Origin of the sequence: Brevibacillus reuszeri (genome assembly GCF_001187725.1) — a bacterium.
In the GTDB taxonomy this organism is placed as follows: Bacteria; Bacillota; Bacilli; order Brevibacillales; family Brevibacillaceae; genus Brevibacillus; species Brevibacillus reuszeri.
This window is the reverse complement of record NZ_LGIQ01000007.1, coordinates 458,809-689,494: the sequence shown is the minus strand read 5'-3', so window position 1 is coordinate 689,494 and position 230,686 is coordinate 458,809. Positions and strand designations below refer to the sequence as shown.

238 protein-coding genes, 1 other RNA gene and 1 pseudogene (2 of these 240 running past the window's edge) are annotated in these 230,686 nt (G+C 47.3%); 40 read left to right on the top strand and 200 right to left on the bottom strand.

Annotation, left to right across the window (positions count from 1 at the left end; translation table 11 throughout):
• From pnp to ADS79_RS12690, 75 genes are all read right to left on the bottom strand, one after another.
• Positions 1 to 1,202, bottom strand: the 5' portion of a protein-coding gene (pnp, locus tag ADS79_RS13060; protein WP_049738822.1) for a polyribonucleotide nucleotidyltransferase. 946 nt of this gene lie to the left of the window's left edge; 1,202 of the gene's 2,148 nt are visible here — the first part of the coding sequence; its start codon is at positions 1,200 to 1,202; its stop codon lies beyond the left edge, outside the window.
• Between the two features lie 262 nt (positions 1,203 to 1,464).
• Positions 1,465 to 1,734: a 30S ribosomal protein S15 gene (gene rpsO / locus ADS79_RS13055; RefSeq protein ID WP_049738821.1), complete on the bottom strand. Its 270-nt coding sequence runs from the start codon at positions 1,732 to 1,734 to the stop codon at positions 1,465 to 1,467.
• A gap of 134 nt (positions 1,735 to 1,868) precedes the next feature.
• Entirely contained in the window at positions 1,869 to 2,810 is a 942-nt protein-coding gene (locus ADS79_RS13050) for a bifunctional riboflavin kinase/FAD synthetase (RefSeq protein ID WP_049738820.1), read from the bottom strand.
• A 2-nt stretch (positions 2,811 to 2,812) separates the two neighbouring features.
• Positions 2,813 to 3,739, bottom strand: a complete 927-nt coding sequence (gene truB / locus ADS79_RS13045) for a tRNA pseudouridine(55) synthase TruB (protein ID WP_049738819.1) — start codon at positions 3,737 to 3,739, stop codon at positions 2,813 to 2,815.
• Complete coding sequence (locus tag ADS79_RS13040) at positions 3,732 to 4,727, bottom strand: DHH family phosphoesterase (RefSeq protein ID WP_049738818.1); 996 nt, start codon at positions 4,725 to 4,727, stop codon at positions 3,732 to 3,734. The genes truB and ADS79_RS13040 overlap by 8 nt, the downstream gene beginning before the upstream one ends.
• The gene (gene rbfA / locus ADS79_RS13035) at positions 4,717 to 5,082 is read right to left on the bottom strand and encodes a 30S ribosome-binding factor RbfA (protein WP_049738817.1); all 366 of its coding nucleotides are present in this window, start codon (positions 5,080 to 5,082) and stop codon (positions 4,717 to 4,719) included. The genes ADS79_RS13040 and rbfA overlap by 11 nt, the downstream gene beginning before the upstream one ends.
• Before the next feature lie 24 nt (positions 5,083 to 5,106).
• Positions 5,107 to 5,388: a DUF503 domain-containing protein gene (locus ADS79_RS13030; RefSeq protein WP_049738816.1), complete on the bottom strand. Its 282-nt coding sequence runs from the start codon at positions 5,386 to 5,388 to the stop codon at positions 5,107 to 5,109.
• Positions 5,388 to 7,985, bottom strand: coding sequence for a translation initiation factor IF-2 (infB, locus tag ADS79_RS13025; RefSeq protein WP_049738815.1), 2,598 nt, complete (start codon positions 7,983 to 7,985; stop codon positions 5,388 to 5,390). The genes ADS79_RS13030 and infB overlap by 1 nt, the downstream gene beginning before the upstream one ends.
• 22 nt (positions 7,986 to 8,007) lie before the next feature.
• Positions 8,008 to 8,307 carry a YlxQ family RNA-binding protein gene (locus ADS79_RS13020; RefSeq protein WP_049738814.1) on the bottom strand — a complete coding sequence of 100 codons (300 nt, stop codon included), beginning with the start codon at positions 8,305 to 8,307 and terminating at the stop codon, positions 8,008 to 8,010.
• Positions 8,304 to 8,594: an RNase P modulator RnpM gene (gene rnpM / locus ADS79_RS13015; RefSeq protein ID WP_049738813.1), complete on the bottom strand. Its 291-nt coding sequence runs from the start codon at positions 8,592 to 8,594 to the stop codon at positions 8,304 to 8,306. Before rnpM ends, ADS79_RS13020 begins: the two co-directional genes overlap by 4 nt.
• A gap of 2 nt (positions 8,595 to 8,596) precedes the next feature.
• Complete coding sequence (gene nusA / locus ADS79_RS13010; RefSeq protein ID WP_049738812.1) at positions 8,597 to 9,688, bottom strand: transcription termination factor NusA; 1,092 nt, start codon at positions 9,686 to 9,688, stop codon at positions 8,597 to 8,599.
• A 151-nt stretch (positions 9,689 to 9,839) separates the two neighbouring features.
• Positions 9,840 to 10,298, bottom strand: coding sequence for a ribosome maturation factor RimP (gene rimP, locus ADS79_RS13005; protein ID WP_049738811.1), 459 nt, complete (start codon positions 10,296 to 10,298; stop codon positions 9,840 to 9,842).
• Between the two features lie 167 nt (positions 10,299 to 10,465).
• On the bottom strand, positions 10,466 to 14,773 hold the full coding sequence (locus tag ADS79_RS13000; RefSeq protein ID WP_049738810.1) for a PolC-type DNA polymerase III: 4,308 nt from the start codon (positions 14,771 to 14,773) through the stop codon (positions 10,466 to 10,468).
• A gap of 279 nt (positions 14,774 to 15,052) precedes the next feature.
• The gene (locus ADS79_RS12995) at positions 15,053 to 16,798 is read right to left on the bottom strand and encodes a proline--tRNA ligase (RefSeq protein ID WP_162839537.1); all 1,746 of its coding nucleotides are present in this window, start codon (positions 16,796 to 16,798) and stop codon (positions 15,053 to 15,055) included.
• A 42-nt stretch (positions 16,799 to 16,840) separates the two neighbouring features.
• Entirely contained in the window at positions 16,841 to 17,923 is a 1,083-nt protein-coding gene (ispG, locus tag ADS79_RS12990) for a flavodoxin-dependent (E)-4-hydroxy-3-methylbut-2-enyl-diphosphate synthase (protein ID WP_049738808.1), read from the bottom strand.
• A gap of 48 nt (positions 17,924 to 17,971) precedes the next feature.
• The gene (gene rseP, locus ADS79_RS12985; RefSeq protein ID WP_049738807.1) at positions 17,972 to 19,240 is read right to left on the bottom strand and encodes an RIP metalloprotease RseP; all 1,269 of its coding nucleotides are present in this window, start codon (positions 19,238 to 19,240) and stop codon (positions 17,972 to 17,974) included.
• A 44-nt stretch (positions 19,241 to 19,284) separates the two neighbouring features.
• Entirely contained in the window at positions 19,285 to 20,433 is a 1,149-nt protein-coding gene (locus ADS79_RS12980; protein ID WP_049738806.1) for a 1-deoxy-D-xylulose-5-phosphate reductoisomerase, read from the bottom strand.
• Between the two features lie 42 nt (positions 20,434 to 20,475).
• The gene (locus ADS79_RS12975; protein ID WP_049738805.1) at positions 20,476 to 21,261 is read right to left on the bottom strand and encodes a phosphatidate cytidylyltransferase; all 786 of its coding nucleotides are present in this window, start codon (positions 21,259 to 21,261) and stop codon (positions 20,476 to 20,478) included.
• Between the two features lie 17 nt (positions 21,262 to 21,278).
• Positions 21,279 to 22,049: an isoprenyl transferase gene (locus ADS79_RS12970; protein ID WP_049738804.1), complete on the bottom strand. Its 771-nt coding sequence runs from the start codon at positions 22,047 to 22,049 to the stop codon at positions 21,279 to 21,281.
• 66 nt (positions 22,050 to 22,115) lie between these two features.
• Complete coding sequence (gene frr / locus ADS79_RS12965) at positions 22,116 to 22,673, bottom strand: ribosome recycling factor (RefSeq protein WP_049738803.1); 558 nt, start codon at positions 22,671 to 22,673, stop codon at positions 22,116 to 22,118.
• A gap of 2 nt (positions 22,674 to 22,675) precedes the next feature.
• A complete protein-coding gene (gene pyrH, locus ADS79_RS12960) occupies positions 22,676 to 23,398 on the bottom strand; it encodes a UMP kinase (protein WP_049738802.1) in 723 nt (240 codons plus the stop codon).
• Positions 23,399 to 23,557: 159 nt separating this feature from the next.
• Positions 23,558 to 24,445: a translation elongation factor Ts gene (tsf, locus tag ADS79_RS12955; RefSeq protein WP_049738801.1), complete on the bottom strand. Its 888-nt coding sequence runs from the start codon at positions 24,443 to 24,445 to the stop codon at positions 23,558 to 23,560.
• Positions 24,446 to 24,785: 340 nt separating this feature from the next.
• Positions 24,786 to 25,502: a 30S ribosomal protein S2 gene (rpsB, locus tag ADS79_RS12950; RefSeq protein ID WP_049738800.1), complete on the bottom strand. Its 717-nt coding sequence runs from the start codon at positions 25,500 to 25,502 to the stop codon at positions 24,786 to 24,788.
• Between the two features lie 300 nt (positions 25,503 to 25,802).
• Positions 25,803 to 26,468 carry a DNA polymerase III subunit gamma/tau gene (locus tag ADS79_RS12945; RefSeq protein WP_236699967.1) on the bottom strand — a complete coding sequence of 222 codons (666 nt, stop codon included), beginning with the start codon at positions 26,466 to 26,468 and terminating at the stop codon, positions 25,803 to 25,805.
• On the bottom strand, positions 26,461 to 26,973 hold the full coding sequence (locus ADS79_RS12940) for a sigma factor-like helix-turn-helix DNA-binding protein (protein WP_049738798.1): 513 nt from the start codon (positions 26,971 to 26,973) through the stop codon (positions 26,461 to 26,463). The genes ADS79_RS12945 and ADS79_RS12940 overlap by 8 nt, the downstream gene beginning before the upstream one ends.
• 42 nt (positions 26,974 to 27,015) lie before the next feature.
• A complete protein-coding gene (locus tag ADS79_RS12935) occupies positions 27,016 to 27,360 on the bottom strand; it encodes a hypothetical protein (protein WP_049738797.1) in 345 nt (114 codons plus the stop codon).
• A 45-nt stretch (positions 27,361 to 27,405) separates the two neighbouring features.
• Positions 27,406 to 28,824 (bottom strand): DUF342 domain-containing protein, encoded by a 1,419-nt coding sequence (locus ADS79_RS12930; protein WP_236699966.1) that lies wholly within the window; start codon positions 28,822 to 28,824, stop codon positions 27,406 to 27,408.
• A 32-nt stretch (positions 28,825 to 28,856) separates the two neighbouring features.
• Positions 28,857 to 29,645, bottom strand: coding sequence for a FliA/WhiG family RNA polymerase sigma factor (locus ADS79_RS12925; RefSeq protein WP_049738796.1), 789 nt, complete (start codon positions 29,643 to 29,645; stop codon positions 28,857 to 28,859).
• Positions 29,646 to 29,661: 16 nt separating this feature from the next.
• The gene (locus ADS79_RS12920; protein ID WP_049738795.1) at positions 29,662 to 30,042 is read right to left on the bottom strand and encodes a hypothetical protein; all 381 of its coding nucleotides are present in this window, start codon (positions 30,040 to 30,042) and stop codon (positions 29,662 to 29,664) included.
• A 2-nt stretch (positions 30,043 to 30,044) separates the two neighbouring features.
• Entirely contained in the window at positions 30,045 to 30,530 is a 486-nt protein-coding gene (locus tag ADS79_RS12915) for a chemotaxis protein CheD (RefSeq protein WP_049738794.1), read from the bottom strand.
• On the bottom strand, positions 30,517 to 31,143 hold the full coding sequence (locus ADS79_RS12910; RefSeq protein WP_049738793.1) for a chemotaxis protein CheC: 627 nt from the start codon (positions 31,141 to 31,143) through the stop codon (positions 30,517 to 30,519). Before ADS79_RS12910 ends, ADS79_RS12915 begins: the two co-directional genes overlap by 14 nt.
• A gap of 4 nt (positions 31,144 to 31,147) precedes the next feature.
• Positions 31,148 to 31,624, bottom strand: coding sequence for a chemotaxis protein CheW (locus ADS79_RS12905; protein ID WP_049738792.1), 477 nt, complete (start codon positions 31,622 to 31,624; stop codon positions 31,148 to 31,150).
• A 15-nt stretch (positions 31,625 to 31,639) separates the two neighbouring features.
• A complete protein-coding gene (locus ADS79_RS12900) occupies positions 31,640 to 33,667 on the bottom strand; it encodes a chemotaxis protein CheA (RefSeq protein ID WP_049738791.1) in 2,028 nt (675 codons plus the stop codon).
• A gap of 20 nt (positions 33,668 to 33,687) precedes the next feature.
• On the bottom strand, positions 33,688 to 34,788 hold the full coding sequence (locus ADS79_RS12895) for a protein-glutamate methylesterase/protein-glutamine glutaminase (RefSeq protein WP_049738790.1): 1,101 nt from the start codon (positions 34,786 to 34,788) through the stop codon (positions 33,688 to 33,690).
• Between the two features lie 33 nt (positions 34,789 to 34,821).
• The gene (locus tag ADS79_RS12890) at positions 34,822 to 35,685 is read right to left on the bottom strand and encodes a MinD/ParA family protein (RefSeq protein ID WP_049738789.1); all 864 of its coding nucleotides are present in this window, start codon (positions 35,683 to 35,685) and stop codon (positions 34,822 to 34,824) included.
• Positions 35,686 to 35,687: 2 nt separating this feature from the next.
• The gene (gene flhF, locus ADS79_RS12885; protein WP_049738788.1) at positions 35,688 to 37,034 is read right to left on the bottom strand and encodes a flagellar biosynthesis GTPase FlhF; all 1,347 of its coding nucleotides are present in this window, start codon (positions 37,032 to 37,034) and stop codon (positions 35,688 to 35,690) included.
• Positions 37,031 to 39,073: a flagellar biosynthesis protein FlhA gene (gene flhA / locus ADS79_RS12880; protein ID WP_049738787.1), complete on the bottom strand. Its 2,043-nt coding sequence runs from the start codon at positions 39,071 to 39,073 to the stop codon at positions 37,031 to 37,033. The genes flhF and flhA overlap by 4 nt, the downstream gene beginning before the upstream one ends.
• An 18-nt stretch (positions 39,074 to 39,091) precedes the next feature.
• Positions 39,092 to 40,189 (bottom strand): flagellar biosynthesis protein FlhB, encoded by a 1,098-nt coding sequence (gene flhB, locus ADS79_RS12875; RefSeq protein WP_049738786.1) that lies wholly within the window; start codon positions 40,187 to 40,189, stop codon positions 39,092 to 39,094.
• A complete protein-coding gene (gene fliR / locus ADS79_RS12870) occupies positions 40,186 to 40,968 on the bottom strand; it encodes a flagellar biosynthetic protein FliR (RefSeq protein ID WP_049738785.1) in 783 nt (260 codons plus the stop codon). Before fliR ends, flhB begins: the two co-directional genes overlap by 4 nt.
• A 3-nt stretch (positions 40,969 to 40,971) precedes the next feature.
• A complete protein-coding gene (gene fliQ, locus ADS79_RS12865; protein WP_049738784.1) occupies positions 40,972 to 41,241 on the bottom strand; it encodes a flagellar biosynthesis protein FliQ in 270 nt (89 codons plus the stop codon).
• A gap of 33 nt (positions 41,242 to 41,274) precedes the next feature.
• Complete coding sequence (fliP, locus tag ADS79_RS12860; RefSeq protein ID WP_049738783.1) at positions 41,275 to 42,036, bottom strand: flagellar type III secretion system pore protein FliP; 762 nt, start codon at positions 42,034 to 42,036, stop codon at positions 41,275 to 41,277.
• Positions 42,033 to 42,707 carry a flagellar biosynthetic protein FliO gene (locus tag ADS79_RS12855; RefSeq protein ID WP_049738782.1) on the bottom strand — a complete coding sequence of 225 codons (675 nt, stop codon included), beginning with the start codon at positions 42,705 to 42,707 and terminating at the stop codon, positions 42,033 to 42,035. The genes fliP and ADS79_RS12855 overlap by 4 nt, the downstream gene beginning before the upstream one ends.
• A complete protein-coding gene (locus tag ADS79_RS12850) occupies positions 42,707 to 43,069 on the bottom strand; it encodes a response regulator (protein ID WP_005834238.1) in 363 nt (120 codons plus the stop codon). The genes ADS79_RS12855 and ADS79_RS12850 overlap by 1 nt, the downstream gene beginning before the upstream one ends.
• A 36-nt stretch (positions 43,070 to 43,105) precedes the next feature.
• Entirely contained in the window at positions 43,106 to 44,479 is a 1,374-nt protein-coding gene (fliY, locus tag ADS79_RS12845; protein ID WP_049738781.1) for a flagellar motor switch phosphatase FliY, read from the bottom strand.
• Positions 44,472 to 45,467, bottom strand: a complete 996-nt coding sequence (fliM, locus tag ADS79_RS12840) for a flagellar motor switch protein FliM (RefSeq protein ID WP_049738780.1) — start codon at positions 45,465 to 45,467, stop codon at positions 44,472 to 44,474. Before fliM ends, fliY begins: the two co-directional genes overlap by 8 nt.
• A 41-nt stretch (positions 45,468 to 45,508) precedes the next feature.
• Positions 45,509 to 45,964: a flagellar basal body-associated FliL family protein gene (locus ADS79_RS12835; protein WP_049738779.1), complete on the bottom strand. Its 456-nt coding sequence runs from the start codon at positions 45,962 to 45,964 to the stop codon at positions 45,509 to 45,511.
• Between the two features lie 14 nt (positions 45,965 to 45,978).
• Positions 45,979 to 46,200: a flagellar FlbD family protein gene (locus ADS79_RS12830; RefSeq protein ID WP_049738778.1), complete on the bottom strand. Its 222-nt coding sequence runs from the start codon at positions 46,198 to 46,200 to the stop codon at positions 45,979 to 45,981.
• 70 nt (positions 46,201 to 46,270) lie between these two features.
• A complete protein-coding gene (flgG, locus tag ADS79_RS12825; RefSeq protein WP_049738777.1) occupies positions 46,271 to 47,086 on the bottom strand; it encodes a flagellar basal body rod protein FlgG in 816 nt (271 codons plus the stop codon).
• 98 nt (positions 47,087 to 47,184) lie between these two features.
• Positions 47,185 to 47,580, bottom strand: a complete 396-nt coding sequence (locus tag ADS79_RS12820; protein WP_049738776.1) for a TIGR02530 family flagellar biosynthesis protein — start codon at positions 47,578 to 47,580, stop codon at positions 47,185 to 47,187.
• A gap of 24 nt (positions 47,581 to 47,604) precedes the next feature.
• Positions 47,605 to 48,813: a flagellar hook-length control protein FliK gene (locus ADS79_RS12815; protein WP_049738775.1), complete on the bottom strand. Its 1,209-nt coding sequence runs from the start codon at positions 48,811 to 48,813 to the stop codon at positions 47,605 to 47,607.
• 67 nt (positions 48,814 to 48,880) lie between these two features.
• Positions 48,881 to 49,798: a MotE family protein gene (locus ADS79_RS12810; RefSeq protein ID WP_049738774.1), complete on the bottom strand. Its 918-nt coding sequence runs from the start codon at positions 49,796 to 49,798 to the stop codon at positions 48,881 to 48,883.
• 12 nt (positions 49,799 to 49,810) lie between these two features.
• Complete coding sequence (gene fliJ / locus ADS79_RS12805; RefSeq protein WP_049738773.1) at positions 49,811 to 50,257, bottom strand: flagellar export protein FliJ; 447 nt, start codon at positions 50,255 to 50,257, stop codon at positions 49,811 to 49,813.
• 1 nt (position 50,258) lies between these two features.
• A complete protein-coding gene (gene fliI, locus ADS79_RS12800) occupies positions 50,259 to 51,578 on the bottom strand; it encodes a flagellar protein export ATPase FliI (RefSeq protein WP_049738772.1) in 1,320 nt (439 codons plus the stop codon).
• On the bottom strand, positions 51,575 to 52,393 hold the full coding sequence (gene fliH, locus ADS79_RS12795; RefSeq protein ID WP_049738771.1) for a flagellar assembly protein FliH: 819 nt from the start codon (positions 52,391 to 52,393) through the stop codon (positions 51,575 to 51,577). Before fliH ends, fliI begins: the two co-directional genes overlap by 4 nt.
• Complete coding sequence (fliG, locus tag ADS79_RS12790) at positions 52,377 to 53,390, bottom strand: flagellar motor switch protein FliG (RefSeq protein ID WP_049738770.1); 1,014 nt, start codon at positions 53,388 to 53,390, stop codon at positions 52,377 to 52,379. The genes fliH and fliG overlap by 17 nt, the downstream gene beginning before the upstream one ends.
• A gap of 12 nt (positions 53,391 to 53,402) precedes the next feature.
• Positions 53,403 to 54,992 (bottom strand): flagellar basal-body MS-ring/collar protein FliF, encoded by a 1,590-nt coding sequence (gene fliF, locus ADS79_RS12785; RefSeq protein WP_049738769.1) that lies wholly within the window; start codon positions 54,990 to 54,992, stop codon positions 53,403 to 53,405.
• A 31-nt stretch (positions 54,993 to 55,023) separates the two neighbouring features.
• Entirely contained in the window at positions 55,024 to 55,323 is a 300-nt protein-coding gene (fliE, locus tag ADS79_RS12780) for a flagellar hook-basal body complex protein FliE (protein ID WP_049738768.1), read from the bottom strand.
• 19 nt (positions 55,324 to 55,342) lie between these two features.
• Entirely contained in the window at positions 55,343 to 55,804 is a 462-nt protein-coding gene (gene flgC / locus ADS79_RS12775; RefSeq protein ID WP_049738767.1) for a flagellar basal body rod protein FlgC, read from the bottom strand.
• A gap of 2 nt (positions 55,805 to 55,806) precedes the next feature.
• Positions 55,807 to 56,220, bottom strand: a complete 414-nt coding sequence (flgB, locus tag ADS79_RS12770) for a flagellar basal body rod protein FlgB (RefSeq protein ID WP_049738766.1) — start codon at positions 56,218 to 56,220, stop codon at positions 55,807 to 55,809.
• Between the two features lie 374 nt (positions 56,221 to 56,594).
• Positions 56,595 to 57,374, bottom strand: a complete 780-nt coding sequence (gene codY, locus ADS79_RS12765) for a GTP-sensing pleiotropic transcriptional regulator CodY (RefSeq protein ID WP_049738765.1) — start codon at positions 57,372 to 57,374, stop codon at positions 56,595 to 56,597.
• Positions 57,375 to 57,418: 44 nt separating this feature from the next.
• A complete protein-coding gene (hslU, locus tag ADS79_RS12760; protein ID WP_141261008.1) occupies positions 57,419 to 58,816 on the bottom strand; it encodes an ATP-dependent protease ATPase subunit HslU in 1,398 nt (465 codons plus the stop codon).
• A gap of 19 nt (positions 58,817 to 58,835) precedes the next feature.
• Positions 58,836 to 59,378, bottom strand: coding sequence for an ATP-dependent protease subunit HslV (hslV, locus tag ADS79_RS12755; RefSeq protein ID WP_049738763.1), 543 nt, complete (start codon positions 59,376 to 59,378; stop codon positions 58,836 to 58,838).
• A 16-nt stretch (positions 59,379 to 59,394) separates the two neighbouring features.
• Positions 59,395 to 60,336: a tyrosine recombinase XerC gene (gene xerC / locus ADS79_RS12750; RefSeq protein WP_049738762.1), complete on the bottom strand. Its 942-nt coding sequence runs from the start codon at positions 60,334 to 60,336 to the stop codon at positions 59,395 to 59,397.
• A gap of 73 nt (positions 60,337 to 60,409) precedes the next feature.
• The gene (trmFO, locus tag ADS79_RS12745) at positions 60,410 to 61,711 is read right to left on the bottom strand and encodes an FADH(2)-oxidizing methylenetetrahydrofolate--tRNA-(uracil(54)-C(5))-methyltransferase TrmFO (protein WP_049738761.1); all 1,302 of its coding nucleotides are present in this window, start codon (positions 61,709 to 61,711) and stop codon (positions 60,410 to 60,412) included.
• Positions 61,712 to 61,752: 41 nt separating this feature from the next.
• Positions 61,753 to 63,831: a type I DNA topoisomerase gene (topA, locus tag ADS79_RS12740; RefSeq protein WP_049738760.1), complete on the bottom strand. Its 2,079-nt coding sequence runs from the start codon at positions 63,829 to 63,831 to the stop codon at positions 61,753 to 61,755.
• Positions 63,832 to 63,940: 109 nt separating this feature from the next.
• Positions 63,941 to 65,050: a DNA-processing protein DprA gene (dprA, locus tag ADS79_RS12735; protein ID WP_049738759.1), complete on the bottom strand. Its 1,110-nt coding sequence runs from the start codon at positions 65,048 to 65,050 to the stop codon at positions 63,941 to 63,943.
• Between the two features lie 136 nt (positions 65,051 to 65,186).
• Positions 65,187 to 66,089 carry a succinate--CoA ligase subunit alpha gene (gene sucD / locus ADS79_RS12730; protein WP_049738758.1) on the bottom strand — a complete coding sequence of 301 codons (903 nt, stop codon included), beginning with the start codon at positions 66,087 to 66,089 and terminating at the stop codon, positions 65,187 to 65,189.
• A gap of 44 nt (positions 66,090 to 66,133) precedes the next feature.
• A complete protein-coding gene (gene sucC / locus ADS79_RS12725) occupies positions 66,134 to 67,294 on the bottom strand; it encodes an ADP-forming succinate--CoA ligase subunit beta (RefSeq protein WP_049738757.1) in 1,161 nt (386 codons plus the stop codon).
• Positions 67,295 to 67,482: 188 nt separating this feature from the next.
• Complete coding sequence (locus ADS79_RS12720) at positions 67,483 to 68,541, bottom strand: hypothetical protein (protein WP_049738756.1); 1,059 nt, start codon at positions 68,539 to 68,541, stop codon at positions 67,483 to 67,485.
• A 41-nt stretch (positions 68,542 to 68,582) separates the two neighbouring features.
• Positions 68,583 to 69,476, bottom strand: coding sequence for an AlbA family DNA-binding domain-containing protein (locus tag ADS79_RS12715; RefSeq protein WP_049738755.1), 894 nt, complete (start codon positions 69,474 to 69,476; stop codon positions 68,583 to 68,585).
• Positions 69,477 to 69,648: 172 nt separating this feature from the next.
• A complete protein-coding gene (locus tag ADS79_RS12710; protein ID WP_236699965.1) occupies positions 69,649 to 69,984 on the bottom strand; it encodes an SCP2 sterol-binding domain-containing protein in 336 nt (111 codons plus the stop codon).
• A 157-nt stretch (positions 69,985 to 70,141) separates the two neighbouring features.
• Positions 70,142 to 70,456 (bottom strand): YbjQ family protein, encoded by a 315-nt coding sequence (locus tag ADS79_RS12705; protein ID WP_049738754.1) that lies wholly within the window; start codon positions 70,454 to 70,456, stop codon positions 70,142 to 70,144.
• 153 nt (positions 70,457 to 70,609) lie between these two features.
• Positions 70,610 to 71,422 carry a diguanylate cyclase domain-containing protein gene (locus ADS79_RS12700; RefSeq protein ID WP_049738753.1) on the bottom strand — a complete coding sequence of 271 codons (813 nt, stop codon included), beginning with the start codon at positions 71,420 to 71,422 and terminating at the stop codon, positions 70,610 to 70,612.
• Positions 71,419 to 71,775, bottom strand: coding sequence for a hypothetical protein (locus ADS79_RS12695; RefSeq protein WP_049738752.1), 357 nt, complete (start codon positions 71,773 to 71,775; stop codon positions 71,419 to 71,421). The genes ADS79_RS12700 and ADS79_RS12695 overlap by 4 nt, the downstream gene beginning before the upstream one ends.
• A 30-nt stretch (positions 71,776 to 71,805) precedes the next feature.
• Positions 71,806 to 72,528 carry an EAL domain-containing protein gene (locus ADS79_RS12690; protein ID WP_049739083.1) on the bottom strand — a complete coding sequence of 241 codons (723 nt, stop codon included), beginning with the start codon at positions 72,526 to 72,528 and terminating at the stop codon, positions 71,806 to 71,808.
• A 469-nt stretch (positions 72,529 to 72,997) separates the two neighbouring features.
• Here ADS79_RS12690 and ADS79_RS34345 point away from each other — a divergent pair, with 469 nt between their 5' ends.
• A complete protein-coding gene (locus ADS79_RS34345) occupies positions 72,998 to 73,303 on the top strand; it encodes a protease inhibitor I42 family protein (protein ID WP_084765832.1) in 306 nt (101 codons plus the stop codon).
• Between the two features lie 26 nt (positions 73,304 to 73,329).
• On the opposite strand, the gene ADS79_RS12685 is transcribed toward ADS79_RS34345, so the two are convergent.
• The 3 genes from ADS79_RS12685 to ADS79_RS12675 all read right to left on the bottom strand — a co-directional run bounded on the left by ADS79_RS12685 (position 73,330) and on the right by ADS79_RS12675 (position 76,266).
• On the bottom strand, positions 73,330 to 74,871 hold the full coding sequence (locus ADS79_RS12685; RefSeq protein WP_049738751.1) for a YifB family Mg chelatase-like AAA ATPase: 1,542 nt from the start codon (positions 74,869 to 74,871) through the stop codon (positions 73,330 to 73,332).
• Between the two features lie 79 nt (positions 74,872 to 74,950).
• Positions 74,951 to 75,739, bottom strand: coding sequence for a barstar family protein (locus ADS79_RS36095; protein ID WP_236699964.1), 789 nt, complete (start codon positions 75,737 to 75,739; stop codon positions 74,951 to 74,953).
• An 83-nt stretch (positions 75,740 to 75,822) separates the two neighbouring features.
• Positions 75,823 to 76,266 carry an SUKH-3 domain-containing protein gene (locus ADS79_RS12675; RefSeq protein WP_049738750.1) on the bottom strand — a complete coding sequence of 148 codons (444 nt, stop codon included), beginning with the start codon at positions 76,264 to 76,266 and terminating at the stop codon, positions 75,823 to 75,825.
• A gap of 94 nt (positions 76,267 to 76,360) precedes the next feature.
• On the opposite strand from ADS79_RS12675, the gene ADS79_RS12670 reads away from it, so the two are divergent.
• Both ADS79_RS12670 and ADS79_RS12665 read left to right on the top strand, forming a co-directional pair.
• Positions 76,361 to 76,669, top strand: coding sequence for a hypothetical protein (locus ADS79_RS12670; protein WP_049738749.1), 309 nt, complete (start codon positions 76,361 to 76,363; stop codon positions 76,667 to 76,669).
• Positions 76,670 to 76,678: 9 nt separating this feature from the next.
• Positions 76,679 to 77,083, top strand: a complete 405-nt coding sequence (locus ADS79_RS12665) for a hypothetical protein (RefSeq protein ID WP_049738748.1) — start codon at positions 76,679 to 76,681, stop codon at positions 77,081 to 77,083.
• 47 nt (positions 77,084 to 77,130) lie between these two features.
• Here the strand turns inward: ADS79_RS12665 and lspA are convergent, their stop codons facing one another.
• From lspA to ADS79_RS12495, 34 genes are all read right to left on the bottom strand, one after another.
• On the bottom strand, positions 77,131 to 77,580 hold the full coding sequence (lspA, locus tag ADS79_RS12660) for a signal peptidase II (protein ID WP_049738747.1): 450 nt from the start codon (positions 77,578 to 77,580) through the stop codon (positions 77,131 to 77,133).
• Between the two features lie 161 nt (positions 77,581 to 77,741).
• Positions 77,742 to 79,841, bottom strand: coding sequence for an Ig-like domain-containing protein (locus tag ADS79_RS12655; protein WP_141261010.1), 2,100 nt, complete (start codon positions 79,839 to 79,841; stop codon positions 77,742 to 77,744).
• A 319-nt stretch (positions 79,842 to 80,160) separates the two neighbouring features.
• Positions 80,161 to 80,532 carry a YraN family protein gene (locus ADS79_RS12650; protein ID WP_049738746.1) on the bottom strand — a complete coding sequence of 124 codons (372 nt, stop codon included), beginning with the start codon at positions 80,530 to 80,532 and terminating at the stop codon, positions 80,161 to 80,163.
• Complete coding sequence (locus ADS79_RS12645) at positions 80,529 to 80,819, bottom strand: EscU/YscU/HrcU family type III secretion system export apparatus switch protein (protein WP_049738745.1); 291 nt, start codon at positions 80,817 to 80,819, stop codon at positions 80,529 to 80,531. Before ADS79_RS12645 ends, ADS79_RS12650 begins: the two co-directional genes overlap by 4 nt.
• Positions 80,816 to 82,699 carry a hypothetical protein gene (locus tag ADS79_RS12640; RefSeq protein WP_049738744.1) on the bottom strand — a complete coding sequence of 628 codons (1,884 nt, stop codon included), beginning with the start codon at positions 82,697 to 82,699 and terminating at the stop codon, positions 80,816 to 80,818. The genes ADS79_RS12645 and ADS79_RS12640 overlap by 4 nt, the downstream gene beginning before the upstream one ends.
• A gap of 25 nt (positions 82,700 to 82,724) precedes the next feature.
• Entirely contained in the window at positions 82,725 to 83,501 is a 777-nt protein-coding gene (locus tag ADS79_RS12635; protein WP_049738743.1) for a ribonuclease HII, read from the bottom strand.
• A gap of 79 nt (positions 83,502 to 83,580) precedes the next feature.
• The gene (ylqF, locus tag ADS79_RS12630) at positions 83,581 to 84,474 is read right to left on the bottom strand and encodes a ribosome biogenesis GTPase YlqF (RefSeq protein WP_049738742.1); all 894 of its coding nucleotides are present in this window, start codon (positions 84,472 to 84,474) and stop codon (positions 83,581 to 83,583) included.
• Between the two features lie 35 nt (positions 84,475 to 84,509).
• Positions 84,510 to 85,073: a signal peptidase I gene (gene lepB / locus ADS79_RS12625; RefSeq protein WP_049738741.1), complete on the bottom strand. Its 564-nt coding sequence runs from the start codon at positions 85,071 to 85,073 to the stop codon at positions 84,510 to 84,512.
• Between the two features lie 162 nt (positions 85,074 to 85,235).
• Complete coding sequence (rplS, locus tag ADS79_RS12620) at positions 85,236 to 85,583, bottom strand: 50S ribosomal protein L19 (RefSeq protein WP_049738740.1); 348 nt, start codon at positions 85,581 to 85,583, stop codon at positions 85,236 to 85,238.
• Positions 85,584 to 85,737: 154 nt separating this feature from the next.
• Entirely contained in the window at positions 85,738 to 86,484 is a 747-nt protein-coding gene (gene trmD / locus ADS79_RS12615; protein WP_049738739.1) for a tRNA (guanosine(37)-N1)-methyltransferase TrmD, read from the bottom strand.
• Positions 86,485 to 86,499: 15 nt separating this feature from the next.
• A complete protein-coding gene (gene rimM, locus ADS79_RS12610; RefSeq protein ID WP_049738738.1) occupies positions 86,500 to 87,018 on the bottom strand; it encodes a ribosome maturation factor RimM in 519 nt (172 codons plus the stop codon).
• Between the two features lie 36 nt (positions 87,019 to 87,054).
• Positions 87,055 to 87,465, bottom strand: a complete 411-nt coding sequence (locus tag ADS79_RS12605) for a YlqD family protein (protein WP_049739081.1) — start codon at positions 87,463 to 87,465, stop codon at positions 87,055 to 87,057.
• A gap of 196 nt (positions 87,466 to 87,661) precedes the next feature.
• Positions 87,662 to 87,889, bottom strand: a complete 228-nt coding sequence (locus ADS79_RS12600; RefSeq protein WP_049738737.1) for a KH domain-containing protein — start codon at positions 87,887 to 87,889, stop codon at positions 87,662 to 87,664.
• A gap of 23 nt (positions 87,890 to 87,912) precedes the next feature.
• A complete protein-coding gene (gene rpsP, locus ADS79_RS12595) occupies positions 87,913 to 88,185 on the bottom strand; it encodes a 30S ribosomal protein S16 (protein ID WP_047067992.1) in 273 nt (90 codons plus the stop codon).
• Between the two features lie 110 nt (positions 88,186 to 88,295).
• A complete protein-coding gene (ffh, locus tag ADS79_RS12590) occupies positions 88,296 to 89,714 on the bottom strand; it encodes a signal recognition particle protein (RefSeq protein ID WP_049738736.1) in 1,419 nt (472 codons plus the stop codon).
• A 10-nt stretch (positions 89,715 to 89,724) separates the two neighbouring features.
• A complete protein-coding gene (locus ADS79_RS12585; RefSeq protein WP_049738735.1) occupies positions 89,725 to 90,063 on the bottom strand; it encodes a putative DNA-binding protein in 339 nt (112 codons plus the stop codon).
• A gap of 143 nt (positions 90,064 to 90,206) precedes the next feature.
• Entirely contained in the window at positions 90,207 to 91,214 is a 1,008-nt protein-coding gene (gene ftsY / locus ADS79_RS12580) for a signal recognition particle-docking protein FtsY (RefSeq protein ID WP_049738734.1), read from the bottom strand.
• A 48-nt stretch (positions 91,215 to 91,262) separates the two neighbouring features.
• Complete coding sequence (gene smc, locus ADS79_RS12575) at positions 91,263 to 94,835, bottom strand: chromosome segregation protein SMC (protein ID WP_049738733.1); 3,573 nt, start codon at positions 94,833 to 94,835, stop codon at positions 91,263 to 91,265.
• 365 nt (positions 94,836 to 95,200) lie between these two features.
• Positions 95,201 to 95,890, bottom strand: a complete 690-nt coding sequence (gene rnc / locus ADS79_RS12570) for a ribonuclease III (protein ID WP_236699963.1) — start codon at positions 95,888 to 95,890, stop codon at positions 95,201 to 95,203.
• A 54-nt stretch (positions 95,891 to 95,944) separates the two neighbouring features.
• Positions 95,945 to 97,186, bottom strand: coding sequence for a beta-ketoacyl-ACP synthase II (fabF, locus tag ADS79_RS12565; RefSeq protein ID WP_049738731.1), 1,242 nt, complete (start codon positions 97,184 to 97,186; stop codon positions 95,945 to 95,947).
• Positions 97,187 to 97,323: 137 nt separating this feature from the next.
• Complete coding sequence (gene acpP / locus ADS79_RS12560) at positions 97,324 to 97,557, bottom strand: acyl carrier protein (protein ID WP_049738730.1); 234 nt, start codon at positions 97,555 to 97,557, stop codon at positions 97,324 to 97,326.
• 81 nt (positions 97,558 to 97,638) lie between these two features.
• Positions 97,639 to 98,379 carry a 3-oxoacyl-[acyl-carrier-protein] reductase gene (fabG, locus tag ADS79_RS12555; RefSeq protein WP_049738729.1) on the bottom strand — a complete coding sequence of 247 codons (741 nt, stop codon included), beginning with the start codon at positions 98,377 to 98,379 and terminating at the stop codon, positions 97,639 to 97,641.
• Positions 98,373 to 99,323: an ACP S-malonyltransferase gene (gene fabD / locus ADS79_RS12550; protein WP_049738728.1), complete on the bottom strand. Its 951-nt coding sequence runs from the start codon at positions 99,321 to 99,323 to the stop codon at positions 98,373 to 98,375. Before fabD ends, fabG begins: the two co-directional genes overlap by 7 nt.
• The gene (locus tag ADS79_RS12545) at positions 99,323 to 100,342 is read right to left on the bottom strand and encodes a beta-ketoacyl-ACP synthase III (RefSeq protein ID WP_049739080.1); all 1,020 of its coding nucleotides are present in this window, start codon (positions 100,340 to 100,342) and stop codon (positions 99,323 to 99,325) included. The genes fabD and ADS79_RS12545 overlap by 1 nt, the downstream gene beginning before the upstream one ends.
• 5 nt (positions 100,343 to 100,347) lie before the next feature.
• Entirely contained in the window at positions 100,348 to 101,352 is a 1,005-nt protein-coding gene (gene plsX / locus ADS79_RS12540; RefSeq protein ID WP_049738727.1) for a phosphate acyltransferase PlsX, read from the bottom strand.
• Positions 101,353 to 101,364: 12 nt separating this feature from the next.
• Complete coding sequence (gene fapR, locus ADS79_RS12535; RefSeq protein WP_049738726.1) at positions 101,365 to 101,958, bottom strand: transcription factor FapR; 594 nt, start codon at positions 101,956 to 101,958, stop codon at positions 101,365 to 101,367.
• 167 nt (positions 101,959 to 102,125) lie between these two features.
• Positions 102,126 to 103,094 (bottom strand): ABC transporter ATP-binding protein, encoded by a 969-nt coding sequence (locus ADS79_RS12530; protein WP_049738725.1) that lies wholly within the window; start codon positions 103,092 to 103,094, stop codon positions 102,126 to 102,128.
• A 13-nt stretch (positions 103,095 to 103,107) separates the two neighbouring features.
• Positions 103,108 to 103,896, bottom strand: coding sequence for an ABC transporter permease (locus tag ADS79_RS12525; protein WP_141261012.1), 789 nt, complete (start codon positions 103,894 to 103,896; stop codon positions 103,108 to 103,110).
• Positions 103,897 to 103,901: 5 nt separating this feature from the next.
• The gene (locus ADS79_RS12520; RefSeq protein WP_049738724.1) at positions 103,902 to 104,681 is read right to left on the bottom strand and encodes an ABC transporter permease; all 780 of its coding nucleotides are present in this window, start codon (positions 104,679 to 104,681) and stop codon (positions 103,902 to 103,904) included.
• Between the two features lie 231 nt (positions 104,682 to 104,912).
• Entirely contained in the window at positions 104,913 to 105,701 is a 789-nt protein-coding gene (locus ADS79_RS12515; RefSeq protein ID WP_049738723.1) for a DeoR/GlpR family DNA-binding transcription regulator, read from the bottom strand.
• Between the two features lie 152 nt (positions 105,702 to 105,853).
• Positions 105,854 to 106,024, bottom strand: coding sequence for a 50S ribosomal protein L32 (gene rpmF, locus ADS79_RS12510; RefSeq protein WP_005834357.1), 171 nt, complete (start codon positions 106,022 to 106,024; stop codon positions 105,854 to 105,856).
• A gap of 140 nt (positions 106,025 to 106,164) precedes the next feature.
• On the bottom strand, positions 106,165 to 106,683 hold the full coding sequence (locus ADS79_RS12505) for a YceD family protein (protein ID WP_049738722.1): 519 nt from the start codon (positions 106,681 to 106,683) through the stop codon (positions 106,165 to 106,167).
• An 85-nt stretch (positions 106,684 to 106,768) separates the two neighbouring features.
• On the bottom strand, positions 106,769 to 107,836 hold the full coding sequence (locus ADS79_RS12500; RefSeq protein WP_049738721.1) for a SepM family pheromone-processing serine protease: 1,068 nt from the start codon (positions 107,834 to 107,836) through the stop codon (positions 106,769 to 106,771).
• Positions 107,829 to 108,626, bottom strand: a complete 798-nt coding sequence (locus ADS79_RS12495) for a patatin-like phospholipase family protein (protein WP_049738720.1) — start codon at positions 108,624 to 108,626, stop codon at positions 107,829 to 107,831. The genes ADS79_RS12500 and ADS79_RS12495 overlap by 8 nt, the downstream gene beginning before the upstream one ends.
• A 139-nt stretch (positions 108,627 to 108,765) precedes the next feature.
• On the opposite strand from ADS79_RS12495, the gene ylbJ reads away from it, so the two are divergent.
• On the top strand, positions 108,766 to 109,995 hold the full coding sequence (ylbJ, locus tag ADS79_RS12490) for a sporulation integral membrane protein YlbJ (RefSeq protein ID WP_049738719.1): 1,230 nt from the start codon (positions 108,766 to 108,768) through the stop codon (positions 109,993 to 109,995).
• Positions 109,996 to 109,999: 4 nt separating this feature from the next.
• On the opposite strand, the gene coaD is transcribed toward ylbJ, so the two are convergent.
• Together coaD and rsmD are read right to left on the bottom strand one after the other, a co-directional pair.
• Positions 110,000 to 110,479, bottom strand: a complete 480-nt coding sequence (gene coaD / locus ADS79_RS12485) for a pantetheine-phosphate adenylyltransferase (protein ID WP_049738718.1) — start codon at positions 110,477 to 110,479, stop codon at positions 110,000 to 110,002.
• A gap of 42 nt (positions 110,480 to 110,521) precedes the next feature.
• A complete protein-coding gene (gene rsmD / locus ADS79_RS12480; RefSeq protein ID WP_049738717.1) occupies positions 110,522 to 111,088 on the bottom strand; it encodes a 16S rRNA (guanine(966)-N(2))-methyltransferase RsmD in 567 nt (188 codons plus the stop codon).
• Between the two features lie 463 nt (positions 111,089 to 111,551).
• On the opposite strand from rsmD, the gene ADS79_RS35665 reads away from it, so the two are divergent.
• Entirely contained in the window at positions 111,552 to 111,695 is a 144-nt protein-coding gene (locus ADS79_RS35665; protein ID WP_162839531.1) for a hypothetical protein, read from the top strand.
• A 427-nt stretch (positions 111,696 to 112,122) separates the two neighbouring features.
• Positions 112,123 to 113,091, top strand: a complete 969-nt coding sequence (gene ku, locus ADS79_RS12470) for a non-homologous end joining protein Ku (protein WP_049738715.1) — start codon at positions 112,123 to 112,125, stop codon at positions 113,089 to 113,091.
• A gap of 77 nt (positions 113,092 to 113,168) precedes the next feature.
• Here ku and ADS79_RS12465 read toward each other — a convergent pair whose 3' ends face one another.
• The gene (locus ADS79_RS12465; RefSeq protein WP_049738714.1) at positions 113,169 to 114,050 is read right to left on the bottom strand and encodes a cation diffusion facilitator family transporter; all 882 of its coding nucleotides are present in this window, start codon (positions 114,048 to 114,050) and stop codon (positions 113,169 to 113,171) included.
• 594 nt (positions 114,051 to 114,644) lie between these two features.
• On the opposite strand from ADS79_RS12465, the gene thiC reads away from it, so the two are divergent.
• Both thiC and ADS79_RS35660 read left to right on the top strand, forming a co-directional pair.
• Complete coding sequence (gene thiC / locus ADS79_RS12455; protein ID WP_049738712.1) at positions 114,645 to 116,393, top strand: phosphomethylpyrimidine synthase ThiC; 1,749 nt, start codon at positions 114,645 to 114,647, stop codon at positions 116,391 to 116,393.
• A gap of 19 nt (positions 116,394 to 116,412) precedes the next feature.
• Positions 116,413 to 116,583, top strand: a complete 171-nt coding sequence (locus ADS79_RS35660; RefSeq protein WP_162839530.1) for a hypothetical protein — start codon at positions 116,413 to 116,415, stop codon at positions 116,581 to 116,583.
• 88 nt (positions 116,584 to 116,671) lie between these two features.
• Here the strand turns inward: ADS79_RS35660 and ADS79_RS12450 are convergent, their stop codons facing one another.
• From ADS79_RS12450 to ADS79_RS12425, 6 genes are all read right to left on the bottom strand, one after another.
• A complete protein-coding gene (locus ADS79_RS12450) occupies positions 116,672 to 117,010 on the bottom strand; it encodes a DUF1904 family protein (protein WP_049738711.1) in 339 nt (112 codons plus the stop codon).
• 463 nt (positions 117,011 to 117,473) lie between these two features.
• Positions 117,474 to 118,409, bottom strand: coding sequence for an ATP-dependent DNA ligase (locus ADS79_RS12445; RefSeq protein ID WP_049738710.1), 936 nt, complete (start codon positions 118,407 to 118,409; stop codon positions 117,474 to 117,476).
• 71 nt (positions 118,410 to 118,480) lie between these two features.
• A complete protein-coding gene (locus tag ADS79_RS12440) occupies positions 118,481 to 119,839 on the bottom strand; it encodes a GerAB/ArcD/ProY family transporter (protein ID WP_049738709.1) in 1,359 nt (452 codons plus the stop codon).
• 12 nt (positions 119,840 to 119,851) lie between these two features.
• Positions 119,852 to 120,085 (bottom strand): hypothetical protein, encoded by a 234-nt coding sequence (locus ADS79_RS12435; RefSeq protein WP_049738708.1) that lies wholly within the window; start codon positions 120,083 to 120,085, stop codon positions 119,852 to 119,854.
• Entirely contained in the window at positions 120,082 to 121,242 is a 1,161-nt protein-coding gene (locus ADS79_RS12430; protein ID WP_049738707.1) for a Ger(x)C family spore germination protein, read from the bottom strand. Before ADS79_RS12430 ends, ADS79_RS12435 begins: the two co-directional genes overlap by 4 nt.
• Positions 121,242 to 122,846: a spore germination protein gene (locus tag ADS79_RS12425; protein WP_049738706.1), complete on the bottom strand. Its 1,605-nt coding sequence runs from the start codon at positions 122,844 to 122,846 to the stop codon at positions 121,242 to 121,244. Before ADS79_RS12425 ends, ADS79_RS12430 begins: the two co-directional genes overlap by 1 nt.
• A 138-nt stretch (positions 122,847 to 122,984) precedes the next feature.
• Between ADS79_RS12425 and ligD the strand changes: the two genes are divergently transcribed.
• From ligD to ADS79_RS12410, 3 genes are all read left to right on the top strand, one after another.
• Positions 122,985 to 123,887 (top strand): non-homologous end-joining DNA ligase, encoded by a 903-nt coding sequence (gene ligD / locus ADS79_RS12420; protein ID WP_049739078.1) that lies wholly within the window; start codon positions 122,985 to 122,987, stop codon positions 123,885 to 123,887.
• A gap of 73 nt (positions 123,888 to 123,960) precedes the next feature.
• Positions 123,961 to 124,758 carry a prolipoprotein diacylglyceryl transferase gene (gene lgt, locus ADS79_RS12415; RefSeq protein WP_049738705.1) on the top strand — a complete coding sequence of 266 codons (798 nt, stop codon included), beginning with the start codon at positions 123,961 to 123,963 and terminating at the stop codon, positions 124,756 to 124,758.
• A gap of 128 nt (positions 124,759 to 124,886) precedes the next feature.
• Positions 124,887 to 125,126, top strand: a complete 240-nt coding sequence (locus ADS79_RS12410; RefSeq protein WP_049738704.1) for a hypothetical protein — start codon at positions 124,887 to 124,889, stop codon at positions 125,124 to 125,126.
• 58 nt (positions 125,127 to 125,184) lie between these two features.
• On the opposite strand, the gene ADS79_RS12405 is transcribed toward ADS79_RS12410, so the two are convergent.
• From ADS79_RS12405 to ADS79_RS12395, 3 genes are all read right to left on the bottom strand, one after another.
• A complete protein-coding gene (locus ADS79_RS12405) occupies positions 125,185 to 126,204 on the bottom strand; it encodes an inorganic phosphate transporter (RefSeq protein WP_049738703.1) in 1,020 nt (339 codons plus the stop codon).
• On the bottom strand, positions 126,197 to 126,814 hold the full coding sequence (locus tag ADS79_RS12400; protein ID WP_049738702.1) for a DUF47 domain-containing protein: 618 nt from the start codon (positions 126,812 to 126,814) through the stop codon (positions 126,197 to 126,199). Before ADS79_RS12400 ends, ADS79_RS12405 begins: the two co-directional genes overlap by 8 nt.
• Before the next feature lie 202 nt (positions 126,815 to 127,016).
• Entirely contained in the window at positions 127,017 to 127,682 is a 666-nt protein-coding gene (locus tag ADS79_RS12395) for a GGDEF domain-containing protein (protein ID WP_236699962.1), read from the bottom strand.
• 268 nt (positions 127,683 to 127,950) lie between these two features.
• Between ADS79_RS12395 and ADS79_RS12390 the strand changes: the two genes are divergently transcribed.
• The 4 genes from ADS79_RS12390 (at position 127,951) to ADS79_RS12375 (ending at position 131,331) form a co-directional block, all read left to right on the top strand.
• A complete protein-coding gene (locus tag ADS79_RS12390; protein WP_049738701.1) occupies positions 127,951 to 129,195 on the top strand; it encodes an MDR family MFS transporter in 1,245 nt (414 codons plus the stop codon).
• Positions 129,196 to 129,328: 133 nt separating this feature from the next.
• Entirely contained in the window at positions 129,329 to 130,399 is a 1,071-nt protein-coding gene (locus ADS79_RS12385; RefSeq protein WP_049738700.1) for a type III polyketide synthase, read from the top strand.
• 5 nt (positions 130,400 to 130,404) lie between these two features.
• Positions 130,405 to 130,926: an isoprenylcysteine carboxyl methyltransferase family protein gene (locus tag ADS79_RS12380; RefSeq protein ID WP_049738699.1), complete on the top strand. Its 522-nt coding sequence runs from the start codon at positions 130,405 to 130,407 to the stop codon at positions 130,924 to 130,926.
• Positions 130,927 to 131,010: 84 nt separating this feature from the next.
• Positions 131,011 to 131,331: a hypothetical protein gene (locus ADS79_RS12375; RefSeq protein ID WP_049738698.1), complete on the top strand. Its 321-nt coding sequence runs from the start codon at positions 131,011 to 131,013 to the stop codon at positions 131,329 to 131,331.
• 9 nt (positions 131,332 to 131,340) lie between these two features.
• Here the strand turns inward: ADS79_RS12375 and ADS79_RS12370 are convergent, their stop codons facing one another.
• The 3 genes from ADS79_RS12370 to ADS79_RS12360 all read right to left on the bottom strand — a co-directional run bounded on the left by ADS79_RS12370 (position 131,341) and on the right by ADS79_RS12360 (position 133,739).
• On the bottom strand, positions 131,341 to 132,456 hold the full coding sequence (locus ADS79_RS12370; RefSeq protein ID WP_049738697.1) for an aminopeptidase: 1,116 nt from the start codon (positions 132,454 to 132,456) through the stop codon (positions 131,341 to 131,343).
• Positions 132,457 to 132,638: 182 nt separating this feature from the next.
• The gene (locus ADS79_RS12365; RefSeq protein WP_049738696.1) at positions 132,639 to 133,235 is read right to left on the bottom strand and encodes a hypothetical protein; all 597 of its coding nucleotides are present in this window, start codon (positions 133,233 to 133,235) and stop codon (positions 132,639 to 132,641) included.
• A 75-nt stretch (positions 133,236 to 133,310) separates the two neighbouring features.
• A complete protein-coding gene (locus ADS79_RS12360) occupies positions 133,311 to 133,739 on the bottom strand; it encodes a MarR family winged helix-turn-helix transcriptional regulator (protein ID WP_049738695.1) in 429 nt (142 codons plus the stop codon).
• 386 nt (positions 133,740 to 134,125) lie between these two features.
• Between ADS79_RS12360 and lepB (ADS79_RS12355) the strand changes: the two genes are divergently transcribed.
• On the top strand, positions 134,126 to 134,686 hold the full coding sequence (gene lepB, locus ADS79_RS12355) for a signal peptidase I (protein ID WP_049738694.1): 561 nt from the start codon (positions 134,126 to 134,128) through the stop codon (positions 134,684 to 134,686).
• A gap of 67 nt (positions 134,687 to 134,753) precedes the next feature.
• Here lepB (ADS79_RS12355) and ADS79_RS12350 read toward each other — a convergent pair whose 3' ends face one another.
• From ADS79_RS12350 to ADS79_RS12330, 5 genes are all read right to left on the bottom strand, one after another.
• Positions 134,754 to 135,593 (bottom strand): M15 family metallopeptidase, encoded by an 840-nt coding sequence (locus ADS79_RS12350; protein ID WP_049738693.1) that lies wholly within the window; start codon positions 135,591 to 135,593, stop codon positions 134,754 to 134,756.
• Between the two features lie 96 nt (positions 135,594 to 135,689).
• Entirely contained in the window at positions 135,690 to 136,568 is an 879-nt protein-coding gene (locus tag ADS79_RS12345; protein ID WP_049738692.1) for an NAD-dependent epimerase/dehydratase family protein, read from the bottom strand.
• A gap of 139 nt (positions 136,569 to 136,707) precedes the next feature.
• On the bottom strand, positions 136,708 to 137,787 hold the full coding sequence (locus ADS79_RS12340; protein ID WP_084765828.1) for a phosphodiester glycosidase family protein: 1,080 nt from the start codon (positions 137,785 to 137,787) through the stop codon (positions 136,708 to 136,710).
• Positions 137,768 to 138,274 carry a hypothetical protein gene (locus ADS79_RS12335; RefSeq protein ID WP_049738690.1) on the bottom strand — a complete coding sequence of 169 codons (507 nt, stop codon included), beginning with the start codon at positions 138,272 to 138,274 and terminating at the stop codon, positions 137,768 to 137,770. The genes ADS79_RS12340 and ADS79_RS12335 overlap by 20 nt, the downstream gene beginning before the upstream one ends.
• Positions 138,275 to 138,416: 142 nt before the next feature.
• Complete coding sequence (locus ADS79_RS12330) at positions 138,417 to 139,310, bottom strand: RDD family protein (protein WP_236699961.1); 894 nt, start codon at positions 139,308 to 139,310, stop codon at positions 138,417 to 138,419.
• Between ADS79_RS12330 and ADS79_RS12325 the strand changes: the two genes are divergently transcribed.
• Positions 139,287 to 140,267: a stage II sporulation protein M gene (locus tag ADS79_RS12325; RefSeq protein ID WP_049738688.1), complete on the top strand. Its 981-nt coding sequence runs from the start codon at positions 139,287 to 139,289 to the stop codon at positions 140,265 to 140,267. The genes ADS79_RS12330 and ADS79_RS12325 overlap by 24 nt on opposite strands.
• Here the strand turns inward: ADS79_RS12325 and ADS79_RS12320 are convergent.
• Genes ADS79_RS12320 through ADS79_RS12300 form a run of 5 tightly spaced genes read right to left on the bottom strand, consistent with a single transcriptional unit; the run spans position 140,234 to position 145,239 of the window.
• Entirely contained in the window at positions 140,234 to 141,604 is a 1,371-nt protein-coding gene (locus ADS79_RS12320) for a DUF58 domain-containing protein (protein ID WP_049738687.1), read from the bottom strand. The genes ADS79_RS12325 and ADS79_RS12320 overlap by 34 nt on opposite strands.
• On the bottom strand, positions 141,555 to 142,475 hold the full coding sequence (locus ADS79_RS12315) for an AAA family ATPase (protein ID WP_049739076.1): 921 nt from the start codon (positions 142,473 to 142,475) through the stop codon (positions 141,555 to 141,557). Before ADS79_RS12315 ends, ADS79_RS12320 begins: the two co-directional genes overlap by 50 nt.
• A gap of 8 nt (positions 142,476 to 142,483) precedes the next feature.
• On the bottom strand, positions 142,484 to 143,611 hold the full coding sequence (locus tag ADS79_RS12310) for a DUF4350 domain-containing protein (protein WP_049738686.1): 1,128 nt from the start codon (positions 143,609 to 143,611) through the stop codon (positions 142,484 to 142,486).
• Complete coding sequence (locus tag ADS79_RS12305; RefSeq protein ID WP_236699960.1) at positions 143,604 to 144,248, bottom strand: DUF4129 domain-containing protein; 645 nt, start codon at positions 144,246 to 144,248, stop codon at positions 143,604 to 143,606. Before ADS79_RS12305 ends, ADS79_RS12310 begins: the two co-directional genes overlap by 8 nt.
• Positions 144,223 to 145,239 (bottom strand): hypothetical protein, encoded by a 1,017-nt coding sequence (locus ADS79_RS12300; RefSeq protein ID WP_049738685.1) that lies wholly within the window; start codon positions 145,237 to 145,239, stop codon positions 144,223 to 144,225. Before ADS79_RS12300 ends, ADS79_RS12305 begins: the two co-directional genes overlap by 26 nt.
• A gap of 185 nt (positions 145,240 to 145,424) precedes the next feature.
• Here ADS79_RS12300 and ADS79_RS12295 point away from each other — a divergent pair, with 185 nt between their 5' ends.
• Entirely contained in the window at positions 145,425 to 146,060 is a 636-nt protein-coding gene (locus tag ADS79_RS12295) for a hypothetical protein (protein WP_174769622.1), read from the top strand.
• Positions 146,061 to 146,278: 218 nt separating this feature from the next.
• Here the strand turns inward: ADS79_RS12295 and ADS79_RS12290 are convergent, their stop codons facing one another.
• The 4 genes from ADS79_RS12290 to ADS79_RS12275 form a co-directional block, all read right to left on the bottom strand.
• A complete protein-coding gene (locus ADS79_RS12290; RefSeq protein ID WP_049738684.1) occupies positions 146,279 to 147,430 on the bottom strand; it encodes a glycosyltransferase family 4 protein in 1,152 nt (383 codons plus the stop codon).
• Between the two features lie 28 nt (positions 147,431 to 147,458).
• Complete coding sequence (locus ADS79_RS12285) at positions 147,459 to 149,372, bottom strand: CotS family spore coat protein (RefSeq protein ID WP_049738683.1); 1,914 nt, start codon at positions 149,370 to 149,372, stop codon at positions 147,459 to 147,461.
• 256 nt (positions 149,373 to 149,628) lie between these two features.
• Positions 149,629 to 152,910: a DEAD/DEAH box helicase gene (locus tag ADS79_RS12280; protein WP_049738682.1), complete on the bottom strand. Its 3,282-nt coding sequence runs from the start codon at positions 152,908 to 152,910 to the stop codon at positions 149,629 to 149,631.
• 163 nt (positions 152,911 to 153,073) lie between these two features.
• Positions 153,074 to 153,289 (bottom strand): hypothetical protein, encoded by a 216-nt coding sequence (locus tag ADS79_RS12275; RefSeq protein ID WP_049738681.1) that lies wholly within the window; start codon positions 153,287 to 153,289, stop codon positions 153,074 to 153,076.
• A 248-nt stretch (positions 153,290 to 153,537) separates the two neighbouring features.
• Here ADS79_RS12275 and pdaA point away from each other — a divergent pair, with 248 nt between their 5' ends.
• Positions 153,538 to 154,332, top strand: coding sequence for a delta-lactam-biosynthetic de-N-acetylase (gene pdaA, locus ADS79_RS12270; RefSeq protein ID WP_049739074.1), 795 nt, complete (start codon positions 153,538 to 153,540; stop codon positions 154,330 to 154,332).
• Between the two features lie 49 nt (positions 154,333 to 154,381).
• Here the strand turns inward: pdaA and aspA are convergent, their stop codons facing one another.
• On the bottom strand, positions 154,382 to 155,806 hold the full coding sequence (aspA, locus tag ADS79_RS12265; protein WP_049738680.1) for an aspartate ammonia-lyase: 1,425 nt from the start codon (positions 155,804 to 155,806) through the stop codon (positions 154,382 to 154,384).
• Positions 155,807 to 155,961: 155 nt separating this feature from the next.
• Here aspA and ADS79_RS12260 point away from each other — a divergent pair, with 155 nt between their 5' ends.
• A complete protein-coding gene (locus tag ADS79_RS12260; protein ID WP_049738679.1) occupies positions 155,962 to 156,474 on the top strand; it encodes a Gmad2 immunoglobulin-like domain-containing protein in 513 nt (170 codons plus the stop codon).
• Between the two features lie 172 nt (positions 156,475 to 156,646).
• Here the strand turns inward: ADS79_RS12260 and ADS79_RS12255 are convergent, their stop codons facing one another.
• Complete coding sequence (locus ADS79_RS12255) at positions 156,647 to 158,041, bottom strand: amidohydrolase (protein ID WP_049738678.1); 1,395 nt, start codon at positions 158,039 to 158,041, stop codon at positions 156,647 to 156,649.
• Positions 158,042 to 158,295: 254 nt separating this feature from the next.
• Between ADS79_RS12255 and ADS79_RS12250 the strand changes: the two genes are divergently transcribed.
• Positions 158,296 to 160,395 carry a helix-turn-helix domain-containing protein gene (locus ADS79_RS12250; protein ID WP_049738677.1) on the top strand — a complete coding sequence of 700 codons (2,100 nt, stop codon included), beginning with the start codon at positions 158,296 to 158,298 and terminating at the stop codon, positions 160,393 to 160,395.
• A 71-nt stretch (positions 160,396 to 160,466) separates the two neighbouring features.
• Here the strand turns inward: ADS79_RS12250 and ADS79_RS12245 are convergent, their stop codons facing one another.
• On the bottom strand, positions 160,467 to 162,050 hold the full coding sequence (locus ADS79_RS12245) for a PTS sugar transporter (protein ID WP_049738676.1): 1,584 nt from the start codon (positions 162,048 to 162,050) through the stop codon (positions 160,467 to 160,469).
• Positions 162,051 to 162,260: 210 nt separating this feature from the next.
• Between ADS79_RS12245 and ADS79_RS35655 the strand changes: the two genes are divergently transcribed.
• Positions 162,261 to 162,428 carry a hypothetical protein gene (locus ADS79_RS35655; protein ID WP_162839529.1) on the top strand — a complete coding sequence of 56 codons (168 nt, stop codon included), beginning with the start codon at positions 162,261 to 162,263 and terminating at the stop codon, positions 162,426 to 162,428.
• Positions 162,429 to 162,773: 345 nt separating this feature from the next.
• On the top strand, positions 162,774 to 163,520 hold the full coding sequence (locus tag ADS79_RS12240; protein ID WP_049738675.1) for a YwaF family protein: 747 nt from the start codon (positions 162,774 to 162,776) through the stop codon (positions 163,518 to 163,520).
• Position 163,521: 1 nt separating this feature from the next.
• Here the strand turns inward: ADS79_RS12240 and ADS79_RS12235 are convergent, their stop codons facing one another.
• Complete coding sequence (locus tag ADS79_RS12235) at positions 163,522 to 164,397, bottom strand: LysR family transcriptional regulator (RefSeq protein ID WP_049738674.1); 876 nt, start codon at positions 164,395 to 164,397, stop codon at positions 163,522 to 163,524.
• 146 nt (positions 164,398 to 164,543) lie between these two features.
• Here ADS79_RS12235 and ADS79_RS12230 point away from each other — a divergent pair, with 146 nt between their 5' ends.
• From ADS79_RS12230 to ADS79_RS12220, 3 genes are all read left to right on the top strand, one after another.
• Entirely contained in the window at positions 164,544 to 165,434 is an 891-nt protein-coding gene (locus tag ADS79_RS12230; protein ID WP_049738673.1) for a DMT family transporter, read from the top strand.
• 210 nt (positions 165,435 to 165,644) lie between these two features.
• Positions 165,645 to 166,961 (top strand): MFS transporter, encoded by a 1,317-nt coding sequence (locus ADS79_RS12225; protein WP_049738672.1) that lies wholly within the window; start codon positions 165,645 to 165,647, stop codon positions 166,959 to 166,961.
• Positions 166,962 to 167,203: 242 nt separating this feature from the next.
• On the top strand, positions 167,204 to 167,572 hold the full coding sequence (locus ADS79_RS12220) for a NucA/NucB deoxyribonuclease domain-containing protein (RefSeq protein ID WP_236699982.1): 369 nt from the start codon (positions 167,204 to 167,206) through the stop codon (positions 167,570 to 167,572).
• 52 nt (positions 167,573 to 167,624) lie between these two features.
• Here ADS79_RS12220 and ADS79_RS12215 read toward each other — a convergent pair whose 3' ends face one another.
• Positions 167,625 to 168,218: a hypothetical protein gene (locus tag ADS79_RS12215; RefSeq protein ID WP_049738670.1), complete on the bottom strand. Its 594-nt coding sequence runs from the start codon at positions 168,216 to 168,218 to the stop codon at positions 167,625 to 167,627.
• Between the two features lie 105 nt (positions 168,219 to 168,323).
• Positions 168,324 to 168,893 (bottom strand): TetR/AcrR family transcriptional regulator, encoded by a 570-nt coding sequence (locus tag ADS79_RS12210; protein ID WP_049738669.1) that lies wholly within the window; start codon positions 168,891 to 168,893, stop codon positions 168,324 to 168,326.
• A 167-nt stretch (positions 168,894 to 169,060) separates the two neighbouring features.
• On the opposite strand from ADS79_RS12210, the gene ADS79_RS12205 reads away from it, so the two are divergent.
• Positions 169,061 to 169,897, top strand: a complete 837-nt coding sequence (locus tag ADS79_RS12205; protein WP_338059963.1) for an alpha/beta fold hydrolase — start codon at positions 169,061 to 169,063, stop codon at positions 169,895 to 169,897.
• Positions 169,898 to 169,927: 30 nt separating this feature from the next.
• Here ADS79_RS12205 and ADS79_RS34340 read toward each other — a convergent pair.
• From ADS79_RS34340 to ADS79_RS12185, 5 genes and pseudogenes are all read right to left on the bottom strand, one after another.
• Positions 169,928 to 170,342, bottom strand: a pseudogene (locus tag ADS79_RS34340) (phosphoribulokinase); the annotation flags it as partial.
• A 335-nt stretch (positions 170,343 to 170,677) separates the two neighbouring features.
• Positions 170,678 to 172,414: an ABC transporter ATP-binding protein gene (locus ADS79_RS12200; protein WP_049738668.1), complete on the bottom strand. Its 1,737-nt coding sequence runs from the start codon at positions 172,412 to 172,414 to the stop codon at positions 170,678 to 170,680.
• Positions 172,383 to 174,221 (bottom strand): ABC transporter ATP-binding protein, encoded by a 1,839-nt coding sequence (locus ADS79_RS12195; RefSeq protein ID WP_049738667.1) that lies wholly within the window; start codon positions 174,219 to 174,221, stop codon positions 172,383 to 172,385. The genes ADS79_RS12200 and ADS79_RS12195 overlap by 32 nt, the downstream gene beginning before the upstream one ends.
• A gap of 479 nt (positions 174,222 to 174,700) precedes the next feature.
• Complete coding sequence (locus tag ADS79_RS12190) at positions 174,701 to 174,982, bottom strand: hypothetical protein (protein WP_049738666.1); 282 nt, start codon at positions 174,980 to 174,982, stop codon at positions 174,701 to 174,703.
• A 289-nt stretch (positions 174,983 to 175,271) separates the two neighbouring features.
• Positions 175,272 to 175,616 carry a YolD-like family protein gene (locus tag ADS79_RS12185; protein WP_049738665.1) on the bottom strand — a complete coding sequence of 115 codons (345 nt, stop codon included), beginning with the start codon at positions 175,614 to 175,616 and terminating at the stop codon, positions 175,272 to 175,274.
• A 244-nt stretch (positions 175,617 to 175,860) separates the two neighbouring features.
• Here ADS79_RS12185 and pdxR point away from each other — a divergent pair, with 244 nt between their 5' ends.
• Positions 175,861 to 177,297: a MocR-like pyridoxine biosynthesis transcription factor PdxR gene (gene pdxR / locus ADS79_RS12175; protein ID WP_049738663.1), complete on the top strand. Its 1,437-nt coding sequence runs from the start codon at positions 175,861 to 175,863 to the stop codon at positions 177,295 to 177,297.
• A gap of 81 nt (positions 177,298 to 177,378) precedes the next feature.
• On the opposite strand, the gene ADS79_RS12170 is transcribed toward pdxR, so the two are convergent.
• The 12 genes from ADS79_RS12170 to ADS79_RS12115 form a co-directional block, all read right to left on the bottom strand.
• On the bottom strand, positions 177,379 to 177,957 hold the full coding sequence (locus ADS79_RS12170; RefSeq protein WP_049738662.1) for an SCO family protein: 579 nt from the start codon (positions 177,955 to 177,957) through the stop codon (positions 177,379 to 177,381).
• Between the two features lie 14 nt (positions 177,958 to 177,971).
• Positions 177,972 to 178,343 carry a c-type cytochrome gene (locus ADS79_RS12165; protein WP_236699959.1) on the bottom strand — a complete coding sequence of 124 codons (372 nt, stop codon included), beginning with the start codon at positions 178,341 to 178,343 and terminating at the stop codon, positions 177,972 to 177,974.
• Positions 178,343 to 179,206, bottom strand: coding sequence for a heme o synthase (gene cyoE / locus ADS79_RS12160; protein ID WP_049738661.1), 864 nt, complete (start codon positions 179,204 to 179,206; stop codon positions 178,343 to 178,345). The genes ADS79_RS12165 and cyoE overlap by 1 nt, the downstream gene beginning before the upstream one ends.
• Positions 179,207 to 179,240: 34 nt before the next feature.
• Positions 179,241 to 179,576 carry a cytochrome o ubiquinol oxidase subunit IV gene (gene cyoD, locus ADS79_RS12155; protein WP_049738660.1) on the bottom strand — a complete coding sequence of 112 codons (336 nt, stop codon included), beginning with the start codon at positions 179,574 to 179,576 and terminating at the stop codon, positions 179,241 to 179,243.
• On the bottom strand, positions 179,577 to 180,203 hold the full coding sequence (cyoC, locus tag ADS79_RS12150; protein ID WP_049738659.1) for a cytochrome o ubiquinol oxidase subunit III: 627 nt from the start codon (positions 180,201 to 180,203) through the stop codon (positions 179,577 to 179,579).
• Entirely contained in the window at positions 180,203 to 182,176 is a 1,974-nt protein-coding gene (locus ADS79_RS12145) for a cbb3-type cytochrome c oxidase subunit I (RefSeq protein WP_049738658.1), read from the bottom strand. Before ADS79_RS12145 ends, cyoC begins: the two co-directional genes overlap by 1 nt.
• Positions 182,177 to 182,214: 38 nt before the next feature.
• The gene (gene cyoA / locus ADS79_RS12140; protein ID WP_049738657.1) at positions 182,215 to 183,120 is read right to left on the bottom strand and encodes a ubiquinol oxidase subunit II; all 906 of its coding nucleotides are present in this window, start codon (positions 183,118 to 183,120) and stop codon (positions 182,215 to 182,217) included.
• 220 nt (positions 183,121 to 183,340) lie between these two features.
• Complete coding sequence (locus ADS79_RS12135; protein ID WP_049738656.1) at positions 183,341 to 184,258, bottom strand: pseudouridine-5'-phosphate glycosidase; 918 nt, start codon at positions 184,256 to 184,258, stop codon at positions 183,341 to 183,343.
• Between the two features lie 22 nt (positions 184,259 to 184,280).
• A complete protein-coding gene (locus tag ADS79_RS12130) occupies positions 184,281 to 185,750 on the bottom strand; it encodes an aminotransferase class I/II-fold pyridoxal phosphate-dependent enzyme (RefSeq protein ID WP_236699958.1) in 1,470 nt (489 codons plus the stop codon).
• Between the two features lie 258 nt (positions 185,751 to 186,008).
• Positions 186,009 to 186,404: a YhjD family protein gene (locus tag ADS79_RS12125; protein WP_049738654.1), complete on the bottom strand. Its 396-nt coding sequence runs from the start codon at positions 186,402 to 186,404 to the stop codon at positions 186,009 to 186,011.
• Complete coding sequence (locus ADS79_RS12120; protein WP_049738653.1) at positions 186,401 to 187,642, bottom strand: DNA polymerase IV; 1,242 nt, start codon at positions 187,640 to 187,642, stop codon at positions 186,401 to 186,403. The genes ADS79_RS12125 and ADS79_RS12120 overlap by 4 nt, the downstream gene beginning before the upstream one ends.
• Before the next feature lie 164 nt (positions 187,643 to 187,806).
• Complete coding sequence (locus tag ADS79_RS12115; protein ID WP_049738652.1) at positions 187,807 to 188,694, bottom strand: AraC family transcriptional regulator; 888 nt, start codon at positions 188,692 to 188,694, stop codon at positions 187,807 to 187,809.
• A 112-nt stretch (positions 188,695 to 188,806) separates the two neighbouring features.
• On the opposite strand from ADS79_RS12115, the gene ADS79_RS12110 reads away from it, so the two are divergent.
• Positions 188,807 to 189,166 (top strand): VOC family protein, encoded by a 360-nt coding sequence (locus ADS79_RS12110; protein WP_049738651.1) that lies wholly within the window; start codon positions 188,807 to 188,809, stop codon positions 189,164 to 189,166.
• Positions 189,167 to 189,212: 46 nt separating this feature from the next.
• On the opposite strand, the gene ADS79_RS12105 is transcribed toward ADS79_RS12110, so the two are convergent.
• The 8 genes from ADS79_RS12105 to ADS79_RS12070 all read right to left on the bottom strand — a co-directional run bounded on the left by ADS79_RS12105 (position 189,213) and on the right by ADS79_RS12070 (position 198,598).
• Positions 189,213 to 190,760: a hypothetical protein gene (locus ADS79_RS12105; protein WP_236699957.1), complete on the bottom strand. Its 1,548-nt coding sequence runs from the start codon at positions 190,758 to 190,760 to the stop codon at positions 189,213 to 189,215.
• Between the two features lie 171 nt (positions 190,761 to 190,931).
• Positions 190,932 to 192,986, bottom strand: coding sequence for an ATP-dependent DNA helicase RecG (recG, locus tag ADS79_RS12100; RefSeq protein WP_049738650.1), 2,055 nt, complete (start codon positions 192,984 to 192,986; stop codon positions 190,932 to 190,934).
• Positions 192,986 to 193,870, bottom strand: coding sequence for an L-serine ammonia-lyase, iron-sulfur-dependent, subunit alpha (gene sdaAA, locus ADS79_RS12095; RefSeq protein ID WP_049738649.1), 885 nt, complete (start codon positions 193,868 to 193,870; stop codon positions 192,986 to 192,988). Before sdaAA ends, recG begins: the two co-directional genes overlap by 1 nt.
• Before the next feature lie 47 nt (positions 193,871 to 193,917).
• The gene (gene sdaAB / locus ADS79_RS12090; protein WP_049738648.1) at positions 193,918 to 194,583 is read right to left on the bottom strand and encodes an L-serine ammonia-lyase, iron-sulfur-dependent subunit beta; all 666 of its coding nucleotides are present in this window, start codon (positions 194,581 to 194,583) and stop codon (positions 193,918 to 193,920) included.
• 277 nt (positions 194,584 to 194,860) lie between these two features.
• Entirely contained in the window at positions 194,861 to 195,529 is a 669-nt protein-coding gene (locus tag ADS79_RS12085; RefSeq protein ID WP_141261015.1) for a hypothetical protein, read from the bottom strand.
• 105 nt (positions 195,530 to 195,634) lie between these two features.
• Positions 195,635 to 196,492, bottom strand: a complete 858-nt coding sequence (locus ADS79_RS12080) for a DegV family protein (RefSeq protein WP_049738646.1) — start codon at positions 196,490 to 196,492, stop codon at positions 195,635 to 195,637.
• A gap of 20 nt (positions 196,493 to 196,512) precedes the next feature.
• Positions 196,513 to 198,219, bottom strand: coding sequence for a DAK2 domain-containing protein (locus ADS79_RS12075; RefSeq protein WP_049738645.1), 1,707 nt, complete (start codon positions 198,217 to 198,219; stop codon positions 196,513 to 196,515).
• A gap of 13 nt (positions 198,220 to 198,232) precedes the next feature.
• Complete coding sequence (locus ADS79_RS12070) at positions 198,233 to 198,598, bottom strand: Asp23/Gls24 family envelope stress response protein (RefSeq protein ID WP_049738644.1); 366 nt, start codon at positions 198,596 to 198,598, stop codon at positions 198,233 to 198,235.
• Positions 198,599 to 198,904: 306 nt separating this feature from the next.
• Between ADS79_RS12070 and rpmB the strand changes: the two genes are divergently transcribed.
• Complete coding sequence (gene rpmB / locus ADS79_RS12065) at positions 198,905 to 199,093, top strand: 50S ribosomal protein L28 (RefSeq protein ID WP_005831020.1); 189 nt, start codon at positions 198,905 to 198,907, stop codon at positions 199,091 to 199,093.
• A 96-nt stretch (positions 199,094 to 199,189) separates the two neighbouring features.
• On the opposite strand, the gene spoVM is transcribed toward rpmB, so the two are convergent.
• From spoVM to ADS79_RS12040, 6 genes are all read right to left on the bottom strand, one after another.
• Positions 199,190 to 199,273, bottom strand: coding sequence for a stage V sporulation protein SpoVM (gene spoVM, locus ADS79_RS12060; protein ID WP_005831022.1), 84 nt, complete (start codon positions 199,271 to 199,273; stop codon positions 199,190 to 199,192).
• 105 nt (positions 199,274 to 199,378) lie between these two features.
• Positions 199,379 to 199,549, bottom strand: coding sequence for a hypothetical protein (locus tag ADS79_RS35650; RefSeq protein WP_162839528.1), 171 nt, complete (start codon positions 199,547 to 199,549; stop codon positions 199,379 to 199,381).
• 179 nt (positions 199,550 to 199,728) lie between these two features.
• Entirely contained in the window at positions 199,729 to 200,289 is a 561-nt protein-coding gene (thiT, locus tag ADS79_RS12055) for an energy-coupled thiamine transporter ThiT (RefSeq protein WP_049738643.1), read from the bottom strand.
• Between the two features lie 129 nt (positions 200,290 to 200,418).
• Positions 200,419 to 201,141, bottom strand: a complete 723-nt coding sequence (locus ADS79_RS12050; protein WP_049738642.1) for an amino acid ABC transporter ATP-binding protein — start codon at positions 201,139 to 201,141, stop codon at positions 200,419 to 200,421.
• A complete protein-coding gene (locus ADS79_RS12045; RefSeq protein WP_049738641.1) occupies positions 201,134 to 201,793 on the bottom strand; it encodes an amino acid ABC transporter permease in 660 nt (219 codons plus the stop codon). Before ADS79_RS12045 ends, ADS79_RS12050 begins: the two co-directional genes overlap by 8 nt.
• Before the next feature lie 56 nt (positions 201,794 to 201,849).
• Positions 201,850 to 202,683: a transporter substrate-binding domain-containing protein gene (locus tag ADS79_RS12040; RefSeq protein ID WP_049738640.1), complete on the bottom strand. Its 834-nt coding sequence runs from the start codon at positions 202,681 to 202,683 to the stop codon at positions 201,850 to 201,852.
• 688 nt (positions 202,684 to 203,371) lie between these two features.
• On the opposite strand from ADS79_RS12040, the gene ADS79_RS12035 reads away from it, so the two are divergent.
• Positions 203,372 to 203,794: an RDD family protein gene (locus ADS79_RS12035; protein ID WP_049739070.1), complete on the top strand. Its 423-nt coding sequence runs from the start codon at positions 203,372 to 203,374 to the stop codon at positions 203,792 to 203,794.
• A gap of 142 nt (positions 203,795 to 203,936) precedes the next feature.
• Here the strand turns inward: ADS79_RS12035 and rpe are convergent, their stop codons facing one another.
• The 14 genes from rpe to ADS79_RS11965 form a co-directional block, all read right to left on the bottom strand.
• The gene (gene rpe, locus ADS79_RS12030) at positions 203,937 to 204,584 is read right to left on the bottom strand and encodes a ribulose-phosphate 3-epimerase (RefSeq protein WP_049738639.1); all 648 of its coding nucleotides are present in this window, start codon (positions 204,582 to 204,584) and stop codon (positions 203,937 to 203,939) included.
• Positions 204,578 to 205,468 carry a ribosome small subunit-dependent GTPase A gene (gene rsgA / locus ADS79_RS12025; protein ID WP_049738638.1) on the bottom strand — a complete coding sequence of 297 codons (891 nt, stop codon included), beginning with the start codon at positions 205,466 to 205,468 and terminating at the stop codon, positions 204,578 to 204,580. The genes rpe and rsgA overlap by 7 nt, the downstream gene beginning before the upstream one ends.
• Positions 205,469 to 205,487: 19 nt before the next feature.
• Complete coding sequence (pknB, locus tag ADS79_RS12020; RefSeq protein ID WP_049738637.1) at positions 205,488 to 207,476, bottom strand: Stk1 family PASTA domain-containing Ser/Thr kinase; 1,989 nt, start codon at positions 207,474 to 207,476, stop codon at positions 205,488 to 205,490.
• 5 nt (positions 207,477 to 207,481) lie between these two features.
• A complete protein-coding gene (locus ADS79_RS12015; RefSeq protein WP_049738636.1) occupies positions 207,482 to 208,237 on the bottom strand; it encodes a Stp1/IreP family PP2C-type Ser/Thr phosphatase in 756 nt (251 codons plus the stop codon).
• A gap of 4 nt (positions 208,238 to 208,241) precedes the next feature.
• Positions 208,242 to 209,312 carry a dual-specificity RNA methyltransferase RlmN gene (gene rlmN / locus ADS79_RS12010; RefSeq protein WP_049738635.1) on the bottom strand — a complete coding sequence of 357 codons (1,071 nt, stop codon included), beginning with the start codon at positions 209,310 to 209,312 and terminating at the stop codon, positions 208,242 to 208,244.
• 200 nt (positions 209,313 to 209,512) lie between these two features.
• Positions 209,513 to 210,856, bottom strand: coding sequence for a 16S rRNA (cytosine(967)-C(5))-methyltransferase RsmB (gene rsmB / locus ADS79_RS12005; RefSeq protein WP_049738634.1), 1,344 nt, complete (start codon positions 210,854 to 210,856; stop codon positions 209,513 to 209,515).
• Between the two features lie 3 nt (positions 210,857 to 210,859).
• Positions 210,860 to 211,810, bottom strand: a complete 951-nt coding sequence (fmt, locus tag ADS79_RS12000) for a methionyl-tRNA formyltransferase (RefSeq protein ID WP_049738633.1) — start codon at positions 211,808 to 211,810, stop codon at positions 210,860 to 210,862.
• 5 nt (positions 211,811 to 211,815) lie between these two features.
• Positions 211,816 to 212,292 (bottom strand): peptide deformylase, encoded by a 477-nt coding sequence (gene def, locus ADS79_RS11995; RefSeq protein ID WP_049738632.1) that lies wholly within the window; start codon positions 212,290 to 212,292, stop codon positions 211,816 to 211,818.
• A gap of 16 nt (positions 212,293 to 212,308) precedes the next feature.
• Positions 212,309 to 214,744, bottom strand: a complete 2,436-nt coding sequence (priA, locus tag ADS79_RS11990; RefSeq protein ID WP_049738631.1) for a primosomal protein N' — start codon at positions 214,742 to 214,744, stop codon at positions 212,309 to 212,311.
• Entirely contained in the window at positions 214,741 to 215,982 is a 1,242-nt protein-coding gene (coaBC, locus tag ADS79_RS11985) for a bifunctional phosphopantothenoylcysteine decarboxylase/phosphopantothenate--cysteine ligase CoaBC (protein ID WP_049738630.1), read from the bottom strand. Before coaBC ends, priA begins: the two co-directional genes overlap by 4 nt.
• Positions 215,983 to 216,052: 70 nt before the next feature.
• Complete coding sequence (gene rpoZ / locus ADS79_RS11980) at positions 216,053 to 216,259, bottom strand: DNA-directed RNA polymerase subunit omega (RefSeq protein WP_049738629.1); 207 nt, start codon at positions 216,257 to 216,259, stop codon at positions 216,053 to 216,055.
• Between the two features lie 3 nt (positions 216,260 to 216,262).
• The gene (gene gmk, locus ADS79_RS11975) at positions 216,263 to 216,883 is read right to left on the bottom strand and encodes a guanylate kinase (RefSeq protein ID WP_049738628.1); all 621 of its coding nucleotides are present in this window, start codon (positions 216,881 to 216,883) and stop codon (positions 216,263 to 216,265) included.
• Positions 216,884 to 216,899: 16 nt separating this feature from the next.
• Complete coding sequence (gene remA / locus ADS79_RS11970) at positions 216,900 to 217,160, bottom strand: extracellular matrix/biofilm regulator RemA (protein WP_015891999.1); 261 nt, start codon at positions 217,158 to 217,160, stop codon at positions 216,900 to 216,902.
• Positions 217,161 to 217,184: 24 nt separating this feature from the next.
• Positions 217,185 to 218,069 carry a YicC/YloC family endoribonuclease gene (locus ADS79_RS11965; RefSeq protein WP_049738627.1) on the bottom strand — a complete coding sequence of 295 codons (885 nt, stop codon included), beginning with the start codon at positions 218,067 to 218,069 and terminating at the stop codon, positions 217,185 to 217,187.
• A gap of 190 nt (positions 218,070 to 218,259) precedes the next feature.
• Between ADS79_RS11965 and ADS79_RS11960 the strand changes: the two genes are divergently transcribed.
• From ADS79_RS11960 to ADS79_RS11950, 3 genes are read left to right on the top strand one after another with little or no spacing between them, the layout of a single operon-like run.
• Positions 218,260 to 219,999, top strand: coding sequence for an Rqc2 family fibronectin-binding protein (locus ADS79_RS11960; protein ID WP_049738626.1), 1,740 nt, complete (start codon positions 218,260 to 218,262; stop codon positions 219,997 to 219,999).
• 36 nt (positions 220,000 to 220,035) lie between these two features.
• Positions 220,036 to 220,380 carry a DUF2512 family protein gene (locus ADS79_RS11955; RefSeq protein WP_049738625.1) on the top strand — a complete coding sequence of 115 codons (345 nt, stop codon included), beginning with the start codon at positions 220,036 to 220,038 and terminating at the stop codon, positions 220,378 to 220,380.
• A gap of 34 nt (positions 220,381 to 220,414) precedes the next feature.
• Positions 220,415 to 220,903, top strand: a complete 489-nt coding sequence (locus ADS79_RS11950; protein WP_049738624.1) for a hypothetical protein — start codon at positions 220,415 to 220,417, stop codon at positions 220,901 to 220,903.
• A gap of 124 nt (positions 220,904 to 221,027) precedes the next feature.
• On the opposite strand, the gene ssrS is transcribed toward ADS79_RS11950, so the two are convergent.
• The 3 genes from ssrS to ADS79_RS11940 form a co-directional block, all read right to left on the bottom strand.
• A non-coding RNA gene (ssrS, locus tag ADS79_RS34335) (6S RNA) lies at positions 221,028 to 221,218 on the bottom strand.
• 30 nt (positions 221,219 to 221,248) lie between these two features.
• Positions 221,249 to 222,448 (bottom strand): CaiB/BaiF CoA transferase family protein, encoded by a 1,200-nt coding sequence (locus ADS79_RS11945; protein WP_049738623.1) that lies wholly within the window; start codon positions 222,446 to 222,448, stop codon positions 221,249 to 221,251.
• Positions 222,449 to 222,584: 136 nt separating this feature from the next.
• The gene (locus ADS79_RS11940) at positions 222,585 to 222,935 is read right to left on the bottom strand and encodes a DUF4870 domain-containing protein (RefSeq protein WP_049739069.1); all 351 of its coding nucleotides are present in this window, start codon (positions 222,933 to 222,935) and stop codon (positions 222,585 to 222,587) included.
• Between the two features lie 533 nt (positions 222,936 to 223,468).
• Between ADS79_RS11940 and ADS79_RS34330 the strand changes: the two genes are divergently transcribed.
• Complete coding sequence (locus ADS79_RS34330) at positions 223,469 to 223,639, top strand: YjzC family protein (protein WP_084765826.1); 171 nt, start codon at positions 223,469 to 223,471, stop codon at positions 223,637 to 223,639.
• 58 nt (positions 223,640 to 223,697) lie between these two features.
• On the opposite strand, the gene ADS79_RS11935 is transcribed toward ADS79_RS34330, so the two are convergent.
• Entirely contained in the window at positions 223,698 to 223,946 is a 249-nt protein-coding gene (locus ADS79_RS11935; RefSeq protein WP_049739068.1) for a hypothetical protein, read from the bottom strand.
• Positions 223,947 to 224,025: 79 nt separating this feature from the next.
• Here ADS79_RS11935 and ADS79_RS11930 point away from each other — a divergent pair, with 79 nt between their 5' ends.
• Positions 224,026 to 224,559, top strand: a complete 534-nt coding sequence (locus ADS79_RS11930; protein ID WP_236699956.1) for a DUF309 domain-containing protein — start codon at positions 224,026 to 224,028, stop codon at positions 224,557 to 224,559.
• On the opposite strand, the gene ADS79_RS11925 is transcribed toward ADS79_RS11930, so the two are convergent.
• Positions 224,556 to 225,107, bottom strand: coding sequence for an RNA 2'-phosphotransferase (locus ADS79_RS11925; protein WP_049738621.1), 552 nt, complete (start codon positions 225,105 to 225,107; stop codon positions 224,556 to 224,558). The genes ADS79_RS11930 and ADS79_RS11925 overlap by 4 nt on opposite strands.
• A 28-nt stretch (positions 225,108 to 225,135) precedes the next feature.
• Positions 225,136 to 225,816 carry a CPBP family intramembrane glutamic endopeptidase gene (locus ADS79_RS11920; RefSeq protein ID WP_049739067.1) on the bottom strand — a complete coding sequence of 227 codons (681 nt, stop codon included), beginning with the start codon at positions 225,814 to 225,816 and terminating at the stop codon, positions 225,136 to 225,138.
• Positions 225,817 to 225,985: 169 nt separating this feature from the next.
• On the opposite strand from ADS79_RS11920, the gene ADS79_RS11915 reads away from it, so the two are divergent.
• Positions 225,986 to 227,185, top strand: a complete 1,200-nt coding sequence (locus ADS79_RS11915) for an MFS transporter (protein ID WP_049738620.1) — start codon at positions 225,986 to 225,988, stop codon at positions 227,183 to 227,185.
• Positions 227,186 to 227,293: 108 nt separating this feature from the next.
• Positions 227,294 to 227,773, top strand: a complete 480-nt coding sequence (locus ADS79_RS11910) for a CcdC family protein (RefSeq protein ID WP_049738619.1) — start codon at positions 227,294 to 227,296, stop codon at positions 227,771 to 227,773.
• A gap of 41 nt (positions 227,774 to 227,814) precedes the next feature.
• Here ADS79_RS11910 and ADS79_RS11905 read toward each other — a convergent pair whose 3' ends face one another.
• The gene (locus ADS79_RS11905; RefSeq protein ID WP_049738618.1) at positions 227,815 to 228,627 is read right to left on the bottom strand and encodes a VOC family protein; all 813 of its coding nucleotides are present in this window, start codon (positions 228,625 to 228,627) and stop codon (positions 227,815 to 227,817) included.
• A gap of 120 nt (positions 228,628 to 228,747) precedes the next feature.
• On the opposite strand from ADS79_RS11905, the gene ADS79_RS11900 reads away from it, so the two are divergent.
• Positions 228,748 to 229,908, top strand: a complete 1,161-nt coding sequence (locus tag ADS79_RS11900) for a CapA family protein (RefSeq protein ID WP_049738617.1) — start codon at positions 228,748 to 228,750, stop codon at positions 229,906 to 229,908.
• A gap of 170 nt (positions 229,909 to 230,078) precedes the next feature.
• Entirely contained in the window at positions 230,079 to 230,213 is a 135-nt protein-coding gene (locus tag ADS79_RS36405) for a hypothetical protein (RefSeq protein ID WP_255323486.1), read from the top strand.
• Between the two features lie 21 nt (positions 230,214 to 230,234).
• Here the strand turns inward: ADS79_RS36405 and glpK are convergent, their stop codons facing one another.
• Positions 230,235 to 230,686, bottom strand: the final stretch of a protein-coding gene (glpK, locus tag ADS79_RS11895) for a glycerol kinase GlpK (RefSeq protein WP_049738616.1). Its footprint extends 1,054 nt past the window's final position; the window shows 452 of its 1,506 coding nt (coding positions 1,055-1,506); its start codon lies off the right edge, out of view; its stop codon occupies positions 230,235 to 230,237.

Genomic DNA, 230,686 nt, shown 5'->3' with positions numbered 1-230,686 from the left:
CGTCCTGGTGGTCGCAAAGGACGTGCTTCCCCTACGCTGTAAGGCGGGAAGTTGTAATGATGCATGAAGCGTTTGGATTCTTCCAGACCCAATCCATCCAGAATCTGAACATCACCCAGTGCACCCAACGTACAAATGCTAAGTGCTTGTGTTTGTCCGCGTGTAAACATACCCGAGCCATGTGTACGGGAAAAGATGTTTACTTCACTGGAAAGTGGTCGAATTTCACCCAAAGCTCGTCCATCCGGGCGAACTTTTTCTTCCGTAATAAGTCGACGAACTTCGTCTTTTACAATATTTCCAAGAACTTCCGCAATCATTTTTTCCTGATCTGGATAAGCCTCTGGATTGAGCGTTGCGAAATGCTCTTTGGTTTCCGCTTTGATGTCGTCAATCGCATCGTAACGGGCTTGCTTTTCTTCGATACGGACAGCTTCTTTCATACGTGCTTCCGCATATCCACGTACTGCCTGGTCAATTTCAGGATCGACCTCATGCAGAATCACCTGCATTTTTTCTTTACCGATTTCCGCTACGATTTGGTTTTGGAAATCTACCAATTGCTTGATTACATCATGACCAGTCATAATCGCTTCCAGCATGACGGATTCAGGCACTTGGTTTGCAGCTGCTTCTACCATGTTGATCGCTTTATGCGTACCAGCTACGACCAAATGGATATCGCTTTTCTCTGCTTGCTCAACTGTAGGGTTGATGATGAACTGACCATCAATACGTCCTACAATGACACCTGCAATCGGACCTTCGAACGGAATTTCTGACACGCAAAGCGCAGCAGAAGTACCGATCATCGCAGCGATTTCAGGCGAGCAGTCTTGATCTACGGAAAGAACAGTATTTACAATTTGTACGTCGTTACGAAATCCTTCTGCGAAAAGAGGGCGGACAGGCCGGTCAATCAAACGGCTAGCCAGGATCGCCTTTTCACTTGGGCGTCCTTCTCTTTTAATAAAGCCGCCAGGAATTTTCCCAACCGCATAGAGACGTTCCTCATAGTTGACAGTCAACGGGAAGAAATCAAGAGCTTTTGGCTCTTTTGAGACTGTCACGGCAGACAGGATTGCTGTATCGCCGTACCGAACCAAGACCGAACCATGCGCCTGCTTGGCCATTTTGCCAAATTCCAGGGTCAGTTTACGGCCTGCCAGTTCGAAATCATATGTACGGTATTGTTGCTCCATGGTGCTAGCAGTCCTCCTTCACTACAATGTGCATGTTCTACACTTTGTTTTCTACCTGTATGTATTATTTCCTGCCATGATAAAAATTAAATGGCTAGCTTTGGCAGTCTTCCTAGATAACAAAAAAAGCTTCTCTTGAAGCCATTTCAATAAACAGGAATTCTAATCGTTTAAACGTTTCGGAAAGCTTAGCACCAATGCAGTGCTAAGCCCTCCTACACGCTAGAAAAAGCGGGTAAACCCGCTTTTTACAAGACGCTGATTAGCGACGCAGACCCAGACGGTCTACTACCGAACGGTAGCGTTGAACATCGGATTCACGCAGGTATGTCAACAGGTTACGACGTTGACCAACCATTTTCAACAGACCACGACGGCTGTGGTGATCTTTTTTGTGCGTGCGCAGATGTCCGTTCAGATTGTTAATGTTTTCGGTCAAGATAGCGATTTGCACTTCCGGCGAACCGGTGTCGTTCTCATGAGTACGGAACTCCTGAATCAGTTGAGTTTTACGTTCTTGAGTCAATGCCATCATGACTCACCTCCTTATTTTGTATACCGTTCGCCGAGTCTGCCGTCGGTGAGCATCGGACAGCCAAGCTACGGTTATCTGTACAACGTTATGAATTATAGCACAGGGAATTATGAAAAGCAAAGAGATTCCTTTTAAGAGATTCCCTCAGCAAATTTTTGCTTGGCAGCCTGCACATCGCGTCCGATTTGGGCAATGAGCACGTCCACACCGGCAAATTTTTGTTCCTCCCGAATATAGAAGAGAAACTCGACTTCTACTTCTTTATCGTAGATTTCTCCGGAGAACTCAAAAATGTGCACTTCTAGCGACTTTTCTTTCTTCTCAAGCTCAAAGGTAGGCTTGATTCCTACGTTCATGACCCCATAATAGCTTTTTTGGTCAACAGTAAAGCGAACCCCATATACACCGTTCTTGCCAATCAGGTACGGCTGGTTTACACGCACATTGGCAGTCGGGAAGCCGATTGTTCGTCCCCGTTTGTCTCCGTGCACTACTGTGCCGCGAACTTTATAAGGGCGTCCAAGCAAGTGACGAACCTGCTCCACATCCCCGTGATGCAAATATTCACGTATGATCGTACTGCTCACTTTTTCCCCCAGACGATTCACTGGACCGATAATATCCAGCCCATAGCGCCCCTGGCTCATCTCCTGCAAGGTATGAGCCGTCCCCATTCCGCGATGCCCGAACGTGTAATCAAATCCCACGACGACATGGCGGCATTCCAGAGGAAGCATGCACTCCGCGATAAAGTCTTCCGGGTATACAGCTGCAAAACCGATATCGAATTTCATCACATAGGTCGTATCTATGCCCATTTTTTCGAATTGCTCCAGTTTGTCTGCAAGGGGAGTCAAATAACGTGTGTATCCACTCTGTCCCAAAACTTCACGCGGATGCGGATCAAAGGTCAGCACTGTGCTTTGCCAGCCATTTGCCTTCGCAGTATCAATCGCCTTTTGAATGACTCGACGATGACCAATATGTACGCCATCAAAGTAACCCAATGCAATCGCGCAAGGTGCCACTTCTAAATCATTTGGTAATGGATAGGTAAGCCAGATCGTTTTCACGGTTACACCTCTGCTGGAAAGACTTTTTCTGCTTTGGCGAACAAGCCTTTATCCCCACGGCATACGCGATGAATACCGAGCAATTCGTCTCCCGAGAAGAGGCAGATCAAGCTCCCCTCTTCGGCAGTAACGCCTGTTAGCGCAGTAGCTAGTCCATTACGCACTGCTTTTGTACGCTCCGGCTTTACTTGATAAGACGGTAAAAACGAGATTGCTTGTGGGATCGAGACTAATTTTTGGGTTATGTCTTTCCCCTCAGCAGCCTGCTGTTCTAATTGTTCCAGGGGAATGGATTCCCCTTCTACGAACGGGCCGCTTTTAATTCGCCGCAACAGCCTCATATGGGCAGGATAACCCAGGGCGCGCCCGAGGTCAACACATAAGGTGCGCATATAGGTGCCTTTGGAGCAGGTGCAGGTAAATGACACATCTACGGTATCGCCTTCTACCCGGATGTCATGCAGAGTTAGCTCATAGAGAGTTACTTTTCGTGCTTGCCGCTCAATCACAGTGCCTTCTCTTGCAAGATCGTACAGTCGTTTTCCGTTGACTTTGATCGCTGAGAACATTGGTGGAACCTGTTCGATTTCTCCCAAAAACGAGAGAAACAATTGTTCGATGCGCTCTTTTGTAATTGTGCTCGGATCAACAGCTGCCTGTTCGAGGACCTCGCCTGAAGCGTCCTCTGTTGTCGTAGTCGAGCCTAGTCGCATGACGACATCATAGCGTTTAGGAAGCTCCTGCAGGTACTCCACAAGTCGTGTCGCATGTCCTACACAAATCGGAAGCACACCCGTCACGTCAGGATCAAGGGTGCCTGTATGACCTACCTTTTTGGTACCATACAAGCGCCGAATCCTCGCCACACAATCATGTGAGGTCATCCCTGCCGGCTTGTCGATAACCAGCACGCCATTCACGTTACTCATCGCTCTTCACTCCTACTGCTTCTTCCAGGACAAGGCTTACTTTTTGCTTTACCTCCGAAAGGCTGCCCCGGATTGTGCAGCCTGCCGCTTTGGCATGGCCGCCTCCGCCCATCTGCTTGGCGACAAGTGAAACGTCTACGCGATCACGTGCTCGCATGCTTACCTTTACTACTCCAGGCTCAGACTCTACAAAGGAAACACCTACTTCTACTCCCTCGATGTTGCGACAGTAATTGACCAAGCCTCCTGCATCCTCGCGCTCTGCTTGGGTTTCCAAAAAATCATCTACCGAAACCGTAATGGAAGCGATGAGGTTTTGATGGGAGAGCTCAAGTGTTTGCAGGGCGCGACGCAAGATTTTTACATGGGCAAAGGTGATCTCCTCCAGGCAGCGCTCTGCGACCTCTCCTGGCTTGACACCGTAGCTCAGTAAGCGCGCGGCGATCTCCATTACACGAGGTGATGTATTGGAATAGCGGAATCCACCTGTGTCAGTAAGCAGGCCCGTATAGATGCAAAGGGCAAGCTCCTCGGTGAACGAAACGCCTAATTCTTCGGCAACGTCAAACAAGATTTCGGCCGTGGCCGCAGCATCAGTCCGTATCAGATTAACATCGCCAAAGCCGTCGTTCGTCGGGTGATGGTCGATGTTAAGAAGGCGTACGCCAGAATCAAATAAAGACCGTACATCGCCCATCCGCGACTCATCGGCGCAGTCTACAGCGATTACGGCCCCGAACTTTTCCTCCAGCGGTTGTTTTCGGAGATTGCGAAGTTGGTCGAAACGCGGCAAGAATGCAAACTTCTCTGGCGTTTCCCCCTCATTGACTACTACATACTGTTTGCCTAATTGTTCCAGCATCAGTACAACACCCAAAGCAGAGCCTGTGGCATCGCCATCTGGGTTAATATGAGAAAGAACCAGGAAGCGGTCATGCTCCCGCATGAAAAGGGCCGCTTCCCGAACAAATTGTCGATTAGGATTCATTCTGCTTTTCCTCATCTGTAGAGATTTCCCGTAGGATTGACTCGATTTTACTGCCGTAGTCGATTGACTCGTCCAGTTTAAATACAAAATCAGGAATGTGGCGCAGCTTTACTCGCTTACCGATCTCTGTGCGAAGATATCCCTTCGCTTTTGTCAGTCCTGACAAAGAAGCTTTGCGCTGCTCTTCACTACCAAAAATGCTGACATATACCTTTGCCAGTTGCAGGTCGCTGCTCACTTCTACATCCGTTACGGTGACAAAGCCTACGCGAGGGTCCTTCAGTCCGCGTTGCAAAACGAGGCTGAGTTCTTTTTTGATCTCTTCACCTACGCGGCTAATCCGTGTTTTATTCATTTCTTTCCACCTCCACTGGCTGCATTAGTCGTAGTATTCCGTATCCACGTGAATCAACTCCACGCCGGGATGAATTTCCACTAATCGGATTACAGCCTCTAGCTCTTGTTGTAAAAAAGATATTTCATTAGCAACGGCAGCGATACCCAAAACGGTACGCTGCCATTGCTCATTGTAAGCCACCTCTGCCGCGGAGACATTAAAGCGGCTCCGCAGCTTACCGATCAGACTTTTGACGATGGCCCGTTTCTCTTTCAAGTTTTGGCAAGCGGGCAGAAGAAGTTCGATCTGCACCCCTGCTACCATTATTGCTTCACTTCAACCATGACGAATGCTTCGACTACGTCGCCTACCTTGAGGTCCTGGAAGCGTTCCAGGGTCAAGCCGCACTCGTAACCCGCAGCTACGTCTTTGGCATCATCTTTGAAGCGTTTCAACGTGTCGAGTTTGCCTTCGTGAATCACAATGCCTTCACGGATCAGACGAGCACCAGCATCGCGGCTCAATTTACCTTCCGTTACATAGCAGCCCGCGATGTTACCGATTTTGGATACTTTGAACACTTCACGAATTTCTGCTTGACCGATGATGTTCTCTTTGAAGACTGGATCCAGCATGCCTTTCAGTGCTTGCTCGATCTCTTCAATCACAGTGTAAATAACACGGTGCTGGCGAATGTCGATCTTCTCTTGTTCAGCCATACTACGTGCATTTGGCTCAGGACGTACGTTGAAACCGATGATAATCGCATTAGATGCGTTTGCGAGTGTCACATCGGACTCAGTAATCGCACCTGCACCTGTGTGAATGATTTTCACACGAGTACCATTCACATCGATTTTTTCCAAGGAACCACGCAGTGCTTCTACGGAGCCTTGTACGTCTGCTTTCACAATCAGGTTCAGCTCTTTAATATCACCTTCCTGAATGTGTTGGAACAGGTCATCCAGCGATACGCGAGTATTTTCACGACGCTCAGATTCACGCTGCTTGGATGCACGCGCTTCCCCGATTGCACGTGCCTTTTTCTCATCTTCGAAGACACGGAATTGATCGCCTGCTTGTGGTACATCGTTCAAGCCTGTAATTTCTACAGGTGTAGATGGACCTGCCTCTTTCAAACGACGACCCTTGTCATTTACCATCGCACGTACGCGACCGAAAGCGGAGCCTACTACGATTGGGTCTCCAACACGCAGTGTACCTTGTTGAACCAAAATGGTTGCAACAGGACCGCGACCTTTGTCAAGCTCTGCCTCAACTACTGTACCGCGGGCACGCTTGTCAGGATTTGCTTTGAGTTCCTGAACTTCGGAAACAAGAAGGATGTATTCCAGCAGTTCCTCAATACCTGTACGCTGTTTTGCAGACAAAGGAGAGAAGATGGTTTCGCCGCCCCATTCCTCTGCTACCAATTCGTACTCGGTCAATTCTTGTTTAATACGATCAATGTTTGCTTCCGGCTTATCTACCTTGTTCACTGCTACGATAATCGGAACATTGGCTGCCTTCGCATGGCTGATTGCTTCTACGGTTTGTGGCATTACGCCGTCATCCGCTGCAACAACAAGGATCGTCACGTCTGTAATTTGAGCACCACGCGCGCGCATAGTTGTGAACGCTGCATGACCCGGTGTATCCAGGAACGTAATTTTCTTTCCTTTAATCTCTACTTGATATGCACCAATATGCTGTGTGATTCCGCCTGCCTCGCCTGCAACTACGTTAGTAGAGCGAATTGCGTCAAGCAGGGTTGTTTTACCGTGATCAACGTGACCCATAATCGTTACAACTGGCGGACGCTCAACCAGCGTTTCTGGAGCATCTACTTCTTCCAGTGTTTCGAAGTTGGTCTCGTCAATAACGATTTTTTCTTCTACTTCGATGTTGTATTCTGTACACACCAGTTCGATGGCATCGCGATCCAAATATTGATTGATCGTAGCCATGATCCCCAAATTAAACAACTTTTTGATGACTTCAGCCGGTTCTTTGCGCAGTTTAAGTGCAAGTTCATTGACCGTCAAAGAATCGGTGAACGTAATCTTCGTTGGTGGCTCTAATAGAGGACGTGGCGCTTTTTGTTGTCCACGCGAATTGTTTCCACGGCGATTGTTTTGATTACGATTGTTTCCACCGCGGAATGGCTGGCTCTTTTTATTATCTTCAAACGTTTTTTGAGTCTGTGGACCTTTTTTGATTTTCTCGCGCTTTTCCATTCCAACGTTTGATGGAAGTTTTACTTTATCTTCAAAATCTTCGCCTGTACGTCCCTCTGTTTGGCTCGGAGCTGTGCTTTGTTGATTAGCAGGGCGCTGTTGATTTTGTGGACGTTGTTGTTGATTGTTTGGTCTTTGTTGATTGTTTGGTCTTTGTTGATTCTGTGGTCTTTGTTGGCTATTCGTCTGTGGCTTCCGGTCAGTCGGTTTTGCGGGTTGACTTCTCATATTGTTTGGTTTTCTCTCCTGATTCTTCCCCTGATTTTTTCCATGTTGAGGACTTTGTTGATCGGGTCGGTTGCCACTTGTGCTGTTTCCAGCAGGACGATTGTTGCTCGGGCTGTTTCCTCCACGATCACGATCTGCTGGTCGTTCAGCTTTCAGTTGTCCTGATGCCTGACCTTGACCCGATTGTTGCTGGGGCCGTATTTGTTGTCCTCTGGAGTCGTTGGGGCGTCGTTGATCGTCCGTTTGCTTGGGTCTTGTATCAGCTGGCGTACTACGCTGCTCCGGTTTCGCACCGGATCGCAATTTGGCCATATGATCCTCGATCCGCTTGATCGTCCCTTCTTCCATGATACTCATATGATTCGCTACTTCTATGTTCAAACGCTTTAGCAAATTGAGGATTTCCTTACTGCTCATGTTGTGCTGTTTGGCATATTCATACACACGTGTCTTCAATAGAACTTCACCCTTTCGAAAGTTAGGTGAGCAGACGCTGAATGCTTTCGGCCAATTTCCCATCGGTTACCGCCACAGTAACGCGCCCATCTTTTCCGATTGCGTGTCCCAGTGAATGTCGGTCGCCAGTGGTTACACACGAAACACCGTAATAGGAACATTTATCCTTTACTTTTTTAGCGGTATTCTCAGATGCATCGACAGCGAGCAAAACGATATGAGCCTGACCGTTCCGAACTGCGGTTATCACCTGTTCTTCTCCGGTAACGACTTTTCTTGCCCGCATAGCCAATCCAAGTAATTGTGCTGCTTTAGGGATCATTGTCCCATCATCTCCAGCCATTTTTCTCGGAAAGCATCGTATTTCTCTTGGGAGATGGACATATTGAGGGCACGTTCCAGCACTTTTTTCCATTTTCCCGATGCGAACGTATCCGGCTTCAGACAGCTTTCCTGCCGACACACATAGGTACCGCGTCCTGCCGCCTTTCCTGTTAGATCAATAACGATCTCTTCGTCTGGCGTCCGGACCACGCGGATTAATTCCTTTTTTGGGAACATTCCTTGGCAAACAATGCATTTACGCAAAGGGATTTTCTTTTGCTTCATGATTATTCGTTGTCCGCCCCTTCATCGCCCTCTACTGCCTTTGGATAGACGATGCCTTCTTGATCTGCCTGAGACTCGCTCTTGATATCAATCTTCCAGCCAGTCAGTTTGGCAGCCAGTCGAGCGTTTTGACCGCGTTTGCCAATCGCCAGGGACAATTGATAGTCTGGCACGATGACACGCGTCACTTTTTCACTCACATTTACTTCTACATGAAGAACCTTTGCAGGGCTAAGTGCATTCGCTACATACTCCGCTGGATCTTCTGACCAGCGAACGATATCGATCTTCTCACCTTTGAGCTCGGTGACGATCGTTTGTACACGCATTCCTTTTGGACCTACACATGCACCTACTGGATCGACATCAGGATTGATGGAATGAACCGCAATTTTCGAACGATCTCCGGCTTCACGAGCAACGGATTTGATTTCTACCACGCCATCGTAAATTTCTGGCACTTCTAGCTCAAAGAGGCGCTTCAAAAGTCCTGGATGGGTACGGGATACGACGATTTGCGGTCCCTTTGTGGTTTTTTCTACCTTGATGATATATGCCTTCACACGATCTTGTGACTTGAATTCTTCTGATGGCATTTTTTCAGTGATCGGCATGACTGCTTCCGCTTTGCCCAGATCAATGTAGTAGTTGCGAGCGTCCATACGTTGAACGACCCCGGTCACGATATCGTCTTCACGCTCGATGAATTCGCTGTAAATCAGCCCACGTTCAGCTTCGCGAATGCGTTGGGTAACAACCTGCTTCGCCGTTTGAGCGGCAATACGTCCAAAATCACGCGGTGTCACTTCGATTTCTACGATATCCTCTAAACGGAAGTTAGGATCGATCTCCTGTGCTGCGTCCTGAGAAATCTCGAGACGTGGATCAAGCACTTCCTCTACTACGCTTTTCCGAGCGTACACGCGTACCATACCCGAATGACGATTTACATCCACCCGCACATTTTGGGCCGAGTTGAAGTTACGTTTGTATCCTGAGATAAGAGCCGCTTCGATGGCCTCGATCAGTACGTCTTTGGTGATGCCTTTCTCTCTCTCAATGGCTTCTAAAGCCTCGATAAAATCGCCGTTCATGACTTTCGTTGCCTCCTCCTTTACTTACCACCGGCCTAGACTAAAAGAAAACCTCTGTTGAGGCCTGCTCATAAATGAGCGAACCCGCTTTTGCGGAAAGTGATTCTTGTGTATCAGAAAAAATCCAGATGTTCCTTTTGTTCCGATACGGTTAAAAAACGATTGCCATGCGGGCTGTGTCAATTTGCTCTTGAGAAATGACGTACGTTTTCTTTGGTTCTTTTACAGTCAATTTGCCGTCCTCGAAGGATATCAGTTCGCCCTCGAACACGCTAGCTCCTTCTATCGGCTCTTTGGTTGTAATGTGTACGTGCCTGCCGACAGCTTTGGTAAAATCCTTATCGCTGCGCAACGGACGCTCTGCACCCGGTGATGATACCTCCAAGAAGTATGCAGTTGGAATAGGATCTACTTCGTCTAGTTTTTGGCTCAGCTTCTCGCTGACAAGGCTGCAGTCATCAATATCGATGTTGCCAGTTTCATTGTCGATAAATACACGCAGAAACCAGTTGCTGCCTTCCTTTTTGTACTCGATGTCAACCAGTTCCAGACCCAATTCGTCAACAATGGGCGTGACTAGTTCGGTGACGATGTCCGTTACCTTGCTCAAGCAAGTACCTCCTTATCGTTTGAACCATGAGGTGAGGCCAGAAAGAAAGAGTGGGTTTCCCCACTCTCGATCAGCCATGCGTATAAAACCAGTATTTCCAAAAAAATTATAGCATAACAGCCCTTCCCTGACAACCTTTGGATGGGTATGACCTGCCAAATCCCGCATTAGAACAAGGACAGCTGGTTGGATTCTGGCAATCCCTTCAAAGCACCCTGCTCCTCTAGATACTCCAAGATTGTCTTCGAAATCCGGGAGCGAGACAATAAATCTTCTTTAGAAAGGAATTCTCCCTGCTCTCTTGCATTCACAATACTAATCGCTGCGTTAGTTCCAAGCCCAGGTAATGCATTAAATGGAGCGATCAGCGAATTGCCGTCAATCAGGAAACGAGAAGCGTCGGATGCGTACAGATCCACATTGGTAAACCGGAATCCACGCTCAACCATCTCCAAAGCCATCTCTAAAACAGTGAGCAAAGCTTTTTCTTTCGGTTGGGCATCATGCCCTTTTCCTTCGATCTCTTCGATCTTCTGTTTAATCGCTGCTGAACCTTTTACCATCAACGGAATGTCAAAGTCATCTGCACGTACGGTAAAATATGTTGCGTAAAATTCAAGCGGCCGATGGACCTTGAAATACGCGATCCGCACAGCCATCATCACATATGCTGTGGCATGCGCCTTTGGGAACATGTACTTGATGCGCTGACAAGACTGAATATACCAATCAGGCACTTTATTGTTGCGCATTTCTTCCTGATCCTCTTCCGGAACGCCTTTTCCTTTCCGGACGGACTCCATGATCTTAAATGCTCTCGAAGGGTCCAATCCTTTGTAAATCAGATACACCATAATATCGTCACGGCAACCAATTACTTCAGGCAACTTGCAAGTTCCATTGCGAATCAAGTCTTGTGCATTGTTCAACCAAACATCCGTACCGTGAGAAAGTCCAGAAATCTGCACCAGCTCAGCGAATGTAGTTGGCTTTGTATCTTCAAGCATTTGTCGTACGAATTTGGTACCGAATTCCGGTATTCCAAGTGTACCCATGTTGGTACCGATCTGTTCTGGAGTCACCCCAAGTGCTTCCGTCGTACTGAAAATAGACATCGTCTGTTTATCATCCAGCGGAATGGTTTTCGGGTCCATGCCAGTCAAGTCTTGTAACATCCGTATTACGGTCGGATCGTCGTGTCCCAGAATGTCCAGCTTCAGCAAATTATCATGAATGGAGTGAAAGTCGAAATGTGTCGTGCGCCACTCTGATTCATTGTCGTCTGCTGGAAATTGAATCGGACAAAAATCTTCAATTTCCATGTAGGAAGGAACAACAATAATACCGCCAGGATGTTGTCCAGTTGTCCTTTTCACTCCCGTACAACCATTAACGATCCGTGAAATTTCCGCATTTCGCAGTGTCATGCCACGCTCGTCCGCATACTTGCGTACATAGCCGTATGCCGTTTTTTCCGCGACAGTACCGATCGTCCCTGCACGATATACGTATTCCGGTCCAAACAGCTCTTGTGTATATTTGTGCGCTCGTGGCTGATAGTCACCAGAGAAGTTCAAGTCAATATCGGGTACCTTATCACCTTTAAATCCAAGGAACGTCTCGAACGGAATATCCTGACCATCTTTGGCGTAGCTCGTGCCACATGACGGGCATTCTTTATCGGGCAAGTCAAAGCCTGAAGCGATCGAACCGTCCGTGATGAATTCGTTGTGCTTGCAATTCGGGCACCGATAATGCGGTGGCAATGGATTAACCTCGGTAATCTCAGACATGGTCGCAACGAATGAAGAACCTACGGAACCCCGCGACCCTACGAGATAACCATCATTCAGGGATTTTGTTACGAGCCGCTGTGAAATCAAATAAATAACACCGAAACCATGCTTGATAATACTTGTCAGCTCTTTTTCCAAACGGCTCTCAACAATCTCAGGTAAAGGTTCACCGTAGAGATGTCGCGCCTTGTCGTAGCACATTTGTCTTAGCTCGTCGTCTGCACCCTCGATGATTGGCGTGTAGAGCTTGTCTGGAATCGGACTCACATCTTCTATCATGTCAGCGATGGCGTTTGAATTTTTTACAACGATTTCCTGCGCCAGCTCTTCTCCCAAGAATGAAAACGACTCCAGCATTTCATCTGTGGTATGCAGATAGAGGGGGGGTTGGTTCCCTGCAACTGGGTCCCCTTTTGAAAGCAGGAAGACGTCGCGGAAAATTTCGTCCTGCGGATTGAGAAAATGAACATCACCGGTCGCGACGACTAGCTTGTTCAGCTCTTTTCCCATATCCACAATCATTTTATGGTAGCCTTTCATCGTCTCAAGCGACGGAATCTCTTCATTGCGCAAAAGCGGCGAGTACTGCGCGACTGGCTGAATTTCCAGGTAGTCATAAAATGCAGCGACATCTTTCAGCTCATCGATCGATTTACCGCGCAAAATCGCTTGCATCAGCTCACCGTCTTTGCAGGCTGTTCCGATTAAGAGCCCTTCCCGATACTTGATCAGCTGACTGCGCTGAATGCGAGGCCAGCGATAAAAGGTTTCCACATGAGAACGACTTACCAGCTTATACAGATTTTTCAAGCCCTCTTTGTTTTGAACCAAAATCGTAGCATGGAATGGTCGTCCACTCTTGTAGTCTGCTTCTGCATTACTTCTCTCGTTTAGCTCTGCCATCGTTTGGATCTGCGCTTCCTTGATATCCTTCAACATCTGCTGAAAGACATGTGCCAGCGCGACCGTATCGTCCAAGGCACGGTGAGCATTAATCAGCTCTACGTTAAACTTCTTCGCAAGTGTCCCTAATCGGTAGTTGCGCATGCCTTTGTACATCATGCGGGCTAAAGGCAGTGTATCCAAAAAGGCGTTATTCCAAGGCTCCATTCCGATTCTTTTGGCACATGCATTGATAAATGCCTTATCGAATTCGGCATTATGCGCAACTAAAACGGCATCACCTGTAAACTCTTTAAACTTGCGCAGAACGACATCCAGCGTTTCTTGGCCCCGCAGCATTTCATTCGTAATACCTGTAATTTCTGTTGTCTTCGGGCCAATCTCTAATTGTGGATCGATCAGCTCTGTCCATTGGTCGACAATTTCTGCGCCTTTCATCTTGACCGCTGCTACCTCGATAATCGTATGCTCAGCGGCGTTCAGACCGGTCGTCTCCGTATCGAACACGACATATTCGGTATTTTCATCAATCGCATAATTGTTTTCCGCATTCAAATTGTAGACGACATCAATTCCATCCTCAATGACGTACGCTTCCATCCCAAGAATGCACTTGATGTTATTCTTCTTCGCTACCGAATACGCTTCCGGGAATGCCTGTACTACACCATGGTCAGTAACGGCAATTGCCTTATGTCCCCATTTGGCAGCAGTAGACACGAGCGATTTCACAGACGCAACCGCATCAAGTGCACTCATTGGGGTGTGGCAATGGAGCTCTACACGTTTTTCTTCGGCGGTATCCTTGCGTACGATTTGTTGCTCGATTTGGTTAAGATCGTTTGCGTTCATGACCAATTCGCGAATAAACGTATCGTGCTGAACACTGCCGCGAGCTTTCACCCACATCCCGTCTTTAAGGGCTTCCAGCATTTTGACATCTTCCTTGTCACGGGAAAACATTTTGACGGTAAGAGAGTCTGTGTAGTCCGTGATGTTAAAGGTAAGCAGATGACGACCACTGCGGAGTTCCTTCACTTCTACATTGAACACGGTACCTTGGATGACGATCCTGCGTTCCTCTTCTTGGATTTCAATAATCGGAATCGGAGCGTCCTTGATTTCGTAGCCCATCATGAGGGTTGTAATGGCTTCTGCTTTATCCGAGCCCTTGTTATCCTGCTGAGCGGTAGTCATTACAACTTCCACCAGTGCTCGCTCTTCCTCAGCCCGTTGCTCTACGAATGCTTTGTATGCCTCATCGCTTTCTTCGCCGTGGAAGGAAAACCTCATCGTGCAATCCGTCGCTTTTTGAAAGGCAGCGATCAATTCATTGTCAGCTCTTTTGCGCTTGGCGACCTCTACCGTCATTTCCGTTGGCAAATACACTTTTACTTCGTTTTGATCAACCTGCTTTCGAGCGGAACGAAGGGTAACTGCCAACGAGTTCAAGCTTGGTTCCAGCCCCGCGACCAACAGATCCCAATATTCATTGACAACCAGATCCAGCTGCGGCTTTTGAAGGTAACGATAATGAGCATCGACCTTGGCCAAATGTGAAAAGGTTTGTGTCAATCTCATGTTAAATGCTGCAAATACATCCGCTGGAACTAATCTTTGTAGTGTGAAGTGAAAAATCCACTCCTTGTTTTGTTTGTAAATCTCCAGCTTGTCAATTTGCCCATCAAGAAAAAAACGCTCCACCCACTCATCTGGCAAGTCCATTTGCTTGACCAGTAGGGAGAAACGATGTTTTTGCTCTTGTAAACGATCCACGGTTTTCCCACCCTCCCAAAGATAAAAAAACCTATATCGATGCCTCCACATGGAGGTACAACCGCGTTTTAGCGGAAAGTTTTTATGCGCTTCAGAATTCATAAGCCTCTCGCTTATAAATTCTTGCACGTAAAAAAACCTATATCGATGCCTCCACATGGAGGTACGACCGCGTTTTAGCGGAAAATCCCGATCTTTAAAAGAAAAAGAGGCACTCCCTTTAAATCAGGGGAGTACCCCGTACATTTCGACAAAATCCTGCTTTTTTCCTGCTATTAACTAGTTTCCGAAGAGTTCTACACCCGTATGATCCACACGAGCGAGCATCGCTTTTACTTCAGCTACCAAGTCATCCAGTTTGATATCCTGTGTTTCCCCTGTTTTACGAACGCGTACTTCGACAGTGCCTTCTTGCAGGGCCTTGTCAGAAACGGTAATGCGCAATGGCAATCCAATCAGATCAGCGTCCTTGAATTTGACACCAGCACGTTCTGGACGATCATCGAACAGCACCTCTACGCCAGCCCGACGAAGCACCTCGGTAACTTGTTCGCTCGTTTGACGTTGCTCTTCTACTTTAACATTGACCGGGATCACATGCACATGGAAAGGTGCTACTGCTACTGGCCAAATGATTCCATTCTCATCATTGTTCTGCTCAATCACAGCTGCAATGGTTCTTGAAACCCCAATCCCGTAGCATCCCATGATCATTGGTTGGCTGCGACCATTTTCATCCAGGAACGTCGCTCCGATTGCTTTGGAGTATTTCGTTCCGAGCTTGAACACGTGACCAACCTCAACACCACGAGCAAATTTGATTGGGCTGCCTGTACGCGGGCATTCGTCGCCCTCAGTGATGTTGCGCAGATCAGCATAACGTGAAACAGTAAAATCTCGACCTGGAACAACATGCGTCAAGTGATAATCTGCCTCGTTGGCACCTGCAACACCATCGTACACATCTTGTACAAAGTTATCTGCAATGATCTCCACTTTTTCCGAGTCGATTCCTACTGGTCCAACAAAACCAGCCGGTGCTCCCGTTACCGCAAGAATATCCGCTTCTGTAGCCAAGCCAACCTGTGCCGCATCATACAGGTTTTTCAGCTTCACATCATTGAGCTCATGATCTCCACGAATTAACACCATGACGAGCTTGTCATCGACACGATACAAGAGGCTCTTGATTATGTGCTTCGCTTCGATTTGCAGGGCTTGTACCAATTGCTCGATAGTTCGCACTCCCGGCGTATGTAGCTTTTCATGTGTGGGTGCTTCTGTAGCCGGCTTCTCGGAAGGATGATAGACTACCTCCGCCTTTTCCAGGTTGGCAGCATAATCGCCATCTTCGGAGTATGCAATGGTGTCCTCTCCGATTTCACACAGTGCCATGAACTCGTACGTACCTTTTCCACCAATTGCTCCAGCATCTGCTTCTACAGCACGGAAATTCAAGCCAACGCGAGTAAAAATATTGGTGTAAGCATCAGACATAGCCTGGAAATTGCGATCCAGACCTTCTTGTGTCGTATCAAAGGAATACGCATCTTTCATAATGAATTCACGGCAGCGAATCAAACCGAAACGCGGGCGTACTTCATCACGGAATTTGGTTTGAATTTGATACAAATTGATCGGAAGCTTTTTATAAGAATTGATTTCATCACGTACCAGACTGGTGATGACTTCCTCGTGAGTTGGTCCCAAGGCAAAAGGACGGTCATGGCGGTCACGCAAACGAACCAGTTCAGGACCATATACATCCCAGCGTCCGGTTTGGTGCCACAATTCAGCCGGCTGCATTGCAGGCATCAGAAGCTCCTGGGCTCCAGCATTGTTCATTTCCTCACGCACAATCGCTTGGATTTTATGCAGCGAGCGAATCGCCAATGGCAAATACGTATAAATACCAGATGCCAGTTGGCGAGCCATACCTGCGCGGAGCAGCAGCTTGTGGCTAGCTATCTCCGCGTCAGCAGGCACTTCTCGCAAGGTAGGAATCAACATTTGACTTTGCTTCAACACGTGCGTGTCCTCCTTATGCTCATCAGCAAGGGGCGTTCATCAACCTACCGTCGTAGGTTTTTTTTCGCCAACCATTTCATTAATTTCTTTCATCAACTCTTCGAACAGCTCTGTTTCCTTTACCTTCCGAACAATCTCACCATTGCGGAAAATCAAGCCTTCCCCGTTTCCACCGGCAACGCCGACGTCAGCTTCTCGTGCTTCTCCAGGGCCATTAACAGCGCAACCCATTACTGCGACCTTCAATGGTACTTTCAATGTAGAAATCGCATCCTCTACTCTCGTTGCGAGGCCGATCAAATCGATCGCGCAACGTCCGCAAGAAGGGCAAGCAATGACTACAGGATCGTTATTGACGATATCCAGGCTGCGAAGAATTTGCTTCGCAACCTTGATTTCCTCAACTGGATCAGCTGTCAAAGACACACGGATGGTATCACCGATCCCCATTGAAAGTACAGTCCCGATCCCAACTGCAGACTTGATGCTACCGGAAAATTGCGTACCCGCTTCCGTTACCCCTACATGCAATGGATAGTTACGCTTTTCTGCCATCAAAGAGTATGTCTGGATCATGGTTGGTACGTCAGAAGACTTCAACGAGATAACGATATTGTCATAATTAAGGTCTTCCAAAATTTGCACGTGGTCAATGGCACTCTCTACGATTGCCTCTGGCGATGGGTAGCCGTATTTTTCAAGCAGTCGTTTTTCAACCGAGCCGGAGTTTACGCCAATGCGGATAGGCACATTGCGCTCGCGGCAGGCCTCAACTACTCGCTGTGTTTTTTCCTTGGAGCCAATATTCCCTGGATTAATCCGGATTTTGTCAATCCCACTCTCCAAAGCAATCAGGGCCAACTTGTGGTCGAAATGGATGTCGGCAACAAGCGGCAATGGTGAACGCTCCTTGATCTTCTTGATGGCGCGTGCTGCGTCTTCATTGATGACGGCCAGGCGGACAATTTGGCAACCGACATCGTGCAGTCTTTGAATCTCGGCCAGTGTTTTCTCTACATCACGCGTATCTGCTGTCGTCATGGACTGAATTACTACGCTTTTTTGGCCCCCGATTTGCACGCCTCCTACAAAAACCGGTTTCGTCTCCTCGCGCTTGTACATTTTGCACCATCCTTTAAACTTTTTCTGTTTTTCTACCGAGTAAGTACGTTATTGAAAGAACAACCGTTGCACATCGTTCCAGGTTACTACCAAAATGAGCAGCATCAAAAACGCAAAGCCCAAGAAATGGACCATTCCTTCTTTATGCGGGTCAATCGGGCGTCCACGCAAAGCTTCTACAGCCAGGAACGCTAGACGTCCGCCATCCAGAGCCGGAAGCGGCAACAGGTTGAACAATCCTAGGTTAATACTGAGAACAGCAGCCCATTTCATCAAGATCGCCATGCCTTGCTGTGCGAACTCTCCAGTCATCTTGAAAATCCCCACAGGACCACTCAAATCATTCAATCCAACAGCGCCTGTAAAGAGCATGCCTAAGCTTTTCAAAATCATAACCGTAAATTCGTAGGTAGACGACACTCCGTATTTTAGCACTTCTCCAGGAGCATATGTGAGTGAATTCGTTACCATGATCTTGCCGATGTTATTTTCGTCTTTTCCTACTTTTACAGGGACCGTACTCACTTTTCCATTTCGCTCATATTCAAACGTCAATTCCTTGTCAGGAGCTTGACTAATGATTTGAACGACGTCTTTCCAAGTAGATACGGATTGCCCTTGAATAGCAACGACCTTGTCCCCTTCCATGAGTCCAGCTTGAGCAGCAGGTCCTCCTGCTCTCACCTCTCCAAGATACGTGCCATTCGGAACCCCGTACATAAGACCGATCATTACAAACAACAAGAAAGCCAGCAGGAAGTTGGCAAATGGTCCGGCAAAAATCGCCCAGAAGCGCTGAGATACTGTCTTCCCTTTGAACTGTCTATTCAATGGAGCAATCTGAACCTCTTGTCCATCACCCACTAATTGTGCTTGCGGATGAACGGAATACGTGCGCTGTTCTCCATCGATTTCAAGCGTCAAGCTAAGTGCCTGCTCCAAATCAAAACGCACGACAGTACCCGAAATTGCTCGTTCTGAACCTGCATTCGGCCCATCTAACAGGATATGTGTCACCTTTCCAACCGCATCACGCTCAATACTTACTTCCATGTGCGGCTTGAGCATATCCATTTCCGGATCTTCACCCGCCATACGGACTAACCCTCCAATGGGGAGAAGACGAAGGGTATATTCCGTTTCACCACGCTTCACGCGAAAAATCTTGGGACCCATTCCAAGCGCAAATTCCCGACAAAGTATTCCAGCCCTTTTGGCCAGAAGGAAGTGACCCAGTTCGTGCACGAATACGAGTGCCCCAAAAACAACTACTATCGCGAGAATTGATTCAACGGAATCCAGATTGGGAAAAGGCAAGTGAACAGCCACCTTTCTTTCAAGTATCTAAGCTCATATCCTTCTTAAACGAATACGAGCGCCTGCGAGCGTGCCCACTTATCTGCAGCAAAAATCTCCTCCAGCGAAGGGTCTTGAATGCCTTGATGGGCTTCACATGTTTTGCTCACGATTGTTTCGATGTCAAGAAATCCAATTGAGCCTTTCAAAAACAAATCGACAGCTACTTCATTGGCTGCATTCAGTACAGCCGTGTAAGTCCCGCCAGCATTGCCACACTCATAGGCCAATTTTAACAGAGGGTATCGGTCAAAATCCATGGCAGCGAAGTGAAGAGTGCCCACTTTGACTAAATCAAGTGGCTCTGTGGGCAAAGACATTCTGCCAGGATAACTCATCGCATACTGGATCGGAACCTTCATGTCCGGTGTGCCCAATTGAGCCATTACCGCTCTGTCTTTATATTCTACCATAGAGTGTATGATGCTTTCATAATGGAGCACGCATTCAATTTTCTCATAAGGAAGATCAAATAGCCAATGTGCCTCAATGACTTCGAAGCCTTTGTTCATCATCGTAGCAGAGTCAATCGTGATTTTTGCCCCCATACTCCAATTGGGATGGGCCAGTGCTTGTTCAACCGTTACATGCCCCAGTTCTTCACGGGATAAATGACGGAAGGAGCCTCCGGAAGCAGTCAGCAAGACACGTTCTACATCCTGCCTACGCTCTCCTTGCAAGCATTGAAACACGGCAGCGTGTTCACTATCTACCGGGATGAGCTGGACGCCTTTTTCTTTTGCCTTTTTCATGACAACCGGTCCGGCGCAAACCAAAGTTTCTTTGTTGGCAAGTCCAATTGTTTTCCCTGCTTCAATAGCTGCCAAAGTCGGGGCAACACCTACACTCCCGACTACAGCTGTCATCACAAAATTCGCTTCCTCATATCGGGCAACCTGCTCAAGCCCGTCCATACCATAAACAATCTCTGGTTTCACCTGACTACCTAGGCGTTCTTTCAGTGCAAATGCTGCTTGTTCACTCCCTACCGAAACAAGCTCTGGACGAAACTTGACAACTTGCTTTGCCAGCAAGTCCACGTTGGTTCCAGCAGCCATCGCCACCACAGAAAATTCCTGCGGATGCTCCTCGACTACTTCCAGTGTATTTGTTCCGATAGAACCTGTAGAACCTAAGAGTGCTATTCGTTTCACTGACTTCACCTTCTATATCTCTTTCTATATATGCAACAGGTTTCAGACGATACCTAGCAGATGCAAAACCGGAAAAACGAGTAAAAAACTATCGAAGCGATCCAGAACGCCCCCATGTCCGGGTATGAGCTGTCCTGAATCTTTTACGTGAAAATGACGCTTAAACGCTGATTCCACCAGATCTCCCAATTGACCAACTATCCCTGCAACAAAGGCGATTGTCAATGCCTCTGAAAGTGTCAGATTGCCGAAGATAGCATTTACTCCGAGTACAACGATGATCGAAGCCAGCAAACCACCGATGGAACCCTCAATCGTCTTGTTGGGACTGATTTCTGGCCAGAGCTTGCGTTTTCCGATCGCTTTTCCGACAAAATAGGCACCAGAATCGGTCGACCAGATTGCCAGAATGACGAGAACGGTCAGCATAAAGCCTTCTGGAAGATTGCGTGCAGCGGCCATATACGTAAATCCATAACCTATGTATAACGCCCCCACCAATGTAAGGGCGATGTGTTCAATGTGAAACTGATTTTTCCGTAAAACGGAGTAAATCAACAAGAGAAGGAGAACCGGCAACATCAGATCCGGCATACTGATGTTTAACCAGCTTGAAAATGCGAGTGACGGCCATAAAATGCTCGCCAACAGCACATATCCAAGTATCCCTGCTGCATGTAATGGCTGGAGGCCAGCCATCCTCATAAATTCGAACAGGCCAATGACAGCCAGTAAAAAAACCAATAGTGAGTACCAGGCTCCTCCAACATAAATTAAGAGAAGAAAGCCCGCCCCACCAATCAGGCCAGTAATTATTCGTTGCTTCAACTGATTCCACCTCTCGGCTATACCGCCCCGTAGCGACGAGCTCGGCCTTGGTACTCCACAATCGCTTGGTAAAAGTGTTCACGGGAAAAATCAGGCCAAAGAACATCCGTAAACCACAATTCCGTGTAGGCCAATTGCCATAGCATGAAGTTGCTTAAGCGAATCTCACCACTAGTGCGTATCAAGAGGTCAGGGTCGGGAATATCGCTTGTGTACAGGTAGCGGGAAATAACTTCTTCATCCAGCTTCTCAGGGTCGAGTTCGCCCGCTTTTACTTGGGACGCCATCATCGAAAATGCTTTTACAATTTCGTCTCGTCCTCCGTAATTCAAGGCAAAATTGAGTTGCAGACCAGTATTGTCCTGGGTTCGCTCTTCCGCTTCAATTAATGCTTTTAACGTGTGAGACGGCAATTCGTCCTTGCTTCCTAACATACGGATTCGCACGTTACGTTCAATTAATTCTTTTAATTCTGTCGACAGAAACTCCTGCGGAAGCTTCATGAGAAAATCGACTTCGTCTCTTGGGCGCTTCCAGTTTTCGGTAGAAAAAGCGTACATGGTTACATAGCGAACTCCTAAATCGTCTGCAACCTTGACTACTTCCTTTACCGTTTTCATTCCTGCCCGGTGCCCGGCGACCCGGGGTAAATTGCGCATATTGGCCCAACGACCATTCCCATCCATAATAATCGCAACGTGTTGCGGAATTTTGCCGCTACGATCCAATTCTTCTGGTATTGGTTGAGTCTCTTTGCGGGCCCATTTGCGCGCCAGATGTTCTAACATAAAGTGTTCCCCCGTAATGAGAGATATAGACGTACATCCCCCTCACTTGAGGGGGATAACCTTGTATTACACTTCCAAGATGTCTTTCTCTTTATCCTTAACGATCTTATCGACTTCTGCAATAAATTTATCGGTAGTCTTTTGGATGCTTTCTTGATGACGACGAGATTCGTCCTCGGAAATGGTCGCTGCCTTTTCCAATTTCTTAATGTCGTCGTTAGCATCACGGCGGATGTTGCGAATCGCAACCTTGCTGTCTTCTCCGCTTTTTCCTGCTAATTTAACTAAATCCTTACGGCGTTCTTCTGTCAGCGGCGGGATTACCATCCGGATGACCACGCCATCGTTGGAAGGAGAGATACCCAGATCAGATTGTTGAAGAGCACGATCAATTTCTTTCAGCGCTGCTTTATCCCATGGCTGAATAATCAACATCCGTGGCTCAGGAACGCTAATATTGGCTAACTGGCTAATTGGCGTTGGTGAACCATAGTAGTCAACCAGTACGCGATCCAGCATCGCTGGATTCGCACGACCAGCACGGAGGCTGGAAAGGTCTTTTTTCAATGTATTGATCGCTTTGTTCATGCGATCTTCCATGTCTTTCAGCACGGATTGTGGCATGATTATTCCCCCTTAACCAGAGTACCGATTTTGTCGCCCATGACTGCGCGGCGAATATTGCCTTCTTCGGAAATGTTAAAGACGATGAGTGGAATACTGTTGTCCATACACAAGCTAGATGCGGTGGAATCCATCACACCCAAACCTTTGTTCAGTACTTCCAGGAAAGTCAACTGGTCATACTTTTCAGCGGTCGGATCAAGACTCGGGTCTGCTGAATAAACCCCATCTACCTTGTTTTTTGCCATCAGGATGACTTCTGCTTCGATCTCAGCTGCTCGCAGAGCTGCTGTAGTATCGGTTGAGAAGTATGGATTACCTGTACCCGCTGCAAAGATGACGACACGCATCTTTTCCAAATGACGAATCGCTCTACGGCGTATGTATGGTTCCGCAACCTGTCTCATTTCAATCGAAGTTTGAACACGTGTTGGGACGTTCACCTTTTCCAACCCATCCTGCATGGCGAGTGAGTTCATAATCGTTGCCAGCATTCCCATGTAATCGGCTGTTGCCCGATCCATTCCTTTGGAGCTGCCGGAAAGTCCGCGCCAGATATTACCTCCTCCGACGACTACTGCGACTTGTACACCCAACTCTACGATTTCCTTGATCTGGTTCGCAACGGAAAAAATCACCTTCGGGTCAATACCGTACCCGAGTTCTCCCGCCAGTGCTTCCCCACTCAACTTTAACACAACCCGTTTATAGGCAGGAAGTGGCATGTGAAACGGCCTCCATTCATGAATCATTCTCTATACCTAGTGCGCAATCCTTCTCACGTTTGAAAGCACACTTGCTTTTTACATGCAGAGAGTTTCACATGGTGTGAAACTCTCGCTTTTGAAAATAGGGAACACGGAGGTGTTCCCTATAAATCAATATTATTGCTTATTTACTTGCGCCATAACTTCAGCTGCGAAGTCTTCTTGCTTCTTCTCGATACCTTCGCCTACTTGGAAGCGAGCGAATTCTTTCAAGGATGCACCTGCCTCTTTCAACAAAGCAGATACTTTCTTGTCTGGATCTTTAACGAATGGTTGTTCAACCAGTACGTACTCTTCGAAGAATTTGGAGAGACGGCCTTCCACCATTTTTTCAACGATGTTTGCAGGCTTGCCTTCTGCCAGTGCTTGGTTCTTCAGAACTTCACGTTCGCGCTCGATCTCATCAGCAGAAACCTCTTCACGGTTAGCGAAGCGTGGGTTAGACGCTGCTGCGTGCATTCCCAGGTCTCTTGCCAAAGTATCATCTTGCGTACCTTCGAGTGTTACCAGAACACCGATTCTTCCGCCCATGTGCAGGTAAGCACCGAAAGCGCCAGCATCTGTTTTTTCGGAAAGAGCGAAACGACGGAAAGAGATGTTTTCTCCGATCGTGGAGATTTTTTCATTGATGACATGAGCGAGAGTCTCGCCAGCACCTTTGAACGGTTGTTCCAGAGCTTCCTCTACATTTGCAGGACGCTGGGAAACTACATGCTCAGCGATGTCTTTAACAAGTGTTTGGAACTCAGGGTTTTTCGCAACGAAGTCTGTCTCGCAGTTTACTTCTACTACAGCTGCTACGTTACCAGCAACAGCAGTTGCTGTCAGACCTTCAGCCGCAATACGACCGGATTTTTTCGCTGCTTTTGCAATTCCGCGTTCACGGAGCAAGTCGATTGCTTTTTCCATGTCTCCGCCAGTTTCTTCCAACGCACGTTTGCAATCCATCATTCCTGCGCCTGTGCGCTCACGTAGTTCTTTAACCGATTGTGCACTAATTGCCATTTGGTTAAACCTCCTAAGGAAAGTTACGATCTCATTATAATGTAGATAGAAGCATTCTGTTAAGAAAACGTTTCAGCAACCTCTATTGTTTGCTGATTTCGGAGAAGGATTCTCCGCGTCCAAAACTGCAGCAGCACTTATACAGGATAAGAATGTTAGCCATGCCATCCTGTATAAGAAACCCTTTGTTGAGACTTCCTCCAAAGAGGAGCGACCGCGTTTTAGCGGAAGGTTATTCTTGCTAAATCAGGATGTAGATACGTGAAGTCTATACTTTCTGATTTAGTAAAAAAGGGTGGACAGGGGTTCTGACACCCTCAGTCCACCCTTTTACACTTGCTTACGCAGTTGTTGTTGTAGTAGCTTGTTGCTCTGTACCTTGGTTACCCTCTTGCAGAGCATCTGCCATTTTCGCAGTCAAGAGCTTAACTGCGCGGATAGCGTCATCGTTACCTGGGATCACGTAGTCGATCTCATCTGGATCGCAGTTCGTGTCTACAATTGCAACGATTGGGATACCCAATTTGCGAGCTTCTGCAACAGCGATGCGCTCTTTACGAGGATCGATAATGAACAGAGCATCTGGAAGTTTATCCATATGAGCGATACCGCCCAAGAATTTCTCCAAGCGATCCATTTCTTTGCGAAGAACGATTACTTCTTTCTTCGGCAATACTTCGAAAGTACCGTCTTGTTCCATACGTTTCAGATCAGCCAGGCGACCTGTACGTTTTTTGATTGTGCTGAAGTTAGTCAAAGTACCACCCAACCAACGTTGGTTGATGAAGTAGTGACCTGTACGTTCAGCTTCTTCTTTAACGGATTCTTGTGCTTGTTTCTTCGTACCTACGAAGAGCACTTTACCGCCGTCTTGAGCGAGTTCACGAACAAAGTTGTACGCTTCCTCTACTTTTTTAACGGTTTTTTGCAGGTCGATAATGTAGATTCCGTTACGTTCGGTGAAGATATAGCGAGCCATTTTCGGGTTCCAGCGACGAGTTTGGTGACCGAAGTGAACACCAGCTTCGAGCAACTGTTTCATCGAAATTACTGCCATATTTCACACCTCCTTCAAAAATGGTTTTTTTGATGCGTACCTCCGCCACACCGCATGTTCCAAGCAATTCTGCCATAGGCAGCACCATTACCGGAATTGGTGGACGTGCGATTTCAACACCGTTATTGAATATATCATATGGAACTTTCAATTGCAACAAACAACTACCATTTTTTTCGTAAAAAAACCTCTGCCGAGGCTTCCACAGGGAGGAGCGACCGCGTTTAGCGGAATGCTTTTATGCGCTCCAGAATTTATAAGCTTCGTGCTTACCAATTCTTACGCATTAAAAAATCCGCCTTATTTCTTAGGCGGAGTAGTTATCAGGGTCGCGATCTCCGCTTCTGTAGCAGAGTCACTCACTTCGTATGTACCTACACGGATTCGATTCAGCTTGTTTTGTGACCGCAGCTGATCGACGAATTTATTATCAGCAGGAAGAACCCCTTCGTCCACGAGAATACGCGCCACCTGTTCAGCAGTGGCTTTATATGGAACGGTAAAGGAATGCTTTTTTTCCACCACTTTTGGCGTCTCTACAATCGGTGCTGTAGGTGTCTGCGTCGTTGCAGGCGCAGTGGTACCTGTCGTCCCGGCAGGTGACTGTGCTTGCGTTTGTGTGACAGCCGCTCCAGCAGCTTTGGGAGGTGTTGTTTGATCAACCGTTGCCTTTTCTGGTGCTTCTGGAGAATTTGTCTGAGGCTTTGACGTTTGCTCCAGGGAAGGCGTCTTTGGGGCTTTCGGAGCGGTTGGTGTAGGCTGCACACTTACTTTCTTCTCCTGCTGCCATTGCTCATACTCATCTGGCGTGAGGATGACCATTTGCATTTCCTCAGCAGATTTCTTGATTTGCTCTTTCGTAATAACGGGAACCAACTCCGTTTCTCTTGACGAAAGCACACCTAAAACGGAAGTTGCGACAAGCAGACCAGCACCAAAACCGAACAACAGTTCTTTTTTACGCATCTGCTTGACCTCTTTCATTTTTTGCAGCTAATGAAAATATCAAATCGATTTCTCCACGACCTGCTCCAAGTCTTTTCGCAATTTCATCGTAGGACAGACCTTCTTTGCTGAGCTCAAACGCACGACGATAACGCTCCCGGAGTGCAAGCATGTCTACTTCCGCGACTGGCTCACTCGTTAAAACCGGCTCGCTCTTAAGAGGCGGATCAATCATTTGAGACCGTTCTGATCCTTGCTTTTCTAACTGGTCAATCCGTTTACGAAGCTGCTGCACTTCCTGTAACAAATCCGCACGGGTATCTTGAACGTCAGCAGACAACCGCTCATGTTCCTGCTTCAGTTGTCTGCTGATTTTTTGCATGTCTTTTTCCAGCTCTGCTTTGTCTATCGAGCGATGTGTTTGTGTCGCAGAATCGGAATCAATAGGTGACTTCCTTTGGATAAACAAGGCAAGTATCATGCTAATGATTCCTGCTCCGATCAGGATGGGGTACACTACTTCCATGTTGGTCACCTTTATTTCTGGCTTATCTTTTCCTATCCTTCATTATAACGATATATCAATAAAACGTCCGCGCATCGGGTCTCTCATCGAGATCGTTGAAGCAGAAGAGGTGCTATCACCTGATCCAGCTTCCTTCTCTTCCTCTGATGAAGAGGCGGATTGCTCAAAGCCACCCTTGCCCTTTCTTTGCTCCCGCTCGCGAATCTGATTTTTCTGTGTAGGATCCACGTCGTGTGGACGCTGACGCAAGTGCTCATCCAGTTCCCGTCGCTGATTGATCATGGATTGTTGTTCATGCATGGTGCGCTGCTGTTGTTGCTCTTGTATGCGCGTAACTTCTAGTGTGCGGGGCAAAGCAACCTGTAACTCAATCGTTTTTAAACTCATCAGGCTACACCTCTCTTACCCACCATTCTAGCACTCGATTGCTTTTTAAAGGAGGGTTGTGCTGCTGATTTCTCCGTCAATCACCATGAATCGGGTACGCGCATACTCATGCTTGATAAAATGGACAAGCTTGCCAAACGTCATTTTGATCCCGGGATACATGACGTGATAAGCGTCAACCGCTGCGGGACCTTCTCCTAACAGTTCGGCTTCTACATCCTTTTTTCGGGATTCTAGAGCCTTGCTCTCTTTTTCAAGCACTAAACGGGTATTCGTCAGTTTAATTTGCATGACTCGTTTTTCAGGTGGCAGCTCTCCCGTTACCTGCAAAATTTGATTGAGCACGCCAAGACCCTGATCCGTTTTACGCAAATTTTCATACACGTCTTGCAATTCTTTTTGCAGCGATGCGAGCTCTTGACGCAGCTCCGGCTTGACACCTACCTCAAGCACCGTAGGCGTCGCACTGTTATTGCCAAAAATACGTGCCCCAATTTTCTCGCCGGCTTGCAGTACACCACCGATAATAATGCCTTTTGCGCCTTTGCAAATAATTTGTTTCCCTGCGCGAACATTAGAGAACATGATGCTTTGAGTCACAATAATTTGATTGGCTGCTGTCACATTGGCATTTTGAATAAAGGAAGTCCGGATATCATGCCCAGCAACAATCGAACCCTTATCCTGAGCTACAATTCCACTTTTGATTTCAATGGAGCCTCCAGCGTCCAGCTCTGCGCCTTCCACACTGCCCAAGACACGTATGTCACCAGAAGCTTTTACACGAAATCCATTCAATACGTTCCCGCGAATGACCACCGTTCCCACGAAATCAATGTTGCCAACACCAAAATCGACATCCCCGTTTACTTCAAACACGGGAAACACATTCATCTTATCCTGATCCGTAAAAGAAACCTGTCCATCCATTGCTGCATAGATCATGGTTCGCTCTGGATTCTGCACTACATTTTTTCCAGGCTTCAAGATAACTTCCTTGCCGGCTTTGGGAGCGATGGGCTCTCCGGTAACGGTTTTTCCTGGTTGACCTTGTCCAGCCGGTATTTTTTTCGCCAACAACTGTCCTTTGACAACATTTGGTATGCTTGTCACGTTGTAAAAATCTACACGACCGTCTTCCAGCTCTTTCGGACCCGTGCCTGCCTCTATGGTTTTCAGATATGGATACTCAACGTATCCATCCTCTCCAACCACATGAGGCGAACCTGCTGCAATTGTTACAAATACATTGGCAAAGTTCGCTGGAGTCGTACATATCGCCTGAACAACTTCGTGTTTTATGCCGAAGCTCACCTTCTGTGCTTGAAGTGCTTTGAGCACATCACTTTCCATTACCACGATGTTATCAAGCTCAGTTTCATCTACTTTTAAAATAATTCCAGCTTCCAGCTTATCAGCAGACAGTTTGATCTCAAAACGATAATTACCGATCCCTTCCATCATTCTACCCCTCTCAAGATTGGGTATTGTCGTACCTACATCAATTGCGTCTTCCATCTGGATAACGCGGATCGGAGACGGAAAAGAGCCTTGGAATGCAGCTGTGATATACGCGATGGTGACAGACTCATGATTTCAGCAATTTCCGATAACGTCATCTCTTCAAAATAGAACAACGATACGACAAGGCGCTCTTTTTCAGGAAGTTTATCAATAACAGTAACCAAAACTTCCTTTAAACTTGTTACTTCTGCAACCGCTTCGGGACGTGGTGTAACTTCATCAACGATATAGGAATGCCTTGCTGTTTTTTGTTCATCCTCGTCACCGACTGCTTCATCTATAGAGACCATGGAGGCGAGGGACGTTTCCAAAAATACTTGTTGCAGGTCTTTTTCGCTTATCCCGAGATAATCCGAAACTTCTCGGTCGGTTGGCATGCGCAACATTTGCTGTTCCAAAGTGGTATACGCTTCTTCGATTTTTTTAGCCTTGTCCCGCACTGTCCGTGGAATCCAGTCATTCTCACGCAAACCGTCAATCATAGCTCCGCGAATACGCCACATCGCGTACGTTTCAAATTGCAGTCCACGGGTATGGTCAAACTTGGCTAGAGCATCTAAGAGACCAAAACGGCCGTAGCTAATCAAGTCATCCTTATCTACATTTGCAGGTAAATTAATCGCCAATCGATTCGCTACCTTGTCAACCAGCGGTAGAAAGCGCGTGATCAAATCAACTTCCGCCTCGCGACTGCCTTCTTGCTTCCACATAACCCATTTATCGAACTCTTTTGTTTTCTCTTGACTTGTTAGCCGTGCCACATTTAGTCACCAACCTTTACTCATCTGATAAGCGTCTAACGACCTCTGCAACGGTGGTGGGATCCTCAATTGGTTGAATCTTTTCCATCTTCGACAAGGAAAGTGGGGAAAACGATTCCTCTGGATCTTCCCGATTCGAATCCTGTTGAGGATTTTCCAGAGGAGCCACCGGCTCCCCTGACGCGGCTTCCCCTGCTTCACCAACGGGACTAGCGGTTGTATGCGTGATGATTGCAAGCACCCAGCGGATTGGAAATGCGGCGAGGAAAAAAACGGCGAATGCAATACCTGCTCGCACGAAGGAGACCAACCAAACATTACCCGCCCCAGCTGCTGCCAGCGTCACGATAAAAGCAAGCACTCCCAAGCCTAAATTAATCCAAATGGTTCCCAGCATACTTATACTTCCTTCACACCTTGATTTACCGTCCGGATTTGAAGTGTCCCATTCGTGGCATCCAGTTCTATAGTCCGACCGCAGTTTCCCCCTGTATCTTCAGCCACTATCTTTATATGGGCATCCTTCAAAGCCATCTTGCATGCTTCCACATTTCTTGGTCCGATACGCATTGTGTCGTTGTTTCCTAAAAAAGCGAACATCTGAGCGCCGCCAGCCAGCTTTGCCACGATATGGCGCGTCGATGCGCCAGCTTGCTCCATCAGTTGAATCAGGTGAGGAATAGCGGTATCCGCATATTTCCCTATAGATAGTTCCCCACTTTTTGCCAGAGATGATTCGGGCAGCATCACATGTGCCATGCCAGCAATTTTATGAGTGCTATCGTAGAGGACAACCCCTACGCATGAGCCTAAACCGGTGGTACGCAGCCGACTCGGAGGCTTTGCCACACCGAGATCGGCCATACCAATCTTAATAATCTCCATCAAACGGAACTCCTAGTGAATGAAATAGAATGGGTAGCGATTCTGGATCAGGAATCAGAAAAAAATTCCCCTTCACTTGCTCATTACCTTCGAAAAAGGCTGTGTCAATCGTGAGGGCAAAGTCACCCGCTTGACCCAACTCAATCAATCCATAGCTAAGAATGGCACCCGCCATATCTACAGCCAATGCAGGCACAGAAGGCTGTAGATTCAGCTTGGTTAAATCCGCCAACGATGAGAGGTAGGACCCGGTCAAAATGTTCCCGATTTCATGCAGAGCGGAGACCTCCAGATCTCCCCACTCATACACGTCCTTGTCAATCCCCGTGATCTGCAGAAGCAAATGCTTGGCAGAATCCAGGTCGAGGATAAAAAACATATTGCCCGGGCTGTCTCCTTCCACACGAAGGAAAACCGTTACCACTACCGTTTCCGCTCCACCTACACAATCAGCTACTTCATCGAACGGAATAATACTCACCTGTGGGACCTTCATATCGATTTCTTTTTGCATGAGCTTGGAGAGGGCTGTGGCGGCATGACCCGCACCGATATTCCCTATTTCGCGCAACACGTCAAATTGGAAATCCCCAAACTTGGTAAAATAGGCCATTTTCTTATCCCTCGATTGCGTCCAACTGCTTGATTTCCTCAGTGCTCAAAACTTTATCGAGATTCAACAGGATCAGTAACCTTCTATCCAGCTTTGCTACACCACGCAGGTAAGCGGCTTCGACTCCACCTACTACCTCTGGTGGCGGTTCGATTGCATTTACAGGAATGTCAATGACATCATTCGCTGCATCTACAATCAATCCAACCTCCAATTCGCCTACCGCAACGATGATGATGCGAGTTGCTTCGGAGTATTCGCTGTCTTCCAAGCCGAATCGATTGCGAAGGTCAATAATCGGAGTAACGACGCCACGCAGATTGATGACCCCTTTGACGAACTTCGGTGTACGTGGAACTCTTGTAATATGCTCCAGCTTCTCGATAGATTTTACTTGGTGCACCTCTACTCCGTACTCTTCATCCTTCAATCGGAACACGATCACTTTGACTTCGCTTACGATTTCTTTTTGATCGAGCATCTGGCTGCCCCTCCTCTACTTAATCAATGCATTGCAGTCAATAATGAGTGCGACTTGTCCATCACCCAGGATCGTAGCGCCTGAAATCGCAAATACATTGACCAGATATTTACCGAAAGATTTCAAGACGATTTCTTGCTGACCAATGAATGAGTCTACGACGAGACCAGCCATTTTTTCTCCCTTGCGCACGATGACCACAGCCACTTCGTCATCGTTTTGATTCCCGTTGCTCGGCACCTGAAAGATATCCTGAAGCGATACGAGAGGAACTACACGGCCTCGGAAATCGATTACTTTCTGACGGTGAGCCATCATGATCTGCTCTTTCTTGAAGACCGCCGTTTCGATAATTGAGCTCAGTGGAACCGCATATTTCTCATTTTGAACCTGTACTAGCATCGCGGAAATGATAGACAAGGTCAGTGGAAGCTGGATCAGGAAGGTTGTCCCTTGACCGCGTACAGAATCTACACCAACGCTACCACCAAGCGATTCGATCTTCGATTTGACGACATCCAGTCCTACGCCACGACCAGAAATGTCAGAGATCACATCTGCTGTACTAAAACCGGCAGCAAACAATAATTCATGAATTTGCTTGTCGCTCATGCTGTCTGCCATCGCTTGCGTCACGACGCCACGTTCGAGAGCCTTTTTCAGTACCTTTTCCTTGTTAATGCCAGCACCGTCGTCTTTTACTTCAATAAATACGTGGTTACCGCTATGGAACGCGCGAAGCTCAATCGTTCCTTCTTCTGGCTTGCCAGCCTTTTTGCGATCCGCTGGGGACTCGATGCCGTGGTCGAGTGAATTGCGCAGCAGGTGGTTGAGCGGATCGCCAATTTCGTCGATTACCGTACGATCAAGCTCGGTTTCTGCTCCGAAAATTTCCAAGTTCACTTTTTTGCTCAAGTCTTTCTGCAAATCACGAATCATACGAGGGAAGCGATTAAATACTTGCTCGACTGGAACCATGCGCATCGTCAGAATGATGTTTTGCAAATCGCCGCTGATTCGACTCATATGTTCAACCGTTTCCTGAAGCTCGCTCTTTCCAATCTCACGCGCCAACTGCTCAAGTCGGCCACGGTCAATGACCAGCTCACTAAACAGGTTCATGAGAATGTCTAGGCGATCGATATCCACGCGAATGGTCTTCCCACCTGCGCCCGTCTTTCTCGCTGCAGCGGGCCCTGCCTCTTGTGCTTTTTGTGGGGCAGGAGCAGCGGGCTCTTTTGCTACAGGAGCTTGCTGAACTTTTTCTTTGATCTGGATGGGTTCAACGATCGCATCCTGAATCTCGGAAATGTTTAGAATTACACTCTTGATTTTTTCGATTGGCTGCATCGTTACATAAGCGATTTCAAACGATTGTTCAAAACGCTCGTTTTCAATATCTTCAACAGATGGCTTCGTCTTAATTACTTCACCAAGCGACTCCAGCTGATCAAAAACCATGTACGAGCGAGCTGCTTTCAGCAAGCAGTTTTCGTTCAAAGTCACTTTAATCCACAAAGGCTGGTTGCCGAGTTCCTTGGATTGCTCCATAACCATAAGAGCATAATCATCCAGATCATACTCTTGGGCTTGCCCTGCATCTGCTGCTGGCGCTTCTGGCTCGGCAACCGCCGTCGCTGCGATTTCTTGTTCTACAGAAAAATCACCGGCTACAATCGCGCGGAGCTTTTTCACGGGAACAGATACATCCGCTGAACCGTCCCCACCCTCGGTAATGTCAATTACCATGCCTTCAATCAGATCGATACTTTGGAAAATGACATCCATAATGTCGCTGTTAATCGTCAATTTATCATTTCGGATGAGATCAAGAACATTCTCTGCTTCGTGGGTCAGACTAGCCATGTCCTCGAATCCCATCGTTGCGGACATTCCCTTTAGCGTATGGGCAGAACGAAAGATTTCTTTCACATGCGCAATATTGCTTGGATCGTTCTCGAGCAGCAACAAATTGGCGTTAATGGCTTGCAAGTGTTCTTTTGATTCTTCAATAAACATGTCCAAATACTGATTCATATCCATAGGTGATCCACCTCCCAAAATCAGTGCAAGAGCTTGCACAATACCTCTGGAATCTTGTCCAATGGAGCAATATGATCTGCGAGACCCGCTTGGATGGCTGCGCGAGGCATTCCATATACGACACAGCTCGACTCATCTTCGACAATACTCGCGACCGGCCCGATCTCTTTCATCAATTTCAGACCTTTTGTCCCATCATTTCCCATGCCTGTCATGATAATTGCCCATTTGTCTACATTTGTCAATCGACTGACGGACTCAAAAAGAATGTCTACTGAAGGTCTGTGTCCGCCTCGAGGCTCCTGTTGGTGTAAGTGGGCTTGCAAACGGCCATTTACTTGATGCACCTCGAAGTGATAGCCTCCTGGTGCAATATAAGCTGTTGATGGCTGCAAAACTTCGCCGTCGGTAACCTCCGTTACTCTAATCTGGCAGAGCGAGTCTAAGCGCTGCGCCAACGACTTTGTGAAACCGGCAGGCATATGTTGAACGATTGCAATCGGTGCTGGAAATTTCTCTGGGAGTTGGGTCAAAACCGTTTGCAATGCTTTTGGTCCACCTGTCGATGTGCCTAATACCACCAGTCTCGGTTTGCTCGTACCCGTTAGCCGTGTTATGAACGGAGCACTTGTCACAACTGGACGCGTTATCGGCTGAACCGGTGCTGGGCTAAGACTCGCAGGTTTGATCGCTTTTGCTTCCACTTTGCGAAATCTAGCTCTGGAAGTAGCAGCGGCCTTCACCCTTTCAATCAATCGATCGCCAACCTTATGGATGTCGAGCGAAATGGGACCAGATGGTTTTGTCACGAAGTCAAAAGCACCTAATTCCAATGCCTGGATGGTTGCCTCTGCCCCCTCACGCGTAAGACTGCTTAGCATGACAACAGGTATCGGATACTCGTGCATCAGCTTTTCCAAAGCATCGAGACCGTTCATGATCGGCATTTCAATATCCAGTGTAAGGACATCCGGGGCGAGCTCTTTGCACTTTTCAATGCATTCGAGACCGTTTTTGGCTCGATCAATCACTTCAATCTCAGAATCACTAGATAAAATATCAGAAATAACTTTACGCATGAATGCGGAATCGTCCGTGACCAGTACTCGAATTTTACTCAATCGAATGTCTCTCCTTTCCTACACCCTGTTGCCTTATCGAATGAAGTTTTTCAGCTTCGCAAGAAATCCTTTTAGTCCATTCGTCGAAAGATCAGTCATAGTCGAATTCTCCAGGTAGCAACCGACCAGATTCCGAATGCTCTTTGAGGCTTGCGCTTGCGGATATGTAAGTAGAAAAGGACGTTGCTGCTTCACTGCCTTGGATACTTGTGGATCGTCTGATACATACCCTAGCGTGTGAAGGTCCATATTCAAAAATCGTTTGGCTACCATTGCCAGTTTATCCGCAGTCATTTTTCCTTCGCGATCTGAGGTAACCCGATTGATGACCAATCTGATCGTGATTGCCGGATTGCGAGAGTGCAGCAATTTGATCACTGCATACGCATCAGTAATGGCTGGCGGCTCTGGAGTGGTGACCAGAATCACTTCATCAGAGGAGAGCATAAAGCGAATCGACTCGTTGGAAAAGCCAGCTCCTGTATCAAAAATGATGGTTTCTGCATAGCCTTGCAACGGATTCAGTTGTGTGAACAATCGATCCAGCTTTTCTTCATCCAACTGCATGATCTGTGTAAAGCCCGATCCGCCCGCTATAAATTCCAGTCCACCCGGCCCCTGTTCGATGATATCCCACACAGTGGTATTCGGTTCTAGCAGGTGGAACAGATGTTTTTTGGGGGTAATCCCCATCAAAACGTCCAGATTAGCCAGCCCGAGGTCAACATCGAAAAGCACTGTTTTATGCCCCTGCTCATTCAGACCGAGACCAAAGTTGAGACTGAAGTTTGACTTTCCTACTCCGCCTTTTCCACTCGTAACCGTAATCAGTTTGGTTTTTCGCTCATGGTTATTTTGCTGCATACGTTCTCGAAGTCTTTCTGCCTGATCGCGCATCCTCATTCTCCCATGATCATCGCTGCCACCATGTCTGGAGTGGCGAGAGCAATATCATCAGGCACATTTTGTCCTGTCGTAATGTAAGAGAGGTCAAGATTTGTATTCTGGCAAACATTCACGATGGAACCAAAGCTTTGCGTCTCATCCGCTTTGGTAAAAATAACGTGCTTCACTGGTACTTCTCCAAAGTTGTCGATGATTGCCTTCATATCGTTATATTTGGTTGAAAGGCTAAGTACCAGGTAATTCATGCTATTTGTACCCTGCTCGACGAGCTCGCGAATTCCTTGTACATACTCGTCATTACGGAAATTGCGCCCAGCTGTATCGACGAAAATCAGATCGCAATCACTTAACCTCTCCATCGCCTGCTGCATTTCCTTTGGAGAGAAGACAACCTCCATCGGAACGTTCAATATATTTGCGTACGTTTTCAATTGTTCGATAGCAGCCATCCGATACGTATCCGCAGTGATGAACCCGATTTTTCGTTTTTCCTTTAACATGCTGTTCGCCGCGAGCTTTGCGATCGTCGTCGTTTTGCCAACACCTGTCGGACCAAAAAAGAAGGCATATTGTACATTTCGATCTAATTTGGCTGATGCTTCTGTTCTCGGCTTCATCAGCTCAGAGATGATTCTGTGACATCCCACTTGCGCTTCTTCTTTCGTCCACTCATTGCCTGGCGCAGGCTTCGCCATCAGTTGACGAACGATTTCTGCAGTGAGCTCCTCCGTCACTTCTTGCTCTAGCAATCGCTTTCTTACATCTTGAATCGCTTGCGGAAGTTGTTGACTCAAATCGTTGACCAGCAGTTTTTGAAACATTTGCCGCATATCGCGTACTTCATTTGCAAGCACGTCATTTTGACCGATTGTGGAAGCCTCTCTTTTTATGGAGGCTTCCTCCACTGCCCTCTGCCTCGGTACATGCTGTTCCAGCGTAACGGCCGTCTCTTCGCGAAGCACCTGTTTTGCTTGTTCGGCGGTTACTGGTTGTTCCCATGTCGGCTGCTCCACAGCTGTGGACGTAGGTTTTTCAACCGCAGGTCGAGGAACGGTTGGTCTGCGATAGGCCTGCTGAGCGGTATACGTACCTGTTTGTGTCTGTGGTTTAGAGGAAACGTCCTTAGGTCGATCTGCTGCCGAGAAGCCCACGTCCTCACGCTGGGATGCTCTTTCATCCACTGCCGCGATTACTTCGATTTGCTGTTTGCTGAACATCCCGAAAAAGCCGCCGGATTTCACTGGTTTGGAATTTAAAATGACTGCATCCATCCCTAAATCCACTCTGATCTTTTCCATCGCTTCTGGCATTGTATCGACTAAGTAACGTTTTACTCTCACGAAATGTTCACCATCCCTACGCTTTGCACTTCAACATGTGGTTCCAACTCGCTGTAAGACAAGACAGGTACATCTGGCATCATCCGGTCAAGAAGCTGGCGCAAATACATCCGAATGGCAGGAGATGAAAGAATGATCGGCTGCTGACCAGAATTAATCATTTTTCCTACCTCTGTCGACATGATTTGGAAAATTCTCTGTGATGTTTCCGGGTCCATAGCGAGATAACTTCCTTGCTCAGATTGCTCGACGCGTTCTGAAATTACCTTTTCCAGACCTGCTCCTGCTGTCAATACTCGTAGCGGCTGTCCAGGCTCTGTAAATTGCAGCGTGATTTGTCTTGCCATCGCTTGTCTGACATACTCCGTTAACACATCCGGATCTTTTGTAAAGATAGCATGGTCTGCCAATGCTTCGAGAATGACTTGGAGATTGCGGACCGATACTTTTTCACGCAACAATTTTTGCAGCACTTTTTGTACATCGCCGATGGAAAGCATTCCAGGAATAAGCTCGTCTACCAATACTGGTGCCGTTTCCCTTACGTTGTCTACGAGAGAACGTGTCTCCTGACGTCCCAACAGCTCGTGTGCATGACGCTTGATGACTTCTGTCAGGTGCGTTGCAACGACGGACGGCGGATCAACTACTGTATACCCGGAGAGTTCAGCAATCTCCTTATTCTCTTCTGTTACCCATAAAGCAGGCAATCCAAACGCAGGTTCTACGGTTTCTATTCCAACAATCGAATCATCTTCGATTCCGGGGCTCATCGCCAAGTAGTGATCGAGCATAATCTCGCCCTTCGCTACCTGGTTGCCTTTGATTTTGATCATGTATTCATTCGGTCTAAGCTGGATATTATCGCGAATCCGGATGACCGGAACCACAATCCCCATCTCCAATGCAATTTGTCTACGGATCATGATCACGCGGTCAAGTAAATCCCCGCCTTGCTTCACATCAGCAAGCGGTATCAGCCCGTAGCCAAACTCGAATTCAATCGGATCAACCTGGAGAAGATTGACCACACTTTCAGGACTTCGAACTTCTTCAATTTGCTGTTCTTCCACATCGTCGGCTGATTTTTGAATCTCCAGGCGCTGTTTACGATCAAGCTTCCACGCCGCGAATGTCATAATGCCTGCTACAGGAGCAACCGGCAATAATCCAATCGGAGTAAACAGTCCCAAGAAGAACATGCATCCTGCAACGATATACAGCAGTCGCGGAAAGCTGAACATTTGACGAGCAATATCCTCACCCAGACCTTCTCCGGATGTCGAGCGGGTCACGATGATACCTGCTGCCGTCGAAATCAAAAGGGCAGGAATCTGGCTGACAAGCGCGTCACCTACAGACATCGTCGTAAAACGGGAAGCGGACTCAGCAAAGCTAAAACCATGAACGAGCATCCCGATGATGAAGCCACCAATGATATTGATAATAAAGATGATAATACCGGCAATAGCGTCCCCTTTTACGAACTTACTGGCACCATCCATCGCCCCGTAAAAGTCTGCTTCGTTCTCAATCTTTTTCCGCCTAGCCCTTGCATCAGCTTCTGTAATCATCCCTGCGTTCAAGTCAGCATCAATACTCATTTGTTTTCCGGGCATGGCATCCAATGTAAAGCGTGCTGCTACCTCTGCCACACGTTCGGAACCTTTCGTGATAACAATGAACTGGATGATGATCAAAATCAGGAATACAACAAAACCAACTACTTGATTTCCGCCTACAACAAAGCTTCCGAAGGTTTCAATTACCTTACCGCCTTCACCATGCGACAAAATGTTTCTTGTCGTCGATACATTCAGTGCCAGACGAAAGAGTGTTGTAAGGAGCAAGACCGTTGGAAAAATAGAGAATTCAAGGGTTTCCTTTGTGTACATGGACACCCGCAAAATGGTCAATGCAAGGGAGATGTTCAATATCAATAGTAAATCGAGCAGCTCCGAAGGGAGTGGGATTACCATCATGACCACAATGCTTATGACGAATAGGATCGTGCCTACTTCCTTGAATTTGAATCCCACTATTTATCCTCCTTCCTCTTATTTCGCTTTCCCCTGCAGCTTATATACGTACGCGAGAACTTCCGCGACCGCTTTAAACAACTCTTCGGGAATTTGTTGACCGATTTCAACCTGACTATAGAGAGCCCGGGCCAAGGGCTTGTTTTCCATCGTAATGATCCGGTGCTTTTTTGCCACCTCTCTTATTTTTAATGCAAGGTAGTCTTGTCCTTTGGCCACTACAGTGGGAGCACTCATCGCACTCGAATCATATCGGATCGCCACAGCAAAGTGCGTCGGGTTGGTAATAATGACATCCGCCTTGGGCAATTCTTGCATCATCCTGCGAATAGCCATACTTCTCTGCCTTTCGCGAATCTTCCCTTTGATGAGCGGGTCCCCCTCAGCCTGCTTGTGCTCGTCCTTTAGATCTTGCTTTGACATCCGCAAGTTCTTTTCATGTTCATAACGCTGGTACGCATAATCCAGGATTGCCAAGATAAATAACAGCAATCCGAGATATATTCCAAGCTTGGCAACCTCTGCTGCCGTAAAGGAAAGGACATTTCCTAGCGATTTTAACGATAGCTGTAAGATTTGTTCGATTTCGTTCCATAAAATGGTATACGCAACATAAATCCCAGCGCTGATTTTCAGAATCGACTTGAGCAATTCCACAATCGAACGCATGGAAAAGATTCTCTTTGCCCCTTTTATGGGATCTAGCTTTTCTAATTTCATTTGGAGTGCTTCTGTGCTGATATGCCAGCCTACTTGCATGTAATTGACTCCAAATGCGACCAAAAATGACAGGGCCAGTACAGGTCCTACGACTTTTACCGCTTCAAAAGCAACTTGAGTGACGATCATTTTCAGATTCTCTTCGTTTACCTGCCAAGTCGTATAGGTAGTCAATGACTCTCGCACCAGAGTTTGGAATGTACCCAGCATCGTAGATCCGAGCATCATCAGCAAAAAAAAGAATGCTGTCAAGGCAATACTCGCGGACAAATCCTGACTTTTCGCAACTTGTCCTTTTTTGCGAGCGTCTTGCTTTTTCTTCGGCGTCGCTTTCTCCGTCTTTTCCCCGTTGAAGAATTGAAGGTCAATCGGATAGGCAAACCTTATTTGCTTCATGGTGAGCCTCCGAGTGCTTTGATCATTTCGGCAAGTGCCCGGAACATATTTTCAAACAATCCGTTTAGTGTTAATAAAAATGCTGGCATTACGACGATAAGCAGCGAGAAGCTGGCAAGTAATTTTAGTGGCAATCCGACAACAAAGATATTAAACTGAGGGACGGATTTGGCGATAATACCTAGAGAGAGGTCTACTAGAAACAACGCCACCACAATCGGAGCAGCCATCATAAACGCGCTCAAGAACATGTTTTGAAAGACTTTTACTGCCATCATCATGACATTTTCACTGCCTATAGCAGCCCACATCTTATCAACAGGAATTACTTGATAGCTGCTCATAATCCCGCGGATCAGCATGTGATGTCCGTTAATACTGAAAAAATAAAGAACAGCCAGCATGTTTTTAAAGTTCCCGGTAATCGGAATGTAGGCACCCGTTTTCGGATCGATTACGTTTGCCATGGCAAGTCCCATTTGCATATCCATCATTCCACCGGCTACTTGAACGGCGATAAACATCATTTCACATATGTATCCCAGAATGAGCCCTACTAGTGCTTCCTTGATCACGTAAATGACAAAGGTCAAATCCATCGGAATCTGCGCTTGAACCGGCAGGTACTGAAAACTGATCAACGCCATTACAAAAGCGAGCGCAATTTTAAACTGATTTGGCACACCTCTAATGGAGAAAAAAGGTGCAGACACTACGAAAGCACTCATTCTCACAAACGTCAGCAAAAATATGGGCAGGTACATGAAAAAGAGATTCATACGCTACCCGACGAAGCGATGGAGATTCCCGAATATATCCATCGCAAAATCAAGCATGACTCGCAGCATCCAAGGACCCACTGCCAGAATCGTAACAAAAACGGCTACGATCTTCGGAATAAAGGCGAGTGTTTGCTCCTGAATTTGAGTTGTCGCTTGAAACACACTTACAAGTAATCCAACCAGTAAGGCGATGCCGAGAGCAGGTGCCGCAACGAGCAGGATCGTGTAAACAGCATTTTGGGCAATCTGCATCAGTAATTCTTGTGTCATGCTCTGTACCTCCTTGGCCCCTCCGGAATATCGCTAAAAACTGGTTAATAATGATTTCACTACGAGATACCAACCGTCCACCATGATGAACAACAAAATCTTAAAGGGCAATGAGATCATCACCGGTGGCAGCATCATCATCCCCATCCCCATCAAAATACTAGCGATGATCATGTCAATCACGAGGAATGGGATGAAAATCATGAAGCCGATTTGAAAGGCAGTTTTTAACTCACTAATCGCATAAGCAGGTACTAAGGCACTCAGCGGGATGTCCTGAATTGTTTTCGGTCTCTCCGCCTTGGTAAACTCCAGAAATAGCGCCAGATCCTTTTCCCGTGTCTGTTTTGCCATAAACTCCTTAAACGGGATGACCGCCGCATTAAAGGCCTGCTCTTGCGTCATCTGTCCCTGCATAAATGGCTGCACGGCTGTTTCATTCACTTTGCCTATCGTGGGTGCCATAATAAAAAATGTCATGAACAAAGCAAGAGCGATGATGACCTGGTTTGGAGGCATCTGCTGTGTAGCCAACGCATTGCGGACAAACGACAGCACGATGACAATTCTCGTAAAGCTGGTCATTAAGAGTAAAATAGCCGGAGCAACAGACAATACCGTTAGGATCAGCAGAATTTGAATCGCCGAGGATGTTTCCTGAGGTGTTCCATTCCCGCCGCCTATTTTCAAATCAATGCTCGGAACGAGTGGTGTTCCCACAGGAGCTGCCAGCACCATGTTTGGTACGGCTAACAGCACGATAGCAAGCACGAGCACCTGCAAAACATATTTCATTTTTGGTCCCCTCTGTCCTGAGCTTCCTCTTTGGTCCAAGCGTCCATTTTAATCGGGCGTTTATTCACATCATTCCATTCGCCCTTCAGCATCTCTTGAAAGCTTTTTCCATCCACATCAGATGAGAATAAAAGTTCTTCATCTGCCTGCTTCTTTTTGCCAAAAGGCAACCAGCTAATCGTGAATGGATTTTTCAACGGCTTTATTTCTGCTTCTGACAGAATCAGATCGACTTCATCTCCGGGTTCAATCCGCCTTAGCAACTGAACATTATCGCCAACACCTACGACGTACAGAGATTCTCCAATCATCACAACCTGCAGTGTTTTGCCGTTTCCAAGACCAGCTGCACTAATAATTTTGATAGGTCCGTGACTTTGTGCACCTTGGCGTTTCCCAAGAAATCTAAGCAATAAATAGATCAGTAGAACGATAAACCCTAATGAGAAAATAACCTGAACAAAATAGCCAATCATACTTCCTGTTCCGCCGCCCGGAATGGCCGCCGGCTGTTCGCCGCCGGCAGGCGCATTGCTTTGTGGTACCTTCCCCTGATTGTATGAATCTGCGACAGAGCCTTCTGCGAAAGTCGTACCAGGGAATACAAGCAGCAACAGGAGTAGACAAGAGATCCAGATGATCCCTGTCCCTGCATTCCGGATCTTCATCATTAGCTCAAGGTCTTCTTGATCGCTTCCAATACGCGATCCGCCTGGAATGGCTTCACGATGAAGTCTTTTGCGCCTGCCTGAATCGCATCAATTACCATTGCTTGTTGGCCCATCGCAGAGCACATGATAACGCGTGCATTCGGGTCCAATTTCTTGATTTCTTTCAATGCAGAGATGCCGTCCATTTCTGGCATGGTGATGTCCATGGTTACCAGATCCGGTCCCAATTCCTTGTATTTTTCAACAGCCTGGGCACCATCGCTCGCTTCCCCTACGACGCTGTATCCGTTTTTCGACAGAATCTCCTTAATCATCATACGCATGAATGCTGCATCATCTACGATTAAAACTTTGTTAGACATGAATAGCTCCTCCCCAATGCATGAGTGTTGATTGGTTTATTGTAATTTTTGAACACGATCGATCTGACTGATGATATCTGTGACACGTACACCGAAGTTCTCATCGATAACGACAACTTCACCCTTGGCAATCAGCTTGTTGTTTACCAAAATGTCTACATGCTCCCCAGCCAGCTTGTCCAACTGTATGATAGAGCCAGCAGACAAGTCAAGGATATCCCTTATTAATTTCTTGGTGCGTCCTAGTTCGACTGTCACTTGGAGTGGAATGTCGAGAAGTAGGTTAAGATTTTGCTCGTCTCCTGTATACATCGGAGCACCTCCAAGCGGAGAAAATTGTGCTGGCTTCACATTTGCTTGGTTAGCAACTGGAGTGCCGTAATGCTGAGGTGCCGGCGGTGCCATTGGGGGCTGCTGTTGATACGCCGGTGGATACGGTGCATAACCAGGCGGCATCGCATGCTGTGCATAATAATCCGGATACATCTGTTGTGGCGGATACCCCATCGGTGGCTGTGCATAGCCCATAGGCGGCTGTTGTTGATACATTTGTTGTGGCTGCTGTGCAGGCGCTTCTATAGGTGGTGCCACTGGCGGCATCTGTACCGGCTCTGGCTGAGCGCTTTGCACCGGTTGTGCCGACTGAGTGATGGCAGGGATTGCGGGCATCTCCACAGCTTCTATGGCTGCTGCTGCTTCGTCCTCTGAGCCTCCAACCAGTCTATCAATCATTTTCTTTGCAAAAGAGAGCGGGAGCAATTGCATGATGTTTGAATCGATAAGCTCGCCATGTTCTCCTACCTTCAAGCGGAAAGAAACTTTCACGAGCGGGCTGTCATCGTCAGAGAAGCTGTCTCCGCCTTTGCCTTGTGCAAGGTCCATTACGTCAATTCCAGGAGGAGTAATATTGATAAACTGATTGAAGATCGTTGACATGGATGTCGCAGCAGATCCCATCATTTGATTCATCGCTTCTTGTACAGCACTTATATGTAGCTCGGACATTTCTGTACTCTCTGGTCGACCATCGCCGCCCATCATTAAATCAGCAATTACCGCAGCATCTTCCATCCGGATTACAAGTAGGTTGATGCCTTTAAAACCATCTGTGTATTCCACATGAACAGCCACATGTGGAATCGGAAACTCGCTTTCAAGCTCGCTTACATTTACAACAGTTACAGTAGGGGTTGTAATGTCTACCTTTTGGCTCAATAAGGTTGATAACGCTGTAGCTGCACTGCCAAATGAAATATTCCCAATTTCACCGAGGGCATCTTGTTCAAACGGGGATAGATATTCGGCAACATCCTGTCCTTCAACCGAACCAGCTTCCTCTTCATCCTCAACCAAGTTGTTAGCGCGAAGCAGCGCGTCAATCTCGTCTTGAGAAAGCATGTCTCTACTCATTTTGTTCCTCCCCCTCCTCTATGACTTCATCAATCTGAACAGCGACGCGCCCTTTAAGCGTGCCCGGCTGACCCAGGAATTTCAAGTGGTTGCCCACTTTAACTTTCAATTTGTTATCAATGGCTTGATCAAGCTGAATCACATCACCTTTTTGCAGCTGCAAGAAGTCTCCTACGGAAATCGTTGCTGTTCCCATTTCAGCGATAATCGGCAGATTTGCCGTCTTCACGCGTTCTTCTACGCGCAGGCGCTCATCTTCATCACGCGTCTTTTTCTGCTTGGAGAACCAATACTGACCTGACAATTTGGTCATGATCGGTTCCATTACGACGTGGGGTAGACAAAGGTTAATCATACCGGTTGTATCACCAATCTTTGTGCTAAACGAAATGACGACCACAATTTCATTTGGAGAGACAATCTGCATAAATTGCGGATTCATCTCCAGACCTTCTTGATATGGATCTAACTCAATAATTTGCTTCCATGCCTCGTGGAATGTATCCAGCGCTTTGCCGAACACACGCTCCATCACCGTTGTTTCAATTTCCGTAAGTGCACCCATTTTTTCCGGGAGAGCACCCTGTCCACCAAGAAGCCGATCGAGCATGGTGTAGGCGATGTTTGGGTTCACTTCCAAGACCATACGTCCTTCTAATGGAGGGGCTTCAAAGATGTTTAGGATCGTCATCTTGGGAATGGAGCGAATAAACTCGTCATACGGTAATTGATCGACGGAGGCAACCGTAATTTGCACGAAGGTACGGAGCTGAGCAGAAAAATACGTCGTCAACAACCGTGCGTAGTTTTCATGAATACGCGTCAATCCACGGATCTGATCTTTAGAGAACCGAAGAGCACGCTTAAAATCGTACACTTTGACTTTACGCTCAGTCTCTTCCTTTTTCAGCTCGTTGGCATCCATCTCCCCAGAGGAGAGGGCAGCCAACAACGCATCAATCTCACTTTGTGAGAGAACCTCGGCCATATATCGTCACCTCCTTGCTATGTATCCCATTCATCGCTTCCTTAGGACAAGACGCGCTTGGTAGTTACCACCTGTACGATCTTTCCTTCTTGCATGAGGGAGCTGATTTCATTCATAATTTTCGCTTCCAGCTTATTTACACCTTCTGTCCCCTTAATGTCCTCGGGAGTCAATCCAGCAAGTGTTTTAATAATGACTTGGTTGACCTGCGGCAAACGCTGCTCCAGCTCTTCTTTTGCAGAAGAATTCTCAGCTGTAATGCTGAAACGAACAATCATGTAGTTATTCGTAAGCAGGTTGGTCGTGATCTCACCCGTATCAACCGAGTACTCTTTCATTTGCTTGGCAGTCAGTGGCTTCATTTGCTTTTCTTCTGTAGAAGCTGTCTGTGAGCCCGGAGCGAGATAAGTCTGCCAGAGCACAAACGAAATCACACCTAAAAGCGAAATTGCAATAATGATGATTAGAGCCATGTTAAACAAACGATTTTGAAACATCGCACTGCCTCCCGCTATTCATTTGAATCGTCCGGCATTTTGGGTGTTACTGTTGCCGGATGAGCGTTTTGATAAAAAGCCTGTACACGCTCAGCGATCGATTCTGCCGAATCTTTGACGATGTACTTTCTGTCGTTGAACAATGTTATTACGCAATCGGGAGTAGCCTCTACCGTCTCAATATGAGTGATATTCAGATAAAACGTGGCGCCGTTAAATCGGGTCAATTTGATCATCGGCTGCTCCTTTCTGGATGAACGGGGGGAAGGATTTCCACGCTTCCCCCGCGTTTACCCGTTACCTATTTTATCGCTTCAGGTTTACCAGTTCTTCCAGGACAGAGTCGGATGTGGTGATGATACGGGAGTTCGCTTGGAATCCACGTTGAGCCACGATCATTTCGGTAAACTCCTCGGAAAGGTCTACGTTAGACATTTCGAGCTGACCTGCGATGATGCTAACTTTCGCTGTCCCCGGTGTTACTGGTTGATTCGGGTCTTCATCCCTTGGTCCAGCATTCACAGTGTTCTCATACAAGGAATTTCCGATTTTTTTCAAACCGCCTGGATTGTTAAACGTCATGACACCCACAGTATTGTCTGAAGCCAGTGCTCCAGTTTCATCTACTGTTGTAATAACACCATCTTTACCAATCGAGTAAGAAACAGCAGTTGCCTGATCAATGGTAATGACGCCAGCATCAGCGTTCAGTAGCTTCAACCCTTGAGAGTTAACAAGGTTACCTACAGAATCACGCGTGAAATTTCCTGCGCGCGTGTAGTAAATGGTTTCTCCATCATCTGGTGTCACCATGAAGAAAGCATCACCTTCAATGGACAAGTCTGTTGGCAGATTGGTAGTCATCGGGCTACCTGCGTTAAATACAGTATCAACAGCCGCAACAGAAGAACCCAAACCAATTTGCAGCGGGTTTGTACCACCCTTGCCACCGTCTGTAGGAGCTCCTGCCCCTTGAACGTTTTGACTCAAAATATCTTGAAACATAACGCGACCTTTTTTGAAACCTACGGTGTTCACGTTTGCGATGTTGTTTCCAATTACATCCAGTTTCGTCAGGAAACCACGCATACCTGAAATACCCGAGTACATGGAACGAAGCATTTTTGTTTCCTCCTTTTCTATCTCACACACAATGGTTACCTCTGTCGGTCGGTAACCCTTGGGCTTCCTCCATGAGGTCCAGCCCGTTCCTTACGGTGCTACACGATTATAGCGCTATCGATATTGGTAAATACATTGTCCTTTAAGCTACCATCGTCTACAGCGGTAATGATTTTCCGATTCACGATGCTCACGACGTAAGCCACATTATCCATCAAAATAAGTGACTCTTGGGCACCTTTTGCTGCTGCTTTTTGTACAGCGGATTCTAACCGTTCCAGCTGAGGGGCCTCTAATGAGATGCCTCTTTCTTGCAGACGGTTGACTGCATGTTGGCTAAAGCTCAGAGGCGCTGTTTTCGCCGTTTGGCCAAGGGATTCAGTCAAAAATTGTTGAAACGGTTTACCGCTTACTTGAGTAGTCTGTGCCGTGGCTCTAGTAACGTGATTCGTCTTCGGAGGGAAATAGGGCTGCGCCACACGAAAATGGTTCATGGTGCTTCCTCCTTTATTCCATTCCTAAACGATATCGTTAATGCCGCGAGTCGTTTCTCGGAGACGATTCCATAAGTCTTCCGTAGATTCGGTATTGTCGACCAATGCATCAAGTGCGAAGTCCTGTTCATTTTGTTCCTGCTGTTCCTGCTCTTTTCCTTGCTGTCTCGCTTGCTCGCGTTGTTGCTGGAAGCTAAATGCTGTCTCTTGCTGCTGATTTACCTCCAAGCGGTCAACCTGCAATCCTTGCTGCGTCAATGCGGCTCTCAGCTGTGGTAGCTGGTTGTCCAGCATGTCCTTTGCTGCTTGCGTTTCAGCATGGAATTGGGCAGTAATCACACCGTTATGGGACTTGATCGTAACATCTACTTGTCCTAACGATTGTGGATTTAACACCAGCTTCGCTTCATGAACACCATTTATTTGCTTGATGTTCATTTTGCTAACAAAGATTTGAGTGACCTGTTCCGGCAGCTGATTTGCATGTACTTGATGCGTTTGTACCCCTGACTGCTGGAAGGATTGAGTTGGCTGGGATTGCGCCTGGGTTGTCACGACTGGCCCATTCGCAAATGTAAATCCTTCGTCACCAGTGCTGCTGTCCTGGTTAAGTAATCCTGCTTGTAAAGATGGCTGAACTGTTTGCGTTTGAATACCAGCCTCCTGTTTATAAGCAGCAAGTCCCGCATTCACACGCAGTGGTTGAATCGCTTTGAAAGCTTCCTGCTGCGCCGTGTTTGCGTTGGTCATTACTTCGGAACGAATGTTGATTGAGCCAGGCTTCGTCGACTCAGCGTTCCCCTTTTGGTTTTTCAACGCTTCGAGCAGTGCAGCCAGCTTTTCCAGCTTTGCAGAAGCAGGATCATCTTGTGGTAGCTTGGCGAGCATCTGCTTCCATTCTTCACTGAGCTGACCAACATCCACTTGTGCTTTGCCCAAATACTGCTCAATCGCGGCTGCTTTACCGTCAATTTGGGGCATTAGCTCTTCTGGTACACTTTGACCAGTTGAAAGCAATTGGGCAAGGAGCGCCATCATGTCTTGAAACGCCTGTAGTTCCTCATCACTCATTCCTTCAGGAACTGCAACCTCTCCCGAAGCCGACATGTTCTGAAACGCTTGAAGCATTTGCAGTGAAAAGAGCTCTCCCAAACCCGAGCTGTCTTTGGCTGTTGCTGCTCCTGGGGTCATGGCTGCACTCGTAGATGCACCAACGAGATTGTTTGCAATCATTTCGTTCACCTCCTCATTTTTTATTGTTGCTTATGAAAAACGATAGCAGATCAGTATGAACTGTCTTTTATCGAAGCAACTCTTCGGTGATGCGTGCCGCCAGGTTGTCGCTATTCTTCTTATCTGTTTTGGCAATCGCAGCGAGAGTTTGAGCCCGTTTATCCTCGGGCATTCCAGTCATGAGCTTAAGTGCCTTCGCCTTGTTTGTCTCCATCAGCGAACGGATAACCGCTGCTGAATCATCAGGTGACATCGCTGCAAAAGACTTTGCTAAAGAATCGTTGATATTGCCAGTAGGAAGCTGGTCCTGCCCTTTTCGTTGTTCGCCTAAAGCCTCCGTCAATACCTTCACACGATCTTGCAGGGCAGCGATATCATCATCTTTGGCTACAACAGAATCCTTAAGCAGGATAGAAATATCGGCAGCAGTTTTCGGATCCATTTTGGCCAGAATGTCTGCTCGCTGTGCAGGCTTCATCTTACTCATCACCGTGACGGATTCGGTCAATTTCAAATTCTCAATGATAGCCGCTGCGTTTTTGGCTGACATCGTTGTATACACCTTGGCCAAATCAGTGTATTGCTGCTGCCGTTCTGCTTCTGTTGCACGCTTTTCTTCCATCATCTTATTAAGATCCTCTACCTGCTTCTCAAGAGCTTGGATCGTAGAGTCTTTTTTCGACGCCTCTGCTTGAAGCGAGGCCATCGCCTGTTGATTTTTCGCTTGATCGTTTTGCAGGTTTGTTACCTGTTTCATGAGCTCAGGTTTTTCATTCTTATCGGGAGTCGCCACATAATCGTCCGGGATTAATTTTTCCACGTACGGTATGGAGTTAGCCCAGGTTAGAACATTGCCGAGCACATTGATCCCCAGTAAGCTCAAAAGCACGCCACCAAGGATACAAGCGAACAGCGCAGGAATGACAATCATGTAGAAAAACCATTCCCACCTGCCGTACTCTCGTTCTTCTTGGATTTCTTCCATCGTGTACCTCCCTCAGTTGCTTCGACGAAGATAGAGCTGAGTGCCAATCTCGTCCAACTCTTTTTGCTCTCTCAGTTTTTCTGCGTCTAGAAATTGATGGAGAGATCGTTCACGCAGTCGATTCCATAATTGAGACTCTTTCATGCGTTCCGTCAAATGAGATTGACAGCGCTCAACATCTTGTTCACATCCGTGCAGCGTTCTTCTCTGGTTTTTAATGGATCTGGCAACAGACTGTTGGTACTGGGTGATAGAAATGAGCTCGGCCGCACTGCATGTCTGCTCCTGTACTTCCTGGATCAAATGGGTCATTTGGTCATGCTGCTCATTTAGCTGATACAGCTTCCACTCTTCTTCATTCTTCCGTTGAATAGATTTCCCGAATGCCCATTCTGCCTGCTCTTTTTCTTTTTCCTTCAGATCCAAAACCTTTTGAAGATGAAACTGGAACACCTTCACTCTAGTTCACTCCTCCGAAATGGGTCGTCAACGCTTTTATAGCACTTTTCAAAGTGGAGGGCTCATGCGTCCCTTGTGCCGTAAATTCACGTATAACATCCCGATAACGAATTGCCGCATCAATTTCTCTGTTAGTACCTGGCTTATACGCGCCAATATTAATGAGATCTTCTGCTTCACGAAAAGTGGCTAAATGTCGTTTTAACTGTCTGGCTGCTTCACCATGCGCATCACTGACGATGTCGCTCATGACCCTGCTGACACTCGCCATCACATCAATGGCAGGGAAATGACCTTTTTGAGCGATTTTTCGGTCGAGTACAATATGCCCGTCCAAAATCCCGCGCGCCGCATCAGCGATCGGATCATTCATATCATCAGAGTCTACCAGCACGGTGTAAAAGGCTGTAATGCTGCCTCGGTCCGCCGTTCCCGCTCTTTCCATCAGCTTAGGAAGCAGGGCAAAGACAGAGGGCGTATAGCCGCGTGTAGCTGGTGGCTCACCAATCGCAAGACCAACTTCACGTTGGGCCATCGCAAAACGGGTGACCGAATCCATCATAAGCATGACATTCAATCCGCGATCACGGAAATATTCCGCAATGGACGTAGCGATCATCGCGCCTTTGATCCGGATCATGGCAGGCTGATCGGAAGTAGCAACGACAACAACCGATCTCTTTAGTCCTTCTTCCCCCAGATCCTTCTCAATAAACTCCATAACCTCACGACCGCGTTCACCGATCAGCCCGATGACATTGATATCTGCCGTTGTATTCCGGGCAATCATGCCCATCAACGTACTCTTTCCGACACCGGATCCGGCAAAAATACCGACGCGTTGTCCTTGTCCGATTGTAAGTAGCCCGTCGATGGCACGCACCCCTACACTTAATGCTTCTTTTATTCGAGGGCGAAGAATCGGATTTGGCGGTAGATTGTTCGTTGGATACGTAGAAAGTCCGAAAGGGAGAGAGCCCTGATACGGACGTCCTAATCCGTCTAAAACAGAACCAAGAATCTCCGGCCCCACTTTTACTTCTAGGGACCTGCCTGTTGCCACGACATCGCAGCCAGGGCCGATAGACGTCAATTCACCAAGTGGCATCAATAACACTTTGTTTTCACGAAATCCAACCACTTCCGCTATAATCGGTTCTTTGCTATTCGTCGGGTACAAATGACAAACCTCACCGAGCTTTACCTCTGGACCTTGCGATTCAATCGTAAGTCCCACTACCTGGGTTACTTTTCCATTTACTCGCATCGGGTCCAATCCTTGGAGTACTTGCTTGTACTTTGAAAGATCTAGGATGCTCATGTCATTTCACTTCCTCGCGCAATTTCCAGCAGCGCCTGCTTTATTTCGCTCAGTTGTGTGTCTACACGTGCATCTACACTCCCCAATTGAGTACGAATCACGCATCCTCCGTCCTGTACGGTGTGATCCGGATAAATGGAAAGCTCAGCTTGTCCATCCAGCAATTCAAGCAGCTGTGGGCGATGCTCCTGAATATAATCAAAATAATGGTGATTCACGCAAACTGTTATTTGTCCGTGAACGCGGGAGCGGCTGAGAACTTTTTTAGACATTTCCAGGACCTGCTCTGGTGATTGTTTTAATTCCCCTCCAATCACCTTTTTCGCGACCTCAATACTGAGATCTACTAAAAATGGTTCCGCCTCCGAAATAATCTGCTGCTTTTCGTCGTAGGCTTCTTCCAAGAGTGTCTTCGCCTTTGTAATGGTATCCACTTGCTCCTCATAAGCCTGTCGCTTGCCATCCTCATATCCGGCGTCGTAGCCATCCTGCTTCGCTTCTTCCTGCACCTGTTGAAAGAGAGCAGCTGCTTCCATGCGTTTTTGTTCCCACCACGAATTGATTTCTTCTTGAACCTGTTCCTTCATCTGTTCAGCCTGCTCTGAAGCCTGCTGCAAGATTTTTTGCGCGGTTTCTTCGGCATCGATAATGATCGTTTTTGCTTCTATTTCTGCTTGATTAATAATTTGTATATTTTCTTGCAACCTTTCGGAACTTTGCTCCGTCTTAAAAGGTACAGGCGTCACCGAGAGGAGAACTGAGTCCTCTGAAGGCCGATAATTGGCCATCTTGATGATCCTAGACAATGATATCATCTCCTCCACCGCGAGCGATGATGATCTCACCAGCCTCCTCTAGGCGACGGATAATGGCGACGATACGTGATTGTGCTTCTTCTACATCGCGTAAACGAACGGGTCCCATAAATTCCATTTCTTCTTTGAACGTATCGGCCATCCGTTTGGACATATTCCGGAAAATAACTTCCCGTACTTCCTCGCTGGATACTTTGAGCGAGAGCTGCAAATCGGCATTCTCCACATCGCGAATAACGCGTTGAATGGAGCGATTGTCCAAAGTAGCAATATCTTCGAAAACGAACATGCGCTTCTTGATTTCTTCTGCCAGCTCGGGGTCCTGAATCTCGAGTGAATCCAGAATCGTACGCTCGGTACCTCGATCGACACCATTGAGTACAGCCACGATCGCTTCGATGCCACCAGCCTGTGTGTAATCCTGCGTAACCGTTGCAGACAGCTTTTGCTCCAGTACTTGCTCAACCTGTGCGATTACTTCTGGAGAAGTACTATCCATCGTGGCAATGCGTTTTGCTACCTCAGCCTGGCTCTCCTGCGGAAGAGCGGACAAGATCATTGCCGCCTGCTGTGCTTCCAGATAAGACAAGACGAGAGCAATCGTTTGCGGATGTTCATTCTGGATAAAGTTCAGGATTTGACCAGGATCAGCTTTCCTAGCAAAATCAAATGGCCTTACCTGCAGGTTAGCTGTCAGTCGGTTAATAATATCCATGGCTTTGGTTTCGCCCAATGCCTTTTGCAAAATATCTTTTGCGTACGTTATACCACCTTGCGCGATGACTTCTTTTGCTACCGCGATCTGATGAAACTCTGCAAGAATTTTATCTTTTTCATCCGTATCGACTTTACGAACATTGGCAATTTCCAATGTCAGTTGCTCGATCTCATCTTCACGCAAGTGTTTGAACACCTGGGCAGAGATTTCCGGCCCGAGTGAGATAAGAAGAATTGCAGCTTTTTGACGTCCTGTCAACTCTTTAGCGCCGCGAGCCATACCTTTCACTCCTTAATCTTCTGCTAGCCATGTACGAAGCAGAACTACAAATTCATCTGGCTTGCTTCGCGCCAATTTTTCAAGCTGCTTTCTGACCATAACCTGGTCCCCATCTTCCTGATAAATCAAATCGGGAACGTCCAACGATTGAGATGGTGTCAGCAAGTCTTGAACATCTTCATTTTCCTGCTGCTGTTTGGCTTGGCTACGTCTGCGAACCAAAAGGAATGCAACTGCTGCGAGTGCCAATGCTGCAATGCCACCAACAGTCCAAAGTACAGTCGGGCTAAGAGAACTGCTATCTTCTAAAGCCACTTTTCCTGAGAACTCGCGCGGGAAGACAGAAATATGTTTATCCAGCTCGTCTTGGGTTAAGTCAATTGCTTGGTTACTTAATGTCACACGTACAACATTACGCAATACTTGTTTGATGCTATCAATCGTAGCTGGGTCTAGCTGAGCTCCAGCTGGTGGTTCAACACCTACGTTAATCGTCAAGTCTTCGATTTCGTATGGACTCTTTACGACGTTTCGCGTGATTCGATTTACTTCTCGGTTAATCGTGTCATTTAATTCTTCATATTGACTGTTGTTTCCGTTTGGAGTATTTGCCTGGTATTGAGGAGAAGCGTTATCACCCATACCGCCAATTCCACCCGGTGGTACACCTTGTCCAGAAAATGCTTTTGATAATTTTTGTGATGAAATGATAAGACCTTCGTTATTTTCCTTGTCTGGTGCCTCTACGAGATTTTCCACACGGTTTTCTTTATCAAAATTCATTTTGACAAAGGTATGAACAATCACTTTGTCCCTACCCATGATGGTTCCCAGAAGATTATACAGGTTCTGCTGTATTTTCTTTTCTACTTCCGCTTTGATATCTTCTTGTTGTTTAAAACTGCTTAAAGACCCTTCACTATCTTTCCCGTCCGTACGCTCCAACGTGTTGGAATACTGATCCGTAATGGCTATTGCTTCCATTGGCAGCTTCGGAACGCTTCGCGATACGAGCAGGTAGAGAGAATTAATTTGTTTTTGATCAAGGGCTGTGCCTGGTTCTACGTCAACGATGACAGAAGCCGTTGCTGTATCCGGAGTTTCCGTTACCCACAAGCTTTCTTGTGGCAAGGTAATCATGACTTGTGCACTCCGCACACCTTTCACTCGTTCCAGCATCTTGCGCAATTCCTGTTGCAGTGCTTCTTTTTTCATGACATCAAATTGACGATCTGTCACACCAAGTGTGTTGGAAAAAATTTCGGAGTTGATTCCTGCCTGACTTGGAATTCCCTGTGCAGCAAGATCAACAATGACATCTTGAGCTACTTTTTCAGGTACCTCAATCTCTGTTCCATTCCCAGTGATTCGATACGGGATTTTGGAACCGTCTAACTCTTTCTTGATTGCCCCAATCTCTTGCTCACTCAGTCGTTGATTATATAGTGGCTTGTATACCGGTTGAGAAGCTATGTATATGTATAAGCCAAGAGATATGAGGAGAAATAGGGTAATTCCAACAATCATCCACTTTTGTTTCTTTGAAAACTGGTTCCACTTGGACATAAGCTGTTCTCTGAATACTGCCAGACGCTCGTTCATGATTCACCTCTCACAGGATACCAACAACAAATCATATAGACATACGCATTATTTCTTGATAGGACTCGATCACCTTGTTGCGTACTTGCAAGGTCATCTGAAGCATGATTGAAGATTTTTGGCCTGCTGCTGTTACTTGGTGAATATCCTCAATCTCTTTTGCAGCAAATTTGTCGCTGAGAATGGCGGACTCGACTTGTGCTTGATTCACTTCGTTGATCGCATCGGATAAAAATGAGGAAAACCCTTTTGCTACCTCTGCTGGTGTTTGCAGTTTATTTACGCTTGGAGTCCGAATCGCATTTACCTGAGAAAGAGCATTAATATCCATCGGTTACTGACCACCTGCTTTATCTAATTTCCAAAGCTTTCATCATCATCGACTTTGATGCGTTAAATGCGGTAACATTCGCCTCATAGGCTCTTGAAGCTGCGATGAGGTCTACGAATTCTTTCATCGGGTCTACATTTGGCATTAACACGTATCCGTCTGCATCTGCATCTGGGTGGCTCGGATCGTACATTCGTTTAAACGGTGTATTATCCTCGCGAATGGCCGTTACCCGAACCCCAAGCTCTCCGCCGTTGCTGTTATAAACATTTCCGACGGCCATTTGAAGCATGTTGTCAAAAGAATTGCCTGATCTTGGTGTCAACTCAAGCATTTTTCGTTTGTAGGGCTGCCATGCTCCATTCACATAAGTTGATCGAGTAGACTCAGCGTTCGCCAGGTTCGCAGAAATCGTATCCATCATCAGTCGATTAGCGGTAAGTGCCGAAACGCTTGCGTTCATTCCTTGAAACAAACTCATTCTTATTTACCTCCGCCCTCAATCACGCTGCGTAATTTCTGAAAGGATCCTGCTGTCAGTTGTGTCAAGCCGTTGTACCAGATTTGATTCTTGGCGAGCTCGGCGCTTTCTGCATCCATGTCCACATTGTTGCCGTTGTTTTGCACGTAAGCACTCGGGTTCGACACGAGCTGCGGCATTGCGAAGCCCCCACTATTTTTGAAGGGAATGTGCCGCTCACTTGTTCGGTAAGCTTCCAAGTTTTGTTTGCCAATAACCCCATTCAGTTCATCTTGTAAGTACTCTTCAAAGATGACTTGTTGACTCTTGAAATAAGGGGTGTTTATGTTGGCCAGATTGTTTGTGATTGCTCTGTGCCGCATAGAGGCTGCGTCCATCGATCGTTCTAGGACCTGAAGATGATAGCTATCCAGCATGTTCCTTATCCCCCTATATTTGTCGTCAAAGCTTCCTCAAATCTACCTAAATTTCCTGTATTTTCGACATTTAAGATACGCTTCAATCATAGCAAAACTGTATTAGTGAAAAAAGCCCCTTTTCATGAAGATTTTCAAAATGATTCAATCGCACTAAATCCCATATTACTCCTGATTTTTTACTGCATTTTACAATTATACGATTGATTTTGCCATATTTTTGCATACAGAATTTGACGAATTTATGGATTAAATTTTGCGAACCCGTGTCAAGTTTTGTTGAATTTAGGCACATATACCCAAGAAAAAAGGCCTAGCAACATAAGTTGCTACGCCTTTTGTTTAACCTCGTATAACTTTTAGGCTAGGGTGAATTAAGAGGTTTTCAGCTTCTCCAGCTCAGGTAACAGCTTCTCGTTCAATACTTTAATAAATGTACCTTTCATTCCAAGAGAGCGTGATTCAATCACACCAGCACTCTCCAGCTTGCGCAGAGCGTTTACGATCACAGAACGTGTAATCCCTACACGGTCAGCAATTTTCGATGCTACAAGCAGGCCCTCTTTGCCTTCCAGCTCTTCGAAGATATGCTCAACAGCTTCCAATTCGCTATAAGAAAGGGAACCAATCGCCATTTGTACAACAGCTTTGCTGCGCGCCTCTTCTTCAATTGCCTCGGAACGCTCACGCAAGATTTCCATTCCTACTACAGTTGCCCCTACTTCAGCCAAAATCAAATCGTCATCTACGAATTGATCGTTGATACGCCCCAAAATCAGTGTTCCCAGTCGGTCTCCACCACCGATGATTGGAACCAATGTAGTCCAACCAGCACGGAAAACCTCTTTCATTTCCTCAGGGAAAATGGTGTAAGGGCTGTCTACGTCCAGGTTTGCGGATGTCTCATCCACTTTCAGGAGACCCAAGCTGTATTCTTCAGGGAAACGACGTTCTTCCAGCATTTTGCGGATACGAGCATTATCCATTTCTTGATGAATAGCAAAGCCAAGCAGCTTACCTTTGCGGCTTACAACAAAGGTATTTGCTTCAATTACATCACTTAGTACTTGCGCCATTTCATTGAAATTAACAGCATGACCTGCAGATTTTTGCAGCATGCGGTTAATTCTTCTTGTTTTAGACAGTAGATCCATCTTTATTTCCTCCCAATGTCTGTGTGATTCCTACCCAATAATCATTACAAAATATACTGACTCAAATCTTTGTTCCCTGCGATACTACCTAATTTTTGTGTCACGTAATCAGGGGTAATTTGCACAACCTCCAAGTGGATGTCTGGAGCTTCAAAGGACAGATCCTCCAATAGCTTTTCCAGTATGGTGTGCAAACGTCTGGCACCGATGTTGTCTGTGCTTTGATTTACCTCTGCAGCTAAGCGTGCTAGCTCATGGATGGCTTCTGGGGTGAACTCAACATGGACGCCTTCCGTTTCCAAAAGGGCAACATACTGCTTCAGAAGCGCGTTTTTCGGTTCTGTTAAAATCCGTACAAAATCCGGGGCGCTTAAGCTCGTCAGCTCTACTCTGATAGGAAAACGACCCTGCAGCTCTGGTATGAGATCGGACGGCTTTGCCATGTGGAATGCTCCAGCAGCAATGAACAACACGTAGTCCGTTTTGACTGGACCGTATTTGGTCATAATTGTAGAGCCCTCAACAATCGGCAAAATATCACGCTGGACCCCTTCACGGGATACATCGGGACCACGGCCATCTTTTCCGGCGATCTTATCGATCTCATCAATAAAGATAATTCCGTGATTCTCAGCCCGACGAATCGATTCCTGCGTTACTTCATCCATATCAACCAGTTTTTGCGCTTCTTGTTGAATTAATACCTTTCGCGCATCTTTAATTCGCAATTTTCGCTTCTTGGTTCGTTTGGGCATCAGGCTTCCGAGCATATCTTGCATTTGCATCCCCATTTGTTCTGTTCCCGGAACCTGGAACATGTCAAACATCGTTGGGGACTGATCTTCCACATCTATCTCAATGATTTGCTCTTCCAATTGACCATTAGCCAGCTGCCAAGCTACCTGTCTACGTCCTTGCTCTACAGAAGCCTCTTCTGGATCATTTGCTGGCTGTTGCGATTGCTGTTGCCCGCCGAAGAACATCTCCAGTGGATTCTTGAACGAGCTCTGCTGTTTACGTGATGGAACCAATACCTCTACGATCGCTTCATTCGCGAGCTTCTCGGCTTTTTCCTTGACTGATTCCATTTTTTCTTGCTTCACAGTTCGAATGGAGGCTTCCACCAGATCGCGAACCATGGACTCTACATCTCGTCCTACATAACCAACCTCTGTAAATTTGGTCGCTTCTACCTTAATAAAGGGTGCGCCTGTAAGCTTGGCAATCCGACGCGCAATCTCCGTCTTCCCAACGCCTGTAGGCCCAATCATCAAGATATTTTTCGGTACGACTTCATCGATTATTTGTTCAGGCAAACGGCTTCGACGGTAGCGATTACGAAGCGCCACAGCGATGGCTTTCTTGGCTTGTGCCTGCCCGACGATGTATTTATCCAAATGCTCTACGATCTTACGCGGGGTTAATTGCTCAAGATTCAGCACAGAAAGTCCTCCCTTTTGCTCAATTCAGTTCATCCACAACGAGATTGTTATTCGTGAACACGCAAATCTCGGCAGCAGTTCGCAGTGATGCTTCTGCAATTTCTCTTGCGCTAAGGTGGGGTGCATACGTCTTTAGTGCTCTTCCAGCAGCAAGTGCAAAGCTGCCTCCCGAACCGATCGCCAAGATCCCATCATCTGGTTCGATGATTTCACCATTTCCCGATATGAGCAGTAAGTGATCCTTGTTCAGTACAATCATCATTGCTTCCAAGCGACGCAAAATTTTGTCCATGCGCCACTCTTTGGCCAGCTCGACGGCAGCGCGCTGCAGATTTCCGTGGTATTCCTCCAGCTTGCCTTCGAACTTTTCAAATAGCGTAATCGCATCGGCTACTGATCCGGCGAAACCTGCCAATACCTCTCCACGATAGAGACGCCTTACTTTCTTGGCACCGTGTTTCATAACCATACTGTTGCCAAAGGTTACTTGACCATCTCCAGCCATCGCTACAGATCCATTATGCTGTATAGCAAAGATTGTTGTGGCGTGAAACTGTTCCATCACTGATTCCTCCCGTTTATGGCTGATTGGCGGAACCGGTATCGCGCGAATTTGCACGCGGATGTGCGGTATCATATACATGGCGTAATCGCTCTTTGGTCACATGCGTATACACTTGTGTTGTGGAAACATTCACATGTCCCAGCAGCTCCTGGACGACACGCAGGTCAGCTCCACCGTTTAACATATGTGTTGCAAATGTATGCCGAAACGTATGAGGCGATACACGCAAATGCAGAGCGTACGATTCAACGTATTTGTCTACAATTCGGCGAACACTGCGATCAGATAGTGGTTCTCCCCGGTAATTTACGAGTAGATTGCCGTGGTCTTCTTTTCCTGCCAGCAGTTTTTCTCTTCCATACTCTAGGTATTGCCGAAGAATGTCGCAAGCATAACTCCCAACTGGCACATACCTTTCTTTTGCTCCTTTTCCATATACCAAAGCGACACCCATGTCCGGGTTTACAGCGCTAACAGATAGTGTGACCAGCTCCATAACGCGCATGCCACTTGCGTACAGTAGTTCAAAAATCAGCCGATCGCGAATTCCTAATGGAGTGGATATATCTGGCAGATCAAAAAACGCCTGAACCTCTTGTGGATATAGAAAGGAAGGAAGTTTCTTCTCCATTTTTGGAGTGGAGACGAGTTGGAATGGATTTTGTTCCAGCTTACCTTCACGCAATAAAAAGCGATACAAGCTTCTCAAGCTGGAGAGCTTGCGCGCAATACTTCGCCGGGAAAGCCCCCTGCCTACTAATTGTGCAAGGAAGGAGCGACCATGCAAATAAGAAACAGCAGCAAATACGGTGATTTGGTGCTGTTCCATAAAGGAGACAAATTCGCTGATATCTGCCACATACTGCTTTACCGTATGAGGAGAGGCGTTTTTTTCGACTCGCAAATAACGGGTAAACATCTCTAGATCCGCAGAATTCTGTTGCGAAATGTCCATACGGGATGCACCCTCCTCGAAGCACCTATATAGTAACACAGTCGAAATTCGGATATCAACGTTTATTGTGTCGTTATTGTGTAAAATTCTGAATTGTATCTAGCGCCCGCTCAGCAAGCTTTTCATTTTTTTCACGCTTGTTTCGAATTCGTTCTGGCAACTCAGGAACCAAGCCGAAATTAGCGTTCATCGGTTGAAAATGTTTGGAGTCGGCAGTCGTGATATAGCGCGCCATACTGCCGATTACCGTTTCAGGAGGCAGTACGAGTAGCTCCTCTCCCTTTGCCAGTCGAGCTGCATTCATCCCTGCAAGCAAGCCGGAAGCGGCAGATTCCACATAACCTTCAACACCTGTCATTTGCCCTGCAAAGAATAGGGTTTCCCGCTCTTTGTACTGATAGGTAGGCTTCAAAAGCTTTGGCGAGTTAATAAAGGTGTTTCGATGCATCACGCCGTAACGAACGATCTCACAATTTTCCAGACCGGGAATCATGGAGAACACGCGCTTTTGCTCTGGCCATTTCAAATGGGTTTGAAAGCCTACAATGTTATACAAGGTTGCAGCACCATTGTCCTGTCTGAGCTGTACAACCGCATAAGGCTTTTTACCTGTTCGCGGATCCATCAGTCCTACTGGCTTCAATGGTCCAAACACCATCGTTTGTCTGCCGCGCTTTGCCATGACTTCAATCGGCATGCAGCCCTCAAAGAAAATTTCCTTTTCAAATTCCTTCAACGGAACAGCTTCAGCCGCAATCAGTTCATCGTAAAAGCGATTGAACTCTTCCTCCGTCATTGGACAATTCAAGTAGGCTGCTTCCCCTTTATCGTAACGGGAAGCGACGAAAACTTTGTTCATATCAATGGATTCTTTTTCGAGAATCGGTGCAGCAGCGTCGTAAAAGTATAGGTATTCTTCACCGGTTAATTCCTTGAGCTCCTTGGATAGTGCTGGAGACGTCAACGGGCCTGTCGCAATGACAACGATCCCTTGAGGAATTTCTGTCATTTCATCTGTGACGACCTCAACCAATGGATGGTTTCTCACTGCTTCCGTCACATAATCTGCAAACTCATGACGGTCTACCGCGAGCGCTCCGCCTGCCGGAACAGCACAGCGATCCGCGGCACTGATGATCACAGAACCTAATCGACGCATTTCTTCCTTTAATACGCCGACGGCATTCGTTAACGTGTTCGCACGCAACGAATTGCTACAAACCAATTCTGCGAATTTGTCTGTATGGTGTGCAGGTGTCTGTGTTTTTGGTCTCATCTCATACAATTTTACGGGAACACCGGCCTGTGCAATTTGCCATGCGGCTTCACTTCCAGCCAAACCGGCGCCCACCACTGTGATAGTTGGCAATGTCATGCTGTCAATCCTCCAAACCTACAAAAATCTCTAGTATCGCATCAGGAATCTGCTTCTTCCTGATAATCACATTTGGTACAAGCGATGCTTACGCCTTGTTTCTTCCGTTTTTTCTCAACTAACATACTTGAGCATTTTGGACATGGTCTTGCAATCGGTTTGTCCCAGGAAACAAAATCACACTCAGGATATTGATTGCAGCCATAAAAAATTCGGCTCTTCTTAGATTTACGTTCGATAATCTCTCCGGTTTCACATTGTGGGCATTTTACACCCGTTTCTTTTACGATTGGCTTGGTGTTCCGACAATCCGGGAAGCCAGAGCATGCGAGGAATTTCCCAAAGCGTCCCAGCTTGTAAACCATGACGCGTCCGCAAAGCTCGCAAATCTCATCAGATTCTTCATCTTTTAGCTCGACTTCCTTCATCTCTTCTTCCGCGAAGGAAACCCGTTTTGCAAAGCCCCCGTAAAACGCATCGAGTACATTTACCCAGTTGGCGATTCCATCTTCAATACCGTCCAGATCACTTTCCATATGTGCCGTAAACTCCACGTCGAGGATTTCAGGGAAGAACTCCTCCATCAGAGTGATTACGATTTCTCCTAATTCTGTGGGTACAAACCGTTTTTCCTCAAGGGCGACATAGCCGCGTTTTTGAACGGTTTCCAGCGTAGGGGCATAGGTAGAAGGACGACCGATGCCTTGTTCCTCCAACGTCTTTACTAAACGCGCTTCGGAGTATCTCGGCGGTGGCTGTGTAAAATGCTGCGCCGGTTCGATGCTTTTTTGTTCAAGTGTCTGCCCCTCTTCGATCGGTGGCAAAAAGCTCTCTTCTTCGTTTCCGTCATCATTTCCTTCGATATATACCTTCATAAAGCCAGGAAATTTGACCTTGGACCCTGTTGCCCGAAAGATGACGTCTCCAATGGCGATATCGACGCTCATCGTGTCCAACACCGCAGAAGACATTTGACTAGCGAGGAACCGTTCCCAGATCAAGCGATACAGGCGCAGCTGATCACGGGACAAAAACTCCTTGATCTCATCCGGTGTACGTATAACTGCCGTCGGACGGATTGCTTCGTGAGCATCCTGCGCATTCTCGTTTTTGGCAGCGGTACGTGGCTCTGACAAGATGTACTCTGCTCCAAACTTATCCAGTATGTATGCTTTTGCTTCTTCTTGTGCGGTAGTTGATATGCGGGTTGAGTCAGTACGCATGTAGGTGATCAAACCGACTGCCCCTTCTTTGCTACCGACATCAATACCTTCGTAAAGCTCTTGGGCAATCCGCATGGTTTTGGCTGTACGGAAATTCAGCTTTCGTGCCGCCTCTTGCTGCAAGGAGCTGGTGATGAACGGAGGCGCAGGATTCCGCTTGCGTTCCCGCTTCGTTACCTTCTGAACAACATACGGCTGGTCCGCCATCCTTTTGTAAACTTCCTGAACATCCGCCTCTGACTTCAGCTCAACTTTTTCGTCTCCATAGCCATAAAATTTGGCTTCAAAGTCTTTTCCCTTGCTGATGAGCTTGCTTGCGATCGTCCAGTATTCTTCAGGAATGAATTGCTGAATTTCCCGTTCCCGATCGAGAATCAGTTTTACGGTAACGGATTGCACACGACCGGCACTAAGACCTTTGCGCACTTTTTTCCACAAGATTGGGCTGATATTGTATCCAACCAATCTGTCAAGAATGCGGCGAGCCTGTTGCGCATTCACCAAATCCATATTGATGTGACGCGGTTGTTTGAAAGCTTCCTTGATGGCATCCTTCGTGATTTCATTGAATACGACTCGAAGCGGCTGGTTCAGATCCAACCCCAAGTATTGAGCCAAATGCCAAGCAATAGCTTCCCCTTCGCGATCCGGGTCGGCCGCGAGGTATACTTTCTTGACTTTTTTTGCGGCATCTTTCAGGGTCTTCAATACGTCCCCTTTACCGCGAATGGTTATGTATTTGGGTTCAAAGCCACGTGTCACGTCCACACCCGTTTGACTTTTCGGGAGGTCCCTCACGTGTCCCATAGATGCTTTGACAATATATTTGCTACCCAGATATTTTCCAATGGTTTTCGCTTTCGCAGGGGATTCTACGATTACGAGCGTGTCAGCCATTTTTTTCCTCCCCTTTTAGTAAGGAATCTTCCCTATTATTAAATATGCTTATCCGATTTGTCAAACACTTGCAAGACGTAAGGGGATTCCAAGTGCAGAAGAGCGTAGCTTAACGCTTGGCGAAATACCCCCCAGCAAGAGAAACAAGCACCCCTTTTGCTTCCAAACGAAACAGAATCTGGTGCAGACTTTTTCGTAAATCTGGTTCCAATTGACATACTAGGTCATCTACGTGAATTCCTTCATGAGTAACAACCTCTATGATCGTCAGCTCTTCTTTGTTCAAAAAGTTCTCATTCGCCGTTTGACTTGAGCCAAGTTCAGGTTTTGTATGAAAGAAATGTCCCAGCTCCTCTAAAATGTCAGCGCTTCTTGTTACTAGCTTTGCTCCTTGTTTGATCAAGTTATGCGGTCCCGCGCTCAACGATGAAAAAATTGGACCAGGAATGGCAAAAACATCCTTCCCTTGCTCCAATGCGCAATCTGCAGTAATAAGCGATCCGCTTTTTTCTGCTGCTTCAATCACTAATGTTCCGTGACTGAGCCCACTAATAATTCGGTTTCTTTCAGGAAACAGCCCTGGTACAGGCGGTGTTCCAGGTGGATATTCGGAAATAAGCAAGCCCAATGCTGCTATTTTTTCGTAAAGTGCGCGATGACGAAGTGGATAAACTTGATCGATTCCACACCCGAGAACCCCGACCGTTTTTCCATTGTTCTTTATTGTCGTTTCGTGTGCTTCCCCGTCGATTCCATATGCTACACCTGAAATGATCACGAGTCCTGCCTGCACGAGTTCTTTTACGAAATGGGCACAACTTGCTCTTCCATACGGGGTAGGTTTGCGTGAACCGACTACACCGATCGCAGGTTTGTGCAATAACTGCAAATCCCCTCGATAAAATAATAGAAGGGGAGGATCGGGAATATGGCGCAATTGTTCTGGAAAATCGTCATCCAAAAAGCATACATACTGTATACCTTTTGCTATACGCTCATGCAGTATTATGTACGCAGCTCCTTCTTTTTGCAAATCAAATATTGCTTTAGTAATCACTGCGGGCAGCCCTAGTTCACACGAGATGGTATCCCATTTTTTCACCGCTGCGGTAAACGAGCCGGTTCGCTCGTAAATCATTCTAAGCTTCACTCTTCCAAGTCCAGGGATGCTTGCCAATAAATACAGCCAGTCACGTTCGCTCACCAGATTCACTTGCACATCGTTTCCCCCTCTACTCCACGTCGCACTTCATCGTTCAACGGTTTCGAGTGCTATTTTATCGAAAGACAGTGGTCTGACTCAAAAATAAAAACGGACAGGCATATAACCCGTCCGCTTTTCGCTATTCACAAGCTTATTTGCTCATTACTTTGTCGAGCATGCCGCGCTCAGTCAGCAGTTGAACCAAAGTTTCACCGATGACAGCAGGCGTCTTCGCTACGCGAATGCCACATTCTTCGAGCTTCGCGATTTTCTCAGCAGCTGTACCTTTACCACCAGAGATGATCGCACCAGCGTGGCCCATACGTTTTCCTTCAGGAGCAGTTTGTCCCCCGATGAAGCCTACTACTGGTTTTTTCATGTTAGCAGCGATCCACTCAGCTGCTTCTTCTTCCGCAGTACCACCGATTTCACCCAGCATGATCACTGCTTCAGTGTCTGGATCCTCATTGAACATTTTCAGTACGTCAATGAACTCCATACCTTTTACTGGGTCTCCACCAATACCTACAGCCGTGGATTGACCAAGGCCGCGAGTAGAAGTTTGGTGAACCGCTTCATACGTCAAGGTACCAGAGCGAGATACGATGCCCACTTTACCTGGAACGTGGATGTAACCAGGCATGATACCGATTTTGCACTCACCTGGAGTGATAACACCAGGGCAGTTAGGACCTACGAGAAGGGTTTTCTTGCCTTCCATGTAGCGCTTAACTTTTACCATGTCCAGAACAGGAATACCTTCTGTGATGCAGATAACCAGATCCAGCTCAGCATCTACTGCTTCCATGATCGCATCAGCAGCGAATGGAGGAGCAACATAGATTACGGAAGCAGTTGCGCCCGTTTTGGCTACAGCTTCTGCTACTGTGTTGAAAATTGGAATACCGTCAACTTCAGTGCCACCTTTACCAGGTGTTACACCGCCCACCATTTGTGTACCGTATTCCACGGCTCCGCGAGTGTGGAACAGACCAGTTGCACCCGTAATCCCTTGCGTAATTACTTTTGTATTTTTATTAACGAGAATACTCATCGCGTAATTTTCCCACCTTTTTTGACGTATCTACTCGCTTTTTCTTACTTCACCAAGGATACGATTTTTTCAGCGCCATCTGCCATAGATTCAGCAGCTACGATATTCAAGCCGGACTCGTTGAGGATTTTCTTACCCAGATCAACGTTAGTACCTTCGAGACGAACTACGAGAGGTTTGTCCAGTTTGATTTGTTTTGCTGCATTCACTACGCCGTTTGCGATAACGTCGCACTTCATGATGCCGCCGAAAATGTTGACGAAAATACCTTTTACTTTTTCGTCACGGAGAATAATTTTGAACGCTTCTGTTACTTTTTCTTCAGTAGCTCCGCCACCAACGTCAAGGAAGTTAGCAGGATCTCCACCGTAGAATTTCACGATGTCCATAGTAGCCATCGCCAGACCAGCACCGTTTACCATGCAACCGATGTTTCCATCGAGAGCGATGTAGGACAGGTCGAATTTGGAAGCTTCGATTTCTTTTTCGTCTTCTTCATCCAGGTCGCGCAGAGCTACGATGTCAGGGTGACGGTAGAGTGCGTTGCTGTCGAAGTTCAATTTCGCATCGAGTGCCATTACTTCACCGTCGCCAGTTACAACCAATGGGTTGATCTCAGCGATAGAAGCATCTTTATCAACAAAAGCTTGGTACAAGCTCATCATGAACTTCGCAGCTTTGTTAATGAGTTCTTTCGGAATGTTGATCGCATAAGCCAAGCGACGAGCTTGGAAGCCGTTCAGACCAGTTACTGGATCAACTACTTCTTTGAAGATTTTTTCTGGAGAATTCGCTGCTACTTCCTCGATGTCCATACCGCCCTCTTCAGAAGCCATCATTACAACGCTTCCAGTTGCGCGGTCAACTACTACACCTACGTAGTATTCTTTTTTGATGTCGCAGCCTTGTTCGATCAGAAGGCGTTTTACTTCTTTACCTTCTGGTCCTGTTTGATGAGTAACGAGTACTTTGCCAAGAATTTCGCTGGCATATGTACGAACTTCATCAAGATTTTTTGCAACTTTTACACCGCCAGCCTTACCACGGCCACCAGCGTGAATTTGCGCTTTTACTACGTTTACTTGGGTGCCAAGTTCTTTTGCTGCTTCAACAGCTTCTTCCACTGTGAAAGCTACGCGTCCTTCAGGAACTTTTACACCGTACTGCTTAAGTATCTCTTTACCTTGATACTCATGAATGTTCATTCTCCATCCTCCTATGGCAGATAAAGATCGGCAGGCTTTTAGACCGGTATGAAGACTTCTCGTCTCCCCCAGTCTTAAAGCACCACTATCAGTGCAACGTTACTATTCTACGACAAAAAATGCAAAAGTGGTAGTGATATGTTGTCTTTATCCTGACCATTAAAGACAAAGTTCATCAATGAAAACACTTACTTTCGAAGGTTTTCAAACAATTTCCACACGTTTTGCGCTAGTTCATCGTGAGCATACCATGATTGATCCAGCTTAAAATAACGAGGATAGAAGACCACTGAGCGCTCTGTTCCATTCAACAAAAATTTTAACTGATACTGTTCTTTGCCCGGAGCTTGAGGTGCATTTTCTAATCGCGTTCCTTTTTGTAGCAAACGAACAATCTGATGGGCAATTCCTTGTTCAACCGTCGTTTGGGTAGCATCTAGCTCGCGATCTTCCCCAGTCATTTCTCCTGTTGCTACCAAGTGTATTCGCGAACTCTTAAATAATCGGTCTATGGAGTGCTCCTCTGTCTCACTCGGAGGAAGCAGTGCTGTCATCCGCGAAAATAATTGCCCTTCCACGTGAAAATAATGCTTCTCCCTGCCAAAAGGTACGGAAATCACCGTAGGAGTCAATACGGTTACCTCAAGCGGCTTTTGTGTCGAGCCAACACGAATTTTGTAAGTAGGGAAAAGAGGAAACTGCTTGGTAATTTTGTCTGTTTCGGGAACTGCTGTGCTTAAAACATTTCGGATGTACTCAAGCTCAGTCCCTGACAAAACGATCGTTTTGGACAGGTCTTCTGCAGACAAAAGTCCATTCTCAAACTTTTGGGCGAGTAGCCCTTTGCCTGTTTGCTTATGAATCCACTGATAAAAATAGATAGCACCATTTCCTCGATATGTACTTTCTCCAAACTGGCTCGCTTTTTCTCCTACAGTTACGACGAGTGGTGCTGATTGCTTGCGATATAAAACAAGTGTAAAACGTACATCCTCCTGCTTTAACGGCTCCGCTGAAAGCTGGAGGTCCTGCCCCTGTGTAGGCAGCTCTTTCAGAAATACTGGCAAGTCCAGCGCAACCTCTTGCCCGTCTGTAGACATAACGGTTACTTTTTCAACGCCACCCAGCTCGGTTTCCATACGATCTCTCATGTCAGTCTCACTAACCTTGCTTCCTTGCGCGCATCCAGTCATTACCATGCTTGCCACCAAAAGACTAAGCAGATAGGCACGTAAAGACGATTTCATGCAGCAACCTCCTTCGTGTATGCAATCCAAGCACGATTCTGCTACAGAAGCCCCAATCGACGGCTGATTTCACTGCCCAGTTTTCGTTTTACATAGATTTCTCCAATTTGATGAGGGTCCTTGACCACGACCGAGCGATTGTTCGTGCGAATAACCACGTACTTTTCCCCGTTCTTGTCCAATCCGCAAATCAATTCGGATGCAACCTCCACAAAAATAGCAACTACATATTTCCCCTGGACTTTTTGCAAGGTAATTTTGGGAAATGGCGTAAGCAATGGCACCGTTTTATCCTGTATGTATTGCGTGATTGCCAGGATATACTTATCGGGATCGCCGTAATGCTCTACTTCATGATCAACACCACTGATTGTTCCCTCATCCGTAATTCCGAGAAAAAGATTTCCGTTATTCGAATTGGCGAAGGCGACAATCGACTTGATAATCCCTGTTTTGGATAACAAAAAGTCACGCTTGAATTCAATCATGTCATTTTCACCTAGTTGTGTCGCTACGAGTGGATCGTCGACACGACCTAGGTACCGAAATCTGCTTATGGCTCCCAAGCGGTAAACATATTCTTCAAATAGATCAGCTGACAAGGAAATATCTTCCAAAACCGCATCGGTATTTTGCCAGAGCTTATACGTTTGCGGCGCAAAGCACATATCAAAAACGACGTTACTTCCCAAAGAGCGAATGTTCATCCCGATCGCAGCAGGTTGTGCAGCGACTGGTTGATAAGGTGGGTCACATTCTACTTCTAATACACCTGAATGAAATAAATAATCAAAATAATGGCGTGGTAAGGTTGCCCGCTGTTTTAATAGCTCTCGTACTGGTTTAGACCTTTGGCTCTCCTGGTAAAAGTCAAAACGCACAGATTGTTCTTCCAGTTGAATTACGGCAGCTACAAATGAACAAATATGGCGCATGATTCCCCTCGTTCTTTTGATTTAGTCACTTGTCATTCATTGGTCATATTTTAACGCAACCCTTTAGGAATTGACCAGTTATTTCTCAATAATGATGGGTCTAATGGTATATGTAACCATTCCTATTCGCCCTCTTTTTGGCCTACTACCAGCTCCTTTTTTGAAAAGAAGTCTATATTTGAAAGGTATGCAGGAGCGTCTGGAGTTTGATAGAAAATAACATATCTCCCTTTATTTTTACTTTTCCAGTGATCATAGAAGCAGCCGGATTTAAATGCCCATTCAACCATTTGAGCAGATCCACATCGGAGAGCTCGACAATGCATTTTGATTGACAGGTGAACCCTTTATTGTAAACGGCTTGATCGTTAGCAAAGATGATCTCGTACTCTCCCTCTTCTTCCCCATTCAGAAAAAAGTGATATACGGCTTCAAATCCAGCGACTGCAGTAGGCTTTGCATTTATGTTCGTAATAAATTTCGATAAAGCAGCTTCAACCTCAGACACCCAAACACCCTGCTTTCATACTTTTGCAAACATGCCTTTATATTTTGGAACCATATTTTTGGGTTCTCTGTACATGTGACGTCCTCAACCTATCTTATCACTTTTCTTTACCATCGTTTCAGCTTGTATAAAAAAAGAAAGCCGGTTTTATCCCGGCTTACTTCACACGTACGGCTGTACCTGTTGCAATGACCATCATCATTCCCTCACGCAAGGTTTCAAAATCCAAATCCACGCCAACAACGGCATTTGCACCAAGTGAACGAGCTTTTTCTTTCATTTCACGGATCGCCATTTCTCGTCCTTCTGCAAGCTTACTCTCGTAAGTACCGCTTCGTCCTCCGATAATGTCAGTAATTCCTGCAAGAAAGTCACGAACGACGTTTGCTCCCATAATGACTTCTCCGCTAACTATATCCAAATAAGCTTCAATCTCTTTTCCTTGCAATGTATTTGTCGTTGTTACGATCATCACGATTGCCTCCTGTACTTCAAATTGTGCTTGCTTCTATAAGTATTACGACTGAAGAAGAATCAGGTTGCAGGATACGATAAGGATCGTATTCTCAGCATTCAGTGTATGCATGAAGACAAGCGCCTATTCCTGTACGAGCAACAGGTGATTTTACGTAGGAAGTGAAGAATAATCATTGTGCAATTTTGCCGCTGATGATTCCAAACTCGCTTTTTCCATTAGATCTCGCAAGGAGTGCGAAAAAAAATCCGGCTCCTCGTAGCCATTCACATGGCCGACTGCAGCGGAAATCTTGACATTTCGTATATGAGTAGGTTGTGTCAGTAGAGAAATCCCTCTCTGAATCTGTTCCTCTTCTGCTGTCGAGATCATCACAAATTCATCCCCGGCATAACGACATAAATGATCGCCTTGCTCAGACGCCAACGAAGCGAGTACGGAGGAATATCTGCGGATCACATCATCACCGAACGGGTGTCCATGCAGCTTGTTAATTTGACCAAAATCATTCAAATCTATGAAAAGTAAATGAAAGGGAATGCTCTCTTTCAAAAACTGCTCACCTATATACTGAATGTATGGTGCTTCATATAGCCCTGTCAGCGGATCAACGTACTCAGCTATTTTCATTCGAACTGCTTCTTTTGTAAGCAGTCCGATTAATTGCTCTCCATTCATAATGAGAGCCACATCCCTGTTTTTCTCCTGAAGATAGGAATGTGCCTCCCATACTGTTAAATCGGCGGACAAACAACTCGGATGATCACTCATGGCGTCTGCTACGATTCGATTTGGATGAGCGGACAAAACATCGCGGGAGGTTACGACCCCCATAACGACTCCGTGATCTATGACAACTAGCCAGCGAGTGTTGCTTTCATTCATCTGCTCCGCCGCGTACGAAACACTCTTACCAGAGGTAATGGTGTTAATGGATGTTGTCATGATTTCGGAGATGTTCATAACAAATCCACCTCTCGTTGAATGGAAACGGCTATTTTCAATTCGGAACGAAGCACCATGGAATCACTAATCATGCGCTCCGATTCCTCAAGGACAATTTTCATCAGCAATTTCTCATCCAGCATTTGCAGAAGCGTATTCCGCAGAAGAACCGCCTCAATTTTGGGATGATCCATCTTAATAAGTGTAAACTGCTCCGGTGAAAGGGCTTCTGCCATTCTTCTCACTGCTTCCGGACCAATCGGTGCTTTTCTTCCAATAATGAGCATGTCTTGCATCGGTGGAACTTCAAATTCAGATATTTTAAGAGAAAGAGTAGCCTTTCTAGAATAAACATTCTTTTCACTGCTCATATGTATACCTCCACATTCTACACTTGCCCCTTAATCGTCCAATAAGCTACCTGGCTTCCCAAACAGGTATCCTTGACCGATTACGACACCAAGTAAAGAAGCACAAACAAAGTCCTCTTCTTCTTCTACACCTTCAAGAATTAGCTGTGAATCATTCTGGCAAAATTCCACAAATAGTTTTACGGTTTCCTGCTTGTCCGTAGAGGTAGACAGCTCATGGGAGAAAAATCGATCAATTTTTATGTAATCCGGTGAGATATCTACAATTTTACGAAACGTGTTCATTCCTTCCCCTACATCATCCAACGCAATCAAAAAGCCTCTTTCTTTTAGGTCAGCAATTCTCTCTTTGAATATTGGATCGTGCCATACTTCCCCTTCCATGATCGATTCATTAATTTCCAAAACGATCTGCTCCAGATAGGGCGAATACTCACGACTGACTTCTTCAATAAAGAGTGGAAAGGATAAGTCTGTAATTGTCGAAGGGAATATATTGACAAACAACAGATCTCTATCTTTTTTTGTTGACTGATGAAAAAAGGTAGAAAGGGCATAATGCAGCGATTGCGTATCGAGTTCTCGTAATTTCTTTCTTTCCTTTGCCAGTTGAAATAAGATCTCAGGGTTTACTCCTGCCTTACTCCTAAGTAATACCTCATACCCGATTCTCTTTCTTTCGGGGAGGTGGCAAATGGGTTGAAATGCATGGTAGTATTCTCTTTTTTCAAATAGCTCCGCAATGCTCTCCATCAGTTTTCCTTTCCCTTTCCTAGCAATTAATGACACAAAGAAAAAGCTTCTCCCAATTGAAGAGGAGCAAATTACCGCCGCTTGCCCCATGGAGAGTGCTGGAAAACGCCAACACGCGAATGCAAAAAAATTACCATACCGGGTAGTACTAATTGTTTTTCTCTCATTGGTTTTTTAGGTAAAATTGATTACTCATTAGTGGCTCTTAATCGACATTTTATGTCTTTATCCCTATTCATTCGCTAATTTTTTGCAAATTCCTTTCCATATCATACTATTTCATCATAAAAAATTGGAAGTTTGGCAAATGATTTTTGCTGTTAACCATTAGTAAAAAATTCTAAAGTATCACATAATTTTTATGCCGTACCCTTTATTGAATGAGGCACCCCTTTTCCTCGTTTTACATATCGTATCCTGGAGTTTCCATCATGAATGAATACATGTAACAGAAAGGAGTCGATAAAGCATGAATGTATCTACCTCCTCTCTCCATGTTTCGCCAGGACCTTCCTTTTCCATATCACTTGAGGCAAATGCGTCTACCGGATATCAGTGGCTATTATCAAATCCACTAGATTCGAGGTATCTCGAGCTTGTATCCACGCATTACGAGCCTGCTCCTCCACCGGCTCGAATTGGTCAAAGCGGAACGCAAGTCTTTACCTTCCAGCCTTTGCACTCTGGTATTACTTCTATCGCCCTAAAGTATTGTCGTCCATGGGATGAGAGTGATTGCGCCAGTTTACGGTTTTACGCCGTAACGCTTGCCTGAAAAAATACTGTCGAAGCGAGCAGGTGCTAAAAAGTGAGTGCTCTGTCCAACGCACGATAGCGAATAGCCTCTGCGACATGCTCAGTGGCAATCGCTTCTGCCCCCTCCAAATCGGCGATCGTCCTCGCTACCTTCACAATGCGGTCGTACGCACGGGCACTTAGTCCCAACGTCTCAAACGCAAGCTGCAGCATTTCCTGCCCTTCCCTATCCAGACGGGCAAATCGCCGAAGCTCCTCACCATTCATCACACTGTTGAAAGGACAGCTTGCGCGGTAACGATACCGCTCCCATTGAATACTCCTGGCTTGTTCTACCCGTCTCCGAATCATTTCGGAGGATTCTTCAGCTGTTCGCTTGTGAAGCAGATTTACGGGAACTCTCGGTACTTCGAGATGCAGATCGATCCGATCGAGTAGTGGGCCTGAGAGCTTGGAGCGGTATTTGTGGATTTGCTGCGGTGTGCAGGAGCAGACTTGCTGGTCACGGGTACCCAAAAATCCGCAAGGGCAGGGATTGCATGATCCAATGAGGAGAAAACGGGAGGGAAAGGTAAACACCTGCTTGGCTCGCCCAATCGTAACAACCCCCGCCTCAATCGGTTGACGCAATACTTCCAGCACATGACGTGAAAACTCGGGCATTTCGTCTAAAAAGAGAATGCCACCGTGGGACAAGCTGCACTCCCCTGGCCGTGGAATTTGGGGACCTCCCCCGATCAGTGCTGTTGCTGTAATCGTGTGGTGTGGAGAACGAAATGGCCTTTGCTCGATGAGTCCACCCGCTCGTGTGAGGTGACCCGCAATACTGTAGATTTTCGTCACTTCATAGGATTCATCTATCGTCATCTGCGGCATGATCCCAGGCAAGCAGGTAGCCAGCAACGTTTTCCCTGAGCCAGGTGGACCGACTAAGAGCACGTTATGGAAACCAGCAGCAGCAATTTCTAAACCCCGCTTTACAAAATGCTGTCCGTATACATCCGCAAAATCTGCGGTGCTATTTTGTTGGTAGGAAGGAAGTAGATTCGCCCGGCTGGCTTCTTCCTTTTCTTGAGGTATGAGCCCATTAGTCCAATAGTGCACGGCTTCTCTCATGGAAGCAGCTGGTAACACGATTACATCGACGAGACTCGCTTCGGCAGCGTTTTGGGTAGGAAGAATCACATGGGTGAAGCCTGCTGCTTTTGCTTCCAGCAGAATCGGCAGCACGCCTGTAACTGGTCGCAATGAGCCATCCAGTGCCAGTTCACCTAGAATGAGAACTCGTTCTGTTTTTATGGGTATTTGTTTCGATGCGAGGAGAATGCCAAAAGCAATTGCGAGGTCGAAGCCTGAGCCTTCCTTACGCTGGTCGGCAGGAGCCAGGTTTACGGTAATTCGCTGCATGGGGTAATCAAAGCCAGCGTTTCGCAAGGCGGCACGAACACGATCTCTGGCTTCTTTGACTGCAGAACCGCCAAGACCAACTAAATCGAACTGGGGCAAGCCGTTGGCGATATCTGTTTCTACGGTAACGACCATGCCGTCGATACCAAAGACGGTGCCGGAGTGACTGGATGCGTACATATCTCTTCCCCCTTTTAACTAAGGGTAGGAAAAGATAGTGGTGGTGGGCAAGTTTTGTTGGGGAATCATTACATTATTTCTATTCATACTTCACAAGAAAATTTTCGCTGCCATAACGAACAGAATAGTCAGTGAGGATTTTTCTTAATGTCTTTGCTTCTTCAGGAAAGCGTTCATCCAACACGCTCCATCCGGATATTGTTATTTTTCTTGGCAACTTGACCATACCTGTTATTGCATCCCAAAACGCATTCCAATTCATTCCATACATATCTGGAAGATCAAGCTGTCGCTTCAGGACCAAATGTAGATCCAATGGAGCAAATACCCTGGAAACATCTATTACAATTGATTCCTTCCTAGGTACAAACTCTGTCATTTTGGGTTCATTAGGACTTAGATTCAGATTGAAAAGGTAAACATACTCAAGATGTTTATTTAAAAAATGATCTAGTTCTATCTTTGAACGATCAACCTCGCCATAACCATCCACTGCACTCTCAAGGTTCGCTGCAATTTCATATAGATAACTTTTCCACTCATGATCCGAATCAACGTAATGCGATAGCCTGTAAAAATATTCACATACTTCATACAGTGTAATTTGTTTGATTCTATAACTTTGATTGAGAATTCCAACTACCGTTTTTAAGGCTATGTCTGTTTCCTGATATGTAATGAGCTCACGTAACAATCGAAGAATATCTGTTTCTTTTTTTGCTATCGATAGATCATAAATGATTTCTGGTATATCAGGTGCCTCTAAACGATCGATTATGGTGTCTGCCCATGCTTTGATCTGATCAATGGAATATAAACCTATGGTAAATGAAATGTAGCATACTGTTGCCTCAAAACTAATTTTCAATTCTATCACCACCAAATTCATAAAGATAATGTCTGACGGTACCCCTTGTCACATCTGTCTGTTAGCAGTCCACATCGCAAGCTTCACTCCACTTCCTCTGTTCGTTTGAAAAGACACAGCGTCTCTATCGCTTCGTAGAGGGTATCCCCGAATTTGACGAGACAATACCCCATCTCGCCATACACTTTCCCGGACTCGGACATAAACATATTCATATACCGGTACGCTTCACCAATCGCAATTAAAGGTTCCTGCACTCTTCTCTCAATATCCTCAAAATCTTCTTTGTCGTAGTAATCCCCGTATACCTCCATCGTGCGAAAATGAAACGACTCATCACTTCCGTCTGGACGTTTATACAAGCACTCAAGTCCCCCGTATTCTGCAAGTGCCTCGATTACACATGGAAATACCTGATAGCCTTTTGATTCTAAAAATGTAACGGTATCGCTAATATCGATCTCTCTTCCTTCGTACCATCCCGCTTTTGCTAAAATATTTATTGTTTGCTCAGAGAAAACGTGCAAGGACAAGACCTCCCATTTACAATATTTCTTCAAAAACTCAGATCGAATAGGTAGAATAAGGAAAGGAATCGAAATTATCGCAGGATGTGGTAGCATGCTTTTTTCTGTAGGAAAGGATCATTTGGTGATACGGCACGACAATGAAGCTGAGATTCTGATCGAATGGGAAGATATTTACGTTGTCTCTTACTATCAGATAGATTGTATCAACTCCGTTCTTGGTTATCTGGCATTTGATTTGACGTATGGAGAGACTATCGAGATTAATGATAACGTAGAGAACTGGGAACAGGTAGTAGAGGATTTAGAGAAGTATCTCCCCTCTCAAGTAAATGACTGGAGAGCTTCACTTCGCAACTGGTCCATTCATGACGACGAGCTACTTATTTACCAAAAAGAGTGAGGGATCTTCATGCGCATCTTTGAAAAAATCTCTTTTTACAGTGATCTTGATCTTATTGAACTATCTCAAAAACTAGAACGCTGCTTGGCACTATCCCCTTTTGAATATGACGCGGAAAATGAAAACAGATGGTCATGGACCTACGATCAAGATCACATTCAAGTAAATATATCGTGGCCCTATCTTTCGTACAAGCTTCAGGAATGGGATCAGTCAGTACCTGATAGATGCAACTACACTATGATTCTCATGAGTGACAGTCCACACGTAAATGACGACACGGATAAATATGGGGAAGCATTCGTGCTTTCATCCTTATTGCCTACCTACATGTCCACTCTGCACGAGCTCGCTTGCCATGTATATTATCATGCTGGGAATCATCATCAGGCATATTTGGCAAAGCACCGATAATTGCGAAAAGACTAGAAGGACAACCATCAGTGAATGAGGGCTGTCCTTTATTTTCTCTTAAAACGTCTTACGTACCCAACACCAGCGTCTAAAAACAGGAGCACGATCCCTATATTTATCGCATGATCTGCGAGGTTCAAAATACCATTGCCAGATGAAGACACTAAAAAATCCGTTACTCGTCCAAAAAGAATCCGATCAATTGCATTACCAACTGCCCCTCCTACTAAAAAGCCAAGACCGGCCTCCATCAAGAACCGCTTCTCTCCTGCTTTCTTCCGATAGTAGAAAACGCCCATTACAAATAACACAGCAGCTACTGCAAACAAGCGAGCATATCCCTGGAACAAACTAAAAGCCATGCCTGCATTTTCATAATGGGTGAGGAGAAAGCCCCATACATGCAAGGTCTCTCCAACAGGAAGGTAGAGTCGGATCAAGTACTTTGCAAGCTGATCCGCTATTACCACCAAAATCGAGATGAGGTAAAAAATCATAAGCTGCCCTTCTTCCGAGTAGGTTTCTCGTTTCTTCTCCCTACTTTATCGTGATGCACTCCATTTGACCATCTCATAACTCTCTGGGCAGTTACATGAAAAAGAAGCCCACAGAATCAGCTGGATGTGATCCCATGGGCTTCTCGCGCTTGAATATGGTGTTATTCTACCTCTACTTTGATTTTTACTTTTTCACCCTTGTACTCAGCAGTGATCGTCGCAGTACCTCTCGCTTTTGCAGTTACACGACCATTTTCGTTTACAGTAGCTACAGAGGTTTTGGAAGAGCTCCATTCAGCCTTGGAACCAGGGAGTGATTTGTTGTTGTAGAGGAGCTCGATTGTTTCTTTGTCTCCTTTACTGAGCGTCAAGCTGGTCACGTCAGCTTCCAAAGAATCAGAGCTAGAACCTTTGCCATCTACATTGACCTCAATTTCAACCTCTTCGCCTTTGTACTTGGCTGTGATAGTCGCTGTTCCTTTCGCTTTTGCTGTAACTACTCCGTCATCATTTACAGATGCAACCGAAGATTTCGATGTACTCCAGGAAGCTTTGCTACCAGTAAGAGAGCTGCCATCATATTTCAATTTGATCGTTTCTTTATCGCCCTTGCTCAAGTTCAATTTGCTCTTCGATGCCTCGAGCATGTCAGAGGAGCCCGCTCCATCAACGATTACCTCGATTTTTACAGACTCAGATTTATACGTAGCAGTGATGGTTGCTGTCCCTTTGGCTTTCGCTGTAACCACTCCGTCATCTACTGTTGCAACAGATGATTTCGAAGTTTTCCATGTTGCTTTTGATCCTGAGATTTTATCGCCATCATAGGTTAAACGGATCGTTTCTTTTTTTCCTTTTTTCAAGTTGAGTTTGGTCTCATCTGCTTCGAGTCCGTCAGAGGAATCACCTGTATCGACTTTTACCTCAATTTTTACAGATTCAGATTTATACGATGCAGTGATGGTTGCTGTTCCTTTGCCTTTTGCTGTAATTACTCCGTCATCTACTGTTGCAATAGATGAATTCGACGTTTTCCAAGTCGCTTTTGATCCGGAGATGCTGTCGCCATCATAGGTTAGACGGATCGTTTCTTTTTTTCCTTTTTTCAAGCTTATTTTGGTCTCATCTGCTTCAAGTCCGTCAGAGGAATCAGCTGTATCGACTTTTACCTCAATTTTTACGGATTCAGATTTATACGATGCGGTGATGGTTGCTGTTCCTTTGCCTTTCGCTGTAATTACTCCGTCATCTACTGTTGCAACAGATGAATTCGACGTTTTCCATGTCGCTTTTGATCCAGAGATGCCGTCGCCATTATACATTAACCGAATCGTTTCTTTCTTCCCTTTTTTCAAATTGACTTTCGTCTCATCTGCTTTAAGCTTGCTCTTGGTATCCTTGTCATCAACGGTTACTTCAATATCTACCTTGGAGCCTTTGTACTCGGCTCTGATCTTCGTTGTTCCTTTATTATTGGCAGTAATGACTCCATCGTTTACAGTAGCCACTGCCGTATTGAACGTTTTCCAGGTTGCTTTTGACCCCGCGATTTTATCTCCGTCATACGTTAAGGTGATGGTTTCTTTATCACCGGAGCTCATCGAGAGTTTTGTATCACTTGCCTTCAAATCCTCTGAAGAACTGGCATTCACTTTCACTGTAATCTTGACAGATTGACCATTGTATTTTGCGGTAATGGTTGCTGTTCCTGAAGAGTTGGCTGTAATGACACCATTTCTAACGGTTGCCACAGCTGTATTGGAAGTCGTCCATGTTGCATCGTAGCCAGAAATCGTTTTGTTGTTATACTTGAGCGTAATCGTTTTGTCATCGCCTTTTTTCATGGAGATGCTGTCGGTATCTGCCTTGAGGCTTCCCTCTTTTGAGACATTGACGATAATATAGACATAGTCATCGTCATAGGAGGCGATGATGTAAGCCGTTCCAGAGTCTTTTGCAGTGATAACACCGTTCTTTACAGATGCAATCGAAGAATCAGTGGTATCCCAATCAGCTCGTGAATTGTCAAGTGTACGACCATTGTACGTAAGTTTAATGGTTTCCGAATCACCAGACGAAAGCTTAATCTCTGAATACTCTGTTTGAAGTCCTTCAGCAAAAGCTTTTACAACCATGCTAGAAGCTCCAACCGTGATGGGATTCACAGTTTGTGCGGACGCAAAGCCTGTCGCAGAAAACTGTACAGTGAAGATAGTTGCAACCGCCAAAGTGACGTTTTTCATTAACGTGTTTTTCTTCATATTTACCTCCAAATGGATTCCTATATTTACTTTGACGAACGAAATGGAAAAATGTCACATGGAAATCCAAGTTTTTTTGAAAAACATTTGTTTTATTTATCGGCAAATGTTTGATTACTATTTAGTTTCCTTTACAAAAAAAAACCTCCCAGCCACAATGCTGGAAGGCAAATGTTGATGCTTGGAGGAGTTTCATCGCGTCGAGTACAGTACATCATACGCCGCTTGCAAGGCGGTTGCTGTAGACGTATCCCCAATAAACGGATACTCCTGCGCCCTTTTTTATTGATGATGCTTCTTCATGTAGAAATCATGCGGGTTAAAAGGCATGCTCGATATGCTGGATGCGAATCGTTTCCTCGTTTTTTCCCCGATTGTGGTATTCTACGGCAACGACATCGAAGCGAAAGGAAGGCACAAATCCTTCCACAGACTGTAGATACTCGGTGGCAAGCTCGCGCAGCTTTTGCCTTTTTCGCCATGTCACCGACTCCAAGGCGGTTCCAAACGAATGGCTTGTTCGAGTCCTGACCTCTACAAATACAAGTGTCGAGTCATCCATCGCAATCAAATCAATTTCACCACGCCGCGTACGAACGTTGCGACGGATGATTTGGTACCCTTTTTGCTCCAGGAATTCCCCCGCCATTTGCTCACCTGCTTGTCCGAGAACGCGCCGTTGATCGGTCATCCTTTGCTGCCTCCTTTGTCCAAACGGTAGACAAAAGCAAGAATCTCGGCAACGACCTGGTATAGCTCAGGCGGAATCTGCTGGTCCAAATCGAGCTTCCCGAGCACCTCCACGAGCGAAGGATCTTCTTGGATGGGAATCGCATGCTCTTTCGCTGTCTTGAGCATATTTTCAGCGACATAGCCTTTTCCTTTTGCAACTACTTTGGGGGCATCCATTGTACCAGCCTGATATTTGAGGGCAACAGCCTGCATTCGCTTCCCCTCAGGAGTGGGTGAGTGACTCATACGCGCAGGTCCACTCCTTTATAGTCGGTGAGGGTTGCGCGTTTCGCTCCAGATTGACTGGCGATTCGGCTGCGTTCATCAGGGACAGGTTGGACACGCATGGCAGAAAGATGATAGCCTACCTCATGGAGTTGTCCAGCAAAATTGTCCTTCATCCCCGAAATAAGAGGTTCTACCCAAGGAGCGTCGTTAAAAATCTGCAGATTGACAATGCGGTTTACGATGCTTACATCAATCATAGTTGTTCCCATCGATTGCAGCTCCAAGTGGAAAAACAAACGGCAATTCTCCGCGTCTACCTGGCCGCCATCTTTTTTCTTCGATTCGATTTGGACAAATGCCGTATCATCGCCTTGGTCCGTACGTATGGGAATTTGCAAGACCATTTGCGATAAAGTCTGGTTTGACGGTTGAAGCATCATAAGCTGCTGTCCGGTAATTTGCTGCAGTATCTGGTCTGCTGCTTCTCTCAGTGCATGCGGAACACTTTGCGGTGGTGCCTGAGTAATTTGCAGTAATAAAGATTTAACGGATTCCATCTGTTTATGAACACCTGCGTCAACTGAACCGCCAGATATTGCCTGCCCCATGATGCTTCGTTCATGTCCCAGCCCAAGCTGGCGAAACAGATCGGCAATCGGATTGGAAGGAGCGCTTGCTCCTGTTGTAGTCGGCTGACCATTCACATTCACCTGCACAGGCGCATTCGCTTTTACAGAATCGGCCGGGATAGCTTGTTTCATCGCTTCTGAATTTGCTACACCTACTGCTCGCGGTAGGTCTTGACCGGATTGTGTGCTGGTAACACCCGATGGTGGCGTTGCCAGCTCTGACGCTGTTGAGACCCTCCCAAGCTCAGCTTGACCAAGCACTTTCCCTGGGACGACATTGCCAGCTGCATTCCCAGTCTGATTGGCAGCATTTTGGACATTTGCGCTTTGCTGCAATGCGCCATCTGATTTCACTTGGACAACCTGATCGCCAGTGGCTAGCGGCTTGGCACTTGCTGCCGTCTGATTTCCTTGCAAAATGCCTCCAGAGGCTTGGTTACTTGCGGCCGTTTGGGTACTTGCCGTTCCCTGTGTTCCTGGATTTTGACCTGGCACAGTGGAGACATTTGGCCTGCTTGTCGTCTGAGCTTGATCTGCTTCCTTCGCCCCGCTCTCCCCTGCAACAAGAACAGGCAGACCAGCCAGCTTTTCCTTTACCTGACTAACCACCTGCCGCAGGTCAAGAGTTGTCGCGCCTGCCGTTTCATTTCTCGGACTACTCCCCGCTTGCTGGGAAGCTGGACTGTCTTTCGCTAGAAATAACGCGGCTTGCTGTTGAAAATTTTGGATTGCTTGATCGAGTGGCTTTGCGGACATAAAAGCCTTGAGTCCCGCCACTGTATCGGGTGTGAGAGGGAGATTTCGTTTCGCTGCCAGCATGAATGCCTCTATCGTCGCGTCGTCCACTCCCAGCCGTTGTGCTACCGCTGCAAATGCTTGTACCGTTTCTTTGTTTACTGGCAAATTGGCATTCAGAAGAGCAGAAACGATGACCCTGCTTTCCTTTGTCTCCGGCAATCCCAGAGAGCGCATCAAGCCCTCCATCGTCGCTTCTTTACCTGAACCTTCGGACGGGGTTTCCAAAACCTTTAACGTAACCACATCAGACGATGGTTGTACCTGCAGCCATGCTTTTTGTCCAGGCTCCAAATTCGCCTCCATTTTCGCCTGAACCTGCATGCCGCCAATTTGTACAAGTGCCATATTGTCCGGATACTGTTTAATCACTGTGCCTTTAAACACTTGACCTGGTGTAAGCTCCACAGGCTTTGGCGCTTGTACGGGGGAACGCTGCATGACTGATTGTATGAATTGCGAGGGGGAAAACATGGGAAGCCTCCTCCTTTACGACACATTATGCTTGTTCTTTTACACCTGTAAACGTCATGCGATGGATAGGCGTAGGGCCAAATCGGGCGATGGCTGACAAATGCTCTGCCGTACCATAGCCTGCATTCTTCTCGAAGCCATACGCAGGGTACTCATTGGCATATGCCGCCATCATGCGGTCGCGTGTGACCTTTGCCACGATAGACGCTGCTGCGATTGAAACACTTTTTGCATCACCGCCAATGATTGGAACTTGCTCACAGGGGAGATCAGAAAGCTGCACGGCATCAATCAGACAAGCATCCGGAAGTATCGCGGCATTATCAATTGCGTTTTTCATTGCCTCTTTTGTTGCTTGCAAAATATTAATTTCGTCTATTCGAGCTGCATCAACAATTCCGACGCCGATTGCCAAGGCATCCCTTACGATTACCTCATAAAATGCCTCTCTCGTCGCGACAGGTATTTTTTTGGAATCATTCAAGCCAGGCAGATAAAAATCCTCAGGAAGGCAAACAGCGCAAGCAACAACCGGCCCAGCCAGCGGTCCTCTACCTACTTCATCGATTCCAAACAGATGAACATGACCTTTTTCACGTAGAGCTCGCTCATAGGAAGTCATTTCCGTCCACATAGCAGCCAGCTTTTCCTGACGCGCAATAGCAGCCTCCTGCTGTCGAGCTAATGCTTGTACGCCAGCTCGTTGATCCTCTTTTAACAATTGTAGAAAATCTTTGGGTACTTCGTCCATTTTTTCGATTGCGAGCCGTATTTCTTTTATCGACATGTCAGCCACATTCATTGACATCTTTCTCCTTATCGTATGTATGAAAAAACCCGCCTACCGGATTGTCGATAGACAGGTTTTATACTGATTCGTCTCATTCAGGAAAGGAAACAGGTTTTCCGATTGGCTCTTCCATCTCCCAATCGATCGGTCGCTCCAGCGAAACCGTACCTAACTTTCCAGAGCGCAGCTCTCTCAGGAATATTTCCGCTGCCTTATCGTAATCGATATTTCCGCCTGATACGAGGCATCCGCGCTTCTTGCCAATCTCCTCGAGCATCTCGACACGATCCTCTGGCAATGATTTGAGCTTGAAGCGATCCACCAAGCGTTCTGGATAGTAATGCATCATATACGTAATCACAAATAAGGCAACCTCAGTGAAATCGAGCAGCTCGTCCTTGATCGCTCCACTCGCAGCAAGTCGGAGTCCTACCATTTGGTCCTCAAATTTGGGCCAAAGGATTCCCGGTGTGTCCAGAAGCTCGAGTGTGTCGCCCATCTTCACCCATTGCTGGGCTTTGGTCACCGCAGGTCGGTCACCTGTCTGTGCTACACTGCGTTTGGACAGTCGATTAATCAGTGAGGACTTCCCTACGTTTGGAATCCCCAGAATCATGATGCGGATTGCACGACCTTGCATACCTTTGTCACTGCGTTTTGCCAGCATTTCAGCTGCCTGCTCGCGACACAGCTCTGGAAGCTTGCCTACGCCCTTACCACTTAGCGCATCAATCGGCAATGTGCGTATTCCTTGCTTGCGGAAATACGCGATCCATTCCTCTGTCGCTTTGTCATCAGCCAAATCTGCTTTGTTTAATAAAATTAATCGGGGTTTATCACTGACAATCTCGTCAATCATCGGATTTCGGCTGGACAATGGAAGACGTGCATCCAAAAGCTCGATGACCACGTCAATCAGTTTCAGCTTTTCCGTTACTTGTCGGCGTGCCTTTGCCATATGGCCAGGAAACCATTGGATCGCCATGATGTCTCACCTACCTTGAAGCAATGCTATGCCTATTATTTCGTTATGCGAATACCACCAATGGGCCAAAAAGTAAACTCTGCCCTTCCCACTACAGTACTGACCGCCACCGGACCAATGGCACGGCTGTCATGACTATTGAGTCTGTTGTCCCCCATGACAAAGATATGTCCGGCTGGAATTTGTACGGGAGGAAAATCATTGGTGAAAAAGGGTTCCCCCTGTGCTTTCGCTTGTTCTTTATGTTGCGCAAGATATGGCTCTTCTACCATTTTTCCGTTTATGAAAAGCTCATCGTTCCTCACTTCGACTGTATCGCCAGCAACACCGATTACTCTTTTGATGTAATCGCGTGTTTGTTCCGCGTGGAAAACGATGATATCTCCCGGCTTCGGATCTTGCAAATAATAAATCGCTTTATTTACGACTAATTTTTCACTGTTATGTAGAGTCGTTTCCATAGATTCGCCCTCGACGATGAAAGGGGCGAACAGGAAGGTTCGGATGAGAAACGCTAGTACAATCGCTATTCCGAGCGCCTTTCCCCATTCCCAAAGCTCTTTCTTATTGGCGCGGCTGGAGGTTACTTCTTCGCTCATGTTTCCGATCCTCCTAATGAAAGCTCGTCCATCTTACGTAGCAAACCCGGCTAATCCTAACAGCCCAGGCAGAGAATTCATCATGAATATGAAACCAGAAAAAAATGGAAAAAAGAGGCCTGGCTAGCAGACCAGTCCCCTTTCTCATGCGTTATGAAACGCTTATCGACGAATTTCTTTGATGCGAGCAGCTTTACCTACGCGATCGCGCAGATAGTACAGTTTCGCACGACGTACTTTACCATGACGCACGATTTCGATCTTGTCGATCTTAGGCGTGTGTACTGGGAATGTACGCTCAACACCTACTCCGTAAGAAATCTTACGAGCAGTAAATGTTTCGCTAACACCTGTACCGCGACGGCGAATAACAACGCCTTCGAACAGCTGAATACGCTCACGCTGACCCTCGATAACTTTTACGTGTACACGTACAGTGTCACCAGGTCGGAACGCAGGAATGTCCTGTTTCAATTGCTCTTTTTCCAATTCACGGATTACTTGGTTCATTTGAATTCCCTCCTTCCGATCAGACGTTCTTACTCGTCTATCCAATAGGCTCAGTGAATATCACTGAGATACGAGTAGCGGACCGCCTTAGTCAGCGGGCAAAATTGCCACAAGAAGTATATTAACACAGTGGGCGAAAAACTACAAGGAGGTATTATGATTTGTCCTCCAGTTTTTTCTCCTCTTCTAATTCTGCCAGCAGCTTCTTCATCTCCGCCGTTAGCTCCAGCTTTTCCAAAAGATCCGGTCTGCGCATGCTCGTACGTCGGAGCGATTCTTTCAAGCGCCATTTTTCAATGTTGGCATGATGTCCCGAAAGCAAAATATCGGGTACCTTCCAGCCACGAAATTCAGCTGGCCTCGTGTAGTGCGGGTACTCAAGCAAACCGGTCGAGAAGGAATCCTCCACAGCGGATATCTGATTTCCAAGTGCTCCCGGTTGCAAGCGGACTACGCTGTCGATGACCACCATAGCGGCCAGCTCTCCGCCCGTCAGTACATAATCCCCAATCGAAATTTCATCGGTGACCAAATGCTCGCGAATTCGCTCATCGTAGCCCTCGTAGTGTCCGCAAATAAAGACCAGATGTTCTTCTTGTGCCAGCTCCTCCGCCAGCTTTTGATGATAGGGCACGCCCTGTGGACACATGAGAATGACACGAGGCTTTTTGTCTGTCGACATGGATTCAACCGCACGAAACAATGGATCCGGCTTAAGAACCATTCCTCCTCCGCCACCGTATGGCGTATCATCTACGGTTCCATGCTTGCTCTCAGAGAAATCCCGGAAATTGCTGATGTGAAATTCTACAATCTCCTTTTCACTCGCTTTTCCCAAAATACTGCTGGATAAGACGCCTGTAAACATCTCAGGGAATAGCGTGAGAATATCAATCCGCATCCGACACTATCCTCCCTACAACAAGCCTTCCATCAGATGGCAGACGATACGCTTGTTTTCAATATCCACTTCTTTAATACAGTCATCAATGAAAGGCAGCAAAATCTCTCCACGCTTCCCTTTGACGACCCATACATCGTTCGCACCTGGCTGCATGACATCCACGATTTTGCCCAGCTCTTCGCCCTCATCCGTCACAACCAGACATCCCACCAGCTGGTGAATGTAAAACTCATCGTCTTCGAGGTCCATCAGCGCTTCTTCCGGAATTTTCAGCTCGCCGCCCTTGTATTTTTCGATGTCGTTAATATTGTTGTATCCATGAAAGCTCAAAATCTCAAAGCCCTTGTGCGAGCGGCGTGTTGCGATTTTCAGCTTTAGTGGCTCTGCTAGCATCGGATGAAACAAGAGCAGCTCATTCCCTTTGCGAAAGCGTTGATCAGGGAAATCCGTCGTTGGTGTCACCCGAACTTCGCCCCGCAGTCCATGCGTGTTTACCAGCCTGCCTACGCCGTAATAATTTTTTTGTTCCACTAAAATCCTACCTCCTTTTTCTTACCAGCCCGAAAGCTATGTTTTTTGACGAATCTCATGTATCAGGCCATCTTTTATCATGATTTCCGTTCCTGCCATGATTTCATCCCAAACTTCCCCGACTTGTACGCTCACCGGGCTTTGTACAGTTTGATAGTCCAGCTCGCTGCCTACTGGTAGATTGGCTGCCTGTTCGAGCTGCCATGTAAGCTGGTCCATTTTTTCCTTGCGCAAGCGTTCTTCCCGCTCAATTTTTTCTTGCGCCAGGGCATATGTATCTGCGGACTTTTTCTTCGCATCCGCGAGTATTTTTTTGGCCTGAAACTGCCACTGCTGCCATTCCTCGTTACGCTTGTTGAGCTGAGTCCTGTACTGCTCGACGAGAACGGCACGTGACGCTTCGGTGATGATGATTTTTACCTGTACCGCACGAAAAATAGTGACCATTGTCAAAGCACTCCCTTCGACGCAAGAGCTATCCAAAACAGGCAAAAAAGCATGTCCTCCTTTATAGAATTAGAAAACTTGGCTTTGCCAAGCCTTTTGGCGCAGGCAGGGCCTTAGTTGCGCTTATACTATCTTCCTTAGAATGTTTATACATTCTGATAGTAGAAAAAAGACTGGGAAAGCTCCCAGCCTTTTCTCAAACAATCTCAACCGTGACACGCTTGTCCGTTTCTACGGAAGCAGCCATCACGACCGTGCGCAGTGCTTTGGCAATCCGTCCTTGCTTGCCGATAATCTTCCCCATATCATCAGGGTGAACCGACAATTCAAAGACGAGAATGCGCTCTTTATCCACTGCGTTAACACGAACCTCATTCGGATGATCGACGAGAGCTTTTGCGATCGTTTCGACCAGCGCTTTCATCATCAAACCTCCAGATGACCGACTTATTTGCCGTATTTGGTTTCGTGTACTTTTGCGAGTACGCCTTCTTTGGAGAGAAGGTTACGAACGGTATCAGTCGGAGCTGCACCATTCAGGATCCATTGTACCGCTTTGTCAGTATCAATTTTCACCACTGCCGGTTGAGCAACCGGATTGTAGTAACCGATTTCTTCAATGAAACGGCCATCGCGAGGGGAACGAGAGTCAGCTACTACTACACGGTAGAAAGGAGCTTTCTTAGAACCCATACGCTTCAGACGGATTTTAACTGCCATGTTGTGTCACCTCCTGTATGGATCAACGCAAGTTACACTCGCGTTGGTGCTACTATATCTGAACCATCGCGTCAGCTGACAAGTCAGCAGCGCGAAGAGATCATGCATGTTTACTTGAACGGTGGTTTGAAGTTAAAGGGAAAGTTCATACCGCCCTGGTTGTTGCCGCCGCCACCCTTACCCATGAAAGGGAGTCCAGCGAAGCCTTTTTTCTTTGACTTCTTGACCATCTTGTCCGCAGCGCCTGAGAATTGCTTCATCATCTTCTTCATTTCCTCGAATTGCTTGAGGAAACGATTCACTTCCTGGATGCTCGTTCCGCTACCGTTTGCAATACGCTTGCGACGATTTGCGTTTAATAGATCAGGATTGGCGCGCTCCGCCTTGGTCATGGATTTGGCAATCGCTTCGACACGAGCTATTTGCTTCTCATCCACGTTCATTTTGCCCTTCATCTTGTTCATTCCAGGCAGCATGCCGAGAATGTCTTCAAAGGGACCCAAATTACGAAGTTGCTGCATGGAATCCAGGAACATGTCGAAGGTAAACTCCCCTTGACGCATTTGGCGTTCCATGTCACGTGCCTTTTCTTCATCGACGGATGCCTGTGCTTTCTCAATCAGGCTGAGCACGTCACCCATACCAAGAATACGGGAGGCCATGCGATCCGGATGAAACGGTTCCAGCGCATCAAGCTTTTCACCCATTGCCGCGAATTTGATCGGCTTTCCTGTGACAGCTTTTACTGAGAGCGCGGCACCGCCCCTTGTATCACCGTCGAGCTTGGTGAGAACAACCCCAGTCAACTCGAGCTGACTGTTAAAGCTCTCTGCTACATTGACGGCGTCTTGACCTGTCATCGCATCGACAACCAGTAAAATCTCATCTGGCTTCGTCACTTCGCGAATCTGCTTCAACTCGTCCATCAGCGCTTCATCAATGTGCAGTCGACCTGCAGTATCGATCAAAACGACATCAAGATGGTTTGTTTTCGCATGTTCAATCGCTTGGCGTGCGATGTCAACAGGACTGACTTGATCTCCAAGGGAGAATACGGGAACACCTAACTGGTCCCCCAAAACCTGCAGCTGCTTGATCGCAGCAGGACGATAGATATCCCCCGCCACTAATAACGGCTTGCGGTTTTGCTTTTGCAAATACTTGGCTAGCTTACCGGTCGTGGTTGTTTTACCTGCCCCTTGTAAACCTGCCATCATAATGACAGTCGGAGGTCGGTTCGCCATCGTGAGTCCGACTGCGCTGCCGCCCATGAGAGCGACTAGCTCTTCGTTCACGATCTTGATTACCATTTGACCCGGCGTCAGGCTTTTCATAACTTCCTGACCAACTGCGCGCTCTTTGACACGAGCTACGAAGTCTTTTACTACTTTAAAGTTAACGTCTGCTTCGAGCAGAGCCAGACGAACCTCACGCATCGCTTCATTCACGATGGTCTCGTCTATCTTTCCTCTGCCGCGCAGTTTGTCAAACGCGTTTTGCAGCCGATTGGCCAAGCTCTCAAACGCCATACGAGCCCTCCTAATCCATCTCTGACAGTTGGTGGAGCAAAGTATTCAGCTCGTCTCTTGTCTCGCTATCCGCAAGCTCACTTACAAGCTCGCTCATTCGATTCAGCACATTCATCCGCTTTTCATGACGTTCTGCAAGATGAAGCTTTTGATCATATTCAAACAGCTGCTTCTCAGCCCTCTTAATGTGATCGTAAACAGCTTGACGGCTGACCTCGTGCATCTCAGCTATTTCACCTAATGATAAATCATCGAGATAGTATAGCTCCAGATATTCGCGTTGCTTGCCCTTGAGTAGAGGCGCATAAAAGTCAAACAAGAGATTGACTTGATTGGTCTTTTCTAACATGGAACCAATCCTTTGCTATGAGGTACTCGTTTCAAACTGTAAAGACTTTTTCTTTACAGCACGTAGATTATAGTACCTAATTCCACACCTAGTGTCAAGGTTTTTTATTGACATCATTTTTGTTTCGTAATTTCTACTAGATTTTATGCGTTTTCCTGGGCTTCTGCCTCTTCTTTTTGGATCAATCCAGCAAACAATGCATGCACAAATTGCTCTGGATCAAACTGCTGCAAATCATCCATTCCCTCGCCCAGTCCTACATATTTTACAGGGATATTCAGCTCATTGCGAATCGCGATAACGATTCCGCCCTTTGCGGTACCATCCAGCTTGGTCAAAACAAGACCACTGACGCCGGCTGATTGTCCAAACGTTTTCGCCTGAGACAGCGCGTTCTGTCCGGTCGTAGCATCAAGCACGAGCAACACTTCATGTGGTGCGCCCGGAAGTTCACGCTGTAGTACACGATGAACCTTTGCCAGCTCTTCCATGAGATTTACCTTGTTTTGCAGGCGGCCTGCCGTATCACACAGCAACACATCTACCTGTCTGGACTTGGCTGCCTGAATCGCATCGTAAATGACAGCTGCCGGATCGGAGCCTTGCTGCTGCTTGATGACCTCGACGCCTACACGTCCGCCCCAAACCTCGAGCTGCTCGATCGCAGCCGCACGGAATGTATCGCCTGCTGCCAAGAGCACTTTTTTTCCTTGCTGCTTGAACATATGCGCCATTTTTCCGATCGTGGTGGTCTTGCCTACTCCATTCACCCCAACGAACAAAATGACGTTTACACGACCATCCTGTACATTCAGCGCGGTATCTGCTACCTCATCATTTTTCAACAGGGCAACCAGCTTCTCAGAGAGAATCGGCTGCAAATCAATGGCATTCTCGATTTTTTGCTTGCGTACCTCTGTTCGCAAATCGTCAATCAATTCCATGACGGTATTGACTCCGACGTCAGAAGTAATCAGAATTTCTTCCAATTCATCGAAGAAATCATCATCAATTTTTTTATAGCGACGAACCAGGTCCTCTACTTTTTCAACCAAAAGGTCTCTTGTTTTGGACAATCCGTCCGTAAACTTCTGTGTGACTTCCTCCGATTTTTGTACAATGGCGTCACGAAGGCGCTTGAAAAAGCTCATATCCATCTTCCTTTGCGGGTATTGTCATCTCATGGTTTGGAGAGCTCGTTAGGATGCTGATTCAATAAACTTGTCACTATCCTCCAGCTTTACGGACACCAGCTTGGAGACACCGCCTTCTTGCATCGTAATCCCGTATAGTACATCGGCACTCTCCATCGTTCCTTTGCGATGGGTTACACAAATAAACTGTGTCTGATTGCTGAAATGGTGCATGTACTCAGCAAATCGATTGACATTGGCCTCGTCCAAAGCGGCTTCCACCTCGTCCAGTACGCAGAAAGGAACAGGTTTGACACGCAAAATGGCAAACAGCAAAGCCATAGCGGTAAGTGCCCTCTCGCCGCCTGAGAGCAGCGCCAGATTTTGCAGCTTTTTCCCTGGAGGCTGTGCCACGATATCAATCCCTGTTTCAAGCAAATTATCCGGATTGGAGAGAACCAAATCCGCACGTCCCCCACCGAACAACTGCACAAATACATCGCGGAATTGCAAGGAAATCGCATCAAATGTCTCTTTGAAGCGACGAGACATCTCCTGATCCATCTCTTGAATCACTTGATACAGCATCTCTTTCGCTTCGTTCAGGTCTGCTTCCTGCGAGCTGAGGAACTGCTGACGCTCAGACAGGCGTTCGAACTCCTCAATCGCCCCCAGATTCACGGTTCCGAGTGCACTGATTTGCTTTTTAAGACGATTAACGATTTGGATCTCATCCGTGATTTCTCCACGTGGCGGATACTTTTGCTTGGCGAGATCGTAGCTCATTTCGTATTCTTCCGAGAGTTTGTTCAACAGGTGGTCCAGCTCAACCTCACTACGGTTTACCTTCACTTCCTCCTGATGAAGCTTCTCTTCCAGATTTTTGGCCTCTCGACGAATTTCTTTTACTTGCTGCTCAAGCTGCTCCTGCTTGTAAAAGAGAGTCGCTCTTTCATTGCGACGCTCTGCGATCAGTCCAGCCACACGATCCTTATCCTGGCGCAATTCGGTAATGCGGTGATCCAGCTCAGTGCCCGACGATTCATTCGTACGTTCCAGCTCGTCATAGGATGCCAAATTCTCATTTTGTTCTTCCCATTCCCGCTGTAGCAAGCTTTTTTGCTCAACCAAGCGCTCTGCTTGCTCCAGGCGAGACTGGTACTCCTGCTTCACTTGAGCATTCAGTACCTTGAGGCTTGTAATTTTTTCATTCATCTCTTCCTTGGATTCAAGCTGTTCCTGACGCTTGGCTTCTGCCACGGCAACGAGAGAAGCCAGCTCCTTTTCTTCTGCTTCCATAGTAGCAAGGGACTCCTGCAGCTTTTCTTGCTTGCGAATCGCCTCATCCATTTCCCGGCGATAGCCCTCAATATCCTGCTCAACCAGCCTTGCACGTTCTCCCAGGGAGCGCCCTTCTGATTCTGTTTGCTGCAACAGGCCTTTGACTTCCTGTTCTTTGAGGCGCAGATTCTCGCCTTCTGTACGTAGCGCTTCCTGCTCGTGCTCAAGCTGGTGTATTTCCTTTTTCAGCTGCTCAATACGGGTAGTATGCCCAGAAATTGCCTGGTCGATATCGCCCATTTGCGCTTCCAGCTCTTCTGCCTGGCGGTTTCTGCCCAACAGGTTGGTGCTATTTTTCTTTAGCGCTCCCCCTGTCATCGACCCACCAGCGTTTACAATATCCCCTTCGAGCGTAACCACGCGATAGCGATAGCCAAGTGTTCGAGCAACTTTATTCGCTTGTTCAAGCGTTTCCGTGACGATCACATTTCCAAGCAGGGCTTCCAGAATCGGACGGTAGGATTCTTCATACGACACGAGCTCGCTGGCAATTCCAATCACGCCGGTCTCTTTTGCCAACTGCCTTTTATCATCCGCTGCCAAGCTGCGAGGCCTGATGACATCTAGCGGTAAAAATGTAGCGCGTCCGGCATTATGCTGCTTCAGGTGGGCAATCGCCGCGCGTCCTGCTGCTTCGTTTTCCACGACAACGTTTTGCAGAGCGCCACCAAGCGCTACCTCCAGGGCTGTCTCATATTGCTGTGGCACCACTACCAGCTCGGCTACGGCCCCGTGAATGCCTTTAAATCCACGCTCTCGCGCCTTGAGAATCTCTTTTACGCCTTGTTGAAAACCGGCAAACTCAGACTGCATCTCTTTGAGCAAGTCTAAGCGAGATTTGGCTGCTTCCCTTTTTTGCTCCCACTGACGCAGGTCTCGACGTTCTGACTCCAAACGAACTTGTCCGTCGCGCAAACCCTCCATCAGCTCTTTATAACGAGTAACGGTCTCCTGAATCTTTTGATCGATACTCTCCAGCTGCTCTTGCAAGCTGACAAGCTTAGCTTGACGCTGTGATTCTTCCAAATCGAGCTGTTCTTTTCCTGATTGCTGACGCGTAAGGCGTGCCTGGCTCGTCTGTACAAGCTGCTGCTGATGGCGTATTTCGTTACGCTGATTGGCCATCTCATTGAGTTTTTCGAAGTAATCGCTCTTCAAACGCTCTACATCATCAGTCAGCGATTGCACCATGGAGAAGAATTGACCTTCGGCTGCCTGCAAAGATTTATGTGCCTCTGTCATCCGTCGATTTGCTTCTTGTGCACGTTCTTGTTCGTCTGCAAGATCTGTCTCTAGCGTATGCTGTTTTTCGGTTATCCGATGCATTTGCTCCATCGTCTGCTGACGATTGGCAGTGAGATTCCGCATCCGCTCACGCAACACTTCGCGCTGGCCTTCTACCTTTTCGGTCTCCTCACTAACGGTGAGTAGAACGTGCTGGAGTTCTTCAATCGACTGATCGATTTGCGTCACATGAAACCGTGCCTGCTCAAGATCAGCTTCTTGCTTGGATGCCTCTGTCGATTGCTCAAGCAGCAATTCTTGTAGCTCTACCACACGCTTGGATGCTTCCTCCCATTTCATATGCGCTGCTTCGATTTGTTGAACATAGAGAGCAACCTCATGCTCTACCAGCTTGCGATGCAGCTCCTTATAGGTTCGAGCCGTTTCCGCTTGTTCTTGTAGCGGTCCAATTTGCTCCGTAATTTCACTTACAATATCGTGAATACGAACCAAATTCTGCTCCGTGTCATCCAGCTTCTTTTCCGCCTCGCGCTTCCGCGTCTTGTATTTCACAATGCCAGCTGCTTCTTCAAAAATGCCACGACGATCCTCTGATTTGGTACTGAGGATCTCTTCGATTTTTCCTTGGCCGATGATGGAATACGCTTCTTTTCCCAAGCCCGTATCCATAAACAGCTCCATAATATCTTTCAGACGGCATGACCGATTGTTTATGTAGTACTCACTATCCCCAGACCGATACACTCGGCGTGTCACGGATACCTCCGTATATTCCATGTCGAGAGATCGATCCGTATTGTCCAATGTGAGCGTAACCTCGGCAAAGTTCACCGGCTTGCGAGTATCGCTCCCTGCAAAAATGATATCTTCCATTTTCGCCCCACGGAGCGATTTGGCACTTTGTTCACCCAGTACCCAGCGGATAGAATCGGATACGTTGCTTTTTCCGCTTCCATTCGGACCAACAACCGCTGTCACTCCTGGTACAAACTCCAGCTCCGTCCGGTCGGCAAAGGATTTAAATCCTGCCAGTTCCAGGCGTTTTAAATACATACTGACGGTCCTCCTTCAGAACACATCCACATTATTCGCAGCGGATGTCACCCGAAAAGAAGCCCCTGCATCGAACAGGAGCTACTCCACTACGAGCTTACTTGATCTTATCCAAATAAGTGTAACATACAAGGCTTGGTCACGCAGTAATTTCCCTTTGTTTACCGTAAGAAAACCATTATCTCCGTAAGTTCATAGATGGCAACTACGAATTAAGGAAGGGGCATATTGGCAAGGCGCTAAGTGGGTAGATGAGCAAAAAACCTCTATCGTGCTTGCTCACTCGCGAGCCGCCACAGAATAGAGGTCGATTAGAGAAAGCTGCATCATCTATTTGCAGACGATGCAGCCTCCTTCTAGAATTGCTATACTTTATCCCCTAAAATCACCAATGCCCGTGCAGCAGCCTGCTGTTCCGCTTCCTTTTTGGAGCGTCCAGAGCCAACACCGAGGGAACGGTTATTCAAGAGAACTTCGGACACGAATTCTCGGTTATGAGCCGGTCCTTTTTCTTCTACAATTCGATACTGGATGTCTCCCAGATTGTCCTGTTGAACAAATTCCTGCAACTGGCTCTTGAAGTCGGTTACCTGGGCAAACTCTCCCTTATCTACACGAGGATAGACGTACTTTTCCATAAAGGAGAAAACAGCGTCCACCCCTTGATCTAAATAGAGCGCACCTACAAATGCTTCAAAAACGTCCGCTAGCAAGGCTGGTCGCTGTCGGCCACCCGTCAGCTCTTCCCCTTTTCCCAGCAAAACGAGATCGCCAAAATTCAGCAGTTCGGCAAACTTGACTAGAGACGGTTCACAGACGATCGCTGCACGCAGCTTTGTCATTTCCCCTTCACTCATCTTTGGAAAGGTTTTGTACAAAAACTGGGATACAGTCAGCTCCAATACAGCATCGCCCAAAAACTCCAACCGTTCGTTGTCGGAAATCCGTTTGCCTCGTTGCTCGTTCACGTAGGAAGAATGGGTGAATGCTTGCCGCAAAACGCTCTCATCGTGAAAGCGTACTCCAATCTTTTCTTGCAGCTGTGCAAAACTCATCACCCTCACCACCGTTCCAGGAGACTGCCTACTTTTTTTCGCAGTAGGACTCATTTATGCTTCGTAACGCTTGAGGACCACCGTTGCATTATGACCGCCGAATCCAAACGTATTGGAGACAGCTACATTAACGGTCGCCTTCCGCGCATGGTTAGGAACATAGTCAAGATCGCATTCTGGATCAGGGTTATCCAGGTTGATTGTCGGTGGTAAAATTTGATCGCGCAGTGCATAAGCAGAAGCAATGGCTTCGATACCACCAGTTGCCCCGAGCAGATGACCTGTCATCGATTTTGTCGAGCTGACAGACAGCTTATAAGCATGGTCGCCGAATACCGCTTTAATAGCCTGTGTTTCAGCGATGTCACCTTGATCCGTAGAGGTTCCGTGAGCATTGATGTAATCAACCTCACCCGGCTGGATTCCAGCGTCTTTCAGTGCGTTTGTCATGCAGCGTGCTGCACCTTCACCACCTGGAGATGGGGAAGTAATATGATGCGCATCTGCGCTCATACCGTAACCAATCACTTCTGCAATGATCGTTGCGCCACGCTTTTTCGCATGCTCCAGCTCTTCTAAAATGACTACCCCTGCGCCCTCACCCATAACAAATCCGTCGCGGTCTTTATCGAACGGGCGGCTGGCTTTTTGCGGCTCGTCATTACGTGTAGACATCGCCTTCGCGGAGCAAAATCCTGCAAATGCCATTGGACGAACGGTTGCTTCTGCACCACCTGCGATCATTACATCTGCATGGTCGAACTGAATCAAGCGAAGTGCGTCACCGATCGCGTTTGTACCCGTAGCACAAGCCGTAATCGCGCTGGAGGTAGGTCCTTTTGCACCATACTGAATTGAAACGGCACCAGATGCCATATTCGCAATCAGCATCGGAATAAAGAACGGACTCACACGACGTGGACCTTTTTCCAAAAGTACGGAATGCTGCTCTTCCCATGTTGACAGCCCGCCAATTCCGGACCCGATGTATACACCCACTCGTTCCGCATTTTCTGGCGTAATTTCCAGTTTCGCATCTTCAATCGCCATTTTGGCAGCTGCCAAACCAAACTGAACGAATCGGTCTGTACGTCGAATTTCTTTCTTGTCCATATACAGTTCGGGATTGAAGTCTTTTACTTCTCCCGCAATCTGTGTTGGATAATCAGTAGCGTCAAATGCAGTCAGACGATCAACGCCTGATTTGCCTTCCAATAAGCTGTTCCAGAAGGTCTGCGCGTCATTTCCCACTGGGGAAACCACACCAACGCCAGTAATCACCACTCTTCGTTTCATTACGATCACCTCTATATGAAAGTCAGCAGTAAGCTTCTTACTTCACAAGTAAAACAAATAAGTAAAAGTGGATGGTATGTACTAAGCGGTAATTGAAGGAGAAGTCCCGTAAGGTACGGGACTTCCAACTGATTTGTCTACTTCTGAGATTCTATGTATTTTACAACCTCACCAACAGAAGTGATCTTTTCAGCATCTTCGTCAGAAATCTCTAAATCAAACTCGTCTTCGAGTTCCATTACGAGTTCTACTACATCCAGGGAGTCAGCGCCCAGGTCTTCTTTGAAAGAAGCTTCCAAAGTAATCTTGGACTCATCTACACCCAGACGATCGACGATGATTTTCTTCACACGCTCCAATGTATCTGCCATCTTGCTTCACCCCCTCTCCCGTATTATAGTGGATGAGCTTTCAAAAAACCAGTTTGTATGAAACAAGACTTGAAGACGTTTTTACATATACATGCCGCCGTCTACATGCAAGGTTTGACCTGTCATGTAGTTAGCCGCATCAGAAGCGAGGAACAGCACTACGGAAGCGATATCTTCTGTCTGTCCCAAACGTGCCAATGGGATTTGACTCACCAAGCCTGCTTTTACATCCTCAGGCAAAACGGCAGTCATTTCTGTATCGATAAAACCAGGTGCTACCGCATTGACAGTAATTCCACGTGAAGCGAGCTCACGTGCTGCTGTTTTGGTGAGCCCAATTACGCCTGCCTTGGCAGCAACGTAGTTCGCCTGACCGGCATTGCCCAGCACTCCAACGACGGATGTGATATTAATGATTTTGCCGGAACGCTGCTTCATCATCGGACGGGTAGCTGCTTTTACACAGTTAAATACGCCCTTCAGATTTGTCGCGATCACATCGTCCCACTCTTCTTCTTTCATCCTCATCAGCAAATTATCGCGGGTAATCCCTGCATTGTTTACGAGAATGTCAAGCGCGCCGAAATGATCAAGCGCAGCTTTGAACATTTCATTCACATCTTCCGTAGAAGATACGTTGGCACGAACCATAATCGCATCGCGCCCCATCTCTTTGATGAGTGCTACGGTTTCACTGGCTGCCGCTTCACTACCTGCGTAGTTCACCACGACATTGGCGCCTGCTTCTGCCAGTTTAAGCGCAATCGCACGACCAATTCCACGCGAAGCACCTGTTACCAGAGCTGTTTTTCCTGCTAGCATCGTACCCCTCCATCCAAAAGCTCGCTAAGCGAATCAATATCTTGTACAGAAATAATTGTCGTTTCTGCAGGAGCGATCTTCTTGATCAGACCAGCCAGTACTTTTCCTGGTCCAATCTCAACGAAGGTTGTCACACCTTGCTCTACCATCCACTGTACAGAGTCCTCCCACAATACAGGAGCACTTACCTGTTGAATCAGACTCTCTACAATGGTCGCTGCTTCTGTTACTGGTCTTGCCGTTACATTGGCAACAACCTCAATCGCAGCGTCCTTCACTGATACCTCTGCAAGAACCGCTTGCAGCTTGTCAGCAGCCGGCTGCATCAGGCTGGAATGGAATGGACCGCTCACATTGAGAGGTAGCACTCGTTTTGCGCCTGCTGCTTTTGCCTGTTCGCCTGCCAGCTTTACACCTTCAGCGGATCCAGAAATGACGATTTGACCTGGTGAGTTGAGGTTCGCAAGCTGAACCGGATGACCAGATGCCGTCACTTCCTCACACACTGCGTGAAGTGCAGCACGATCCATATTCAGAACAGCTGCCATTGCACCCTGTCCTGCCGGAACTGCCTCCTCCATGAACTGACCACGGGAGCGCACGGTTTTCACAGCATCCGCAAAAGACAATGCTCCTGCTGCTACCAGTGCGGAGTATTCACCCAGACTGTGACCTGCCACATACGCTGGTGTAAAATTCGGTTGTTTTTCTTTCAAGGCTGCAAGTACAGCAACGCTCGCTGTGAGGATTGCCGGCTGTGTATTTGCAGTCAGCTTCAATTCCTCTTCAGGACCTTCAAAGCAAAGCTGGGAAAGCGAAAAGCCCAGGGCAGCGTCAGCTTCTTCAAATACTTGACGCGCTGCCGGTGATTGCTCAGAGAGAGCTTGCCCCATGCCGACGAACTGAGAGCCTTGGCCTGGGAACACAAATGCGATTTTACCCATTATTGCTCGCTCCCTTCAGCAGCTGCAGTCGACCATTTCAGGAGAGAAGCACCCCAAGTCAAGCCTCCACCGAATCCGACGAGAACGACATGATCCCCTTCTTTCACTCGGCCAGCTTGCACAGCCTCATCCAAAGCTACCGGGATAGATGCAGAGGACATATTTCCATAACGATCAAGGTTAATCGCTACTTTTTCTTCAGACAAGCCAAAACGTTGGACTGCTGCATCGATGATACGTTTGTTTGCTTGGTGTGGCACCAAAAGATCAATTTCTTCCTTCGTGATGCCAGCTTTGGTCAAAACGGCTTCTGTTGCTGAATTCATCACGCGAACTGCGAATTTAAAGACTTCGCCGCCAGCCATCGAAAGGTAATGCAGATTATTTTCAACAGACTCGCTGGATGCCGGAATTCTCGAACCACCTGCAGGCTGGCAAAGAAGTGGACCACCCGAACCATCTGCGCCCAATTCAAAGGATTGGAAGCCGAAGCCCTCTTTCACTTCACCAATCAGAGCTGCTCCTGCACCATCACCAAATAGTACACATGTATTACGATCTTTGTAGTTTGTGATTTTGGAGAGGGTTTCTACACCAACAACCAAAACGTGTTTGTAGAAGCCATTTGCGATAAACTGAGTCGCTGTCGTGATTCCATACAAGAAGCCGGTGCATGCTGCCGATACGTCCAAAGCGGCTGCGCGCTTCGCTCCTAGTTTTTCCTGCAAGATGCAGGCAGTCGAAGGAAACATCATGTCTGGTGTCACGGTTGCGACAATAATCATATCCAATTGTTCTGCACTAATATTTGCTTTTTCCAGCGCTCTTTTAGCTGCTTCGAAAGCAAGGTCAGAAGATGCTTGTTCGGTCGAGCTGATCCGTCTTTCCCGGATACCGGTACGGGAAACAATCCACTCATCCGAAGTATCCACCATTTTTTCCAGATCAAAGTTAGACAACACCCGTTCAGGTGTGTAGGAGCCTGTAGCCAAAATTCCTACTGAACGCTTTGCATTCATCTGTTTCACTCGCTTTCTGTACGATTTTTTTGTAGCTCTTCCTGAATTACGTCGTTCACGTCCTGCTTCACGAAAAGAGCCGCACTGGCAATCGCATTTTTGATTGCCTTTTCATCAGATGACCCGTGCGCTTTAATAACGGGACTACGCAAGCCAAGCAGTGGAGCTCCACCGTACTCTGCATAATCCATCCGTTTTTTAAACCGGGACAATCCAGGTTTTAAAATAGCCGCTCCTACCTTATTAATCAGGCTGGAAGTAAACTCCTGCTTGAGCAGGGAAAAGATTGTAGAGGCTGCTCCCTCGACAGATTTAAGCAAGACATTTCCAACGAACCCATCACAGACGAGTACATCACATGCCCCCTCCATCACATCGCGCGCTTCTATGTTACCAACAAAGTTCAAGTCTGCTTCTGCCAGAAGAGGGAAGACCGCTTTGGTTAATTCATTGCCTTTTCCTTCTTCTGTTCCTACGTTCAGCAAGCCTACTTTTGGATTTTCAAACCCGAGCACTTTTTCTGCATACAGGCTTCCCATTACTGCATATTGGAGAAGGTGATGCGGTTTGGCATCCATATTCGCACCAACATCCAATGTCAGTGTGACTCTTCCTTTTACATTCGGAATATAGGCAGCCAGTGCAGGGCGCTCGATCCCTTCCATGCGCCCGGCATATAACAAACCAGCCGTCATCAGTGCACCCGTATTCCCGGCAGAGATGGCTGCATCGACGATTTTCTCACGCGCCATCTCTACAGCTACTACCAGTGAAGAATTTTTCTTTCGACGCACCGCTCGCACAGGTTCATCATCTGGTTGAATGACCTCTGTCGTAGGGACAATTTCAATGCTTGACGGTATTTCCTGCGGCAAATGGCTCCGAATAGCTTGTTCATCCCCCACCAACACCACTGTAATTGACGGGTTTTCCTTGACGGCAGCCAACGCTCCCAGCACCGTACTACGTGGTGCATTGTCGCCGCCCATCGCATCTAGTGCAATTCGCAACCGTAATTCCTCCTAACTTCTCAGGCCATGCCGCGTCTGTGACTCCGACATTCCAACTACACGGAAAGTAGCAGTAAAGACTAGCTCTCCTTGTACTTTTGTTTCTACACGCACCTTGCATTCATCGCCGTTGCGGCTCCGGACCAGAGCTTTTGCAACCAGCTTTTCGCCCGCACGCACCGGTCGAACGAAGCGAATTCTTGCTGTGGCCGTCAAAGCCACATCCGCATTGATTACTGCAACGGCCAACGAATTGGCTTGAGCAAATATGTAATGTCCACGGGCAATTTGTGTCCGTGAAAAAACGTGTTCTTCCTTAATTTCCAAAACAGAAATCGCCTGCGAATCCAGCTGTAAATCGATGATTTCACCAATGACTTCATCAATCCCCAGCGACTTTACAGGGTCGAGGCTTTTTTCTGCGACCGATTTAATCCGTTCCCTAAGCTCCGGGATGCCTAGCTCCAAACGGTCTAATCGAATGGTTTGAATGCTGACTTGAAATAACTCTGAAAGATCTTCGTCCGTCGCAAATGGGTTATCCGCCAGCGACTGTATCAAACGGGACTGGCGATCTTTTTTCGGCAAGCGGGCGATGCTCGACACCCCCTGGCAATGTCATGGTAGGTAATAGAATCAAATGAAGTACCAGACCTTGATTATGCTTATGTAATCTATGTTTGCGATCAGTTTTTAATACCTGGTACCAAAAATCAGTATAAGGGAGAAGGCTCTGAATTACAAGTAAAGTTAGAGAAAATGGGTATGCATCCCTAGCGATACAAGCGTTTGATGATTTCCTCGATTCCAGGCTCTTTCATACGGATATCCAATGGCTCGCCCCATTGCGCTACCTCCGCCAATATCCGTGGCGATGGAATTTTCCCTTTGTCATAGTAAATCGTCGCAACGTTCTCTGCAAGCTCTATTTTCTCAACACCTTCGATGAGCTCAGGGAGATTTGGAGCAAGACGATAGTCAATTTGGATCATACTGGGTAGCCCAATCCGCTTACGCAATTCCTGGATGCTTGTGTCGACCATCTTTCGGCCATGATTGATCACGATAATTCGACTGCATAGCTGCTCGATGTCGTCCATATCGTGCGTAGTCAATAGAATTGTCTTCTTTTGCGTTCGATTCACTTCCTGCAAAAAAGCTCGAATCCGCGTTTTCGCAACCACGTCCAGTCCAATGGTCGGCTCATCCAAAAACAAAATGGGTGGATTATGCAGGAGCGCAGCAGCCAAATCCGCTCTCATTCTTTGTCCAAGCGAGAGCTTTCGCACTGGCGTCTCCAAAAAATCATGCAGATCGAGCAATTCCTTATAAGTATCCATTGCCTGCCGATACGCCTTGGGATCGATTTTGTACATCGCTTGCAGGATTTCAAACGAATCGCGAACGGGCAAGTCCCACCACAGCTGTGTTCTTTGCCCAAAAACGACACCGATCTGAGAAGCCACCTGAATGCGGTGTTTTTGCGGACTAAATCCACCCACGAGCACGCTGCCTTCCGTTGGATGAAGAATTCCGGAGAGCATTTTGATCGTCGTGGATTTTCCCGCTCCATTCGGTCCGATATAGCCAACGAACTCCCCTTCTTCTATCGAAAAGGAGATGTTGTCGACAGCCTTTACCTCCCGCTTTTCACGTGAAAAAAGCGTGCGCAGGGAAGAGAACTTTCCCTCTTTGGCTTTGGTCAGGAAAAAGCTTTTCCCTACTCCTTCAGCTTTTATCATCTCAATCCTCCCCCTAACTACCCGTACTGTGATAATGTCGTATTCCAAATGCCCAAAAACGCAAGGATAAAAGCAAAGCGAGAGCGGCTACCACCGGTGTAAGCAAAGGGAAATACCAGTAATGTGTTTTACCGAGCAGCGTAAGCATCGGCACATAATTCATAAAGGCAATCGGTAGTACCGTGTAAAACATCCATTTTAACCAGCTTGGGTACAAGCCTATCGGATAATTGGAAGCATTGGCTGGTGCGTAAATCGTAAATGTCTGTAGGTCTTTGATCTGATGGGTCCAAAAGGCTGTTGCTGCTGTAGAAAGTGCGATCGAGAAATAGATCACACTGCCTGACACTATCGCTACAGGCATAAACAAGAGCAGTAACCAAATCTCTTTTTCTTGTGCAGTGAGCCCGATCATGGAAAGACATAAAATCGAGATTCCTTGCACGATTCCGCCAAGACGTGACAGATCGAGGTTTCGTGTGAGCAAGAGCAGCAGCGGGGAAACAGGACGGATGAGCAACTGATCCATTTCCCCCTGAATGATGTACTTCTCAAAATCATTGATTTCAGGTGCAAACAGCCTATACGTCGAAACGGAAACAGAGGAAATCCCGTATAAAAGTCCAACCTCGTAAATATTCCAGCCGACAACGTCATTAAAGCGATAGAGAATAGCTGACAAAATTAAAAAATCCAGAACCATAATCATCCCTGTCGTCGCAGCACTTGTTAGAAAGTTCAGCTTGTATTGCATTTGGGCACGAATACTAGCTGCCACGAGCTTACGATAAAGTATGAGCACGTCGACTATCCCCCTTGAATCTCAAGCTTGCGTCTTGCTATCGCAGTTCCTGCGAGCGCGATTCCCGTCAATACGAACGCCCAGCTCCCTTGCACGACAAGAGCAAATGGACCTGCCAGCTCCAGGTAAGTCATGACCGGATAATAAATCATGCAGGAAAATGGTAAATACGGCGCGATTTCTCCCATCACACCCGGCAGTAAATCCAAAGGAATCATTTGTCCTCCAAGTCCGAATACAAGGGAAAGCAAAATGTAGTGTGCCCAGCGAATTTCCGTTGTCCAAAAGGAGGTTAAACCAACGAGGTAAAAAAGCAGAAGGCCAATATACGTCCCGAGCAGCAACGAGAGCGCAAACCAGAGATAACCGAAGGAATGGGTTGGAAAATAGAAGCCTACAGCAAAACCTAGCAACAACCCGATCGGTAAGCTGCGGTAGCATGCATTGTAGGCAATTCGACCAAACTCTTGGCTCAGTACGTACCAAAGAAAGTGGACTGGCTTGATGAAATCCAGACTCACCGCCCCACTCCTCACACCAACCGGAATGGCAAGACCAGGCGTCAAAAAGGTCGTCATCCACAGAACGCATTGGCAAACGGCAATGTACTGACCCATCGTTTTGATATCGTAAGGACCATACACTTGTTTGCCATGCAGCACTCCCGCCCAAATGGCAATAAAAACAAGCCCAAAAATCGAGCTTGCCAGATTGTTGATCAAATGTGACAGACGATACCGAAGATTACGACGATAGCTTTTGCGGATAATCCGCCAGTAAACCATATGATCCTCCTTCTCTGGAAAAAGTCAGGAATCATAGAATAGCAGATACAGAAGGGCAATGCAATTAGAAAATCTAGCTTTGGCACGCTCTTCGGTAAAAACGGGGATTGCTCTTTTACGAAACGGGAAGTGTTTCAAATAAAAAGAAAGCCCCTCTTTTTGTGAAGGACTTTCTCTGATAAATTCACCTGCTGTCACGCTGCTTTGGCGATCACGCCAGCCAGGTGAAATCTACCCCTTATTTACCATTTGCGTCGCTATTCCAGCCGCTACAATCACTTCGACCTCGTTGTCATAGAGGGCCTTAGCCATTTCTTCGCCTGGCTCCTGGTCGGTAACAATGATATCAATCCGATTGAGACTAGCAACGCGATACAACATGCTTTTTCCAAACTTGGAGTGATCAGCTAAAATAATGACCTGGTCCGCTTTCTTCATCATTTCTCTGATCAAGTGCCCATGCTCCTCAGACGGCGAAACAAGACCATCTACAGTCAATCCACACGCTCCTACCAGAACTTTGTCGACGTGGTAGTCAGCCAGATTTTCCAGCGCGCGCGTGCCATGTACACATTGATCCTCCCCATGTACATCTCCACCCAGGAGCTTTACAAGTACACCTGGTTTGCGAGCCATGCTGGAGGCCGTTCCGAGTGAGTTGGTAATAATTACGAGCTCAGAAGTATGCACGGATTCTACAGCCATTTGGACCGTTGTTGAAGCATCCAGCAGCAGATAATCCCCCTTTTTAATCAAACGGGCTGCCGCTTGAGCAATGCTGCGCTTGCCTGTTACGTCAAGCTGCATTCGCTCTTGATACGAGTAGCTCTTCTTGTTGAGTTTAGGAAGAATGGCTCCTCCTCTTGTTCGTAGAATTTCGCCCGACTCCTCCAGCTTAACGATATCACGCCTCGCCGTGTCCCTTGAAACCCCGAACTTTTCGACTACCTCTTGAACACTAATTCGTTGGTGCTTTTGCAAGTATTGCAGGATAGCGGCCAACCGCTCCTCTTGATACATAACGATTCAACCCCATCCTTCATCTTTCCCCTTCATTGTAAGTCATTTACGTCATCTCCGCAAGCGAAATTAAGCATTCATAAGTAATGGTAAGCCGTACGCAAACACAAAAAAAGTAAGGTGATTGCTCACCTTACTTTTAGCAGCGGATCTTACTTTGCTACTTTCACGCCTTTGTAGTGACCGCAGCTTGGGCAAACACGATGCGCAAGCTTGTATTCGCTGCAATTATCGCATTTGATCATGCCTGGAATCTCTAATTTGAAGTGCGTACGACGCATTCTTTTACGGGTTTTGGAAGTTCTCCGTTGAGGTACTGCCATCTTCCTTACACCTCCTTCAACTGACAAATGCTAAGATGCTCTATAGGGTGGATAGTATAGGCGAAACGCTTATGCCATCCTTCAAAAATGAGACGCAGCCATTTAAGGAAAGGCGCCTCATCTTGAAAACAGTTAGAAAACTATTTGCTGTCTTTGAAGAAATCTGCCAAACCTGCCAAGCGCGGGTCGATTCGTTCATTCGTACAGCTGCATGATACTTCATTCCGGTTTACACCGCAAGTTGGGCACAGGCCTTTGCAATCATCCTCGCAAAGCGGGAATGTCGGCATCGCCAGAAGGAAATCCTCCTGCAGCAGCGCGTCCAACTCGATTTCATCGCCTTCAAGCGGCAAAATGTCGCTGTCTTCGTCCTCACCTAGAATCGGATCATCTTCTGGGGCAAACGTCTCAGAAAAAGAAACGGACGCATGGTGTGTAAAAGGATTCAGGCATCTTGCACAAATGAAATTGACATCGGCTTTCATCTTGCCTGTTACGTAGTAAAGATTACCGAGCTGTACTGCCTCACCCTCAGCTTCTACAGGAGTCATCCCGCGAATCTCGTGATGACGGCTTTTCAGGTCCACTTCATCCAGCGTAGCCTTAAACGGCAACGGTTCACCATTTCTACGTTCTAAATCTGCTAACTTAATGTTCATCGTCATTTCACCTCATGCACAACAAAGATGATTATAGACCCTGCCCAAAGCTTTGTCAACCATTTTTCCTTGACAGCTTATTCGACTAGGAATTTTTTGGTTTTTGGCTATTCAGGTAAGAAACAGCGTCCCCTACGTTCTTTACAGGAACAACCTTCATGTTGGTTTTTATGCGTTTAGCCGTAGCAAGCGCCTCTTCATAATTGGAGGTTGCGTCAGGCGTATCCTGCGGAGCGAAAAATATTTCTGCACCAGCATTATCTGCTGCAATGACTTTGTGATTGATTCCGCCAATTCTGCCTACCGTTCCATCCAGTGAGATGGTACCAGTACCTGCAATTTTGTAACCCTTTGTCAAATCAACACTGGTGTCCAGCTGATCGTAAATCTCTAGTGTCATCATGAGTCCGGCAGAAGGCCCCCCAATGCCCTGCGACGCTATCGTTACCGCTTTGGGAATGGTAATGCTCTGCTTGTTATCAGGACGCACACCGATGCCAACGGACTTTGATTCTGGCAGTGGTACCAAGGTTAACATCGTTTTTGCTTCTTGTCCATCTCTGAGGTATGTAATTTCAACCTGATCGCCTGCGCTCTTTTTGGCAAGTGCCTGGAGTAGATCCTTTGCTTCTGTTGTGCGGGCTCCGTCGACGGATGTAATCACATCACCGATCTTTAAGACTTGCTTCGCTGGCAGCCCCTCCAAGGTCCCCATCACCCACACACCTTGCTTCTCTACCTTGACGTCATATCCCGCCAGACGAAAAGCGACGGCTTCGGCAATTTTCTGCGAATTATCCATGACTGCTTGTTCGCGTCGGACAAAATCTTCGCTATTCTCTCCTTTGCTTACAACCAGTTCTTTTGGCATTAGCTCTGCATCGGATGCGACATGTGCATAAACATACCACGCTAAATTCGCTTCCCCCATTCGAACAGTAGTCAGCATGAACGAGCCTGTCTCGTCCTTTTTTCCACCCTCTACATTTATCATCGGTCCAAGCTCAATCGCTGAGCCTGGTCGCGTTACATAATAATTTGTGGGTATAAAAAAAGAAAGTCCGAGCAAGATCGAAACCAGAGCAAGCGTCCAGCTAAAGCCTCTTCTACCCTTTGGCCTCCGTTTATGAGCATAAAGCTGATTCTCACTCATGTTCTACCTCCCATTTTGCAATCAATTCTTGGATGTGTTCCGCATGTGCTTCGCCTGCACGTTCTCCCTGCTCCATAATTTCTTCGACGCCGGAGTAAGCGATACTGCTATAGTGTCCAACATCCGGCCGAATTACGAGATCAGCCGCAATGATCCTGTGGCGCAATATCTCTCTTTCCATGACATCAATCGTTTGGGCAATGACATCGAATATAGAGCTTACCTTCATCGGCGTATCCACCTGTGCAACGTCTACTGCAATGACGATATCTGCACCCATTTCACGGATAACCGTAACCGGCACCCGATCAATCACGCCTCCATCCACAAGCAACCGGTTGCCGACTTTTTCCGGCACGAAAATACCTGGGATGGAGATGCTTGCCCTCACAGCCTGATCCACTGGTCCATCGCGAAACACGACTCGTTCTCCCGATTCAATATCGGTAGCTACAATCGCAAGCGGCTTGTTCAGCTCCTCAATTCGCTTGCCATGTGTGAGGAGACGAATGAGCTGCTTGATTTTTTCTCCCGCTACAAAACCGAGTGTGGGAACTGTAAGGTCGAGCCAATGCTTGCGCTTCAAATTCTGGGCAAGCTTCCCCATCATATGAGGGTCAATTCCATTTGCGTAAACCGCTGCAATCAGGCTGCCCATACTACTTCCTGCCAGCATGTCAATTTCGATTCCTTTGGCCTCTAAAGCTTTGAGAACACCAATATGCGCAAACCCACGGGCGCCACCCGAACCCAAAGCAAGCCCCACGATTGGTTTACGTTTCGTTACCATGGCAACATCCCCCCTGCTACCAGCGTATGTAAAGAAATCCGAATCCTTTCGCAAGAACAAGATACAAGCTCACGCATAGTTTTCTTGTCTCCCACGTAGACATGTACTATCTATCTCGTCGTTGATTCAGGAGGAGTCCATGTCACGCCATTCTCCGATTCTTACGCTGTTGTTTGCCATTGCTGCCCTTGCGCTCGTCTTCTCTCTGGTTTTCTTTTCTCAGCTGTCATTTGAAGCTGCAGTCCGAGGCTTAAAAATTTGGTGGGAGGTCGTATTTCCCTCTACCCTCCCATTTATCGTCCTCTCAGAGATTTTAATGGGCCTTGGCGTCGTTCATTTTATGGGAGTCTTGTTGGAGCCTTTTATGAGACCTCTGTTCAGCGTTCCCGGTACAGGCGGCTTCGTGCTCGCAATGGGTTTTTCCTCCGGGTATCCGGTCGCAGCCAAACTGACTACAAGGCTCAGGCAACAAGGAAACATTACGAAGGCAGAAGGCGAGCGTCTCGTATCTTTCACGACCACAGGCGATCCCCTGTTCGTAATCGGCGCAGTAGCCATCGGATTTTTTCACAGCGAGCAAATGGGCGTAGTGCTTGCTACCACCCACTATTTCTCTGCCGTTCTGATGGGAATCCTGTATCGCTTTCACGCACCATTTGCGACCGTAACCAAGCCCTTGGACAAAACGAATCTCCCTTTGCCGTTGCGAGCGCTTCAAGCCATGCACCGCGCGCGTTTGCGAGATGGTCGTGCTTTTGGCAAGCTCATGGGTGATGCCGTCCAATCCGCGCTGAACACGCTTTTTATGATCGGCGGCTTCATCATTATCTTCTCTGTGTTAATTCAACTCTTCGCTGCCATTCACCTGACGACCTTTATCAGTTCGATTTTAACCATTTTTCTTGGGCCCTTGGGCTTTCCACCCGCATTTTCCCAAGCGATCATATCCGGTTTGTTTGAAGTGACGCTGGGCGCTCAAGCAGCCAGTGTCGTTCCAGACAGCATATCCCTCGTCTGGAAAGCAGCCATAGCAAGCGCCATCCTCTCATGGGGTGGGCTCAGCGTACACGCGCAGGTTGCCAGCATTTTGAGCGAGACAGATATAAGGGTCGCTCCTTACTTGCTTGCCCGTTCGTTACACGCCTTTTTGGCAGCAATACTCACGTTTGTGTTCTGGAAACCTCTCTCTCAAGTCAGCAGTTGGTTTTCCGAAAGGAGTATACCCGTTTTTACTCCTGTCACCTCTGGAATACCACAAGCAAGCTGGTGGGAAACCTTCGCGTTTTCTGGCGCTGCCGCAGTAGGGATCGCAGCATTGCTACTCATCGCAAGCGTTTTGACACGTCAACTGATTAGCCGTCGCTCCTGAGGCTCTATTCGCTCAGTTTCTTTTTCAGCGCTTGCTCGACGACTGGCGGAACCAAATCCGCTACACTTGCATTGTATTTGGCTACTTCCTTTACAATACTCGAGCTCAAATATGAATATTGGTTATTCGTCATCATGAAAAAGGTCTCGATTTTTTCATCAAGCTTCTTGTTGATCGATGCTACCTGCATTTCATACTCAAAGTCCGAAACCGCGCGCAAGCCCCTGATGATTACATTGGCACCGCGCTCGTTCATGTAGTTAATCAAGAGCCCATTAAATGAGTCTATTTCTACATTGTCCATGTCAGCTGTAGCCTGGCGCAAAAGCTCCACGCGCTCCTCCACGCTGAACATGGAATTTTTTTTGGAATTAATGAGGACAGCTACAATCACCTTATCAAACACTTTTGAACTGCGGGCAATGATATCGAGATGCCCATAGGTTACCGGATCAAAACTTCCTGAGCAAACAGCAATTGTCACATTGCATCCTCCTCTCACTTCATCCCATACGTTTATGTAGTCTTACGTTTCGGGATCAGCCTCATAATAGTACAAGGTAACGGCAGTATCTCCATATGTCGAAGCTCGGTCCCTCACACATTTTCCGATGACTTCGGGAAACTGGTCACCGACATCATGTTCTGCCACAATCCAAGCACCATCAGCGAGCAGCCCCAGTTCTTGCAGCAGGTTGATCTCTTCTACAATCTTCTGATTGGCGTAGGGCGGGTCTAGGAAAACTAGTTCAAATGCTTGATCCCGCTTGCCTAATGTGCGAATGGCTCTATCCGCGTCCATCCGGTAAAGCTCTGCATGATCATCCAGTCGACATGCTGTCACATTTTGTTTTACTACTGCAAAAGCCTTAGTATCTCTTTCGACAAAAACGGCTCGCTCAGCGCCCCTGCTCAAGGCTTCAATGCCAAGACTGCCTGTTCCTGCATACAGGTCCAGCGCCCAGCCCCCGTCAAAATAAGGGCCGATCATATTAAAAATCGACTCTTTTACTTTATCTGTGGTAGGACGTGTACCCTTTCCTGGGACAGCCGCCAGCCGTCTTCCTCTGTGTTCTCCAGCGATGACTCGCATACAAATTCTCACCTGTCAATTTAGTTATGTATGATGCCTTTTTCTTCATGATAAAAGAATGATTTCATACTATCACAACTGCAAACTGCCGTAAAATTCTCGGATGGAAATTTTTTGCGCTTCTTTCGTATACATGACGTAAATATTGGAAAGGATGATGGATAGCGACGTAACGGTGTCGCTGACAACCGCGGAGAAGACTTACGTTTCCCCATAAGCTCTTCCTCCGGTTTCTCCTCTCCCATAATTGAAAAGCAGTTCACTTTTCGCGTGCGGCGTGTCTGATAGGAGCATTCCGTGCCATCGCTCCCACTACGGGAGGAGTTGAACTGCTGCCCCTTCGTCTTTTTGGCGATGGGGTATTTTTTTATTCGTTGCCAGCTTTCGCTCAAGATTCACCAGCGGTATTTCTGTAATTACGAAGCATACTACCTACATATTGCCTAAAGGGGGACGCAGCGTCATGGCGGAAAAACAACCATCAGAACAAAAGCTGAAGGCAGCGAAAGCCCAATCCATTGCAGATCGCACAGGTGTTGGCAGCGAGAGAGCACGAGAAATGCAGTCCGAGGCGGACCAATCTGACATCGTAAAGCACGGGCAATAGACACATGTAGAACAAAAGCCAGCCGAAACGTAGGTTACCGGCTGGCTACTTTCATTTGTTTCATGATGGATTGGACCTATTCGCCACAGCTTTTTTCAAAATCCGAATATCTACATCGTGTGCCTTTGCTAAATCCTGCAGTTCTTTGTAAACTACTTCTTTTTCCGTATAATGCTAATATCTGTTGATTCATGTGGAGCTTCAAATCCGTCGCTATCTGTCCCATCTGAACAGATAAATTCTCAACCAAACTCCTCATCTCTTCCATCCCGCTCCCCCTCTAAAACAACAAGAGTACTGGATCATAGAGCCTCTTGTCCAATTAGTTTTTGCAATCCTTTTGCCACTTGTAATCACCTTCATTTCCCTCGCCAATTCGCCCTGTGATGGCAAATACTAATATAAATGAACGGCCAGGAGGGATCTCATGCATACGGTTTGGAAAGGCTCCATCAGCTTTGGACTCGTAAATATTCCGGTGCGGATGTTTACTGCTACGGAGGAGAGAGATATCCGCTTCCGTCAACTGCATAAGGAATGTCATACTCCGATTAAATACGCCAAAATGTGTCCGCATTGCGAGCGTGAAGTCGACGCGAGTGAAATTGTTCGAGGGTACGAATACGAAAAAGGGCACTTCGTCATGATTGACGACTCTGACTTGGAGGCTATTACACCCGAAACCCGCCGAGCTATCGAGATTCTCGATTTCGTCGACTTGCAAGAAATTGACCCGATTTACTTTGACAAAAGCTATTTTCTCTCCCCACAAGAAACAGGCGAGAAAGCCTACGCTTTACTGCGAGCCGCTATGGAGCAGTCAGGAAAAATTGCCGTAGCACAAGTAACCATGCGTAATCGTCAAAGCCTGGCAGTCATCCGGCTGTACGAGCATTGCATCATGCTGGAAACGATTTACTATCCAGATGAGGTTCGTCCGGTTAGTCAAGTACCTGCCCTTCCAGAAGCAACTGTCACCTTGGCTGAGAATGAACTGAAAATGGCTACGGAGCTAATTGGGAACATGACCATTCCTTTTGAGCCGGCAAAGTATGCAGATGAATATCGCTCAGAGTTGCAAAGCTTGATTGAGAAAAAGCTGGAGGGGCAGGAAATTACGACCGCCCCAACTGTAGCTCGTGCTAACGTCATTGATTTGATGCAAGCACTCAGGGAGAGTCTGGAGACAACCGCTGGACAAGGAGCCAGTCCCGTAAAGCTCGAGCCAGAAGCAACCCCAGCTCCACCACCTGCCAAAGCAAAACCGAGTAAAAAACGGGCCACTTCCTCGAAAAAAGAAGCTTCCCCACCTACAAAAACGACTACAGGCACTGCCACATCTACATCCACTTCTACAACCAAAACCTTGCGGCGCAAAAAAGCTACACCTGTCTAGCTCGTCGCCTATCGCTGATGGATAAAAAATGGAGCCATGAACGAAAAAACCTGTCCACTTACGGACAGGTTTTGATGCTATCTCTCGGCGATGCTTTGATCTGGTTCAATGTGGATATGCACGGTGTTTATTTTATGCACTTTTCGCATGCGAGCTTCAATTTTTTCGGTGATGGTGTGGCTTTGCACGACATTGAGGTCTGGGTCAACATGGATGACGACATCTACCAGCACACTGCTGCCATGATAACGAGCCTTGATATCACTAATTTCCGAAACCCCAGCAATATCGCCAATCGTCGCGCGCAAATCCTCTAAATGAGTTTGGTCAAAGCCATCTGTTAACCGGTGGGTCGCTTCTCGAAAAATGTCCCAGGCTGTCTTTAAAATAATCAAACCAACTACAAATGCTGCCAATGGATCGAGCCAAAACATTTGAAATTGTGCTCCCGCAATTCCTACAAAAGTTCCGACGCTGACCAGAGCATCCGAGCGATTGTCTGCTGCGGCAGCTTTTACCGCCTGGCTATTCGTTTTCTTGGCTAGATCTCGGTTGTACCGATAAACAAAGACCATCAGGACTGACGTGGCAAGTGCTGTCCATCCTGCAAGCATGTCAGGTGCTGACTCACGTGTATGAAATAAGGATGATACCGCATCTGTAACAACCTGAATCCCTACAAAAAGCATAATAAAGGACGCAATTAGCGAAGAAATCGTCTCTGCACGGAAATGACCGTAGGGATGGTCTTGATCCGGCGGCTTTCTTGCAATCCGTAACCCAATTAATACAGCAACTGAAGCAACTACATCCGTCGAGTTGTTTAAACCATCTGCCATCAAAGCTTCAGAACTTGCATACAAGGCAATTCCTATTTTTAAAGCAGCACAGAAAATATAGGCAATAATGCTAACCCATGCTCCTTTTTCTCCCTCTTTCAGATTGGAATACACATCCACACTGCATCACCTCAAAAAAATCTCTATACCCATCGATAGGAGCGGAAACAAACCATTTTTCTTGGTTTTCGATTTCCGAACTTCATAGTATCAGACCCACTTCGTGTGGGTCTACAGAAACAGTTTTAGTCCGAGTCATGACTATGGATAGGGGGAAAATGTGTTGCGCGCCGGCAAATTTATTTTTAAAAAATTGCTTGAAATTGGAAAGACGAATCGGTATGCTATTCTTGCAAGACATAATCATAAAAAGCACGGGAGCTTGGGATTGACCAGGCTGAGAGGATGGCTACGTTGTCATCGACCGTTGAACCTGAACTGGGTAATGCCAGCGGAGGAATTGTCATATACGACATGAAAAGAGGCGTGTATTTTTTGGATACCCGTTTTCTTCTCTACTCTCGCGTCTGGCGTCGCATGCTCCCATGCGGCGTTTTTTCGTACAGATAGGAATTGCTTCCTTCCTATCCGGTATAGGTACAACCGCGGCTCCGCCATCTGGCATGGTGTAGCAGGTTTACGAACAGCGCGATGGATTCTTTCGCCTCCCCAAAAGGTTCTCGCTACGTGCAACCATAACAAGGAGGTTTTTTAATGTTTTCCATTCCAGCTTTTCCAGGTAGTCGTAAAGTTTATGAGACAGGAAGCCGTCCCGACATTCGTGTACCTATGCGGGAGATTACACTCCATCCCACTGATGGCCCCTTTGGCCAGACCCCTAACCCACCGCTTCGCGTATACGACACGAGCGGAGAATACACTTCACCGAGCTACTCGATTAACATCAACACCGGACTCCCTTTACTTCGACAGCAATGGATTTTAGAGAGAATGGATACAGAAGCATATTGCGGACGAGAACCTCAGCTGCGTGACGATGGTCTCCACGCTGAAGCCAGCCGGGCTGTACCGCGATTCGTGCGGGAAGGATACGAGCCCCTTCGTGCGAAATCAGGAAAAAACGTGACACAGCTCCACTATGCCAGACAAAATATCATTACCCCTGAAATGGAGTACATCGCGATTCGAGAAGGTGTTCCCGCTGAATTTGTCCGTTCAGAAGTGGCGAGTGGGCGTGCCATCATACCCGCAAACATCAATCACCCTGAAGCTGAGCCTATGATTATCGGTCGCCATTTTCACGTGAAAGTCAACGCCAATATTGGTACATCAGCTGTCAGCTCCTCGATGGAAGAAGAAGTAGAAAAAATGATGTGGTCTGTGCGTTGGGGCGCTGATACAATCATGGACCTTTCCACGGGAAAACACATCCATACTACCCGAGAGTGGATTATTCGAAATAGTCCTGTACCCGTTGGAACGGTTCCAATTTATCAGGCGTTGGAGAAAGTGAATGGCAAAGCAGTGGATTTGACATGGGAAATTTACCGTGACACGTTGATCGAGCAGGCAGAACAGGGTGTTGACTATTTTACGATCCATGCAGGTGTCCTGCTTCGCTATATCCCGATGACCGCCGAACGTGTAACGGGAATTGTTTCTAGGGGTGGTTCTATCTTAGCGGCGTGGTGCCTCGCTCATCACGAAGAAAACTTTCTGTATACCCATTTTGAAGAAATATGTGAAATTCTGAAAGCCTACGATATTTCTGTCTCACTTGGAGATGGACTGCGCCCTGGCTCTATCGCGGATGCCAATGACGAAGCCCAATTTGCAGAGCTGGAAACATTGGGTGAATTAACGCGAATTGCCTGGAAGCACGATGTTCAGGTAATGATTGAAGGACCTGGGCATGTACCGATGCACCTGATCCGCGAAAATATGGATAAACAGCTGGAAATATGCCAGGAAGCCCCCTTTTACACATTAGGACCCCTGACGACAGATATCGCACCCGGCTATGACCATATTACTTCGGCTATTGGAGCTGCGATGATCGGCTGGTTCGGCACGGCGATGCTCTGCTACGTAACGCCAAAGGAACACCTGGGGCTCCCGAATAAAGAAGATGTACGCAACGGGCTGATCGCCTATAAAATCGCCGCACATGCAGCTGATTTAGCCAAAGGGCATCCTCGGGCGAAGATACGAGACGACGCTTTATCCAAAGCCAGATTTGAATTTCGCTGGAAGGATCAATTTAACTTGTCCCTTGACCCTGAGCGAGCACAGGAATTCCATGATGAAACGTTGCCAGCGGAAGGCGCCAAAACCGCTCACTTCTGCTCGATGTGCGGACCCAAATTTTGCAGCATGAAAATCACGCAGGACATCCGTAACTACGCTCGCGAAAAACAGGAAGGCTCAGATGCCTTAATCAAGGCAGGGTTAAAGGGAAAGGCGCAGGAATTTCGGGAACAGGGCAGTAATCTATACACGTAACAAGACTGGGGGCATCAAAATGAGCGAGACGATCCGATTGCGCGAAGAAATCAGTCGTTTACAGTCTGAGCTGGAAAAACACCAGAAGCTGCTACATCAGCTACAGAAAAAGTGTGTACATGATTTTCAAGTGACTGTTCTAGCACGTACATGCACCAAATGCTTACGAACAGAAAGCCTCTATTATTAATAACTAGCCCTGGGTTATCTTCAAAATTAAAAATGGTCGATTTCCTCACAACGAGGATTCGACCATTTTATATAGAAACAAAAAAATTTTATCGAACCAGCTCAACCTGACCTCGTTTCAACGGAACGCCTTCCTTATAGTAGAGAGTAGGCGATAATATAACGAAGAAAATGTGAGCCTGACGAATGTCATGCTCTTCTAGAATGTCGTTCATCATAGCCGCGATTGCATCATGCTTCTCCTGCTCTCTTTCAAACATGAGAATTTCCACTGACGAGGGACTGTTCGTGATTTGCTCCACAACCAAAAGCTCAATTTTTACTTTTTCTTCAGCGACGTCCGCGATTCGAGCAAATTGCTCGATAATGACTGGAGACATGACTTTCACTTTATCCTTATCCATACCTTTAAACCGTAGAAAAGGCAAGTCGATCCCTACTTTCCTGTTCCAATGATCTGGAATGCTCGAAAAGCAAACCTTTACGATAATCGTTACCCTAGTAATTATAGAATATTTATAGATCAATTGAAATAATAAGTAATGATAGTGAACGAAATCAGAATTGTCTTCAAAAAAAGGGCCATATCCGAGAATTAAGCCCGACTTCTGAGGTGTGGTGGACGTACCACTCCAGACGGGAACTCATTCAACCAGATATAGCCCATGAGATATCAATAAGTATGCTTGCTTCCTCCTAATGAGTAACAGGTATAGGAGCTAACAAATTTAGTATATAACGAATATTGATACATTCGCAACAAAAAAGTTTCTAATAATCCCAAATCTTTTCTTCCCAGAAAGTGGCAGGGTAAACCGAAATCGTTTCAAAAATAAAACATCCCTTAATCATGAGGGATGTTTCGGATTCGCTCTGTTCCTCCATGCAAATCTACTCCAGTAAACAGTGATCAACAGGTATGTCTACAACCGCTTGAATACTTGGCTGGCGTAATGTATAGCCTTCTGTCCATTCAGCGAATTGGACCTTAACCGCTACCTTTGGTTTTAGCCACACAGCACCTTTGAGCCTCGCCGGTTTATTTTCAAAGGGCATTTCATGCTGTATCAGAGGCACAATCCTCTCTGTCAAAGCTCTCCAGTCATCTCGCGTTAGCTTGCCTGTTCCAGCATGGCCAATATAAAACAGGCGCCCTTTGGAGTCGTACAGACCTAACAACAGAGAGTTCACAATGTTATCACGCAGTGTAACTCCCCCAACTACAGCTATCGTGTCACGATAATATTTTTTCTTTTGCCACTGCTTCTCTTTCCCGCCAATAATATACTTGCTGTTAAGATCCTTCATAACGATGCCTTCCATTCCGTGCTGCTCAATGACCTCATACAAAGCCTGTCCACTATAATGATAGTCAACCAATTGGACATAGTCGTTAGGAGTAATCATTTCAGACAGTAAATTGGCGCGTTCCCGCAATGTCCGATCGATTGTCCACTCCTTATTAATGAATAAGACATCAAATATCATGTAAGTAATGGGGACAAGCTTTTGTGCCTGACTGACTTTCTCCAATCGCCTAATCCCATCGCGTCGCATCACTTCATGGAAGGACGGTTTTCCGTCCGATCCGAGTGCGATCACTTCCCCATCCAAGATCACGGAGTGCGCATTACAATATGTTTGTATGTCGGCCAACTCAGGATATTGGTGAGTCCGCTCATTTATTCTTCGATTGTATAAACGAGTCTCCTTGCCATCAAAGTAGGTTAAAATTCGAACGCCATCCCATTTCACTTGAGCGATCCAGTCCGGCCCCTTGGGGATTACTTCACAGCTAATTGGCTCCATCGGAATGATTGGGTTCATTGTTCACCTCAGAAAAAAGAAATGTAGGATTCATCTTATCCTTCTCTTTACGAGAGCCCCTTTTTCATTCTTCATTGGCGAAATGTTCCCATCTTCTTGGCCTGTCCCAGCTTTTGCTTACCGTGGTTCAGGGCTTGCATCTCCCCATAGCTGGCAATCAGAGCAATAAACAAGAAAAAAACATACACAATGGCCGTTAGAAAGCCCGCCACGGCGGATTTGTCTACAAACAAGTCGCCAATGACAATCGTGAGAGCACAGCCCCCCAAGGCAATGGCACCACTCCATACCATTACGCGGTAAAAGCGATAGAGCTTTGTGCCTTTTGGTATACTTTCTTGCGCAGTCATTTTTCGATTCATTCGGGCGTGAATGTACAAAAATAGCAGTAATGGAACCTGTACGACGAGTACGATAATCGGTAAAGTGTAGCTAATAAACGTATCAAAGTCTTGCACGCGAGGAAACGCTAGCAAGGAAGTAGCGACCAAAAACCACCCGCTTGGCACATTGAAGGCATTATAATGCTGCTGGCCACCAAAGGAACCGATGCATACAAGAAAGGCCAGATAGGCCACGATCACCTTGATCGTAAATGCCGGAAACCACAAGCTAAACAGGATAATCTCGATTCGATCCAAAAAGTCGGTAACGTGAATTTGCTGGACCAAAATAAAGATCGGGAAATTTAGCCTGCTGGCAATCGCAAATCCCATGACCCCTAACAAAATGAGCAGCAGCATGGTCACTGTGAATCCAACAATTAATACTCCGTGTTTCATGGCCGCAAAAAATAGGCGGGGATGTGTCGAGGCGTGAAGAAAAGCTCCGAATAACAGGATGTCACCATAAATCCCAAACGGCAACAGATTACTCGCAAATATCCGCTCCAAATCCGTGCTTAAAATAGGTTCGAGCCGTTCCACACTGTATTCGTTTCCGAGCAGAAAGTAGAGCATCATGGACAAAACAAAATAGGCAGGGAAGTAAATCTCGTTTACCCTCGCAGCAACCTCCAGACTCGTTCTTCCGTAATACATCATCAACAGAACAAAGACGATCAGAATAATTTCTACCGGCGTTCGTGGCAGCAAGGTTTCACGAAAGAACTCGGATGCGCCTTTGATATCTAAGATAAGGATGATCCAAATATAGCCAAGCAGGATGAGATTGATGGCTCCCCCCACCCATTTGCCGCATGCAATAAATAAAATTTCAAACAAATTTTTCCCAGGATAGGCTCTTGATAATTCCGCCAAAACAAAGGAAACAACAATCGCAAAGTAGACTGGGAGAATTTGGGAGAACCATGCGTCCATTTTGCTCACCGCTACGATTTTGTGCAAGGAAGAAATCATCATGGCTGTCACCAGAACACTTCCTACTAACCAGGCGGTCTGTCGATGATTGATGACCTGCTTGTGGATCATAAACTTCCTCCTCTACAACAACTGTTCGATCCATCTTTTTAAAGGAGACACATACAAAGACAGACGACCGAACGGTAAAATCTGATTGTACTGAAGCTGCAGACAAACCACGAATGCGATCGTACACCCATACAGAATAAAGATGATCACCTGCTGTTTCCGGGGCATCCTTTTTCGTTTTCGGAGAAACATGAGAACGGATACGATGAGCAAGCCACAAAAAATCAAGAGAAAGATTCGATTCATGAATGATCTTCTTCCTTCATTATGTTCTTTGTCGTTTGACCAATGTCTACGACTTGTACTTTGCTTTTGATTTGATACGTAATCTTCGGTATTTCCTTGTCCCACGTACTTCGATATTTTTCCTTCCACTCTTTCGGGAAATTGCGTGCCAATACAATCCCGAGACCGATTGTATCGGATTTCGTCTGTTTGATTTGCTCCATTACTTTTTTCACATCATTTTTTATTTGCTGGGACAGTTTGTCTTCCAGCAGCTTGCTGTTAACCTCTTGGCTAAGATCCAGACTGGAATGGTTTTCGGTAACATAAGCTGAGCCGTGCACCTCAATATTGAAATGGATATGCCCACCTGCAAAGCTTGGATTCACTTTAGCTCTTGCATTTTGAAAAGAAATGCTCAATATCTTTTTGGGACCTAGGTTTACATTCATCGTTAATGGCTCCGTGCGATGAAACCAACGAAGCCCTGCCATCTCATAGTTTGTATAAGTAGCAATTAGCTTGTCCTTTCGAAACGTTCCGATCCCGACAGACTCGAGCTCTTTTGATTTTCCCTTCGGATGTGTATCGACCGCAGCAAAAATGGGCAAAAATGCATCGACACCCGGCGTATTTAACATTTGCGAAATATCCTTGATCGTAACCGGAATCGACTCTGACTTAACGATTTCGCGAATCGCTTCCCCCGAAAAACGCTCAAACTGTGGCTCTGCGTTCAGCAAATCAATCGCTCTTCCTTTCGTCATCACGATGTATGCAGTCAAACGATTCTCCGGAAAGCGGGATACAATATCGAGCGCATCGCTAAAGCCTTCCTTTGCCAACTTCTCACCGATCACGACAACCCGGTGGTGAGCATAATAAAGATGCCTTGACATCCTAGACTGGATCGTGTTGTTCGCTTCGCGTATCGTCGTCCCTACCGCTGAATCAACGTAAAAACTTTTTCCCCCGCTTTTCCCTCCTCCTCCTCCTCCAGATGGCCCACCCAGATTACTTACCAGGGGAACTTGTACTGACAAGCGGTATGAGCCATTCGGTTCTTTATCCATCGCCATCGCGATAACAATCGCCATATCATTGACCTCTCTGCGATCCCAACACCCTCCTATGACAACCAAACTAAGTAACAATGCCATCATCCAGGGAATCCGCATCACGTTTTCCCCTCCTCATTTGAACTGCTCCTTCCCACCGTCCCTTTTCCGCCCCCCCTACTTTGAAGTTGATCCGCAAAGCCAGTATCCATGCGTCTTGCGTTTTGAACTCCCAAGAAGCTTGGCCTTTTTTCGTTATTCGACCAGGGTGCCCGAATGAGCGTGTCCTTCAAATCTCCGACAGACATCGGTGCCAGCGGGGAGAGATACGGCACGCCAAAGGAACGAAGGTTAGCCATATGCCCTAAAATAATCAAAGCCATCACCAGGATTCCATAAATACCGAGAATCGAGGCGATAATCATTAATGGAAAGCGAAGCATCCGAAGGGCAATCGCAGCATTAAAATGAGGGATGGTAAAAGAAGCAATACCTGTGATGGACACAACGATGACCATTGGAGCTGAAACAATCCCCGCCTGCACAGCCGCCTGCCCTACAACGAGGGCCCCGAGGATACTGACGGCCTGACCTACTGTTTTGGGTAATCGAATCCCCGCTTCTCGTAGCGCCTCGAATGCCACCTCCATGATCAATGCCTCAACTATCGCCGGAAAAGGAATGGCCTCCCTTGCAGCAGCGATGCTGAGCAGCAGGGTCGTCGGCAGCATCTGTTGATGGTAGGTGGTGATTGCAACATAGACGGCTGGAGTCACCAATGAAATAATTAGAAACAGATAGCGTAGCCACCTTACGAGAGTAGCCATTTGAAAACGCTCAAAATAGTCTTCATTTGCTTGCATGAGCATAAAAAATGTCGTAGGCACGATCAATACCATTGGCGTGCCGTCTACAAAAATGGCTACGCGACCTTCAAGCAAGGCAGCTGCAACTGTATCAGGCCGCTCTGAGTACATCACTTGTGGAAATGGCGAATACGTACTATCTTGAATCAGCTCTTCGACATAGCCACTTTCCAGAACGGCGTCAATGTCAATTCTGTCAATCCGTCTGGAGACCTCCTCCACAACCTCCGGATCGGCAATTCCGTCTAGATAAGCGATGACCAGGTTTGTATTTGTCTCACGTCCAACCACCGCAGATTTCATTTTTAAACGCGGTGTTTTCAGTTTGCGTCGCAGCATAGAAGTATTCGTGCGGATATTCTCGATGAAGCCTTCACGAGGTCCGCGAACAACCGCTTCCCCTTCTGGCTCGTTAACGGATCGTTTTTCTGCGCCACGTATCCCGAGCGTAAGTGCCTCTTTATTCCCTTCCACCACAATTGCTGTATCACCAGAGAGTACCGCCTGAAGCAGTTGTTTATATTCATTGACACGCGTGATTTGTGAGACTGGCAAAAGCTTTTCCTCGATGATGCGAACGTTCTCGTCGCCATCCTCTAGCACCATCAGCGCTTTTAGTGCTTGATTGACTTCGGCTGTATCAATTAAACCATCCACAAAGACCGCTATCGCCACAACACTGTTTTTTTGCTTAAACTCGCGGATGACAAAATCCGAGCAATCGGCAAACAACTTTTTCAAAAAGGCTGTATTGTCTTCGATCTTGGGAAAGATCGGAATGCCCTCCAGATCCGTCAAACTACAGGCATCTATAGACTCTATCAGCTCTTTTGTCTTGTCTTTGCGCTTGAAATCCATATCCTCACCTGCCACTGGAAAGCTAACCGTATTATGGATGATTCAGGTAAAAGCTATGCAAGAAAGCGCTCGTCTTACATAATCTTCGCGTTAGTGGACAAAGTAGGGGCAAATCATTTCGGAAAGAAGGGGCCGATCGTGGCAGCACCAACCAAGGAGTACGAGCTAAGCATTGGCGGGCATACCTTATCGATTACCAATCCCTATAAACCACTTTGGCCCGATGCGCAAGTGAACAAGCTGGACTACCTCCGCTACTTGATGATTGTGGCAAAGCCGATGCTGGCCTATGCCAAAGATCGTCTATTGACCGTTATTCGCTATCCTCATGGCATTTTGGACAAGCATTTTTATCAAAAAAACGTACCCGACTATGCTCCTTCCTGGATTCAAACCCACACGTGGGAAAAGGTGCGTTATGTTTTATGCAACAATGAGGCTACGCTTATATGGATGGCGAATCAGGCCGCCCTGGAGTGGCATGTTTCATTTCACCTTGCGAACAATGAGATTCCGACTGAGCTGGTTTTTGATCTTGATCCTTCTACTGATGATTTTTCCATCGTGAGTAAAACTGCCTTGCTGCTCAAGGAGCTGCTGGATGAACTCCGCTTACCCGCTTATGTCAAAACGTCGGGCTCGACCGGCTTGCAAGTCTATATCCCCATCGAGCATCGCTATACGTTTGAGCAGACGAGAATGGTTGGCTATTTTGTAGCCTCATATTTAGTAAGCAAGCACCCAGAAATGCTCACGATCGAACGAATGATTAAAAACAGAGGCACCAAGCTTTATATCGACTATTTACAGCATTGGCGTGGCAAAACCTTGCCTGCTCCCTACTCTCCACGGGCCAGAGAGCACGCGACCGTCTCTACACCGCTGCGCTGGGAAGAGGTGCCCACGATTCACCCTACAGATTTTACGATTCATACCGTTCCCGAGCGATTGCAATCTATGGGTGACCTCTTTGCACCTGTTTCCCATCCGGAATATCAGGCTTCTCTTGATTCCGTTCTTTCCTTTTTACAGTCGCACTAAGCTGTAGTTGGAATCCGCCCTCTGGTTTGTGCTATACTGTGCACAGACGTTTTCTGGCAAGGAGGCATTTTTCATGATTGATCCAATTGCTATTGCAATCGGACCGCTTAAGATTCACTGGTACGGCATTATTATGGGGCTCGCTTTTTTCCTGGGCACCTATCTGGCACGGTACAATTCCAAACGTTCTGGTATTGATCCTGATCACGTCCTGAACATGGTCGTCCTGATCATTCCTGCGGCCATCATTTGTGCTCGTCTGTACTACGTCGTGTTTGAATGGGGACAGTACAAAGACAATCCGATCGACATCTTCAAGGTATGGAACGGTGGACTTGCTATTCACGGAGGTCTGATTGGCGGTGTGTTGGCAGGGACGTGGTATATCCGCAAACATAAGCTACCTTTTCTTCGTCTGGCAGACATCTTTATGCCCAGTGTGATTCTCGGACAAGCGATTGGTCGTTGGGGCAATTTCATCAACCAGGAAGCACATGGTGATGTAGCCTCAGCTGAGTTTATGGAAAAATTCCCGGCTTTTATCCGCGATCAGATGTACATTGGAGGCCAATACTACCATCCGACATTCCTTTATGAGTCCATGTGGAATCTGGTTGTATTTGCAATCCTGATGCTCATGCTGTATCGGTTCAAAAAGTTCGATGGACAGATTTTGTTCAGCTACATGATTCTTTATTCGATCGGTCGCTTCTTCATAGAAGGCATGCGTACGGACAGTTTGCTCATAGCAGATACGCTACGTGTAGCCCAACTGGTCAGTCTAAGCCTCATTGCAGCCGGAATTATCTTGATGCTCGTGTTTGCTCGAAAAAGGAAACAGTCTGGACATTCTCAAAACTCTCTGGAGTAGCTATACTTACTAACGTCTATGCCACCCTTCCTATGACGGAACCGGGTGGTTTTTTCTTATGCTCTGTCTGAATAATCGCAAAGAAGGGAATAACTGGGGAATAGATACTAGATGAAGGGGTGGCAGGTATGGATGATGGTATTTTAGAAGAATATCTGGACCGCACTGTACGCGTCCATTTTACTCCCGCCATGATTGGCTCCAGTCTCTCTCCTTTTACCGAGGGGAAGCTGTACGATTATAGTCCAAACGGCATCCTGCTGGAGGAGCGTGACGGGTCACTCGATTATATTCCCTTTACTTCGGTCAGACTCATTCAAATCCGGCCAAAACCCGGACTATGGGAGCGATTAACAGGGTCTGGCTAACAGAAAAAGACACCTTTTTCCGGATACAACTTGTCCGAATAAAAGGTGTCTTTGCTTTTTATAGAAACACATCGAAAACGACATAACAGGCTGCTGCAAGCAATGCAGATACTGGCAATGTAATTACCCAAGTAATCAATATCCGTCCTGCTAACCCCCATTTTACCGCATTAAGCTTTTGGGATGCTCCTACCCCTAAAATCGAGGAGGTAATGACATGAGTCGTACTTACAGGCAGCTTCAATGTTGTAAAGATGGTAATGATTAGTGCAGAAGACAGGTCTGCCGAGAATCCGCTGATGGGCTTAATCTTCATGATCTTGCCACCCATCGTTTTAATAATTCTCCAACCACCTACGGATGTTCCCAATGCCATGGCAATCGCGGCAGAAAGCTTCACCCACAGAGGAATTGTAAACTCACCTGGCTCTTGTACCAAAAATCCTCCTGAAAGAAGTGCTAGGGTAATAACCCCCATCGTTTTCTGCGCATCATTAGCACCGTGACTGAATGACTGCCAGGATGCAGATAGCACCTGTAGCGCACGGAAGCTTCGATTTGTCTTGTGGTAAGCTTTGTTCGCGACAATTTTGGAGACGACTTTAATGACAATAAAACCAATAACAAACGCCACGATCGGCGAAATGATTAACGCCTTTACAATCTCGATAAAGCCTTCCATGTTAATCGCGCCTAACCCGGCTGCTCCTACAGCGGCACCCGCAACACCACCGATAATGGCATGCGAGGAAGAGCTAGGGATCCCAAACCACCAGGTAATCAAGTTCCATAAAATCGCTGCTGTCAGGGCCGCTAGAACAACGAGCAGGCCATTTGGCAGCTTGAATGGATCAGTGATTTGTCCGCCAATTGTTTTCGCTACTCCCGTGTATGTGAGAGCCCCGACAAGGTTAAATACAGAAGCGATAATGATTGCCGTCCGTGGACTCAATGCCCGGGTAGAAACCGATGTTGCAATTGCGTTTGCTGTGTCATGAAAGCCGTTGATAAAGTCAAAGCTAAGCGCCATGATGACGACAAGTACGAGAATAATCACCTCTGGCGATAGCTCAGGCATTCTTTAACACGATCCCTTCTACCAGGTTGGATACATCCTCAGCAAAGTCAGCACAGTCTTCTAGCTTGTCGTAGATTTCTTTCAGCTTGATTGCTTCGATTGGATTCGCATCTGGTGCGTTGAGCAAATCGGAAACCATTTTACGGTAGTTGGAATCTGATTCATGCTCGAGATCTTTAATCTCTCGCGCAATCTTAGAAACTACCTGATGGTCCAGCTTGCGAAGTGTGCGAATCAGTTCAATGAGCTTTGCCGAGCATTTGACCAAAATGTTAGCCTGGGCAAGAACTCGAGGGTCAGGTTGACGCACTTGATACAAATACATGCGATCCGCTACGCCGTCGATGTAGTCGATCATCGAATCCATCGTATGAGCGAGTTGGTGAATGTCTTCACGCTCAAGTGGAGTGATAAAGGTAGAGTTCAACTCGTTCATAATGCGACGAACGATTTCATCCCCTTCTTTTTCAACAGCTTTGATTGCTTTTACTTTCGCCTCTAAATCGTGATAGTTCCCTATCATTTCATAAAAGAGATGAGTCCCTTTGTGCACAGTAGCAATTTGCTGTTCGAACAGATCAAAGAAGATATACTTGTTTGATTTCAACATACGTTCCTTCTTCACTCCTTAGGAAAAATCACACTAGACGATTATATCGAACATTAATGTTGACGTAAATTTAAAAACAAGGGCAAGTGTGTGTATTTTTTTTAAATAATTTATTAAGTTTTTGTAAATCATCTTTACAATCGACAAAAAAAACACTCATTCCACAAGAATATGAGTGTTAGTCTACCAGTCAATTCCATATTTAATTCGTTGCTGCCAGCATACAATCTTTTTTCTTCTTTGCCTCGTACATCAAGGCATCTGCTTTTTCAGTCAATTCCTTGGCACTTGCAGCGTGCAGGGGATAGGAGGCTACCCCAATACTGACCGTCACACCGGAAAGCAAACTACGTGCCTGCTTCTGAATACGTTCGCCTACGCTAAGCCCTACTTTTGTCTCTGTCTGTGGCAGCAGTACCACAAACTCTTCACCGCCCCAGCGCCCTACTGCATCCTGTCTACGTACATTGACCTGAAGCAAATCGGCAAACTGGCATAATAGCTGATCACCCTTGATGTGCCCGTGTCGATCATTAAAATCCTTAAAGTTATCCAGATCAATAAACAATAAGGTGACCGGGTATTGATTGCGCTTTGCCAGCTGTACCTCATGCTCCAGCTTGTCGATAAAGCGACGGTTGACCAGTACACCTGTGAGCGAATCGTGATAGGCCATTCGTCGCAATTTATTTACATAGGCTCCGAGCATATATCCTCCCACTGTCTGGATAGTGGCTGCCAGTACGACCCATGCTGCCATCGCTACGTCCACCGGGAATCCATATACACTCAACCAAATCATAATCATTAGACAGGAAGCCCCCATGCCAAGCCAGCGCGAGTCCACAACAAATTCCCTCCGGTCCATGCTAGTAGCACCTCTAATTCAAATGATTCATAAGACCTAAATCACACAAGGGAAATAGGACTTTAATCGTAATGTTAGGAATATTTTACCTATCTTTTATCCTGAGATCAATAACTAAAAGCATACATACTCCCTAGTAGTGTCAAATCTTCATCAATTCGACATTATTTGTTAAAATTTTCAGATTAATGGCAACCCTCTATCTTATCTTGATACTCTCGGATATAATTACAAAATATTCTTTATCGATAGGGAGGAATTGACTTTTATGGGTTGGTTGCAAAACATTATCTCCCGCTATGATACTACCATCTGGATTCGTGTCATCGGGACCATTCTTACAACATTTGCCGGCTTCATGCTCCGACCATTCCTCGCCTTTTATCTGTACGACAAAATGGATGGCAATCTGCTAGTAGCAGCCATGGTCACCAGTCTCCAGCCTCTGACCAGCATCGTTTCCGGCTATTTTGCAGGAAGTCTTTCAGATCGTTATGGACGCAAGCCGTTAATGGTAGCTGCACTTTTAATTGAAGCTATTTCAATGGCCGGCTACATCTGGGCAGAATCCCTTTTTACGTTCGCTGCCCTGACCGTATTGAACGGGATTGGTGCTTCCTTGTTCTGGCCAGCCGCAAGCGCACAGGTTACAGATGTGGTTCCTGAGGAGAAGCGCAGTGAGGTTTTTGCCTTGCTGCATACTGCTTTGAATCTGGGTGCAGCGGCAGGACCGCTAATTGGAGTCACATTGTACAAGATCAATCCGGCCATCGCATTTGGTATCTGTTCTTTTATGTTATTCATTTACTGTTTGCTCATCCTCTGGAAGGTACCGGAAACATTGCCTGTCGAAATGCGAGAGAGAGCGAAGCAATCAACTGATACACGTACCGTCAACCGTATGAAGCTCACCGAGCACACTACCTTGCTCTGGATCACACTGGCTGCCATTCCAGTCTCGCTTTTGTACTCACAGGTAGAAATTATCCTGCCTCAGCATTTGCGTACGAAATACGATGATTTTCTTACCGTGTTCGCAACTCTTCTAACGATTAACGGAATTCTCGTGGTTTGCTGTCAAATCGCGATTGCCAAATTTGCCGAGCGCTTCGCCCCGCATCGCGTCATTTTGTTCGCTTATTTGTTTTTGGCATGTGTCGGTTTCGGGTACGGATGGGCGCCAGGCTTTCTCGTTTTAATACTTGCCGAAGTCTTGTTTACAATTGGAGAAATGCTCTACGGTCCTCAAATACAAAAAGCGATTTCCGTCTTGGCTCCCGAGGAGTATCGCGGACGCTATTTCGCCATCTTTGGGGCAAACTGGGGGATAACCGGAACGATTGGACCATCTGTCGGTGCCGTTGCATTTCGCGGTATTGGTGGCGCATTCTGGTTTTCGATACTGAGCTTGCTGTTATGCGTTGGCGGACTTCTGCAAACACAGCTCGTGAAGCGCGCAATGCAGCAGGCGGAATCCTTCTCTCAGAAGCAAGCTCATGCTGTTCAATCCTAAAAACCTGTATCCTCCCAACTGGCTGCTATCTTCCTTGGCGCCAGTTTTTTTATTCGCTCACAAAACATGAATTGGAATCAATTGGAAAGGAAAAGCTACTTGTACTTACACGTAGACGGGAGTGATTGTCTGAATGCCCCGGATTGAGGCTGTTGCTACTGCCGTTCCTTCCCATCAAGTCACCCAAGAAGATTCCGTAAAGCTGGCTCGTCACTTTTTCCAGGATGCTTTCCCTGATATTGATCGTCTTTTGCATGTCTTTGCACATAGCAAGATCAAGAAGCGGCATTTTTGTATGCCAATGGATTGGTTTTCGGACAATCGATTGTTTACCGAGAAAAACCGACTATATATCGAGCATGCGGAAGCCCTTGCAACAGAAGCTGCTCTTCGCTGTCTAGAAAAAGCAGGTGTTTCCCCCGGCTCGATCGATTGCATGATCTTCGTTTCCAGTACAGGAATCGCTACTCCCAGTCTGGACTCTCGCCTGGTGAATCGTTTAGGCCTGCGTACAGATATTACCCGGTTGCCTTTGTGGGGATTAGGGTGTGCAGGAGGAGCGATGGGTTTGTCACGCGCCTGTGAGTATACTGCTGCTTACCCCACCAAACGAGCACTGCTCATCAGCGTAGAATTATGTGGCTTGACGTTTATTCGTGAGGATATGTCCAAAAGCAACCTGGTGGCTACCTGCCTCTTTGGAGATGGCGCAGCTGCCGTTCTTGTAGAGGGAGATGAGGTACAGCCTCTTCGCACCTCTTCCATGCCCAGACTGCAGTTCTGTGGTGCTCGTACAACTACGTGGCCAGATACGCTGGATGTGATGGGCTGGGAAGTAACAGAGCCTGGACTTAAGGTCATCTTTTCGCGAGATATTCCTACAATCATCCATCAAGCCATGAAAGAGAATGTCGATAGCTTCTTATCACCATTCGATACGACTGTTGACCATCTCCGCCATTTTATTTTCCATCCCGGTGGTACAAAAGTCCTATCAGCTTATCAAGAATCGCTGGGCATCTCCCCCGAGGCCACCCGTCTCTCTGAAGAGGTGTTGCATGACTTTGGCAATATGTCCTCGCCTACTGTCTTATTTGTGCTTGAAAAAAGCTTGGAGCAATCATGGGAAACGGGTGAACGCGGGCTTTTGGCTGCCCTTGGTCCAGGCTTCAGCTCGGAGCTACTTCTATTAGAGGCGAGGTAGGATGCATGACTTTCTTTGCGATTATTCTCGGCATGGTTCTTGTGCAGCGATTCTATGAACTCTATTTGGCCTCTCGAAACGCAAAATACATTCGTGCACGAGGTGGCTATGAGATTGGTGCTGAGCATTACAAGTACATCGTCGGGCTCCATCTTTTCTTTTTTCTCAGTCTGTTGCTTGAGGTAAGTACTCGTTCCTCTCCATTCAGACTTGCGTCCTGGTGGATGTATCCGTTTTGCTTTTTCCTGCTCGCCCAGCTTCTTCGTTACTGGTGCATTCGTAGCCTGGGCAAGCATTGGAACACTCGTATTTTGATCGTTCCAGGCGTACAGCCAGTCGTTCGTGGTCCGTATCGTTTTTTGCGCCATCCAAACTACCTGGTCGTGGCGATCGAGCTTTGCTGTTTGCCTTTGATCTTTTCGGCTTACGTTACAGCGATCCTCTTCTCTGTGCTCAATGCATGGGTTCTCTTGCGCATTCGCATCCCGCTGGAAGAGAGGAGCTTGTATGAAGCAAATCATCCATAGAGATTTTTTTACTTTTCATGTTTATCCTAGGTCATTTGGAGGAATAGAAGAAAGTACGTTATTTTTTCCCGTGAGGTGGAACCAGTGAATCGAACAAGCATACATGAACCTCTGGATGCTAAAAAAATGATCATCCGCGATTTTAGTAATTTGCTCGACACGATTCCTAATCAGGATGATCAGGTAACTATTCAAAAATTTCTCCGTTATTTACAAAGTCTGATCAGAATCAAGCAAGTCGTGCCGCCTGTCGTAGAAATCATGACCATTATCAAGCATAATAAGCCGATTCTCTACCATGCCGCACGTCGCTCAATCATGACCTCTAGCAATCTGCATATGCTCTTCCAGCTCGAAATGGACTTGCAGCTCGCACTTGAGAGGCTGAAGCAATTTGATCAGTAGCTTTTTCCTTTAGGCTTTTAGCTGTTCGGGATTGAGGCATTCAAGCTCTGGAATCACAAAATGACCGTCTTTTCGGATCAGCACGTCGTCAAACCAGATTTCTCCGCCGCCCCAATCTGGGCGTTGTATCGATACCATGTCCCAGTGCACAGACGATTTATTGCCATTGTAAGCTTCGTCATAGCACTGACCAGGCGTAAAGTGAAAGCTGCCATCAATTTTCTCGTCAAACAAAATATCTTTCATCGGATTGCGGATGAAAGGATTTACCCCAATCGCAAATTCTCCAATGAATCGTGCACCCTCATCTGTATCAAGTATCTCGTTGAGTCGTTTTGTATCGTTCGCCGTTGCCTCTACAATTTTACCGTCTTTGAACGTCAGGCGTACATTTTCAAAAGTAAAGCCGTGGTAAGGTGTAGGGGCATTGTGCGTAATCGTACCGTTAACAGAATCCTTCACAGGAGCGGTGTATACCTCGCCATCCGGAATGTTGCGAAGACCCGCGCATTTCACAGCCGGAATATCCTTGATAGAGAATGTCAGATCGGTTTCAGGACCTACCAAGCGTACTTTATCCGTACGATTCATCAAATCTACCAAGCTATCCATGGCTTTGTCCATTTTTGCGTAATCAAGATTACAAACCTGGAAATAAAAATCTTCAAAGGCTGCTGTCGACATGTTCGCCAACTGAGCCATGGATGGGTTTGGATAACGCAATACGACCCATTTCGTGTGTGGTACGCGAACATTCAAGACAGGCAATTCATACAGACGCGAATACATCCCCAGCTTATCTCCTGGAACATCCGCCATTTCATTGATATTGCTAGCTGCACGGATTCCGATATACCCATCCATTTGTTCCATGAGGGCAACCTCGCTTTGTGCCATTACTTTTAATTGCTCCTCGTTGCAATTCATCGCCAGCTCACGGCTCAATGCCGGATTAATCACCTGTACAAAAGGGCTTCCGCCGGCTTTGTAAATTTCGCGTACGAGAGCCGCAACCAATTCAGGTGTCTCCCCTTTTGCGTTAATCAAAACTTTCTCTCCCGGTTGAACTCGTACCGAATAGTTTACCAGGTTATATGCCAATTGCTCTAATCGAGAGTCTCTCATCTATGACACACCCTTTTTAAATTTTCTGATTCCTTATGTATTTTTACTGATAAATCATAAAAAGTCAATAAAATTAATTTTATCGACTTTCCATTCTCGAATCTTCTTTTGTGTCTTTTTTACTTGTTGAAACATGAAAAGACGCTTTACTCCATAAGAGCAAAGCGCCTGAAGCTGTATGCTTATTTGTCGTTATCATTTGCTGGAGGCATCATGGACCAGCCAGTGCGATTGGCGATATCTTGTGTAGCATTGCGGCCAATTGTAACGTTCTCATCTTCACCTGGCATTGCTGTCCAGCCAGATGCTGGTGCTACTACTGGAGCAGAATTTGGTGTTACCACGATGTATTCATCTTCACCCGGCATCGCTGCCCAGCCAGATGCTGGTGCAAAAACAGGAGTTTTGTCCCCGATGAAAACGAATTGATCTTCTGCTGGCAAGTAAATCCAACCACTTGCCGGTGCTTGAACGTTTTGGTAGCTATTCACACTGATAAATTGATCTTCACCTGGCATTGCTACCCAACCAGATGCAGGAGCTACTACATTGCCCTGTTTTCCACCAATAATCACGTACTCATCTTTGCTAGGCATTGTAAAACCGCCAGTTGCTTGGCTACTCGGCTGATTTACAGGTGTTGCTGCAGTGATCGGTGCTGCTGTCGTAGTAGAAGCCTCTGTTGCAGGAACAACTGCTTCCTCTGCACAGGCAGCTTGTGCAAACAATGCTCCTCCCAAAATCAAAGTCCCCATCATCAGTGTTCTGCTTTTTCTCATATGTGTACACTCCCATTCTCGTAGTACACACATTGTCTGCTGAAATGTCCCCCACCTGCTAACCTGACGGCATCGCTACATGCATTGCTTCATTTTCCGTAGAAAATGTGTAAACTGTTCCAACTCGTCGTCACTTAGGTTTTCCAAAAGCTTTCCAACCAGCATCCGTCTCTGGCACAAAAGCCCCTCCAGCAATGGAAGTCCTTTTTCTGACAGATTCACCCACACAACACGTCGATCGAGCTCATCACGAATCCGATCTACATAACCAGCCTTGACCAGGCGATTAAGCGCGATAGTGGTTGCACTGTTGGATAGCTTCAGAATGGTCGCCAGCTCAGATACTGTGCTCCGCCCTCTTTGGTGAAGCACACGTAGCAAAATAAATTGCTTCGGACTGATCTGCTCTTCTTCTTCCAGCCAATGGCTGACAAAAAAGCGAGCCATTTCGACAAATGCTCGATCCAGTTCCTCAATTTTACTGGCGCGGGACATGTCGCTCACATCATCACCTATTTTCAGAAAGTAAATAATATAAGTACTTTTACTATAAAACTATATAGCTTAAGTACATGAAGAGCAATAGGACTCCCCAAATTATTTACTTTATTTTATTAGGTATGTATGAACTAAGACAAAGTGTTTACTACTTAATATTTTTACTGTAAAACTTATTAGCAACATCATCTTACCTCAATCAGGAAAAACTGACAATAGGCGATGATGGCAAATTCGTGACCAAAGTTTTTTCAATCGTCAATTCCATCTATTTCCTTGAATCTTCTTCCGTATCCATTCGTAAAGCATGTATAATAAAAGGGCAGTTTCGGACGTAGATACCTTTGTCCAAGCGTTAATCCCAGAAACTACATACCTAGGAGAACAGGTCTATGGAACAAACCAAAAGTACAACCAAATGGAAAGTGGAATTGCTTGATTGGTTAAAATCGTTTGTCTTGATTGGCGGTTTGACCGCATTTATCTACGTGTTCGTAATGGCTCCATACGTTGTTCAGGGACGTTCTATGGAGAGCACGCTGCATGATCGCGAGCGCGTCATCGTCAACAAAGCGATTTATTATTTGAAGGATCCAAAGCCTGGTGACATTGTGATTATCCATCCAGATGCCAGTGGTGACAACTGGATCAAGAGAGTCGTTGCCATAGCTGGTGATACAGTAGAAGCCAAAAATGATCAGCTATATGTTAACGGCCAGCCGCTGAGCGAGGAATACTTGACTGCAAACAAGCTGAAAACCTCTGCATCTGGTGTAACACTCACAGAAGATTTTGGTCCGATCACCATTCCTGAAGGCAGTGTTTTTGTCATGGGAGACAATCGCAACAACAGTATGGACAGCCGTGTTATAGGTCCCGTGAAGCTGGATCATGTCGTTGGACGAGCTGAGGCTGTTTATTGGCCGCTGCCTGATGTTCGCCTCCCTCGTTAAATATCTATACCAACCAAGCAAAAAAGCCGCTCTTACATGAGCGGCTTTTTGGTTCTTGTATGCTGATTTATTGTTTTTGTGCGCTACCATTCTCGCTTAAATAATCTTCAAGCGTGATTCCTTTGGCCATGATTTCTTGCGCCATCTCTTTTCCGACGTAGCGCAAATGCCATGGCTCATAGGAATAACCCGTGGTCTCTTCTTTCCCTTTTAGATAGCGAATGATAAAGCCATATTCACCACAGTGGGCTGAGAGCCACTGTCCTTCCGGTGTCTCACCGAAGGGCTCTTCCAACCGAGTCGTTGCATCCACACCGGACACGTCCATGGCAAGTCCTGTCTGATGCTCGCTTTTACCCGGAACGGCACTATATGCAGCGGCATGCTCCGCTCCCTGGGTTTTCACATACGTTTCATACAGGGATCGTTGCGTTTTGTAAGAGCGGTAACCAGAAACAGCGTAAAGCTCGATTCCATCCTGCTTCGCTCCGGCGAACAGCTCCTCCAGCGCTTTTGCGGCTTCTGCACGCATGAAGCGTTTTTCTACTTTTTCATCAAACGGGAATGGGACGTTCGGTTCTACCAAATCTGGTGGAATATAATCAGCCGGCAAGGCTCTTTGTTTGTTTACCACCACGGACAGCTCAGTTGGGTTTGTGACCGTCGGTACTCCCTCCACCATCGTAAGCGTCTCTTGCAGTGACGGCGGCTTTGGTTTACCTGGCTCCTCTTGTTGTGATGAAGGCGTCGTGTTCTCAGAGCCTTCTGCTGACGCGCCATTCGCCGGTTGTGTTTGCTGATCCCCGCTTGTGAGCAATTTGTCTAGGGATGGTGCTTCACATCCGCTAAGTAGGGCTACTGATAGTGCGGCTACGACAGCAAGTCCAGTAGTGCGATTCTTGTTCATGCTTTTATCCTCCTGGTTCCATACAGACACATACGTTCTGCTATACCTTACCACGGAGTCGGTCAAAAAAATAGCATGGATTGTTGACCGTTTTGTTTATACGCGCTCTGAGGCAAGAGTCCTGACCAGCTCAGGGAGCCAGGAATCAAGGGGTCTGAAAAAAAATCCTGCGTCGCTTGCTTTGCTATTATCCATGTAAAAGGAATCACGAAAGCCATACGGAGAAGCATGCTCTTCAGATGCTTCTGCCCGCAGGATTGCTGGCTTCCCTACCGCATCGGCTATGTCGTCCATCAGCTCGCGCAGCCGAATCGTGCCATGTGAGCATGCATTCACGGGTCCTGTTAGCTCTGCGGTCCCCGACCAGAACAAAAACTCTGCTGCTTCCTGCGCATGGATAAAGCACATGATCGCCTCTGGATTGACCATCCCGATCGGTTGCCCTTCTCCTATGTGCTCCACATGAAAATGCAACCTTCTCGTGTAATCATCCTCTGCCAACACAATGGGGAAACGTGCTGCAAGGACAGGGAACACTTGTTGCTGAAAAAAGACCGCTTCTGCCTGCCTTTTGCCTTCCTGATAGGTAACTCCTTCTCTCGATCCAGGCTGAATCGGGTATGTGAATGGATCGAACTCCTTCTCCACCAGGGGATCATTCGAGAAATCATAAACGGACAGAGTAGATGTGAGTATATACTTCCCTACTTTGCCTTGAAACGCCCGGCAGGCATCCAGAGCATTTTGAGACGAGTAACAAATGTTGTCGTAGATAATGTCCCAATCTTCTGAACCGACTGCTGCTAGCGATTCCGCATCATCTCGATCCACCTTCACCCGCTTTACCTGTGGCGGAAAATCAACGTCAGTAATGCCCCTCGTTGCTACTGTTACCTCCGCACCTGACTCTACCAAAAGATGTACAAGCCTTTTTCCGAAAAATCGGGTCCCTCCAAGAACAAGAACTTTTTTCATCTACCCTTCCCCCTTCCATCGATTTCCTTTCTATTATACTTCCTCCACACTATTTTTTTCGATGGTAAGCAAAAAACTCTTCCAGCTGAGCAAATAAGCTTTGCCGGAATAGTTTATCCATACGTACGATTTCGATTGTTTAGGGCATGATCACCAGATTGCTCACGACTGAGCGTTCGTTACCACCTGAAGGCTTGTTCATCAGCTTGCCATTATAATAGAAAGCACTTGAGCCTCCACCGTCGAGGTTAAATGCATCAACAACATGGAATTCTTGCAGTTTTTTCTGCGCTTCCTCCAGGGTAACTCCATTGCTCCAGCCCTCGCGTCTGCCATCAATGACAATCAAGAGCAAATCTCCGTTGTCAAAATGACCGATCAATGTCCGTGGATGACGCGTGTTAGCCCAGTCGCGCGGGATTGGCAGTCTCTTTCCATCCTGCAGGAGACGAGGTAAAAAGCTTGCCCCTTGTAAAATTCCCTGTTGCTTGATTTGCTCTTCGGTTGTGATGTTGGCGCCAATCAGATGCCCTTTGTTGTTGAAGCCAACAAAACTCAGCTTTTTATCCGTTGAAAAGTTACGAATCTTCCCATCGATTACCGTAATCCCCAGTGGCGTCACATAGCCTTGCTTGTCCGTCATGAAGCCGCCAGCATTAATCGCCAGAATAGCTCCCGTCCGTTTCCCTGCATGACTTGTTTTTTCGCCCTTGCTTTTTACGGAATCGTTGGCAAGGACCATTTTCAGAGCATTCGGGTCCTTCAGGCGAACCTTTGCCATATATCCACGGTATCCCGCCTCTTCAAGCGAGTACACCTTCACCGTGGACTTATTCCCGAAAGATTGTCCAATCGGATTCCCTAGCATTTTTGAAAGAATCGAGTCCAGTACGTCCACAGATTTTTGTGTTTGTGACTTACTGTCTGCTAAGAGATTATTGATATGGTTATTTTGCTTTTCGTAATCCTGCTGTTCTTTCTCGGATTCGGCACGAATGTCTTCGATGAGAAACTCGACGCTGCGTATTTGAGATTTGGTCGCATCGATCTGCTCTCCAAGTGCATCTGCCATCTCTTTGGATTGCGCTGTCGGCAGCTTCATGCTTTCCAGCTGGAGCCCTTCTACTGGGTTAGCCTGTGAAAAAGCAAACAAAAAGCCGACTGCAGGTGCCAACAGAAACGCAAAGAAACGATTGATCTTACCAAGCACGGGCAGCATCCTCCAGTTTTTTCAATGATGCTTTCAAATCCACCAGTTGTTTGTTCAACTGATCAATTCGATCCTGAAGAGCCTCCTTGGTCTTATTCGTTCCTCCAATCGTTTTTCCAGTCAACTCCAAATCTTCTTCCAAATTTGCAAGTCCGGATTGCACATTCTTCATTTCATCCTGAACCAGGGTCAATTGTTCACCTAATGCTCGCACCTGTTTTTGGTTTTCTTCTTGCACCTGTTGAATTTGCTGATTCACGAATTGCTGCTGCTTGTCCAATGTATGAACGGCAAAAGCATAGCCAGAGTACGCGAGTCCTCCCCAGAGCAGAATAGCCAAAATCATAGGCAGCGGGGACCGCTTTCCTTCTGTCCGGGAGGGAAGCAGTGCCTTTAGCAACCCAGCTCTTCTGCGTTTGCCTTCTTGCTTCCCATTCCCCGGGAGTGGCAAACTGGTTGTTGATGACGATGAAGCGTGCATGTATTTATCGCTCATCGGCTCCCTCCTCCTTTCTGTGACATAGAGTGAGGTTTTATTATAACATACATCATATTTCGCCAAGCTTTTTGCGGAATATTGGAAAAATGATGCGAAACATGTAAAAACCGCCTGAAACGGCGGCTTTTCTTGACCCAGTTTATTTCCCTAATTTCCACTCATTTTGCAATTGGTTATAAAGTCCCTGTAAAAATAAGAGCGGATTCTCTTTGACCATAGGCACATCTTCCATGTCCAGCTTTTTGGATAGCGTGGCAGCGATTTGTTGTCCTAGCTCTTGCTTTTTCTCTTTTGTGAGCGAGGAGAGCCTGGAAATGAACGTAGAGAGCAGTTGCCAGTCCTCACGCGTAATGGCTTGCTTCTGAGCCTCACTCAAGGAAAACGACTCCAAACCCGCTTGTTCCTGCAGCTTCTTCATTCTTTTTTTCTGAAAGAACGACGGCGTTTGTCCACTTTCCATCACGACGATCGTTCCTGCTACCAGATCCCCGATGCGCTTGTCACGTGGATGAAACAGAGAAACCATTGCCCCTAAAAAATACCCAGTGGGCAGCATGTCGATCATACGAAACAGATTGCGAATTGTTGAGGACAAAAACGTAATAGGCTGACCGTTATCACGAATCACTCGAATCCCCAGAAGTCTTTTCCCCACTGTCTGTCCGCCCCAAAAAGCTTCTAAAAACAAATAGTAGCCAAAGTTGAGCACGAAAATAAACAGGAGAGCGATTGCGAGCGCATAGTTTTCCGTTTCAAGGAAAAAAAGATCATTATTCCCAAAGAAAGCTATACTGAACAAAATAAATACAGTAATATTAACCAAGAACAGAAGTACCATATCGATGAGCTGTGCTGTCGCGCGACTCCCTACACCAGCTGTCTGAAATCGCAGCATAACATGCTCAGGAGTAACGACAGAAGCTTCTCTCGTTGCTTGATTCATCTGTGTCCAATCATTCATCCCTTTTTCGTCACCCTCTCGTTCCCTGTCTATAAAGGAGGAATTTTCTTGGATATAACGTCTTTCTGGCATAAGCATAAAGCCTCTTGGGCGCAATTGGAGCAGCTCGTCGAGCGATTTGACCGCCATCCTCGAGAAATCGAGGCAAACGACATTGATCAGCTCACTCATTTGTACAAAAAAGCCTCTGCCCATCTCGCTTATATTCGTACCTATGATCCGTCTAACGAAATGACGCTTTACCTGAACCAGCTTGTTTCACGGGCGCATAATTTGGCCTATAAGCAGCATTCGAGCAGTTGGCAGCAGTTGACCCATTTCTTTGGAAGCCACTTGATGCAGTTGATCGAAAAACGTGCAGGCTTTATTGCCGTCGCAGCCCTCTTGTTTATCATTGGCGGTGTATCCGGCTTTGCCGCAGTCATGGTGGATCCATTGAATTTGTACTACGTTCTGCCTCAAGGCATGGCAGAACAAATCGATCCCTCCCGTTTAGGGGAAGGACACGCCTCCATCAATAGTCCGGTCGTCTCTACCATGATCATGACGAATAATATGAAGGTTGCGATGCTGGCTTTTGTCAGTGGAATCACATTCGGAATCTTCCCGATTTACCTGCTCTTATTCAATGGACTATTAGTCGGTGCGCTTGCGGCCGTGTACTTTCAATCAGGCAGCAGCTACGCTTTCTGGGCTTACATCCTGCCTCATGGCGTGATTGAGTTAACCGCTATTTTCATTGCGGGCGGCGCAGGCTTGCACATGGGCTACCGTATGCTTGTTCCAGGCCGCTTTGCCCGTAAGTATCAATTTCTGGAGGCTGCCAAAGAATCAGCGCAGCTACTACTTGCCACTCTCCCCTTATTGGTGATCGCGGGCATTATCGAAGGCTATATTACACCGTCCGCCCTCTCCCTTGAAGTGAAATACGTAGTGGCCTTCGTAACCTTGCTGATTCTGATTGGCTGGTATTTAATCGCACGTAGGCGCCGATTTTACAACGCTTCTCTCGACTTGATTTCCAAATAAGTATTGACGACTGTCAACGTCATCTGATCGGCCGGAACGTCCAGAACCTGGATTCCCGCGCCGGTCATTTTTTGTTGAAAGGCTCTGCGATCGAGCTGGAAGCGCTGAGCTACTGACTTCACAAATGCCAGACGACTGTTTGCTGATTCAATGTGGCTCCACCCATGCAATAGCGGATCAGCCAGTGACAACAGCAAAAGCAGATGGGTACGTCGCATCCTCCATAAATAGCTTCCCAGCTGATCTTCTACCAGGTAATTTTCCATATCGGAAAAGAGCACAATCAGGCTCCTTCTTTTCTGCTGGCGATGCAAAAATTCTAAGGCTTTGGCGGGATCTGCTTCAACGAAGTCGCTTTTCAGATCATACGTCGCTGAGAGTAGGGTGTGTAAATGTCCAAGCCCTTTCCCCGGCGGTATGTACGTCTTGATTTCATGAGAATAAGCCAATAGTCCAACCTGATCTCCCTGGCGAAGGGCAACTGCCGCTAGCGTTAGAGCGGCTTCAATCGAGATGTCCAGTCTCGTCTTGTTATCCAGCTCGACTCCCATCAATCGGCCACAATCGATGACGATCATGATCACTTTTCCATGCTCTGGACGATACTGATTGGTCATCAGCTTTCGGGAGCGTGCGGAGGCAGACCAGTTGATGAAGCGAGGATCATCATCTGGAACATACTCGCGGATCGCATGAAATTCCGACCCTGATTTTCCCCTGCGCATGATCTTTTTGCCATCGACAATCAGGCTTTCCTGCATCGAGGCCAAGTATCCACGAACTGCCGACAAATCAGGGAACACCTTGATCGATTGTTTACACGAAAAACGACTTTGGCGGGACCACAGTCCAATCTTTCCATGCCAGCGCAAGTAGAGCCAGCGAAACGCATACTCGCCCCTCTCCTTTGCACGCGTACGGTAGGAGAACCTCGTCTGCCCAGCATCCAATCGGCCTGCGATTGGTTCTGGTTCATCAAAACTCAGTGGCAAATCATCTCGCAGCGAATAAACGATTGATTGCCCACCTCGGTTTTCGAGCTCGATTTGTACAGAAAACGGTTGGCCCAGATCGGTCTGCTCGGGCAATATCCGCTTCAAGGTCAAATCACCACGCTTGGTCAACGTTACACAGTCAATCACGCTGGCAAGTAGTATCAAGCCATTGTACAACCAGAACATCGTGTAGCCCAAGTCAAGCCAAAAACCGGTTACCGCAATCGGCGTTCCGAGCAAGACCAACAGAACGAGTCGTTTTGTCGGCAAAATGAAACGGTCTGCCAGAACATCAGCGAGGTACTGGAATAGCCGCCAACGTCTCGTCGATGATGTGGTCACTAGTGCCCCCCTCCAATTCTACCTGCGGTGAAAGAATAAGACGGTGACGCAGTGCAGGACGTGCCACCATTTTGACATCATCAGGTGTCACATAGAGACGATTGTCGAGCAATGCCCATGCTTTGCTCGCCATCAAAACCGCGATTCCTGCCCGAGAGCTCGCCCCGAGCTGCAACCTCTTTGTCTCTCGTGTTTTGCGGATGAGTGTCGTAATGTATTCCAGAAGAGAGTCATCCACGACAACCTCCTCCAGCTTTTTACGTTGGGCCAAGATTTCATCCAGCGTGCATATCGGCGTAGCCACACTCGCTTGCTGCTTTTGCCACGGGATGTGCTGCTTCAAGATTTGCTTCTCATGCTCATGGCTCGGATATTGCATCGTCAGCTTGAACAGAAAGCGGTCCAGCTGTGCTTCCGGCAGGACATAGGTGCCCTCATATTCTACAGGGTTTTGGGTCGCTACCACAAAAAACGGATCGGGCAACGGATAGGTAACTCCGTGTATCGTCACTTGACCTTCCTCCATTGCTTCCAGCAGGGCTGCCTGCGTCTTGGGAGGGGTACGGTTAATCTCATCTGCGAGCAGCAAATTGGCAAAAACAGGTCCTTTGATTGTTTCAAATTGGTTCGTCTGCATGTTGTAGACAACATGGCCAATGATGTCAGAGGGCATCATGTCAGGAGTGAATTGAACCCGCTTACTCTCTCCCCCGATCAGTTGGGAGAGTGTACGCACCATTTTTGTTTTTCCGATTCCAGGCACGCCTTCAAGCAAGACATGCCCACCTGCCAACAGGGCGGTGATCAGCAAGCGAATGTTTTGTTTTTGTCCTACCAGTTCTTTTTCCATTTGCAGCAATAATTGCTCCACCTTTTTGGTCACTCCTTCTCCAGGCGCTTGCATAATTCGTCCAGCAATTGACTGTCCGCAAGCAGCTTTTTCGTCGTATATCTCTCCCCAGCCCTCGTTTGCTCCAGCTGCTGAAGAGAATGATCCAATTTGTTTACCTCTGACTCATTCCATCTGTTTTTCGCTACCCGGACAATTTCGGCCCGGTCTGCCCGCTGATGCACACCCCAGCGATCATGGATGAGCTGTCGCAAATACGCCTCTCTATGTAGCAAAGCATCCCGTGCGAGACCTCGTTGTTCATACCATCTCGCTATTGCAAGCAGCGTTTCATCTCCGCGACGAACTGTCCACTCGCGGAGCGTATAAACAGGACCGAAGCGTTTTCCCTGCCACCATACCAAAAGCAAAAGAGCAGCGGCGAGCTGTATGCAACTAGCAACAAGCCAGCCAGGATAGATCGCCAAAAGTCCTGGCTTCTCCTGCAAGCCGTGGTGGTATTCGTCTACCCACACCACCGACCAATCCCCTTGGATATAGGGCCATATGGCTTCAAAGTGCGACCACTTTTGTATCTGCGCATTCGTCATCCAGTCTGGCACCAGAAAAAGCGTCATGCTCCCTTTGCCCATTTGGATTCGACCTGCTAAAATTCCTTGATCATCGTATAGCAGTGTCTCCATGGATTCGTCTTCGATTAATCTGACCCCGGCTTGCGCCAGACCCGAGGAACCCTCCCCAAGCAGCGCTCCCCTGATGTTGCGTTCCTTGCTGTTCGTATCTTCTATTTCCTTGGTAAAAAAGGGTATGTCTTCCCATTCCTGCGGGCTTTTCTCAAACAGAATGAGATGATTTCCCTGCTCAATCCAGCTTATGATATCCTCGACTTCGCTTGGCAGCATGCCTCTTGGCTCCACAGATAGCAATAGCTGTGCTTCCCTGTTTGGCAAAAAGCGCATAGGCTGGCGCCATTCTCTGACGCTGCCCCCTTTCTCCTCAAGCAGCATCAGGATTGCCTTGATCCCATCTGGCTGAGCGGAAGCAGCGAAATACGGTGGATAATTCGTAGCTGCGGGCTTGACAGCAAACCAGCCCACGATGAGTAGAAACACAACCGCTATCCCAATTCCCACGCGATAGGTTCGCAAGTTATCCATGCTGTCCCTCCTCGCGGCAAAATACCTCAAGCTCTTTTAGGCGTTCCCAAAATAGTTCTTCATCGATCACGGTTTGGCCGTACCATACCTGATCAAAAGTCCGGGCATGACGTCTGAATAGCTCCTCTGCAAGCGGCTGATTCATTTGAAGCTCGTCAGCGTATTCCCAGTTTGTTTTCCACTTTTCGATTCGAATCCATTCTCTTGTCTGCAAATAAACAAGCAAGGCCAAAAATAGCGAACGTTCTCCTTCTCGCCAGTTTCCTGCCTGTCCTTGTTCTTTTGCATCGCGTAAATAATCCGTGTACGCACGAATTTTTTCACCATGTACAAATAGCGAGCGTTTGCGCTTCTGCTCCCACACAATCCGCTTAGTCATCCAGTAAATCACGAATATGAGCCCCAGACCTGCCAGGATCAGAATCCCTGTCGATATCGCATTGGATGCGCCCGCAGGGACTTCCGTCCATTTGAACAGCTTAGCCAGCCACTCAATCAAGTATCTGATCCCTTTTTGCAGCAGGTTTTCCCCATCCGCCTGATGACTCACGAATTCATCCTGGGACAAGATCTCCTGTAATCGCTGCTTGTCTTGCAGAAGCGACATATGCCTATTCATGAGGAGTTCCCAGTTCATTCGATGTCACGCTCTCCTCGGTCGCTTGCTTGCTGAGCATAAATTGCAAATCGGTTCCTTCTTTGCGAACAACCAAATCAAAGTAGGCGAGCGCATAAACAATCGACATCCACGGTACTAGCAGACACCCAAGCAGAATGAGGAGGAGCTGTGCAACCATGGACATTCCCATCGTTCCTGTTACCAAAGCCTGCACGCCACCAGAGAAAATGGAGTAGAGCAAGCTTACTACCAGGAAAAGTCCAATCAATCGCCAGAAGTTCCCTTTTGTCAGGCTCCAGCTTTTCGCAATACCGATACCGTCGCCTTCGAAGAGGACGACCGGCATGTAGAAGCCCCAGCGCAGCAAGAAATATCCTGGTACGAGAATCGACCCAATGATGAAAACAAAATAGCTAAAGATGAACATCAAGACCATAAAGATCGGGTTCGCCTCATTGCCAATTCCCTTAAACGCATCAAATGAGCCGCCAAGAGTAAAGGCAAGCAGGAAGAAAAGCATAACGCATACCAAAAAGAAGCCGAGCATGATCCCAATGGCAATCAGCCCATATACAACTGTACTTCCCACCAATGGCCAGAATCGACCCAACGCTTGCTTCATGGCGTCTTTCAGGCGAAGCGGCTCCCCTTTTATCGATGCTTGTGTCAAAAGAGTCGCCACAGAAAGCAGCTGCGGGTAGCCAACCAGGGTCAATAACGGAATAACTAGAAACAAATAGGCCAGGAGTAATCCGATATTGTCCGTCAACATTTCTTCTTGACCGATAAATCGATTACCGAGTACTTCCCAAAAATCCGAACCCTCCGAATCTTGCAAGAGAAACGGCATACTACCTATATCGACCATCATAAATTGCTGCAGTAATAAAAAAGGGCCGAACCAAATTAATGCCATCAGGAAAAAAGCTGAAAAATGCTGCCGATAAACAGAGAAGCTGCGATCAAGCAGCTTTCCTACTCCCATAGGAGCAAGCGGTGTTTGATTCATTGCGAAACCTCCATCATCCTTTTTGGGATTACCTGAATAGTATACACGATTTTCCTTCCCTTTTAAGAATTTCCTCTAAATATGCTAAAGTTTTCCTGCCCTTTTTTTCACCCCAGGGTAATTGTCCATATCAGCCCTTCTTTTACTGAATATGATGAACCATGTACAAAAGGAGGTGTATATCAATGAAAGCAGCGAGGAAAAAGGCAAGAAAAAACTCAGTTCGTTCCCATCGCCGCTCTGCCGGGGACTCTTACTACCATTCTACGAACAAAACTAAAAAAAGAAGCATAGATCGTATGCTTCGCGTCAACGTTCGTGCCCCAAATGTACACGTCACCACTCCAGCACCTCAAGTATCTGTCCATGCTCCCATCCCAACTGTTCAAATAGAAGCACCGAAGCCTCTCATCATTCCTCCTCCCATCGTGCATGTGGATGTAGAAAAAGAGGAAAACACAGAAGAAGCAAGCTTTCACGCTCTGCGGAGAGAACTGCGCAAATGCAAGAAGGAAAATCAATCGATCGAATTAATTTTAACAAGCGATTTGGGCCCAGATAGCCGCGATTATCGAAGAGGTACTTTGGTGCGAGTTGATGAAGGGTTGATCGAGCTACGTTCCTGTGCCACTTTCCCAGGTAATGGTCAAAGTATCCTGATCCCTCTGAATCGCATCGTTGCGGTCATTCCCAATCTCCAGAATCCTTCAGAGGAAGCAGCAACCAAAGCATCTGAAGCGACACGAAATGCAGAGCCTGTCCCATTTCCTTTCGTGGAACGTACTGGCGAACAAATCGATCGCCATCTGGCATCAGGGTAGTCTTTCCAGAGCTCCCATGTATGGTATTCGAGGGGACGGATCAACAGGATGGCGGGGGGACGATGCTTGCTGTGTTCCCCCCAACCCTTTCTAACAAATGGTGGACAAGCCCTGAAGCTGGGTACTTTTCCTCCCAGTAAAAAATCAGGAAAAATGGGTCCATCTCCCACCTTCCTGATTTTTATTTGCCGGTTGTTGACATTTGGTTCCCACTTTCCTTACCTTTGCCGTTTCGATTCCCAAACATCAAGAACCTCACGAGCTACACGGTCCCACGTAAAACGCTCCTCCGCCAATCTTCTACCGCTGCTTCCCATCCTTCGTTGCAAATCTCGGCTTGCGAGTAACGTAGTGAGCTGTGTTGAGAAAGAGAGTGGATTTTCTGGTTCTTCCACGAGCAAACCATTTCCACCTATGATTACTTCTGCATTGCCACCACGCTTTGTCGTCACAAAAGGAAGCCCTGCTGCCATCGCTTCATAGTGAACACGTGCCAACGGCTCCTCCCATTGCGATGGGCAAACAAAGATGTCACCTGCCCAAAACCAGTGATGAATATCTTCTGCTGCCACAAATCCGGTTGTAATCACAGGAATCGGTGAACGATCAGCCAAGGAACGCACATAGGCTACATAGTCACTGATTTTATCGACACCGTACCACGAGCCCCCGACCAATACCAGCGCGATATTGGGGTGCTGACGATGTAAATCATTCATCGCCCTCACTAAAATATCCGCTCCTTTTTTAGGAGTAAGTCTGCCTACAAACAAAATAACCTGTTTGTTACCGAGATTATGCGTCGCTCGCAGTTCTTGCCTGATTTGCCGCGCTTGCTGCGATTTCTCCCATGGAACAAACGTCTGCAAGTCTACTCCGGAGTAGATGGTTCGAAGTTTCCCAGTTGATTCGGGATAAAGTGTGCTGATCACGCGTCCTACATAATCGCTGATCGTAACAATTGTTTCTGTTTCGGCAATTGTTTTTTTAGCAATTTCCGGATCGATCTTAGCAAGATCAAACATATCGTTGTGCATGCTCAGCATAATCCGGGCGTTTGGACACACTTCCCGAATCAGCGGTACCAGTCGTGGTCGATTGAAAACATGGATCACATCAAACGTATTCGCTTGCAAAAACTTGATCACTTCTTCGGCATAGGTTTCAAATACTCCCATGCCATTTACCCGTACATAACGAACATTGCGAACATTCTCATCCAGAGACAGAGACGGATCTGTCGTCCCTAGTACCGTCAGATTATGGCGTTGCCCAAGAAAATCGGCTATTCCTGCAATGTAGGTTTGAATAGCACCCCCTCGAACAGGGGGAACGGGCAACTTTTCTGTGCAAATCATAGCTACCTTCATCGAAATTCTCCTTTCCTCATGCGCCTTTTTACCTGCCTCTCGCCACTTTTAAGCCTTTTTGGGCTCGCAGTTTTTGCGCCCGGGAGTTTGTCTTTTTCTGTGTAGGAGCAGCCACTTTCGAGTAGATCAGTGCTTTAGAGACTGGTGCACGCTGAGTCTTTGCAGGAGAAACGGCCCGCTTAGCTTGAGTTGCAGCTTTCTTGCGTTGTTGACTACGCTTAGCCACTTCTTGTTTTGCTGTTTTTTCCTTACGCAGTGCCTCAGAAGCACCTTTTCCTTGTGAAGCCTTGGCTTTTGGCTTGACTGCTGATTTTATGCCATTTTTTGCTGAGATTGCTTTTTTCTTTGTAGCCTTTTTAGCACTCATATCCTGTTTTTTGGCCAAAGCCTTTTTTGGTTTGGCGTTTTTCACTTTACGGCTTGCCAAGTGTGGGTTCAGATCAATTAGGTTAGAGGCACTCGATGCTTTTTTCCGTGGTGCTTCTACTGGCAACTCCTCTTGTGTTTTGAGCATTCCTTCTGTAGCGAGATTTTGCTGTCTGATGCCAATGGTCCGTTTGTTTCTGGATCGTCCTCTTGCCTTGTCAGCTTTGACTGGTTGTGGTTGTTCCTTGACCACTGCGATTGGCTCAACTTTTTTCTTATCGGAAGCTTCTTTACTAACTGCCGATTTTTTCTTCTTGACTATGATGGTTGTCGTCGGCTGGGGCTCCGTTGCTGGTGAGTCTTGTGGCTGCAGATCCCAGCTCTGTTGATCCCACTTGATGTCAGATGCCAGTTGCTGCGGTGCTTTGGCAGCCAGCAGCTCTTCATAGTTTCCCGAAGGATATTTCTCTATGTCTTTTGCCAGTTCTGCCAATGCCTGATTTTTCGTTTGATCCGTGGAGAGCACTCGTTGTAAAATGCCCTCTGCCTCCGTATTTAAAAAAGTCACCGGATCGAAAAACATTTCTTTTAAATGCTTATAAAACTCGTTTGGCATAGCCATGTCGATCAACAAAACCTCAAACGACTCTTTATCCAGCGGATTTGCTTTGTGATAGGCTTCAATCATGCCTCTCATCCAGCCGACATCCCAAACCCCCATATCATCCATCGTACTGGTAATCAGCTTCCGCAAATCCCGGAAAGGCAAATCATAAGAAACGCCATCCAGGTCAATCACCCACAGCCCACCTGGACCATTTTGTCCGTTCGACCAGCCATAATCCTGATGCACGAGTCCCCAATGCGGCTCACCCATCGCGACCATTTTCGGATAAGCCGATGCAATAAGCCGTTGCAATGCTGTTTTTGCTTGTTCTTCATATTGGTCTACCACAGCTAAAATAGATTTGCTTGCGACTGTGTCCGGATACGCTTTCGCCATCTCACGCATCCAACCAATTTTCTTCGTAATCTTTTCATAGTATTTTGGCCAGCGATACAGGCGAGAGGAGTTTTTCGCACCAAGCGGAGGGCGATATCCTTTGGTATGACTGTGAAACTCCCCGAGTCCATAGCAGAGCTCCTGAGCACCAACCAAATCGACTTTAGTAGCGGGTTGAAGGGGAATCCAGTCCGTAACAATCCATAACTTCCCCCCCATCTCTACGAACAGCTTTCCGTCTTTGGCTGGTATGAGCGCAGCAACCCGAGCACCTTGCTTTACTACATAGTCTTGTAAACCCACGCTGTACAAGCTCCGTTCTGGTGTACGATGCAAGACTTTCAAGCTTCGGGGCCCCTTGTCTGTCTCGATCCGCCAAATGGCACCGCCTTTATCCGGCTTAGAAGTAATCAGTTTGCGACTATGAACGGTCATATCGTATTGCTGGCTAACTAAATCAGCTAGCTGATCCACTTCTGGAGGCACTTGCATATCCCAGTCTACAGGAGTTGCTTGGGTTCCATCTTGGGTTCCATCCCTGGTAGCCCAAGGCGTAATCATGTACTGTTCCATACCATTCCCTCCGCATTCTTTTATAAAAAGCACTTTTCATTCTTAATAAGCTATTCGCTCTTTTTTAAACCCGAAACGGACAAATATCTAAGTATGGCTCTATGCCGGAAATTCCTTAAGTTACGTGATTTAGCTTTGCGCTATCCAGCCACTTGACGCAACCAATCCGCCATCATCCTTTTTTTGGTAATTCATTATGACCTCCTATATTAAAAGGCCTTAACCCGCATCACAAAGCAGGTCAAGGCCATCGAAGCTATATCATTAACATTTCTCGTATTTCCTGCTCTGTTAGAGCAGACAACGCTTCTTGTCCCGGTTGAATAACTTCCTCGACGAGGTTCTTCTTTTTCTGTTGCAGCTCATACATCTTTTCCTCGACTGTCGACTGCGCTACGAGACGAATTACTTGAACGACTTTCTTTTGTCCGATGCGGTGGGCGCGGTCTGCTGCTTGCTGTTCTACAGCAGGATTCCACCAAAGATCGTATAAAATCACGGTATCCGCTCCGGTCAGATTCAACCCTGTACCGCCAGCCTTTAATGACATCAGAAACAGATCGCGTTCTCCATTATTGAATCGATTGCACAGCTCAACCCGCTCTGCTGCTGGCGTACTGCCATCAAGATAGAAGAACGGCACTCCGCTATAACCGAGCTCTCTCCCGATCAAGCCAAGCATTCGCGTAAACTGGGAAAATACAAGCACACGTTTCCTGGCGCTTCTGCACTCCTCCATAATTTCAAGCAGCTGCTCGAATTTAGCCGAGCTACCCTCATAGTTTTCGACAAACAATGCCGGATGGCAGCATATTTGCCGCAGTCTCGTTAAACCGGCAAGAATTTTAATCCTGTTCTTATCAAAACTGTTATCCTGGAGGTGTTTCAATGTTTCCTGCTGTAATTGCGCCAAATAGGCTACATACAGCTTCTTTTGTTCTGACAAAAGCTCAGATGCCTGAAGCGACTCGATTTTTTCTGGCAGCTCTTTAAGCACATCACTTTTTACCCGGCGCAGCAAAAAAGGACGCGCTCGTTTTGCTACTACGTCTCGTGACAAGTCATGAAATGCTTTTCTGCTCGGAAACAGCTCGGGAAACACGGCATCATAGATGGACCACAGCTCCTCCAGCCTGTTTTCCACAGGGGTCCCTGTGAGCGCAAAGCGATACTGCGCCTGAATTCTTTTTACGGCGTGTGCCGTTTGCGTCGTGTGATTCTTGAATGCTTGTGCTTCGTCCAGGATGAGAGTATGAAACAGTTGATCCGCATATTGCTCATGGTCGATACGAAGCAATGGATAGGAAGTGATAATGACATCCGCTTCTGACGTATTTTCAAGTAATTTCTTTCGCTGAGCTTTGTTCCCGTCAACGATGACTGTCCGAAGCTGCGGAGCGAACTTCTTCAATTCATTTCGCCAGTTGTACACAAGTGATGCCGGGGAAACAACCAACGCAGGTCGCTCCTTGTTTCGTATTTCAGGGAGTACGGAAACAAGAAAAGCGATGCTCTGCAATGTTTTACCGAGTCCCATATCATCAGCCAGGATTCCCCCAAAGCGGTAATGGGCCAATGTCTTTAGCCATTGAAAACCAAATTTTTGGTAGTCGCGCATAATTGGCTCCAGCGAATCGGGTACGGGAAAATCAAGATGATCCGGATTTCGCATATGATCCAGCATTTGACGAAAGGACTTGCCCAATTGAATTGCTTTTCCTTGCTTGTGTGTGTCCAGCATATGCAGTCCTCGGACCATAGGCAGGCGCATATGCGCTCCCTGCAAATCACGGCTGTGTATACCCATCTCGTCGATGAAATCGGACATTTCCTGAAATGCATCGGCTTCCAAGGGCAGCAGCGCCCCATTAGGCAGTTTATGATATTTTCGTTTTTCTTCCAAGGATTTGATCAATTGGCGAATCTCTGTTTCAGGAATGCCATCCAGCTCAAATGACAGCTCCAGCCAGTTGGTACGTTCTTTTACATCCACCATCACTTTAGGAGCCATCTGTCCTGTATGCAGTCTGATCTTTACAGCAGTGGTTGCATACACGCTTACGAGCTTTTCCAGCTCGGGAACGACATGATAGAGAAAGTCGTATTCTGCTTCTTCGTCTTGTAAAAAGAATCCGGCTTCTGTTTTTGAAAATGCGCTCCTCTCCATGATCTCCAAGATTTTCCTTTCCTTCTCCCCATCTCTCATCAGGATGAGATCGGTCCCGCGCTGCTGCTGATGCTGCTCTAATGGATTTACAATGATGTCGCCGTACTGAAATTCGAGTCCGGCAAGCAGCCGATCTCTCACCCGGTCCAGAAATAGCTTTGCTTTCAGTTTGGTCTGGACAATCCGATCAGAGACAGAACGAGCAATCTGAACGCCACCCAGATTCATTAAGCCTGGTACTACCTGCACCATGAAGGTTTCCATTTGCTCTGAGGAAATCGGAATACTCTTGCGTCGATGCTGATCAAGCAGTTGTTTCATCCCAGCGAGACGCTCGCACTGTTCCGCTGAAACCCGAAACAGCTTGCCCTCAATTAGAAGAACTTGGTACGACTCCATTATCGTAATCGCGTCCAATCCCTGTACATCCAGTTGATAGCTCCCATTTTCTGCTTGGTCAAACGTATACTGGACAGGAATCGCACCTTCAAACATCTCCAGCGGAACAAACTGGCTGTCCTCTTTTTCAATCTGTACGGATGATGCAGCCAAAAGCGCAGGTAGAAGCGAGTCCCAAGACGCCGGTGGTACAAGCAGCATGCGCTCCCCACTCATACTGCTCGGTCCGGTTGGAAAGCGTGTCGTCGTTTCCAAATATACATTTTCATTTTGATAAATACGGATCAACTGCTGCAATACCGCATCATCTTCTTTTTGAAATCGGTGAAGCTGTGGATCGTATGTGAAATGGTTGGAGAAGACAAATATCTCTCGCTTGGATAATCGCTCCAGAAACTCTCGTACTTTTTTCACAATATAAAGCCGCTTGCCTCCGACCTTCAGCTCGATACCAAACATGCGCTTGCGATACCCATAGGAGTAAATTTTACAGGAGAACTCAACCTCCAGACATATTCTCGTATCATGCAAGACAGAGGGCGAGCTGCTTGGTCGAAGTGATTTTGCTTCAAACAGCCCCAGCACCTCTTTTGTCAGCACTGTATCTCGTGACTGGCTGCCTACTAATGCCGTTTCACCATTCCTATCATATCTGGAAGGCATAGCGTAGCTGGCACTTTGATCACGTAGCATCTCCTTTAGTTGCAAGAGCACAGCAGCAACGTGCTGGCAATAATGATTGTAAGAGCGCAGTGTTGGACAGGTGCAAGCAGCCTCTATCGAACTTCCATCTATATCGATTTGTACCTCGTACTTGCTGTTCCCCGCATTTACTGTTGCTTCTACAGCAAGCCCTTGTGGTTCGAAATGGGTCACCGCCACTTTTCTTGTCCGGTAATAGGCTTTTCCCTTTTCGTAGGATATTCGTCCACACAATGTTTTGATGACTTGCTCACTAAGTGTAAAGCTCATCGTACTTACCCTTTCTTTACTAGCAGAATATCTAAATGATAACAGATCGAGAAAAAAAGCGCTCGAACGGTAAGCTCACTTGCGGCTAGCCAGGCAACGAAAAAAGATGCGCCACAAAGACGCATCTTTCCCCGTAAAAGAAAAAGGCAAAGCGATGTTCTGATTAGTCCTCGTCGGAATCGTCCTCAGAATCGTCTCCTTCGGCGTCGTCTCCTTCGTCTTCTTCATCTTCGTCATCTTCGTATACAGGATCTTGACTATCTGTAAAGATCCATTTTTTCTTGGTTCCATCCTCGTATTCGACTTTCACTTCAACCTCTTCAATGTCGTCATCATCGCCAACATGTTGTTGCAAATACTTCAACCAATTCAGCCCCATGACTACACCTCCGGTACTGGATGATTTCACAGTTGTTTTGTCAGCGGATCACCGTTGACTTTGATACTATATGACGGATGTCTCAGAGTGGTTTGGACAGTTGACCCCGCTCTTCTTTATTTTTTCATCAATCCTGCACACTTCTCAAGTGGTTAGGAATGCTTTACATAATTGGATTGGGACTGGACAAACTTTCAATGGAAACTAAACATTTCGTTTGGGGTATGGAAAGGACGTGTATTTTCGGTATGGACAAACGATTCAAGTGGCATCTCATCGGTCTGAGTCTTTTACTCCTGTTGGGGTTGCCGCTCCAGTCTGCTGTAGCCTACCAGGATCATCCGTATCATTTTGGCTTTAAAAAAAGTAAAAACGGCCAACTGCCATCCATCCAGGAAGAAGGATTTAAAGGGATTGTAGATCGACATGGAGCTGTCTTTCTAGGGGATACATCGAAGAAGGAGCTGTACCTCACCTTTGATAATGGGTATGAGAATGGCTTTACTGCTTCGATTTTAGACACGTTACTGGTCAGAAAGGTTCCCGCTATCTTCTTTGTAACTGGCCATTACGTAAAAGAACAGCCTGAGCTTTTGAAGCGTATGGCGACTGAAGGTCACTTGATCGGAAATCACTCCTGGAGTCATCCCGATATGACGACAATCTCCAATCAAAAAGTCAAGGAAGAGCTCGACAAGGTAAAAGCAGCAGTCATACAAGTCACCGGTCAAAAGGAAATGGCGTATTTGCGTCCCCCACGCGGTATTTTTAGCGACCGTACGCTTTCCGTGACAAAGGACATGGGGTACACAAATGTATTTTGGTCAATCGCTTACAGGGATTGGGATACAAAGGTCCAGCGCGGCGCTAAATTTGCGTACGACAGCGTCATGTCGCAGCTTCACCCTGGAGCAGTCATTCTCCTCCATTCTGTTTCCAAGGACAATGCGGAAGCACTCGGTTCCATTATCGACGAGGCTCGCAGACAAGGTTACGAATTCAAAAGCCTGGAACAGCTTCCAACGCCTACAGTCTCGCCGTAAAAAGCAAAACTCCCGACTGGTAGGTACGGGAGTTTTCGCCTCATTTCATTTAATTACGATCGAGCAAGGACGCACCAGCAATTCCAGGGTGTGTCATTTCAAATGGATCCAAAATCAAATCAAGCTCTTCTTCTGTCAAAACATTGTGCTGGAGGCAAAGCTCGCGCACAGATTTTCCAGTCAAAATCGCTTCGCGTGCGATACGTGCTGCTGTTTCATAGCCCAGGTGCGGGTTGACTGCAGTGATCACGCCGACACTTTTTTCTACGTATTCTCTCATGCGTTCACGGTTTGCCTCGATACCTTCCAGGCAATACTTAGTAAACGCACGGAATGCATTGTCCATAATGCTGATGGACTGCAAGAGGTTGAACACCAATACCGGCTCCATCACGTTCAGCTCCAGCTGACCTGCTTCTGAAGCCAAGCAAATGGTATGGTCATTCCCGATCACTTGGAAAGCAACCTGGTTAATGACTTCAGCCATTACCGGGTTTACTTTACCTGGCATGATGGAAGATCCAGGCTGACGTGCTGGCAGCGAGATTTCTCCCAGTCCAGCTCGTGGTCCAGAAGCCATCAGACGCAAATCATTGGCGATTTTGGACATGTTCATCATGCAAACCTTGAGTGCAGCTGAAACTTCTGTATATGCATCTGTGTTTTGCGTCGCATCCACGAGATGCTCCGCTCCACTCAGTGGGAAGCCTGTGATTTCCACGAGTTGCTTCACAACGTTTGTGATGTATTGTGGGTCCGCATTTAATCCCGTACCTACAGCAGTCGCCCCCATATTTACCTCATAGAGGTGCTGACGGGATTGCTTGATCCGTTTGATATCACGGTCTAGCACACGGCGATAAGCCTCGAACTCTTGTCCCAAACGAATGGGAACAGCATCCTGCAAATGCGTCCGCCCCATTTTGATCACGTCATCAAATTCTGTTGCCTTTTTACCAAAAGCATCATGCATTGCTTCCATCGTTACCAATAGTTTTTCCAGCAGATCTAGCGTAGAGATGTGAATCGCTGTTGGGAATGCGTCATTGGTAGACTGAGACATGTTAACATGTGTATTTGGGCTCAGATGGAAGTAATCGCCTTTTTTCTCTCCCAAAAGCTCAAGTCCGCGGTTCGCAATGACCTCATTGGCATTCATATTGATAGAAGTGCCTGCCCCACCTTGAATAGGGTCTACAATAAACTGATCATGCCATTTTCCTTCGATAATTTCCTCAGCTGCTTGAACAATTGCATTTCCCAGACGAGGGTTCAGTCGCGAAACTTCCATGTTGGCAATCGCAGCTGCTTTCTTTACCATTGCCATTGCGATGATCAGTGAAGAATGTAGACGGTATCCTGTGATTGGAAAGTTCTCCGTCGCACGCATAGTTTGGACGCCATAGTAGGCATCAACAGGAATTTCCTTTTCCCCGAGAAAATCCTTTTCAATTCGATACGTTTGTTGTACCATTCTTTTTCGACCAGCTTTCTAAGATAGTGGTTAATGCTTCCTCCCCATTCTATCACAGTTCACCTAAGATAGCCCTTTCTTGTAACAAACGCTTTTATTTCTTCGTCTTACAAAGAGGTAGGACTCACAACAAACCAACAGAATCGAGGGATACCATGAAAAAGTTTCTTTTGCTGCTGTTGACCGTAGGAGTGCTCCAAGGCTGCACAGGTGGTACGCAAAGCTCAGTGGAGCCACAGACTCCTCCAGCCACAACCCAGCCAGAGACACCTAGCACACAGCCTGAAACACCCGCTCCATCGCAGCCACAAACTCCGGCTGAAAAGCCTCCCGCTGCCGAGCAGCCAGAATCTTCTGAAGGGGTCTATGCCAATGATATTTTCCGAAAGGTAACCGTGAAGAAAACAGGTGATGATACGTTCGAAGTGAAAGGCCAGGCACAAGTTTTTGAAGGAACGGTCAGCTACGTCGTAGAAGACGGGCATAACGAACTGACAACAGGCTCCATTCAAACCTCTGCTGGCGCACCTGAATGGGGTGACTTCACGCATACGGTAAAAGTTAAAAAAGCGGATCCGAATACAACGCTTATGCTCATTTTGTTTGAAACGAGCATGAAGGACGGCAGTCGCCGGATGGAGCTCATTATTCCACTCCCGGAGAAATAGAGTGACTTGAACGAAAAGCTCCAATCGCTCGGTATTGAAATAATGTTTATCATCGTCAAAGACAGCGCTTCTGTTTGTTTGAATATAGACCTTAAAGCCAAAACACCATGCGGACACTTCCTGCATGGTGTTTTAGCATGATGGAGTGGTCTTGCTCCTCTCCTGATATCCCCTATGCGCCAGGTGGCTTCACATCATCAGGAATTCCGGCACGATACGTAAAGCCTTTGGTGCTCTCCACAAACTCAGCTTTCGCTCTGTCTAATACGCCGTCTTCGTTGTGCAACAGGTCATAGGCGGTCAGCGCCATAATTTTTGCCGCATGATGCATTCCCTTCATGCCAAGCGTGGAGCCAAAAGAGGCCGTCGCTTGCCACGTATGTACTTGAACTCCACGGGGTGCGCATGTCGTCGTCACTTGGCCAACAGGAGTGATCCAAGAGACATCCCCAACGTCCGTCGAGGCTCCCACCGACTTTCCTACCTGCTTTAAATCGTGATAAAAAGCGGAATCCAGCAGATTGTCCTTCCGCTCGCCTGCCTTTTCCGTTTCTGTAGCCACAGCAGCGATTGTCTGGCACAAACTTTTTGCGAACGACTCTTCTTCCTCGGTAAATTCCATTTGTCCAGCATCCGCTGTTTGCAAATACATATGCTCATTCAATACGAGATTGGGCAATGTGTCGTAGCAGCCAGCCTTGATCTCCCATCGCACTGAGGTCTCTGTCATCATCGTTGCCCCTTGGGCGATTTTGATCAATCGGGCTTGCAGTTCATCCACCTGCTTGCGGCTTGCTCCACGCAGAAAGTAATAGACACTGGCGTTATCTGGTACGATGTTTGGTGCCATCCCCCCATTCGTAATCTGATAATGGATACGGGTCCCGTCCGGTACGTGCTCACGCATATAATTCGCTCCGACGTTCATAAGCTCTACTGCATCAAGCGCACTTCTCCCCAGATGTGGAGCCGATCCAGCGTGCGCCGTCACGCCAGAGAAGTAAAATTCGATCGCCGATAATGCCTGAAATCGTACATTACTCGTGGTATTGGCACTGCCTGGATGCCAGGTAAGGGCACAATCTAAATCATCAAAAGCACCTGCCCGCGCCATGAACGTCTTGCCAGAAAGCAATTCCTCTGCTGCGCAGCCATAGTAGCGAATCGTACCTTTTATCTTTTCAGCATCCATTCTGTCCTTGAGGGCAATCACGGCCTCTACTCCTGCTGTGCCCAGCAAATTGTGACCACAGCCGTGACCTGGTCCATTTTGAACAAGCGGTTGATAGGCAGGGCTCACCTCCTGGGACAAGCCGGGCAAGGCATCAAATTCTCCCAAAATACCAATGATCGGGTGACCAGATCCGTACTCTGCAATAAACGAAGTTGCAACATCCCCAATTCCGGTACGAATATGAAACCCTGCCTCCTGAAGCGTGCTGATTTGCAGCTCAGAGGCAAAGCTTTCCGTATATCCCAGCTCTGGTTTCTCCCAGATTTGTCTTGAAATATCGGTAAATCTGTGCTCATTTGCTTCAATCCAACTCGTTAAATCTGACTTTGCCATAACACTACCTCCTCTGTCCCTGATTCGATGCGATGCTTCCATTTATAACGAGCTTTTCAGCTTGTGCTGTTTTTATTGTAAAAGCGCTGGTGCCAAATAGCATTGTGGTACTCTATCATGTTTTTCTTATTTCATTGTGTGTTTCTCCAGTCACTTCCTTTCAGAAAAACAGGATTTTACGAATTACAAACAGAAAACAAAGAGAGGATTTGTCCGTGTATCATGAAGTGATTTCTTGACGAGGAGAGTAAGCTATGTTGCCCAATACCTCTATACAAATAGGCCATGATCGATTCCCTGCTGCAAGCTACCATATATGGACAGCTACTGCCCATCATCATTGGTCTTATTTTCAAGATCATATTGCCGCCGGTTTCGAGCAGTCGACCGATGAGCCTGCCTGTGATGACTGGAGCTGGCCACACCCCCAGTCTTTGACTCACTTTTCGTATTCTACACAGTTTGATCGTGAGAAAGGCTGCCAGTTGTTCCTATTTACGACTGAGAATCCTGAATTGATTCCTGTCCGTGCCTTGCTCTATTGTGACGAGCCACAAGATCGGTCCATCTGTGATCTTTTCGTGCTGCATGTCAGGTACACCCTGTTGCAGCAAGCCTTTCACAGTCAATGGCAAGAGCATGAGCAATGGCTTCAAGGACTGCGCTCCTTGACCTCCTCGCTGGATGTAGATGTACTATTGCTTCATATTATGAAAAACGCGATGCAAGCCATCCCTACAGTGGATCGTGGCTTCCTGATGCTTTATGATGCTGAAACGAATTTGCTGATCCCAAAAGCGAGCGTAGGCATGGGTTCCCAAATCTATGATTTCAAAGCAGCTATTGGAGAAGGAATTACCGGAAAAGTATTTCAAGCTGGGGTCGGACGTATTTTTGATCGGGAGCAAGCCAGAGAAGCCATGAAAAATATTCGTCCAGAGAACATGGCGCATCTCATAGAAGCTTCGGTTGCCGATGATGTAGAGTTTGATCAGCCGATTGTCATGGCTGTCCCCGTCACGATGAACGAAGAGCAGCTCGGCGTGATGATTGTGCATCAAATCAAAGCAAAACGCCAGCTAACCTGGCAGGATCTGCGCCGGCTGCAAGGATTGGCTGATCTCGCAGCGATTGCGATCTACAATGCCCACTTGTACACAGAGCAGCGCCGAGCGAACGAATATTTAGTGAAACGCAGCCAGATACATGAAATATTTATCCAGCTTTCGCTAGAGGAAGCCGATCTAGGCACGATCACAAGCACCACCTGCAGCATGGTTGGTATGCCTACCGCCTTGATTGACCTTACCCAAAATCAGTGGTATCCTGCTCAATCCGAAATCGAAACACACTTTTCCAGCTTCTCTCTTTTTTCAAGCTGGGAACGTAAATGCTGCCCTCGCGAAGTAACGCTACCTACGGGCGATTGCTATCATTTATTCCCAATTGCAGGTGGCGGCATCACACTTGGTTGCTTCGTCGTAGAGCTGCTTCGTCCCATGGAACAGCTCGATATGGTTGTACTCGAACAGGCTGGAGCCATCGTGGCGCTAGAGATGATCAATACACACTCGCGGACAGAGCTTGGCTACAAAAAAAGCTTTGAATTTTACAATGACCTGCTTCTCTTCCGGGAACCTGCTGATCTCGTCGCTAGAGCCAAGGAATTTGGACTTTTTGCCAAACAGCCTCTTTTTGTCGTCTTAATCCAGATGAGCAATTCGTTGCAGAATCCAAAACAAAAAGAGGCATGCCATAGACGCCTTATTGCAGGCCTGCATACGACGCTTGGTTCAAGAAGCGGTTTGCTGTTTAGTTTCCATGAAAAAATTACACTTGTTTTGCATGCGGACAGTTCTCTTAAACAAAATCATTTGCTGCAAAAAATTTCAACGGCTATCGAACGTTGGGAGACGGAAGACACCCCTGTTTTGCAAATTGGGGTCGGCAGCCTGTACCCTGGGCTTGAGCATACTGCCAAAAGTGCAGAAGAAGCGAATAAATCACTTACCTTTCTGCATAACCGAAACAAGCCTGGGATGATTCGATACGAAGAGATTGGCATTAATCGTCTCTTTCTCAGTCAGCCTCCCGAGGAAATCGAGCGGTTCATTAACGAAATTCTAACGCCTTTGCGCAGTTCGAAAGCACAGGCCAGTGAACTGGAGCAAACCGTAAAAGAATACATTGCGGCCAATCGCTCGACCTCGCTTACTGCGGAGCGCCTGCACATCCACCCGAATACGCTCTATCATCGCCTTCGAAAAATTGAGGAGATTCTCCATATCGATTTGGACGACCCGGACGACTGGCTTAAGCTGTATTTGGCTTGCCATTTAAGTCAGACGTACTAAATACGCAAAAAACCCCAGCCTACACCTGATTACAGGGGCTGGGGTGTACCGTTTTTCAGAACAAAAAAGCTTCACGCACTTATTTTTTCGAGTGACTCTTTGCCTCTTTTCTTGGCCATTCGGTTCGCGATAAAAGTAAACAAGAATGCACAGACAAGCCCTGTTGCCATCGCAATCATAAATCCGAGCATATTGTTGGACAAAAGTGGCGCCATCACAGATGGAACGTACGCGGTGCCTCTGACGTCAAACACGCCTACCATCATTCCCGCGATCCCTGAAGAAATAATCGCCCCTGAAAATACGAGTTTGTTGGAAAACATAAAGGGATATGCTGCTTCCACAAACGTTCCAAAGCCCATATTGATCAAAAAACCGGGTGTTGCAACTGTCGCTTCACTTTTGTCTCTCGGTGAAACGATGTTTGCCAGTGTGATACCTGCTGATACCATGACCAGGCCAACCATGTCCACGGCTCCCAAAAAACTGTTTCCTGTTTTCTCCATCTCCAAAAGGACGATCGGCAAAATCGCTGCGTGATAGACTCCTCCGATAATTGCAGGCCAAATCAGCAGTCCCGCCATTAAGCCAGCCAGAATCGGACTGAAGGAAACCGCCCCTTCGATCAGCACCTTTACCCATTCACCCGCCTGAAGCGCAATCGGTGCCAGCAAGTAGAAGACAAGCAAGCCTGCGACTAGACCCGATATGCCCCCAGCGATGATATTTACAGTCGTTGTGGGAAAACGCCACTCAATGCATTTACGGAAAAGGACGTTCACGAGAAGTCCTGCACCGATCCCGCCAATCATTCCCCCGATAATCCCTCCATCCATCGACAAGACACCAGCTAAAACACCTGCCACGACCGATACTTCCTCCATGTCCGATACTTGCTTGGCTGCAATCGCCGCGATCACGACAGGCAATGCTTTGATCAATACATCGAACACGCTACCGAGCATGTCCAGACCAGGTATTTTACTTAGCGCCAAAACGAGAGCGAGCGCGATAAAACCAGGCAAAGATGACATCATGATTCCGCGTATATTGATTCGCTTCCAGGGGCTGGCTGATATTCCTGATGACTCCTTGGAATCACCGATCATGGGGCGATACGAGATCCCCCAGTGCTTGCACAACGCCGTCATAAAGCTGATCGCCCTCGTACGGTTGGTTGTACCTGTGGTCCCCGAAGTCAGAACCACTTTTGCTCCTTTGGCACTGATCAATGCCATAGAAGTTCCGCCCGTTCCGACAATCGGTATTTGCTTATTCACCGCAGTTGTGATTGCACGATGGTTTGCTCCATCCGGGTCCGCGCTCATAGTGATTAGCCCGTCTACCAGTCCCTGCTCGATGTCAGCGGATAGTGCCTCGTCCAGCTCCTGCACATAATCGTTGCATTCTTTTAAGCTCCCGTGAAACCTTGTTACGATTTTGCTTTCCGTTTCATCCCACGCATACACCGTTGATAATGTATCTTTTCCAGCCATATCCATTGAGCCTTGTGCTGCGACAAATTGAATCCACGCAATCTGAATATTGCCAGCCTTTGTCTGATTGATGATCTCCTGTAACAGCTTTTCGGGGTCTTTGCCACCGAGATTATACAAATTCCCTCCGCTGCTTCCTACTATAGCCACTCGCTTCATCGGCTTTCTGTCTCCCTTTGTTTCATTTTAGTAAAGCGTTACCTTATTATCATTTTAGTTTAGTAATGCAATAAAGTAAATTCAATATATTCTTTATCATCTGACAAGCAAAATGGGTCCTTGAACGAATTTTTGAAATGAAATGGAAATATGGTATGATTTGGTGGTTATTTTTATCGAATTGTTATAGAAAGGGAGGGTTTCACGAAAATGGAAAGTCAATATGGAATCGGGTGGGGGACACTTGCGTTAATCAATGCTGGATTAGCCCAATCGAAAAACCGCAGCGGCTTGAATTGGTTTCTCTTGTCTCTGTTTCTGGGTCCGATCGCAACGTTTTTACTCGTTATTTTTGAAAAGTTGCCAGAAAAATCATAACCCTCTCTATATAAGAGAGGGTTATGATTCACTACATCTATCTCATGTGGGGCAGCGGGCTGCCTTTCATCATGTTGTGACTACTTTTGTTCGTCTTGCTCTTCTTTGTAGCATTCCATGCAAAGAGCATTGTTGTTTTCGATTTCATACTCTGTTAAACGAGCCTGGCAAGATCTGCATTGTTTTTCAGTTAGCACCAAGTTCAAGACTATATCTCCTCTCAATGATGTAATGTAGTCTATTTATATTATAACGGAAGGTTTATATCGAATAAGCTGTTTTGTGTTAAAATTTTGTGAATTCTTGCAAATTATAAAAAATAATAAAGTACTTCAGGAGGCAGAAATGGATTCCCCTTATTTTTCTTTTTTGATCTCGGGAGAACCTTTTCGTTTATTTTCTTCTTCTCATGTTGTGTCTCTCCTTATCTTACTCTTTTTGATTGTGCTTCTTTATCTGTATCGGCATAAGCTGCAAACACCTTTGGTCAGCAAGTGCACGCGCTATGTGCTGGCAGCTCTCCTGCTCCTCTCGGAGGTGTGCTATCAGCTCTGGCACGTATATACGGAGAGCTGGTCTGCTGCTTATACCTTGCCTCTGCAGTTATGTAGTGTCACCTTGCTTTTTTCTGCTTTCATGCTATTAAGCAAAAATTACGTTCTATATGAAATCACTTTTTTTGCAGGGATTGCGGGTGCCGCACAAGCATTGCTCACCCCAGAATTGTTTTACCCGTTCCCTCATTTTCGGTTTTTCCATTTTTTCCTTGCACATGCCGGAATTGTACTGGCTTGCCTGTACATGACCTGGGTAGAGGGGTATCGCCCTGTACTCCGCTCGATTTGGAAAACGATGGGCTTTCTGAATCTGCTCCTGATTATTGCCTTGCTGGTGAATAAATGGACGGGAGGCAACTATTTATTTGTGTCCCATAAGCCGGAAAACGCCAGCCTGATTGATTTTTTGGGCACATATCCTTGGTATATCCTCTCGCTGGAAGGGGTCGCTCTGGCTCTGTTTTCACTGCTATTTATACCATTTGCGGGTAAGAAGCCCACGTCGAAAGAACGCAGCAAGGATTTTACCTCCTAGTCTACTTCTGTTCTGCGACCCACTCTGTTACGTACGGCAGGAAGCGTTTTGCGGCCGGCGATTGCTTGGCAAACGATGTGGCTGCCATACCAAGCGACCGATAATGCTCCCCTTCTAGCGGGATTGTGCGGATGTTGGCAGGGAGTCGGAACAAAATCATTTCAGGCAGGATACTGATTCCCAGTCCATTTTGCACCATCGCAATAATCGCATGATCGTCTCCCACCTCATATTTAACCCGCGGCTGCAGATGATACTGAGCGAGTAGCCGCTGGATATCATTGTCGCAGCCTGCTTTCGGCATGACAAAAGTTTCCTCTGCAAGCTGGCTCACATGGACACGTTCGCAATTGTATAGCGGATGCTCATCTGTCACAAGCAAATATAATTGATCCTTTTTCAAAGGGATCGTCTCCAGTTCCTCTGTGGTCGGCAAGGATACGAAGCCGAAATCCACCTCTCCTGTTTGAATCCAGTACTCAATCTGGTCATAATACCCTTCCATAAGCTTGATCTCAATCGCCGGATAATTGTCTTGAAACCGTTTTAGAATTCCTGGCAGCCATTGTGTAGAGACACTGGTAAAGGTCCCGATTCTGACTGTTCCTACCTCCATCCCATTGATCGAGGCTACCTCCTGCTTCATTCTTTCATTGACACGAAGCATCTCACTCATGTAGGGAAGCAATCGCTCTCCATTACTTGTCAGACTAATGCCGGATCTCCCTCTGGTCAAAATCGAAAATCCGTATTCCCGCTCCAAGCTTGCTATGGCATGGCTGACAGCCGATTGCGTCAGCCCGAGTAGCTCTCCTGCACGGGTCAAGCTCCCTGATTCGATCACCGAAATAAATACCTCGAACTTGCTGAGACTCAAATCTCCTCGCCTCCAATCCATCAATTTCATTCATGAAAAGGATGATAAACATTCATTTTTCTTATTTAAAAGATACTCGTATACTGAGTAAGGCGCAACCCTGATCATCACAGACATCGCCCAGCACCTGGGCAAGGAGGCTCGACATGAAAACGCAGGCAAAGGCTGATTTAGCTCTGCTAATGTGTACCCTTTTTTGGGGATCATCTTATTTATTTATGCAAATGGGACTAAAGGATTTGGAGACTTACAATTTGATCGGTGTGCGTTTTGGCATAGCTTTCTTACTCGCCGCAGCTTTTTTTCACCGGCGCTTGCTCAGAACGAATCGCAAAACGCTCCTTCATGCCTGCATACTCGGAGCAATCCTGTTTGGCGTGTTTGCTACCGTCACAAATGGGGTGAAGACGACAACCGCTTCACAAGCTGGTTTCTTGGTCAGTCTCACCGTCATCTTTGTTCCGATTCTCTCGATTCTGCTGCGGAATAAGCCGCCAAAACGCGTGTTTTTCGGCGCTGGGCTTGCTATGGTAGGTATCGGATTACTTACGCTGAGCACTGAGCTGCAGATCAGTCAGGGCGATTTATTATGCATGGCTGGTGCGCTCTGTTACGCTACACATATTATCGTGACTGGCAGATGGGCTGGGGAGTCAGATACGCTCCAGCTAGGCATTTATCAGCTTGGCTTTACTGCTCTGTTTGGACTCATTTGTTCTATTTTATTTGAAACACCTAAGTTGCCTCATACTTCCGAATCTTGGCTGGCGGTGCTCTCCCTCAGCATTTTGTGCAGTGCGATCGGCTTTGTTGTGCAAACCGTTGCCCAAAAATATACGACCCCCGCGCATACAGGGGTAATCTTCTCGCTTGAGCCTGTATTCGCCGCTCTTTTTGCTTTTTTGATTGCTGGAGAGACTCTTTCTGCTCGAGGCTATGTTGGTGCGAGTCTCGTTCTGATCAGCGTTCTGATTGCGGAGATTGACATAAAAAAATGGCGACGTAGCAAGCAGAGTGGGCACGCCTCCGCGTCATAAGAAAATCGGCTCTTTGGATAGAGCCGGTTTTTATTTTGGCACCGCTCTCTGATGCGACTCGCCCAAGCCTTTCAACGGCTCCGGGGATAGCCCCGTTCGTTTTAAGCGGATGGAAATTCGTGGTATCTATCCTTTTTTTCGTTGAAAGAAAGCTTGATGGGGTACGTTATGTGCAAGCAGGTATTACTTTAATGAACCGGGGGGAAATGTATGCACCAAAAAACTAAGGGCCGCCTCCCATCCTTTCGGCACACTCCACAACAAACAGGTCTGGATTGGTCTCGTCCACATCCCTCTACCCACGAACCACATAAGCATGGTCAGCTTGATAAACAGTCGAGGCTTCTGCTTCTGGTAAACGTTTTGTTCATAACTGCTGGTGCTTTATCCGGCACGTTTGTCAACGTTTATCTCTGGAAGGTCAAAAGTCAGTTCGCACCCATAGCCTGGTTTACGTTTACTACACATCTAGTCGGGGCACTGACATTTTGGTTGGCAGGCTGGTATGCGAAGCAAGGGAACAAGATGAATATTCTTCGTGCTGGCATGGCAATATCTGCGCTCTTTTACCTGGTCGTGCTCTGGATCGGTCCTCAGGCGGCAGCCTATGCGCCTCTGCTCGGATTCATTCAAGGAATGGCAGTCGGCTTATTCTGGTTAGCCTTTAACGTCGTCTATTTTGAAATTACTGGTCCCGACAATCGCGATCGATTTAATGGTTGGGCGGGACTGTTAGCATCTGGAGGCGGCATGCTGGCTCCATGGATCTCAGGCTTGCTCATTACCCGTTTGCCTGGTAATAGCGGCTACTCGCTCATTTTTGGCCTATCCTTGGCTCTGTTCATTGTGGGCGTGATCATCAGCTTTTTCCTGAAAAAGCGTCAATCCGAGGGCAATTATTCGTGGACATTCGCCCTGCGGTGCTTACGGGAAAATCCTGAATGGCGATTTGCTGCAGGGGCGCTGGCTGGACAAGGTTTGCGGGAGGGACTTTTTGGGTTCATCATCGGCCTGATGGTCTACATTGCGACGAAAAGTGAAATGACGCTTGGCAACTACTGGCTCATCACGTCTGCTGTCGGTATCGTCAGCTACTATTTCACTGCTAAATGGCTTACCGTTCGCTATCGCAAGTGGGGTATGCTTATCGGAGCTGTCATCATGTCGGGAGTGGTCACGCTGTTCTTTTGGCAGGTCAGCTATACAAGCCTGCTTATTTTTGGGATTGCGGTTGGAATTGCCTACCCGCTTTTTTCCGTACCCATGCTCTCCACGATCTTTGATTTGATCGGAACCAATGAGGAAAGCGCACGGAATCGCGTAGAATATGTCGTGTTGCGTGAATTTGCTCTGGACGCTGGACGCTTGGTCGGGATTATCATCTTTTTAATCGTGACCTCGATTAGTATTTCACCCACTACATTAAACTGGCTGATTCTCTCCATCGGAACCGGTCCAATCATTGCCTGGCTTTGTATGGCTCGACTGTTTCAGACGGTTCCTGCAGCCAAAGATAAGCATCAGTAATGACGATGGAAAGTCATCCACCGCTACCTTTTCCGTGGGTGGCTTTTCTGTTTTTGAAAACAGCAGATTTAAGGCTCAGTAAAGCTGCTAACTTTTGGTATAATGGACGAATGCGTCGGTAATCTCCCACTGTTCCCAAGGAAAATACATAGACGTACCCGTGAAATGACCAAAGGAGAAGCATCGTGCAGAAAAAACTAATCGTATTCATTCTGGCGCTTTTGATTGGCTTCGGTTCTTGGATTCTTGAGCAGCAGGATTCTACGACTCCGGTCGTGACCACTGATGCCGATTTTGTACTTGAGTTTCCAAGCGATCGTTATCCTGAAACGGCAAAGCATATTCAGACAGCCATCGAAAAGGGACAATCTGCTGTCTGTACCATCGACCGCAAAAATGCCTCCAAGCACCGGGATGCTTCTCTTCGTGGTATCCCGACCAAGCCCGGGCTGGACCGTGATGAATGGCCAATGGCGATGTGCAAAGAAGGAGGAACAGGTGCGGATATTGCCTACATCTCTCCTTCCGATAATCGTGGAGCTGGCTCATGGGTAGCCAAGCAGCTCGAAAGCTACCCCGATGGGACACGTGTCCAAATTGTCATAAAATAATGGCAACGCTCGACTGACAAAAGTCCTCTTTGATCGGAGGGCTTTTGTATTTTTAAATCGTGGATTCACTCACTTGTTGCTCTTCAGTTTTATTGATGTGTATCCCCAACCAGATGAACCCTGCTCCGGTCAATGCAGAACCGGTTAGTATCGACACAGGCGCAAAAGCCCCAATAAATTCTGCGGAAGCGAACAAAATCGTTCCCATCACAAGCAGAACCCCTCCAGCTCGTGCCTTTTCTCCACGGACAATCAGCTCTGCCCCGACCATAACGATTCCGAGCACAAAAAGCAGTGGACCTGTTCCTGTAATCCAGCTCACGCCACTTCCACCAAGTAGCGCAGTGGCATCTGGCATCGTGATACTTGCTGTTTCTACGAAAACAATCGCTGTTACAAATATGGTGCCAGCAGTCGCCATCAGCATGCCAGCCACTCCCCAGACGTTCTTGTTTGAATGGGAATCATAAATGGCAATAAAAGCGAAAGCCATTGCCAAATGCGCAATGAAAATCATGTTTTTTGCCAGCATAATCCATGTCTCATCGTTCGTTGTTTCTTCCAGAAGATGTCCGCCAGCGAGTAAAAATCCGGTAACCATGGCTGCTACTGAGCCTAGCCAGCGTAGGGATAGGTGTTTCGACATGAAGAATCCTCCCGTGTAATAGACTGTTTCCTTCCAAAAACTAATTTAATTAGTTTTTGACTACAAAAAGACGATTGCGCACCAGTATTTTGTATCGGTCCTTCTTTACTCCCTTACCCGAGCATGTATTCCAGCCAAAAATGTATCCACAAGCATTCTGAATGAAACATCTAAATCTAGCGGTAAACCAAATCCACCACTGCTTTCAATCGATGCAAATCCGTGCAGAATACTGCGAAATCCACGAATCGTATGCAGCGCGTGGTCCCCCTGCAGATCATACACTTGCAAGGTTTGGGCAACCAGCTCAACAACCTGCTGCTGTGCTTGATGAAGCTCAGGATCGCTTGTGACCGGTGCGCGAAATGTCGCATCGTACAAACCCGGATGATTCCGTGCAAAAGAAACGTAGGCATCACTCATGACATAAACGGCAGCATCTCCCAAAAGCCCATCTGCCGACACCTGGAGCTTCTCATACAACCGATTCAATCCATAGATCGCAATGCTCTGCTTCAAAGCCTCCAGGCTATCCACATGATTATAGAGAGAGGGGGTACGGACATTGAGCCGCTGAGCCAATTCGCCCAGTGAAATTCCGTCCATCCCCTTTTCATCTGCCAATACAGCGGCTGCACTAACTACCGTTGTAAAATCCAAGCCCATTCTTGGCATAAAGCTCCCCCTTCCTCATGGCTTTTTCATCTGCAACTTAATTCCTTGCTCCATAAGAACACATTAACTAATCTGATTAGTTTTCGCAATCCCTCTTTCCTTCTTTTTCATCCTCAACAGGTTACACTTGTAGTTCCTCTGCTTCTGCCCTACTATTTAATGGAAATATGATGAAGCCTGGTGATAATATGAGACATTCTAGCAGTAGCATTTTTTATGAGAGTTGCGGAGAAGGATATCCTCTCGTCATTCTTCACGGTTTAGGGACTGACCACCGCTCCATGAAAGCGTGGATGGAGCCTCTTTTCGAAAAGCGTACTGGTTGGCGGCGCATTTATTTGGATCTTCCCGCACATGGTCACAGCAGTGTGGAAGATTGGGTCAAGACATCTAATGATCTGCTTGAGATGCTCTTGCGCACGCTCGATTCTTTGCTTCCTGGGCAACGTTTTTCACTCATAGGCAAGTCTTTCGGTGGCTATCTTGCACAAGGGATTCTTTTTAAAAGAGCCGAGCTCGTAGATAGCATCAGCCTGATCGCACCTGCCCTCCACATAAAAGAGCGTACCCTGCCTTCACGTGTTGTTCTTGAGTCTGATGAGCAGCTCCTCGCTTCTCTAGATGCCGATATTCGGACAGCATTCAAAACCTTGATGATCGTGCAAACAGAGCAGAGCCTGGAAGCATTTTTGCAAGAAGTCCAACCCGGACGTCTACTCGCGAATCGGGAATTCCTTACCTCAGACTGGCGTACCAAAGGCTATTTCTTCTGCTTTGAACCGTTTGCCGAAGAGAGAATCTATCCACAATCAGCCTTATTTTTGCTCGGACGTCAGGATGCGATTTGTGGATATCGCGATCATTTTGAGCTATTGAAGCATTTCCCTCACAGCACATTTGCGCTTCTGGATCATGCTGGTCACATGCTGGAAATCGAGCAAAGGATTTTAGTTCAAGCCCATCTCCAGGAATGGCTCGATCAATTAGGGAAGCAGCATCTATAGAGGTGAAAAAGCTGCAATGACATTCTAATCTCATCTAAACGTAAAGGTATTTTTCTCAATATAACTTGCTTCTTTTGCACTTTTAACGATGATATCAAAATTTTCACTGTATGGATGCATAAAAATCTCATACTGAATACGTCGTTCGTCATGGGATTGTTTTAAATAATGGATATCTGCATTCCTCTCTTCGATATCACGAATGGAACGTCTTTTCGGACATTCCTTCAATAATGGTTACTTTTCTGTCTGAAGCGAGAATTTCACTTTTCAAATAATGCGTATCGATGGTCCGTACATCCATATTTTCTTTTAACATCTGTATATCTCTTTCCAAAAAAGATACGTGATGGGCAGCAGGATGGCAGGCAGTCATTTTAGATCGATGCCATTTTCCTTTGTAGGTATAATCAATCTCTGCATATTTTCTTATGGCCGAACTCACAGCAACTTTTCTTTCAAAGTGAGTATTAGACTATTGAACCCGCTCGTGCAACCACAAGTATGGATTATCAAAGCTCTGCCATGTCCTTTGTATTTATATGTTTGATTTCGTTAATCCCCTCTGATCTCCCTTGACTGGTCAACATTTCGAATAGTCCGTCTGGGACAAGCTTGATCCTCTTACATTAGTCGCAAGTGTAATTATATTCCAAACACTTTGGTAGGTACAATTACACGAAACAGTGTCTCTCATGCAATAGAAACGACAAACAGGCTCTTACCATGAATCAGATACTCACAGTAAGAGCCTTTCGCTATCTATATAATTCTCTCGATTCAGGAAGTGAGCCTCCATCCACTTGTCTCTTGCTGAAGCCGCCACAGACGAGCGTACAATCCCCCCTGTGCAACCAGCCCCTCATGCTGACCTTGCTCCACTACTCCCCCATTCTCAAGCACGTAGATGTTATCCGCATTTCGGATTGTTTTCAAGCGGTGAGCGATGGCGATCACGGTTCTTCCCTGAATGAGAGTATCAATCGCTTTTTGAATCTCAGCCTCATTTTCTGGATCGAGGGAAGCTGTCGCTTCATCCAAAAGGACGATCGGTGCATTTTTCAAGATAGCCCTGGCGATAGAAATCCGCTGCTTTTCTCCACCGGATAGCGTGTTGCCGCCTTCCCCCACCACGGTGTCATAGCCATTCGGCAGCTTCATGATAAACTCATGGCAGCAGGCCAGCTTGGCCGCTTCCTCCAGCTCTGCTTGTGTCGCATCGCTTTTTCCAAAGCGGATGTTGTTTGCAATCGTATCCTGAAACAAATACACATCTTGAAAAACCATAGATATACGGGACAGAAGCGCTTCTGGGTCCATGCTCGCCAGAGACTGGCTTCCCATCATCACGATCCCTTCTTTCGGATCATAGAATCTGGCTATCAAGCGCAGCACCGTACTTTTTCCGCTTCCGGAAGGACCTACCAATGCTGTGAAAGAACCCGCGGGCATGTGCATGCTCACCTCGTTCAAAACATTTTTATCAAGGTAGCCAAACGATACTTGTTCGAGAGTGACATCGTTTTGTACGGGCGGCATTTTCTCGCCTTGCATGATTGGCTCATGTAGCAGTTGAACAATTCTCTCGCCCGCCTGTTCGTGATAGCGAAACTCTGCATAGTTGACCAGTGCAGTCGTCAATGGATCGAAAAGACGCGTCCCGACTAGCAAAAACACCACAAAGGTAATCAAATCCAGACTTCCACCGACCAGCAAATACACGCCTACAATCACCATCAGCGTAAGGCCAGACCGGATGAGTGCGATAGCACTGAGAATGATCGGACCGAGTAACCCTTCAATCTGGATGCTGTGTCTCATCAGCTCTCGGAAAGCATTCTCCAGGCGAACGAAGCGCTCCCCAGTCAAATTGTAGGCTTTGATTACCCGAATACCGTTCAAGTACTCTTGTAGACGATTAGCCGCATCAATTTTGGCGCGCATATGATTGGAACCGAGCTTTCTTTGAATCCCCCCAGTCGTCAGCACCAGTAAAATCGCGATTGGAAAAGCAGCAAACAGTGCCAAAGCCATTCTCCAATCAAAAAGAGCAAGACCGACAAGAGCAAGGATCGGCATGATCAACGCCCCAATCATTTGCGGAACCAAGTGCGAAATGCCATGCTCCACCATCGTAAAATCGCCCATCATCATATTCGCCAAATCGCCTGGGTCACGTTTGTGTAGATAGCCGAGAGAAAGCTTGCGCAGATGCTCTGCCAGCTTGGCCCTACCCTCCGCTGCCACGCTGTACGCTCCGCCAAATTGCGCCCTGTACGCCGGGATTTCGCACACATACATCAGGACTAATGAAAGCACCAACCCGCCACATACCCACCACAGTCTTTCCGTAGCCAGCTGGGCGGTAGAGTCGGCAAACGTAGCAAAAATCAGGCGTGCTGCCTCCGCCAAAAGAACAAATGGCAAAATGGCGACGAGATTAGCCAATGTAGTATAAAGCACGGGCTTTAGCAATGAGCGCGGGCTACCCGCCGTAATGTTGTGCAGAATGTTCATACGTGTGCTCCCCTCCCCTCTCTTTTCCGATTTGCCAATCTTCGGCATCGGTGTAAGCTCGCCACATTCTTGCATACACACCGTTCATTGCGACCAGCTCATCATGTCTTCCCTTTTCGGCTAGCTGTCCTGCATGCATGACCAGTATTTGATCTGCATCACGTATCGTTGCCAGACGATGGGCAATCACGATGACCGTCTTGCCTCTCATCAGCTCTCCCAATGCCTTCTGCATCTCATATTCATTTTCAGGATCAGCAAAAGCTGTCGCCTCATCCAAGACAAGAATCGGAGCGTTCTTTAAAATGGCCCTGGCTACAGCAACTCGCTGCTCCTCGCCTCCCGACAAATAGACACCGCCTTCTCCGATTAGCGTATCGTAGCCTTGTGGAAGCTTTTGGATAAAATCATGGCACTGCGCTGCTTTTGCCGCGGCATAAACTGCCTCCGGTGACGCATCCTTCTGGCCAACCGCGATGTTGTTGTACACCGTATCATAAAAGAGAAAGGTATCCTGAAATACAAATGCCACGGTATTCATCAGATCACGTGTAGCCATGTCGCGTATATCCACTCCACCGATCCGAATCGCTCCGGCTTTTACATCCCAAAATCGTGGAATGAGGTTAGCGACTGTTGATTTCCCCGCACCAGATGGACCTACCAGTGCTGTCACCTGACCGTGTCTGGCGAGAAACGATACATCACTGAGAGCTTCTCCTCCGCTATTTCCATTGGACGCATAGGCAAATGATACGCGGTCAAATTCGACATCAAAGGTCTGGGGCGCAAGCGATACGGCTGGCTCTGGAATCGATGTTTCCGCAAAAATACGATCCATCCTCTCTACGCCTTCCCCAATATCGCGCAAGGTTGAGGTCAGAAACATGATCTTGAACATCGGAGCGGAAACTCCCGGTGCCATTACTAAAAAAAAGAACAGCACAGAGGCAAAGGCGACGTTTTGCGGGTCACGGCTTAGCAAAAATACGCCAACTGGCAATAGGAATGCAGCAAACGAACCGAGAATCACCTTGAATGCCAAATAGCCATTTTGAAAATCATTCGTATACCTGACACAATAATCCCGATAGTTGGTCATATCTGCATAAAAGCGGCGAAACGAATGAACCGTCTGTCCAAAAACCTTAATCGCCGGCATCCCGCGCACATACTGCACAGCTGAACCGTTCATGCGCTCCAGCGAGTCGTAATACATTTTGATATTTTCCTTTGTTTTCATACCGGAAAAGGTGATCATCTGAACAACGAAGCCAATGATAATCGGCACGACGCAGGCAATCGCCAACCACACATTCAAATAAAACATGACTACGATCATCGCAATTGTGGTTACCACGACATGGATGAGATCAGGTAACTGATGAGCGACAAACGTCTCTACCTTCTCCACATTTTGTTCCAGCGTCTTCTTTACCGCCCCTGTCGATGTGCCATTCAGCCAGCCAAGTGGCAAACGACCGATATGCGAAGCCAGCTTGACCCGCAAGCCATACAAAATGCGAAAGGCTGCAATGTGCGAGACCAATCCTCCTGCATACATCAAAATCAGGCTTCCGAGCAAACCGCCCAAGGCGATGACGCCCCATTCAATCATATAGGCGCCATCAACCGTAGCAGGAGTCTGGGCATGCATCAGCAGCTCCTCTAAAATGAAATAGACGGACGCGTAAGGAACCAGCATACAAATCGCGCTCAGGGACGAAAGAATTCCTGAGACGACAAGCAAGCCACGCTTTTCATCAGCGATCTCCAACAGGCGCAGTACGCCTCTTTTTTGAGCCATCCGTTCTCACTCCTCTCGATTTATCGATGGTCTTTGTTTCTATCTGTGTTTTTCAATCTGCTTCAAACATTTTGAGAAACCATCCGCTCTGCTTACCGGATCGCCATCACGAGCAACGGCATCCTCTATTTATCATAAAAGAACAAAGTATCTGCCACCGCCAATTGGCGGAGTGGTGATACCTCTGGAGGGAGAATTTTGCGCAAAAAAACAACGTCACTTGTCGTGGACGTTGTCTCTTGTCTTCACTACTTACTGTTTTTTGCTATACAAGCCCGGATTCATGCCATACGTTTTTCGAAAGAGCGTGGCAAAATGACTATAGTTGCTCGTTGGCATTGAATGTGATTATCATTATCAATAAATTCGCTGCTTTTCTGCTTCACTCTGATCGATCTTTACGTTTTGTACACAACAAAAAACCTTTCCTAGCCGGAATGATTCATCTCCGGTGGAAAGGTTACGTTCATTTGTTCACGTTAGTTTGTTGCGGCCTTGTCTTTGATTTTCGTAACAATGTGGTGACCGAGCGGCAAGCCACGCTGCTGCAGCTCATCCGTCGTCAGAATATGGAGCGTCTCACTCTTACACGGCATTGGCATCAATCCGCCTAATGGACTCATTACCCTTCCGATCGTGTCTGTCTCGATAAGAACGTACAGGCCTTTTTCCTCCAACTGTTGAATAAATTCACCCCAACGCTTGGAAGTAATTTGATCGGCGTGCTTGGTGAACATGACACCCATTTCTTGTGCTAACATGTAATATCTCCTTTTTCCTATCCATCAATTATCTGCTTCAAATGATATCCTAACAATACAGGGAAACATCCTGTTCTGGCAAAATCCGTGGCAGTCAATAAAACGCGAAAAACGGTGATTTTCGACCGGTTTTCGTTTCAGGAATCACGCCTCTTCCTCACACACATCGTTTCAACGTGGCACGCTGTTTTTTGCCACTTGCCTTTTCAAAAGGGACCCATTTTTGTCGATTTTCTGAATGATTGTCCTTATTCTTATTTACTGTTTTCCTGCAATTCCCTCTGCTTTTTCACATCCATCTCATGCGCAGTAATTGATTCATGTTAATCCAATGAACCTCTTCCTGATTCATGAGCTTGACGCGCTGGTTGATCATGTCTATTTTTTGAACCCATCCACTTGCCTCATCAACGATGCCAAGCTCCCCTTTTGTGCTTCTCCACCAGTTGACCCTGACCGCTTGATTGGAATGAATCGACTCGTGCATCATACTGTTTATCTCTTGCATTTCATCTTCTTCCAGGATCGGCAGCGGCACCAGTTTTTCGTCTTCTAAATGCTCGACATACAAAACCCTGTGCTCCGGCAGCACAAATCTCATCGAGCCAAAGATATCGTCCTTTTTGCTTGCCATTGTCTCATTCGCCCCTTCAAGAACATATGTTCCCTATTTTATCCGATGCTTTTATTTTTATCAACCTCCTACTCCCTCTTGGCAATGTTTTTCAGGAGCGACCCATCCACTTTGGCCAAAAATGACCCATCCATGTTCAACAGATTGAAATCCTTTTTTGAAAAGGCGAGGGACAGCGAATGATATGATGAGATTGTTGGTTCTTTTCTCTACCTTTTTATCAACTATCAAGGTTGTGATCATCATGTGGAAACCAGATCGCTCTAGTGACCAAACCCTTTATCATCAGATCGCTGATGAAATGGAGCGCAGGATCTCATACGGGGAATTCCCCCCTGGAAGCCAATTGCCCTCCGAAAGAAAATTGGCTGAGCAGCTAGGTGTCAATCGGAGTACCGTCATTCAAGCCTACGAGGAGCTGCGCGCACTGGGCATTATTGAAAGCCGGACGGGAAGCGGCACGAGGGTGAGCAAATTTAAATGGGGGGCTACGCCGAAGCATACGCCTAACTGGCACAGATACGTAGAAGGAGGACACTTTCTCCCGAATTTGCCATACTTGCGCCGCATTAGAGAAGTGCTGCAAAAAGATCCTACCCTTATCGACTTTGCCAGTGGGGAATTGAATTCAGAGCTCTCTCCCAATGAGGAAATCAGTACGCTCATGAAGGAAAAGAAATTTAAGGAATATCTCGGCTATGACAACCCGCAAGGCTATATGCCATTGCGAGAAGAGCTTGTGTCTTATCTGTCGCGCTACCGGAACATCCAGACGACGGACTCCTCCATTCTCATCACATCCGGGTCCCAGCAATCCTTGTATTTGATTACCCAATGCTTGCTTGCTCCTGGAGATGCCGTCGCTATCGAAGATCCTTCCTACATCTATTCCTTGCCGATGTTCCAATCAGCTGGGCTTCGCTTATTCCGACTTCCTGTCGACGAGAAAGGCATCAGGCCCGAGGATATACGCGCTTTATATAAAAAAAATCGGATCAAGATGATCTTTGTAAATCCGAATTTCCAAAACCCGACTGGCACTCTCCTCGACCAGGAACGCCGAATGGAATTGCTGGGCATCGCCACGGAATTGGGCCTCCCCATCGTTGAGGACGATCCTTTCAGCCTGACTGCTTATGACGGTGTCCCGCCGATGCCACTCAAATCCTATGACCAGCTCGGATCGGTGCTCTACATCGGTTCCTTTTCCAAAATAGCAGCATCCGGGCTGCGCGTCGGCTGGATGGTCGCCCCTCATTCTGTTGTCGAGCGATTGGCAGATGCAAGGCAGCAGATGGATTTTGGACTGAGTGTTGTTCCCCAGCGGATCGCTGCCCATTTCCTTGCGTCCGACTATTTTCAGCCGCATTTGGAGCAGCTTCGGATGCGACTGCAATACAAGCGCGATAGTTTGATCGATGCCCTCCAAAAGGAGCTGCCGGGTCAAGTTACGTTCACCATTCCCCAAGGCGGATTGCACTTGTGGTGCAAGGTCATCCCGCAAGTCAACGACAATAAACTGTTTGAGGAAGCAATTCGTAGAGGTGTTGTCATCGCACCTGGGAGTGTCTACGGCTCAGATTCGGGATATGTCCGCTTTACATTCGCGAGAACAAAAGAAGAAGAGATCGCCCCTGGAATTGCAAAATTTGCAGAAGCGCTCCGAACTGTCCTCTCGTAAAAAACAAACGTGCATGCGAATTTCAATCGCTCATGCACGTTTGTTTTATTTCTTCTGTCTACATGTTAACCCGCCTTGCTTTTATTGCTTCGCCAGTATTTTGATATCATTAATGATGTCGTCGTACGTGCTATCCGTCATTCCATCGTATTTGGCAACCACAGTTCCCGATTGATCGACCAAATAAAATGCCGTTCCATGGATAACCTGATCGGTAGCTGTATCCTTATTGATCGTGGACTTGAATGATTTGAGGACAAACGTCTTGATTTCCTCAAACGTGTAGCCTGTAAGGGCATGCCAATTGGTAAAGTCGGCATCGAACTTGGTTAAATAGCTTTTCAAAGCAGCAGGATCATCTCTTTCGGGATCTACCGAAAATGAAACCAGCTCTGCTTCCACACCTGCCTCCTTCAGCTTCTTTTGCAGGTTGGCCATATTCATCGTCATCGTTGGGCAAACCGTCGTGCAATACGTGAAAATAAAGTCGGCAACCCATACTTTGTTTTTCAGATCGTCCAGCGAGAGAGGTTGCCCATCTTGATTGACATACGCAAAGGGCTGCACCTGAATGTTATACGGATTTTGCTTGTCTTTCCCGCAAGCGGCCACCACCACTGTCATCAGACAAAGGATGGACAATAATAGAATTCGTTTCATTGTGAAGCATCCCCCTATTCATTTTTAGAGAGCCACCCCGCCACTGCCTCCATTTCTTCCTTGCTCAGCATCTTCGTAAAAGACGGCATTCCCTTCGCACCTTCGTTCATGACGGCAATGATCTGTTCCTCAGTAAGCTTCGTCCCAACCTGTTTTAAACTAGGGCCGACTAAACCAGATAAATCAGCTGCATGACACGATAAGCAATGCTTCTTGTATAAAGAGGCAGCCACCTCATCTGCCTGTGCAGAGGCAATTTGTACTGAATTCGTATTTTCCGAGTTGCTGCAGGCAGAAATGACAGCCAAACTCAGAATCAGGACCAGCCAAACAAATGAATTCCCCTTCATGAAAGCACACAGCCTTTCTGCTCGATTTTCACTCATCAAAAGGGACGTCCTGTGGTATCCAAAATCATCACGAGAAATACAAGCATCAAGTAATTGACGGAAAGCAGAAAATTCGTTTTGGCCCATTTATCACTATTCTTTGCTCGCAAACCGCTCAGGGTATGGAGTGACCAGATGACCCCGGCAAGCAAAGCGACGATTGCAAAGGAAATACCTGTGTATGCAAGCGTGTACATCAGAACGACGGTAGGAAGCAGAAGAACCACATACGGAATCATTTGTCGCTTCGTTCGCGCTATCCCTTTTCGTACAGGAAGCAGTGGATACCCAGCCGCTCGATACTCCTCCACACGCCTGATCGCGAGCGACCAGAAGTGAGCCGGCTGCCACAAGAACAACAGTGCGAATAACAGCCAGGCCCCTGCGTCCAGCTCACCCGTAACGGCGCAATAACCGATCACAGGAGGCATCGCACCGGAAATTCCACCAATGGACGTACTCCAGGTGGACGTCCGTTTCAGCCACATCGTGTATATCACCACGTACACAAACATTCCAAGCAACCCCAGCCAGCCGCACAGGATGTTCACTTTCCAAAACAGTACCCACTCGCCTGCTACGCCGAGAAGCAAGGCGTACAAAAGTACGCCCCCCTTTTTCAGTCGCCCTGTTGCCAAAGGTCGATCCTTTGTGCGATGCATTTTTTGATCAAGCTTCCAGTCCCACAAATTGTTCAGTACGCAAGACGAAGCCATGGTTAACGCCGTCCCGAGCAGTGTCCACAAGAGCAGCGGCCAATCAGGCACCCACTTAGCCGCTACCCAATACCCGCCAAATGCTGCAAACAGATTTAGTTGCAAGATACGGGGCTTTGTCAGTTGAATCCAATCTCGCAGCAAAGCAATCCCCCCGTTCGTTGCAGTAAAAGCTCACTCATAGCGCTACCATGTTGTACATCATGATCCAGATCGAACCAATCACGATCAATAGCACAATAAAAATCCCCAATATCAATGACATCAGATTGTAGCGCGGCTTCTCCTCATCGCGCAGATGCATGAAGTAAAATAGCTGAACAATAAACTGCAGCACTGCTGTCACCAGGAAAACAATCGTAATCCCCCTGCCTTCCAGCCAATTGTTCGCCAGCACCATAATCGGAATAATCGTGAGCACAAGCGAGAATACAAATCCGGTCACATACGATTTCAGCGATCCATGAGATTCTCCATCATGCTTTGTCATGTCAGAGATGTGTTGCTTTCCCATTTATTTCACCCCCATCAAATACACGATGGTAAAGACGAAAATCCAAACAATATCGAGAAAATGCCAGAACAGGCTGATGATGTTCACTTTGCGCTTTGTCACAGGTGTAATCCCATGCTTCGCGATTTGAAACATGAGAACAATCATCCAAACCAAACCAAACGTAACGTGCAGGCCATGCGTTCCTACCAGCGTATAAAAAGCAGATAGGAATGCACTTGTGCCAATCGTTGCTCCTTCGTGAACCATGTGAGTAAATTCACTTACCTCAAGCGTAATGAAGGTCGCTCCAAGCAGCGCCGTAATCGCGAGCCAGCCGATCAGCGCAGCTTTTTTTCCTTTGTGCATGGCAAGAAGGGCTAGTCCGCTCGTAAAGCTGCTCGTCAGCAAAATGAATGTGCTCGCGTAAATCCCGTTCATCTGGAACAATTCTTTTGCTGTCGGTCCCCCGTTTGTGTTGTTTTGCAGCACGACATATGTCGCAAACAAGGTGGCAAATAAGATAACGTCCGTCATCAGGTAGATCCAAAAGGCAAATGTACGCATCTCCTCCTGATCCGGATGACCATGATGCTCGGCATGTCCACTGACGTTATGGTCATGACTGGAAGCATGGATGTTCGCCATTAGTTGTTCACCTTCCCTATTACAGCTTCTGTACGTTCTATTTCTTCCACGGAAATATAGTAATCGGTATCATAGTTGCACGAATGAACAATCATGCTGACGGCAACGCCAATCAAACCTGGAATGATCAGCCACAGCCAGTCAAACACAAATCCGAATCCTGCTAAAAACCAGAACATAGACATGATGAAGGGAATACCGGAATTTTTCGGCATGTGAATCGGCTCCAGAGTCTCCGCTGTCCTTGCTTCTTGTCCCGCTTCCTTGCGCAGCTTTCTCTCCCACCAATCATCCTGGGAGGTCACCTGCGGCAATGTTGCAAAGTTATACAACGGAGCAGGAGAAGGAATCGACCACTCCAATGTCCGTGCATTCCACGGGTCTCCTGTTGTATCGCGTTTCATGTGCTTGATGCTGTGTGCGATATCCCATATCTGGACGAGGAAGGCGATTCCCATAATGACGGCACCAATCGTAGATACCAGGTTCATTTCGAACCAGCCTTTGTCCCAGCCGTACGTGTATACCCGTCTGGTCATGCCCATCAGACCCAGCGCATATTGCGGCATGAAGCACAAGTAAAATCCAATATTCCACAGCCAGAACGCCCATCGGCCGATTCGCTCATTCAGCTTGAAGCCGAACACCTTTGGCCACCAGTAGTACAAGCCGGCAAAGAAGCCAAATACAACACCGGCAATGATGACTTGATGGAAGTGGGCGATGAGAAAGTAGCTGTTGTGATACTGAAAGTCAGCTGGAGCTACCGACAAAAGAACGCCCGTCATACCGCCTATGACAAAGTTCGGGATAATCCCGATTGTCCACAGCATCGGTGTTTCAAAGGTGATTTTTCCGCGGAACATGGTAAACAGCCAGTTAAATACCTTCACACCTGTCGGAATGGCGATCAGCATCGTGGTCAAGGCGAAGAAAGCATTGACATCTGCACCTGAGCCCATCGTAAAGAAGTGATGCGCCCACACGAGAAAAGAGAGCACGCTGATAATGATCATCGCAAATACCATGGATTTATAGCCAAACAGCTTTTTCTTGGAGAAGGTAGCAACCACTTCGGAAAAAATACCGAATGCAGGCAGCACGATGATGTATACCTCCGGGTGACCCCACATCCAGATCAGATTGATGTACATCATTGGATTACCGCCGCCATCCAGCGTGAAGAAATGGGTCCCTGCGAACCGGTCCATAAACAGCAGCGCAAGAGTCACCGTCAAAATTGGAAACGCAAATATAATGGCGATGCAGCTGGATAAAACGGACCACGAGAACATCGGCATTTTCATCAAAGACATGCCCGGTGCACGCATTTTCAAAATCGTCACAATGAAATTAATCCCGGTCATCAAGCTGCCAATCCCGGAAATCTGAATTCCCCAGACGTAGAAGTCCTGTCCAACGCCGGGATTAAAAGCTTTCTCCGAGTATGGCGGATAAGCCAGCCAGCCGGCATCCGGGGACCCTCCAATGACAAAAGACAAATTGAACAGCATCGCGCCTGCAAAAAAGAGCCAGAAGCTCAGCGCATTCAAAAACGGAAACGCTACATCGCGTGCACCGAGCTGCAATGGCACGATGACATTAAACAATCCGAACATGAGTGGCATCGCCATAAACAAGATCATGATCACGCCGTGTGTCGTAAAAATTTGGTTGTAGTGATCCGCTTGCAAAAACTGCATGTCGGGCATGACGAGCTGAGCCCGCATCAAGAGGGCATCCACTCCACCCCGAAACAGCATGAGGATGGAAGCGATAATGTACATGATGCCGATTTTTTTATGATCGACGCTCGTAATCCACTCGCTCCACAGCCATCCCCATTTCTTGTAGTACGTCAGCACAAATAAGATTGCCAGCATGGTAAGCACAATGCTGACATCCGCACCGTAAATCAAAGGATCGCCTGTCACAAAAAATTCCGAGGCGAATTCTTTTATCTGATCCCACATCGCTTACTCTCTCCTTTTACGCTTCCAAGCCGTATCGATTATTTATCGACCCTGACTTCCTTCATCTCACGCGTCGATAAACCGTGATTGTGCGAGGCAGCATACTTGGTCACTGTCATTTCAAACAAGCCTTCCGGGAATGCCGAGAAGCTTTGGACATCTGATGTCCCTTGCTCAGCCAGCTTTTTATAGCCGTCCAGCGTTAATTCAGGCGAAGAGCTCTTCACTTCCTTCACCCACTGGTCAAAGGAATCCTGAGAAGTCGCTTTTGCCTTAAAGTACATTTTGGCAAACTCTTTTCCCGTAAAGTTAGCGCCTGATCCCATGTATTCACCCTGTTCATCTGCCTGCAAATGAAGGACCATCGCCATCCCTGACATGGCATACATTTGTCCACCGAGCTGTGGAATCCAGAAGGAATTCATCGGAGCGTCAGACGTAATTTCGAAACGGATTGGAACATCCTCTGGAAACTGAACATAATTCACAGTGGCAATTCCTTGCTCTGGATATTGAAACAGCCACTTCCAATCCAGATTGGTCACCTGGATGGTAATCGGCTTGGCCGTTGCTTCCAAAGGCTTGGACGGCTCCAGCGAATACGTGTACTTCACGGTAATAATCCCGATCGTTATGATGATGATGATCGGAATCCCCCACCAGATTGCCTCCAGAGTAGTACTGTGTTCCCAGTTTGGCGTATACTTTGCCTTTCTTCCCTTCCTGTCACGATACCGCCATACGATGACTGCAGTCAGAATCAAAACAGGAATGATCACGACCAGGCATAAAAGCGTCGAGACAATCATCAGGTCTTTTTGTTGTTCACCAATGGGTCCCTTCGGATCGAGCACTACATATTTTTCTGAGCACCCGGTCACGACGAACATCAGCAATAACATGTACAGAACTGCTATACACCGTCCTGCTTTAGACGTTCTCATGTTTTCATCTCCTATCCCCTTTACCAGGGTACTGTTGCAAACAAGTCTTACTGTATAGCCGGACAACAGGTGTGTCACCAGCCAATGACAAAGTGAAAAAGCCAGCCAAGTTCAAGAAACAGAAGCAAAACTGTCAAGATTCGGCCACAAACATGCCAGCGAGGTTGTCGTATAAAAAAACACCGCCAACAGTTGAATATGGCGGTGTTTTGGGTGTTCCTTATTTGTTGTTTTGTTTTAGCGCTACTGCAATTTGGGCAGCCAGCTTTGCATTGTTTTTGACTAAGGCGATATTTGCAGCCAGGCTTTTTCCTCCCGTCAGCTCTTTTACTTTCGCTAGCATGAATGGTGTCACTTGTTTGCCCGAGATGCCATGTTTATTCGCTTCGTGCATGGCTTGAACAATGATATCTTCTATTTCCTCATACGCGATTGCATCCAGCATAGGGATCGGATTTGCTATCACCGCTCCTCCCTTTAGGCCCATTTGCCACTTGGTGTGCAGCATTGCGGAAACCGTTTCGGGAGATTCCATACTTGTCTGTACAGCAAACCCACTATCACGAGAATAAAACGCCGGGAAGCTCTGGGTTTGATAGCCAACGACGGGTACTCCGCATGTTTCAAGATACTCCAGTGTTCTACCAATATCTAGGATCGACTTGCAACCCGCACATACGACTGCAACATTCGTCTGTGCCAGCTCTGTCAAATCCGCCGAAACATCCCAGGTGATCTCGCCTTCGCGGTGAACACCGCCAATGCCTCCAGTCGCAAACATGTGAATGCCAGCGAGCTGCGCTCCGATCATGGTAGCCGCTACTGTCGCCGCACCGATTTTTCGGGAGGACAAAATATAGGGGATATCTCTGCGACTTACTTTTGCCACATCTTTGTTCGTTGCAAACTCTTCCAGCTCGTTTGCATTCAGTCCAACTTTGATGTTTCCGTCCAAAAAGCCGATCGTTGCCGGTACAGCACCGTGATCGCGAATAATTTGCTCTACCTCGGTCGCAGTCTCTCTATTTTGAGGATAAGGCATCCCGTGAGAAATGATGGTGGTTTCCAATGCGACAATCGGCAAATTATGCTCCAGTGCGTACGTAACCTCTTCCGAATAACTCATATACTCTTTCATATTGTTCTCCTCCTAAAGGTAGTTATAGCGAGTCCTCTTTAATCACGCGAAGTGTCTTCAGCTCTGCATCTTCAGAGCCTTGTACAGGCAGTCCCGCTTCTTTATTTCGCAAAGCATAGCGTATGTTTTCTTCTGAAATGATTTCACCTGGGATGAATATAGGGATACCAGGTGGATAGACCATCACAAATTCTGCAATAATCCGGCCTACCGCTTGTTCAATAGGCACTGTCTCTGTTGTGGCGTAAAAAGCATCGCGCGGCGTCACTGCCAGGATCGGCATTTCTGGCAGCTGCATCGCTGCCATTTCCCGCAATCCCCTTTGCTCCTTGTACTGTGCTGACAATTCTTCCAGGGCATAAATGAGGATTTGCAAATCATCCTTTGTGTCACTTGGAGTAATGATGCACAAAATGTTGTACAGGTCCGATAATTCCACTTCGATGTTGTAGCGCTCGCGCAGCCATTTTTCTACCTCGTATCCAGTTATGCCAAGCTCTTTTACTGATATGACAAGCTTGGTAGGATCAAGTGCGAATGCTCCATTTGTGCCAAGGATTTCACGACCAACACAGTAGAGATGGTCAATTTTATTGACTTGCGCCCTCGTTTTTTCAGCTAGCCGGATCGCCCTGTCCAGCAGCTCTTTGCCTACTGTGACTAATCGTTTTCTGGCCACATCCAAAGAAGCCAGCAGCAAATAAGATGTGGAGGTAGTCGTCAGCATATTGGCAACGGCTTGTACACGCTTGATCGAAATGAGGTCTCCGCGCACATTCAATACGGAGCTCTGCGTCATGGAACCGCCCAGCTTATGCATGCTGCTTGCTGCCATATCAGCACCTGCTTGCATAGCCGATAGCGGCATCTTGGGATGAAAGTGCACATGGGAGCCATGCGCCTCATCAACAAGAACAGGTACTCCCTTTGCGTGAGCAAGCGAAACGATTTTTTTCAGGTCACCTGCAATGCCAAAATAGGTTGGGTTGATCACCAAAACAGCTTTTGCATCTGGATGGTTGGCTAGGGCATGTTCTACCGCTTTTGGCGTAATCCCGTGCGAAATCCCGAGTACCGGATCGATTGCCGGATGCAAAAAAATGGGGGTTGCCCCGGATAGCACGACTCCGCTCATAATGGATTTGTGGACATTTCGCGGGAGAATAATTTTGTCTCCCGGATTGCATACAGACATAATCATGGTCATAATCGCCGTGCTGGTTCCTTGTACAGAAAACAGGGTATGATCTGCGCCAAAGGCTTTTGCTGCCAAGTCCTGTGCTTGTTTGATGATTCCTTTTGGCTGATGCAAATCATCGAGAGGTTCAATATTGATCAAATCGATCGAAAGGGCATTTTTTCCAACAAACCCTCGAAATTCTGGATCCATTCCTTTTCCTTTTTTATGACCGGGGATATGGAATTGAATTGGATTTTTTTGCGCATGTTTTCTGAGACCATGAAACAATGGCGTATTTTCTTGATTCGACAACTCTCCCCACCTACTATCCATGTTGTTTTCTTTTTCAGCCGATGTGCCAACTCCCATTTTCGGTTGGCAAGCTGATTATAAGGGAGAATATCGCAGTCAGTATGATCCAATCCCTTTTTAAATTTCCCATCCATTTTTGTCAGCGTGTCCATTTGTGCAATGCCTCAAGTCCTCTTCACAAGAAAAAAGGAGACTCTCCCGCGAGAAAGTCTCCTTTTTCCTCTTTGTATCCCTTAACCAGCGTAGCCGAAAATCAGCTCATAAACTGGTCCGGTCGTCCCGCTGATAATGCTTCATCCATAAGCTGACAAGCTGCTGGCACTCTGCTCTCAATACTTCAATCGAATACATCGCTTCTCTCAAATAGCCACGCTGCCGATAATGAACCACGTACAGATGCCCCTGACGCTGTGTGCTGACAACGGCACAGCCGGATTGCCGCAGACGCCGACGCAGCTGGTGATGCTGACGCTCTGCCCAGCGAGAAAGGTCCTGAAATAGCCAATCGAATACCTCGTCATAAGAAAGCTTCAGCTGCACGATACGAGCCCGCCCCAAATCTACCATGGCCACGCGAAACAAAAGTCCGAACAAAATGTACAGGCGTACCAGTTCTTGCTCTCCCTCTTCTTCCGACGCAATCGGCTCGATCACTTGTAATGCCCCCCGATCTTACGGGCACGCTCTTTTGCCTGACCCGCATGGAGCAAGGAAGTAGCGCGTAGAATAGCGTCTGCTCCATAGCGCGCACGAATATCATCCATGGCATGAGCCAATGAGCGACTTTTTTGATTATCCGTAAACAAATTCAACTGTACGACGTTATCGGGAATCAGCTCTCCCAAATTGACACCAATACTGCGGACAGGAGTCTTCTCCCAATGCCGATCAAACAGATGGCAAGCAGCCTCGTACAGTGTCATAACATCATTGGTGTGCTCGGTCAGCTTCATCTGCCTGCCAAAACCAGTCCCGGCTGCCAAATCAGCTCCCCGACAGCCAACAGAAAGCACGGCGCCCATCCGCTCCTTGCTACGCGCCCTGCGGCATACCTCCTCACACAGCTCCAGCAGCACTACCTTGATCTCTGCAGCCGTATGATAATCGCGTGGAAGCGTCATGTGATGACCGATGCCTTTTTGTGTATCATAAACATTCATGGAAACAGGCGAATCATCCATCCCATGAGCCGTGCGCCACAGCACCTCGCCGTTTACTCCCCAGTGACGAATCAGCACGGATGGTTGCAGAGCAGCGAGCTGCTTGATCTGATAAATCCCCATTCGATGGAAATGGCGCTTCATTCGCGACCCTACCCCAAACAGCTTCTCAATCGGCAGCTGCCAAAGCGTGTCAATCAGCTCCTCCCGCTTGAGCCAAAAAATCCCCGATTCTTGCTTCTTGGCGAAGTTGTCACAAGCCATTTTCGCCAATACTTTATTTTCTGAAATACCTACCCGACAGTTGATCCCTGTCTCCAGCAAAACACGGCGCCGAATCTGTGCAGCCATTTGCATAGGATCGCCAAACAGATGAACACTGCCCGTCACATCGAGAAACTGCTCATCAATCGAGTATGGCTCCACCTTGTCTGTAAACGACTCAAAAATTCGCGTAATCTGCATAGAGGTGCGAATGTACACTTCCATGCGAGGACGTACAACAACGAGATGACGACACTTTTGCTGGGCCTGCCATAAAGCCTCCGCTGTCACGACTCCGAAGGATTTGGCAATCGGACAGGCTGCCAGAATCACACCACTGCGCCTTTCTGGATCACCTGCCACAACAATCGGCTGATTTCGCAATGCGGGATTCGCTCCTTTTTCAACACTTGCATAAAAGCTCTGCATGTCGATCAGAAAAACAATCCGTTTGTTCGCATTGGGCATATAACCATCCCCTGAACAAGAACTTGTGTTCCTATATTATTTCTGTTCTTATTATAGCAAACAAACGTTCGTGTTTATACCTGTATCTTCAGAAAAAAATCCGGTAATGTTTTCCACTTCTACTGCATACGGATGCAGGTGTTCGCACCGCAATGAGCGAAACATTAAACGTGATGCGAGTCATTTCTCTTCACGACTGGTATCCATATTTCACTTTTAAACGTCGGTGAGGTGATGTCTTTCGATTCGTTCCACAAGATTTCCGGACCTTCGGCTTGTTCGTAGTGTGAGGAGGGAAACCATTCTGAGTAAATACGTCCCCATACATCTTGCAGGGTATCAGGAAAAGGTCCAACAACTTCAAATACTGCCCAGCTCGAAGCCGGTACGACGAGCTGTGTAAGAATATCCGGACAGTCCCTCGTGGTCGCCACTCCGATATAATGATCGAGCTCTCCATTGTCCTGTCTGCCTTCGGAAAAGTTCGTAGATGCACTAATTAGACCAGCAGGCTCAACATTGGAAAGACACTTCCAACTGAGAATCGTTTCCTGATCCAGACTTGCCCACATCGATGCAATCTCAGGATTCACACCGTGATAAATCAGAGGTACTCGCTTTTTGATCCCGACAATACGAAACGCTTCTTTTTCTTCCAGACGGTAATTCATTTCTTCTCCCCCTTTAATGGTTAGCTGAAAGGTCATTCGTGGATAGGCTTTTAGCGAATGCCCATCATTTCTGGCTTCTGTCGGCGTTACGCCATGCAATTGTTGAAAAGCTCTAGCAAAAGAATCTGGTGAGTGATACCCGTATTTGATCGCCACATCAATGACTCTCATCTTGCTGTTCTTCAGATCAAATGCTGCCAATGTCATCCGTCTGCGCCGAATGTACTCAGAGAGGGGAATCCCTGAGAGAAAAGAAAACATCCGCTTAAAATGATACTCAGAGCAGCAAGCGATTCTGGCTACTTCTTTGAAATCAATCTCGTTGGTCAGATTTTCTTCCACATAGTTCATAGCTCCGTTCATATATTCAAGCAAATTCACGGATACGACCTCCCTTCACCAATAGACTAGCAGAAAAAATAAAACGCCATCCGACATTTCATGCACGGTTATGCAGGTCTTCCAACCCTTACAGACGAAATGAGGTATTTCAATGACAGCTTCTCCCCTGCTCCCTCAAATCGGGGCGATTTTCGTGCCCGTTCGTGATATCGAGCAAGCCCGTGATTGGTACTGCCGCCTATTAGGAATTGCTGCTGACAATGAAATTTTATTTGGACATTTGTACTGCATTCCGCTGCAAAATGGGCCAACCCTCATCTTAGACAGTAAAATCTTTCCGCAGCATACTCCTGATGATGCCCCGTTGTTTCATTTCAACACAGAGGATATCGATGCGTCCTATCAATTTCTGGAGGAGTGCGGAGTAGAGCTCGTAGGTCCGATTCAAAACGGACATTGGTTTAACATCCGTGATTTTGATGGGAACATGCTGATGATTTGCAAATGCTAGCAATAAGCAAAAAGAAGAGGGCAACGGTCGGAGCATCCTGCACAGGCTAAGGAATACGCGACTGATTGGTTGCTACGTACAGCCACTTCCCGTCGCTGCTTGCACCGAGAAGCGTAAATCCGTAAGACAAGCCCGCTTTCAGCAGTGTTTTTTGCTTCCGATCGGCGTCAAACACGAACAGCTCCATACCATCGCTTTCTTGCGCGGATTCCGCAAACACAAAGCGATGTGTGCCGGGGATCCATATCCCTGTGCCCGCCTGCTGGAGAAGCTGGACCCCGCCTTGGTACAAACCAGCATTCCAGTAATATTGGTAGGCACCATCATCTGTTTGAATAAAACCAGACCAAAAATCAGCGGGCACGGGTGGATTCCAACTCGTCACCTTGCCCGTTTTCCAATCAAAGCGTTGGCGAGCCTCCTCAAAGCTCTTTTCCTCTTTTCGCATGGCAAACGTAACAAAACGCCCATCATCTGCAAAGCTGACCGGGACCACCGCTCCGTCCCATTCGCTCGTCGGCACCCATCCCTTGATGACCCCTGGATAGTGTTTCTCCGTTCCCACTGTCAGATCAAGTACGACCAAATCGAGGTCTTTCTTTTGCTCTGCTTCCCCCACCGCCATCAATAGATGCTTGCGATCACGGCTAAAGCTCACCCCATGGACATACCCATCAACCAAAATTCTGGAGGCAAACTCGCTTTTCGGTACATCGGTCCCGTTGTTTGGTTGTGCATAAAAAAAACCTCGCCGATCAGCCATAAAGTCCCCCGCACCACGATACATGCTTGACAGCTCGATGGGATAAGAAGTTACTGTTTGTGTCTTACTATCATAGATCGAATAGAGCTTGTCGTAGAGAGCATCGCACTCACAATAGTTTGTAAACCGCGTCAGCATAGCATAGCGCTGCTCTGGATCTAAAAGCTCCAAATTGGTCATGACCGAAAAATCAGTCAGCTTTTCAGTTATTTTTCCATCTGCTGCTATTCTCCAAATTTGCTGCGGAGGCAGTACCAGTGCCTGGAACGAAAAATTGTCACCGATCAGACTCCCCTTGGCTGTCCTCGCACCTCCAGCATTTAACACGTATTCTTGCCAAACTGGTTCTTCGCCAGATTTTTCGGGTAGGGTAACCAGCAATTGCAGCTGGCGATCATGAAGCCAATGAAAAGATAGGTCAGGATTGATAAAACCCTCATCCTCACGAGTGCTTTCCTCTTTGGCATGTTTACGGATTGCCGACTCAACACTCCCCCGATCCATTACCTCTCGGAAAAAGAAAGTATACGTTTGTGGGTTAACGCCAACGACAGTCCTCAGGGGCGAATGAAGCCGGGGCTCTTCCTTTAATTGAATAAGCACATCGTCTTGCATCGCAGCATAGTCGTAGGCAATCTCAGCTGGCCCCCAGTCAGTAGGCTTTGCGGAAGCTCCGCCAGATGCCGATAATTGATCAGACGAGCCAGATGCTTGCTGAGAAATGGCAGGCGTTTCCCCTTGTGACTTCGTTGGTTTAGAGCCGCAGCCTGCTACCGCAAGCAGAGTGAAACCAAGTAAAATGCTCATGCCTTGACGAATAAATAAAGACACGATTTAGCTCCCCTTTTCCGGTTACAGTATTTTCCTATTTGATAGACGTCCATTCCATATCCAGCGTTACACCCCTTCCCCGTACAATTTCGGTGAAGGATTGAACAAAAAAAGACCTTTCTAGTCTCATACAAACTAGAAAGATCTTTGCTTTTGGATTTGCCCCAATCGTTAGTCAAACACAATCCCGTCCAGGACACCCTCACGCTTTAAATAATCACGCAGCCAATGATACTCTTCCTTTCGCCAAAAGGTATCGTCCGCTACCAGACGTGCCGTCTCCTGTCTGGCCACCTCCAGTGCTTTGTAGTCGCTCAGAAGATCCGCCACCTTGAATTCAGGCACACCACTTTGCTTGGTTCCGAAGAAATCCCCGGGACCACGCAGCTCCAAATCGCGCTGCGAGAGCTCGAAGCCGTCTGTTGTCTCGCACATGACACGCATCCGTTCTTTTCCGATCTCGGATTTCGGATCGGCAATCAGTACGCAGTACGATTGCTCGGAGCCACGCCCTACACGACCGCGCAGCTGGTGGAGCTGAGCAAGACCAAAGCGTTCTGCGTCATAAATCACCATATACGTCGCATTCGGTACGTTTACCCCAACCTCTACTACCGTAGTGGATACCAGAACCGCATGCTCCGCCGAGAGAAACGCCTGCATCACAGCATCCTTTTCCTTGGCAGGCAATCGTCCATGCATAAGTCCCACACCGAACTCAGGGAATACATGAGACAATTGCGCATGTACATCAATTGCATTTTGCACATCGAGCTTTTCCGATTCCTCAATCAAAGGACAGATGACGTATGCTTGCCGTCCTTTGCGCAGCTCGTCACGCATCTGCTCAAGAACGGCTGGGAATTGATCATGCTTTTTCCACGTCGTCTCGATCGGCTTGCGACCGGCCGGCATCTGGTCAATCGTCGATACATCCATATCGCCAAAAGCAGTGATCGCAAGTGTACGCGGGATTGGCGTTGCTGTCATGAACAAAACATCAGGTGACAAGCCTTTGCTGCGTAAAATGCGGCGCTGCTCCACTCCAAAGCGATGCTGCTCATCCGTAATGACCAGTCCGAGACGTGAGAAAAACACATCCTCTTGAATCAATGCGTGCGTTCCAACGACGACATCGATCAGGCCCATCTGCAAGGAAGCAATGACCTCCCGCCTACGCTTGGCTGTCAACGATCCAGACAAAAGGGCTACTTGTATCCCATAGTCAGATAGCATAGCGGTCAGGGACTGCACATGCTGCTCCGCCAAAATTTCGGTCGGCACCATGAGCGCTCCCTGAAAACCAGCTTTTACAGCTGCAATCAATGCGATCGCCGCCACTACGGTTTTCCCTGAACCTACATCTCCTTGCAGCAATCGGTTCATCGCATAAGGCGAGCGCATGTCGTCCAAAATTTCCTTCACGACTCGCTTTTGCGCATCTGTCAGCGGAAAGGGAAGCGAGCTTACAAACTGACGTACCTCGTCCATCGGAATCGCCAGTGCCATCCCTTCCGTTTGCTGCCGATTAATGCGGCGCAGTGTTTGCATTTTTAGCTGGAATAAAAAAAGCTCCTCAAACATGATACGACGCCGCGCCTGTCGCCCATCCTCCGCATTTATCGGAAAATGAATCGAATGGAAAGCGTCCACTCGTGGCATGAGGCGATAGCGCTCTACAATGTCCTCAGGCAGGATTTCAGGTACGTCCTTTCCATACTGCCGCAAAGCCTGTTGAATCGACTTGCGCAGCAAGGTATGGGTCACGTCTCCCCCCAACGGATAAATCGGGGCAAGCTCACCGCGCTTGGTCGCACGCTCTGAATCTGCTTCCGTCATCTCACTCACCGTGATCTGCAGCTTGTGCTTGTCCCATTTTCCTGTGATGAGAATTTCCTTGCCTGGTGACAATCTACTTTTGATAAACGTCTGGTTAAACCAGACAGCTGTTACTACTACCCGGTCCATAACCACCTTGACAGAGATGCGCGATTTTCCTTTTCCATAAAAACGAACAGAGGGTTCGCCGTACACCGTTCCCGCCAGCGTGACCCTCTCTCCGTCTTTTACTTCTGTCAAATCACGCACGCGGTAGTCTTCATAGCGCGATGGGAAATACTCCAGCAAATCACCGATGCTATGAATACCGAGTCCAGCAAAAGCCTTCGCCCGCTCTTCCCCTACCCCGTGCAAAAGGGAAACGGGCGCTAAATACGCCTCGGTCATTACTTCTCCATCCGTACGCCGAACACTTTGGCTTCGATCATACGGCCTGTCTGGGTTGCTGCCAATCCACCCTGTGCTGTTTCTTTCAGCGTATTCGGCATCGCACAGCCGATCCGATACATCGCTTCGATGACTTCATCTGTCGGGATGACGCTCTTGATTCCTGCCAGAGCCATGTCCGCTGCAACAGTAGCAATCGCCGCTCCCATCGCATTGCGCTTGACACAAGGCACTTCTACCAGTCCAGCTACGGGGTCACACACCAGACCGAGCATGTTTTTCATTGCAATCGCTACTGCCTGTGCAGATTCTTCCGGTGTGCCGCCAGCCATTTCCACAATCGCAGCCGCTGCCATCGCTGTCGCAGAGCCTACCTCTGCCTGACAACCGCCTGCTGCCCCGGAAATAAAGGCATTGTTGGCGATACAATACCCAATCGCACCTGCTGTAAACAAGTAATTGACCATTTCCTCACGGCTTGGCTGCAGCTTGTCGGATACAGCAAACAACGTACCGGGTACAATTCCACAAGCACCTGCCGTCGGCGTAGCCACAATCGTCCCCATCGCTGCATTTACTTCATTGACTGCAACAGACATGGAAACGGCATTTAATAGTGTAGGTCCTGACAAAAAAGGCTTTGTCTTCATATATTCTTGCAGCTTTTTCGCATCGCCGCCCGTAAGTCCGCTATGGGAACGAATATCCTCGGTCAATCCGCGACGCACTGCTTTTTCCATCACATCCAGATTGGCATACATATCCTTCATAATGGCATCCCGCGAACGCTGGGATACTTCCATTTCCGCTTCAATCATCACCTGGGAGATTTTCTTCCCCTGTGATTCTGCCAATTCGACCAGCTCAGCCACATTGCGAAACATCTCGTTTGTGTCACTCCTCTTCTCACTTGCCTCATAAGGGCCTGGGCCTAATTTAGTGAAAGCAAGGTTACATCAAAAATATGAGGGATCTGTCGAATTTCCTCAAGCACCTCGGACGAGACTTCCCCGTCTGTTTCAATCGCCATCAAAGCTCGTGCACCACGGTCATGTCTGGACACTTCCATGAGTCCTACGTTAATGCGATACTGGGTCAGCACTTTTGCCACTGCCGCAATCATTCCGAAGCGATCCTCATGCAAAACGAGCAAAGTAGGCGTATCAAAGCCTAGCTGCAAATCAAAACCATTTACTTCCAATACCTCGATTTTTCCTCCACCAATGGAGACACCAACAATCTCGATCTGGTGCTGATCATCGGAGAGCATGATTCGTGCTGTATTGGGATGCTCGGTTAGAACGTCTGACGTCGTCAATACGACTTCAAGTCCCGCTTTCTCAGCAAGCAAAAGCGAGTTCTTCAAGCGCAAATCAAACGTGTCAAAGTCAAGAATCCCGGCAACTGTCGCAACATCGGAGCCATGCCCTTGGTACGTCTTGGCAAACGAGCCATAGAACGTTATCTCAGCGCGTTTTGGTTGCCTTCCAAAAAGCTTACGTGCTACCCGGCCAATCCGAGCCGCACCCGCCGTATGGGAACTGGATGGACCAACCATAATTGGGCCGATAATATCAAAAACGCTTTTATATTTCAACCGGTTCTCCTCCTGAATCACAAGGGGTTCAACAAGATTCACTCTCATTGTATCCTACGGACAGTGAATACGCTACATGGGAAACTACGCAAGCTGTTTTTCCGCCGATTCTCTTAAAAGAAAACCGCGGTTGAAGCGCCTTTCCATAGATAGGAACAAACCAGCACGGCGGGATTATGGCTGGATCAGGAGGCCTTAGAATCAGTATTTCCTTTCGGAAGCAGCAACCAGCAAAAAAGCCCCCTTTTCCAAAAAGGGAGCTGACGAGAAGGAGTATTTACAGCTGTTCCACACCGATTGTAAGTCCTGTGTCGCCCGGGTCCTTCAACTGCACACGCGTAACAAACCATCCCTCGGCACGATCGGTTTTCATTTTCTGGACGGTGACAACCGCTTTGCCCATGCCATGCCAGTTTGAAGCGACCAGATTGTAATCGAAGGTGTATTGGGTAGTAGTCTCGTTGATTTGCTTGGTCTCCAGCTTTTCGATTTCCGCCATATGTGGGCTGGAGCCGCCAGTCACCCAGTAGTTCTCGGAAAACTCTTTTTGCGTCTTTGACCGCAGCTCTGGAGAGAACACCGCGTATTGCAGTGCGCCGTTACGCGTCTGGATGCCTTTGACCCATGTATCGAGCGCTTCTTTTGGCGTAGTCGCCAGCAAAGCGTCCTCCAGGCGGGTTACCTGATGGGATTGCATCGTCGCTTCAGGTAGTGTCACACGCACCTCATGTTTGGTCAGGTCAATGCTCGCTTTGCCGTGAAAGGCTTCTGCAAGCTTGTCTACCGGAACAAGCACACTTCCGTTTTCCTGTTTGATTCCCAAATAATCGGAAGCATACTCCTGATCATTAATAAATAAATTCCATTTACTTTCGGCAAATGCAGAGCCTGCGAGAAGCATCGCTCCAATCGCTGCACCCGTGATCCATTTTGTGCGTGTCTTCATTTCTATCATCCCTTTCTTCATACATGTAAGACTTCCCTTGCTGGAAAAACGTTACAGGAAAGAAAAAATAAAAAGCTTCCCCTATACTCGGGGAAGCTTTCGTCCTTAAAAATCTTTTACCATCACAATGCCCAAAAGTCCTGGTCCGGTATGCGTGCCAATTACTGGTCCGATCTCTTCCAAATGGGTATCTGTCACTTGAAACTCCTGCTTCAAGCGTTCCTGAATCTCGGCAGCCTGCTCAGGAACACAGCTGTGCAGGACTGCAATTTTGACTGGCTGATCTTTGGCGTACTCTTGCAAGGTCTCGAATACCTTATTCAACGCCTTTTTGGTTCCGCGTACCTTGTCAAAAGCACTAACATACCCAGCCGGGTCTAGCATCAAAATGGGTTTGATGTTGAGCAACGAGCCAATGACAGCGGACGCACGTCCAATCCGCCCGCCTTTTTGCAGAAACTCCAATGTATCCACAATGAAATATACCTGCACCTCGTCCAGATATCGGTCGATCATGTCCAAAATCTGTTCTTTGTTCTTGCCTGCCCGCGCGGCTTTTGCCGCATCTACACAAATCATCCCGTGTACATATGATGCTTTTCGGGAATCGATCACGGTAATGTCGATGCTTTCTTCGAGCATCGACTTCGCAATCATCGCAGATTGATACGTACCAGAGAGTGAACCGGACAAAAGAATCGCGATAATCTGCACGTCGTCGCCATATTCTTGGTGAATGGCTTTGTAGCTTTCTGCAAATTCCAACGGAGACGGCTGCGAGGTCGTCGGCAACACCGAGGACTGCTTCAGCTTTTCAAAAAAAGCGGTTGAAGAGATGGTCACTCCGTCCTGATAGGTTTCCGAACCAAACATGACCTTCAGTGGAACGGCGACAATTCCTAATGATTGCCTCTCAGCCGCATCAATATCAGACGCGCTGTCGGTAAGAATCACAATTGGCATTCACAAGGCTCCTCTCACAATTACTCGACAGAAAAAATGAATGGATACAGCGGTTGGCCGCCTTCCAGGATTTCTACTTCAACATCCGGATAGGCATCATTTACTGCCGTTTGCAGAGCTTCTGCCTGCTCTTCTGTCGCTCCTTCTCCGAGGAAGATCGTTACAATCTCCGTTTCATCATCTACGAGCTCCTTGAGAAGTGCTGTTGCGGATTCCATTAAATCGGGTCCAGCTGTCACGATTTCTTTTTCGGCGATGCCAATATAATCGCCTTCGGTAATCTCCACGTCGCCCATCCGCGTATCGCGAACAGCGTGCGTTACCATTCCCGTTTTCACCTGGGCAATCGCCTTTTCCATTGTCTGTTTATTCGCGTCAAGCTCGGCGTCGGCATGGAAAGCAATCAGCGCCGCCAGCCCCTGCGGGATACTTTTGCTCGGGATCACCGCAACAGGTATCTCTGTCAAATCAGCAGCCTGCTGTGCAGCCATAATGATATTGCTATTATTGGGCAGAATGATGATTTTCTCAGCATGCACGCCCTCGATTGCTTTCACGAAGTCCTCCGTGCTGGGGTTCATCGTTTGGCCGCCCTCGACTACCACATGCACACCCATGCTCCGCAAAATCTTGGCGATCCCCTCTCCAGCCGCTACTGCAATCAATCCATACGAAAGAGCGTCGCCTTTTGGCGATACGACTGCTTCTGCTATTGGATGTGCTTTGCTCTCTTCAGCCTTCAAGATATTCGCATGCTGTTCCCGCATATTTTCGATCTTAAGTCGGTGCAGGCTTCCAAACTGCTGGGCGTACTGCAGTACATTCCCTGGATGCTCTGCATGAATATGTACCTTGACGATCTCGTCGTCTGAAACAACGAGCAAGGAATCGCCCATGGTGTCCAAATGCCCCCGGAACAAGGCTTCGGAAAATGGCTTTTTGTTTGGTTCCGTGCTGTGCGCAATGTGAACCATGAATTCTGTACAATAGCCATATGTGATATCTTCGGTTTTCATGTGAATTTGCGCGTGGTGCTGCTCGGCAACCAGCTTATCCAGCTCTTCTTCACCAATCGCCGGCTTCGCTTGCTTTTCGATGTCGCCTGGCACTTCTCCGCGCAAAGCACGTAAAAAGCCTTCATAAATGAACAGCAGACCTTGTCCACCGGAATCAACCACGCCTACCTCTTTTAAAACGGGCAACATTTCGGGTGTACGCAAAAGGGTCGTCTGCGCCTGCTCGTATGTTTTTTCCATGACAACGGCGATGTCATCTGACGTGCGTGCGGCACGAATCGCCATTTCAGCCGCCTCACGAGCCACAGTCAAAATTGTGCCTTCTACCGGTTTCATCACTGCCTGATAGGCAGAATCTACTCCGGCCTTTAATGCGTCAGCAAACTGACGAGTCGTTATGACGTCTTTTCCATTTACTGATTTGCTGAAGCCACGGAACAACTGAGACAAGATTACACCGGAGTTACCACGCGCTCCCATCAGCAAACCTTTTGCCAGCGTAGCAGATGCCTCTGTAATACGTGGAGATTCCTTGCGAGCAAGCTCCTCCACACCTGATGACAGAGTCAGATTCATATTCGTTCCCGTATCACCGTCCGGCACCGGAAACACATTTAATCCATCTACTACCTTGACGTTTTCAGACAAAAGGCTAGCCCCAAGGTAAACCATTCGGCTAAACAGCTCGCCATCTAGACGCGTATGTACCAACTGATGTTCCTCCTTATGTATCTATGTCTGTGCGTACTCCCTGCACGAAAATATTAACGGCAGTTACATCTACCCCTACGGTTTGCTCCAAAGTGTAGCGCACACGGCGCTGTACGTTGCCTGCAACCTCGGAAATTTTCACGCCATAGCTGACGATGATATGCATGTCCAAAACAACTTCACCATTCGTGTTGTGTACAACAACACCTTTACTCAGGTTATCGCGTCCGAGCAGCTCGGCAATGCCATCCTTCAACGCTTTACGGGAAGCCATACCTACCAGGCCAAAGACTTCCATGGCCGCGCCTCCTGCAATCCGTGCGATTACGTCTTCTGTTACGTCAATTTTTCCGAGAGGTGTATTCATTTCAACTGTCATGCAAGGTCTCCTCCTTTGTTCCACTCCTGTAACTACGGCTCCACTTTCGTCATCGTTACAGCAAATTTGTCGATATGCTACGAGACAGCTTGACCGCTTTGGAAAGCGTAACCATGCTTCCCTCAATTCTACACTAACAGATATGAGAAATGAAGCGTTTTGTCGAGTCACGTAACGGAAGAAGAAATCAGGGCTTATCCCCTTGTCAAGTATTGCAATTGACAGCAATGGTGTGCTACTATAGTCAAGTATTTGTATTTCCCACAAGGAAATCCCGTTTAGATGTAACAAGGGAGGTGGATCGTAATGGCACGTCGTTGCTTTGTAACAGGTAAATCTGCTAAAGCTGGAAACGCTCGCTCCCACTCCATGCGCGCAACTCGCCGCACCTGGGGTGTTAACGTACAAAAAGTGCGCATTCTTGTAAATGGAAAACCGAAGCGCGTTTATGTAAGTACTCGAGCACTGAAATCCGGTCTCGTAACTCGCGTGTAGTTCTTGCTACGATGCGAAAAAAAGCACCCTCGAGGTGCTTTTTTGCATTTCCTGCTTTTGTTCACCTACTCCTTCAGGAGGCCGAGGTTCGCGCCATCATTTTTTCTTGTTGAAGGCCTCGATGATGCCGCGAATCATGCCACCCAGGAACTTCGGCAACTTGATGGTGTAAAACCGCATGCTACCCCTCCTCACCGAAATTACTTCCCACGATACAAAACAGTCATGACCGTTTTGTTGACCACAAGCAAGTCACATCCACTCTAATGAAAAACGTCGCGCTTTTCACTTTAAAAACAACAAGCCCGCTCCTATGAGTGCCAGTGCTAACAGGCTATACCAAACCCACGGAGGTGCCATGTACAACAAAATGGTGATTCCCCCGACAGCCAACAGAGCCCCGATAACACGTCGCAAGGCGCCCCCCTGTCGCAGGCGATAGGAGCGCAATCCCATTTTATACCGCACCTCCTTCAGGTGTTCTCCCAAACGTGCATATTACATCATATTCTGCTGTCGGATAAACATGTATCCTGCCTCGCGAAAATGTAGACGTTGTACAAAATAAAAAATCAGGCAACTCACTCGTTGCCTGAATACAATATGTGAAACGGATTAAGTTTATGCAAGTCCAATTACGCCAGTCGATTACGCGAAGGAAACAGCAAGGAAGATGCGCTGCCCAATACGACCGTCAAGACTACACCAGAAATGATCATTTCTGGCAGCAAGTACGTAATATTGTAAACGAATGAGTACCAGGCTACCGGAGTGCCTTCTGGAGTGTATTGACCAAACCAGACGATTCCGGAAATAAAATGACAAGCAAAGCGGGCGATTACACCCATGAACAAGCTACTCCATAACGCTACCAGACGCTGCTTCTTTCCTTCATAACCAGAGAGGCTAATCAGTCCCGAGAGGCCTAGAACCGCATAAGCAAGCGGATAATCCAAAATCAGCTGAACAGGGCTTACGATCGTACTGCCGAGCATCAGCTGCAGGAGGCCTACGATCGTCCCTGTGACGATACCTGCGACGACACCGCGACGTACAGCAATGAGGGCAATCGGAACCATCACCAGGGAAACAGAGCCTCCCTGAGGCATTTCAAAAACCTTGATCTGGCTAAATACAACAGCAAGAGCGGCCATCATCGCCATCTCCAGCAAAGTCAGTAATCGTTGTCGATCCAAAAAACTCACTCCTTATCAAACATCATGAATAATCGAAAGAGAGCAATCATCTATCAAAGGTGATTCTAGCCCAAGTATATAACGAAGTCAAAGAGAAAAGCCGCGGCAAAAGCACTCCGCGACTTCTTCTTAGCGAACCTTTTCCAAAAACTGTTTGGCCCGCTCGCTTTTCGGATTTTGAAAAAACTGTTCAGGTGGGGTATCCTCTTGTAGGCGTCCGTCATCCAAAAACAAAATCCGATCGGATACTTCCTCCGCAAACCTCATTTCATGCGTCACAATCGCCATGGTCATTCCTGTATGCGCCAATCCCTTCATGACCTCCAGCACTTCCTTTACCATTTCCGGGTCAAGCGCAGAGGTCGGCTCATCGAACAGCATGATTTCCGGCTCCATGACTAAAGAGCGGGCGATCGCGACACGCTGCTTTTGACCACCGGACAAGCGAGATGGATAGACATCTGCCTTGTCAGACAGTCCTACACGTGCCAATAGCTCTTTTGCCTTTTTTTCGGCTTCCGCCTTCGCCATGCCTTTGACCTTGATCGGCGCGTAAGTCAAATTATTCAAGACCGTCATATGGGGAAAGAGATGAAAATGCTGAAAAACCATCCCGATTTGTTGACGGATTTTCATCACATCTGCTTTTGGATCGGTGAGCTCTGCTCCGTTGATCGCAATCCTGCCGCTTGTCGGAACCTCCAACAAATTCATGCAGCGCAAAAGCGTCGATTTCCCAGAGCCGGATGGCCCGATAATCGCGACCACCTCACCTTTTCCAATCTCGGTCGTAATTCCTTTTAACACATCCAGTTGTCCAAACGATTTTGTAATATTGTCTATCTTAATCACTGCGTCTCATCCTCCGTTCCACGACACGCGCTATCCAGGTCAGGAACATGACCATGACATAATACAGGACACCCGCGATGAGGTATGGCTCAAAGTAACGATAGATCGCCCCTTTGACGACGTTCGCATTTTGCAAAATATCTGCCAAGCCGATGGTGGAAACGAGAGCTGATTCTTTCAAGAGAGCAATTGTTTCATTCACCAGCGCAGGCAAAATATTTTTGATTCCTTGTGGCAGGATGATATCCAGCATCATACGCCTGTAAGGAATACCCAATGCTTTGGCAGCTTCCCATTGCCCTTTGTCAACCGCCAAAATCCCTCCGCGAATCGTCTCTGAAATGTACGCAGCTGAATTCAACGTAAACGTCAGGACGGCCGCTTCCAGCTGCGAAATGTTGTAGCCAGTCAGCTGAGGGGTCGCAAAGTAAACAAACGTGAGCTGCAAAATGAGTGGTGTGCCGCGAAATACAGAGGTATAGGCGACAGCTAGCCAGTTCAGCGGCCCGAACTTAGATATTTTAATAAGTGCAAGAATGGAACCCCAGATAAAGCCTAATACAACGGAAAGCAATGTAACCAGTAACGTGACCTTTATCCCTTCAAAAATAAAAGGGATATAGGGCACAATTTGTGCAAAATCCAAATCCATGCCCTTCCCCACTCCTTGCAAAAGTTGTTAACGCCTCATGCTGTACAGAGGAGAAATTATTGACCGAACCATTTTTGAATCAGCTTGTCCATTTCTCCATTTTCCTGCATCTTTTTAATTACCTTGTTAAACTCCGCTACATGCTCCGAGCCTTTCGGGAAAGCAATCGCTGTACCGGTTGATTCTGCTGTTTCAATCGGAGCCAGCTGCAAGCCTTCGTTGTTTTCCACGAAGCCTTTTGCTACATGGTCTTCGATGATTGCCGCATCGACACGACCAGTCTTTACTTCCTCTACAATTTCACCGATTTTGTTCAGCGAAACAACCTGCAGTCCTTGTACGGTTTTAGCCGCATCCTTGGCAGTGGTTTCTTGTGTGGAGCCGAGCTGAACGGCTACCTTTTTGCCAGCCAACTGATCAAGCTTGGTGATTCCGGAATCTTTTTTGATGACAATCGTATTTCTCGCCTCATGATAAACAACGGAGAAATCAACGTTCTTCTCACGATCAGGTGTCGGGTTCATACCCGCCATCACGAAATCCGCACGTTTCGTTTGCAAGGCAGGAACGAGTCCGTCAAAGTTCATGTCATTAATTTGCACTTCGTAGCCAAGCTCTTTTCCAATATATTTGGCGATATCTACGTCAAAGCCGACAATTTCATCTTTGCCACTTGTCAAATCGTGAAATTCATACGGCTTGAAATCAGCTGAGGTTGCCATCGTCAAAGTTTTGCCTCCTCCAGTAGCTGGAGTCGTTTGCTCCTGTCCCGGTTGAGGCTGGTTTGGCTGCTGCCCTGCTCCTGATTGGTTACCTGTGCCACAGCCAGCCATCACGGCTACTGCCAATAGTGAAGAAAGTGCCATCGAAAAGAAAGTATGTTTTTTCATGCTGAACCCCCATTGAAATTGAATTGCTGTAAAGCTGTCATGCTTGCTTGAGATAATTTGCACAAAAACTTATATTTATGCACAACAATGATTATTTTAAACAATAACTAGACATTTTCAACTGTTTTTTAATCGTATTTTAAATATCCAATATACAGAATTTTATTCACAAATATATTTCCTACCTGATAAGAAGCCATCCTTCCCTCCTCGATAGTATGTCCTGTTTATTGTTTCCTCTTGCATTTTTTCGAAGCAGGGCAGGCAATCGTAATGGGAAAAGGATTAATTGGTCCGACAATCAAGAAACCAAAACTAGGAATAAAGAATCATTTTTGTTCGCCTAAAATTTTGTTAATCAGACAAGCTTTCGTGACAGAATTTGTTAGATCGAAATGAATTTTTGTAGAAGTTTCATGATTGGCACAAGTAAACCTCACACTCAAGCAATTAGATTTTTTAGGCATTTATACCTATTTTTATAATAAGAAAATTGTCCCGAATACCCTCGCTTACATAAACAATCAGTTATTTACGGGTTGAATCCGATTATTTCCATGCGTATAATGAATATGGCAAAAGTTGGTTCCGTTATTGCGCGAATGGAATCTTGTTTTGCTCTACTTTCGATTGGGTAGACATATACATATTCCTATCGAAAAAAGAAGGAGATGAGATGATGGAAAGTATGGAAATAGCAAAACCGTTGATTAGCAATCCTGTTGGCTTCTGGCGTCGTTTTGGAGCCGCTCTCTTGGATGGCCTCATTATTGGTATACCTTTATCAATTATTGCGTACTTGATCACAGGGGAAAATCAAGGGCACTGGTCTACCAATACGATCTCGACTCTGTATACTCTATTGCTGCCGATCTTCTGGTACGGATACACCATCGGGAAGAAAATCCTTGGCGTGCGTATTGTAAAAGTGGATGGAGAGCCAGTAGGAATTGGGGCTATGCTACTCCGTGTGCTTGTAGGTGGACTCATTTACGCTATTACTTTTGGACTTGCAGCAATTGCCAGTGCGATTATGGTTGGGGTTCGTCAAGACAAGCGAGCGATTCACGATTTGATTGCAGGTACTTACGTCACTTCTGATCAACCGTAAGGAAGCACTTTTACCACATTTATGGTAGGCCGGGAACGCAATTGTTCTCGGCTTCTTTTTTTGGCCCCTGCTCGCTTGATCTGCAAATAAAAAAAGCCATCGATGCGAAGTAGCATCAAAATGGCTTTGCTTGATTGAATCTTTATCCTCGAACAGCCGCAATCGCTTGCGCCCGATCCGCTTGATTGAATACGGCACTTCCTGCTACGAGAACAGTGGCTCCAGCTTCTGTACACAAACGCGCTGTTTCGGCATTTACCCCACCGTCAATTTCAATTTCCACGTGGCTGTGTCCACGCTCGTCCAGCATGCGACGCAATTCTTTGATCTTGGGTACGACATTGTGAATAAACTTTTGTCCTCCAAAACCTGGATTGACGGTCATCAATAGTACCATGTCCAGATCAGGCAGCACATCTTCAATCGTAACCAATGGAGTAGCGGGGTTGAGAACAACGCCTGCCTTTACTCCCTGTTCTTTGATCAGGTAGAGCGTACGATGCAGATGGCGACATGCTTCCTGATGGACGGTAATCCAATCAGCACCGCTTTTTGCGAACTGCGGGATATACTGATCCGGTTCCTCAATCATCAGGTGCACGTCTAGCGGCAGCTTGGTCACTGGGCGAATCGCATCAACGATCAACGGTCCGATTGTGATGTTTGGAACAAAATGTCCGTCCATGACATCAACGTGAATCCAGTCCGCGCCTCCTTTTTCTACATCTCGAATCTCATCACCCAAACGGGCAAAGTCTGCTGACAGGATAGACGGGGCGATTTTTACCATGGTTTGTTCCTCCGTTGATATTCTTTTAGCTCTTCACGAAATTGCTTGTAGTTCTCGTAGCGAACCATATCGAGTTCCCCTTCAGCCAGCGCCTCCTGTACCGCACAGGAGGGCTCGCTTATATGCAAACATCCACGAAACTTACAACCGGAGCTCAAGGCAGCAAAATCTCGGAAGCAATCAGCCAAGTCGAGCTCTGTAAAATCCATAAACTCAAGGGAGCTGAATCCTGGCGTATCCGCTACATATCCGCCGCCTTCCACCGGTACCAATTCCACATGTCGCGTCGTATGCTTTCCGCGTCCCAGCTTCTGACTGACATCCCCCGTTTGCAGGCTGACACCCGGGAAAAGCATGTTAATGAGCGATGATTTCCCCACACCTGACTGACCTGCAAATACAGAGATTCTGTCATGTAATATATCACGTACCTCTTGAAAGCCTCTCTCTTGGACCGTCGAAGTCGGTATAACTGGATAACCGATCGCTTCGTACTTTCTGACAATCGCTGCGATCTCTTCCTCTGATACTTGATCTGCTTTTGACAGCACAATCACAGAGTCGATCCCTGCACGTTCTGTATGCACAAGAAATTTGTCGAGTAAAAGCGGACTAAACATTGGCTTGTACATTGAAAAAACAAGTACCGCCTGATCTACATTGGAAATGGGCGGGCGAACCAGTTCACTGGTTCTTTCGCCCACCTCCATGATATAGCCTTCTTCTTCATTAATCGGATCATAGACGACCCAATCGCCAACAAGTGGATTCACTTTGGCGTCTTTTTTCTTAAAAAGCCCTCGTGCACGGCAACTGTAGATGCGCCCTTCATCGGCTACATAGTAGAAGCCACTCAGCGCTTTCACAATCCGTCCTTCTGGCATTCATGTCCCTCCACTATGCTTATGGCAAGCTGCTATACGCTACCGGTATCGTTTGGTATTCCCTGAACTGGGTGTCTGTCGGGCCTTTAATGGTTGCCACGACTTTTCCATCCTTTTGCGGCGAGAGAACCAGTGGAACTCCATATTCCTTGTTCTCAGCAATTTTCTCTTGGTATATCACGATATTGCTTCCGCGCGCATCGGTAACTTCAATTTTGACTTCAATCTCTTCGCCCGGTACAACCTCGACGTAGACAGGTACATTCGGGAACTTGGCGTCAGCTGGATACTGTCCGTTGCTCACCGTTAACGGAACGGTAACCCCTCTTTGAACCTGCATGCCCGGATCGTAAGGATGAGTAGAAAGCACCTGTCCCGCCTTATCCGTTGTATAGGACGGTTCTTCTTTGATTTCTACCAAAAGACCTTCCTTGTACAGCTCGACTTGCGCAGCTTCCGCGGATTTTCCAATAACATTAGGCATTTTGACGAAGCCTTTTCCCTTGCTGACGGTTACAGTTACCTTATCCTTTGTCGGATATACTTTGGCATTTGCTTCAGGGGACTGCTTGATAACCTGTCCTACTTCAGCCTGATCGTCCGTCTCTTCCGCAAAAGTGATATTCTCCATCTTGAAGCCTGCCTGCTTCAAGGTGTCTTCTGCCGTCGCGCGCGGTAGCGAGACGAGATTTGGCATGTCAATTTTCTCCTGCCCTTTGCTCACATAGATCGTCACGACTGCCTTTTCCTTCAGCTTCATCGTGGGGCCAGGGTCCTGCCTAATGACCATTCCTTTTTCGACCGTGTCATTTGCCTCCTCGATGACTTGGGGTACGAGTTTGGCTTCCTCGATCTTTTTCGTGGCGAGAGATACTTCGATTCCTTCCACAGGGGGAACCGATACCTCAGGAACAGAAGGCACAAAATTCAGCAGCAGATTGAAGCCAAAGAACGCAAGTACAAAGAATAAACCAATTCCCGCTAACCAGAGAATCGTTTTTAGCCACCATTTCTTGGCTGGCCTCTCTTCCTCGCTGTCATTTGCCGTCTCGTTGCGCTCGTTACGCTTCCGCTGTCCGCCACCAGTTCTGCCATTGGTATGACCCTCCATCATTTCTGGTGTAATGATCGGAACGACACGGGTCATCTCATCATCCTCAGGGAAGACCAGCTTTTCTTCATGTAATCGTTCTGGAAATAGGCAGGTCTCCAAATCTTCAAGCATTTCCCGTGCCGAAGAGTATCTCAGGAATGGATCCTTGACAAGCGCTTTGAAAATGACGTTTTCCACACTTTGCGGAATTGCCGGGTTCACCGTACGCGGCTCCGGGAGCGGCTCCTGCAAATGCTTGAGCGCTACTGAAATCGGCGAATCACCGGAGAATGGAAGTTCTCCTGTAACCATCTCATAAAGTACGATCCCCAGTGAATAAAGATCTGACTTTTCCCCTGTGATGCCGCCTCTTGCCTGCTCAGGAGAAAAATAGTGAACCGAGCCCAGCATAGCATTTGTATGAGTAATCGTGGCAGAGGTAACTGCCCGCGCAATTCCGAAGTCCGTTACTTTTACCCGTCCATTTTTACCGATCATGATATTGTGTGGCTTAATATCTCTGTGAATAATTTGATTCTGATGCGCATGATCGAGAGCATCGCAGATCTGTTCGGCAATTCGAACCGCTTCTTCAACAGGCAAAGCGCCCCGCTGAATGATGACTTCTTTTAACGTGTAGCCTTCTATGTACTCCATCACCATGTAATGGGTATCGCCTTCTTGGCCTACATCGTAAACCCCCACTACATTAGGGTGAGACAAGCTTGCTACTGCTTGTGCTTCGCGCCGAAACCGATTGACAAAATCCTCATCCGTGCAGAACTGCGAACGCAGAACCTTGACGGCTACCGGACGATTCAAAATCAAGTCCCTGGCTTTGTACACAATAGCCATACCGCCCCCACCGACGCGGGATTCCAATTGGTACCGTCCTCCCAGTCGTTGACCTTCCATCTCTCTCACCCCTCTTTCTGACTGGTATCAGGTGTATTTCGGACGGCTACCAGTGTGATGTTATCTTCTCCACCAGCTGTCAGTGCCTCTTCTACAAGTCCGTCCACCTTTGTTTGCAACGATACCATTCTATTCAACCACTCTTCCAGGGAACTGCTGTTCACCTTATTGCTGAGTCCGTCTGAGCAAATCAGGACAACATCGCCTTCTGACCACGCAAACTGGCCCAGATCAATCAAAACATCAGGTTCTGTTCCCAAAGATCGCATGATCACATTGCGATGCGGGTGAACCGATGCTTCTTCCGGCGTAATTTGCCCATTTTTTAACAGCTCGTTCACAAGGGAGTGATCTTCTGTTTTCATAACAAGTCCATCCTGGCTGAAGTGATACAAACGACTGTCGCCAATATGCGCGGTAATGACCGACGTAGGGCCAAGCAGGGCGGCAACAACTGTCGTCCCCATGCCACTACATTCAGGGTGCTCCTCCGCATACTCATAGACTTCCTTGTTGGCGTGAAGAACGGCGTTCATCAATTGTTCCCGCGCGTCCTCTCCGTCCACATCCTTTTCCAAGTGGCGCAGTTCTTTTACTATTCTCTCAACAGCGAGCCTGCTGGCGATATCACCCGCCTGATGACCGCCCATACCATCTGCTACTACTGCCAGTACCCGTCCGTTCAGGTCTTCCACACAAGCATAATAATCTTCGTTAACCTGACGGACACGACCAACATGGGATTTCATCGCGATATCCATGGCTTCACCCCACGGTTTCTTTAGCGTGTTGTGCCCTCAGCTGTCCGCAAGCAGCTGCAATATCGCTGCCTTGCTCGCGTCTGATGGTCACATTGATTCCCTTATCCTCCAAAATGCGTTTAAACTGAAAAATCTCATCGCGCGGTGTACGTACATAATCGCGTTCCGGCACGTAGTTCACCGGAATCAGATTGACGTGGCACAGCATGTCGCCAATGAGGCGAGCCAGCTCTTCTGCGTGCTCAGGCTGATCATTTTTGCCGCCGAACAGGCCATACTCAAAGCTGATTCGACGCCCTGTCTTGTTAATGTAATGGTGGCAAGCCTCCATCAGCTTGTCAAGCGGAAAGCCGCGGTTGATTGGCATCAGAGAGCTGCGCAGCTCCGTGTTTGGTGCATGGAGCGAAATAGCCAAATTCACTTGTCCGCCCCTGTCGGCAAACTCGTAAATTTTTGGCACAATACCACTAGTGGAAACGGTAATATGGCGTGCACCAATATTCAGTCCCCGGTTGTCATTGATGACAGACAGGAAGGCCATCAGGCTCTCAAAGTTCTCAAACGGCTCCCCAATCCCCATGACAACGACGTGGCTGACACGCTCACCATCCGCATCCAGTCTGCGCTGGGCCATCAACACTTGGGATACAATTTCACCTGCATCCAGATTCCGTTTCAGCCCACCGAGCGTAGAAGCACAGAACGTGCAGCCGATACGGCAGCCAACCTGCGTCGTCACACAGATACTGTTTCCGTAGTTATGACGCATGATCACCGTTTCAATGGCATGCCCATCTACCAGCTGGAACAGGAATTTGATAGTGCCATCCTGAGATTCCTGGTGTGTGATTTCTTTTAAAGGGTCCATGCGGAAAGCATCGGCAAGCTTTTGACGCAAATCCTTGGACAGATTGCTCATCTCATCAAAAGAAGCCACACGCTTTACATAGAGCCAGTCAAAAATTTGCTGCGCCCGAAATGCTTTATCTCCTATTTCAACGAGCCATGCTTTCATTTCGTCTTGCGTTAAACTGTAAATAAGCGGCTTTGCGCTCGTAAATGTTGTCATCGGCATTGCTGTTTTTTCACATCCTCAAAATCATTGCTTAAATTGTCATTCTATCATTGTACCTCTACTAGCGTCTCGCTTCAAACCATTTTGATATCCAGTCACCCAAATGCGTCGCTTTTCCTAGTGTAAACAAATCCGCGGGCCTGCAAACAATAGAAAGGAGTGGCACCCAAACTAGCTGATGCGCCACCCCTCTCGCCTTATTATCTCCGCTTTAGACGCGCAATAAAGAAGCCATCACTGTCAAAATCATGAGGAAGAATTTGGATATACGCTCCCGTTTCATCCACCTTATCACTTACTGCCTGTGGTAGATCATCCCGAAGCGTATTATCTAGCATAAATTCCGGATGCTCTGCAACAAAGCGACGGACGATGTCCTGGTTTTCCTTCGGCTCAATGGTGCATGTACTGTAAACCAGCATACCCCCTGGAGCAAGCATCGTGGACAGCGTCTTCAATAACTCATATTGCAGCTGGGCGATGGCTCGTACATCCTCGGGTGTCTTGTTCCATTTCAGATCTGGCTTGCGCCGAATCACGCCTAAGCCAGAGCATGGCGCATCCAGCAAAATCCGGTCGAATGTACCCAGTCCTTTGTCAGGTAAATCAAGCGCATCACTGACAATCGGCTCGATGATCGAGATTCCCAGTCTTTTCGCTGCATTTGCAATCAAATCACGCTTGTGAGGATGAACATCGCTGGCAATAATTTGCCCCTGATCCCCCATCAGCTCTGCCAAATGAGTTGTTTTCCCACCAGGAGCCGCGCAAGCATCCAACACCCGCATACCCGGTTTAGGTGCGAGAGCGGGCGCTACGAGCATGGAGCTCTCATCCTGAATAGTGTAGAAGCCTTCTTTGAACCAGCGTGTGCCGGCTGCATGTCCACCTTCGATGAGCAGTCCATCCTGACTTAGTGCAGACTCGTGCACAGCTCCGACTGCTTCTGTAAGCTGCTGCAAAAGCTCGTTCTTTTTGGCTTTGAGCGGATTAACCCGAATCGAGCTGTGTGGAGTGCGATTGTTCGCTTCACAGATCGCTTTTGTCGTCTCTTCTCCATACTCCTTGATCCACTGGCGCACCAGCCATTCCGGATGGGAATAGGCGACAGCGATACGCTTGGCAGTGTCGCCTTCAGGTATGCGTTCCCATACATCAGGCTGACGCAGCACATTGCGCAGAACACCGTTGACCATGGACGCAACGCCTTGGTGCCCCCGTTTTTTAGCAATCTCAACCGCTTCATGTACTGCTGCACGCTCGGGAATCCGATCCAAAAAGCGAATCTGATACAGACTCAGACGCAAAAGATTGCGCACCCAAGTCTGTACCTTTTTCCCTCCAACAAAATGGGACAACACATGATCCAGTGTCAATTTGCGCTGGATCGTGCCGTACACCAGCTCTGTCACAAGCCCAACATCAGAAGCGTTCAGCTCTGTGCGGTCCAGAACATTCCGCAACTCAAGATTGCTGTAAGATTTCTGTTCTTCTACCCTGTTCAAGACATCCAGGGCGATATCTCGTGCTCCCTTTTTTGCCACGGACTATTCTCCTACCTTCGTGCCTATTTCAATGCTTGCGCCCGCTCCACGCAAAAAGTCGAGAGCACTCATTCGTTTTTTTCCTTCTGGCTGCAATTCCGTCATTTTTACCGCACCCTCGCCGCACGCTACGACCAAGCCATCCTCTTCTCGTGCGACAATCGTTCCCGGCTCATTTCCTGTAACTGCTTCTACTAGCTTTTCCACCCACCATACTTTCCAGACCTTGCCCTCATGAGTCGTAAAAGCAACCGGCCAAGGATTCAAGCCACGGACCTGGTTATAAATTTGCTCCGCTGTGCGCGTCCAGTCAATGCGCTCATCTGTGCGCTTGATATTGGGAGCAAATGTAGCTTCATCGTGGTTCTGCGGTTGTGCCTCAATCGTACCTGTCAAGAGCTGTGGAATCGTCTCCATCAAGAGCGCTGAGCCTGCTGCTGCCAGCTTGTCATGCAATAAGCCTACCGTATCCCGTTCTTCTACCGGAACGACGACCTTGGACAGCATGTCCCCCGCATCAAGAGCTTCCACCATATACATGATGGTAACACCAGATTCTTTTTCGCCTTCTACGATTGACTTATGGATAGGTGCCCCTCCCCGGTATTTCGGAAGTAAGGAAGCATGAACATTGATGCAGCCATGCTTCGGTGCATCCAACAAGCGTTTAGGCAGAATTTGCCCATACGCTGCTGTCACAATCAGGTCAGGTGACAGTGCCAGCACTTCTTCCAGGGCTTCTTCCACTTTAATTTTTTCTGGCTGCAGTACAGGCAAGCCATGACGCAAAGCCGCCTCCTTGACGGGGGGCGGCGTCAACACTTGCTTGCGTCCAACCGGACGATCAGGTTGGGTAACGACTCCGATCACATTGTATCCAGCTTCCAGCAGGGCATCCAGACTTGCTACCGCAAAGTCAGGTGTCCCCATGAACAATATACGGGTATCTTTCAAATGAATTATTCCCCTTCCTCATCCGGGCTGATCTGATACACTTTGTCAGCAACGTCAATGAACAACACGCCGTTCAAGTGATCAATCTCATGCTGGGAGCAACGGGAAAGCAAATCATCCGCTTCCAGCTCAATCTCATTGCCGAAGCGATCTTGTCCACGAAGTTTAATCCACTTGTGACGACGTACATCGCCTCGCAGTCCCGGGATGCTCAAGCAGCCTTCTGGATAATCAAATTGCTCACCTTTATGATCAACGATTTCCGGATTAACGATTTCGATAAGCCCCTCACCGCAATCCATCACAATAACGCGTTTGGAAATGCCTACTTGTGGTGCAGCAAGCCCCACTCCGTCTGCGTCGTACATCGTATCTGCCATGTCGTCCAGCAGCTTGTGCAGATTAGAGTTGAATTTGGTTACAACCATCGCTTTTTCCCTCAGAATAGCGTCAGGATGTTTAACAATTGTGCGAATAGCCATGTGATTTTTATCCTCCCTAAAGCAGTACATACGGATCAACATCTATGGTCATCAGTACCTTCTGCTGTTTGTTCCATTCTTCAAATGCCGCTGTGGCCTGTGCTAGTAATTCTGCCAGATGCGGTTCATCACGATATTTTAGCATGACCTGAAAACGAAATCTATCCTTCACCCGCGCAATAGGCGATGCAACAGGTCCGAGCAGGATTGTTGTCTGCGCCATTCGCGGTCGCAAATAATCAGCCATCGTATGTGCACCACGGATGACGACCGGAACATCCTCATGGCTAAATGTAATCAAAACCAATCGGAAATAAGGCGGATATCCCGTGCGCCTGCGCTGCAGCATCTCATCCTGATAAAAGGCTGGGTAGTCATGTCTGGTCGCATGAATGATGCTGTAGTGCTCTGGTGTATACGTCTGGATCACCACGTCTCCTTCCAGCTCATGACGTCCCGCACGTCCACCCACTTGCGTCAGCAGCTGGAAGGTTTTTTCCGCAGCGCGAAAATCAGGCAGATGCAAGGACGTATCGGCAGCAATAATCCCCGCCAGAGTGACGCGAGGAAAATCCAGTCCTTTTGCAATCATTTGCGTGCCAAGCAGCACATCCCCTTGGCCAGCGCGAAATTTATTTAACAGCTCTTCATGCGAGCCTTTGCGAGAGGTTGTATCTACGTCCATCCGAATGACGCGAATCCCCGGGAACAGCTTTGCCAGCTCTGCCTCGACTTTTTGTGTTCCCGTACCAAAAAAGCGAATATGCTCGCTTTGACACTCCGGACAATGGGCGGGCTGCGCAATCGTATACCCGCAATAATGGCAACGAGCTGTATGATTCGTTTTATGGTACGTGAGAGAAATGTCGCAATGGATGCAGCGCATCGTATACCCACAGGAGCGGCACATTACGAACGTGGAAAAACCGCGCCGATTCAGAAAGATGACCATCTGCTCCCCTTTTCGCAAGCGATCTTCAATCATTTCGTGCAGCTTGCGGCTGAACATCGAGCGATTCTGTGCCTGCAGCTCCTCACGCATATCCACGACATGCACCTCAGGCATCGGGCGATTCCCTACGCGGTCAGGCATTTGCAGCAATGTGTATCTTCCCCGCGTCGCCAGAGCATACGTTTCCAAAGCAGGAGTAGCGCTTCCCATCAAGAGGACGGCATCATTTTCCTTTGCCCGCCAGATAGCCACTTCCCGTGCGTGATACCGGGGGGTTTCTTCCTGTTTATACGAGCTTTCATGCTCTTCATCGATAACGATCAGACCGACATTTTGAAAAGGAGCAAAAATAGCCGAACGCGCTCCGACTACGACCTTTACTTGCTTGCGAATGATTTTACGCCACTCATCGAATCTCTCGCCCGACGACAAAGCGCTGTGCAGCACAGCTACATCTGCACCAAAGCGGCCTTTGAACCGCTCGACCATTTGCGGTGTCAGCGAGATCTCTGGAACAAGGAAAATCGCCTCGCGTCCTTTTTCCAAGGTTTGCTCGATCGCCTCCAGGTATACCTCGGTCTTGCCGCTCCCCGTTACCCCATGCAATAAATATGAAGCATAGCTTTGGGATTGAACAGATTGCAGAATCGGCGCTAGAACCTCCTGCTGGAGGGGAGTAAATTGCGGCTTCGGCTTTTCTGCGAATCGCCGGTTTGCATAAGGGTCACGGTATACCTCGACCTGCTCGATTGCGATCCAGCCTTTTGCCTCAAGGCTTTTCAGGGGAGAACGGCTGATTCCGTGCTCATCTCGCATCATTTGGACAGAAAAGGTTTGCCCTTCATGCTCCGCAAAAAGGAGAAGGACACGGCGCATTTGTTCTGCTCGTGCAGGCAAGGAAACAATCGCCTCAGCCAGCTGTTCTTTTTCCAGCAAGCATTTCACAAAGGATTGCTGCTTGCGTGTAATTCGGTCAGTAACCTGGTATTCCGTCGCCAGAAGTCCGCTGTGAATCCAGCCAGGAACAAGCATGTACTCATCAGGGAACTGCTTTTCTACCTCAGCCAGAGGCAGATGGCGCTTTCGATTCAGCTCCCATAACAGCCCTGAATTCCCGCATGTCTCCTCGTCTAACGCATCAGTTGCCGTGAGCCATTTCTCCGACTTGCCCTTGAGCACCGCTGGAATCATCGCTTGGACCGCTGTGACCCACGGACATAAGTACTGCTTTGACATCCACTCGCTCATTTTCAAAAGCTCAGCTGTAAGTGGCGGTGTATCATCCAATACTTGCTCCACATCTTTTATCCGCGTGCTTTCCAGCGCTTCGGCAGACTGCGTGAGAATGCCGACCACGTAACCCTGGAGCTTGCGCGGACCAAATGGAACAATCACTCGACTACCTACGTTTATAATCGGGGTCAGCCAGTCAGGAACGCGATAGTCAAAAGGCCGATTCGTCCGATTAACTGGCACATCCACGATGACTTGGGCAATCATGACAGCTCCGAGAGCGCACGTTGTGACAGCTTCAACAAGACGGCATCCAAAATTTTCTCGGCCACAGCTCGCTTGCTCAGTTTGTCCAGTGCCAATTGCTCCCCGAATCGGGTCAAAAGGGTAACGACGTTCGTATCACTGCCCATTCCAGCACCCTCTGTCAGCACGTTGTTGGCTACGATCATATCCAGGTTCTTTCGCTCGATTTTAGCCTGTGCGTGCTTGATCACGTCCTGAGTCTCGGCAGCAAATCCGACGACAAATTGTTTGGTCTTGCGCTCCCCGACTGTTTTTAAAATATCAGGCGCTTTGTCCAGCTCTAAAACGAGCGGTCCATCGCCCTTTTTCATTTTATGCTCCTGCACTGTCTTTGGACGATAATCCGAAACAGCCGCAGATTTAATCACAATATCGGACTCTGGCAGGTTTTCCATGACTGCATCAAACATTTCCTGTACGGATTCTACGGGAACAAATTTGACTCCGGCAGGTTGTTCCAAAGTGGTAGGTCCACTGACTAATGTCACCATAGCCCCTCGATCACGTGCCGCTTCTGCAATCGCATACCCCATCTTGCCTGAAGCATGGTTTGTAATATAGCGGATTGGATCGATTTTCTCGCGAGTCGGACCAGCTGTGACCAGCACATGCTTGCCCGCCAAATCCTGCTCTTTTAGCGATGCTGACTTTTTCTCAAAGAACGCGGCAACCGCTTCTACAATCTCTTCTGGTTCAGCCAGGCGACCTTTGCCAATCCATCCACATGCCAAAAGGCCTACACCTGGCTCGACGAATTGATAGCCATATTCCGTAAGCCTGTCCATGTTTGCAGCTACAGCAGGATGCCCGTACATATTTACGTTCATAGCGGGCGCAACCATTACCGGCACTTTTGTCGCGAGGATCGTTGTTGTCAGCATATCATCAGCAATTCCGTTTGCCATTTTCCCAATAATATTAGCTGTGGCCGGGGCAACCACGATCAGGTCTGCCTTGTCCGCCAGCTCAATATGACTGATCACATGAGGATCCGGCTCCGTAAAGGTATCCGTATACACAGGCAAGTGGGATAGAGCCTGGAACGTCAGCGGCTGTACAAATTGCATTGCACTTTCGGTCAAAATAACGTGCACTAGAGCACCAGCCTGGGTCAGCTTGCTAGTAAGCGCCGCTGCCTTGTACGCAGCAATCCCCCCAGAAACACCCAGTACAATTCGTTTTCCAGCAAGCGAGTGCATCCTAAAAATCTCCTCTCTCCATATCCGAAAAAAACAACCTGCCAGGAGGTTGTTTTTTGGGTGGAAATCCTTATTTGCGTCCGTCTAGGAATTCATGCACGAGTTCATCGGAGATAAACTCTTCAAGAGCAAGCCCTACAAACTTTTTGGATTTTGGTCTCACTACCTGGATTTCGCTATTCTCACGCAATTGTCTTGCTCTCTTGGATGCGATTGTCACCAGGATGTATTTGCTTTCCGCTTTTTCTGTCAACTCATCAATAGATGGGTACAACATAATTTATTCAACCTCCTTCAGCCATTTCCGATACTTGTGAACCTGACGTTCTTTTTTCAAATGCTCCGCAGTGATAATCGCCTGAATACGGTCACATGCTGCTTCGATTACATCATTCACGACGACATAGTCGTAATGATCCATCAGCTCGATCTCGGCACGCGCCACTTCCATGCGCTTGGCGATAATCTCTTCCGTTTCCGTACCACGGCCAATAATTCTGTTTTCCAGCTCGTTAAGATCAGGAGGAGCAAGAAACAAGAACGTTCCTTGTGGAAAGCTTTCCTTTACCTGCAAAGCTCCCTGAACTTCGATCTCTAGTATAACATCTTTGCCCTCATCCAGCATTTCATCCACAAACTGGCGCGGGGTACCGTAAAAATTCCCAACATATTCAGCCCACTCTAAAAGAGCATCCTGCTGAATCATTTGTTGGAACTCTTCTTTTGATTTAAAAAAGTAGTTGACTCCCTCTACTTCTCCTGGACGCGGGGAACGCGTGGTTGCAGAAACCGAGTAGACAAGATCAGGGAGCTTTTCCCGTAGCGCCTTGCATACTGTTCCCTTCCCCACCCCTGCCGGTCCGGAAAGAATTAAAAGGAGACCACGATCAACCATGCTCATTATTTACACTCCTACTTTATTCGTCCGATTCGTCATCCTTCGTTGTGAGACGCTGTGCGACCGTTTCCGGTTGTACAGCTGACAAAATGACGTGATCGCTATCTGTAATAATCACGGCCCGTGTCCGTCTCCCGTAGGTTGCGTCAACGAGCATGTTACGGTCACGCGCTTCCTGAATAATCCGTTTGATAGGAGCTGACTCCGGACTTACAATAGAAATAATGCGATTGGCATTTACAATATTGCCAAATCCGATATTGATTAGCTTGATTGCCATGACGGCCCAGCCCATCCTTTCATCCTACTCAACGTTCTGTACTTGCTCTTTCATCTTCTCCAGCTCACTCTTGATCTCAACCGCCAGATGCTGGATGCGCAAATGATTCGCCTTGGATGCGATTGTATTTGCTTCCCGATTCATTTCCTGCAGCAAAAAGTCCAGCTTCCGCCCGACTGCTTCCTCTTTTTCAAGCTGCTCCACAAATTGGTGGCAGTGGCTTTTCAATCGGGTGATTTCCTCGCTGATGTCACTTTTGTCAGCGAAAAATGCCACCTCTTGTGCCACACGTCCCATGTCCAATTCGAATGGAGCCTGGCTGGCCCAGTCACTCAGCCGTTGATGAAGACGGCTGTGGTACTCCTCCACGCTCAATGGGGCAAGCTGTTGTATCTCCCCTATCCACGCGCTTACTTGAGAAAGTCTTCGCATGAGGTCGGCGTATAGCTGTTTTCCCTCTGCCATTTTCATGGTGAGCAGATCTTGTGCTGCCTCTTCAACTTGGGAAAGCAGCCACTCGACTATTTCATCGCCATTTGCTTCTTCTATTTCCTTGGTATGTAGCACTCCTGGGAAGAGCAACACGTCCCTTGCTGTCAGGACTGTCTCCAGCGAAAAACGCTGGTCGATTTCACGGGTCAGCGAAACAAACTGTTCAGCCACAGCCCAGTTTATGGAGGCAGCTGAAGTCACTTGGATCGTTTCCATTGAAATGGTTACTTCGAGACGACCACGCCTGACAAACTGAGAGACCAGCTTGCGTACGGGGTCCTCCAGCATACTCCAAGCTTTTGGGAGGCGAACTAAGATCTCAGAAAACCGATGATTAACCGCCCTGATCTCGACAGTCAATCGGGTAGAGCCTTTGACTTCATCCATTCTTCCATAACCTGTCATGCTTCGTATCACAAGTTTTCACTTCCACAGGCGTAAAATCGTTAATTAATTATAGGAGACAAGTCTTGGCAGTGTCAACCGAAGCAGCATGCGGACAACAAGATTCCTCCTGCTTATGCTTTGTGCTACACTGTGACTGGCAACGATTCCGATTTTCCGTTCGGTTTTTGAAGTATTCTTCTTTAGATTGAGGTGACTATTTGTGGCTTTTGATGGCGTAGTAACCCGTGCTGTGGCTCGGGAGTTACATAAGCTGGTGGGCGGACGTATTTCCAAAATCCATCAACCCCACCACAGTGATATTGTCATGCAAGTAAGAACACAAGGAGAAACAGTGAAATTACTGCTCTCCGCCAATCCTACCTACCCGCGTCTCCACATCACAACAGAGGAATTCTCCAACCCTTTGGAAGCTCCGATGTTTTGCATGCTGCTTCGCAAGCATTGTGAAGGTGGAATGATTGAATCGATTTCGCAGGTGGGCATGGAAAGAATCATCCATATCGATGTGCGCACACGTGATGAATTAGGTGACACGGCAGTCAGACGGATCATCATGGAGATTATGGGCAAGCACAGCAACATCATTTTAATCGACCCTGGGACAGGAATGATTCTGGATAGTGCCATGCACGTAACTCTGGCTATTAGCCAGTATCGGCAAGTTACACCTGGACGTTCGTACATCTCTCCTCCTAGTCAAGACAAGCATGATCCACTTGCGGCTACGCAGCAGCAGTTCATTTCTACCATCGACTGGAACAGTGGTCGACTGGACAAGCAAATCGTTGATGCCTATACCGGGATCAGCCCTCTTCTGGCTAAAGAGATCGTCTTCCGAGCTGGGCTGGCCAATCGCGAGACACTGTGGTCAGCCTTTTCAAGCGTCATGGATGATTTCAGCCAGCATGCATACGTGCCTAACATGGTGGAGACAAAGGACAAGGCTTACTTTCATGTCGTGGAGCTGACTCATCTGCAAGCAGAGTCCAGCACGCCTTTTCCAACCACACAAGCACTTCTTCAAGCGTATTACGAAGGAAAAGCTTTGCGTGATACAGTCAAACAACGCGCACATGATTTAATCCGCTTTGTCACCGGTGAACGCAATAAAAATGAGAAAAAAATTGAAAAGCTGGAGCTGACGCTTCAATACGCCCAGGAAGCTGATTTATTCCGTCTGTATGGAGAACTGATGACAGCGAATATGCACCAGATGAAGCGCGGCGACAGGGAGCTGGTGACCGTCAATTGGTATGACGAAGCTGGCGGTTCCGTAACCATTCCGCTTGATCCGCTAAAAACACCATCAGAAAACCTGCAGTCGTACTACAAGCGGTACAACAAAGCCAAAAACAGTCTGCAAGTCGTCGGAGAGCAGATCGAGCAGGCAAAAATGGAGATCATGTATTTGGATGGTTTATTGGTGCAGCTCGCTCACGCTACTCTAAAGGAAGCAGAAGAAATTCGCGAAGAGCTCGTGGAACAAGGCTATGTACGTGACCGTAAAAAGCGTGGACCTCGCAAGAAAAAAGAGACCAAGCCAGAGCTGGAGATCTACTATTCAACAGATGGCACTGAGATTCTCGTCGGAAAAAACAATAAGCAAAACGAGTATCTCACCAACAAGCTTGCTGCTGCTTATGATACGTGGCTTCATACCAAGGATATTCCGGGATCACACGTCGTTATTCGGGCAAGAGAATTTTCTGATGGGACATTGCTCGAGGCAGCTACTCTTGCTGCTTATTTCAGCCGCGCCAAGCAAGGCAGCCAGATACCTGTAGACTATACACTGATCAAGCACGTAAAAAAACCAAGCGGTGCCAAACCTGGCTATGTGATTTACGAGCAGCAGCGTACGCTATATGTAACCCCTGAGGAAAATGTGATTCGTCAATTGAAATTGAATAGACCGTCCACGCATAGCGAAACTACCTAAGTTCATACTAAGAGCATGAAAGGGGGTGTCCGTTCCTTGAACATCTTACTGAAGCTCTTATTGAATGGAATCATCGCGGTTCCTGGGCTTTTGTGGTCTGGAACGTCTCTTGCGTTTGCCTTGACTGCCAGCATCATTGGCAGCTTGCTCGCTTACGCATTGATTGATGCCTTCATCCTGCCGCGTACGAACAATACATTTGCTAGCACAGCTGATTTCTTGTTCGTGTTTGCATTTTTTTGGGCAAGCTGCTATGCCTTTGCACAGTCCTATGCATTATCTGGCGTGTTGTTGACGGCGTTCGTCATCACAGTGGTCGAATACTTTTACCACAGTTACCTGCAGCATCGCGGAGTACATCACTCCAAGCATCCAGGCTAATGATCAATTTTCTATTTTCGGAAGGGGGATCAGGATGAACGTCATCGGCATCATCCAGACCGATCTAAATGAATTTAGCGTGTTGTTCGACCAACAGCAGGGTGGTGGACAAAGCGGGCAAGGGCACCAAGGAAGCAGCGGTGGGCAAAGTCAAAGTTACGGCCAGGATCACGGCGGCGGGCAAGATTCTGGGGACAGCGACTCCATGTTCCTCAGCTTCCTGGATGAACAGCCTAGCTCCAATGAGGGCAGCAATCAAGGCAGTCAAGAGGGACAAAGCGGGCAAGGGGGACAACAGAGCGGCCCTCAGGAAATGACAGTCCGCATCAAAGGTATACCAGAAGGACAGAAAGCGAATTTCCTTCAAATGTACCAAATCATTCAAGACGCCAAAGATTCTCAGTCTTTGGAGCAGTCCCTGACGATCGTCAACCAGGGCGATCAGCAAGACGGGCACGGTGGACAAGATACGAGACAAAACCCAAGCCAAGGTTACGGTTACGGTTCCGGCAATCAGAACTAGCCAGCTTGCTCTCCAGTGTCCATAAGCGTCTCTCCACTACATTTTTCCAACCAAAAAACCACCTGGAATTGCTCCAGGTGGTTTTGTCTCATGCTAAAAAAGCATAATTCTTATTGAATACAGCCAAGTCCCCGCTCTGCCGTTGACCTCATGTTTCTATAACCTGCGCTCACACAGGTGGGTGACCCACTCGTGCCTCAGCCTTCCCATGCATCCATATGGAGGTGGGCCTGACATCTGCAGCGAATTTCCGTCTCCCGAAAAACACGTATAAGGTTAGAAACATTTACGGCCTGTCGTACATCGCAGGATCTTGATATACATACTTTATCACAAATTTCATTCCTACTCAACGGATAATCTTCCCGTTTTCGAAGTCGCAGGAGGAATGACTCCCAGCTTCACCAAACGACGAAGCTTTGTGTCCGTTAGATTCAGCTTTCGTTTTAACAGGTCATGTGTATGATCCGCAAGCCAGGGAGGGGCTTTGCGCTCCCCATCCACCAGAGCTGGCTTTTTCCTCTCCAAAGCTCCTTCCGTTTGCTCCACGAAAGGCAATGTATAAGCAATCTCCCGACTGGTCACATAAGGGCTGTCTCCCCACCTCTCCAGCTCTTCAACCGCTGTCAAACAGCAGTCAACCTCACTTCCCAGCTCACTCCATTCCGCTTGGGTCCGCGATAAGAACAAGGCTTTCATTTCCTCATTCATTTCAGGTAGTTGGCTGATCGTACCCAGGTGATACTGCTCCCAGTCTCCGCGACCCACTGCCCGGCAGAAATTGAGCCAAAACTTCTCCTCTAGTGCAGCAAGTGCTACATAGTGTCCATCGGAAGTTTCAAATACTTGATAAGCAAGCCTCCCCTGCCGACTCGATCGCTTCCACATCTTATCGCTATACGTAGAAAAGATCGCATGAAGTCCCATCCAGGAGGAAAACAGATCAGCAGATGCGACGTCAAGGTAAGCACCGCGTCCAGTTCGCAAGCGTTGTACGAGTGCAGCACAGATTTGTTCACTGGCATACAGTCCAAGAGCGTAATCAGTAATCGGGGCTTCCGTAATAACAGGTATTCCTGCTGCATCCCTGATTGTGGATAGAAATCCACTGACAGCTTGTACATTCAGATCATGCTGCCCAAGCTGAAAGAGCTCGCCACTCTGTCCGTAGCCAGTAACCGAGCAATAGATGACGGCAGGATGAACAGCCCACAAGCTGTCATAATCAAGACCAAGATGCCGCAAAACACCTGGGCGAAAGCTTTCTACAACAACGTCAGCCTGTCTAGCCAAGGCAAATGCGAGAGCTTTTCCTTCGTCGGTGCGTAAATTTAAAGAGATGCTTTTGTGCTTACGATGCGAACGCAAGAAAAATCCACCTTGCCCAGTGGGATCCCCGTTCGTGGTATCGACAGATCTGCCATGGTCATAGTCAAGAAAAGTATCGACCTCGATGACCTCCGCTCCTAAATCAGCGAGCCTCATCGTACAAATCGGTCCAGGAAGATGGCGCGAAAAATCGACGACCGTAACACCCGTAAGCATGCCAGGACACCCCTTTCACCGCTTTACCCCACTTTCCACCGTATTTCGCGATCATGTATGCTCCCTCCTTCTTTTGCACGAAAATTCAAACAAAAAGAAACCATTCCGGATGGGAATGGTTTTCTCAGGCTCCTTTTCATTTGATAAACCTGAAAATCAATGGATACTGAAACTCTTTTCCCTCATTCGCTTTCACTGCTGCCATGATGACCAAAATAACCCAAAACAGGAACAAAGCAATCAATAAGAGCGCGCCGATAAAAATGACGAGCAAGAGACTTGCAATGGCTGCATAAATCGTAACAGAAATATTAAAGTTCAAGGCTTCCTTACCATGTGCGTCAAAAAAAGCTCCTTCCTCCCGTTTTACCAACCAAACAATCAATGGACCGAGCACATTTCCCAGTGGAACGATAAGTCCGATGAGGGCTGACAAATGTACGATGATTGCCCACATCCGCTCCTCTTTTCCAGAGTGATTACTCATAAGGATTCCTCCTACGATCTGCTTATTTTTAATGTACGATGTAATGTCGGCAAAATTGCAAAAAAAACGAAAAAAGCGCCTCGAAAGGCGCTTTTCGCTATTACCATTTGCCTCCACCCATAGAGGAACCTCCGAAACCACCGTAACCACCCATTGAGGATCCATAACCGTAACCATCGAAACCATGGCCGTGTTCACAATGCCCGTGACCATGACCGTGGCCACATTTTCCGTGACTGCTCTTGCATTCCATTCTATAAACTGGCTTATAGCAGCAATGTTTTTTATAATATTTCTTCTTACAGCACTTCTTAACATGACATGTGCAATGAGATCTTCTGCATCCGCATCCCATGAATCTCACCCCCTCATGATAGGTACATCTACAAGGTATGTAGGTGATGGTTCATTGGCACGGGGCACTTGTCTATTCTCATGGGAAAATGAGCGAATGTCACGGTTTTTCCAGCATGAAGCTAGTCTGCTTACGAAATACTAAGCCCGATATGATAACGCTTGAAGGAGGAGTCCTTATGGGAGAACACAGTCGCTTTCACGAAGGTCAAAAATCTCCAAAAAACGCGGTATATATGGAAATTGGCGAGTCTGGAGCCAGTGTCCAAGACCCGATGATCATTGAGCTTTCCAAAGGCGAAAAGTTCCCGGCTACCCGGAACAAAAATCGTGTATGGACACAAAAGTAGCGTAAATCGCAAAGAACCAACCGACTTTGCAGAAAAGAAGGTTGGTTCTTTTAGTTTCTTAATCTTCGTCTTCATCATCCTCGTCGTCCTCGAAGTCTTCGTCATCCCCACTGATGTAGATGATGGTAACTCCCAAGCTTTCCAACAGTTGAATTACTTCGCGATTTAAGTCCTGATCCATCAAAAGGCCAAGACTCTCCACCAGCTCCAGCTCTTCCAATTCACCTTGCTCTGCATCCTCAATCAGCTCTATAATTTCGGTCATTCGCTTTTTTTCCAAAACTGCCATGAGTTCTTCTCTCGTCATAAACGGTTTCACACCTCATTTTCTCTTCTCTTTGCTTTATAATAGTACATAACCCAACAGTTGAAAACAAAGCAATGAGGTGACGTCTTTGTATCCACAATCGTACCTGGACTATTTGGTCCAGTTTCATGTTGAACGCGACTATTTTGAATGTCACGAAATTCTTGAAGAATATTGGAAAAGCGCTCCTCCCCACGAACGCAAGCCAGTATGGGTCGGATTGATTCAAATTGCCGTAGGTCTGTACCATCAAAGACGCGGGAACTTGAGTGGAGCAATCAAAATGCTGACAAGCGCACTGGCTCTCGTGAATGAGCATCAAAGCGATATTCGCCAGCTCGGCTTGGACAGTACAGCCTTAAACACCCTGCTCGTCCAGCGTCTGGAGGAAATGAAACAAGGAAAGGCGTATCACAGCTTATCCCTGCCAGTGGCAGATAGTGCCCTGCAGCAAGCGTGCCTGAACAAAAACTCGGCAAAAGACAACGTCAGTAATATGGAGGATGTCTATTTACTGAACAAGCATACGTTGCGTGACCGAAGCGATGTCTATGCCGAAAGAAATCGCCAGCTGCAAATCCGCCAGGAACGCCGAAAAAGCCAACCCGATTAATCGGCGTATGGCATTACGTATGCTGGTGGAATCGCCCCACACATAAAATAGCGGTCGCTTATGCCGAAAAAAGGAATGCCGTCTGCATAAGCCTCCCGCGCTTTTACGATTAAAAGCGAAAGAGCGTCCACTGGCATACCGATATCTTTTGGACTATGGGCTAGCTGAACAAACTCACTAGCGATAGGTAACAAACCCGCTTCAAGCCCTTGGCGGATTAATTTGCGATGTGTGCCGTAATAAAGGACCTCCGGCGGGGACGTCTCTGTCAGTCTTCCGCGAGAGATCGTTGGCAAAAATCCGTAGGTGGCTCTTATCAAAGCGCCGCCATCCCATTCAATCTGTTTACCAGGATCGTTTTCTACGACCTGCCACAAATCAGATCGGCTAACCAGCGCGCACCCTTTTAACGTCCGCAGATAGGCAAGCATCGGTTCAACCGGTGTATATCCGTACGTATCAAAATAAAGCTGAACGTGCTCATTATTTTGCCGAAGAATACTGAGCAAACGTTTTCGCAACTGCATTTCTTCTTCGTGTGCAGTCATCCCTGTCCTCCCTATCACACAGCACTCATCAATAAATCCACAAGAGAACTGTCATCACCAGCCCCAAATCCGCGAGTATGTGACTAAACCACGTCGTATAAATCGCTGGAAACAAGCCTTTTATCCATCCCCAGATGATGCCTGAGACAAAGACAAGAACCGTGATCAACAGACCTATCTTGAATCCAAACATGACCGTGGCCACAATCAAGTGATACAACGTATAAAAAAAGCTGGATAAAACGATGGCCATCGCTTGGGATAACGACTGTAGCATCCGTTGCAGGACGAAGCCTCGCCAAAACAATTCCTCCAACAGGGAATTCAGGAACACTAAATAAACAGAGAATAGCCATATCCATCGATCATTGAGGTCCCACTCAACCAAAATTCTCCTGATATTCTCGGCACGCCCCTCTGCTTGCAACAGAATCCAGCTACCAGCAAGCACTCCTGTGAGTAGAAACAAGCCCAATCCCAGTCCATAAAAAGCACCCCGCTTGTCAAACTGCCCCCACGCATGTCTCCAGCTTTCACGAAGAGTACCATCCCACCATCCATGCAAAAAAGGAATGCACAGGCAGACCAGCAAATGAAACAAGACAAAGGTGACAAACAGGCTGCGCCTCTCAAGCAATCCATAAAAAATCGCCAGCGTCGCTGCGAATCCATAACCAATAAGCAAAAGTAACGACCGGTTTCGCGTCATGCGGATTAGCTCCCTCTCATGCGTAATGGCCGCTTCGTATCGGTATAGGTTGTCCTTTATGCAAGCTGTGCATACCCACAAAGACAATAAATATACAATTTTGGAGAGAGATGCTATACTGAGTGATACCTTTTGCTTAGCAAAAAAATTTTGATATGGAGTGGCTCTCATGTTGTGGCGAAACCGAACATTTCTCCTCTTAATGACCGGGGAGATCGTCGCAGGAGCGGGCATGTGGATTTCAATCATTGCCAATCTACAGTTCATGCAGAGCTTGATCCCATCTGAAACGGTAAAAGCACTGATTTTGATGAGTGGACTGGTTGTCAGTATTCTTCTCTCCCCCAAAGCTGGCGTCGTCATTGACATGTACGACAAAGGAAAAGTAATGATGCTGGCAAGTCTGGTACGATGCTTGAGTCCTGTTTTCATGTTCCCTGCTATTGCGTATGATTCAATCCTCTGGATGATCGTCTCCCTCATTTTTATGCAATGCTCCGCTGCCTTTTACTTTCCGACCGTGCAAGCGTCCCTACCTGCGATACTGGACAAAGACGAATTGCTTAAGGCAAACAGCGTCTATCTGAATATTTCTACGCTATCCCGTATTGGTGGTACCGCATTAGGTGGTGTACTTGTCGTCTCAATGAATTTGCAAATGCTCTACGTGTGCTCGATCGTTGCGTATGCGATTTTGGCTCTCGTGACCCTATTCTTGCGCATCCCACAGGTGACTTCACGCCGAATACAGGAAAAGGTTGAGTTTCGCGAAGTATTGACGATTACAAAAAAAGATCCTGCACTCATGGTCGGACTCATTAACAACGGCTTGATCACCCTATTTTTAGGCGGACTCAATTTGATGATTTTGAACTTTAGCGAAATTCATCATGAACCACAGCTAATGGGCTGGATTTACGCATTTGAAGGAGGAAGTATTCTCATCGGAAGCCTGCTCGCGAAGCGTTGGATTGGGCAAAATAATCTGGTGGCTGCGTCCACTTTGATGCTCGTTTTCTTTGCCATTTCCCAGTACGGAATGTCCGTAGCTGAGAACAAGATGATGGTTTTGGGCTCTTTTGCCGTTTTTGGCTTTGTCGTAGCATTCTTCTTCCCAGTCATCTCAACGATTTTTCAAAAAAGACTGCCTGCCCATCAGCAAGGACGATTCTTTTCATTCAAAAGCATGCTAGATCGCAGCTTCTTCCTGGTTGCTTTGGGAATTACAGGTGGTGGATTGGATTTGCTTGGCGTGAGCGGCTACCTGCTGTTTATTGGTTCCTTGACCCTGCTCTTTGCAATCGTTACCTTCATTTACAGCAAAAAGCATAACCTTGATGTCAGAGCCAACGATGAAGCTGCGGCATAAGACTTTTCCCTACCCTTGGTTTGGTGTAAACTAATAGAGGTTGTTCAAAAAGTCGTCTTTTGAACACACAAAAAAAGAGTTGAGTTTAAAACTAATGGAGGGGTTCTCATGCAAATACTTTCATCAACCGCTCTTGGTGTCTTAGTTCCGCTCTTGATGGCGACTGCCGTTATCTTTTTGAGAATGAAGCGTCAAAAAAAGCCGGTCTCGGCAAAAAGCATAATTTTACCACCATTTTTTATGGCTACAGGCTTCGCAATGTTTTTCTTGCCGGAAGCAGCGACACCTCCGATGTATGATGTGGGCGCTTTTCTCGTCGGTTTGGTGTTTTCCATTCCTCTGATCTTAACCTCTCGCTTTGAGATTATTGGTCAGGATGTTTATCTCAAACGTTCACGGGCATTTTTCTTCATTTTGATGGGGCTTTTGGTGATTCGTCTTGTTATCAAGCTGCTCATCAATGATTCATTTACTCCGATTCAAACCGGCGGACTCTTCTTCCTGCTTGCATTCGGGATGCTTGTCCCATGGCGAATCGCAATGCTATACATGTATCGCCAATTGACAAAGAAGACATTTGGAACCTAAATCAAAACGAGCAGCCCTCTTTTCGAGGTACTGCTCGTTTTTTATCGCTCTTCCCGAAAATACGTTGCTCCAAAGATTTGATCATGCCCTGCTGTTGCACCTGCTATCGTTGCAAAAAACGGTCGCTGTCCACCTGCAGCAAGTGCTTCTGCTGCAAGGCCAGCTGTAATCGGCTGACAAAATACAATGCGCTTAGTACCGCCTAGCTCCAATGCTTGGCAACGCGCTCCTATCCGCTCATCGATCCAAGCTTCACTTACCTCACAATCAAGCCACCGCTTCCATGTTTGCACGGCATCCTCCAGTTCAGCTGCTGCAACACCTACCTGCTGCAAGGAGTTTGAATGATTGGGATGAGGAGCAATGCCTCCCCGCTTTTTCAGGTCATTCTCACGTTCTTCATCACTTTGCTGCCATTCGATCAAGAAAGGCGGTCTTAGCTTGCTTTGTGGATCCTCGAAAAACAGCATTCGCCAGCTCAATATCGAACCATCCTCCCGTTTGCGACTGCCAGCAACCGGTCCCTGAACGATCAAACCCTTCTTCTGCAGCTTGTTTACCCACTCATCCATCTGCTTCGTTCGCAGGGCAATTTGAGCAAGGCCCTCACCTAAAGCGATTTCTTCCACCAACTGACGAATCAAGGGGTTCTCTGATCGCTCAGCAAGTGCTCTCACTTCGATTGACAAAAACTCCACATAAGAAAGGCCAAAGTAACTAAGGCTATTCCACGTACCCCACGGTTCATGTCGCCCACCTGCTACCGCATGAAACCCATACTGACGGAATTTCTCGGTTGCCTCTACTGGCGGTCGGTCCAGGAAGTGCACCAAATGATCCAAAGCCAATTGCATGCGATTTACCCCTTTTTGTGTGGGTTCTTGCAAATCTGCGCAGGAAGAAATGCGATTCCACACATGGTATAATGAAATAATGTTCCAAAATCATGTTTGATTCACGAAATAGGGGGAGAAATGAACCAATCTCGAACAAATCGTGTAAAAACCCGTCGGAAAAGGAGGAAAAGCAAGTGGATTCGGATGGTACAAAACACACTTGTTTTCAGCCTGCTTGCTGTTCTTTCAGTTGGACTGTTCTTAGCTGTTGATATGTTTATGAAAAACGGAAGCAGTACCGATGATCCAACTTCCCACGAAGCGACAGACCATGAGAACATTCCCGAAGAACCTACTGTGGCTTTGACATTTGTTGGGGATGTCATGATGTCTGGCAATGTAGAAAAACGTTTGCTTGAAAAAGGCTTCGATTTCCCTTTTGCACATGTTCGCTCGGTCTTTTTGCAAGATGATTATACTATCGCCAATCTGGAGACACCTGTTACCTTGCGGGGAACACCATCAGAAAATAAAGAGTTCGTCTACAAATCTGCACCGGAATCCGTGCCTGCCATGAAAGCAGCTGGCATTGATGCAGTAAATTTGGCGAATAATCATTCCATGGACCAAGGAGTCGAAGGCTTGCTCGATACGTTTGCGGCATTAGATGAAAATCAAATTGCGTATGTCGGTGCAGGCAAGGATGCCAAAAGAGCCTATGCCCCTGTCTACGTAGAGAAAAAAGGCATACGTATTGCCCTGCTCGGCTTTAGCCGGGTCATTCCTGAGGTGAGCTGGTACGCCGGAAAAAACCAGCCTGGACTTGCAGCTACTTATGATCCCGAACTTGCAGTAAAGGCAATCCAAGAAGCCAAAAAAAACGCTGATCTCGTGGTGGTTATCGCCCACTGGGGAAAAGAAAAGGTCGATTTCCCCGTAGATCATCAAAAAATGCTGGCACGTGCCTATATCGATGCTGGCGCTGACCTGATCGTAGGAGGACACCCGCACGTCCTCCAAGGCTTTGAACAGTACCAGGACAAATGGATTGCATATAGTATGGGCAATTTCATTTTCACACGTGCTGTCGAGCCCAAAACATGGGATAGTATGGTGTTGCAAGCGACTTGCACGAAAACAGGCGATTGCCACTTGAAAATGCTGCCCTACTATGCGGAGCTGGGGCAAGCCGTTCCGATGAATGATGCTGATGGCGCTGCTCTCATTAAGCGCATCGAGTCGATTTCTGAGAACGTGACAATAGAAGCTGACGGTTCTGTATTAGCAAAACGGTCATGACCGTTTTGCTTGACCGCAAGCGGTCACATCCACTTTTATGAAGAACGTCGAGACATTTTTCACAGAAAAAGAGAGTGAAAACGCTGCTTTTTCCCTTTTCCGCGAAACTCTCTGCCAGATCATTCGTAAAACATAGTAATCAAGCAACAAACTCGTGAGGAGTGAGAGCGATGACAGGATTAATCATTACGGTCGCAGCGATCGGAATCTTTGTCCTCTCCGGTTACTTCCTGACCAAATGGGAAAAAGCTGTTTTTCCTGGCAATCAGAAAAATGGCAAGGACGACGCAACTACGAAAAGATAGACTGGGGCAGGCAGTGTGCTTTTACGAAGAAAAAGCTCGCGCTGCCTGCACAGCTTTTTTCCAGCCGCTGTAAAGCCCATCCCTTTCTTCTGATGACATCTGTCCTTCAAAAGACCGCTCCACTCTCCAATTATCGGCAATCTCCTGTCTGTTTTTCCAAAAGCCAACTGCCAATCCTGCGAGATAGGCAGCCCCCAAAGCTGTTGTCTCATTAACTTCTGGTCGATCAACGGGCACCCCGAGCAAATCAGATTGGAATTGCATCAGAAAATTGTTCGTAACCGCTCCGCCATCGACACGCAGCTTTTTAAGCTGAAGGTCCGCATCTGCTTCCATCGCAGTCAATACGTCCTTGGTCTGATAGGCGAGGGATTCCAGTGTCGCCCGAATAAAATGTTCTTTACTTGTCCCACGTGTGAGACCAAATACCGCACCCCGCACCTCACTATCCCAGTACGGCGTTCCCAAACCGA

What these genes read in the sequence shown, in the direction of transcription:
- ADS79_RS12255 (WP_049738678.1), bottom strand. Translation starts at nt 158,041, where the DNA reads ATGGCAAAGTCAGATTTAACGAGTTGGATTGAAGCAAATGAGCACAGA.
- ADS79_RS12410 (WP_049738704.1), top strand. Translation starts at nt 124,887, where the DNA reads ATGGATGATGGTATTTTAGAAGAATATCTGGACCGCACTGTACGCGTC.
- pyrH (WP_049738802.1), bottom strand. Translation starts at nt 23,398, where the DNA reads ATGCCACTTCCTGCCTATAAACGGGTTGTGTTAAAGTTGAGTGGGGAA.
- ADS79_RS12670 (WP_049738749.1), top strand. Translation starts at nt 76,361, where the DNA reads ATGCTTTTTTCTGTAGGAAAGGATCATTTGGTGATACGGCACGACAAT.
- flhB (WP_049738786.1), bottom strand. Translation starts at nt 40,189, where the DNA reads ATGAAGCAAATAAGGTTTGCCTATCCGATTGACCTTCAATTCTTCAAC.
- ADS79_RS12635 (WP_049738743.1), bottom strand. Translation starts at nt 83,501, where the DNA reads ATGAATGTGGCTGACATGTCGATAAAAGAAATACGGCTCGCAATCGAA.
- ADS79_RS12655 (WP_141261010.1), bottom strand. Translation starts at nt 79,841, where the DNA reads ATGAAGAAAAACACGTTAATGAAAAACGTCACTTTGGCGGTTGCAACT.
- ADS79_RS12400 (WP_049738702.1), bottom strand. Translation starts at nt 126,814, where the DNA reads ATGTTGAAATCAAACAAGTATATCTTCTTTGATCTGTTCGAACAGCAA.
- def (WP_049738632.1), bottom strand. Translation starts at nt 212,292, where the DNA reads ATGGCTATTCGCACAATTGTTAAACATCCTGACGCTATTCTGAGGGAA.
- ADS79_RS12970 (WP_049738804.1), bottom strand. Translation starts at nt 22,049, where the DNA reads ATGTTAGAACATCTGGCGCGCAAATGGGCCCGCAAAGAGACTCAACCA.
- ADS79_RS12830 (WP_049738778.1), bottom strand. Translation starts at nt 46,200, where the DNA reads ATGATCAAATTGACCCGATTTAACGGCGCCACGTTTTATCTGAATATC.
- ADS79_RS12245 (WP_049738676.1), bottom strand. Translation starts at nt 162,050, where the DNA reads ATGAAGCGAGTGGCTATAGTAGGAAGCAGCGGAGGGAATTTGTATAAT.
- ADS79_RS12910 (WP_049738793.1), bottom strand. Translation starts at nt 31,143, where the DNA reads ATGGCCTATTTTACCAAGTTTGGGGATTTCCAATTTGACGTGTTGCGC.
- sucD (WP_049738758.1), bottom strand. Translation starts at nt 66,089, where the DNA reads ATGAGTATTCTCGTTAATAAAAATACAAAAGTAATTACGCAAGGGATT.
- ADS79_RS11925 (WP_049738621.1), bottom strand. Translation starts at nt 225,107, where the DNA reads ATGACTGCACACGAAGAAGAAATGCAGTTGCGAAAACGTTTGCTCAGT.
- ADS79_RS12930 (WP_236699966.1), bottom strand. Translation starts at nt 28,824, where the DNA reads ATGATGGAAGGGATCGGTAATTATCGTTTTGAGATCAAACTGTCTGCT.
- coaBC (WP_049738630.1), bottom strand. Translation starts at nt 215,982, where the DNA reads ATGCACTCGCTTGCTGGAAAACGAATTGTACTGGGTGTTTCTGGGGGG.
- ADS79_RS35655 (WP_162839529.1), top strand. Translation starts at nt 162,261, where the DNA reads ATGGAAAGTCAATATGGAATCGGGTGGGGGACACTTGCGTTAATCAAT.
- ADS79_RS12700 (WP_049738753.1), bottom strand. Translation starts at nt 71,422, where the DNA reads ATGAACATCTCCGAAATCATGACAACATCCATTAACACCATTACCTCT.
- fliF (WP_049738769.1), bottom strand. Translation starts at nt 54,992, where the DNA reads ATGAACGAGCGTCTGGCAGTATTCAGAGAACAGCTTATGTCCAAGTGG.
- ADS79_RS11910 (WP_049738619.1), top strand. Translation starts at nt 227,294, where the DNA reads ATGCAAATACTTTCATCAACCGCTCTTGGTGTCTTAGTTCCGCTCTTG.
- ADS79_RS12645 (WP_049738745.1), bottom strand. Translation starts at nt 80,819, where the DNA reads ATGAGTCACTCACCCACTCCTGAGGGGAAGCGAATGCAGGCTGTTGCC.
- ADS79_RS12145 (WP_049738658.1), bottom strand. Translation starts at nt 182,176, where the DNA reads ATGTGGGATCAGATAAAAGAATTCGCCTCGGAATTTTTTGTGACAGGC.
- ADS79_RS12395 (WP_236699962.1), bottom strand. Translation starts at nt 127,682, where the DNA reads ATGGACCGGAGGGAATTTGTTGTGGACTCGCGCTGGCTTGGCATGGGG.
- ADS79_RS12820 (WP_049738776.1), bottom strand. Translation starts at nt 47,580, where the DNA reads ATGAACCATTTTCGTGTGGCGCAGCCCTATTTCCCTCCGAAGACGAAT.
- ADS79_RS12340 (WP_084765828.1), bottom strand. Translation starts at nt 137,787, where the DNA reads ATGCTGCCCGTGCTTGGTAAGATCAATCGTTTCTTTGCGTTTCTGTTG.
- fabF (WP_049738731.1), bottom strand. Translation starts at nt 97,186, where the DNA reads ATGAAACGAAGAGTGGTGATTACTGGCGTTGGTGTGGTTTCCCCAGTG.
- tsf (WP_049738801.1), bottom strand. Translation starts at nt 24,445, where the DNA reads ATGGCAATTAGTGCACAATCGGTTAAAGAACTACGTGAGCGCACAGGC.
- rpmB (WP_005831020.1), top strand. Translation starts at nt 198,905, where the DNA reads ATGGCACGTCGTTGCTTTGTAACAGGTAAATCTGCTAAAGCTGGAAAC.
- ADS79_RS12080 (WP_049738646.1), bottom strand. Translation starts at nt 196,492, where the DNA reads ATGCCAATTGTGATTCTTACCGACAGCGCGTCTGATATTGATGCGGCT.
- lepB (WP_049738741.1), bottom strand. Translation starts at nt 85,073, where the DNA reads ATGAGCGAAGAAGTAACCTCCAGCCGCGCCAATAAGAAAGAGCTTTGG.
- rpoZ (WP_049738629.1), bottom strand. Translation starts at nt 216,259, where the DNA reads ATGTTGTACCCATCTATTGATGAGTTGACAGAAAAAGCGGAAAGCAAA.
- sucC (WP_049738757.1), bottom strand. Translation starts at nt 67,294, where the DNA reads ATGAACATTCATGAGTATCAAGGTAAAGAGATACTTAAGCAGTACGGT.
- ADS79_RS35665 (WP_162839531.1), top strand. Translation starts at nt 111,552, where the DNA reads ATGGCGGAAAAACAACCATCAGAACAAAAGCTGAAGGCAGCGAAAGCC.
- ADS79_RS12280 (WP_049738682.1), bottom strand. Translation starts at nt 152,910, where the DNA reads ATGAGCTTTACACTTAGTGAGCAAGTCATCAAAACATTGTGTGGACGA.
- ADS79_RS12430 (WP_049738707.1), bottom strand. Translation starts at nt 121,242, where the DNA reads ATGCGGATTCCCTGGATGATGGCATTGTTACTTAGTTTGGTTGTCATA.
- ADS79_RS12135 (WP_049738656.1), bottom strand. Translation starts at nt 184,258, where the DNA reads ATGAAAGAGTATATGAGTTATTCGGAAGAGGTTACGTACGCACTGGAG.
- cyoC (WP_049738659.1), bottom strand. Translation starts at nt 180,203, where the DNA reads ATGGCGAACATCCATGCTTCCAGTCATGACCATAACGTCAGTGGACAT.
- ADS79_RS12185 (WP_049738665.1), bottom strand. Translation starts at nt 175,616, where the DNA reads ATGGCAAGCAAAAAGGACGATATCTTTGGCTCGATGAGATTTGTGCTG.
- ADS79_RS12600 (WP_049738737.1), bottom strand. Translation starts at nt 87,889, where the DNA reads ATGAAAGCGCTGGTCGAAACGATCGCAAAAGCTCTCGTCGATCATCCG.
- ADS79_RS11905 (WP_049738618.1), bottom strand. Translation starts at nt 228,627, where the DNA reads ATGCAATTGGCTTTGGATCATTTGGTGCACTTCCTGGACCGACCGCCA.
- ylbJ (WP_049738719.1), top strand. Translation starts at nt 108,766, where the DNA reads ATGTCACGCCATTCTCCGATTCTTACGCTGTTGTTTGCCATTGCTGCC.
- recG (WP_049738650.1), bottom strand. Translation starts at nt 192,986, where the DNA reads ATGACCGAGGCGTATTTAGCGCCCGTTTCCCTTTTGCACGGGGTAGGG.
- ADS79_RS12370 (WP_049738697.1), bottom strand. Translation starts at nt 132,456, where the DNA reads ATGAGAGACTCTCGATTAGAGCAATTGGCATATAACCTGGTAAACTAT.
- ADS79_RS12500 (WP_049738721.1), bottom strand. Translation starts at nt 107,836, where the DNA reads ATGAGTGAGAATCAGCTTTATGCTCATAAACGGAGGCCAAAGGGTAGA.
- ADS79_RS12690 (WP_049739083.1), bottom strand. Translation starts at nt 72,528, where the DNA reads ATGGAGAGCATTGCGGAGCTATTTGAAAAAAGAGAATACTACCATGCA.
- ADS79_RS12380 (WP_049738699.1), top strand. Translation starts at nt 130,405, where the DNA reads ATGACTTTCTTTGCGATTATTCTCGGCATGGTTCTTGTGCAGCGATTC.
- rpmF (WP_005834357.1), bottom strand. Translation starts at nt 106,024, where the DNA reads ATGGCAGTACCTCAACGGAGAACTTCCAAAACCCGTAAAAGAATGCGT.
- ADS79_RS12335 (WP_049738690.1), bottom strand. Translation starts at nt 138,274, where the DNA reads ATGAGCGATAAATACATGCACGCTTCATCGTCATCAACAACCAGTTTG.
- ADS79_RS12250 (WP_049738677.1), top strand. Translation starts at nt 158,296, where the DNA reads ATGTTGCCCAATACCTCTATACAAATAGGCCATGATCGATTCCCTGCT.
- ADS79_RS13020 (WP_049738814.1), bottom strand. Translation starts at nt 8,307, where the DNA reads ATGATCCCTAAAGCAGCACAATTACTTGGATTGGCTATGCGGGCAAGA.
- ADS79_RS12200 (WP_049738668.1), bottom strand. Translation starts at nt 172,414, where the DNA reads ATGAACATTCTGCACAACATTACGGCGGGTAGCCCGCGCTCATTGCTA.
- lepB (WP_049738694.1), top strand. Translation starts at nt 134,126, where the DNA reads ATGGAACAAACCAAAAGTACAACCAAATGGAAAGTGGAATTGCTTGAT.
- ADS79_RS12890 (WP_049738789.1), bottom strand. Translation starts at nt 35,685, where the DNA reads ATGCGCGATCAGGCAGAAAGACTTCGAGAACGTATGCAGCAAAATAAC.
- ADS79_RS12205 (WP_338059963.1), top strand. Translation starts at nt 169,061, where the DNA reads ATGATGAAGCCTGGTGATAATATGAGACATTCTAGCAGTAGCATTTTT.
- ADS79_RS12520 (WP_049738724.1), bottom strand. Translation starts at nt 104,681, where the DNA reads ATGGTTTACTGGCGGATTATCCGCAAAAGCTATCGTCGTAATCTTCGG.
- rsmD (WP_049738717.1), bottom strand. Translation starts at nt 111,088, where the DNA reads ATGCGAGTCATCGCTGGAGAACACAGAGGAAGACGGCTGGCGGCTGTC.
- ADS79_RS12685 (WP_049738751.1), bottom strand. Translation starts at nt 74,871, where the DNA reads ATGTACGCATCCAGTCACTCCGGCACCGTCTTTGGTATCGACGGCATG.
- ADS79_RS12240 (WP_049738675.1), top strand. Translation starts at nt 162,774, where the DNA reads ATGGATTCCCCTTATTTTTCTTTTTTGATCTCGGGAGAACCTTTTCGT.
- ADS79_RS12190 (WP_049738666.1), bottom strand. Translation starts at nt 174,982, where the DNA reads ATGTTAGCACAAGAAATGGGTGTCATGTTCACCAAGCACGCCGATCAA.
- ADS79_RS11915 (WP_049738620.1), top strand. Translation starts at nt 225,986, where the DNA reads ATGTTGTGGCGAAACCGAACATTTCTCCTCTTAATGACCGGGGAGATC.
- hslV (WP_049738763.1), bottom strand. Translation starts at nt 59,378, where the DNA reads ATGGAACAGTTTCACGCCACAACAATCTTTGCTATACAGCATAATGGA.
- ADS79_RS12210 (WP_049738669.1), bottom strand. Translation starts at nt 168,893, where the DNA reads ATGCCAAGAATGGGCTTGGATTTTACAACGGTAGTTAGTGCAGCCGCT.
- ADS79_RS12905 (WP_049738792.1), bottom strand. Translation starts at nt 31,624, where the DNA reads ATGCTCGATCAAAAAGAAATCGTAAGCGAAGTCAAAGTGATCGTGTTC.
- rnc (WP_236699963.1), bottom strand. Translation starts at nt 95,890, where the DNA reads ATGAGTTTTGCACAGCTGCAAGAAAAGATTGGAGTACGCTTTCACGAT.
- ADS79_RS34330 (WP_084765826.1), top strand. Translation starts at nt 223,469, where the DNA reads ATGGGAGAACACAGTCGCTTTCACGAAGGTCAAAAATCTCCAAAAAAC.
- ADS79_RS12225 (WP_049738672.1), top strand. Translation starts at nt 165,645, where the DNA reads ATGCACCAAAAAACTAAGGGCCGCCTCCCATCCTTTCGGCACACTCCA.
- ADS79_RS12015 (WP_049738636.1), bottom strand. Translation starts at nt 208,237, where the DNA reads ATGGATATCGCGATGAAATCCCATGTTGGTCGTGTCCGTCAGGTTAAC.
- ADS79_RS11920 (WP_049739067.1), bottom strand. Translation starts at nt 225,816, where the DNA reads ATGACGCGAAACCGGTCGTTACTTTTGCTTATTGGTTATGGATTCGCA.
- cyoD (WP_049738660.1), bottom strand. Translation starts at nt 179,576, where the DNA reads ATGGGAAAGCAACACATCTCTGACATGACAAAGCATGATGGAGAATCT.
- ADS79_RS12920 (WP_049738795.1), bottom strand. Translation starts at nt 30,042, where the DNA reads ATGCTGGGAACCATTTGGATTAATTTAGGCTTGGGAGTGCTTGCTTTT.
- ADS79_RS35660 (WP_162839530.1), top strand. Translation starts at nt 116,413, where the DNA reads ATGAGCGAGACGATCCGATTGCGCGAAGAAATCAGTCGTTTACAGTCT.
- ADS79_RS12505 (WP_049738722.1), bottom strand. Translation starts at nt 106,683, where the DNA reads ATGAACATTAAGTTAGCAGATTTAGAACGTAGAAATGGTGAACCGTTG.
- ADS79_RS12720 (WP_049738756.1), bottom strand. Translation starts at nt 68,541, where the DNA reads ATGAAATCGTCTTTACGTGCCTATCTGCTTAGTCTTTTGGTGGCAAGC.
- fliI (WP_049738772.1), bottom strand. Translation starts at nt 51,578, where the DNA reads ATGAGCATCCTAGATCTTTCAAAGTACAAGCAAGTACTCCAAGGATTG.
- ADS79_RS12120 (WP_049738653.1), bottom strand. Translation starts at nt 187,642, where the DNA reads ATGCCCAATGCGAACAAACGGATTGTTTTTCTGATCGACATGCAGAGC.
- nusA (WP_049738812.1), bottom strand. Translation starts at nt 9,688, where the DNA reads ATGAACGGCGATTTTATCGAGGCTTTAGAAGCCATTGAGAGAGAGAAA.
- ADS79_RS12945 (WP_236699967.1), bottom strand. Translation starts at nt 26,468, where the DNA reads ATGCGTAAAAAAGAACTGTTGTTCGGTTTTGGTGCTGGTCTGCTTGTC.
- fabG (WP_049738729.1), bottom strand. Translation starts at nt 98,379, where the DNA reads ATGCTAGCAGGAAAAACAGCTCTGGTAACAGGTGCTTCGCGTGGAATT.
- ADS79_RS12170 (WP_049738662.1), bottom strand. Translation starts at nt 177,957, where the DNA reads ATGAAACGAATTCTATTATTGTCCATCCTTTGTCTGATGACAGTGGTG.
- ADS79_RS12085 (WP_141261015.1), bottom strand. Translation starts at nt 195,529, where the DNA reads ATGAAGACACGCACAAAATGGATCACGGGTGCAGCGATTGGAGCGATG.
- thiC (WP_049738712.1), top strand. Translation starts at nt 114,645, where the DNA reads ATGTTTTCCATTCCAGCTTTTCCAGGTAGTCGTAAAGTTTATGAGACA.
- fliM (WP_049738780.1), bottom strand. Translation starts at nt 45,467, where the DNA reads ATGGCCGAGGTTCTCTCACAAAGTGAGATTGATGCGTTGTTGGCTGCC.
- ADS79_RS12940 (WP_049738798.1), bottom strand. Translation starts at nt 26,973, where the DNA reads ATGGAAGTAGTGTACCCCATCCTGATCGGAGCAGGAATCATTAGCATG.
- priA (WP_049738631.1), bottom strand. Translation starts at nt 214,744, where the DNA reads ATGATTGCCCAAGTCATCGTGGATGTGCCAGTTAATCGGACGAATCGG.
- ADS79_RS12835 (WP_049738779.1), bottom strand. Translation starts at nt 45,964, where the DNA reads ATGTTTCAAAATCGTTTGTTTAACATGGCTCTAATCATCATTATTGCA.
- ADS79_RS12310 (WP_049738686.1), bottom strand. Translation starts at nt 143,611, where the DNA reads ATGGATAACTTGCGAACCTATCGCGTGGGAATTGGGATAGCGGTTGTG.
- ADS79_RS35650 (WP_162839528.1), bottom strand. Translation starts at nt 199,549, where the DNA reads ATGGGATTGCGCTCCTATCGCCTGCGACAGGGGGGCGCCTTGCGACGT.
- ADS79_RS12390 (WP_049738701.1), top strand. Translation starts at nt 127,951, where the DNA reads ATGGGTTGGTTGCAAAACATTATCTCCCGCTATGATACTACCATCTGG.
- ADS79_RS12195 (WP_049738667.1), bottom strand. Translation starts at nt 174,221, where the DNA reads ATGGCTCAAAAAAGAGGCGTACTGCGCCTGTTGGAGATCGCTGATGAA.
- rlmN (WP_049738635.1), bottom strand. Translation starts at nt 209,312, where the DNA reads ATGCCGATGACAACATTTACGAGCGCAAAGCCGCTTATTTACAGTTTA.
- ADS79_RS12440 (WP_049738709.1), bottom strand. Translation starts at nt 119,839, where the DNA reads ATGATCCACAAGCAGGTCATCAATCATCGACAGACCGCCTGGTTAGTA.
- rpsB (WP_049738800.1), bottom strand. Translation starts at nt 25,502, where the DNA reads ATGGCAGTAATTTCGATGAAACAGTTGCTCGAAGCTGGTGTTCACTTC.
- ADS79_RS12040 (WP_049738640.1), bottom strand. Translation starts at nt 202,683, where the DNA reads ATGAAAAAACATACTTTCTTTTCGATGGCACTTTCTTCACTATTGGCA.
- ADS79_RS11950 (WP_049738624.1), top strand. Translation starts at nt 220,415, where the DNA reads ATGAACGTCATCGGCATCATCCAGACCGATCTAAATGAATTTAGCGTG.
- lgt (WP_049738705.1), top strand. Translation starts at nt 123,961, where the DNA reads ATGATTGATCCAATTGCTATTGCAATCGGACCGCTTAAGATTCACTGG.
- trmD (WP_049738739.1), bottom strand. Translation starts at nt 86,484, where the DNA reads ATGCGGATTGATATTCTCACGCTATTCCCTGAGATGTTTACAGGCGTC.
- ADS79_RS12070 (WP_049738644.1), bottom strand. Translation starts at nt 198,598, where the DNA reads ATGACAGTTGAAATGAATACACCTCTCGGAAAAATTGACGTAACAGAA.
- ADS79_RS12260 (WP_049738679.1), top strand. Translation starts at nt 155,962, where the DNA reads ATGAAAAAGTTTCTTTTGCTGCTGTTGACCGTAGGAGTGCTCCAAGGC.
- ADS79_RS12345 (WP_049738692.1), bottom strand. Translation starts at nt 136,568, where the DNA reads ATGAAAAAAGTTCTTGTTCTTGGAGGGACCCGATTTTTCGGAAAAAGG.
- cyoA (WP_049738657.1), bottom strand. Translation starts at nt 183,120, where the DNA reads ATGAGAACGTCTAAAGCAGGACGGTGTATAGCAGTTCTGTACATGTTA.
- frr (WP_049738803.1), bottom strand. Translation starts at nt 22,673, where the DNA reads ATGCCACAATCCGTGCTGAAAGACATGGAAGATCGCATGAACAAAGCG.
- ADS79_RS12545 (WP_049739080.1), bottom strand. Translation starts at nt 100,342, where the DNA reads ATGAATGCAAAGCGTTCAGTAGGAATTTTGGCTACAGGCTCCTACACA.
- fliE (WP_049738768.1), bottom strand. Translation starts at nt 55,323, where the DNA reads ATGGATATTAATGCTCTTTCTCAGGTAAATGCGATTCGGACTCCAAGC.
- fabD (WP_049738728.1), bottom strand. Translation starts at nt 99,323, where the DNA reads ATGGGTAAAATCGCATTTGTGTTCCCAGGCCAAGGCTCTCAGTTCGTC.
- lspA (WP_049738747.1), bottom strand. Translation starts at nt 77,580, where the DNA reads ATGATTTTTTACCTCATCTCGATTTTGGTGGTAATAGCGGATCAGCTT.
- ADS79_RS12165 (WP_236699959.1), bottom strand. Translation starts at nt 178,343, where the DNA reads ATGAGTGAAAATCGAGCAGAAAGGCTGTGTGCTTTCATGAAGGGGAAT.
- ADS79_RS12850 (WP_005834238.1), bottom strand. Translation starts at nt 43,069, where the DNA reads ATGTCTAACAAAGTTTTAATCGTAGATGATGCAGCATTCATGCGTATG.
- ADS79_RS12915 (WP_049738794.1), bottom strand. Translation starts at nt 30,530, where the DNA reads ATGGAGATTATTAAGATTGGTATGGCCGATCTCGGTGTGGCAAAGCCT.
- ADS79_RS12275 (WP_049738681.1), bottom strand. Translation starts at nt 153,289, where the DNA reads ATGGGGCTGAATTGGTTGAAGTATTTGCAACAACATGTTGGCGATGAT.
- ADS79_RS12815 (WP_049738775.1), bottom strand. Translation starts at nt 48,813, where the DNA reads ATGATTGCAAACAATCTCGTTGGTGCATCTACGAGTGCAGCCATGACC.
- ADS79_RS11935 (WP_049739068.1), bottom strand. Translation starts at nt 223,946, where the DNA reads ATGACGAGAGAAGAACTCATGGCAGTTTTGGAAAAAAAGCGAATGACC.
- ADS79_RS12305 (WP_236699960.1), bottom strand. Translation starts at nt 144,248, where the DNA reads ATGAACTGGGAACTCCTCATGAATAGGCATATGTCGCTTCTGCAAGAC.
- flgC (WP_049738767.1), bottom strand. Translation starts at nt 55,804, where the DNA reads ATGAGTTTGTTTCAAGGAATGAACGCAAGCGTTTCGGCACTTACCGCT.
- ADS79_RS12445 (WP_049738710.1), bottom strand. Translation starts at nt 118,409, where the DNA reads ATGAACCCAATCATTCCGATGGAGCCAATTAGCTGTGAAGTAATCCCC.
- fliP (WP_049738783.1), bottom strand. Translation starts at nt 42,036, where the DNA reads ATGAAATATGTTTTGCAGGTGCTCGTGCTTGCTATCGTGCTGTTAGCC.
- remA (WP_015891999.1), bottom strand. Translation starts at nt 217,160, where the DNA reads ATGGCAATCAAGCTAATCAATATCGGATTTGGCAATATTGTAAATGCC.
- ADS79_RS12640 (WP_049738744.1), bottom strand. Translation starts at nt 82,699, where the DNA reads ATGTTTTCCCCCTCGCAATTCATACAATCAGTCATGCAGCGTTCCCCC.
- flgG (WP_049738777.1), bottom strand. Translation starts at nt 47,086, where the DNA reads ATGCTTCGTTCCATGTACTCGGGTATTTCAGGTATGCGTGGTTTCCTG.
- rplS (WP_049738740.1), bottom strand. Translation starts at nt 85,583, where the DNA reads ATGAACCAAGTAATCCGTGAATTGGAAAAAGAGCAATTGAAACAGGAC.
- ADS79_RS13030 (WP_049738816.1), bottom strand. Translation starts at nt 5,388, where the DNA reads ATGGTAGCAGGGGTGCAGATCGAACTTCTTCTGCCCGCTTGCCAAAAC.
- ADS79_RS12405 (WP_049738703.1), bottom strand. Translation starts at nt 126,204, where the DNA reads ATGCCTGAGCTATCGCCAGAGGTGATTATTCTCGTACTTGTCGTCATC.
- truB (WP_049738819.1), bottom strand. Translation starts at nt 3,739, where the DNA reads ATGAGTAACGTGAATGGCGTGCTGGTTATCGACAAGCCGGCAGGGATG.
- ADS79_RS12350 (WP_049738693.1), bottom strand. Translation starts at nt 135,593, where the DNA reads ATGAACAAGAATCGCACTACTGGACTTGCTGTCGTAGCCGCACTATCA.
- ADS79_RS12900 (WP_049738791.1), bottom strand. Translation starts at nt 33,667, where the DNA reads ATGGATATGAATCAGTATTTGGACATGTTTATTGAAGAATCAAAAGAA.
- ADS79_RS12650 (WP_049738746.1), bottom strand. Translation starts at nt 80,532, where the DNA reads ATGACCGATCAACGGCGCGTTCTCGGACAAGCAGGTGAGCAAATGGCG.
- ffh (WP_049738736.1), bottom strand. Translation starts at nt 89,714, where the DNA reads ATGGCGTTTGAGAGCTTGGCCAATCGGCTGCAAAACGCGTTTGACAAA.
- ADS79_RS11940 (WP_049739069.1), bottom strand. Translation starts at nt 222,935, where the DNA reads ATGAGTAATCACTCTGGAAAAGAGGAGCGGATGTGGGCAATCATCGTA.
- ADS79_RS12495 (WP_049738720.1), bottom strand. Translation starts at nt 108,626, where the DNA reads ATGGTAACGAAACGTAAACCAATCGTGGGGCTTGCTTTGGGTTCGGGT.
- topA (WP_049738760.1), bottom strand. Translation starts at nt 63,831, where the DNA reads ATGGCTGACACGCTCGTAATCGTAGAATCCCCTGCGAAAGCGAAAACC.
- ylqF (WP_049738742.1), bottom strand. Translation starts at nt 84,474, where the DNA reads ATGGCGATCCAATGGTTTCCTGGCCATATGGCAAAGGCACGCCGACAA.
- ADS79_RS12585 (WP_049738735.1), bottom strand. Translation starts at nt 90,063, where the DNA reads ATGTTAGAAAAGACCAATCAAGTCAATCTCTTGTTTGACTTTTATGCG.
- ADS79_RS12425 (WP_049738706.1), bottom strand. Translation starts at nt 122,846, where the DNA reads ATGGATTTCAAGCGCAAAGACAAGACAAAAGAGCTGATAGAGTCTATA.
- gmk (WP_049738628.1), bottom strand. Translation starts at nt 216,883, where the DNA reads ATGAGCATGGTTGATCGTGGTCTCCTTTTAATTCTTTCCGGACCGGCA.
- pdxR (WP_049738663.1), top strand. Translation starts at nt 175,861, where the DNA reads ATGTGGAAACCAGATCGCTCTAGTGACCAAACCCTTTATCATCAGATC.
- ADS79_RS12285 (WP_049738683.1), bottom strand. Translation starts at nt 149,372, where the DNA reads ATGGAACAGTACATGATTACGCCTTGGGCTACCAGGGATGGAACCCAA.
- ADS79_RS12215 (WP_049738670.1), bottom strand. Translation starts at nt 168,218, where the DNA reads ATGTCGAAACACCTATCCCTACGCTGGCTAGGCTCAGTAGCAGCCATG.
- xerC (WP_049738762.1), bottom strand. Translation starts at nt 60,336, where the DNA reads ATGGACATTTCGCAACAGAATTCTGCGGATCTAGAGATGTTTACCCGT.
- ftsY (WP_049738734.1), bottom strand. Translation starts at nt 91,214, where the DNA reads ATGAGCTTTTTCAAGCGCCTTCGTGACGCCATTGTACAAAAATCGGAG.
- rbfA (WP_049738817.1), bottom strand. Translation starts at nt 5,082, where the DNA reads ATGAATAAAACACGGATTAGCCGCGTAGGTGAAGAGATCAAAAAAGAA.
- ADS79_RS11900 (WP_049738617.1), top strand. Translation starts at nt 228,748, where the DNA reads ATGAACCAATCTCGAACAAATCGTGTAAAAACCCGTCGGAAAAGGAGG.
- ADS79_RS12365 (WP_049738696.1), bottom strand. Translation starts at nt 133,235, where the DNA reads ATGAGAAAAAGCAGAACACTGATGATGGGGACTTTGATTTTGGGAGGA.
- ADS79_RS12290 (WP_049738684.1), bottom strand. Translation starts at nt 147,430, where the DNA reads ATGAAGGTAGCTATGATTTGCACAGAAAAGTTGCCCGTTCCCCCTGTT.
- fliY (WP_049738781.1), bottom strand. Translation starts at nt 44,479, where the DNA reads ATGAGTAGAGACATGCTTTCTCAAGACGAGATTGACGCGCTGCTTCGC.
- trmFO (WP_049738761.1), bottom strand. Translation starts at nt 61,711, where the DNA reads ATGACATTGCCAACTATCACAGTGGTGGGCGCCGGTTTGGCTGGAAGT.
- ADS79_RS12855 (WP_049738782.1), bottom strand. Translation starts at nt 42,707, where the DNA reads ATGATGAAGATCCGGAATGCAGGGACAGGGATCATCTGGATCTCTTGT.
- ADS79_RS12705 (WP_049738754.1), bottom strand. Translation starts at nt 70,456, where the DNA reads ATGATCGTAACAACGACAAATACATTGCAAGGAAAAGAGATTGAAGCT.
- ADS79_RS12605 (WP_049739081.1), bottom strand. Translation starts at nt 87,465, where the DNA reads ATGGTCACTATTTTTCGTGCGGTACAGGTAAAAATCATCATCACCGAA.
- rpsP (WP_047067992.1), bottom strand. Translation starts at nt 88,185, where the DNA reads ATGGCAGTTAAAATCCGTCTGAAGCGTATGGGTTCTAAGAAAGCTCCT.
- pknB (WP_049738637.1), bottom strand. Translation starts at nt 207,476, where the DNA reads ATGGAAGGTCAACGACTGGGAGGACGGTACCAATTGGAATCCCGCGTC.
- acpP (WP_049738730.1), bottom strand. Translation starts at nt 97,557, where the DNA reads ATGGCAGATACATTGGAGCGTGTGAAGAAAATCATCGTCGATCGTCTG.
- ADS79_RS12300 (WP_049738685.1), bottom strand. Translation starts at nt 145,239, where the DNA reads ATGAATCAAACACCGCTTGCTCCTATGGGAGTAGGAAAGCTGCTTGAT.
- ADS79_RS34345 (WP_084765832.1), top strand. Translation starts at nt 72,998, where the DNA reads ATGAATGTATCTACCTCCTCTCTCCATGTTTCGCCAGGACCTTCCTTT.
- rsgA (WP_049738638.1), bottom strand. Translation starts at nt 205,468, where the DNA reads ATGCCAGAAGGACGGATTGTGAAAGCGCTGAGTGGCTTCTACTATGTA.
- ADS79_RS12035 (WP_049739070.1), top strand. Translation starts at nt 203,372, where the DNA reads ATGGAAATAGCAAAACCGTTGATTAGCAATCCTGTTGGCTTCTGGCGT.
- codY (WP_049738765.1), bottom strand. Translation starts at nt 57,374, where the DNA reads ATGGATCTACTGTCTAAAACAAGAAGAATTAACCGCATGCTGCAAAAA.
- ADS79_RS12715 (WP_049738755.1), bottom strand. Translation starts at nt 69,476, where the DNA reads ATGCGCCATATTTGTTCATTTGTAGCTGCCGTAATTCAACTGGAAGAA.
- ADS79_RS12230 (WP_049738673.1), top strand. Translation starts at nt 164,544, where the DNA reads ATGAAAACGCAGGCAAAGGCTGATTTAGCTCTGCTAATGTGTACCCTT.
- ku (WP_049738715.1), top strand. Translation starts at nt 112,123, where the DNA reads ATGCATACGGTTTGGAAAGGCTCCATCAGCTTTGGACTCGTAAATATT.
- ADS79_RS13040 (WP_049738818.1), bottom strand. Translation starts at nt 4,727, where the DNA reads ATGAATCCTAATCGACAATTTGTTCGGGAAGCGGCCCTTTTCATGCGG.
- rpsO (WP_049738821.1), bottom strand. Translation starts at nt 1,734, where the DNA reads ATGGCATTGACTCAAGAACGTAAAACTCAACTGATTCAGGAGTTCCGT.
- rpe (WP_049738639.1), bottom strand. Translation starts at nt 204,584, where the DNA reads ATGGTAAAAATCGCCCCGTCTATCCTGTCAGCAGACTTTGCCCGTTTG.
- ADS79_RS12530 (WP_049738725.1), bottom strand. Translation starts at nt 103,094, where the DNA reads ATGATAAAAGCTGAAGGAGTAGGGAAAAGCTTTTTCCTGACCAAAGCC.
- pdaA (WP_049739074.1), top strand. Translation starts at nt 153,538, where the DNA reads ATGGACAAACGATTCAAGTGGCATCTCATCGGTCTGAGTCTTTTACTC.
- ADS79_RS12665 (WP_049738748.1), top strand. Translation starts at nt 76,679, where the DNA reads ATGCGCATCTTTGAAAAAATCTCTTTTTACAGTGATCTTGATCTTATT.
- ADS79_RS12810 (WP_049738774.1), bottom strand. Translation starts at nt 49,798, where the DNA reads ATGGAAGAAATCCAAGAAGAACGAGAGTACGGCAGGTGGGAATGGTTT.
- rnpM (WP_049738813.1), bottom strand. Translation starts at nt 8,594, where the DNA reads ATGAAGCAAAAGAAAATCCCTTTGCGTAAATGCATTGTTTGCCAAGGA.
- ADS79_RS12045 (WP_049738641.1), bottom strand. Translation starts at nt 201,793, where the DNA reads ATGGATTTGGATTTTGCACAAATTGTGCCCTATATCCCTTTTATTTTT.
- ADS79_RS12295 (WP_174769622.1), top strand. Translation starts at nt 145,425, where the DNA reads ATGAAAGCAGCGAGGAAAAAGGCAAGAAAAAACTCAGTTCGTTCCCAT.
- smc (WP_049738733.1), bottom strand. Translation starts at nt 94,835, where the DNA reads ATGTATTTAAAACGCCTGGAACTGGCAGGATTTAAATCCTTTGCCGAC.
- fliR (WP_049738785.1), bottom strand. Translation starts at nt 40,968, where the DNA reads ATGAATCTCTTTTTCATGTACCTGCCCATATTTTTGCTGACGTTTGTG.
- fliG (WP_049738770.1), bottom strand. Translation starts at nt 53,390, where the DNA reads ATGGCTCGCGGCGCTAAAGAGTTGACAGGACGTCAAAAAGCTGCAATT.
- fliH (WP_049738771.1), bottom strand. Translation starts at nt 52,393, where the DNA reads ATGATATCATTGTCTAGGATCATCAAGATGGCCAATTATCGGCCTTCA.
- fliQ (WP_049738784.1), bottom strand. Translation starts at nt 41,241, where the DNA reads ATGACACAAGAATTACTGATGCAGATTGCCCAAAATGCTGTTTACACG.
- aspA (WP_049738680.1), bottom strand. Translation starts at nt 155,806, where the DNA reads ATGGTACAACAAACGTATCGAATTGAAAAGGATTTTCTCGGGGAAAAG.
- ADS79_RS36405 (WP_255323486.1), top strand. Translation starts at nt 230,079, where the DNA reads ATGACAGGATTAATCATTACGGTCGCAGCGATCGGAATCTTTGTCCTC.
- ADS79_RS12695 (WP_049738752.1), bottom strand. Translation starts at nt 71,775, where the DNA reads ATGAGCAGTGAAAAGAATGTTTATTCTAGAAAGGCTACTCTTTCTCTT.
- spoVM (WP_005831022.1), bottom strand. Translation starts at nt 199,273, where the DNA reads ATGCGGTTTTACACCATCAAGTTGCCGAAGTTCCTGGGTGGCATGATT.
- ADS79_RS12935 (WP_049738797.1), bottom strand. Translation starts at nt 27,360, where the DNA reads ATGAGTTTAAAAACGATTGAGTTACAGGTTGCTTTGCCCCGCACACTA.
- ispG (WP_049738808.1), bottom strand. Translation starts at nt 17,923, where the DNA reads ATGTACAAGCGCGAGGAGACGAAACCGGTTTTTGTAGGAGGCGTGCAA.
- ADS79_RS12515 (WP_049738723.1), bottom strand. Translation starts at nt 105,701, where the DNA reads ATGTATCAAGAGGAGCGGTTGGCCGCTATCCTGCAATACTTGCAAAAG.
- ADS79_RS12110 (WP_049738651.1), top strand. Translation starts at nt 188,807, where the DNA reads ATGACAGCTTCTCCCCTGCTCCCTCAAATCGGGGCGATTTTCGTGCCC.
- sdaAA (WP_049738649.1), bottom strand. Translation starts at nt 193,870, where the DNA reads ATGTTTCGCAATGTGGCTGAGCTGGTCGAATTGGCAGAATCACAGGGG.
- ADS79_RS12385 (WP_049738700.1), top strand. Translation starts at nt 129,329, where the DNA reads ATGCCCCGGATTGAGGCTGTTGCTACTGCCGTTCCTTCCCATCAAGTC.
- flgB (WP_049738766.1), bottom strand. Translation starts at nt 56,220, where the DNA reads ATGCTGGATAGCTATCATCTTCAGGTCCTAGAACGATCGATGGACGCA.
- ADS79_RS12435 (WP_049738708.1), bottom strand. Translation starts at nt 120,085, where the DNA reads ATGAATCGAATCTTTCTCTTGATTTTTTGTGGCTTGCTCATCGTATCC.
- ADS79_RS12330 (WP_236699961.1), bottom strand. Translation starts at nt 139,310, where the DNA reads ATGCCAGAAAGACGTTATATCCAAGAAAATTCCTCCTTTATAGACAGG.
- ADS79_RS11945 (WP_049738623.1), bottom strand. Translation starts at nt 222,448, where the DNA reads ATGCTTACGGGTGTTACGGTCGTCGATTTTTCGCGCCATCTTCCTGGA.